Genomic DNA, 167,803 nt, shown 5'->3' with positions numbered 1-167,803 from the left:
GGTGGAACCGGCTTCGGCGAAGCCGTCGAAGGTCGGCGTGACGACCGTGGTCACGCCGTCGACCGGAATGGCGCCGCTGTCGCTGAGCGGCGACAGGTGCGCCAGCGGTACCACCGGCGCGAGCGTGTCGAAGTGAAGCGACGGGGTCGTCCCCGCGCCGCCGACGTTGCCCGCCGTGTCGGCATAGCTGCCGGCGCCGATCGTGATGCTGGCGGTGCCGCCGTCCGTGTTGGCGTCCGGCGTGAAGGTCGCCGTACGCACCAGGCCCGAACCGCTGATGGCGGACAGCGTGCCGCCGCTGACGATGACGTCGCCCTGCGTGCCGTTCCAGGTGAAGCTCGCACCCGGATCTTCGNGCACCAGGCCCGAACCGCTGATGGCGGACAGCGTGCCGCCGCTGACGATGACGTCGCCCTGCGTGCCGTTCCAGGTGAAGCTCGCACCCGGATCTTCGTTGAATGTGAACGTGACGGTGGCGGTCTCGCCGGCCTTGAGCGCGGCGGCGTCGCTGGTGATCGTCACCGTCGGCGCCGCCGTATCCAGCACATAGGCCTGCGAGGCCACCGGGCCGGCATTGTCGACGGCGTCGACCACGCGCGCCTGCAGCGTGCCGCTGCCGGCCAGCGTGGCCGCCAGCGACCAGGCCGTACCGTTGACCTGGGCCGCCGTCCAGCTGGTGCCGTTGTCCAGCGAGACCTCGACTTGCTCGCCGGTCTGCAGCGCGGCGCTCAAGGTGCCGCTGATCGTCTGTGCCGCGGTGTCCGTGATGAAGTCGGTGCCCGATGTCCCATGATCGGCCGAGAACGCGATGCCGCCCACGGTGGTCGTGGGCNCTCGACTTGCTCGCCGGTCTGCAGCGCGGCGCTCAAGGTGCCGCTGATCGTCTGTGCCGCGGTGTCCGTGATGAAGTCGGTGCCCGATGTCCCATGATCGGCCGAGAACGCGATGCCGCCCACGGTGGTCGTGGGGGCGGTCAGGTCGACGGTGAACATCAGGCCGCCCGAGGCGCCGCTGGCGTTGCCGGCGGCATCGGTCACGATCGTGGACACCGTGTGCTGGCCCGCGCCCAGCGTCGAACTTGCGATGCTCCAGGTGCCGCCGGTAGCGACGGCGCTGCCCAGCAGCGTGCTGCCTTCGTACAGGTCGACCGTGGCGCCCGCTTCGGCCGTACCCGTGAAGGTCGGCGTGGTCGCGGCCGTGATGCCGTCGCTGTTCGATACGCCCGTGTCGCTGGCGRCRTCSAGCACCGGCGYCGRCGATGCGGCCGGCGCGGTGGTGTCGATCGTGACGCYCTGCGCCGGCGAGGCGGYGCTGGTGTTACCGGCCAGATCCGTGGCCTTGGCCGTCACCGTATGCGTGCCCTCGCCCATCGTCGTGGCCGTGATGCTCCAGGCGCCGTTGCCGTCGGCAACGGTCGAGCCCAGCACCGTGGTGCCGTCGGTATCGAACAGGTCGACGGCGGTGCCCGCCACGGCCGTGCCCGTGAACGTCGGGGTCGTGTCGCTGGTCGTGGTGGCGCCCGGCGTCGGCGTCGACGGCGCGTCCGGTGCCGTCGTGTCGATCGTGACGTGCGTGCCGATCGATGCGGCGCTCKCGTTGCCGGCGGCATCGMTCGCCCTGGCGGTGATCGTGTGTACGCCCTCGCTCAGCGTCGACGACGTGATCGACCAGAAGCCGTTGGTGGCGACCGTGCTGCCCAGCACCGTGGTGCCGTCGGTATCGTACAACGTGATGGTGGAACCGGCTTCGGCGAAGCCGTCGAAGGTCGGCGTGACGACCGTGGTCACGCCGTCGACCGGAATGGCGCCGCTGTCGCTGAGCGGCGACAGGTGNGGTGGAACCGGCTTCGGCGAAGCCGTCGAAGGTCGGCGTGACGACCGTGGTCACGCCGTCGACCGGAATGGCGCCGCTGTCGCTGAGCGGCGACAGGTGGGCCAGCGGTACCGCCGGCGCCAGCGTGTCGAAGTGAAGCGACGGGGTCGTCCCCACGCCGCCCGTGTTGCCCGCCGCGTCGGCATAGCTGCCGGCGCCGATCGTGATGCTGGCGGTGCCGCCGTCCGTGCTGGCGTCCGGCGTAAAGGTCGCCGTGCGCACCAGTCCCGAACCGCTGATGGCGGACAGCGTGCCGCCGCTGACGATGACGTCGCCCTGCGTGCCGTCCCAGGTAAAGCTCGCGCCCGGGTCTTCGCTGAACGTGAACGTGACGGTGGCGGTCTCGCCGGCCTTGAGCGCGGCGGCGTCGCTGGTGATCGTCACCGTCGGCGCAGCCGTGTCCAGCACATAGGCCTGCGAGGCCACCGGCCCGGCATTGTCGACGGCGTCGACCACGCGCGCCTGCAGCGTGCCGCTGCCGGCCAGCGTGGCCGCCAGCGACCAGGCCGTACCGTTGACCTGGNCCGGCCCGGCATTGTCGACGGCGTCGACCACGCGCGCCTGCAGCGTGCCGCTGCCGGCCAGCGTGGCCGCCAGCGACCAGGCCGTACCGTTGACCTGGGCCGCCGTCCAGCTGGCGCCGTTGTCGAGCGAAACCTCGACTTGCTCGCCGGTCTGCAGCGCGGCGCTCAAGGTGCCGCTGATGGTCTGCGCGGCCGTGTTCGTGATGAAGTCGGTGTTCGATGCGCCATGATCGGCCGAGAACGCGATGCCGCCCACGGTGGTCGTGGGGGCGGTCAGGTCGACGGTGAACGTCAGGCCGCCCGAGGCGCCGCTGGCGTTGCCGGCGGCATCGGTCACGATCGTGGACACCGTGTGCTGGCCCGCGCCCAGTGCCGAGCTGGCGATGCTCCAGGTGCCGCCCGTGGCGACGGCGCTGCCCAGCAGCGTGCTGCCTTCGTACAGGTCGACGGTGGCGCCCGCTTCGGCCGTACCCGTGAAGGTCGGCGTGGTCGCGGCCGTGATGCCGTCACTGTGCGAGCTGCCCGTGTCGCTGGCGACGTCGAGCACCGGCGNCGTGTGCTGGCCCGCGCCCAGCGTCGAACTGGCGATGCTCCAGGTGCCGCCCGTGGCGACGGCGCTGCCCAGCAGCGTGCTGCCTTCGTACAGGTCGACGGTGGCGCCCGCTTCGGCCGTACCCGTGAAGGTCGGCGTGGTCGCGGCCGTGATGCCGTCACTGTGCGAGCTGCCCGTGTCGCTGGCGGCATCCAGCACCGGCGTCGACGATGCGGCCGGCGCGGCCGTGTCGAGCGTGTAGGCATGGCTGTCGGCCGTGCCGGCGTTGCCGACGCTGTCGACCACGCGTACTTTCAGCGTATTACTGCCAGTCAGCGTCGCGCTCAGCGACCAGGTGTTGGTACCGACGGTGGCGCTGGCCGTCGTCCAGTGCGCGCCGTTGTCCAGCGAGACTTCGACGTGCTCGTCCGACGCCAGGTTGGCGCCCAGCGTGCCGCTGATGCTCTGCGCCGCGGTCTGGGTGATCAGGTCGGTGCTCGACGCGCCGGTGTCGGCCGAGAAGGCGACGCTGGCATTCGTCGTGGTCGGAGGGGTCGTATCCAGCCCGTGGACGTTGGTGACGGCCACGTTGTCGATCAGTACGAACTTGAAATTGCTGGAGTTATTGTCCACGACGATCTTCAGCGTCGTGATCTCGGTCATCCCGCTGAACGTCACCGTGTTGAGCTGGGAGAAGGCGTTGTTGAAATCGTACGCAATGTCGACAGTCTTGCTGTCGACCGTGTTGCCGTGCGCGTCGAGGCCGGTGATCGTGACGTCGGCGTGCTGGACCCCGGAACCGTAGTTCGCCCCCGAACTGTCCAGGGACAGATCGAGCGACGTCACCGAAAACACCTTGCCGGCGTAGAACGACACCTCGGCCGGATGCGCGGCGATGGCGTAGGACCCAACCATGTACTGGACCATGTCGGGCGTCATCAAATTCGCGGCGACGTCGTTGTGCAGATGGATCTGGTACGCCCCATCCTGCGTCAGGCTGAAATACAGGTCTGCCCCTTGCGGTCCCCACGACCCGGAATAGCCGTAATTGAAATCGAATGTGGCGGTCGCCTGGGTGAGCGCCAGCACGTCGTCGTAGCTCAGGCTCTGTCCCGCCGCGCCGACGCTGGCCGTTTCCACCTTCCCGCTCGTCACTTCCAGTTGCCAGTCGCCGCCCCGCGCCGCACTGCCGGTCAGGTCGTTCGATGCCGCCACGTCGGCCCCGGTGGCAATCGCCAGCTTGTCAACGAGGGCCCGGCCCCGGCTGCCGGCGCCGGTGTCGCAGCCGTACAGCAGGATGTCGCCGTCCTTGGCCATGGTGCTGCCGATGGCGTTCAGGTCGGCCTGGTGGTCGCCCAGGCTGGCCGCGTCCAGCGTCAGCGCGCCCAGGCTGGCGGTACCGGCCGCGCCGTGCGAAATGATGTGCAGCGCATCGATGCCGGTCCGTCCGGCCAGCGCGTCGGCGATCTGGTGCACGCCGTCCCCCGTGGAATCGAGGATGACGACTTCACGGCCGGCGCCCAATTGCTGCGCCAGCGACTGGTAATCGGCAACGTTGTCTTCGATGAAGACGATCTCGGTACGCGGCCGCGCCAGTTGCACGTCCTGGAACGCCGCATCCAGCGACGGGGCGGCGGGCGCCGCGCCGGTCGAGATGATCAGATCGTCGCCGATGCCATCGAGGTAAGTGGAGCTCATTCAGGTTTTCCTTGTTGTGGAGACTGGGCGGTAACGACGTTGGCGGTGCTGCCGGTGGAGTCATTCCAGAAAGACATCTTGCTGTATTTATCGAACAGGTCGGCCGGGATCACGGCGCGGCGCGGCGTGAATTTCACCTGCGCCTTCACGCGATGCAGGCCGGGCACGCCCACCTGCAGGTCGAAGTCCTCGGCGTCGTACTCGACGTTGTCGAAGTCGTGATCGAAATGCGGCTCGCCGAGGAAGTCGTAGATCAACGGCAGGACCTTGGCGGGCGCCTTGGCCAGCAGGTCGTAGTCGACCAGCAGCAGCGAACCCGCATGCTCGCCATAGAAGGCGTCGCGCAGCGCGGCCCAGGGAAACCCGACCAGGTTGTCCGGATGGGCCAGGAAATCGAGGCGGCTGTACACGGTGCCGCGGCCGCCGCCGGCGCCGAACAGGCGCGTGTTTTCATACGGATTGGCGCGCACCATCTTCTCGATGCTGTCCATGATCCACGCGACATTGCGCACGCAGGCAATCACCTTCGCCTGTGGGAACAGGTCCAGCAGCAGGGGCAGCCTGGCGCACCAGGCACGGTTCGTATCGAACACGATCTCGCGGTCGACGTCCGCGTAATACGCATCGAAGATGCCGCGCAGCAGAGCCTTGCGCTTGTCACGGCCGACGACGGGGGCGAATTCCGAACCCGCACTGAACTGGCTGATGATCGACGAGCACAGGCCGACGACCGGGCTCGACATGCCCGCATGGAAGCGCGGATTTTGCAGCAGGATGCCCGACAGCAGCGTGGAGCCGGAACGCGGCAAGCCGGAAATGAAATGGAATTTCCTGTTCGCTGACACTGGAATGGTCACTCATGAAAAATGGGAAATAAATCCGGATGAAGCAAATCACCCGTGTATTCCCATCATCATGCAAAGGCTATTTCAGTGGAGCAATAGAGAAATGACATTAAAACGAAAAATACAGCAATGTGTTCCGAAACCGAGACAGTCGGCGTTCCCATTCAGCCGCGCTGGGTAAGCAGGCCGCGCCGCTCGAGCACGTCGACGAGGCGCGCGACTTCGTCCGCGACGGACGTGGTCGCGCTGTCGACGACCAGTTCCGGCCCATCCGGCGCCTCGTAGGGCGAGGAGATGCCGGTAAATTCCGGCAACAGGCCCGCGCGCGCCCGGCGGTACAGGCCCTTGGGGTCGCGCGCCTCGCACACGGCGAGCGGGCAACGGCAATGGACTTCGATGAAATACGGGGCCGGGATCAGGGCCCGGGCGCGGGCGCGGTCGGCGCGCAGCGGGGAGATGGCGGAAACGATCACGATCTGCCCGGCCTCGTAGAACAGCCGCGCGACTTCGCCGATCCGGCGGATGTTTTCGGATCGTTCGGGGAGGGAAAAACCGAGGTCGGCGCACAGGCCATGCCTGACCTTGTCGCCGTCCAGCACGAACACGCCGCAGCCACGCTCGAACAGGACCCGTTCGGCGGCCTGGGCCAGCGTCGTCTTGCCGGCGCCTGACAGTCCGGTAATCCAGACCACCGCGCCGGTGGGGCGCCGCCGTTCTTCGTCACCAAGCGGCAGCGGAACAGCGGGCGCCGTCATGGCTTATTCGACGATCGTCTGCGCCTGGCCTTCGCCACGCGCGCGGATCTCGCCGATGCGGTACACGGTCTCGCCGGCCGCCTTCAGCTGGGCTTCGGCCGCGTCGGCATTCTCTTTCGACACGATCACGGTCATGCCGATGCCGCAGTTGAACACCCGGTGCATCTCGGCGTCGGCCACGCCGCCGTGCTGCTGCAGCCACTGGAACAGCGGCGGCAGGGTCCACGACTTGCTGTCGAGCACGGCCGTCAGGTTATCCTGCAGCACGCGCGGGATGTTTTCGACGAGGCCGCCGCCCGTGATGTGCACGAGGCCCTTCACTTCCATCGCCTGCATCAGCGCCAGCAGCGGCTTCACGTAGATGCGGGTCGGCTGCATCAGCGCGTCGGACAGCTTCTTGCCATGGAAGTCGGCTTCCAGGTCCGGCTTCGACACTTCGATGATCTTGCGCACCAGCGAGTAGCCGTTCGAGTGGATGCCCGACGAAGCCAGGCCCAGCACGACGTCGCCCGGGGCGATCTTGGTGCCGTCGATGATCTGCGATTTTTCCACGGCGCCGACGGCGAAGCCCGCCAGGTCGTATTCGCCGTCCGGGTACATGCTCGGCATTTCGGCCGTTTCGCCGCCGATCAGGGCGCAGCCGGCCTGTTCGCAGCCGGTGGCGATGCCTTTGACGACGGCGGTCGCGGTCGGCACGTCCAGCTTGCCGCAAGCAAAGTAATCCAGGAAGAACAGCGGCTCGGCGCCCTGCACGAGGATGTCGTTGACGCTCATGGCGACGAGGTCGATGCCGACCGTGTCGTGACGGTTCAGTTCGAACGCCAGCTTCAGCTTGGTGCCGACGCCATCGGTGCCGGACACGAGGACCGGTTCCTTGTACTTCTTGCTGATTTCGAACAGCGCACCGAAACCGCCGATGCCGCCGAGCACGCCTTCGCGCATGGTGCGCTTGGCAAAAGGTTTGATCGCTTCGACCAGGGCGTCGCCGGCATCGATATCGACACCAGCGTCGCGGTAGGAGAGAGAAACATTAGATGGTTGGCTCATGGTATTTGGCAGCGGAGGCGGTAAAATAGTAGGCGGTTGACAACTGGGCATTTGACGGCACGTACCGGCGGCAGCCAGTCGGTCAATCCATTATTTTATCAAAACGGCCTGCCCCGGCACCGTTTTAACGGTCAAGAACAACAACTACATGCCTTTTTCCCTCAGCCAGGAGCAAAAACAGTCAGCGTTCTGGTTGGCACTCTGGCTCGCTTGCGGTCTGCTGCTGTACGCCCTCGGGCCCATCCTCACCCCATTCATCGCCGCCGCCATCCTCGCCTATGCCCTGAACGGCGCCGTCGACCGGCTCGAACGCACGCGTCTCGGCAAGCTTCATTTGCCCCGTTCGCTCGCCGTCGTCGTCGTGATCCTCGCGTTCCTGGCGTCCGTCACTGCCCTCGTGCTGATCGTCGTGCCGGTGCTGCGCACGGAATTGCCGCTGCTGCAAGCCCAGATCCCGGACGCGCTCGCCCGCGTCGACACCATCCTGTCGCCCCGCCTGGCGCAGCTGGGCATCCACATCAAGCTGGACGGCAGCAGCCTGCGCACCATCCTCACGCAGCAGATCATGACGTCGAGCGACGAGATCTGGACGACCGTGCTCGCGTCCGCGCGCGTGGGTGGCAGCGCCCTGCTCGGCTGGGTCGCCACGGCGATCCTGATCCCCGTCGTGCTGTTCTACCTGCTGCTGGACTGGCACCGCCTGCTGCTGCAACTGGAAAACGCCGTCCCGCGCCGCTGGGTGCGCCAGACGGTGGGCATGGCCCAGGAAGTGAACGCGCTGCTGGCCCAATACCTGCGCGGGCAACTGCTCGTGATGCTCGTGCTGGCGCTGTACTACTCGGCCGCGCTGGCGCTGGCCGGCTTCGAGGTGGCGCTGCCGGTCGGCATATTGACTGGGCTGCTCGTCTTCATCCCCTACCTGGGCTACGGCCTGGGGCTCGTGCTGGCGCTGACGGCCGCCATCCTGCAGTTTTCCGACTGGAGCGGCGTGATCGCCGTCGCGGTGATCTATGGCGCGGGCCAGGTCATCGAAGGCTTTTTCCTCACGCCGCGACTCGTGGGCGAGCGCATCGGGCTGAATCCGCTGGCCGTGATCTTCGCCCTGCTCGCCTTCGGCCAGCTGTTCGGTTTCGTGGGCGTGCTGCTGGCGCTGCCGGCATCGGCCGTGCTGATGGTGGCATTCCGTCACTTGAAACGCCACTATCTGCGCAGCAGCTTTTATAATGCCTAGTTCATACGCACACGACATGATGAGAACCGAGCCATGAAACAGCTGGTGCTCGATTTGGGCGCCGAGCCGGCGCAAAGCCTCGACACCTTCCAGATAGGGGAAAATGCCGAAATGGCGCACTTGATGCACCAGTTCGCCCAGCGCGCATCGCGCGAGCATTTCTGCTACCTGTGGGGAGAAACGGGCGCCGGCAAGACGCATTTGCTGCAGGGCCTCGCCGCCACCGATGGCGCGCGCTACATCGCGGCGACGAGCGGTGCGGACGACTTCGTATTTCTGCCTTCCGTGAGCCTGTACCTCGTCGACGACGTCGACCAGCTGTCGCCCGAGCGCCAGATCGACGCCTTCGCCCTGTTCAACCAGGTGCGCGAGCATGGCGCCTACATGGTCTGCACGGGTCCGGTGCCGCCGGCCGTGCTCCCGGTGCGCGAAGACCTGCGCACCCGCATGGGCTGGGGTCTCGTGTACCAGATCCACGGCCTGTCCGACGACCAGAAGATCGCCGCCCTCACGCAGGCCGCCGAGGCCCGCGGTTTGACGCTGTCCGCCAGCGTGTTACCCTATCTGCTGTCCCATTTCAAGCGCGACATGCGCTCCCTGTCGACCATGCTGGATGCCCTCGACCAGTATTCGCTCGAGACCCAGCGTCCGGTCACGGTACCGCTGCTGCGTGATCTCTTGCTTCAGGGCAATCCCAGCAGTCCACACTCCGAAACAAAAGAATGAACGACCTCGCGCTGTTTGACCTCGACCATACCCTCCTGCCGATCGATTCCGACTACGAATGGGGCCAGTTCCTCGTGCGTGAGAAAGTCGTCGACGCCGCCGAACACCAGCGCCGCAACGACGCCTTCTTCGCGCAGTACAACGCCGGCACGCTCGACCCGGTCGAATACCTCGAATTCGCCCTCGGCACCCTGGCCAGCTTCGATCCGGCCCATTTGAAGGACCTGCAGGCGCAGTACATGCGGGAAGTGATCAAGCCGGCGCTCCGCCCGAAGGCCCTCGACCTCGTGCGCAAGCACCAGGACGCGGGCGACCTCGTGGCGATCATCACGGCGACCAATGCGTTCGTCACCGCGCCGATCGCGCGCGAATTCGGCGTCGAACACCTGATCGCCGCGCGCCCCGAGCTGGACGAGCGCGGCCACCCGACCGGCAAGCTGGCCGGCACGCCCACGCAGGGCCACGGCAAGGTGACGCACATGCACGCGTGGCTGGACGGCCTGGGCCGCCCGTTCGACAGTTTCAAGCGCAGCTGGTTCTACAGCGACTCGCACAATGACATCCCGCTGCTGTCGGTCGTCTCGCACCCGGTGGCGACCAACCCGAGCGAGAAACTGAACCAACACGCCAACGCCCTCGGCTGGACTTCACTGCACCTCTTCAATGATTAAAAAATTCATCCGCAAAATCCTGGGCGTCAAAGACGAGCGCGACCCGACCGAACCCGTCATCCTCGGGCCGGAGCAGCACGGCATCGATCCGAAGCTCGTGTCGAACAACGCGGTGCGCGTCACCCAGACCTTGCAGGAAGCCGGCTTCAAGGCGTTCGTCGTCGGCGGCGCCGTGCGCGACCTGCTGCTGGGCGTGAAACCGAAGGACTTCGACATCGCCACCGACGCGACGCCCGAGGAAGTGAAAAAGCTGTTCCGCCGCGCCTTCATCATCGGCCGCCGCTTCCAGATCGTGCACGTGATGTTCGGCCAGGACCTGCTGGAGGTGACCACGTTCCGCGGCAAGGGCAGCGACAACGCGCCGAAGGACGAACATGGCCGCGTGCTGCGCGACAATAACTTCGGTCCGCAGCACGAGGACGCCGAGCGCCGCGACTTCACGATCAACGCCATGTACTACGACCCGGCCACGCAGTCGGTGCTCGACTACCACGGCGGCATCGAGGACATCCGCGCCAAGGTCCTGCGCATCATCGGCCAACCGGAAGCGCGCTACCGCGAAGATCCGGTCCGCATGCTGCGCGTCGTGCGCTTCGCGGCCAAGCTGCAGTTCACGATCGAACCGGCGACCCGCGCCCCGATCCCCGTGATGGCCCCGCTGATCAACAACGTGCCGGCCGCGCGCGTGTTCGACGAAATGCTGAAGCTCCTGATGAGCGGCCACGCGCTGGCCTGCCTGAAGGAGTTGCGTTCGTCCGGCCTGCACCACGGCCTGCTGCCGCTGCTGGACGTCGTGCTGGAGCAGCCGATCGGCATGAAGTTCGTGACGCTGGCCCTCGAATCCACGGATACGCGCGTAAAAGCCGGCAAGGGCGTGTCGCCGGGCTTCCTGTTCGCGTCGCTGCTGTGGCACCAGGTGCTGGAAAAGTGGAACGCCTACCGCGCCGCCGGCGAATCGCCGATCCCCGCGCTGCACCTCGCGGCGGACGACGTCCTCGACAACCAGACCGACAACCTCGCCCTGCAGCGCCGTATCGCGACCGACATGCGCGACATCTGGGCCATGCAGCCGCGCTTCGAGCGCCGCACCGGCAAGACGCCGTATAAATTGCTGGAGCACCCGCGCTTCCGCGCCGGCTTCGACTTCCTGCTGCTGCGCTGCGAATCGGGCGAGCTCGATGCGGAGATCGGCAACTGGTGGGCGACGTTCTACGCCGGCGACATCGCCGAGCGCGAACGCCTGGTCAATTCCGCGCGCGACGTCCAGCCGTCCAGCCAGAAGAAACGCCCGCGCCGCCGCGGCCCGCGCCGCGCCGAGGGCGAAGGCGGCGCACCGGTCGACGCCCCGCAGGCCGCGAGCGGCGAATGATCGCCTGGGTCGGCATCGGCGCCAACCTGGGCGACGCGCACGCGAACGTGCTCGATGCGATCGAGCGCCTGTCGCGCCTGCCGGGTGCCACATTGCGGCAGACGTCGCCGCTGTACCGCACGGCCCCCATCGATTCCTCGGGCGACGACTACGTCAACGCCGTCGCCGCGCTGGACACCGACCTCGATGCGCACGCCCTGCTGCAGGCGCTGTTCGCCATCGAACAGGCGCATGGCCGCGAGCGGCCCTACCGCAACGCGCCGCGCACGCTGGACCTCGACCTGCTCCTCTACGGCGACCAGGTCATCGATGATGCGCCCACCTTGATCGTCCCGCACCCCCGCATGCACGAGCGCGCGTTCGTGCTCGCGCCGCTGGCCGACGTCGCGCCCGATCTCGTCATTCCCGGCCGCGGTGCCGTGCGCGCGCTGCGCGCGCAGGTCGCGGACCAGGCGATCGAACGGCTCGGCTGAATCACAACTGCGTTTCCAGTCCCACGCGCAGGATGGCGCTGAACGGGTAGACGGACGTCTTGCGCAGGCTGCCGGACGCGTCGCCGTAGCGCGTCTCCTCGGTGGCAGGTTCGGCCAACAGGTTCACGGCGGTCACGCGCAGTTGCGTCTTCGGCGTCAGCTTCCACAACGCATACAGGTCCAGTTCGCGCTTGACGGTCGAATACGTGCCCGTCGTGCGCGAGATCCGCTGCGGTCCACCGCTGCGGAACGTGAAATTCGCGCCGCCGCTGACGGCCGCGCCGAACTGGTAGTCGACGCCGGCGTTGGCCGTGAGCGGCGTCTGGCCGGCCAGGCGGTTGTCCGGGCCGGGCACGTTGCTCACGCTGGACCAGTTGCGCGTCACGTTCATGTGCAGGTCGACATTGGCGGCGCGGGCGACCAGCGCGCGCAGCGGCAGCCTGGCGTCGAACTCGATGCCGCGCGTGCGTGCGCTGCCGTCGTTCACGGGCGTCGTCTCCCAGCGGCCCGCCACGAGGCGGGTGTCGTCGTGGATGGTGTCGCTGATCCGGCGCGCGTACACGGACAGGCTCGCCTGCTCGCCATGGCCGCCGAAGTGTTCCAGGGCCGCGTCGACGCCGAACGCCTGTTCCGGCTTCAGCGCCGGATTGCCGGCGGTGTCGGGGGTGACCTCCGTGTTGTTCAGCGAGCGGGTCACGCGCGGTATCAAACGCGCCAGGTCGACGCCACGGTAGGTGCGCGACAACGCGACGCGCAGCTGGTCCTGTTTGCCGTCCAGCTTCCACAGGCCATGCAGGATCGGGCTCAGCAGATTGGCCGTGTTGTGGATGGCGCTGAAATCGCTGCCTGCGCTGCGGGTGCGCAGCGTCTCCCAGCGCAGGCCCAGGTAGGTCGACAGCCGCGGCGTGATGGCATATTCATCCTGCGCATACAAGGCGAGGCGATGCAGCGTGGCGTCGTACTGCCGGTCGTCCCGCACCGGCGTGCCGGCCAGTCCTTGCAGTTCGCGGGACGCGCGCGCGGCATCGGTGGACTGGCGCGCCGCATCCCAGCCGGCGCTGAACTGATGCCCGCTCGCGTAGGACTTGCTGTACTTGCCGGTCAGCGTAGCCCCGCGCCCGTCCGTATCGTTGTGCACGTCGCGGTCCAGCGTCCGTTCCCCGGCCGTGTCGTAGCCGGCTTCGTGCTGGCGGTTGCGTACACGGCTGGCGTTCAGGCCCGCTTTCGCTTCCAGTTTCTCGTCCTGGCCGAGCTTGTGCATCCAATTGAGGTCGGACCGCAGCTGGCTGCGCCGATCGTCCGGCCAGGTGCGGTCGTTCGGGTAGTCGGGCAGGTCGCCCAGGGTGGCGTTCCAGTGGCCTTCGGTCCGGCTGTCCGAGCGCTGCACGCGGACGAAGGACTGCGAGCTGAGCGTGTCGCCGTTGTCCAGCGTCCAGTTCACGCGCGGCGTCAGCGACAGCGCGCGAAACCCGCCGTCGTTCTTGCGCGCCACCTTGCGCAGCAAGACCGGCCGGCCGGCGCTGTCCCAGCCTTGCTCGACCTGGTCGTAATCCTGTTCGAAGCTGCCCTTGCGCACGTCCGCCACGACGGAATAGGACATGGCCTTGCCCTTGTCCGCGATCTGCAGCGACGCGCTCGGCGAGAAGAACACGTTGGAATGCTCGGCCTGCAGCTTCAGGTCGCGCTGCCCCTGCCGCACCTTGCGCTTGAGGATGATGTCGATGGTACCGGCGATCGATTGCGCACTCATGTCGGCGGTCGCCACGCGCAGGATGTCGATTCTCTCTACCAGCGCCGGCGCCAGCGAATCGAGCGAGAAACCGTTCGGCGCCGGTTCACCGTTGAGCAGGATCTGCGTATAGCCGCTGCCCAGGCCGCGCATGCGGATCTCGCCGCCCCGTCCGGGACCACCGCCACTGACCGAGATGCCCGGCTGGCGCCTGAGCACGTCGGCCACGGTGCTGTCGCCGTATTTCTTGAGTTCCTCCTGGGTCACAACGATCCTGGTCGAGGTGTCGTCGCGCCGCGCATCGTATTGCCCGGCCGAGCCGCGCACCTCGACCCGGGCCTGCGGGACCGGCTCGGCGCCGGCGGCATCGAGGGACAACAGCGCTACCGCCAGGTGGGCAGCAGCGAATGACGTGGAACGGGTGTTGAGCATGTGCCGGACCGATGTGATGGATAACAGTTCGTTATTGAACAGATCCTATCACGGGAAGTCCATCTGCCAGCAATCATTTTGCTATTAGCTAGCAATTCAATTGCAGCTCAAAAGAACTATTTATGGCAAAAGCCTGGCGCCCACCGTTCAGAAGCGCAGCGCCAGGTAGACGCCGGAGACGGCCAGCGTCATCAACGTGACCGGCACGCCCACGCGCGCGTGGCGCCGCCAGTCGATGACGATGCCGCGCCGCGCCGCCGCATCCACGACGATGATGTTCGCGATGCTCCCGACGATCAGCAGGTTGCCCGCCAGGGTGCTGACCAGCGCCAGCATGACGCCGCCCAGCGGATGGTGCACGACGGGCATCAGGAGCATCACGGCGGGCACGTTCGAGACCAGGTTCGAGAGCACGAACGTGGCGGCGAACAAGGCGCCCGGCTGGTCGAGCCGCACGCCGAGCGACGCGAGCCAGGTGATCGCATGGTCCGTGAAGCCCGTGCTCTGGAACGCGGCGTTCACGACGAAGAGGCTCATGAACAGCACCAGCAATTCCCAGTCGACGAGGCCCAGCATGTTCTGCGAACGCAGCTGGCGGCTCATCAACAGGATGCCCGCGCCGATCAGCGCCATGTGCTCACGGGGCCACGGCGCGACGAGGAACGCCACCAGCAGCGCGCCCGCGATCAGCAGGCCCTTCGTCGTCTGCCACGCATCGAAAGGCACCGTTGCGGCTTGGGATTCGGCGGCGGCCGCGCGCTCTTTCCAGCGCCCTTTCGTCTGCCAGGCGATCAGCACCCAGCAGGCGGCGAGGCCCAGTGCGACCGGGAGGATCGCGTCGAGGAAGTAACCGTCGAACGACAGCCGCATCGTCTGGCCGATCAGCATGTTCTGCGGATTGCCGATCAGGGTCGCGGCCGAGCCGATGTTGGAGGCGCATGCGAGCGCCAGCAGATACGGGACCGGCGCGAGCTGGCGCTGGCGGCACGCATCGACGAGCAGCGGCGCCATGGCGAGGCAGACGATGTCGTTGCTGAAGACGGCCGACAGCGCGGCGGACACGCCTATCAGCACGCCCAGCAGGCTGGCGGGACTCAGCGCCAGCCCCGCCAGTTTTTGCGTGACCCAGTCGTAGAATCCCCCCAGCCGCATCTGCGCGGAGACGACCATGAAGGCGAACAGCAGCGCCATCGTCGGCAAATGGATCGACGCCACCGCCTGCTCCAGCGTCAGCGCATTGATGCTGATGAGCGCGATCGCCCCGAGCAGCGCGACGCCGGTCCGGTCGAGGCGCAGGAACGGCAGGCCGCCGAGGATCATGCCAAGATAGACGATGAGGAAGATGATGAGGATGGTCGTGGCCATTGGGATGTGGCGATTTCAGGTAAGATCGCGCATCTTAACAAACCATACCGGGCACGCCTGTGACCGCATGCCTGCCCGGGGCGCGTGACACTCCGGGGCGATCCCCCGGCTTATTTGATTTGCAAAGGAAACCTATGAGCGCTTACTTGGGCGGCACCTCGACGAACGAAGCACCGGCACGCAAGGCCGTGACCTTGCCCTCGCTGCTGGCGATGCGCGCGTCCGGCGACAAGATCGCCATGCTCACCTGCTACGACGCCAGCTTCGCGTCGCTGATGGACCGCTGCGGCGTGGACATCCTGCTGATCGGCGACTCGCTGGGCATGGTGTGCGCCGGCTACGACTCGACCTTGCCCGTGACGGTGGCCGACGTGGCCTACCACACGGCATCCGTCGTACGCGGCCGCAAGAACGCGTTCGTGCTGGCCGACCTGCCGTTCGGCAGCTACGGCACCCTACCTCAGGCCTACGACAGCTGCGCCGCGCTGATGCGCGCAGGCGCCCAGATGATCAAGATCGAAGGCGGAGAGTGGCTCGCCGAAACGGTCCGCTTCCTGACCGAGCGCGGCATCCCCGTCTGCGCCCACATCGGCCTGACGCCGCAATTCGTCCACCAGCTGGGCGGCTACCGCGTGCAGGGCAAGACGGACGAAGGCGCGGAACAGCTCAAGCGCGACGCGCTGGCGCTGCAGCAAGCCGGCGCGGCGATGGTGCTGCTGGAAGCCGTGCCCGCGGCGCTGGGCAAGGAAGTGACGGGCATCCTGCAGGTGCCGACGATCGGCATCGGCGCGGGTCCGGACTGCTCCGGCCAGGTGCTCGTCATGCACGACCTGCTGGGCGTCTTCCCGGGCCGCAAGGCGCGCTTCGTGAAGAACTTCATGGAAGGCCAGACGAGCATCGACGCGGCCGTGCAGGCCTATGTCGCCGCCGTGAAGGACGGCAGCTTCCCGGCGCCGGAACACTGCTTCTGATTTCCGGCCATGGGCGCGCAGCCGGACACCACCCGCCTCTTCCTGGCCCTGTGGCCGATCGAGCCCGTGCGTGACCAGTTGCGCGCGTGGCGCGATGCATGGACGTGGCCGCGCGGCGCCACGCCGGTAGACGCCAGCAAGTTGCACGTGACCCTGCACTTCCTCGGCAACCAGCCCACCGCGCGGTTGCCCGAATTCCTGGATGGCTTCCAGGTGCCCTTCGAACCGTTCGACCTGCAGTTCGGCCGCCCCGCACTGCAGCGCAGCGGCATCGCGTGGATCGAGCCGCACAGCGAACCGCAAGGGTTGCTGGACCTGCATGCGCGCCTGTCGGATGCCTTATTGGCGCTGGGCCTCGTGCCGGAAGCCCGCGCCTACCGGCCGCACGTGACGATGGCGCGCCGGGCGAACGGGGCGGTCATGCCCGCCGCCGGTCCCGCGATCGACTGGGCGGTGACGCATTACGCCCTCGTCGCATCGCACGCCGGCACCTACACGGTGCTGCGCGAATACCGTTAATTATTACGCTTCACGATCCGCGCATTCGCCGCGATCACGATCCCCGACAACGACAGGATGCCCAGCGCCACGGCGATATTCGTGTGCGCCGCGATCGCCCCGAGCAGCGGCGGCGCCATCAACAGGCCCGCGTAACCGAGCGTGGCGACGGTCGCGAGGCCGCCGCCGGCCGACATCCCCGGCATGCGCGCGGCCGCCGCGAAGATCAGCGGCACGACGTTCGCCGCGGCCAGCCCGATCAGCGCGAGGCCCAGCGCCGACAGCCAGAATTGCGTGCTGACGACGGCCAGCATCAACCCCGCGAACATGCCCAGGCCACCGACGATCATCACGCGCAGCGGACCGAAACGCAGCACGAGACGGTCGCCCGCGAAACGGCACGCGGCCATCGTCACCGAGAACGCCGAGTAGCCGAGGGCCGCCGTCGCCGCGTCGACCTGCGTGCGCTCCTTCAGCAGCAGCGCGCTCCAGTCGACAAGGGCGCCCTCGATGGCGAAGCACAGCAGGGCCAGCAGGCCGAGGAACAGCGCGGGCCCGCGCGGCAAGGCGAAATGGCTCGCATGCGGCACCGGCGGGACGACCAGCAAACGCCCGCCGCACGACACCACGGCGGCGAAGATGCCACAGCTCACCATCATGGCACCGCGGCCGTCGCCCAGTCCCGCGCCGATCAACACGCCGCCGAGCGCCGCGCCGATCAGGCCACCGAGGCTGTAGAAGCCGTGGAACGACGACATCGTCGGGATGCCGCGCGCCGCTTCGACTTCGCTCGCGTTGGCGTTCATCGCCACGTCCAGCACGCCGTTGCTGGCGCCGAACACGTAGGCCGCGAGGAACAGCGGCAAGAGACCGCTCACGTTCATCAGCACGGCGCTCATCAGCGCGAACAGCAGGCCGCTGCCGACGACGACGGCGCGCGTGCCCCAGCGCCCCGCCATCCAGCCGGACAGCGGCATCGCGGAGATCGCGCCGCCCGCGATGGTGAGCAACAGGAAGCCGAGCACGCCGGTGTCGATGCCGGCGCGTGCCTGCACGAGCGGCACGTGCGCGGCCCACACGCCGATGCCGGCGCCGTTCAGCAGGAAGATAGTGGAAACCGACCAGCGCGCGGCGTTCACGCTGGCGGCCGGCGCCCGTTGGAGGGATAGTGTGTCGTCGATGCGGCTCATGCGCGGCTCCTTGCTGCGAGTACGATTTCAGGTGCGCGCTCGCCCTTGCGCAGGCGCGCGACCACGGTGGGCGCGGCATCCGCTTCCAGCACGAGGCGGTCGATGTCCGCCAGCGGCGCGATCGGGAACGGCGCGGGCGCTTCCAGCCGCTCGTTCAGCGCGGCGACGACGCGCCGGCTGCCCGCAGCCAGGATGGCCTGCTTGAGGATGGCTTCCTCGGGGTCGCTCGCGCCCAGGCCCCGTTCGGCCTCGACGCTGCACACGCCCACGACCGCGACGTCCACGCGCAGGCGCTGGATCTCGGCCAGCGTCTGCGCGCCCATCACGGCGCCGACGTGGGCCGAATACACGCCGCCCAGCAGCACGACGCGCGTAATGCGCAGGTGGCCGAGGCCAAGAGCGATCTGCGGACTGTTGGTGATGATGGTCGCGGCGCGGCCGTCTTCCAGCTGGCGCGCGAACGCGAGATTGGTCGTGCCGGCATCGACGAGGACCGTGTCGCCCGGCCGCACGCTGTCGGCCAGCGCGCGCGCGAGCATCTCCTTGCGCGCTTCGTCGGCATCGACGCGCTGGCCGAAGCTGGGTACCGGCTGCGTGCGCCGCATCGCGCCGCCGTGCACGCGGCGCAAGAGGCCCGCCGCGTCCAGGTCGCGCAGGTCTCTGCGGATCGTGTCTTCCGAAGTGTTGAACCGCTGCGCCAGTTCGGCCGCCAGCACCTTGCCCTGCTGCTCGACCGTGTCGACGATGTGCTGCCGTCGTTCTTCCGCTAATTGCATAGGTTTCTCCTTTGCGCAGCACTGTACACGTTTACGCATAAACCAGCAAGAATCAATGCAAACATGCACATTCATGCATACGAGCGGTCTGATGGTTGGTTGACGGCCTAATCATTGCTACACTCCCTGCATTCATTATCAGAACAATATGCATAAGTCCGCTGCCATCCTGATCGTCGACGACTATCTCCTGATTCGCACCGCCGTGCGCCAGGTGCTGACGGAACTCGGCTTTTCCAACGTGTTCCAGGCCGAGAACGGCAAGACCGCGCAAGACCTCATGCGCAAGCAGACGATCGACATCGTCATCGGCGACTGGGGCATGCCGGTGATGAGCGGCCTGGACCTGCTGCACTGGATGCGCCACGACGCGCGCTATGCGAAGACGCCCTTCATGATGCTGACGGCCGAGGCCAATCCCGCCTCCGTGCGCAGCGCCCTGCAGGCCGGCGTCAACGCGTACATGATCAAGCCGTTCACCGTGCACAGCTTCGCCAGCAAGTTCATGGCGATGATCGGCACGGTGCAAGAGTCCGAGCCTGCGCCGGAACCCGTGCCCCGGCCCGATTCCGCGCCGCCGCCGGTGCTGAAGCCGACGCCCGTCCAGGCCGACGTCATCGGCCTGCAGGCCCCGCTGGCCGAGCGCCTGAAGCGCTGCACGGTGCTGATCGTGGACGACGTCCCGACCAACATCGAGGTGCTGGCCGGCGCGCTGAAGGACGAGTACGCGATCAAGGTGGCGATCAGCGGCCGCAAGGCGCTGGAGATCGCCGGGGCCTTCCCCATCGATATCATCCTGCTCGACATCATGATGCCCGTGATGGACGGCTTCGAGACGTGCCGCCACCTGAAAGCCGATCCGAGGACGGCGCACATCCCGATCATCTTCCTGTCCGCGAAAGACGCCGTCGACGATATCGTGGGCGGCCTGCGCCTGGGCGCCGTCGACTACGTGTCGAAGCCCGCGGACCCGACGATCCTGAAGGCCCGCATCGCAACACATCTGGCGCTGGCCACGGCGATGGGCGACCTGAAGCGCCAGAACGAACTGCTGATCGAGAACGCGCACCTGCGCGAAGACGTGGAGCGGATGACGCGCCACGACCTCAAGAGCCCCATCGCCGTCACCCTGCACGCGAGCCAGGCGCTGCTCGCGGGCGACCTGCCGGATGCGCAGCGCGAGCGCGCGCACATGATCGAGATGGCCGCCAACCACGCGCTCGACATGATCAACCGCACGCTCGACATCCATAAAATGGAAAAGGGCGAGTACCAGCCGGCGCTGCAGCCGTTCGACATGAAAGCGCTGCTGTCGCGCGTCGCCCAGCAGACCGAGCTCGCGTTCACGGACCGCCGCATCGCCATCCGCTTCGCCGCGCCGGGCGACACCGTCTGCCTGGGCGAATCGCTGCTGTGCTATTCGATGTTCTCGAACGCCTTCAAGAACGCGGCCGAGGCGGCGCCGCCGGGCGGCACGATCAAGGTCGACGTGGCGCCGGGCCCCGGCAGCCTGCACGTCGTGATCGACAACGAGGGCGAGGTTCCGCTCACCATGCGCGGCCGCTTCTTCGACAAGTACGCCACGGCCGGCAAGCAGGGCGGCATGGGTCTCGGCACCTATTCGATCCGCCTGATGGCCGAAGTGCAAGGCGGCGACGCCACCATGGAGACGGGCGATGGGCACACGCGCCTGACCATCACCCTGCCGTGCGTGTGATCACACCAGCAACATCAGGTGTTCTCTCTCCCATGAGCTGATCACGCGCGAAAACGTCGCGAACTCCAGCTCCTTCACTTCGCAGAACGCCTGCACGAACAACGGCCCCAGCATGTCGGCCAGCGCCGGGCACCCGCGCAGCTGCAGGATCGCATCCTCGAGATTGCGCGGCAGGTCGCCGTGGATGTGCTCCGCACTTTCCGGCGTCGGCGCCGGCGGTTCCAGCCCTTCGACCATGCCGAGGAAGCCGCAGGCCAGCGTGGCCGCCATCGCGAGATACGGGTTCACGTCCACGCCCGGCACGCGGTTTTCCACGCGGCGGCTGGCCGGGCTCGAGTTCGGGATGCGGATGCCGCACGTGCGGTTGTCGTAGCCCCAGTGCACGTTCATCGGCGCCGACTGGAAGCGCGACAGGCGCCGGTAGGAATTCACGTGCGGCGCGAAGAGGAGCGTCGCCGCCGGCACGTAGCGTTCGAGCCCGCCGATGAAGTGGCGGAACAGCGTGCTTTCCGTCCCGTCGTCGTTGGAAAAGATGTTGCGGCCGTCCGCGTCGACGATGCTCTGGTGCACGTGCATGGCGCTGCCCGGCTCCGTCTCCATCGGCTTGGCCATGAAGGTGGCAAAGATGCCGTGGCGCAGCGCCGTCTCGCGCACGGCCCGCTTGAACAGGAACACGCGGTCGGCCAGCTCCAGCGCGTCCCCGTGCGTAAAATTGATTTCCATCTGGCCCGCGCCGGCCTCGTGGATCAGCGTCTCGACGCCGAGCTCGTGCTGCTTGCAGAACGCCGACAGTTCCAGGAAGAACGGATCGAAATCGTTGACGGCATCGATCGAATACGATTGCCGGCCCTGCTCCGTGAAGCCGCTGCGGCCCGTCGGCGGGCTCAACGGCTCGTGCGGATTCGTCGTGCGCGCGACGAGATAAAACTCCATTTCGGGCGCCACGACGGGCCGCCAGCCCCGTTCGGCGTACAGGCCCAGCACGCGGCGCAGAACGGAGCGCGGGGCGAGGTCGACCTGGGTGCCGTCGAAGTTCGTGCAATCGTGGATCACGAGCGCGACGCGCTCCGTGGCCCACGGCACGACGCGGATCGTGGCGGGGTCGGGCACGCAGACCATGTCGGGATCGATGGAGCCGACGTACGGCGTATTGTTCGGCTGTTCGCCGTGGACTGTGTTCAGCAGCACGCTCTTCGGCAGCCGCATGTGCTCGCCCGCCAGGAACAGGTCTTTCGGAAGGATCTTGCCGCGGGCAATGCCCGTCATGTCGGCGATGACGCACTCGACTTCGTGGATATTGTGTTCGCGCAGAAAATTGCGCATCGGATTATGCGCTTCGGAATCCATCACACTCTCGCTTGACTCGATGCGGGTCAATATAGCATCGGCGATTATTAGGCCGCGCGCGGGTCGGACGGCCCCGTTTCTGCAATTCGTTGCCGTGTTACCGCACTTCGCGTCATCGCCATTCCGCCGGGCGCCGTCCTGCGTCATACTTTATGAATGGAACAGCTGACGACCACGACACAGCCGAAAACCACCCGCATGTGGCGTAACTACGCCTGCGCCTGGCTTGCGTACATGGTGCTGCTCGCGGTCGTGCTGCGGCTCGCCGACTCCAGCCAGCACGGCTACAACTGGCGCGGCCTGATCCCGATGCTGTGGATCGTGCCGCAAGCCTTCGTGCTCGCCCTGCACTGGCCGCTCAGCGGCTGGATGGAACGCCGCCACGTCCCGTTCGCGACGCGCTGCCTGATCCACGGCGTGGGCGCGCCGACGTACGCCATCCTGTCGTACGCGCTGCCGGCGCTGATCTACGAGACGACGCAGCCGCTGTCGTTCTACGTGTGGCCCGTGCTGTATTCGATGATGGGCTATGGCGTCATCGCCACCGCGTTCCACATGATCCGCGCCAACGATGCGCGCCGCCGGCAGGAAGTCGCCGTGCAGCAGGCGCACGCGCTGCTCGTCGCGACGGAGCTGAACGCGCTGCGCAGCAAGCTCAATCCGCACTTCCTGTTCAACACGCTGCACTCGATCATCGCCCTCACCCGCAAGGACCCGAACGCCGCGGAGACCGCGCTGTTCCAGTTTTCCGACATGCTGCGCTACGTGCTGGACACGGAAAAGACGGGCAACGACCGCGTGACGCTGGACGACGAACTGCGCTTCGTGCGCGACTACCTGGAACTGGAAAGCCTGCGCCTCGGCGCGCGCCTGCACGTCGACTGGGAGCTCGACGATGCCGCCTCCGGCCACCTGCTGCCCGCGCTGTCGCTGCAGCCGCTCGTCGAGAACAGCATCAAGCACGCGTTCAACCCGCACAGCCGGCCGGGCCGCCTGCTGATCCGCACGCGCCTCGACGTGCACACGGGCAGGCTCGTGCTGTCCGTCGGCGACGACGGCCCCGGTGCCGACATCGGACGCGTGCGCGCGTCGAACGGCCTGGGCCTGCGCACCGTCGAGCGCCGCCTGCAACTGGAATACGGCACCGAGGAGGGACTCGCCATCGACACGGCGCCGGGCGCCGGCTTCGTCGTCACGATGGCCATTCCCCTCGCCGCCAACGACAAGGAATTCACATGAATGCCCGGACCGTGTTCATCGCGGAAGACGAACCGCTCGCGCGCGACGTCCTGCGCGACTTCATCTACGCCCACGCAGGCCTGCGCCTCGTGGGCGAAGCGGCGGACGGCGCCAGCGCGCTCGCGCAGATCGACCGCATCCGCCCCGACATCGTCTTCATGGACATCCAGATGCCCGAGATGACGGGCCTGGACGTGCTGCGCCGCCTGACCGTCGTGCCGGACATCGTGTTCACGACCGCGTACGACCAGTACGCCGTCACCGCATTCGAACTGAACGCCGTCGACTACCTGCTGAAACCTTTTACGCGCGCCCGCTTCGACGCGGCCGTCGCGCGCCTGCTGGAGACGCCGGGATCGTCCGTCCCCGCGCCCGACGTCATCGGCGGCGCGCTCACGCTGGCGGTCGATCGTGTGCCGAGCCGTATCGAACGCATCCTCGTGCGCGACCGCGGCCGCATCTTTCCCTTGTCCGTGAACGAGATCGCCTACCTGAAGGCGGATGCGAAATACACAGCGATCGCCGCGCGCGGCCACACCTTCCTCGTGCGCATCGGGATCTCGGAACTGGAAGCCCAGCTGGACCCGGGCCGCTTCATCCGCATCCACCGCTCGGCGCTCGTGAACCTCGACTTCGTGGACTCCATGCGCGCGGACGACCAGTCGCAGCTCGAGATCACGATGCGCGACGGGGCCGTGCTCACGGCGAGCCGGGAAGCGTCGAAGGTGCTCAGGGAGATGGCGATTTAATCAGACGCGCAATCAACCAACGTCGTCCGCGCGCAAGCGCACTGCTGTCCGGAATAATTTTTACCGTCGAAAATCGGCCCGCCATAGGGAAAAACCGTCGTTCCCGGCATTGCCGGAAACGACTTCCCGCGAAAGCGGGAACACGTAGTTAGCATACTCAGTATGGATTCCCGCTTGCGCGGGAATGACGATGCTATTTCTGACGGTTTTTGAAAACAATATTCCGGACACTAGTGCGCGCAGGCGGGGATCCAAGTATTGAGCGCAGTGGCATGCAACGAACCTGGGGCCCCGGCCTTCGCTGGGGCGACGGTCTTGGGTATACGGGTCAGATTTGAATCCACGTCGTCTTCAGTTCCGTGTACTTGTCGAACGCGTGCAACGACTTGTCGCGCCCATTGCCCGACTGCTTGTAGCCGCCGAACGGCACCGTGATGTCGTCGTTGTCGTACTGGTTCACGTGCACGGTGCCCGCGCGCAGCTTGCGTGACGTGCGGATCGCGCGGCTCATGTCGGCCGTCCACACGGCGGCCGCCAGGCCATACGGTGTCGCGTTGGCCTGCCGCACCGCCTCGTCGAGGTCCGTGAACGACAGCACGGACAGCACGGGCCCGAAGATTTCCTCGCGCGCGATGCGCATCGTGGACTCCACGCTGTCGAACAGCGTCGGTTCGATGTACAAACCTCCGGTCTCCGCGCGTGCCGCATGGCCGCCCGCGAGCAGGCGCGCGCCGGCCGCCTTGCCGTCGTCGATGAAGCCGAGCACCGTCTTCATCTGGATCGCATCGACGATGGCGCCCATCACGGTCGATTCGTCGAGCGGGTCGCCCGGCGCGTACTGCGGGATCAACGCGAGGGCCTTGTCGAGGAAGGCTTCCCGGATCGATTCCTCCACGAACAGCCGCGACGGCGCGTTGCAGCTTTCTCCCTGGTTGAAATAGATCGAGCCGATGGCGCCCGCGACGGCCGCGTCGAGGTCGGGACAGTCCGCGCACACGATGTTGGCGGACTTGCCGCCCAGTTCCGTCCACGCGCGTTTCAGGTTCGACTGCCCCGCCATCTGCAGGATCTGCTTGCCGACGCGCGTGGAACCGGTAAAACCGATGCAGTCGACGTCCATGTGCAGCGCGAGCGCGCGGCCGGCTTCGTCGCCATAGCCGGGCAGCACGTTGAACACGCCTTCCGGCACGCCGGCCTCCAGCGCCAGCTCGGCCAGCCGCAAGGAACTCAGGGGCGCCTTTTCCGACGGCTTCAGCACGACGCTGTTGCCGGCCGCGAGGGCCGGCCCGATCTTCCACGCAGCCATCAGCATCGGATAATTCCATGGGATGATCGCCGCGACGACGCCGACCGGTTCGCGCGTGATGAGGGCCAGGCTGTCCTGCGGGCTCGGCGCAACCTGGTCGTAGATTTTGTCGATCGCTTCGCCATACCAGCGGATGCAGTTCTGCGCGAGCCGCACGTCCACGCTCTTGCTGTAGCGGATGGGCTTGCCCATGTCGAGGGTTTCCAGCAGGGCCAGCTCGTCTTCGTGCGCGAGCATCAGGTCGGCGAAGCGGATCAGGGTGCGCTTGCGCTCGGCCGGGGGCTTGCGGGCCCAGCGGCCATCCTCGAACGCGGCGCGGGCGCTGGCGACCGCGGCGTCGACGTCGGCGGCGTCGCAGCGGGCGACCTCGCCCAGGATGCGGCCGTCGATGGGAGAAATATTGTCGAAACGGGCGCCGGATGCGGCGTCGACACGCCGGCCTTCGATGACGGCGCGGCCGTCGATGTGCACCGTTCTGGATCGTTCATGCCAGCTTGGCGTGGTCATATTGTCTCCGTGCAGATGTCATCCTGTTGTCAGGCCGATACTAGCAAACAAAATCGATCCAAACGCCGATTTCTGCCGCTATAATCCGAAATTTTTCCCACCCGCATTTTCTATTGCGAGCCCGGAGCACACCGATATGAACACCATCCTGATTACGTCCGTCGTGCTCTACCTGCTCGGCACGCTCGGCCTGGGCGTCTGGGCCGGCACGCGGATCAAGAACACGTCCGATTTCGCCGTCGCGGGCCGCAGCCTGCCGCTGATCATGGTGATCACGACGACGTTTGCCACCTGGTTCGGCGCCGAAACCGTGATGGGCATCCCGGCGAAATTCGTGCAGGGCGGCCTGGGCGCGCTGGTGGAAGACCCGTTCGGCGCCGGCACCTGCCTGATCCTCGTCGGCCTGTTCTTCGCCGCCCGCCTCTATAAACTGAACCTGCTGACCATCGGCGACTACTACCGCGCCCGCTACGGCAAGGGCATCGAAGTCTTTTGCTCGGCCGCCATCATCCTGTCCTACCTCGGCTGGGTCGCGGCGCAGATCACCGCGCTGGGCCTCGTGTTTTCCGTGCTGACGGGCGGCGCGATGTCGGAGACGGCCGGCATGATCGTCGGCACGCTCGCCGTGCTGATCTACGTCGTCATCGGCGGCTTCCTGGCCGTCGCGATTACCGACTTCATCCAGATGATCGTGCTCGTGGTCGGCCTGTCCATCATCGCTGTGTTCTCGGCGAAACTGGCCGGCGGCACCGGTGCCGTCATCGACATGGCCAACAACGCGAACCTGTGGCACTTCCTGCCGGACGCGAAGTTCACCGACATCGCCTTCTTCGTCGGCTCGGCCGTGACGATGATGCTGGGCTCGATTCCGCAGCAGGACGTGTACCAGCGCGTGATGTCCGCCAAGAACGCCCCGACCGCGCGCGCCGGCGCCGTGATCGGCGGCGCCAGCTACATCATCTTCGCGTTCGTGCCGATGTTCGTCGTCGCGTGCGCCGTGATCGTGATGGGCAACGATGCGCTGGAACTGGCCAAGAGCGATTACCAGCGCGTGCTGCCCACGTTCGTGATGACGAAGATGCCGCTGATCATGCAGATCCTGTTCTTCGGCGCCCTGCTGTCCGCGATCAAGAGCACGTCGTCCGCCACGCTGCTCGCCCCGTCGACGAGCTTCACGGAAAACATCCTCAAAAACCTGCGCCCGGGCATGAGCGACCGCCAGCAACTGCTCGCGATGCGCGTCACCATCGTCGTGTTCGCCTCGCTCGTGCTGGCCTACGCCATCGCGATGAAGGGCACGTCGATCTACGACCTCGTGTCGTCCGCGTACCAGGTAACGCTCGTCGGCGCCTTCGTGCCGCTCGTCACCGGCCTGTACTGGAAGCGCGCGACGACGCAGGGCGCGATCCTGTCGCTGGTCGCCGGCATCGCCACGTGGATCGTGTTCTTCCCGCAGATCTCGCCGCTGGGCGAAGTCTTCCCGGGCCAGCTGGCGGGCCTGCTCGCGGCGTTCGCGGGCATGTTCATCGGCTCGCTGGCGCCGCAGGTGCTCAAGAACCGGCACGAGCCGCACAAGACGGCGGTCAGCGTATAACTGCGACTTTGGATACTTTTCCTTGGGTCCCCGCCTGCGCGGGGAACCAATTTCCCGTCCGAAGTCAGTCCAGCCACCCACGACCAGCGACATCCGCCAACGTCCGGTCCAGGCAAAACCGTATCCGCTCCACCATCTCATCCACCTGCGCACAGGTCATCACGAGCGGTGGCGCGACGATCATCCGGTCCCCGACGGCGCGCATGATGACGCCGTTGTCGAACATGTGCTGCCGGCACACCATCCCCACCGCCAGGTCGCGCACGAACGGTTCGCAGTCGTGCACCGTCGCAGCCTTGCGCCGCACGAGGTTCAGGCCGGCGGTCATGCCGATGCTCTCCGCGTGTCCGACGAGCGGATGCTCGGCCAGCCGCGCGAACGCGGCTTTCAAATGCGGCCCCGTCTCGCGCGCGACCTTGTCGACCAGTTTCTCGTCCTCGATGATGCGCAGGTTTTCCAGTGCCGCCGCGCAGGCGACGGGGTGACCGGAATAGGTGAAACCGTGGTTGAAATCGCCGCCGCGCTCGATCAGCGCGCGCGCCACGCGTTCGCCTACCAGCACGCCGCCCAGCGGCACATAGCCGGACGTGACGCCCTTCGCGAACGGGATCAGGTCGGGCCGCGTGCCCATGCGCTCGCTGCCGAACCACGTGCCCAGCCGGCCGAAGCCGCAGATGACCTCGTCCGAGATGAGCAGGATGCCGTACTTGTCGCAGATGCGCTGGATCTGCGGCCAGTACGTCTGCGGCGGGATGATGACGCCGCCCGCGCCCTGTACCGGTTCGCCGATGAATGCGGCGACCTTGTCCGGCCCCAATTCGAGTATCTTCTGTTCGAGCCAGTCCGCGGCCAGCAGCCCGAATTCCGATTCCGAAAGGCCGCGGCCGTGCTCGCCGAAATGCGGTTGCTCGATGTGGTGGATGTGCGGGATCGGCAGCGCGCCCTGGGCATGCATCGCGGCCATGCCGCCCAGCGACGCGCCGGCAATCGTGCTGCCGTGGTAGGCGTTGCGCCGGCTGATGACGATCTGCCGCTCCGGCTGCCCCATCAGCTGCCAATAGCGCCACACCATGCGCAGCGCGGTGTCGTTCGCCTCGGAACCGGAGCTCGTGAAGAACACGTGCTCGAAACCGGGCGGTGCCAGGCTCGCCAGCTTTTCCGCCAGCTTCACGGCCGGCACGTTCGTCGTGTTGAAGAAGCTGTTGTAGAACGGTAAAACATCCATCTGCCGTGCGACGACTTGCGTGATGGATGTGCGGCCATAGCCCACGTTCACGCACCACAGGCCGGACATGCCGTCGATGGTTTTATTGCCGTCCGAATCCCACAGGTAGATGCCCTCGCCGCGCACCATCACGCGCGCGCCCTTCGCGCTCAGGGCGCCGTGGTCGGTGAATGGGTGCAGGAAGTGAGCGCTGTCGAGCTGTTGCAATGTCCGGGTGTCATGGTCCTCACGGACCGGCGCGCGCGGGCCTGCCTCGAATGCCATGGTGTCGAAAGTCATGATGATCTCCTTGTCGTCGTCGTCGCATGGTCATACGTGCAAAAGAAGGTGCTCTCGTTCCCACGGGCTAATTACCGTCATAAATTCCTGGTGCTCCAGTTCCTTGACCGCGGAATAGACGTCGACGAAGCGCTCGCCGAGGATGTCGCGCAGGCGGTCCTCGCCGCGCAGCAGGGTCAGCGCTTCGGACAGGCCTTGCGGCAGCTCGACCTTCATCTTGTAGGCGCTGCCTTCGACCATCGGCGTCGGTTCCAGCTGTTCCTGGATGCCGAGGTAGCCGCAAGCCAGGGTAACGGCGAGGGCGAGGTAGGGATTGGCGTCGGCGCCGATCACGCGGTTTTCCACGCGCCGGTCCTGCGAGCCGGACACGGGTACGCGGAAGCCCACGGTGCGGTTGTCCACGCCCCATTGCAGGTTGATCGGGGCGGCCGTGTGGCGCACGATGCGGCGGTACGAGTTCACGTACGGCGCGACGATCGCCATCGCGGACGGCATGTATTTCTGCAAGCCGCCGATGTAGTGGCGGAACAGGTCGGACGGCGATCCATCCACATTGCTGAAGATGTTGCGGCCGGATTCCGCGTCGACGACGCTCTGGTGCACGTGCATCGCCGAGCCGGGCTCGCCAGCCATCGGCTTGGCCATGAAGGTGGCGTACATATCGTGTTTCAGCGCCGCTTCGCGCAGGGTGCGCTTGAAGTAGAAGACCTTGTCGGCGAGGCCCAGCGGTTCGCCGTGCTGGAAATTGATTTCCATTTGGCCGGCGCCGATCTCGTGGATGAGGGTGTCGACGTCGAGGCCCATCATGTCGCAGTAATCGTAGATGTCCTCGAACAGCGGGTCGAATTCGTTGACGGCGTCGATGCTGTAGACCTGGCGGCTCGTCTCGGAGCGCCCGCTGCGGCCGATCGGGGCGGCCAGCGGCAGGTCGGGGTCGATGTTTTTCGCCGTCAGATAAAACTCCAGTTCGGGCGCGACGAGCGGCTTCCACCCCTTTTTCTCGTACAGCTTCAGCACGCGGCGCAGCACGCTGCGCGGCGCGAAATCGACCAGCTTGCCGTCGGAGAAATAGCAGTCGTGGATCACCTGCGCCGTCGGGTCGACGGCCCACGGCACCATCGTGATCGTGCCCGGGTCGGCCTTCAGGATCATGTCGCGGTCGGTGGTCGAGATCGCGCGGTCGAAGGCATCGTCGTCGGACGGTGAATTGCCCGTCACGGTCATGCCCAGCACGATTTCCGGCAGGCGCATGCCACGGTCCTCGGTGAATTTCACGCGCGGGAGGATTTTTCCACGCGCGACGCCCGTCAGGTCGGGCACCAGGCATTCGATTTCGGTGACTCGTTTGCCGTTGAGCCACTCGTCCATGTCGTTGTATGAAAAATTGTCGCGGATAGCCATGATGTTCTCTCTGTCCGTTAATGGATTGCACGCAAGCGCAAACGCGCCGCCCGCGGGCTGCGTGGGATCGAGCAGGGATCAGGGAAGCTATGGGACGGGCGTGACCGCCCATTTCGCATCGGGGGTCATGACGGTGTCCGTTTCGTTGATCTGTAGGCGCGGCAGGCGGCGCCGAATGCGCCGAACATCTTCATCGAATGGGGATTGTGGACGATGCGCCATTCCGGGTGCCATTGCACGGCCAGCGTGAAGCCGGGCGCGTCCTTCACCGAGAAGGCTTCCACGAGCCCATCTTCCGCCGTCGCTTCGACGACGAGGCCTTTTGCCAGTTCGTTCACGCCCTGGCCATGCAGCGAATTCACGGGAATTTCCGGCAAACCGATGATCTGGTGCAGCATGCCGCCTTCCACGAGCTTGATCTTGTGGGCATCGCCGTACTGCTCGTCCATGCCCAGCTCCGGATTCTCGCGGTGGTCGAAGTGCCCGGGCACCGCCTGCACGGCCTGAAACAGGCTGCCGCCCAGCGCCACGTTCATTTCCTGGAAACCACGGCAGATTGCGATGATCGGGATGCCGCGTTTCACGGCCGCGCGGATCAGCGGCAACGTGGTCTGGTCGCGTGCCGGGTCTTGCGGCAGCGACGGGTCGAGCACTTCTTCGGAGTAATAGCTTGGATGAACGTTCGACGCCGAGCCCGTCAGCATGATCCCGTCGCACAGCGCGAGCATCGTCTCCAGGTCGAGCGCTTCCCCCAGCGACGGCAGGATCAGCGGGGCGCAGTCGGCACCGAGGACGACGGCGTCGACATACTTGTGCTGGGCCGCGTGGTAAGGGTGTTCACCGAAATCGCGGGTGCAAGCGGGGACGAAAACGATCGGGCGCATGGTCTCTACCTTGTAGTGAGCGCACAGGAACCATCATACGTACAAAGTGGTCCGAATGCGAGTGGCCGTTGTTTCAGATCAAGGAAACCGCGTTCCCAATGCAAACGCTCCCTGGGATCTGCTAGTCGAGCGGGTTCGCTGTTGTAACCCGTAGCAAAAGCTTAACGTCAACTGAAGAACGATGCCAACACAAACGGGGCCTTGGTCAGCATCGTGCTATGGTGTTCCCGCCCGAACGACATGACAACGAGGAACCCATGCTGAACCTCAATGACGCTTCCCTGCTGCGCCAGCAGGCCTGGATCGACGGCGCCTGGTGCGACGCCGACGACGGCAAGACCGTCCCCGTGATCAACCCCGCCACCGGAGAAACGCTCGGCACCGTGCCACACATGGGCGCACAGGAAACCCGGCGCGCCATCGATGCGGCACAGGCGGCCTGGCCCGCGTGGCGCAGGAAGACGGCGCGCGAACGGGCCCTCATCCTGCGCAAATGGAACGACCTGATGCTGGACAACGCGGACGACCTGGCCGCCATCATGACGGCCGAACAGGGCAAGCCGCTGGCCGAATCGAAGGGAGAAATCGCGTACGCCGCCTCGTTCCTGGAATGGTTCGGCGAACAGGGCAAGCGCATCGAGGGCGACGTGCTGGAATCGCCCGCGCGCGACCGCCGGATCGTCGTCACGAAGGAACCGATCGGTGTGTGCGCCGCGATCACGCCGTGGAATTTTCCGGCCGCGATGATCACCCGCAAGGTCGGCCCGGCGCTCGCGGCGGGCTGTCCCATCGTGCTGAAACCGGCGGAGCTGACGCCCTATTCCGCCCTCGCGCTGGCCGTGCTGGCGGAGCGCGCCGGCGTGCCGAAGGGCGTGTTTTCGATCGTGATCGGCGACTCCAAAGCGATCGGCGCGGAGATGTGCGCGAACCCCATCGTGCGCAAGCTCAGTTTCACGGGTTCCACGCAGGTCGGCCGATTGCTGATGGAACAATGCGCGCCGACGGTCAAGAAATTGTCGCTGGAACTGGGCGGCAACGCCTCGTTCATCGTGTTCGACGACGCCGACCTCGATGCCGCCGTCGAAGGCGCGATGGCCTCGAAATACCGCAACATGGGGCAGACCTGCGTGTGCGCGAACCGCATCTACGTGCAGGATGGCGTCTATGAGGCGTTCGCCGCAAAGCTGACGGCCGCCGTCGCGAAGCTGAAGGTCGGCAACGGCATGGAGCCGGGCGTGAACCAGGGACCGCTGATCGAAGAAAAAGCCGTCGAGAAGGTCGAGCACCACATCGCCGATGCGCTCGGCAAGGGCGCCCGTCTGCTGCTGGGCGGCAAGCGCCACCCGCTGGGACTGACCTTCTTCGAGCCGACGGTGCTGGCCGACGTCACGCCGCAGATGCTGATTTCGGACGAGGAAACCTTCGGCCCCGTGGCGCCGCTGTTCCGTTTCAAGACCGACGAGGAAGCGATCGCGCTGGCCAACGCGACGGAGTACGGGCTCGCGTCGTACTTCTACGCCCGTGACATCGGCCGCGTGTGGCGCGTGGCCGAGCAGATCGAGTCCGGCATGGTGGGCGTGAACACGGGCCTGATCTCCAATGAAGTCGCACCGTTTGGCGGGGTCAAGCAATCCGGGCTGGGGCGCGAAGGGTCGAAATACGGCATGGATGACTATCTCGTCATCAAGTACATCTGCCTGGGAGGGATGTGATGGCCGAGGACCCGTTTCATCGGGTGCGCGACGCGCCGCTGTTCATCGTGCCGCGCACGCTGAACGCCCTGCGGACATTCCGCAACGGGCCCGGGTTGGACGCCGACCTCGCGCGCGTGGCGGACGGGCTGATCGCCGGGGTCGCGACGCATCCGACGAAGTTCTGGGTGCTGAAGCAGTTTCAGCCAGTGCTGGAGGATGCCCGGGATGCGCCCGCGGCGACGCGCGAACGCGTCGCCGCGGGGCTCAGGCAATTCATGGATATTCTCGGGATCGAGGATTCCGACGGACTGCCGGCGTTTTACCTGGGTTTGTACTCGTAATACTTGCGCGCGTCACCGCGCACCTGATCCGCGGGATACTTGGCGCGGTTGAGCACCATCTTTTCCTGCACCGCGGCGAGCAGGTCGACGTCGAGCTTGTCCGCCAGGCGCACGAGATAAACGAGCACGTCGGCCATCTCGTGGCGCACTTCCACGAGCTTGTCTGCGCCGAGTTCGTCCGCACGGCCGTGCTGCAGCCACTGGAAGTGTTCCAGCAGCTCGGCCGCCTCCACCGTCAGCGCGGACGCGAGGTTTTTCGGCGTGTGGAACTGGTCCCAGTCACGCTCCTCGACGAACTGGCGCACGATGGCGCGCAGTTGGTCGAGTTCGCCGCCGGGCTGCATCAGGGCACCTCGAAAAACCGTAGCGAGCGGCAGCAATGCTGTTCGAGAAGCGCAGCTGTACGAGTCGTACAGCGAGCATCGCAGAACGGCGGTGCAACGCGCAGCAGGTGTTTCGACGTGCCCGTCACTTGAGGTAGCCCTGCAGGATCTTGTCCAGCTTCGGCTGGATCTCGTCGTAGCTGCGGACGGTGCAGCCGAGGTCGCGCAGCAGGCCGTCGTGCACGCCGTAGACCCAGCTGTGGATGGTGATGTCCTGGCCCCGCTCCCACGCGTCGCGCACGACCGTGGTCTGGGCGATGTTGATGACCTGCTCGGCCACGTTCAGTTCGACGAGGCGGTTGGTGGCGGCCGTACCGGCGACGTTGCCCAGGTATTTGCCGTGCTTGTCGCGCACGTCGCGCACGTGGCCGAGCCAGTTGTCGGCCAGGCCGACACGGGTGTTGTTCAGCGCCGCGCCCACGCCCGAGCAGCCGTAATGGCCGCACAGGATGATGTGCTTGACCTTCAGCACATCGACGGCGAACTGCAGCACCGTCAGGCAGTTCAGGTCGGAGTGGGAGACGACGTTGGCGATGTTGCGGTGGACGAACAGTTCGCCCGGCGCCATGCCGACGAGTTCATTCGCGGGCACGCGGCTGTCGGAGCAGCCGATCCACAGATATTCTGGGTTTTGTTGGGAGGCCAGGTCCTTGAAGAAATTGGGATCCTCCTGGATCATCGACGCCGCCCATTGACGGTTGCGTTCGAAGAGGTCTGCGGCGGTGAGGCCGGTGGGGGTCTTTGCCATGGCGTTTTCCTATTCAGCAGAACCGTCACCCCCGCGCAGGCGGGGGTCCATGCTGAGGCTCCGCGAGTTGCACGAGTAACCTTACGGTAGCAACTTGGGAGTCGCGGCATGGATTCCCGCGTGCGCGGGCATGACGATGTTATCTAATCGACCATATTCTGGTCAAAAAAAACCGCCGGGGCTCGCGCACCCGGCGGTCCATCCGACATCTTACTCGAAGAAGTCCTTTACCTTGTCCATCCAGCCCTTGCTCTGCGGGCTGTGCTTCGCGCCACCCTCGACCGTCAGACGATCGAATTCACGCAGCAGGTCCTTCTGCTTCTCGGTGAGCTTGACGGGCGTCTCGACCACGACGTGACAGAACAGGTCGCCCGAGTAACCCGAGCGCACGCCCTTGATGCCCTTGCCCTTGAGGCGGAAGGTCTTTCCGGTCTGGGTGCCTTCGGGGATCGTGAACGAGACCTTGCCGCCCAGCGTGGGCACCTCGATCTCGCCGCCCAGTGCAGCCTTGCTGAACGAGATCGGCATTTCGCAATGCAGGTCGTCGCCTTCGCGCTGGAACACGGTATGCGGCTTGATGTGGATCTCGACATACAAGTCGCCCGGCGGCCCGCCGTTCGTACCCGGCTCGCCGTTGCCGGTCGAGCGGATGCGCATGCCGCTGTCGATACCCGCCGGGATCTTCACTTCCAGCGTCTTGTTGCGCTTGATGCGTCCGGCGCCGCCGCAGGATGCGCACGGTTCCGGGATGATCTTGCCGCTGCCGTGGCACTTCGGGCAGGTCTGCTGGATCGAGAAGAAGCCCTGCTGCATGCGCACCTGGCCGTGGCCGTGGCAGGTCGTGCAGGTGACGGGCGACGTGCCCGGCTTGGCGCCGCTGCCGTGGCAGGTGTCGCACTTGTCCCAGCTCGGCACGCGGATCGTCGTGTCGAAGCCGGCGGCTGCCTGTTCCAGCGAAATTTCCAGGTTGTAGCGCAGGTCGGCGCCGCGGTACACCTGCGGGCCCGAGCTGCGGCCACGGCCGCCGCCGCCGAAGATGTCGCCGAAGATGTCGCCGAACGCATCGCCGAAGCCGCCGGCACCGAAGCCGCCGCCCATGCCGCCGTTCGGATCGACGCCAGCGTGACCATAGCGGTCATAAGCCTCGCGCTTTTCCGGATTGGTCAGCATCTCGTAGGCTTCCTTGACCTCCTTGAACTTCTCTTCCGCTTCCTTGTTGTCGGGATTGCGGTCCGGATGGTACTTCATCGCAAGCTTGCGATAGGCCTTCTTGATCTCGTCTTCCGAAGCGGTCTTCGCGACGCCGAGGATCTCGTAAAAATCACGCTTTGCCATTTGTCGGCACCTTGCTGTCTATCTACAAAAGAACTGTGGCGGACCAGGCAGACACCTGCGAACGCACAGCCCAAAAGGATACGAGTATACAGTGAGCATGTCGGGCTTGCGCGACTCGGCCGTAAAAACAACGGCCGAATCGCTCCCGCTGATGTTGGACACACCACAAAAAAACGAGCCGGGCACCATGAGGTCGCTTCGGCTCGGGGTTGCGGCGGCGGGGCGGGCCTTGCATCAGGTCCGCCCCGCCAGGACGTCCTTACTTGGCGTCCTTGACTTCCTTGAAGTCGGCGTCGACGACGTCGTCTTCCTGCTTGGCCGACTCGGCACCCGGCTGCTGGCCGCCAGCCTGTGCGCCCGCGGCGCCCTGCTGGGCCTGCATGTCGGCGTACATCTTCTCGCCCAGCTTCTGCGCGGCGGTCGACAGCGCAGCCACCTTGGCGTCGATCTCGGCCTTGTCGCCCGACTTGATCGAACCTTCCAGGTCGGTGATCGCGGCTTCGATCTTTTCCTTCTCGCCGGCGTCCAGCTTGTCGCCGTACTCGGTCAGGGACTTGCGGGTCGAGTGCACCAGCGCGTCGGCCTGGTTGCGCGACTCGGCCAGTTCCTTGACCTTCTTGTCTTCTTCCGCGTTCAGCTCGGCGTCCTTCACCATCTTCTGGATCTCGTCTTCCGACAGACCCGAGTTGGCCTTGATGGTGATCTTGTTTTCTTTACCGGTGGCCTTGTCCTTCGCGCCCACGTGCAGGATGCCGTTGGCGTCGATGTCGAAGGTCACTTCGATCTGCGGCGTGCCGCGCGGTGCCGGCGGGATGCCTTCCAGGTTGAACTCGCCCAGGCCCTTGTTGCCGGCGGCGATCTCGCGTTCACCTTGATAAACCTTGATGGTCACGGCCGGCTGGTTGTCGTCGGCGGTCGAGAACACCTGCGAGAACTTGGTCGGGATCGTGGTGTTCTTCTGGATCATCTTGGTCATCACGCCGCCCAGGGTTTCGATACCCAGCGACAGCGGGGTCACGTCCAGCAGCAGCAGGTCTTTGCGGTCGCCGGCCAGCACGGAGCCCTGGATGGCGGCGCCGACAGCGACGGCCTCGTCCGGGTTCACGTCCTTGCGCGGATCCTTGCCGAAGAACTCCTTGACCTTTTCCTGCACCTTCGGCATACGGGTCATGCCGCCGACCAGGATGATGTCGTCGATGTCCGAGACCTTCACGCCCGCATCCTTGATCGCGACGCGGCACGGTTCGATGGTCTTGGCGATCAGTTCCTCGACCAGCGCTTCCAGCTTGGCGCGGGTGATCTTGAGGTTCAGGTGGACCGGCGCGCCGTTCGCCATCGCGATGTACGGCTCGTTGATCTCGGTCTGCTGCGACGACGACAGTTCGATCTTCGCGCGCTCGGCCGAAGCCTTGATGCGCTGCAGGGCGATCGGATCCTTCGACAGGTCGAGGCCGTTGATCTTCTTGAACTCGTCGATGATGTAATCGATGATGCGCTGGTCGAAGTCTTCGCCGCCCAGGAACGTGTCGCCGTTGGTCGACAGCACTTCGAACTGCTTCTCGCCATCCACGTCGGCGATCTCGATGATCGACACGTCGAACGTACCGCCGCCGAGGTCATACACGGCGATCTTGCGGTCGCCCTTGTCGGTCTTGTCCAGGCCGAATGCCAGCGCGGCCGCGGTCGGCTCGTTGATGATGCGCTTGACGTCCAGGCCCGCGATGCGGCCGGCGTCCTTGGTCGCCTGGCGCTGCGAGTCGTTGAAGTACGCCGGGACCGTGATGACGGCTTCCGTCACTTCTTCGCCGAGGTAGTCTTCGGCGGTCTTCTTCATCTTGCGCAGCACTTCGGCCGAGATCTGCGGCGGCGCCAGTTTCTTGTCGCGCACACCGACCCACGCGTCGCCGTTGTCGGCCTTCGTGATCGTGTACGGCATCAGGCTGATGTCCTTCTGGACTTCCTTCTCGTCGAATTTACGGCCGATCAGGCGCTTGACCGCGAACAGGGTGTTCTTCGGGTTGGTGACGGCCTGGCGTTTCGCCGGCGCGCCGACCAGGATCTCGCCATCTTCCTGATAAGCGATGATCGAAGGCGTAGTACGGGCGCCTTCCGCGTTTTCGATGACCTTGGGCTGACCATTTTCCATGATCGCCACGCAGGAGTTGGTGGTGCCCAGGTCGATACCGATGATTCTGCCCATAATATTTTCCTTTTTAGTACTCAGTTTTCAGATGTGTCGAATATTGGGAAATGTCGCTAAGTTTCAAGAGGTTATTCACCTCTGTCGCGACATTATTTCGGTGCGGCGGCGGTCACGATGGCCGGGCGCAGCAGGCGGTCGGCGATCATGTAACCCTTCTGCAGGACGGCCACCACGGTGTTCGCTTCCTGGTCGGACGGCACCACGGCCACGGCCTGGTGCTTGTTCGGGTCGAGCTTGTCGCCCGGCTGCGGCATCACTTCGACCAGGCGGTTCTTTTCGAACGCGGCGGTGAGCTGCTTCAGGGTCATCTCGACGCCTTCCTTGATCGATTCGACCGTCGGCGCTTCGACTTTCAGCGCCATCTCGAGGCTGTCGCGCACGGGCACCATGGCCTCCGCGAAGCTTTCGATGGCGAACTTGTGGGCCTTGCTCACATCTTCCTGGGCACGGCGGCGGATATTGTCCGCCTCGGCCTTGGCACGCATGAAGGCATCGTGCATCTCGGCCAGCTTGGCCTCGGTGGCGCTCAGCTGTTCTTCGAGGCCGGGCTCGTTGGCCGGTGCGGCCTGCGCTGCCGCGGCTGCAGCCGCATCGGCGGCTTCCGGCTGATTGCTCACCTCTTGGTTTTCTTGGTCTTGCATCGAAAAAACTCCTGAAATCAAGGACTTGGCTGATTGGTTGGACGACTGTTGCAGTCACACAGCGCCGCATATTGGGCATTCGCCTACATTTTCAAGGGGAATTGAAGAAACAATATGCAGACGTGCGTATTCTTTTGTTACAAGATTTACTTGCTCGTAGTCACCATCGACAGCTAGCCGTTCTACTATCGTGTCGTCAAGACATCCACCGACCCGATGGGAAAGACCATGAAACTGCATCTGATCAGCGGCGCCGTGCTCATCTACACCCTGCTTGCGCTGGCTGCGATCTGCCTGGCGGAGCTCGGGTCGGCGCCGCAAAACGTGGCATTCTAGCATCTCGCCGTCGGGCGACGGCGCTTATGCCCCTAGTTTCACCGCGTGCTCGCGCGCGATGTCCGCATCCTTGCGCTGCGCCTCGCGTTGCGCGGGCGTGAGCATCGTCGGCCAGCCGATCAGGTGCTGCTCGGCGATCTCGGCCATGCCGACGATCCAGGCCGGGTTATCGTTCAGGCAGGGAATGTAGCGATATTCCTGGCCGCCGTTCGATTCGAAGTCGTGACGGACTTCCATGTTGATCTCTTCCAGCGTCTCCAGGCAGTCGCTCGTAAAACCGGGGCACAGGACGTCGATCCGCTTGACGCCGTCCCGCGCCAGCTGCTGCACGGTCGGCGCCGTGTAGGGCTGCAGCCACTCGGCCTTGCCGAAGCGCGACTGGAACGTCACCATGTACTGGTCCGGCGCCAGGCGCAGGCGCGCCGCCAGCAGGCGCGCCGTCCGGTGGCATTCGCAGTGGTACGGGTCGCCCAGCAGCAGCGTGCGCTTGGGCACGCCGTGGAAACTCATCACCAGCTTCTCGCCGCGGCCGTGCGTCTCCCAGTACGTCTCCACGGACGCGGCCAGCGCATCGATATAGCCCTCGTGGTCGTGGTAGTGCTTCACGAGGCGCAGTTCGGGGATGTTGCGCACCTTCTTGTAGTGGTCGAAGACGGCGTCCCAGATCGACGCGGTCGTCGTGCCGGAATATTGCGGGTACGCGGGCAGCACGACGATGCGCTCGACGCCGCGTGCTTTCAGTTCGTCCAGCACGTCCGGCAGCGCGGGCGAGCCGTAGCGCATCGCCATCGCCACCTCGACGTCGTGGTGGCCGCGCTGTTCGAGCAGCGCCTGGAGCTTGTTCGCCTGCCGCTCCGTGTACACCTTCAGCGGCGAGCCTTCGCGGCTCCAGATCGTCGCGTATTTTTTCGCCGACTGCCCCGAGCGGAACGGCAGGATCGCCAGGTGCAGGATCAAATTCCACACGGCGCGCGGGATTTCCACGACGCGCGGGTCGGACAGGAACTGCTTCAGGTAGCGCCGCACCGCGGGCCGCGTCGGCGCGTCGGGCGTGCCGAGGTTGACGAGGACGATGGCACTCTTCGCGATGGTACCGTGCTGGTACACCGGTTCTTTATTGAAGGGCATGAAGGACCTCAGGATGCCAGCAGTTCGCGCGCATGCTTGCGCGTGGTCTCGGTGATCTCGATGCCGCCCAACATGCGCGCCACCTCTTCCACGCGGGCCTTGTTGTCGAGCACGTCGATGCGCGACACGGTCTTGCCGCCATCCGTCGTGCCCTTGGCCACCTGGAAGTGCTGGTTCGCCTGGCTCGCGACCTGCGGCAGGTGCGTAACGCACAGCACTTGCCTGCTCTGGCCCAGGCGTTTCAGCAACCGGCCGACGACTTCCGCCACGCCGCCGCCGATGCCCGTGTCGACCTCGTCGAAGATCAAGGTCGGCACCGTCGTCGCGTTCGCCGTGATGACGGAGATGGCCAGCGAGATGCGCGCCAGTTCGCCGCCCGACGCCACCTTGGCCAGCGGCCGCGGCGCGACGCCGGCGTGACCGGCCACGAGGAACTCGACCTGCTCGCAGCCGTACACGGCCGGCTCGCACGGGTTCAGCGCGACGACGAAGCGGCCGCCGCTCATCGACAGTTCCTGCATCGCTTCCGATACCTGCGACGACAGGCGCTGCGCCGCCTGCGCGCGCGTCGCGGACAGCTTCTGCGCGGCCGCCAGGTAGACGGCTTTCGCTTTGTCTTCCTGCTTGCGCAGGCCGTCGACGTCGCTCGCGTCGGCCAGCTGCTGCAGCTTGGCCTTCAGGGTCGCGTGCTCCTCCGGCAGCTCCTCCGGCGTCACGCGGAACTTGCGGGCCGTGCTGTGGATGGCGTCCATGCGCGCATCGACCTGCGACAGGCGGTCCGGATCGAGCTCGACCTTGTCGACGTAGGTGTTCAGCGCGTACACGGCTTCCTGCAGCTGGATGCGCGCCGGCTCCATGCAGTCGAGCACGGCCTGCAGGTCCGCGTCGACGCCGGCCAGCTTCGACAGTTTCAGGTTCAGCGACGACAGCTGCGACAGGATCGGCTGCTCCGATTCCGACAGCGCATTCAGCGCTTCCTGCGCGCCTTCGATCAGGCTCGCGGCATGCGACAGGCGGCTGTGTTCATTCGTGATCTCGGCCCACTCGCCCGGCTTCACCGCGAGTTTATCGAGCTCGCCGACCTGCCACTCGAGGCGCTCGCGTTCCAGCAGCACGTTTTTCGCGTTGGTCTCGAATTCCTCGCGCTGGCGCGCCAGCGCCTTCCACGCTTTATACGCGCTCGCGACTTCCTGCACCTGCGCAGTCGCACCCGGGTCGCGCACGGCGACCTGGTTGTCGAGCAGCGCGCGCTGGGCATCGAGTTTCAACAAGGACTGGTGCGCGTGCTGGCCGTGGATGTCGACGAGCAGCTCGCCGAGTTCGCGCAGCTGGCTGGCCGTTGCCGCGATGCCGTTGATATACGACTTGGAGCGGCCGGCGTTGTCGATCACGCGGCGCAGCAGCGCGCCGCCCTCGTCGGTTTCGAACTCGTTCTGTTCCAGCCAGATGCTCGCGGCCTGGGTCAGCGCGAAGTCGGCGCTGATGTCGGCCTTGGCCGCGCCTTCGCGCACCATGCTTGCCTCACCGCGGCCGCCGAGCGCGAGCTGGAGCGCGTCGATCAGGATCGACTTGCCGGCGCCGGTCTCGCCGGTGAACACCGTGAAGCCGTTCGAGAACTCGAGCTCGATCGTGTCGACGATGACGAAGTCGCGGATGGTCAGTGTGCGCAACATGAAGAAACAGGTCTCCTGATGGATGCTGGATTTATTTGAGCTTGCCGTCACCGGACGGATATTCGTTCCAGTGCAGCTTCTCGCGCAGGGTGTGGTAGTAGCTCCACCCTTCCGGATGCAGGAAGGTGATGGTGTTGGGCGAGCGCGAGATCATGATCTGGTCGCCGTGCTGCAGGCTCGTGAAGGTCTGCATGTCGAAATTCACGCTGATGTCGCGGCCGTTGATGATCTCGACGACGATGTCGCTCGTGTTCGGCACGACGATCGGGCGGTTGGACAGCGCATGCGGCGCGATCGGCACCAGGACGATGCCGGCCAGCGTGGGGTGCAGCAGCGGGCCGCCGGCCGACAGCGCGTACGCCGTGGAACCGGTGGGCGTCGAGACGATCAGGCCGTCCGAGCGCTGGTTGTACATGAACGTGCCGTCCACCGTGACCTTCAGCTCGGCCATGCCGGCACCCGTGCCGCGCGCGACGACGACGTCGTTGACGGCGACGGAGCAGTGGATCTCGACGCCGTCGCGCACGACGCGCGCCTCCAGCAGCGAGCGTTCCTCGGTCTTGGCCTTGCCGCTGAGGATGTCGCCCAGCGCGGGCAGCATGCGGTCGATGGGGATGTCGGTCATGAAGCCCAGGCGGCCCTGGTTGATGCCGATGAGCGGCACGCGGTAGCGCGCGAGCTGGCGGGCGATGCCGAGCATCGTGCCGTCGCCGCCGACGACGATGGCGGTGCCGCAGTGCGCGCCGATCTCGTCGATGGTCATGGCGGCCACGCCGGCGACCTTCACGTGCCCCGCCGTTTCCTGCTCGAACACGACGCGGTAGCCGGCCCCCTGCAGGAAGTCGACGATGGCCTGCACGGGCTCGTCGATCCCGGCCGTGTTGTGCCGTACGACGAGCGCGATGGTTTGTTGCGGTTCAGGCGTCACGGACATACGACTCTCGGCAGCAGGTGTTAGGGAGACAGAAGATTAACCGATTCGCCCGGCTTCTGCACTATCGCAACTCAGCAAATACTGTACAAACGCACAGTATAGTTGGGCGGATGGACTTCCGGCAAGCGGACAGTCGAGCCCGCTTCAATGCAGGATGCCGAATGCGAACGCGGCACCGATCGCCACCCCGACCCCGGTCACATGCAGCGCCATCAGCACGAGCCAGCGCACGCCGGTCACCAGGCGCGAGCCGCCGTACACGCGCCGCATCGCAACGGGCGTGTAGAGCAGGAGCCACGCCCACAGCACGAAGGAGACGATGCCAACGATATCCGGGACCACCATCAGCAGGGTCAGCGCCAGGAAAGCGAACGCATTCACGTGCAGCGCGAACAGCAGGTGTTCGCCGTAGCGCCGTCCCGATCCGAGGTACAGGATCTTGAGGTACAGCGCGAACAGCGGCATCATCAGGAAGACGGCATACGGCACGTAGCTGCCGAAGGCCGTCCGCATCACCTTGTCCCGCTCCGCCGGCGCCATCCTCGCGAACCGGTCCGCCTGCTCGCCCCAGTGCGCGTTGACGCTGCCGATGCTCTTGCGCAGGTCGACCGTGCCCTCGGCGATTTCACCCGGCGCGTCTTCGCGCATCAGCCCGCCCTGCTTGTCCGCCTGGCCGTGTGCGGCAACCGGCGCATGTCCCTGCCCGGCGGGAGCCGGGACCTGGTCGTGGCCGCCGTATTTCGCGACGGCGAAGAAGATCAGGCTGAACGTCAGGTACAGGCGCAGCGGCTGGATGTAGCGCACGCGGCGGCCATTGATGTACTCCAAAGTCAACTGCCCCGGACGGAACAAAAGGAGCAGCAGTGACTTCCAAAGCTTGCCTTCCAGCGCGACGTAATGGCCGATGAACTCGTGCAGGAACTCGCGCGTGCTGGGCGGATGCAGCACCGTTTCCTGGCCACATTCGTGACAGAAATTACCGGAAACGACGGCGTTGCAGTTCGGGCAGTCACTGGCGGTGTGATGGAGATGGGCTGGCGTGTTCACGACGTTCGTACCATTTGTCATATCAACCAGCATGTTAAACAGTTCATTGCAAAAAAGCATCATCCAATTGCGCGACCGCCTTCGATTCGAAGGATTAGGATTTAATCAATTGAATCGAAGGAGGTTGCTATGGTGCAGGAAGAAAAAGACCGCGTCGTGAACACCGACCGGAAGATCGAGGAACAGAGCTACAAGCGCGAACCGCACGAGCGCGACGAATCGCCCGACGGGCAAGGCGTCCGGCCGCGCGGCATCATGAAGCAGGCGGCGGAAGATCTCGAGCAGGGCCTCGTCGACACCGATGCGCGCGCGACCCCGGGCGCCAGCGAAGCCGTGAACCCGGCACCGGACGCCACCGGTCAGGCCAACCCGCAGCCCGACCGTCATCGCGACATGCGCGACCACGATTCGACCATTCCGGACGGAGGGCAGAACCGATGACAGCACGTGCCAGGCTTGCGCTCCTGATCCTTCCTCTGCTGGGCGCCGGCATGGCGCACGCCCAGCAGTATCCCGTCGGCTGGGGACCGAATCCGGCCCTGCCGGCACCCGAAAGGTCGCTGATACCGACCATCAACATCGCCGAGGCGGATGCATGGCCGCAAGGCACGCGCCCGACGCCGGCCGCCGGCCTGGCCGTCACCGCGTATGCGACCGGCCTCGACCATCCGCGCTGGCTGTACGTGCTGCCGAACGGCGACGTGCTCGTCGCCGAGAGTAACAAGCCCGGCAATGCGCCCAAGGAAAAAGGCATACGCGCCAAGGTGCAGGGACTGGCGCAGAAGAAGGCGGGCGCCGGCGTCGAGTCGCCCGACAAGATCATCCTGCTGCGCGGCTTCAAGCCGGACGGCACGGCCGATACGAAGACCACGTTCATGCAGGGCCTGACGTCGCCGTTCGGCATGACCCTCGTCGGCAACGACCTGTATGTCGCGAATGCCGACGCGCTGCGGAAATTCCCGTACAAATCGGGCGAGACGAGCATCACGGCCAAGGGCACCAAGGTGCTCGACCTCCCCGCGGGAATCAACCACCACTGGACGAAGAATGTCGTCGCCGCGCCCGACGGCAAGAAGCTGTACATCACGGTCGGCTCGAACAGCAACGTGGCCGAGAACGGCATGGAGATCGAAAAGGGCCGTGCCGCCATTTGGGAATACGACCTCGCCAGCGGCCAGTCGCGCATCTACGCGAGCGGCCTGCGCAATCCGAACGGCATGGACTTCCAGCCGCAGACGAAGGCCTTGTGGACCGTCGTCAACGAGCGCGACGAACTGGGCAACGACCTCGTACCGGACTACATGACGGCCGTGAAGGACGGCGCGTTCTACGGCTGGCCGTACAGCTATTACGGCCAGCACGTCGACACGCGCGTCAAGCCGCAGAACCCCGGCCTCGTCGCGAAGGCGATCCCGCCGGATTACGCGCTGGGCGCGCACACGGCCTCGCTGGGCCTGGCGTTCTACGACGGCGAGCTGCTGCCGCAGTTCAAGAACGGCGCGCTGATCGGCCAGCACGGCTCGTGGAACCGCAAGCCGTATTCCGGCTACAAGCTCGTGTTCGTGCCGTTCACCGACGGCAGGCCGAGCGGTCCGCCGCAGGATGTCCTGACGGGCTTCCTCGGCAAGGACGAGCACGCGTACGGGCGCCCGGTCGGGGTCGCGGTCGACCGGACCGGCGCCATCCTGCTGGCGGATGACGTCGGCAACATCGTCTGGCGGATCACTCCGGCCGCCACCAACCAGGGAGCAAAACAATGATCAAACGTAAGGGAAGCGCCGTCTGGAGCGGCGGACTGAAAGATGGCAAGGGCACCGTGTCCACGCAGAGCGGCGTCCTCGACCAGGCACAATACGGCTTCAACACGCGCTTCGAAAATGGCGCGGGCACGAATCCGGAAGAACTGCTGGCGGCCGCGCACGCCGGCTGCTTCACGATGGCCTTGTCCGCCCAGCTGGGCGAAGCCGGCATGACGGCGCAGAAGCTGGAGACGACGGCCACCGTGTCGCTCGACAAGGCCGACGGCGGCTTCGCGATCCCGGCCGTGCACCTGGATCTCGTCGCCACGATTCCCGGCGCGAGCGAGGAAGCGTTCCAGGAAGCGGCGCGCAAGGCCAAGGAAGGGTGTCCGGTCTCGAAGCTGTTCAATGCCAACATCACGCTGGACGCGAAACTGCAAGCGTAAGCACACGGCGTGCCGCGCGCGGCACGCCTGCACGAATCCGCACGAGCGCATAAAATTCCCGTTTTCCCCCACGAACCAACAAGGACAACAATGCGCCTCCTGCACACCATGCTTCGCGTCGGCGACCTGCAGCGCTCCATCGATTTCTACACCAAGGTGCTCGGCATGAAACTGCTGCGCACGAGCGAAAATCCGGAATACAAATACACGCTGGCCTTCGTCGGCTACGGCAACAATCCGGACCATGCGGAACTCGAGCTGACCTATAACTGGGGCGTCGACAAGTACGACATGGGCTCGGCCTACGGCCACATCGCGATCTCGGCCGACGACATTTATAAAACCTGCGACCAGGTCCGCGCGGCCGGCGGCAACATCACGCGCGAGCCGGGCCCGGTCAAGGGCGGCACGACCGTGATCGCCTTCATCACCGATCCGGACGGCTACAAGGTCGAACTGATCGAGCGCGCCGACAATGCCGGCGGCGGCGGCCTCGGCAGCTAATCACCCACCCTGCTACAATCACCGCGCCCGTTTCGCGACGGGCGACAATTTAACTACGTCTTCGGGGCGGGGTGAAATTCCCCACCGGCGGTATGGCCATCACGATGGCCGAGCCCGCGAGCGCCTGCGGTTGCAGGGTCAGCAGACCTGGTGAGAAGCCAGGGCCGACGGTATAGTCCGGATGAAAGAAGATGTGCGTCATCATGTGTACGCTGTGCCGCCAGGCATGGGCGTGCGCGTCGTTTCGCTTTGCCCTGATGCGTTTTTCGCTTTGCACCTTTGTGTGCCAATTTTTTGCGAGGAGCGTCTCAATGACCACCCAAACTTTTACTCTGTATAGCGAGGATCTCGACGGCCGCATCGCCGCCGCCCTCGATGCCACGCGCGCCGGCGTTCCGGTGATCCTGCTCGACGATTTCGACCGCGAGAACGAAGCGGACCTGATCGTCGCCGCCGAAAAACTGACCGTCGAAACGATGGCGCTGATGATCCGCGAATGCAGCGGCATCGTGTGCCTGTGCCTGCCGGCCGACAAGGTCCGCGCGCTCGACCTGCCGCCGATGGCGGCGGACAACGGCAGCCGCTACGGCACGCCGTTCACGGTCTCGATCGAAGCGCGCGACGGCGTGACCACGGGCGTGTCCGCGGCGGACCGCGTGACGACGATCCGCGCTGCCATCGCGCCGGATGCGAAGCCGTCCGACCTCGTGCGTCCGGGCCACGTGTTCCCGCTGCGCGCCAACCCGGCCGGCGTGCTGGGCCGCAAGGGCCACACGGAAGGTTCCGTCGACCTGGCCGTGCTGGCCGGCCTGCAGCCGGCGGCCGTGTTGTGCGAGCTGATGAACGAGGACGGCACGATGATGCGCGGCGACGCCATCGAACGCTTCGCGCGCGAACGCGGCTTTCCGATCCTCACCATCGCCGAGCTGATCGCCTGGCGGTCGCGCAACGAGCAGCAAGCCGCGTAAGCCGTCTCACTTCCTGGGCTTGAGCAGCGCCAGGCCCTGGTTGGTGCGCGCGACGATGTAGCCGTCGTCGGCCACCGCCAGCGCGTGCACGAGCACGAGGCCGGCCGGCGGCGCATGGAGTCGGTCGTTCAGGTCGACGAGGCCGTCCCTGCGGGTCCAGGACACGGCATGCGCCTCGGTGTCTGTCGCGGACGCACCGACGACGAGGCCGCTCGCATTGATCGCCTCCGCGGTCGAGAAATTGCCGCCCGGGAGAGCGCCGATGCTCGTCATGGTCGTGCCGTCGTAGACGAAGCCGCGGTTGCTGCCGTCGGCGGTTGCGGACATGCCGACGACGAGGCCCGCACCATTGATCGCAACGGCTTCCGCGCCGGCGCCGCCGAGCGTGCCGATGTCGCGGATCTTGCCCAGCTCGTACAGGAACGCCCCGATCGGCCCCTCGCCGTTGCGGAACCAGCCCGTGACCTGGCCGGCATCGTTGATGTCGACGGCGACGGAATTGCCGACCGGCGAGCCGAGATCGACCAACGGTCCACCCGTGCGGCTGTCGTACAGGAAGGCATGGAACCAGGCGTTGCCCGGGCCGTAAGAATAGCCCACGACCACGCCCAGGTTGTTCAGCCCGTTTCCGAACGAATTGCCGCCGAGCGAACCAAGGTCGTTCAGCTTCTTGCCGTCGTACAGGAACGCGTGGGTCTGCCCGGCGGCCGTCGCCGACCAGCCCGTGATCTGGCCGCAATGGGTGATCACGGTGCCTTCGGCATCGCTGCCGCCGAGCGTGCCCAGGTCATGCATGGTGCCGTCGTACAGGAAGGCGTGCACGATGCCGGCCTTTGTCGTGGACCAGCCCGTCACATGGCCGCAGGCGTTCACAGCCATCGCCTGCGAGGAATCGCCGCCAAGCGTGCCCAGCCCGATCGTCTTGCTGCCGTCGTAGAGGAATGCGTGCGCGACACCGTCCGCGCCGCGCGACGTGCCGGCGACGATGCCGCCGTTCGCGATGCCGCGGCGCGTGACCTCGCCATACGCGATGCCCGGCAGGCCGATCGGGATGACGTCGTAGGCAGGTCCCGTGTCACCGGGACCAGGCCCGGGCCCGCCCGGATTGCCGTGATGGTGGCCACCGCCACAGGCGGTCAGCGTCAGTGTGAATGCGAGCGCAGCGGCGGATGCGGATGCGCGGGAGAACGTGAACATGGCGACCTCGCTTTCGAATGGTTCACGCTTGAGTGTAGGAGTGCGTGTCGCGCGAGTTCGATGAATGAGGAGCTTGCTTGGGGCGTCTCAAGCGAGATTTCGAAGGGCAATAAAAAACGGCGCATCGAGCGCCGTCTTTTCAAACCGGGGTCAGAGCCCGTTTTCAGGAAATTGCCAAAATTCGGGCTCTGACCCCGGTGTTCAAGGCTGTTGCAGCAACGCGTTGATGGGCTGCAGGTCTTCCTCGCGCAGCGAACCCGCCGCGGCTTTCAGCTTCAGGCCGGCCAGGATCGTGTTGTAGCGCGCGCGGGCCAGGTCGGTGCGGGTCTGGTACAGCTGGCGCTGCGCGTTCAGCACGTCGATGTTGATACGCACGCCGACCTGGTAACCGAGCTTGTTCGATTCCAGCGCGGAATTGCTCGACACTTCGGCCGCTTCCAGCGCCTTCACTTGCGCGAGGCCGCTGTTCACGCCGAGGAAGGACTGGCGCGCCACCAGCGCGGCGTTGCGGCGGTTCGCTTCCAGGTCGTTGCGGGCCTTGTCTTCCAGCGCGATCGATTCGCGCACCTTGCTCGTCACGGCGAAGCCGCTGAAGATCGGGATGCTGTACTGGATGCCGATGGAGTTGTTGTTGGTCTTGCCCGACGAGGTCGTCTGGCCATTGACGTCGCGGTGCAGCGACGATGCGACGAGGTCCACGGTCGGATAGTGGCCGGCGCGGTTCTTCGAGATGTCGCGCTTGGCCGATTCCAATTGCAGCTGGGCCACGGTCACGGCGTAGTTCTGGTTCTCGGCGGCGGACACCCACTGGTCGACGTTGATCGGCTGCGGCGCCGTCAGGGACACGCCCGTGCGCAAGGTCGCCAGCGTGGACGGCGGTGTGCCGATGATGGCTTGCAGCGCCGTCTTCTTGGTTTCCAGATCGTTGACGGCAGCAATTTCCTGAGACACCACGAGGTCGTATGCGGCCTGGGCTTCATGGGTGTCGGTGATGGTCTGCGTGCCGACTTCGAAGTTGCGCTTGGCGGAAGCCAGCTGCTCGGTCACGGCGACTTTTTGCGCGCGCGTGGATTCCAGCGTGTCCTGGGCGGCCAGCACATCGAAATACGCTTGCGCGACGCGCGTGATCAGGTCCTGCTGGGCCTGGGCGAACTGTGCTTCGGAAATGGCTTGCGACAGCTTGCTCTGCTGGTAGGTTTGCCAGCGGTCCCAGTGGAACAGCGGCTGCTGCAGGGTCACCTGGATTTCGTTGGTGCGCAGGTTGCTGCCGGGGGACGGTACGTTGTTCCACGGCGTGATGTCGGTATTGTTCTTCGTGATATCGCCATTGATGCCGACGGTCGGCAGCAGGCCGGCTCGCCCCTGGGTGATACGTTCGCGACCCGCCGCGGCGGACGCGCGGGCGCTGGCATACGTGGCGTCGTTCGCCAATGCCTGCTGGTACACCTGGATCAGATCGGCCGCCTGGGCATTGAGCGAAAACGCGCTGGCCAACAGTACGGCGATGAGGGGCTTCTGCATTACTTTCTCCGTCGGAGTCATCAATAGTTAAGGACGCAGAGTCAATACTTCGGCATCGAAGGGTCGACCTGCACGGCCCAGGCGTGTATCCCGCCTGTAAGGTTGGTAATGTTGCTGAATCCGTTGCGCTCCAGGAAGGCGGCCACCTGCATGCTGCGTGCGCCGTGGTGGCACACGCAGACGATGTCCTGGCCGTCGTCCAGCTCGCTCACGCGGATCGGAATCAGGTTCATCGGAATCTGGGTCGAGCCTTCGATATGGCAGGTCTCGAATTCCCAGTTTTCCCGAACGTCGAGCAGCAGCGGCTGCGGACGCGACGAGTCGGCCAGCCAGGCGGCCAACTCGGGGGCGGTAATGTGCTGCATGCGTCTGTCGCCTCTCAGAACTGGAAGTGCGACGGCACCGGGGCGCCCGTCAGGTAGCGCACGTTGGTCTCGAACACCTTGACCGTGCTGTACGCGTTGTCCCCGGTACGGGTGATGATGGCCGCTTCCATCACCGGTGCCTGGCCGACGATCGCGGCGATGCGGCCGCCCACCTTCACCTGCTTCAGGATCGCTTCCGGCAACACTTCCAGCGCGCCCGAAATCACGATCACGTCGTACGGCGCACCTTTTTCCCAGCCCTGGGCGCCGTTGCCGACTTCGACGGTCACGTTGTGCACGCCGGCATTGGCCAGGTTCTTCTTGGCCAGTTCCGCCGTTTCCGGATTGATTTCCACGGTGGTCACCTTGGCGGCGCGGTGCGCCAGCAGGGCGGCCATGTAACCCGAACCCGTACCGATTTCCAGCACGGTCTCGTGCTTCTTCACACCGGTTTCCTGCAGGATGCGCGCCTCGAACTTGGGCGCCAGCATGGCGTCACCGCCCGGCAGCGGGATCTCGACGTCGGCGAACGCCAGGTTCTGGTACGCCGCCGGCACGAACTGTTCGCGCTTGACGACGTGCAGCAGGTCGAGCACATCCTGGTCCAGCACGTTCCACGGACGGATCTGCTGTTCGATCATGTTGAAGCGGGCTTGTTCGATATTCATCTTTAGACTCGGTGGGAAAATAAATAATCCGATATTTTATCGTTGAACGGCTTCAGCAAACATATCTTAACGACATGGGGCTGAGTGCCAGCGGAAATTGCGACAGTCTGCAGTTTCCGGGGCATGAACCCCGGAAAACAGCGTCTTGACGTAGGAAAACGGGGTCAAACGGGAGGCGCGGCCGGCAGCAGGCCATGCAGCGCCATGTCGAGGAAGGTGTCGAGGAAGGCCAGCGGCTCCAGCTCCGCGCGCGGGCACGGGCCGACCGAATGCTTCCAGATGATCAGGGTGAGCATCGGGGCGACGAGCACCTGGGTCATCGTATTGACGTCGATCTTGCGGAATTCGCCGCGCGCGATGCCCCGTTCGAGCATCGACGCCATCGCCTTGGTGCCGCGGGCGATGACTTCTTCCTGGTAAAAACGGGCCAGTTCCGGAAAATTGTCCGCTTCCGCCATGACGAGCTTGATGATGCCGGAGGCCTTGGTCGCGCCCAGCCGCTGCCACCAGGAGTGGATCAGCTGGCGCAGCAGGTCGGCGCTGTGGCCATCGAATTCGGCGACGGACGCCTCCGCCTCGCCGATCACGGGCACGATATTGCTGCGCACGACGGCCTTGAACAGTTCTTCCTTGTTCTCGTAATACAGGTACAAGGTGCCCTTCGACACGCCGGCGCGGCGCGCGACGTCTTCCAGGCGTGTGGCGGCGTAGCCACGCTCGACGAACAGGTCGATGGCCGCCTCGAGCAACTCCTGGGGCCGCGCGTCCTTACGGCGCTCCCAGCGCGGCTTGGTGTCAAAAGGGCATGGCATGCTTCTGTCCGACAACTAACTGTTGAGTCAGCAAATATAGACCTGGGGATTTGGCCAGTCAAGAACGGTGGCCGTCACCAGTAGTATACTGTCTGCTTGCCCGTCCCCGGTCTTTACATGCATATCCCGCCTTCTCCTGTTTCCTGCCGCCCCGGCTGCGGCGCCTGCTGCATCGCGCCGTCGATCACGTCCCCGATTCCAGGCATGCCAAACGGCAAGCCTGCTGGCGTGCGCTGCATGCAGTTGGACGAGCACAACGGCTGCAGGATTTTCGGGCAGCCGGACCGCCCCCGCGTCTGCGGCAGCCTGCCGCCATCGCGCGAGATGTGCGGCGACACGCGCGAGCAGGCGATGTTCTTCCTGGCCGAATTGGAGCGCTTGACGGCCTGACATTGCCTGCACGGTAACTCGACGGCAGCCCCCTTCCTCATGGTAAGCTTGCGGCCCGCGCAATATCTACCGCGCACGCGTCCCCAACCCTACCGAACCGCACACACCAATGGATATCATTCTCGCCCTGAAAGCGATCATCATGGGCCTCGTCGAGGGCTTCACCGAATTCCTGCCGATCTCGTCCACCGGACACCTGATCCTGGCCGGTAGTCTGATCAATTTCACGGGCGAAGTGGCCCAGGTGTTCGAAATCGCTATCCAGGCCGGCGCGATCCTGGCCGTGATGTGGGAATACCGTGCGCGCATCGGCGCCGTGCTGGGTGGCATCACGTCCGATCCGCGCCAGCAAAAGCTTGTCGTCAACCTGATCGTCGCGTTCCTGCCGGCGGCCGTGCTGGGCTTCCTGTTCAGCAAGGCGATCAAGGCGCACCTGTTCGCGCCGGTGCCCGTGGCCCTGGCGTTCATCGTCGGCGCGTTCGTGATCCTGTGGGCGGAGCGCCGCCACAAGGTGCTGCCGGGCGCGCACCGCGTCCAGACCGTGGACGACATGACCGTCGTCGACGCGTTCAAGGTCGGCTGCGCCCAGTGTTTCGCGCTGATCCCGGGCACGAGCCGTTCGGGTGCGACGATCATCGGCGGCATGCTGTTCGGCCTGTCGCGCACGGCCGCCACCGAATTCTCGTTCTTCCTCGCGATTCCCACGCTGCTGGCCGCGACCGTGTATTCCGTCTTCAAGGCGCGCCACGACCTGCACGCGTCCGACCTGCCGCTGTTCCTGATCGGCGGCGTGGCGGCGTTCATTTCCGCCTTCCTGTGCGTACGTTGGCTGTTGCGCTTCATCAGCACGCACGACTTCACGGGCTTCGCCTGGTACCGTATCGTATTCGGTGTGGTCGTGTTGATCACCGCCCATTTCGGCTGGGTGGTCTGGGCCGAATAATTCGAGAGCAGCAAGTACCATCATGACGAGCGACATCGAGCAACGCGCGCTGCAGATCCTGCAGACGGTCTTCGGCTACCCCGCCTTCCGCGGTCAGCAGGCCGACATCGTCGAGCACGTGGCGTCCGGCGGCGATGCGCTCGTGCTGATGCCCACGGGCGGCGGCAAATCGCTGTGCTACCAGATTCCCGCGCTGGTGCGCGACGGCGTCGGCGTCGTCGTCTCCCCGCTGATCGCGCTGATGCAGGACCAGGTCGACGCGCTGGCCGAAGTGGGCGTGCGCGCCGCGTTCCTGAACTCGACGCAGACGTTCGAAGAGACCCTGCGCATCGAACGCATGGTGCGCACCGGCGAGCTGGACCTCGTCTACGTGGCGCCCGAGCGCCTGATGACGCCGCGCTGCCTGGAATTGTTCGAGTCCGCGCACATCTCGCTGTTCGCCATCGACGAGGCGCACTGCGTGTCGCAATGGGGCCACGACTTCCGGCCCGAATACATCCGCCTGTCGATCCTGCACGAGCGCTTCCCGCACGTGCCGCGCATCGCACTGACGGCGACGGCCGACCAGCTCACGCGCGCGGAAATCGCCCAGCGCCTGCAGCTGGAAGAGGCGCGGCAGTTCGTGTCGTCATTCGACCGTCCGAACATCCGCTATTCCATCGTCGAAAAAACGAACGGCCGCAAGCAGCTGCTCGACTTCATCTCGGCGGAACACCCGGGCGACTCGGGTATCGTCTACTGCCTGTCGCGAAAGAAGGTCGAGGAGACGGCGGAATTTCTGAACGAGAACGGCATCCGCGCCCTGCCCTACCACGCGGGCATGGAGTACTCGCTGCGGGCCGACAACCAGGCGCGCTTCCTGCGTGAAGACAACATCGTGATGGTGGCGACCATCGCGTTCGGCATGGGCATCGACAAGCCGGACGTGCGCTTCGTCTGCCACCTCGACCTGCCGAAATCGCTGGAAGGCTATTACCAGGAAACGGGCCGCGCGGGCCGCGACGGCCTGCCGTCCAATGCCTGGATGGCCTACGGTTTGCAGGACGTCGTGCTGCAGCGCCGGATGATCGACGAGTCCGAGGCCGACGAGAATTTCAAGCGCGTGCTGTCGTCGAAGCTCGACGCGATGCTGGGCCTGTGCGAGACGCTCAGCTGCCGGCGCATGCGCCTGCTCGAATACTTCGGCGAGCGCTCCGGCCCGTGCGGCAACTGCGACACCTGCCTCATTCCGCCGACGTCGTTCGACGCGACCGTGCCCGTGCAAAAGCTGCTGTCGGCCATCTACCGCGTCGACCAGCGCTTCGCGGCCGGCCACGTGATCGACGTGCTGCGCGGCGTGAGCTCCGAGCGCATCGTCCAGTGGCACCACGACAAGCTGACCGTGTTCGGCGTGGGCGCCGAGCGCGGCGAGCAGGAATGGCGCGCCATCGTGCGCCAGACGATCGCCCTCGGCCTCGTCACCGTCGACCACGACGCGTTCAGTTCACTCAAGTTGACGGAAGCGGCGCGGCCCGTGCTGAAAGGCGAGCAGAAAGTGCAGCTGCGCCAGTACCAGAAGCCCGTGAAACCCAAGCGCACGTCGACGCCGCGCGGCAGCTACGAGGAAGTCGAGCTGTCGACATCGGAACAGGCGATCTTCGACAAGCTGCGCTGGTGGCGCGTGGAGACGGCGCGCGCGCACGGCGTGCCCGCGTACGTCGTGTTCCAGGACGCCACCCTGCGCGAGATCGCCAAGGTCAAGCCGGTGTCGCTCGACCAGTTGCGCGGCGTCTCGGGCGTCGGCGAGAAGAAGCTGACGTCCTACGGCGACGAGATCGTCGGGATCATCAGCGAGATGGTCTGAACCCCGTTACTTCTTCGTGAACACCAGGTCCCACACACCGTGGCCCAGTTTCAGGCCGCGGTTCTCGAACTTGGTCAGCGGCCGGTACGACGGCTTTTCCGCATAGCCCTCGGCCGTGTTCTGCAGCGCCGGCTCGTTGCCCAGCACTTCCAGCATCTGCACCGCGTAATCTTCCCAGTCCGTCGCGCAATGGATGTAACCGCCCTGCGCCAGCTTCTGGCACAGCAGTTGCACGAACGGCGGCTGGATCAGGCGGCGCTTGTTGTGGCGCGCCTTGTGCCACGGGTCGGGGAAGAAGATGTGCACGCCCGCCAGCGAACCGTCGGCGATCATGTTGTTCAGTACCTCGACGGCATCGTGCTGGATGAGGCGCAGGTTCTGGATGTCCTGTTCGCCGGCCAGTTTCAGCAGGCTGCCCACGCCCGGCGTGTGCACTTCGACACCGACGAAATCCTTGTCCGGCATCGCCTTCGCGATGTGCGCCGTCGTGTCGCCCATGCCGAAGCCGATCTCCAGGATCAGCGGCGCGGTGCGGCCGAACGGGGCGTGGAAATCGAATTGGGCCTTGCGGTACTCGATCAGGTAATGCGGACCATACGCTTCCAGCGCGCGCGCCTGGCCGGTCGACAGGCGGCCGGCGCGGGTGACGAAACTGCGGATGCGGCGGTCGGTCGGGTCATAGAGCATCGGGCGGCCCTGCTCGTTGGTAGGCGTATCGGCGGACATGGGGAATGAAAGAATGAGGAAAAAACGGGCGCCATTATAACCCGGCGCTTTCCGGCCGCGATCTCGGACATAATGCATCTGTTGCAACCAGGAGCCACCGATGCGCCAGCAGACCCACCCGATCGCCACCGAAGACAACGTCGCCGCCTACCGCCTGACCTCCTTCCACTACGGTACGCCAGGCAGCGGCAGGAAGGTCTACATCCAGGCCTCGCTGCACGCGGACGAGGTGCCCGCGATGCTCGTCGCGCACGTGCTGCGCCGTGAGCTCGACCGGCTGGATGCGGAGAACAAGGTCACCGGCGAAATCATCCTGGTGCCGGCCGCGAATCCGATCGGGCTGTCGCAGGTGATCCACGGCGCGCCGTTCGGGCGTTTCGACCTCGCTACCGGCACCAATTTCAACCGCTCGTACCGGCACGTGGCCGCGGCGTTGAAGGCGTCGCTGCAGGACAAGCTCGGCGCGGATCCCGCCGCCAACGCGGCCCTCGTGCGCGAGCACGCGCGCCGCGAGGTGGCCGCATGGCTGCCATCGAGCGCGACGGAAGAGCTCAAGAAGACGCTGCTGGGCATGGCGATCGACGCCGACATCATGCTCGACCTCCACTGCGACAACGAGGCTGTGCTGCACATGTACACGGGCACGCCGCTCGCCGGGCGGGTAAAACCGCTGGCCGCGCTGATGGGCGCGCACGCCGTGCTGCTGGCGACGGAATCCGGCGGCGAGCCGTTCGACGAAGCGTGCAGCCGCGTGTGGTGGGAACTGGCGGAACACTTCGGCGACCGCTTCCCGATCCCCTCCGGCTGCGTGGGCGTGACAGTCGAGCTGCGCGGCGAGAACGACGTGCGCTACGACCTGGCCGAACGGGACGCGCACGCGCTGCTGCAGTACCTGGCGCGCGAAGGCGTCGTCGACCTGCCCGTCGCGCCGCTGCCGGCGCCGCTGTGCGAACCGACGCCACTGGAAGGCGTGGAACCGCTGCACGCGCCACATGCGGGGGTGCTCGTGTTCCTGAAAAAACTGGGCGACCAGGTGCAGGCGGGCGATGCCGTCGCCGACATCGTCGATCCGGTCAGCGGCAGGACGACGACCCTGCGGCCCACGCAGTCGGGCGTGCTGTTCGCCAGCACGGCGCATCGGCATCTGCTGCGCGGGATGCACGTCTGTAAGATCGCGGGGGCGGAGGCCTGGCGGACGGGGAGTCTGTTGGGCGCCTGAACCGTCATTCCCGCGCACGCGGGAATCCATGCTGAGCCGCAGGATTCGGAAGCTCAGCATGGATCCCCGCTTTCGCGGGGACGACGACTAGGCGGCCAGCGCTTCCTTGAACAGGTAACGCTGCTCCAGCAGCGGCGCGATCCCCGCCGCCGGCAGCGGCCTCGCAACAAAATACCCCTGCACCTCGTTGCACTTCAGCGCCCGCAGGATCTGCAGCTGTTCCTCGTTCTCGACGCCTTCCGCCACCACCTCCATCCCGAGCGCGTGCGCCATCGACACGATCGCCTGGAAGAACACGGTGCCTTCGCGCGAGCGTCCCAGTTCGGCCGTGAACGAGCGGTCGACCTTCAGCACGTCCATCTTCATGCGCTGCAACTGCGACAGCGACGAGTAGCCGGTGCCGAAATCGTCGACGTGCAGCTTGACGCCCAGCGCGCGGATCGCGGCCAGCTCGGCGAGGATCTCGGCCTGGTCGCCCATCATCGCGGACTCCGTGATCTCCACTTCGAGCAGGCCGGCCGGCACGGCGTGGCGGGCCAGCGCGTCTTCGAGCTCGCGCTGCACGCTGCCGCGCAGGAACTGCTTCGGCGAGACGTTGATCGACACCGGCACCGGCACGGCGCCGTGCGCGCGCCAGGCCGCCAGCTGGGCGCAAGCCTGGTCGATGACGATGGCGCCGATCGGCACGATCAGGCCGCTGGATTCGGCGAGCGGGATGAATTCGTCCGGGCGGATCATGCCCAGCTGCGGATGCTCCCAGCGCAGCAGCGCTTCCATGCTCAGGAGCTCGCCCGTGCGCGTGTCCACGCGCGGCTGGTAGTGCAGCACGAACTGGCGCTTGTCGATCGCTTCCAGCAGGCGCTGGCGCAGCTGGGTGCGCGTCTTGAGGATGTTCGATTGCGCGGGGTCGAAGAAGCGGTACTGGCCCTTGCCCTCGGCCTTGCCCGCGTACATGGCGATGTCGCCGTGGCGGATCAGCGTGGCCGCATCGAGGCCGTCGCGCGGGTACACGGCGATGCCGACCGAGGCGCCGATCATGTGCTGGTCGTCGGCGATCGGGAACGGTTTACTGAAGGCTTCGACGATGCGCGTGGCGACGATGGCCACCTGCTGGTCGCTGTCGAAAGGGCTCAGCAGGACGACGAATTCATCGCCGCCGAAACGCGCCACGCTGTCGCCCGGACGCAGTTGCGACAGCAGGCGCTCGGCCGCCAGCTGGAGCAGGCGGTCGCCGACGGCGTGGCCGTGCGTATCGTTGACCTGCTTGAATTCGTCGAGGTCGATGAACAGCAGCGCCGCGCCATGATCGCCGTCCTCGGCGCGCGCCAGCGCGACCGGCACGAAGTTCAGGAACCAGTGGCGGTTCGGCAGGCCGGTGAGGCTGTCCTCGTTCGCGAGGCGCGCGAGCTGGGATTCGTGTTCCTTGCGCTCGCTGATGTCCTGCAAGGTGACGGCGAGGTTGTCGCCCACGCGCACGATGCGCCGGTGGCCCCAGCGGATGTTCAGCCGGTTGTTGTCGGGCATGCGCCGGTCTTCCTGGTGGAAGCCGACGGCCAGCGCCGTGCGGTAGTTGGCGACCAGTTCGTCGAAGGACTTCCCGTGGTGGACCGCGGAGATCAGGCTGCCGACGAGCTGCGCGCGCGTGCTGCCGTAGAAGAAGGCGCCGCGTTCGTTGCAGTCGACGATGCGGAAGTCGACCGTCTGGCCCTTGCGGTCGCGCACCGGCGCGACCATGTAGAAGCCGTCGTTGCCGCTCTCGGTGGCCGTGCGGTAGGCGCGCTGGATCTCGGCCCGCTCGCGCGCCCGCGCCGACGCGCGCAGCGACAGCATGCTCGCCCCCAGCGCCAGCATGGTCAGCACGGCGGTGGCCACCAGCGTGTGGTTGCGGCTGTCCGTCCAGTAGGCGTCGGCCGCTTCCAGCACGGCCGTATGCGACAGCGCGACGAGGGCCACGAGCGGATACGCGCCGGAGCGGCGCCAGCCCAGCACGCGCGGCTCGCCGTCGGCAAAGCCGCCCTGCCCGTCGACCAGCTGCACGCCGCGCGCCACCGGCCAGCGGTCGGCGTTGGCGGGCAGCAGCGAGGCGGCGCCCATCGAGCGCACGATGCCGCTGGCGTCCTGCTCGACGCGCAAGGCATTGTCGGTGCCGACGAGCGCCAGCAGGCTGCCCGGCCCCAGCGTGGGCGAGCTGACGAACGATGTGAAATACGCGGCGTCGACGGCCATCAGCAGCACGCCGTCGAAGCCGTCGTCAGGCGTGTCGAGCCGGCGCGTGAAGAGAATGGTGCCACGCAGGATCGAGCCGAGCGTCGCGTCCAGTTCCGGCGGCGGCGTGCCGATGCGCAGCGCGGTCGAGATGGCGTTGCGGTGCTGGATGAAGAAGTCGGCCCGGGACAGATCCAGCCCGCGCGCGTGGATGCGGCTCGAGGAGCGGACCGCGCCGTCCGGCCCGATCACGCTCACGTTGACGAAGGCGGCGTCGGTGAACATGCCGTCGCGGCGCATGTTCTCGATCAGGCTGCGGTCGCGCGCGTGCTCCCAGCTGTGCTTGAGCTGCATGGTGATCTGGTCGACCTGGGCGACCGAGCGGGTGACGTACTGCTCGTAGGCTTCGGCATACGCGTCAGCCTCCTTGAACGCCTGCTCCTCGGCGCGCCGGCGTTCAGCGCCGGCGTGCAGGATGGTGGCGGTCCAGAGGGCGGCACAGACGAGCAGGGCCAGCGCGGGCCACAGCAGCGCGAGGAATCGGTGGGTGCGCGGGGCGGTGTGCGCACTGGACTTGGACATGCGGGTTCCGTCAGAAGGCGTGCGGGGATGCACGCTCAGTTACTGTTCAGCAACTCGCAGTGTAAGAAAAGAAAGTGACGGGATGATGACAAGGCCGCGCGTCAGGCCGGCGTGCCCTTCGCCAGCGCCTGCGCCAGCGCATCCACGTCGGCCGGCTTCACGAAGTGGTAATGGAAACCCGCGGCCTTCGATGCGTCGCGGTCCTGCTGCTGGCCATAGCCCGTGAGCGCGATGAACAGCGCCCCGGCCGCACGCGGCAGCGCGCGGATCTGGCGCGCCAGTTCGTGGCCGTCCATGCCCGGCAGGCCGATGTCGAGGACGAACGCGTCGAAGGACCGATCGCGCGCGCAGGCGAGCGCCTGCAGCGGGTCGTATTCGATGGACGCCTCGTGGCCCAGCACCTCCAGCAGCATCGCCACCGTCTGGGCGGCGTCGGCGTTGTCGTCGACGACGAGCACGCGCCGCACGCCCGGCTGGGCCGCGGCTGCGCCGGCGGCGTCCCGCGCCGCGGGCGCCGGGCCCGCATGCGGCGACCTGGCCGTCGACGCGGCCCCCTTGTCCGGGCCCACGCCCTGCGTCGCCGCCTGCCCGCCATGCCGCTCGAGGAGACTGATCTCCTGCGGCTCTTCGATGGTGTCGTACATATGTTCGTCCCCGTTTTTCGCCCGCGTTGACTATGGTACGAAAATACGCCGCCCCGGCGCGCAACCTACGCAGGAGGGCATGCACTCAGGATAACGCTCCTTGTTCCGCGCGGCAATACGCGCACGCAAGAACGTTCAACGCCGCGCTTCCGCCCGGGCCAGCACCTCGTTGACCTCGTTCAGGTCGGCCGGCTTGACGAGGTAATGGTCGAAGCCGGCCTGTTGGGCTTCCTCGCGGTCCTGGTTCTGGCCGTAGCCGGTCAGGGCGACGAGCGTGGCGCCCGCGTTCTCGGGCTGGGCGCGCAGGCGCCGCGCCAGTTCGTAGCCGTCCATGTCGGGCAGGCCGATGTCGAGCAGCAGGACGTCCGGATGCTCGTTTTTCGCCCGCGCCAGCGCGCCGCGCGCATCGTATTCGACGCTGACCGCGTGGCCCTGCACTTCGAGCAGCGCGGCCAGCATCTGGGCCGCATCGGCATTGTCGTCGACGACCAGCACGCGCAGGTTGCCATTGTCCGGCACCGCGCCCGCCGCGGCCGCGCCGCCCTCGTTGGCCGCGTCCGCCGGCGCGCGCGCCGCGCACGGCAGGCAGATCGAGAACTCGCTGCCCTGTCCCAGGCCCTCGCTACTGGCATGCACGGTGCCGCCGTGCAGCGCGACGAGGCTTTTCACCAGCGCCAGGCCGATCCCGAGCCCGCCCTGCGACCGGTCGGGCGTGCGCTCGGCCTGCGTGAACAGGTCGAAGATGTACGGCAGGACTTCCGGCGCGATGCCGACGCCGTTGTCGCGCACGGACACGGTCACCTGCTCGTCGCCCACGGTCACGGCCAGCACGATGCGGCCGCCCGGCGCCGTGTACTTGGTGGCGTTGTTGAGGATGTTCGAGATGACCTGCACGAGGCGCGTGCGGTCGCCCGTCACGTGCGCCGGCTGGCCCGACAGTTGCAGGGTCAGCGCATGGCGGCGCGCGTCGATCAGCGGCCGCACCTGCTCGACGGCGGCGGACACGATCACGTTCAGGTCCAGCTCGTCCTTCTCCAGCGTGACGAGGCCGCGCGTGACGCGCGAGACGTCCAGCAGGTCGTTGACGAGGTCCGTCATGTGCTCGGCCTGGCGCACGATGATCTCGCTGGCGTTGGCCACGCTCTTGGCGTCCAGCCGGCCGAGCTTCAGCAGCTGGGCCGCCGTCATGATGGGCGCGAGCGGATTGCGCAGCTCGTGCGCCAGCATCGCGAGGAACTGGTCCTTCTGGCGGTTGGCGGCGCGCAGCTCGTCCTCGACGAGCTTGCGGTCGGTGACGTCGCTGCCTTCCACGAAGATGCCGCTGACGGCGCCGTTCTCGTCGCGGATCGGCTGGTAGACGAAGTCGATGTAGCGTTCTTCCAGCGGCCCTTCCGGTTCGCGCTGCAGGCGCACGGGCAGCGCGTGGCCGACGAACGGCTCGCCCGTCGCGTACACGCGGTCGAGCAGTTCGAGGAAGCCCTGGCCGACGATTTCCGGCAGCGCGTCGCGCGCGCGCTTGCCGACGATCGGGCGGTGGCCGACCAGCTGCATGTACGACTGGTTCGTGAGCTCGAACACGTGCTCGGGGCCGCGCAGCACGGCCATGATCCCCGGCGCCTGCGAGAACAGGCCGCGCAGCCGCTCGTTCTCCTCGTTGCGGTATTTCTCGGCCAGCACCTGCTCGGTGACTTCGACGCACGCGCAATACATGCCGGCGATGGCCCCGTTCTCGTCGCGCACGGGCGAATACGAGAACGTGAACCAGGTCGGCTCATCGTAGCCGTGGCGGTTCATCACGAGGTACAGGCGGTCGGCATACGTCGCCTCGCCGCGCAGCGCGCGTTCGATCAGCGGGCTGATGTCGTGCCAGATCTCGGCCCAGATGTCGTGGAACCGCCCGCCCAGCGCGGCCGGATGCTTGTCGCCCAGGACCTCGCGATACGGATCGTTGTACAGGAATGCGAGTTCCTTCCCCCAGGCGACGAACATGGGGAATTTCGAGTTCAGCATCAGCCCGACGACCGTGCGCAGCGCCTGCGGCCACGTGCGCGGATGGCCCAGCGGCGACGTGGACCAGTCGTGCGCACGCATCGTCGCGCCCACTTCGCCGCCGCCGCTCAGGAACATCAGGGCGCCGGCATGGTTTTCGTCAGACTGTTGTCTGTTTTCTTGCATGATTGACACTGGTTGAAGCAACAACGCCAGTGTGCCATAAGGGCTTGCCGCAGGGCGCGCGCAGCGGTCGGTATGTTTCAGGGGAGGGATCGAAGCATGGAGCGGGTGAAGGGAATCGAACCCTCGTCGTAAGCTTGGGAAGCTTCTGCTCTACCATTGAGCTACACCCGCGTTGCCCGCATTCTACGCGGGTTCACGTTCCTTTGTCACCTTAGACATTTTTCGACATGAGCTTGTGTCGAAAAATTCGTTGAGCCACCCATGGATGGGCTCGTATATTGAACACTCGTCCATCAGCACAGCGGAGGCACCGTGAGGCCAATTCTTTCCGACCAACACCGCCTCCGGGAGCACGACTGATGGCCGACTTCGACATTGGCGCGATCGTGCGCGACCTGAACGAGGCGCGCCGGCAATGGCGCCAGGCGCATCGTCCGGCCGGCGAGGTGCGCGGTATCGAGTTTCCGTCGCGCGACGCGCTGGCGACGATCCTCGGGCAGTTGAAAGGCGTGCTGTTTCCGCTGCGCCTGGGCCCGCCCGACCTGCGCCAGGAAAGCGAGGATTTCCACGTCGCGCACGCGCTCGACACCGCCCTGCACGCGCTGCTGCGCCAGGTCCGCATCGAGCTGCGTTACAGCGCCGCGCTGCGCCACCTGACCCATACCGACATCGAGCCGCAGGCGCTCGAGGCCACCCGCGCGTTCGGCGCCGCGCTGCCCGGCATCCGCACCCTGCTCGACAGCGACGTGATCGCCGCCTTCCAGGGCGACCCGGCCGCGCGCAGCGTCGACGAAGTGCTGCTGTGCTATCCGGGCATCCACGCGATGATCCATTACCGCCTCGCGCATTGTCTGTACGGACTCGGCCTGCCGCTGCTCGCACGCATCATCGCCGAGCAGGCGCATGCGGAAACGGGCATCGACATCCATCCGGGCGCGACGATCGGTGCCGGCTTCTTCATCGACCATGGCACGGGCGTCGTGATCGGCGAGACGGCCGTCATCGGCCAGCGCGTGCGCCTGTACCAGGCCGTCACGCTGGGCGCGAAGCGCTTCCCCGCGAATGTCGACGGCTCGCTGCAAAAGGGCTTGCCGCGCCATCCCGTCGTCGAGGACGACGTCGTCATCTATGCGGGCGCCACCGTGCTGGGCCGCATCACGATCGGCAAGGGCGCCGTCATCGGGGGCAATGTCTGGCTGACGCACGACGTGCCGGCGGGTGCCCGCGTGGCCCAGGCCGCATCGCGCGAGGACGACCTGGGCGCATCGGACATATCGGGCGAGTCGGCTTAGTTACCTCGGACTTTCGACGACGTAACCCCTGGCCTGCAGGCCGGCCAGGTAGCTCGTCGGGCCGAGGATGTCCTGGATCTCCAGCACGGCGAAGGTGATGGCGTTACTGGCCAGCGCATTCTCCGCCGCCTTCAGCCAGGAGGTGCGCAGGCGCTGGCGCACCTGGCGCAGGGCCGCGGCGTCCTTCGCGATCGAGCTGTTCATGACGGCGTCCAGGCATGCATCCCGCCGCTCCGCGAAGTTCAGGCCGCGGATCTCGCCGATGTCGCCGTTGGCCCAGGCATTCGCGCGCACGCGCATCGTTTCGAGATCGGTGTCCAGGGTGTCGAGCGTCTTCGTGAAGCAGACGAGGTCGTCCACCTGCGAATTCTTGAAGTCGCGCACGAGCTTGCGCGGGTCGTCGACCATCACGTCATAGCCCGAGTCGGTCATTTTGACCTTGTTCTTTTTCGCGACGTCCTCGATCTTGCCGAGCACTTCGCTCCCATAGCTCAGGCCGCTTTTCTTGAGGCCGGCGAGCAGCAGTTCCTCGCCCGCGAAGACGGGCCGGTAATGCTCGATGCCGTCGTCTTCGCCGACGTACTTGGCCTTCAGCACCGTCCAGTGCGCGTAGACGTCGGCCGGGACCACGTCATGCAGCACCGCATCGTCCGGATTGCGCTTGATGCCGATGAGGCTGGGCAAGGCCGTCAATCCGCTGAAGAAACCGATGTGGGCTTTCGCGACGGGCGGCATCAGGACTTCCTGCGACTTCGCCACGAGGCGCTCGACGCGCGACGCATCCCATTCCATCTTCCGCGGCAGCGGAGAATAGGTGCCGAAGACCCACATCACGTGCGTTCCCTTCGACACCTTCCACACGCCGGGGCCGGGACGGCGGCCTTCGATGACGACCGTCGCGGGAACGCCGTCGGCGGGTTGCGCGGTCTGGTCCACGCTCTGCGCGAACGCCGGCGGGACCAGCAGAGCCAACGAGAACACATACCCGTTGATTGTCTTCGTCATGGCGTGTTCCTTATTTCGGGCTCTCGACCGTATAGCCCTGCGCCTGCAGGTCGGCCAGGTAGCTCTGCGGACCGATGACGTTCTTCATCGGCAGGAGCGCAAATGTCGCCGTGTTGTCGGCCAATGCCTTCTCGGCCGCCTTCATCCAGTTGGCACGGATGCGCTCAGGAAGATGCTGGAATGCGGGAGAGTTCTTGGCGAACTGGCTGTTGAAGATGGCGTCGTTGCACGCCTTGTCGCGCTCGGCATAATCGAGGCTCGACATCTCGGCGATATTGCCATTGGCCCAGGCGTTCGCGCGCACGCGCATGGCGTCGATATCGCCTTCCAGCCGTTCCAGGGTCTTGGTGAAGCACGCCACGTCTTCCACCTGCGACTTCTTGAATTCCTTCATCAGCGCACGGGGATCGTCGACGTCCATGCTGAGCGCCGTCGACGTGATCTTGACCTTGTTGTGCTTGGCCGCCTTTTCGATCTGCTCTTCCACGCCGGTATTCTGGGTCAGGCCGCTTTTCGACAAGCCCTTGCTCAGCAGCGTATCGGCGACGAAGATCGGGCGGCGCCGCTCGATGCCGTCGTCATCGCCGATATACTTGCCCTTCAATACCTGCCAACGCGCATACACGTCCGCCGGGAGCACGTCGTGCAGCGTGGCGCCGTCCGGATTCTTGTCGATGCCGATCGCGGTCGGCAGCAGCGTCAGGCCCCGGAAGAAGCCGACCTCCATGCGGGCCCCCGGCCGCGTCAGCACTTCCTGCGACTTGCCGACAAGACGCTCCACGCGCGCCGCATCCCACTCCATCTTTTGCGGCAGCGGGGAATACACGCCGAACACCCACATCACGTGGTCGCCCTTCGAGACTTTCCAGACGCCGGGACCGGGCCGGCGGCCTTCGACCACGACGGTCGCGGGGACGGCATCGGCGGCCTCGACGGCGGCGGGCGCGGGCGCGGGTTCAGGCTCGGGCGCGGTCTGGGCCAGGACCGGCAGGGTCAGGAAACTCAGGTAAAGCGCACATGCATACCGTTTGCTCATCGGGCATCCCATCGTTGTTGTTGTGTGCGCAAAAGCTTAGCGCCACCGATGAGCTTAGCCTATCAAGGCAACGAAGTGTTACAACTTTGACATGCATATGTCGCAACAGCAACGTTCACGCGTCCGGTACGTCGACCGGGCGATCCAGGAGCTCGTGCGCCAGCTTGAGGCCCTCGACCATCGTGTTAAAGGCCTCGCGCTTCGCGTCCTCGCCCGGCACGCGCAGAACATACGACGGGTGGTATGTCGTGACGACCCAGTGCCCTTCATGGCGCAGCGGTTTGCCGAGGGAATTCTTGAGCGTGACGTTCGCCGTGCGCAGCACCGACTTCAACGCCGTGGCGCCGAGGGCCACGATGACGGTCGGCTTGACGCTCGCCAATTCCTTGTCGAGCCAGTAGTGGCAGGCCTCGATTTCGCGCTGGACCGGCGTCTTGTGCAGGCGCCGCTTGCCGCGCGGCTCCCATTTGAAATGCTTGACGGCGTTGGTGACGTAGATCGTGTCGCGGTCGACACCGGCCGCCTCGCACACGCGGTCCAGCAGCTTGCCGGCCGGGCCGACGAACGGCTGCCCCGCCAGGTCTTCCTGGTCGCCCGGCTGCTCGCCGACGAACATGATCTTCGCGCGCCTGGGTCCCTCGCCGCCCACGGCCTGCGTCGCGAACTGCCACAGCTCGCAGCGCCGGCATTCGTCCAGTTTCGACGGCTGCTGGCGTTCCGGCTGAGCGTCCTCGGGGGCGATCGGGATCGTCGTGCCCTTGCGCTGGCCGACGGCCTCGTACTGCCCCACCTTGCGCGCGCCCAGCGCCGCCTCGCTGACCATGTGCGGCACGATCTTCGCCTCCGGCAAATTCTTCCACCGGTCCGACTGGATATGCTGGTGCATCACGTTCGTGTTCAGGCGGGCCGGATTGAACACGCTGCGGTAATAGGTCAGCCACAAGGCCTCGCCCGTGTCTTCGAGATCGGCCGCATCGCGCACCAGCGGGCCCGTGTTGTGCAGCGTATGGCCGTCCCACAGGACGCTCGCCTCGGGCGTGGCGATCATCCAGCTGACCTTGCCCATGCGCGAGACAAAATGGTCGGCCACCTGGGGCAGCACGTCGTGGCGCGGCTCGTACCAGGCGACGAAGCGCGGCGGGCCGGCTTCTTCCGGGCGCTCGCGGAAGCGGATGTAGGCATGCATGTCGTGTTCCTCGCGGCGGACCGCCTTCACCATCGCATTCAGCCGGGCACCGTCCTCGTCGGCCGGCGACTGCACGTCGTGCTCGCCCTGCTGCCAGCGCCAGATCACGCGGTACAGGAAGGCCCAGCGGTCCGGCACGCGGCAGCAGGCGGCCGACTGCAGCATCTCCATCAGCGAGCGCGGGATGTGCGGCGCGGGCCTCAGTGGCTCATTCTTTGGCTCGTCCGGCGGCGGTATGGAAGGATTATGCGGTGCCTCGGCGGCGGCCGGCGCACCCGTGAACAGGTCGCCGCCCGCCAGCAGGTCGCCCATATGCGGCACGCCCCACGTCACCTGGTCGGGCGGGATGCCGTGGACGAGCAGCTCGCGCGCGGCCTCGCGCCACTCGGCGAACGTCTCGACCTGCACCGGCTGCCCTGTCCGGACCAGCGCATCCGCCGCCATCACGCCGCCCGCAGTTCCGGCCACAAATTCATCTGCTGGGGGGCGTCGGCCAGGTTACGCCGCAGCAGGTCGGACGATGCGGTGCCCTGCGCCGGCTTGTAGTCCGCCGTGATCACGAAGGGCGCCAGCTTTTTCAGGCTGCAGCGCAGGCGCGACAGGTCTTCCCAGCGGATGCGCCGCAGCCGCCGCAGGTCGATCAGGCGCTTGGCCGTGCGCAGCCCGATGCCCGGCACGCGCGCGATCATGGTCTCGTCCGCGCGGTTCAGGTCGAGCGGGAAGTGGTCGCGGTTCGCGAGCGCCCAGCCCAGCTTCGGGTCGATGTCCAGCGCCAGGTTCCCGGCCGTGGGCATCAGCTCCTTCGCCGTAAAACCATAGCCGCGCAGCAGGAAGTCGGCCTGGTATAAACGGTGTTCGCGCAGCAGCGGCGGCGGCGCGGACGGCACGCTGGACGGGCTGTGCGGGATCGGGCTGAACGCCGAGTAGTACACGCGTTTCAGTTTATAACTGCCGTACAGCGTCTGCGCGGTATTCAGGATCGTCTGGTCGTCGCTGGCGTCCGCGCCGACGATCATCTGCGTGCTCTGCCCCGCCGGCGCGAACGTGGGCGCCTTGGGGTGGTCGTCCTTTTCGTCCAGCTTCGTGCGGATGGAACCCATCGCCAGCTTGATCGTGTGGACGCTTTTTTCCGGCGCGAGCTTCGTCACGCTGTCCTGCGTGGGCAGCTCGATGTTCACCGACAGGCGGTCGGCATAGCGGCCCGCCAGTTCGATGAGGCGCGGGTCGGCGTCCGGGATCGTTTTCAAATGGATGTAGCCGCGGAACTGGTGCTCTTCGCGCAGGCGGCGCGCGACCTCGACCAGCTGCTCCATCGTGTAGTCGCTCGACTGGATGATGCCGGAGCTGAGGAACAGGCCGTCGACGTAGTTGCGCAGATAAAAATCGTGCGTGAGCTTCACGACCTCGTCGACGGAAAAACGGGCGCGCGGCACGTTCGACGTGCGCCGGTTCACGCAGTACTGGCAATCGTAGACGCAGAAGTTCGTCAGCAGGATCTTCAGCAGCGACACGCAGCGTCCGTCCGGCGTATAGCTGTGGCAGATGCCCATGCCGTTCGTCGCACCCAGCCCGTCCTTGTCGACGGAATCGCGCCTGGGCGCGCCGCTGCTGGCGCAGGAGGCATCGTACTTGGCCGCGTCGGCCAGGATCTCGAGCTTGTCTTTGAGTTCCATCGGGCGATAAATACTGTATATATGAACAGTATATCGCGAATCGTCCCTGCCGTGCCGTGCGCGAACGCACTGTGGTGCGGTTTGCGCTAGATCAATGTGAGTACCGCTGATGGTGGTTTCACAGTGGTAAGATCAGTGGATTGTTACATGCTTCGGCCAGGATTCACCATGTCTGTACAGTTTCGCAACAACGTTCACGTGACGGGCTCGGGGCCGGTCACCATGGTGTTCGTGCACGGTTTCGGTTGCGACCAGGCCATGTGGCGCTTCCTGGCGCCGGCGTTCGCGGAGCGCTTCCGCGTCGTGCTGTACGACCTCACGGGCAGCGGCCGCTCCGACTGGGAAGCCTACGACCGCGCGAAGTACGCCAGCCTGCAGGGCCACGTGACGGACCTGCTGGACGTGCTCGACGCCTGCGCGGCCGGTCCGACCATCGTCGTCGGGCACTCGGTCGGCGCGTCGATCGGGCTGCTGGCGACGGTGGCGGCGCCGGAGCGCTTCCTGGCCCAGGTCCTCGTCGGACCGTCGCCCTGCTACATCAACGACGGTGACTACATCGGCGGCTTCAACCGCGAGGACATCGACGGTCTGCTGCAGGCGATGGAGACGAACTTCCTCGACTGGTCGCGCAAGATGGCGCCCGCGATCATGGGCGCGCCCAATCGTCCGGAACTGGGCGCGGAACTGACGCGCAGCTTCTGCCGCAACGATCCCGCCATCGCCAAGCATTTCGCGCGCGTGACCTTCCAGGCCGACATCCGCGCCGAGGTGGCACGCTCCACGGTCCCGGCCCTGATCCTGCAATGCAGCGACGATTTGATCGCGCCGCGCGAAGTGGGCGAGTGGCTGCACGAGCACCTGGCGCACAGCACGCTGCAGGTCATCGACAACGTGGGCCACTGCCCGCATTTGAGCGCGCCGACGGCCAGCTCGGTCGCGATCGATACCTTCCTCGCGCGGGCGTTGCGCCAGGATGGACGGCTCGCCGCCAATCCGGCAGTGTAAGGCAGGACGCAATCCGGTGCCGAAAATGCACCAATGCGCGGCATGGTCCCGTGCGATAGTGGCGCCGCTATCGACACCACCGGAGACACCATGCAGCTCTACCACATGCGCGGCGCCTGTTCGCTGGCCGACCTGATCGTTCTCGGCTGGCTCGGCGTGCCGCACGAGATCGTGCCGATGACGCTCGACTCGATCAAGGCGCCGGCCTACCTGAAGCTCAACCCCGGCGGGAACGTGCCGCTGCTCGTGCACGGCGACCTCGCCCTCACGGAAAACGTCGCCATCCTCGGCTACCTGGCCGACCTCCATCCACATGCGCAGCTGGCGGGCGACGGCAGTCCGCGCGGCCGGGCCGAGGTGATGCGCTGGCTGGCGTTCCTCAATTCAGACGTCCACAAGGCATTCAAACCCCTGTTCGCGCCGGAACGCTTCCTCGACGGGCGTGACCTGGACGAGCAGCTGGCGGCCAACGCGCGCCGCCATGTCCGGGCATACCTCGAACGCCTCGACGGCGCGCTCGCGGACCGCGACTGGCTCACTGGACAACGTTCGATCGCCGATCCCTACCTCTACGTCGTGCTGCGCTGGGCACAAGCGAAAGGCGTCGACATGTCGGACCTGCATGCGCTGGCCGCGTTCCACGAGCGGATGTCGCGCGATCCGGCGGTCCGCGACGCGCTGCGCGCCGAGGAAGCCTGACCGAACGCCCATGCACATCGGGAAGTCCTACGGGCTGTTCGAGTTCGTGCACTGGACCCGGCGCCGCGTCTACCCGCTCGCCGCGTGCGCCGGCACGGCCGTGGCGCTGTACCAGCTGGGCGGCTGGCACTGGCTTTCCCTGCCGTGGCCCGTGCTCGCGCTGCTGGGTACCGCCGCGTCCTTCATCGTCGGGTTCAAGAATGCGCAAAGCTATGGCCGCACGGTCGAAGCCCAGCAGATCTGGTCGTCCCTCGCGGCAGCCAGCCGCCACTGGGGCCTGATCTGCCGCGATTTTCCGACCAACGAGCGCGCGATCCCCGCGCTGGTGACCCGCCACCTGGCCTGGCTGACGGCCGTCCGCTACCAGTTGCGCGCACCGCGCGTGTGGGAAGCCGCCGCGGCCGCGCCCAATGCCGAATACCGGGAACGCATGTTCGACGTGGCGGAACGCAGCGTGCCGCTCGAGGCCGCGCTGGCCCGCTATCTGCCGCCGGACACCGTCGCCCACCTCCTGACCGTCGACGACGTCCCCGCCGCGCTCATGTCCCTGCAGAGCCGCGCCATCCGCGACCTGTTCCACGACCAGGCGCTGCAGATGCTGCAATACGCCGAGCTGCAAAAGACCCTGAAGGACCTGATCGATCAGCACGCGCGCGCGCAACGTCTCAAGAACTTTCCTTATCCGCGCCAGTACGCGATCGTCAATTCGCTGTTCGTCTGGCTGTTCGCCCTGCTGCTGCCACTGGGGATGGTGCGAGAATTCGCGCGGCTGGACGGGCAAATGGCGTGGCTGGCCGTCCCGTTCAGCGTGCTGATCGGATGGATGTACCTGGCACTCGACCAGGTCGGCGCCAGCACCGAGAATCCGTTCGAAGGCAGCGCCAACGATGTGCCGATCACGTCCCTGTCGCGGGCGATCGAAGTCGAGTTGAGCGTGCTCCATCGCCTGCCCCACGCCCCGCCACCGGCGGCGCCGGCCGGGCACATCGTGCTCTAGGATCTACGCCGCGCCGATATAGCCGTTGGCCTGCGCCAGCAACGCCGGCTCCATGCGCGCAGCGATGCGCCGGATGTAGTTCGCGGCCGGCGCGATGCCCGCGGCGCCCGCGCGGTGCAGCCATGCATAGGCTTCGACGAGATCGAGCGGCACGCCCTGCCCCGCCGCATACATCACGCCGAGGTTGAACTGGGCCCGCGCATGGCCCTGGCGCGCGGCGCACAGGTACCAGAAATGGGCCGCCTCGTAATCGCGTTCGGCGCCGTGGCCGCTGTCGTGGCGCAGGCCCAGCGCGAACTGCGCCAGCGCGTGGCCCTGCTCGGCCGCCTTGCGGAACCACAGCGTCGCCTGGCGCGGGTCGACCGTGCCGGTGTCGTCGCGGTCGAGGAGTTGGCCCAGCGCGTACTGCGCGGGCGCGTAGTCCTGGTCGGCCGCCTTGCGGTACCAGTACGCGGCTTCGCGCTCGTCCTGCGTGACGCCGTTGCCGCTTTCAAAACGCAGCGCTAGATCGAACTGCGCGCGCAGGTGGCCCTGTTCCGCGGCCTTGCGATACCAGTCCAGCGCGATCGACGGATCCTGCGCGACCCCATGGCCCGCGTCATACAGTTGGCCCAGATGGTACTGCGCACCGGCGAAGCCCTGCTCCGCCGCGAGGGCGTACCAGTGCGCGGCCTGCGCATAGTCCTGCTCGACGCCCTGGCCATGTTCGTACCGAAGCCCAAGGTTGTCCTGCGCGCCCGCATGCCCCTGCTCGGCCGCGCGCCGGAACCACGCGAGCGCCAGCTGCGGATCGCGCGCGACGCCGTGGCCGGTATCGTGGATCAGCGCGAGGTTGAACTGCGAGCTGGCGTGGCCCTGCTCGCCCGCGCGGCCGTACCACAGGATCGCCTTTTCGCTGTCCTGCGGCAGGTCCTGGCCCTTGTCGTAGCGGAGGCCCAGGTTGAACTGGGCCGGCGCATAGCCCTGCTCCGCGGCCTTGCGGAACCAGTGGATGGCCTGCTGCGCGTCGCGCGCGATGCCCTGGCCGCTGTCGTAACGCAGCGCGAGGTTGAACTGGGAGCGCGCATAATTCTGGTCGGCCGCCTTGCGATACCACTCGACGGCCTGCGCGACGTCCTGCGCGACACCCTTGCCGCCCTCGTACATCATGCCGAGATTGTGCTGGGCGCCGGGGTCGCCCTGTGCGGCGGCCTTGTTAAACCAGTGCAGCGCCTCGTGCACGTCGGCCGGCGTGCCCTGGCCTTTCGCGTACAGCCAGCCCAGGTTGTACTGGGCTTGGACGTAGCCCTGTTCCGCGGCTTGCCGGTACCAGTGCAGCGCCTGGCCCAGGTCCTGCGCCACGCCTTGCCCCTTCTGGTACATCACGCCGAGGTTGTACTGCGCCTGTTCGAGGCCGCTGCTCGCGGCCATGCGGTACCACGCGACGGCCAGCTCGTCGTTGCGCGGCACGCCCTGGCCGTTCACGTACATGAAGCCGAGGCTGTGCTGGGCCGTGGCGACGCCGCGCTCGGCGAGCGCTTTTACCCGCAGGAATTCAGCGGTGTGGCTGGACGACATGGCGCATCAGGCCTGGAAGGCGAGCACGTTCAAGACGCCCGCCGGCAGTGTCTGCCCACGCAGCACGTCGATGAAGCGGCCGAGCGGCATGGGGCGGTGGTACAAATAGCCCTGCATCGTCAGGCAGCCGTTGGCGCGCAGGTAGCGGGCCTGCGAGTCCGTCTCGACGCCTTCCGCGATCAGGTTCAGGCCCAGGCCGCGCGCGATCGAGATGATCGCCAGCACGACCGGATAGTGCCCGTGCTCGTCGTGGATCTCCTTGACGAACGACTGGTCGATCTTGATCGTGTGGACCGGGAAGCGGTGCAGGTAGGCCAGCGACGAATAGCCGGTGCCGAAGTCGTCGATCGCGACGGACACGCCCAGCTGGCCGAGTTTGTTGAGCTGCTCAATCGCGTGCTGCGGGTTGCGGATGCAGATGTTCTCGGTGATTTCGACTTCGATCTGGCTCGGCGCGATCCCGTAACGCAGGAGCGCGCCGCGCATCTTTTCGAAGAAGTCGCCCCGGTCGAGGTATTGCGGCGACAGGTTCAGCGACAGCCGCACCTGGTTGCCGATGTTCTTCCACTGCAGCATGTCGCGGCACAGCGCGCCGATCATCCAGTCCGAGATCGGCAGCATCAGGCCGTTCTCTTCGGCGAACGGCAGGAATTCGCCCGGCGACACGATGCCGCGCGTGGGATGGTTCCAGCGCATCAGCGCCTCGGCGCCGACGATGCGGCCGCTGATGGCGTCGATCTGCGGCTGGTAGTACATCTCCAGCTCGTTGTGCTCGAGCGCGCGGCGCAGGCTCTGTTCCAGCGCGATCTTCTGGTGCGACACGTCCTGCATCGCCGGGTCGTAGAACGCGTGGCCATTCTTGCCCTGTCCCTTGATCTGGTACATGGCGATGTCGGCGTGGCGCAGCAGCTCGTCGATCGATTCGCCGTGCGCCGGATAGACCGCGATGCCGATCGACGCCGAGATGTGCACGGCGTGGCCGTCCAGGTCGAACGGCTCCTGCAGCACTTCGAGGAATTTGTCGGCCACCATGCGCGCGTCGTCGCGGTCGCGCAGTTCCGGCAGCACGATGGTGAATTCGTCGCCGCCCTGGCGCGCCAGCGTGTCGCCTTTCCTCAGGCATTCCTTCAGGCGGCCGGCGGCCTGCTGCAGCAGTTCGTCGCCCTTGACGTGGCCGAGCGTGTCGTTGACGAGTTTGAAGCGGTCCAGGTCGATGAACATCACGGCCAGTTCCGTCTGTTTTCGCTTGGCCTGGATGACGGCGAGGCCGAGGCGGTCCTTGAACAGGATGCGGTTCGGCAGGTCGGTCAGGATGTCGTGGTAGGCCTGGTACGAGATGACTTCCTCGGCGCGCTTGCGGTCCGTGATGTCGCGCGCGACGCCGTACGTGCCGTAGAACTCGAGCCTTTTGACTTCCTGGTCGGGCACGTGCATGCCGATGGCGTTCAGCGAGATCGTCATCAGCGTGTTGTTGAAGGTGCGTTCCTGGTTGGCGCCCGCGTGGCATTTCAGGCGCAGTTCGACATTGCGCGAGGCCCGCTCGTCGACGCGGCGCTCGTTGAAGACGTAGCGCGCGCGCTCCAGGTCTTCGTCGTGCACGAGGATCGAGTAATGCTGGCCGATGAGTTCTTCGCGCTTGTAGCCGAGCAGCTGGTAGGCGCGGTCGTTGATGAAGGTGAACTTGCCTTCGTGGTTCAGCGTGTAGATGATGTCCGGCGACGAATCCACCAGGTAGCGGTACATCTTCTCCGAGTTTTCCAGCTGGTTCGCGATGCGCGCATTGGCTTCCTGCAGGCGGCGCTGCTTCAGTGCGTTCGCGACGGTCTTGAGCAGTTCCTCGCGGCTGTACGGCTTGCGCAGGTAATCGTAGGCGTTGCGTTTCAGCGCGCCGATGGCGGCGTCGATGCCGACCTCGCCGCTCATCACGATCACGTCGGCGTCGATGCCCTTCTCGTTGATGAAGTCCATGATCTCGTGGCCGCCGATGTCGGGCAGGCGCAGGTCGAGCAGCACGAGATCGAAGCGCAGGCGCGCCAGGTGCGCGAGGGCTTCTCCTCCGGTGGCGGCTGTGACGAGCTGGTAGCCGCGGCCCTGCAGCAGTTCGTACAGGGAGGTGAGCAGGCGCGGTTCATCGTCGACGAGCAGGAGTCGGGGCTGGTCGATGCCGAGCGAGGATTGCGTGTCGTGGGGGCTGGACGACGTGGCGCTGGCGGAGAATGGATTCATTGTTACCTTATACGGATCCAAGCGCGCGCACCGGCAATGTGGCCGGGGCGCCGGCGCCGGCATGCGCCGGCAGCAGGATTTCAAAACTGGTGCCGGTCGTTCCGCTGCGGCAGGCGATATGCCCGTTCAGCTTCTTGACCAGGCTGTGCACGATCGACAGGCCGAGACCGTGGTGCGGTCCCTCCTTGGTGCTCTTCACGGCCGAGAACAGATTGGCCAGCACCTCGCGCGACAGGCCCGGGCCGGTGTCGGAGACGACCAGTTCCAGGTACAGCCTGCGCTCGCGGTTCACGTGGCCGCGGTTGGCGATCTCGATGCGGCCGCCGCTGCCGGACAGCGCCTCGATCGCGTTCTTGACGAGGTTCACGAGGATCTGCTTGAGGATGTCCGGATCGCCTTCGATGCGGCTCTCGGCGTCCGACATGCTCACGACGATCTCCACGTTCGCCGGAATGAAATTCGTCGTGCGGAACAGGCGCAGCACGTCGTCCACGACGCGGGCCACGTCGGCCGCCGGTGCGCTGTCCACCTTCGACGTCGCGACGCCGGGCTGGATCTCCGTCAGGCTGCCCACCAGCTGGCCCACGCGGTCGATCTCCTCGTTCAGGATCGACAGCTCGGCGCTGACGGGTTCCTGGCGTTCCAGCTTGCTGTCCAGGACCGACAGGTAGTTCTTGATGATAGCCAGCGGGTTGTTCACTTCGTGCACGACGCGCCGCGACGCTTCGCGGTATTCCTCGGCCACGTGGGCGAGCTGGCGGCGCGCGTGGCCGCGTTCCGACATCGCCGTCTCCAGCGCGCCCGCGGCCTGCGCGCCGAACGCCTGCAGGAAGCGTTCGCGCTTCTGGCACGTCGGCAGCTGCCACGTCGCGACGCCGCCGATCATCACGCCGAGGCAGCGCGCGCCCGCGACGAGCGGCAGGCACACGAGCGATTCCGTGCCGAGCATGCGCAGCAGCTGTTCTTCCGCGAGGCCGAGCGGACGGCCGTCGCGGCGGATGAAGCCGAGGCGGCGGTCCAGCGCGGCCTGCGCGACGGCGCCGCCCTTCGCCAGCGGTACCGTGAATTCCGCGATGCGCTGCTGGTTCGCGGTCGGCGCGCCGATGAGGGCCTGGCCGGTCGGGTTCTCCAGCAGCACGACGGCGTTCTCGAAATCGAACAGGATGCGCGCCGAGCGCGTCATCGCTTCCAGCAGGCCCGATTCACCTTGCTGGCGCGCGAACGTCTGGCCCACTTCGGACACGAGCACGAGGTTGCGCACTTCCTCGGACAGGCGCTGCTGCACGGGATCGACGGGCGGCGGCGGCGCGAACGCGGCCGGCACGGGCAGGTCGTCGGCGCCGGCGAGATCGATGCCGAGGTGGATCGCGGCCTTTTCGACCTGGCGCGCGGCGAGGCCCAGCAATTCGTCCGGCGCTTCCGGCCCGAGGCCGCACAGCGCGCGCGCCTCGTCCACGAGGGCATCGTCGTGCGCGTGGCAGGCCAGCACGTGGGCCACGCGCACGATGCGGATCAAGGGATGCGCTGCTTCCAGGCGCTCGCTCGGCTCATGGTGGTACAGCACGGAATCGGCGAGGAAGGAATCGAGCTGCCAGCGTTCGATCAGCCAGGCGCCCGCTTCCGCATGCGTGATCTGCAGGGTGCGCTGTTCGACGGCGCACAGGTCTTCGTCGTCGCGCGCCGTGAAGTTGAAGGCGTATTCCTTCGGTGCCGTCGCGAGCAGCGCCAGGCGGCCGACGTTGTGCAGCAGGCCGGCGAGATACGCTTCTTCCGGCTGCGCGTAGTTCATGCGGCGCGCGGTCTCGCGCGCCAGCACGGCGGCCGTCAACGAGTTCTTCCAGAACGCGCGCAGGTCGGTGGCGCTGGAATTCGGGAAGCTGTTGAAGGTCTGGAAGACGGAGTCGCTGATGACCAGCGTCTTGATCATGTCCGTGCCCAGCGCCACCATCGCCTGCTCGAGGTTCGGCTGGCGGCTGTTGCGGTGGTACGCGGAGCTGTTGGCGACGGTGAGGATCTTGCCCGTCATGCCGGCATCCTTCGCAACCAGCGCGGCCAGTTCGGGCATGCCCAGATCGTCCGCCTGCAGGTGTGCAAGCAGCTTGATGAGGATCTGGGGCATGGCCGGCAAGCGCGCGATCAGCAGGCGATTGCGGATGTCCTGGTCAGGTTGATGTATGGATTCAAGCACGGCCGCCAACTTGGTTTTTGGGTGATGGCCGCTCTCCCCTGCGGGGGCTGCCACAGTGTTCGTTCTTGCGGTCCCTGGAATAGAGCAATGCTTACATCATTATTCCAAGCATGAAAAACTTATCTTAGCATATATACATTTCTGACCAGGAACAATACTTTCCAAGAAAATTGACGCGTTTTAGAATCAAATTTCAACTGAAATGTATTGACAATGCACAGAGAAGTTCCCGAAATTTAGCATTTATTTACGATCACTATCATTACCGTAACTACTTTTTAAGCGAGAGCCTTGTACCGGCGGTATTGGCGCGACGTCATCCAGCATGCCAGCGACGCCAGCGCGAACGCGGCCTGGCCGAGCGCCATCGCCAGCACGGAATGGGTCAGCGCCGGCGCGATGATGCCGGCCACCAGCGCGCCCATCAACGTGGTCACGAACGACTGGCACGACGCCACCGTGCCGCGGATGTGCGGGAACAGGTCGAGCGCGAGCAAGGTGGCGCTGGGGTTGATGATCGAGCTGCCGAAGTTATAGAAGAACATCGGCAGCACGGTCCACGGCAGCGCCGGCGGCAGCACGGCGTGGTAGGCGACGGAGCCGGTGACGGCCGCCAGCATCAACGCATAGCCGATGGTGATCTGGCGCGAGAACGTCATCTTGCCCGCGAGCCGGTTGGCGACCAGCGCGCCCAGGAAGATGCCGCTCACGGCCGGCACGAACAGCCACGCGAAATCCGACGGCCCGAGGTGCAGGTGCACGGGCAGCAGCACCGGCGCGCCCGCGATGAACAGGAACATGCCGCCGAAGTTGAACGCGACGATCCCGGACTTCATCTGGAACAGCACGGAGCTGAAGATGTCCCAGTAGCTGCGCGCGAGGAAGCGCGGGTTGAAGGGCTGGCGGCGGTCCACCGGCATCGTCTCGGGCAGGTGCTGCCAGCACACCCACCACAGCACGACGGAAAACGCGAGCAGGCCGAGGAAGATCGACCGCCAGTCGAACGCGGACACGACCCAGCCGCCCAGCACGGGCGCGATGGCCGGCGCGATCGAGAAGATCATCGTCACCATCGACAGCAGCCGCGCGGCCGGCGCGTCCGAATACAGGTCGCGGATGATCGCCCGGCCCACGACGACGCCGGCACCGGCCGATACGCCCTGCATGATCCGGAAGATCCACAGGTAGTGCACGGAATGCGCGGACGCGCAGCCGAGCGTCCCGACCGCGAACACGATCAATCCGACGAGGACCACGTTGCGCCGCCCGAACGCGTCCGACAGCGCGCCATGCCACAGCGACATCGCGGCGAAGGCCAGCATGTACGCCGTCAGCGTCTGCTGCACTTCCAGCCCGGTCGCGTGCAGCGATGCCTGGATCGCGGGGAACGCGGGCAGGTAGGCGTCGACGGAGAACGGGCCGAGCATCGACAGCGCTGCCAGCAGGGTGGCGAGGCCGCCCGCGGACAGCATCGCGATCTTGTGCGGCGCCGGCAGCGGGATGGGGGTGACGGGGTCTTTCGGTAGATTGTCCGGTTCGGGTTCGGGTAGCATTTATTGGTCGTCTTTGGGTTTGGCTGCGTCGCGGCGGTTGAAGCCGGCGACCATGTCGAAGCGGAACAACCGGCATTCGAGGGCGCCGTTGAAGAACGGGGTCTTGCGCGATTCCTTCAGGCGCAGCATCTTCGGCAGGCCCAGGTCGGCCGTGAACAGGTACACCGTCCAGCCGGCGAAGCGCTGCTTCAGGGTGGCGGAGAGCTGCTGGTAGAATCCGACGGCCATCTCGTCCTGCGGGATGGTCGAGTCGCCGCGCACGCCGATCCGCTCGCCGTACGGGGGATTCGTCACCAGCAGGCCAGGCTGGCTGGTGGGCGGCTGCACCTGCTGCGCCTCGATCTGCTTCAGCGGCACCTCGAACAGGATGCCGGCCGAGCGCAGGTTATGGCGCGTCATCGCGACCATGTCGCCGGAGATGTCGGAGCCGAAGATCGTCGGTTCGGCCGGCAGCGGATTCGGCTTGATCGCCGTCTTCATCTCCTGCCAGGCCTTGGCATTGAAGTTCCTGAATTTCTCGAACGCGAAGCGGCGGCGCGCGCCGGGCGGGATGCCCTGCACCATCTGCGCGGCCTCGATCAGGATCGTGCCCGAGCCGCACATCGGATCGAACAGCGTCATGCCCGGCTTCCATCCGGCCACGCGCAGCAGGCCGGCGGCCAGGTTTTCGCGCAGCGGCGCGTCGCCCGTCTCCTCGCGCCAGCCGCGCTTGAACAGCGCTTCGCCGGACGTGTCGAGGTAGATCGTGAAGTTGCGCTGGTCGAGAAAGCCCATGATGCGCATGTCCGGCGTGCGCGTGTCGACGGACGGGCGGCGGCCGAACTGGTCGCGGAAACGGTCGCAGACGGCGTCCTTGATCTTCAAGGTCGTGAACTCGAGGCTCGTCAGCGGCGACTTGATCGCGGTGATGTCGACGCGGATCGTGTGGTCGACGCTGAACCAGTCTTCCCACGGCTGTTCCAGCACGAGGTCGTAGATGTCGTTCTCGTTGGCGTACGTGCGGTTGGCGATGCGCAGCAGCACGCGCGACGCGATGCGCGAATGCAGGTTGATGCGGTACGCGTCCGTGTCCGTGCCCGAGCAGTGGACGCCGCCCGGCACCTGGTTGTGCACCTTCAGCGACGTGCTGCCGGTGGTCTGTGCGATCTCGGCCAGCTCGTCGGCGAGCGCCTGTTCCATGCCGCGCGGGCAGGGGCAAAAATAGGAAGTCATGGGGTACCCTTTATCCGTAGTTGAAAAACATTCGGGGTCAGAGCCCGGTTTTCACGGGTGGGCTCTGACCCCGACTGACTAAAACGAAGCGGCCGGGGATGTAGGCCCGGCCGCCAATCAATCTGGTTGAATCTTCAGGTCAGAACGGTTTGACGACGACCAGGATCACGATTGCCAGCAACAGTAAAACCGGCACTTCGTTGAACACGCGGAACCACTTATGGCTGCGCGTATTGACGCCGCGTTCGAATTTTTTCAGCAGCGAACCACACGCATGATGGTAGCCGATCACGAGGATCACGAGCGCCAGTTTTGCATGCAGCCAGCCGCCCTTGATGCCGAATCCCAGCCACAACCACAGGCCCAGCAACAGCGCCGGCACCATCAGGATCGTCGTGAACCGGTACAGGCGGCGCCCCATGCCGAGCAGGCGCTCGACGACGGCCGGATTGCTTTCCTGGGCCAGGTTCACGTAGATGCGCGGCAGGTAGAACAGGCCGGCGAACCACGAGGCGACGAAGACGATGTGCAGCGCTTTGATCCAGAGGTACATGCAATTCCTTTATTCAAGAGCTCCAATTCGGGGTCAGAGCACTTTTTTGCGCGGGGTCAGAGCACTTTTTTGCGCAATGGCTCTTAAGAATCAACGGGCGCCAAGAGATCTACGAAGTCCCTCTTCCCGCCTCGCGGATGCAGTCTGCAGCTATTAGAGGCACGTAGGAACAATTGTCCTCAAATGTGCTCTGACCCCGAATTTTCCGAAAAATGTGCTCTGACCCCGAATTTATTTGCGCACTTCGCCGTGGCCGAATACCACGTATTTCAGCGACGTGAGGCCTTCCAGCCCAACGGGGCCGCGCGCATGCAGTTTGTCGTTCGAGATGCCGATCTCCGCGCCCAGGCCGTATTCGAAGCCGTCCGCAAAGCGCGTCGACGCGTTGATCATCACGGAGGCCGAATCGACTTCGCGCAGGAAGCGCATCGCGTCCGTGTAATCCTCGGTGACGATGGCGTCCGTGTGCTTCGAGGAATACGTGTTGATATGCTCGATGGCCGCGTCGATGCCGTCCACGATCTTCACCGCAAGGATCGGCGCCAGGTATTCCGTGCTCCAGTCCTCTTCCGTCGCGGGCGTCAGATGCGGATAGCCCTGCAGGATCGCCAGCGCTTCCGGATCCGCGCGCAACTCCACTTCCTTGGTGGCGTACAGCTCGGCCAGTTGCGGCAGCACGGCCGGGGCGATCGCGCGGGCGACGAGCAGCGTCTCCATCGTGTTGCACGTGCCGTAGCGGTGCGTCTTCGCGTTCATCGCGATCGGCAGCGCCTTGGCGATGTCCGCCTTGGCGTCGATGTAGACGTGGCAGATGCCGTCCAGGTGCTTGATCATCGGGACGGTGGATTCCTTCATCAGCCGCGCGATGAGGCCCTTGCCGCCGCGCGGGACGATCACGTCCACGAATTCCGGCATCGTGATGAGGGCACCGACGGCGGCGCGGTCCGTCGTCTCGACGACCTGCACGCCGTGTTCCGGCAGGCCGGCGCCGCGCAGGCCTTCGGCGACGAGGGCCGCGAGCGCGCGGTTGCAGTGGATGGCTTCCGAGCCGCCGCGCAGGATGGCGGCGTTGCCGCTCTTGATGCACAGGCCGGCCGCGTCGACCGTCACGTTCGGACGCGCTTCGTAGATGATGCCGATTGAGCCCAGCGGCACGCGCATGCGGCCCACCTGGATGCCTGTCGGGCGGAATTTCAGGTCGGTGATCTCGCCGATCGGGTCGGGCAGCGCGACGATCTGGCGCAGGCCGTCGACCATCGTGGCGATCGCCTTGTCGGACAGCGCGAGGCGGTCCAGCAGCGCCGGTTCCAGGCCGGCGGCGGCCGCCGCTTCCATGTCGCGCGCGTTGGCGGCACGCAGCTGGTCGGCGTCGCGCTCGATGGCGGCGGCGATCAGCAGCAAGGCCTGGTTGCGGGTGGCGCTGTCCGCGCGCGCCATGCCGCGCGACGCCGCGCGTGCCTGGCGGCCCATTGTGTGCATGGTCTCGGTGATATCCATCGTGCTTCTTCCTGTGATTTCGTTATGTCGACGCGACTTTCAACGCCAGCTGCAGCATCGCATCCCACGCATCGCCCGCGAACTGCTTCGCGCGCAGGCCCTTGACCATCCTGTCGACCTGCGCCGCCTGCTGCAGCGCCGCTTCCAGCGTCGGCAGGGAGATCCGGCGCAGCGCCGGTTCCATCATGCGCTCGCGCGGGCCCCAGATGCGGTATTCCTTCAGCAGGGCGCCCAGCGGGCGTCCCTGCGCCATCCCTGCCTTTAATTTTAGCAGCGTACGGATTTCTTCGGAGACGGCCCACAACACCAGCGGCAGCGCCTCGCCCTCGCCTTTCAGGCCTTCCAGCATGCGCACGAGGCGCGCCGGGTCGCCGGCCAGCATCGCTTCCGACAGTTTGAAGACGTCGTAGCGCGCCACGTTCAGGACGGCGTCATGCACCTGCTCGTACGTCAGCCTGCCCGGTTCGTACAGCAGGCCGAGCTTCTGGATTTCCTGGTGCGCCGCCAGCAAATTGCCCTCGACGCGGTCGGCGATGAAGTCCAGGCTCTGGCGGTCCGCGCTCTGGTTCTGCGCGGCCAGACGTGTGCCGATCCAGCCCGGCAGCTGCGCGCGTTCCACGTTCGGGATCTCGACGTAGACCGCCGCCTGCTGCAGCGCCGCCACCCACGACGCCTTGGCCGTCTGCCAGTCCAGCTTCGGCAGGGTGACCAGGGTGAGGTTGTCGGGATTCAGGTCTTTCGCATAGTTCTGCAGGGCCGCGCTGCCGTCCTTGCCGGGCTTGCCGCCGGGGATGCGCAGCTCGATCAGCTTCTTGTCGCCGAACAGCGACATGGCCTGGTTGGCGGCCAGCAGCTCGCCCCATTTGAAGTTGCGCTCGACCGTGAGCACGTCGCGCTCGGAATACCCTTGCGCGCGCGCGGCACGGCGGATCTTGTCCGCCGCTTCCAGCGCGAGCAGGTGCTCGTCGCTGGTGATCACGTACAGGGGCGCGAGCCCCTTGGCGAGGTGCCCGTCGAGCGCCTCAGGCCGCAACTGCATGGTGGTCCTTTTTAATCAAGTCGCTGGTTTGATCGACGCGAGGCGGCGGATGATCTGCTGCACGAGGTCCGCCTGCATGTCGCGGTACAGCAGCGCTTCTTCCGATTCCTTGGCCAGCACCTGGGTCTCGTCGAACGCCATGTTCCGGCGCAGCGAGATCTGCGTGGGCGGCACCAGTTCCGCGCCCTTCGCGTCGCGCACGGTGAACGACATCGTGTACGTCAGCAGGTATTCGCGCACGCGGCCCAGGCTGTTCAGCGACAGGATGGACTTGTTGCGCGACTCGCCCAGCAGCACGAACTGCGCCTCGGCATCCGCCGCCTTGTCCGCGATGACCACCTGGTCCGTCGCGCGCAGGTTGCGCTTGAGCTCCGTGCCCAGCGCGGACGTGTCCGGGAAGCCGAGATAGATGCTGTGGAACGGCATCGTGTAGCTGCCGTTCGAACCGCGCAGCTGGAAGCCGCAGCCTGCGATGGCGGATGCCACCAGCAGGGCCGCGGCCGCGCGCACCGCCAACTTCCGGGTCAGGGCGCGCATGGCTTACACCACGATGTTGATCAGTTTGCCGGGGACGACGATGACCTTCTTCGGCGTGCCTTCGACGAACTTCTGCGCGGCTTCCGACGCCAGCGCGGCGGCTTCGATGGCGGCCTTGTCGGCCTCCTTCGGCACCTTCACCGATCCGCGCAGCTTGCCGTTCACCTGGATCATCAGCTCGATCTCGGCCTGCTCCAGCGCGGCCGGATCCACTTCCGGCCAGGCCACGTTCAGGATGTCGCCGTACTTGCCGGCGTAGCCGAGTTCCTGCCACAGCGCGTGCGTGATGTGCGGCGCGACCGGGTTCAGCATGCGCAGGAAGATCGACAGGCCTTCCGTGATCACGGCGTCGCTCGCAGCACCCTCGGCCAGCTTGGCCGACTCCAGCGTATTGAGCATCTTCATGCAGGCCGAGACGACCGTGTTGTACTGGATGCGCTTGAAGTCGTAGTCGGCCTGCTGCAGCACCTTGTGCACTTCGCGGCGCAACGTCTTCTGGTCTTCATCGAGCGTGCCTTGCTGCTGGGCGGCCAGTGCGGCGGCCACGCTCTGCTGCTTCGCATGACCGAACGCCCAGACGCGGCGCAGGAAGCGGCTCGCGCCTTCAACGCCCGACTCCGACCACTCGAGCGTCTGCTCCGGCGGCGCGGCGAACATCGTGAACAGGCGGGCCGTGTCGGCGCCGTACTGCTCGATCTGCGCCTGCGGGTCGATGCCGTTGTTCTTCGACTTCGACATCTTCTCGGTACCGCCGATGACGACCGGCTGGCCGTCGTCCTTCAGCACCGCCGATTGCGGACGGCCGCGGTCGTCGAACGTGAGGCTGACGTCGGCCGGGTTGTACCACGTCTTCTTGCCCGACGCGTCTTCGCGATAATAGGTCTCGTTCAGCACCATGCCCTGGGTGAGCAGGTTGACGAACGGCTCGTCGAATTTCACGAGGCCGAAGTCGCGCATGACCTTCGTCCAGAAGCGCGCGTACAGCAGGTGCAGCACGGCGTGTTCGATGCCGCCGATGTACTGGTCCATCGGCATCCAGTAATCGTTGCGGGCCGGGTCGACCATCGCGTCGTTCGAACCCGGCGACGTATAGCGCATGTAGTACCACGACGAGTCGATGAACGTGTCCATCGTGTCCGTCTCGCGGCGTGCCGGCGCGCCGCAGCACGGGCAGTCGACCTTGAGGAACGCCTCGTGTTTCTTCAGCGGGTTGCCGGAACCGTCCGGGACGCAGTCTTCCGGCAGCACGACCGGCAGGTCCTTCTCGGGGACCGGCACCGTGCCGCACTTCTCGCAGTGGATCATCGGGATCGGCGTGCCCCAGTAGCGCTGGCGCGAGATGCCCCAGTCGCGCAGGCGGAACGTGACCTTCTTGTCGCCCAGCTCCAGGTTCGCGAGATCGCCCGCGACGGCGTTGACGGCCGACGTGTAATCGAGGCCGTCGTACTTGCCCGAATTGATGACGACGCCCTTTTCTTTATCGCCGTACCACTCCTGCCAGCCGTCCAGCGAGAACGTCTCGCCTTCGACCGCCACCACCTGCTTGATCGGCAGGTCGTATTTTTTCGCGAAGCCGAAGTCGCGCTCGTCGTGGGCCGGCACGCCCATCACGGCGCCGTCGCCGTACGTGATCAGCACGTAGTTGCCGACCCAGACCGGCACCTGCTCGCCGGAGATCGGGTGCGTGACGAACAGGCCCGTGGGCATGCCCTTCTTTTCCATCGTCGCCATGTCGGCTTCGATGACGGAACCCTGCTTGCACTCGGCGATGAATGCCTGCAGTTCCGGATTGTCCTTGGCCGCGTGCTGGGCCAGTGCGTGTTCCGGCGCGACGGCGCAGAAGGTCACGCCCATGATCGTGTCGGCACGCGTCGTGAAGACGTACAGCTTGCCCTCGTTGATGAGCTCACCCTGCTCGTCCATGATCACGTGCGGGAACGCGAAGCGCACGCCCGTCGACTTGCCGATCCAGTTGGCCTGCATGATGCGCACGCGTTCCGGCCAGCCCGGCAGCTTGTTCTCGACGTGGTCCAGCAGTTCGTCGGCGTAGTCCGTGATGCGCACGTAGTACATCGGGATCTCGCGCTTTTCCACGACCGCGCCCGAGCGCCAGCCCTTGCCGTCGATGACCTGCTCGTTCGCGAGCACGGTCTGGTCGACCGGATCCCAGTTCACGGTGCCGGTCTTCTGGTAGATGATGCCCTTCTCGAGCATCTTGAGGAACATCCACTGGTTCCACTTGTAGTAGTCCGGCTTGCACGCGGTCATTTCACGCGACCAGTCGATCGCGAGACCCATCGACTCCATCTGGCCGCGCATGTGGGCGATGTTCGAATAGGTCCACTGGGCCGGCGGCACGTTGTTCGCCATCGCCGCGTTCTCGGCGGGCATGCCGAAGGCGTCCCAGCCCATCGGCATCAGCACGTTGTAGCCGTTCATCCGCAGGTAGCGGTACATCACGTCATTGATCGTATAGTTGCGCACGTGACCCATGTGCAGCTTGCCCGACGGATAGGGCAGCATCGAGCAGGCGTAATACTTGCCTTTCGGGAAACGCGGGTCGTTCTCGACGGCTTTATACGCGTCGATCGACTTCCAGTAGGCCTGCGCGGCCTGTTCGACTTCGGCTGGACTATATTTTTCTTGCATGATGTTCTGCGGACTGAAGGAGGTGAGCAGAACATTATATCGTGTCACATGACAAGCGACCTACCGCAGTTCGAGCTCAAGCGCCGCCTTCTCGCCGTAGTCCTCGTAGCGCTCGTTGATGCCGATGATGCAAAAGGCCATCTCTTCCAGCACGTCCGGCGCCCGTTCGCGCAGGGCCTCCGAGTGCGTCACGACGATGTGCAGCACCTCGTCCTTCTTCAGGCGGACGCTGCTCATGCCGTCCTCGTCGCGCAGGTAGCTCAGGCAATCGACCCAGGAATCCATCGTGTGCGCGTACGAATCGGGGAAGCCGAACGCACGCTGGCTCTCGACGTGGAAGCTTTCCGCATCGGTGATCGCGGCGCCGTTGAGCTCGACGGTGGCCATGGAAATCTCCTTCATTCGCGTCGTTCCCGCGGAAGCGGGAATGACGGTAGTTATACGATGACGGGTTGGTAGCCAGTATGCCAGCAGATCGCCAGCCAGGCCGTCCAGTTCGGATCAGGCCTTGAGACCCAGCACGTCCTGCATGTCGTACAGCCCCGTTGCCTTGTCGGCAATATACCGCGCGGCGCGCAGGGAGCCCTGGGCGTAGCTGACGCGGCTGCTCGATTTGTGGCTGATCTCGATGCGCTCGCCGATGCCGGCGAACAGGACGGTGTGGTCGCCCACGATGTCGCCGCCGCGCACGGTGGCGAAGCCGATCGTCGACGGGTCGCGCTCGCCCGTCACGCCTTCGCGGCCGTAGACGGCACATTCCTTCAGGTCGCGGCCCAGCGCGTCGGCGATCACTTCGCCCATCTTGAGCGCGGTGCCGGACGGGGCGTCGACCTTGTGGCGGTGGTGGGCCTCGATGATCTCGATGTCATAGCCCTCGGAGAAATTCTTGGCAGCCATTTCCAGCAGCTTCAGCGTGACGTTCACGCCGATGCTCATGTTCGGGGCGAAGACGATCGCGGTCTTCTCGGCGGCGGCGCGGATGGCGGCCTTGCCGGCGTCATCGAAACCGGTGGTGCCGATGATCATCTTGATGCCGTGCGCGGCGCAGTATTCCAGGTGCTGCAGCGTGCCTTCCGGGCGCGTGAAATCGATCAGGAAGTCGGCGTCCGCCAGGCCCTTGGCCAGGTCGGACTGGATCACGACGCCGGTCAGCTGGCCGGAAAACGCGCCGGCGTCCGAATTGATGAACGGGTTGCCTTCGCGGTCGAGGGCGCCGGCGAGGACGGCGTCCGGCGCGGCGGCGATGGCTTCGATCAGCATGCGGCCCATGCGGCCGCTGGCGCCGGCAACGGCGATTTTCAGTTGGGTCATTATTGTCCTCCGCCGCCTTTCGCAGCCTCGTCGCGCTTGCGCTTGAGCTCGTCCAGCGATTCCTGCTCGGTCTTGGTTTCGTATTTCGAGATGCCGATCAGGCGATTGATGTATTCGCGTTCCGTCGGCAGGTTGCCGCCGTCGAAGTGGTCGACCTTGTCGTCCTTGAAATAGACGGTGACGCGGCTGGTGGTCAGCTCGCCGTTACCGCGCGCAAGGTAGAACGGGTAATCCCAGCGGTCCTTGTGGAAGGCGTCTTGCAGCAGCGGGCTGCCGAGGATGAATCTCACCTGGTCGCGGGTCTGGCCGACCTTCAGCTGGTTCAGCATTTCCTGCGACACGAAATTGCCCTGCTGGATGTCCGGCCGGTACGGCGAGAAAATCCACAGGAATTTCTGCAGCTTGGTGACGGTCGTCGTCTGCGCGCCCGAATTCGCGATTGCCGCCGATTTGCCGGCATCGGCGGCGACCGCGTCGGGGGCGGTGCTCACCGGCGCCGCCGGCTTGGTCTGGTTACGCCAGGCCGCGCAGCCGGACAGCGCCAGCGTCATGCAGGCGAGGCCGGCCACGAGCGCTGCCCGTGCGTGGGAACGATGGAAAACGGCTTTAGTGCGCATATCTGACCTTAAAATCGATGAGGCGGGAGCTTGTAAAACGCTATATCATAAAGCACTCCGCCCATATCCGAGTAACAAAACATGAGCAACAATCCAACCGACCTGAAAGCCAGCGGCCTGAAAGCGACCTTGCCTCGGCTAAAAATCCTGGAAATTTTCCAGAACAGCGCGGTGCGGCACCTGACGGCGGAAGACGTCTACAAGACCCTGCTGAACGAAAACATGGACGTGGGCCTGGCGACCGTCTACCGGGTGCTGACCCAGTTCGAACAGGCCGGCCTCCTGAACCGCAATCACTTTGAAACCGGCAAGGCGATCTACGAGCTGAACGCCGGCTCGCACCACGACCACCTCGTGTGTCTCGACTGCGGCCACGTGGAAGAGTTCTACGACGACGAGATCGAAAGCCGCCAGCAGAAGATCGCCAGCGAACGCGGCTTCAAGATCGCCGAGCACGCCCTGGCCATCTACGGCCACTGCCAGAAGACGGATTGCCCGCACCGGCACTGACCGCCTGCCGCTCCGCTCAGGAGTGGCTCAGCGCATTCGACAGCAGCTTGGCCGTGATGTCGACGATCGGGATCACGCGCTCATAGGCCATGCGCGTGGGCCCGATGACGCCGAGGGTGCCGACGATCTTGCCATTCACTTCGTACGGCGCGGTGACGACGCTCATCTCGTCCATCGGCACGAGCTTCGATTCGCCGCCGATGAAGATCTGCACGCCCCCGGCCTTGCTCGACACGTCGAGCAGCTGCATGAGGCCCGTCTTCTGCTCGAACATCTCGAACATTTGGCGTAGCGAGCTCATGTTGGACGACAGGTCGGCCACCGAGAGCAGGTTGCGTTCGCCCGCGATGATCATGTCGTCCGTCTCGGCCAGCGCTTCGCTGCCCGCCTCCACCGCGGCCTGCATCAGGCGGCCCATGTCGTCGCGCAGCTGGCGCAATTCTCCCGTCAGGCGCGCGCGCACCTGGTCGAACGACAGGCCGGCGAAATGCTGGTTCAGGTAATTCGCGGACTGGATCAGCTGAGACGGCGAATAATCCACGTCGGTCAGCAGCAGGCGGTTCTGCACGTCGCCGCGCGGGTCGACGATGACGAGCAGGATGCGCTTTTCCGACAGGCGCAGGAATTCGATCTGCTGGAACGCCGATTCGCGCCGCGGGCTCTGCACGACGCCGGCGAACTGCGACAGCGACGACAGCATTTGCGCCGCGTTCGCGATCACCTTCTGCGGCTGGTGCGCGGGCAGGCGCATGCCGGCTTCGACCGCGTTCTCGTCGATCTGCTGCACGGTGAGCAGCGTGTCGACGAACAGGCGGTAGCCGCGCGGCGTGGGAATGCGGCCGGCCGACGTGTGCGGACTGGCGACGTAGCCCATTTCCTCGAGGTCGGCCATGATGTTGCGGATCGTGGCCGGAGAAAGGTCGAGGCCGGAGATCTTCGACAGCGCGCGCGAACCGACCGGCTGGCCGTCGGCGATGTAGCGCTCGACCAGGGCTTTCAACAGGGTTTGTGCACGGTTATCGAGTTGCATGGTCTAGCCAGGATTTCGTTTCATTTATGTCATTATGCACGTTCGATGCGCGCTTGTGCTTTATCCGCGCTGTTGTTCGTGTTCGCGCGTGAGCCAGTCCAGCAACTCGTCGAAGTCGCTTACGATCGCATCCGGCACGACTTCGTGCTCCATGTGCTTCGTCGAACCCGTGCGGTTCATCCACACGGCGCGCAGGCCGGCGCGCTGGGCGCCCCGCACGTCGAGCAGCACGTCGTCGCCGACGTAGACCGCATCCTCGGGTGCCACGCCCAGTTCCTCGCAGGCGGCCAGGAAGATCGCCGCATCCGGCTTGGCGACGCCGAACGCCGACGCCGCCACCGACACCTTGAAATGGTGCGACAGGCCGATCGTGCGCAGGTCGGCGTTGCCGTTCGAGATCGACCCGATCAGCACGCGGTTCTTCAGTTTCAGCAGGCCCGGCAGCACGTCGTCGTACGGGATCACGGCATTGCGCGCGGCGAAGAACTGCGCCATCGCGTGCTCGACCTTGGCGGCATCCTCGCCGGCCTGCTGGAAGGCCTCGACGAGGCCGGCATGGCGCAGCTTGCCGAGGTCGAGCTGGAATTCGGGCTTCCTCGCCAGCAGCTCCAGGCGCGCCTGGCGCAGGGTGTCGATGGTGAAGCGCTCGGCCACGCGCGGCGCGTGCTCGCGCAGCCACGCGAACAGCTTCTCTTCGGCCTGCAGGATCACGGGGGCGATGGGCCACAGCGTGTCGTCGAGGTCGAACAGGATGGCTTTGGGCCAGGCGCGGCGCGTGTTCATGGTCGGGATTGCGGCTCCGGAAACGAAGCTTGGAGAGTGGAAAGGAGCGGTCCAAGCATAACGAGGGCAGCGCTGAAAAGCAATGGCGCCCCGGACACGGGCTCATGGTTACACCGTGATACAAAGCCAAATAGGGCCGCAGCTTGCCAAATGCACTAAAATGATGGGCATTTTTCTATTCAGCCGTACCGGCGCAGCGTCCGCGCGCCACCCATTCCACTGTGGAGATTTTATGAAGAGCTCGATCCTGCGTGCCGGCGTTGTAGCGCTGGCATGCGCGCTGGGCCTGTCCGCCTGCGGCGGCGGGAGCGGCGACCTGTACCTGACCGGCGCGGTCTATAACGTCACCAAGGACGGTCTGGTGCTGACGAATAACGGCGAAGACCTGGCCGTGACGACGCCCTACACCTCGTTCCAGTTCAACAACCGCATCTCGACCGACGACCAGTTCAACATCACGGTCAAGAGCGTCCCGTCGAACGTCGAGAAGATCTCGGATTGCATCGTCACCAACGGCAAGGCGCGCGCCAACTACTACACGATCGCACAGATCCGCGTGGACTGCGCGATCCGCCAGCGTAAATTGACCGCAAGCATCGTCAACCTGACGACCAGCGGCCTCGTGATCATCAATGGCGCCGACCGCAAGGAAGTCGCGGCGGGCACCGCAACCGTGCCGATGGCACCCGTGAACGAAGACGGCGCGTACGGCGTCACCGTCCTGCAGCAGCCGGCCGGCCAGACCTGCACCGTCAGCGGCGGCGGCAACGGCAAGGGTGCGGGCACCATGGGCGCGACCGAAGACACGACCGTCACCGTCACCTGCGCTTAAATCTGGAATCTGGAGAGACCCACATGAAGTTTTCCCTCGCGCGTCCGGCCTTCGCCCTCGCGATCCTGGCCACGCTGGCCGCCTGCGGCGGTGGCGGCAAGGCCACGTTCCCGATCAACGTCACGGTCTCCGGCCTGCAATACCCGGGCCTGGTCCTGAGCACGAACGGCCAGGACCTGCCCATCAATCCGCCGGCCACGGCCGGCCAGGACGTCACGGCCGTCTTCCCGAACCAGATCGAATACGGCCAGATCTATGAAGTGATCCCGAAAGGCGCGGTCGTCACCAATCACACCCCGGTAGGCGGCACCCAGCCGAAACACCAGCAATGCGCGGCATCGCCATACCTGCCGTACGGCACGGCCGGCCAACTGGCCAGGATCGACATCCGCTTCGTCTGCGCCATCAACGCCTACCCGCTCGGCGGCACGGTCAAGGGCCTGACCGGTACCGGCCTCGTCCTGGCAAACGGCAGCACGACGGGTACCATCGGCGTCAGCCCCGCGCTGGACGCCAACCAGAAGCCGACCGGCGCGGACGTGGCCCTCATCATGAACTCGGTTCCGTACAACACGACTTATGGCGTGACCGTCCTGACCCAGCCCACCAGCCCGGCCCAGACCTGCACCGTTACCGGCGGCGCGAACGGCTTCGGCGGCGGCACGATGGACGATGCGGCGGAAGCGGCAGGCGGCGTGGGCAACTTGGTCGTGACCTGCGTCAATAACTGAGCCCAGAGAGAATGGATGAGATATCGCAAATTCTTATAACGAATATGCGAAACAAAAATTGGACTGATATGCTGTAGCGCAGCATAATTGCACCTGTCTCCTCCAACTCTCCTCAGAAAGAATTGGATTTAAGCCCGCCTCAACAGCGGGCTTTTTTTTCGCCCATACGGCAACAAGCGTCCCTGCGGCGGCATGCCGTCGCGGCTGGTCGAGGTCTGCGGGGTGCCGGCGGAGGTGCCGGTGTTGTCTGGTGCGATCGGCCTCTGGGGCCGGGGCCGAACGGCGCTCTCGAGCTGCGCGTTCTGCGTCATCACTGCCGGGCGGCAGCTGCTTCCACTACGGGTGTTACGGGCGCTTCGCGGTCACCTTGACGACGGCCATCTGCTGACCTTCGATCGTTACCTGCGCATCGTAGCGCTCGTGTTTGGCGACGCTGGCGGCGTGCGCGGCGCCCGTCACACCCACGAGGACGGCGGCTGCGAGGAAGATGGCTTCCATGTTTTTCAGGATGTTCATTTGGGCTCTCCTTGACGTGTTCAGATGGCGGCTTTGCCGACGGCGGCGAGGCGTTTCGCGGTCACTTTGACGACGGCCATCTGCTGGCCTTCGATCGTCACCTGCGCGTCGTAGCGGGCGTGCTTGGCGATGCTGGCGGCGTGTGCGGCGCTCGTCACACCCACGAGGACGGCGGCTGCGAGGAAGATGGCTTCCATGTGTTTGAGGACGTTCATTTTGGCTCTCCTTGTGTGTTTGTTTCGTCGATGGTGTCACTGTAGGCGACCGCCCCCTTCCCTTCCACCGGCGTGCGACGAAACGCAAAAAACACGGGATGGAAGGATCAAAAGCGCGCCCAAAAAGCGGATGGTGCGTTGCCGCATGAGCAGCCGACGCATGAGAACGCTCAACAGCCGGGCCGGATTCGCTGGCGATACTTCTCGAGGGCACAAAGGGGGCGACATGGATCGGCAAAGCATCCTGGAACTCGAGGCAAACGGGGCGGCTACGCCCCTGGCGACGGTGCGGGCCTGGAATGCGCTGGCACTCGGAACGATCGGCACCGTGGCACTCGCACATGAGCCCGCGCGTGCGCTCGCCCTCGTGCATACCTGCATGTACAACGCGTGGGCGGCGTACGACGATCACGCCCGCCAGACCGCGCATGGCGTGGCCGTGCGCCTGCCGCGGGCCGAACGCGACGCCGCCAGCCAGGCCGCCGCGATGGGTCATGCGGCCCATGCCGTCCTCGCCGGCCTGGACGCCCGGTCTGGCGCGGATGCGGGCACGGATGCCGGTCTGTTCACGCCCGAGGGCATCGGGCGCATGCAGGCGGCCGCGCTGCTCGACGTCCGCCACCGCGACCAGCCGTTCGCGCTGATGCCGGCCGAGGTCCGCCCGGCCGCCGCCGCACGGCCGCTGGCGCTCGTCGCGGTGTGGTGCGACGTGGCGCAGCGCGTGTCCCTTCGCGCCGGGCATGACGACGACCGCGACGTGCTGCTGTTCTTCGTGCTGGCCAATGCGCTGGCCGACGCGGACCACGCCGCGCGCGACGGCGTGTGCGCCGCGTTTGCCGCCGCCGAGGCGCTGCGCCGCTTCACGGGCAGCGACATCCTGGACGACGCCACATTCACGGACCTGGCGGCGCAGGCGGGACCGGGGGCCGGTCAGGACGTGGGAAGAAAGATCGGCGCGCGCGTGTTCGACAAGGCGCGCCGGTACTGGCAAGGGGATATGTAACGTCTTACTGGCGCGACGCGGTACCGGATGCCTGGCTCGCGCTCGTGCCCGAGCCGCCCGCGCTGCCCGCCGCTGAACCGCTCGCGCTGCCTTCGACGGCCACGCTGCCACTCATGGACGATGCCGTGTCGCGAACCGAGCCGACGACACCGCGGGCGGTGCCTGCCGCGCCACGGGCCGCGCCGGCGGCACCGCCGAGTGCCCCAGTGACGGCACGACCATCCACGCTGGCCGAGCCGGATCCCTCTGCGCGGGCTGCGCTTCCGGCGCTCGCATTTCCTGCCAGGCTGCCGGCGCCCGCCAGCAGGCCCGGTCGCTGCGCGGGTGCGCTCTCGGCTGCCGGCTGGGGCGTGGCGCGGCGCGCGCGGCCAGCCGTCTCGTCGCGCAGCGTGCCGCCCATCGTGTGCACGCGGCCCATGTCGTTCATGCCGCTCATCCCGCTGAGGCCGCCCATGGAACCGCCCAGCGAGCCGCCCAATGAGCCGCCGAGCCGGCCGCCGAGCAGCTGCGCGTGGGCCTGGGTGGCCAGACCGAGGGCGAGGACGAGGGTGATGTACTTGGCTTTCATGACTGTTCTCCTTGTGATGGGGCGGTGTCTCTCACCGCCGATACAAGGAAAACGGCTGGGTTCGCCGTTTTCTTCCATCCCTTCAAAAAAATTTTTCAGCGCAGGTCCGCCGGGTCCGTACGCAGGTTGGCGCCGACGATGCCGTACCCGGTCTCGCCGTTCGCGACGGCGCCGCCGGCCTCGCGCGCGAGCGCGTCCACGGCGCGCGCGGCGCCGGTCGGGTCCGGCCGGGGCAGCCGCTGCGCCAGCAGGGCCGCGACGATGGGCGCCGCGAACGACGTGCCGCGCACCTGGCGGTACGGCGGCGTGCCCGGCGCGGCGCTGACCATCTGGCTGCCCGGGGCGGCGAATTTCACTTGCGGCCCGCGTGCCGCTTCCGGCAGCGGCCGGCCGCGCCGGTCGACGCCCGTCACGCCGACGACGCCGGGATAACTGGCCGGATACAGCGGCGGTGCCGCCGGCCCGTCGTTGCCGACGGCGGCCACGAGCAGGTGTCCCCGCGCCTGCATCGCCGCGACGGCCCGCGCCAGCAACGCATTGGCCGGGCCGACGAGGCTGATGTTGACGACGCCGACCTGCTGCTGGTCGAGCCAGCCCAGCGCGGCGGCGATGCGGTCGGCCGCGCCGCCCACCGGGCTGCCGCAATACACGTCGGCCGCGTACAGGCGCGCGCCCGGCGCCGCGCCGCGCAGGTAGTCGGAACGCCCGACCATCAGCGCCGCCACCGCCGTGCCGTGCGGCGCGGGAATCACCTGGCCGCCGCAGCCCCAGCGCGTGATCGCGGCATCCTCGAACACGGGGTGGTCGCCATCGACGCCGCTGTCGACGAGACCGATGCGCACGGCGGCCCCCTCCCCGGCGCGCACGCCGCCCGCCGCCCCGCTGCCCGTGTAGACATGATTGAAATCGTAGCTGCCGGCGGGATCGATGGCGCGCAGGCGTTCGACCATGGCCGCGGTCGACGCACCGGCCGGCAGGCGCAGCACCACCATGCGTTCGCCCAGCCCGGGCAGCACCTCGTCGCGCACGACCGCCGCGCCCGCGTCGCGCGCCGCCTGCAAGGCCGCCTCGGACGGCGCCCCCGCCAACACCTCGCCGCGCAATGCCGGCTCGCCGCGCGGGTCGGCCTCCAACTGGTCCGGATGGTCGCGCAGCAGGCGCCGGACGGTGTCGAGGCGCAGGTTGCCGAGATCCGGCAGCGGCGCGCGGTCGAGCAACCGGTCGACCGGGCGGCGCACGCCGTCCAACCCCAGCGGGCCGATGCGGCTGGGCAGCGGCAGCGAGGGCAGGCCCAGCTGCGCGTGCGCGGAGGCCGTGCCGCACAGCAGTGCCAGGGCCACAAGAGCACGCATATTTACGAAGAGACTCATGAATGGATCATATATGATTGGCTGAATACCCCAATAACGAACGGCACCGGGAAGAAAATCCCTGCCCGGATCGTTTATCTCATAGAGACCATGCTTGCCGACGACATTGCCGCCCTGCTGCCCCGCATGCGCCGCTTCGCGCGGGCACTGACCTTTCATCGCGAAGACGCGGACGACCTCGTCCAGATCGCGATGGAGCGCGCGCTCGGCCGCAGCGAGCAGTGGGAACCGGGCACGCGGCTCGACAGCTGGCTGTTCCGGATCATCAAGAACGCGTGGATCGACGAAGTGCGCAGCCGGACGCGGCGCGCCGAGTTGTTCGCGCCCGAGGAGGAAGGCGAACACGTGGGCGACGACACGGCGCAGGCGCACCAGCAGCGGCTCGCGCTGCAGAAGGCGATCAGCCTGCTGTCCGAGGAACACCGGCTCGTCGTCGGCCTCGTGCTTGTCGACGGCCTGCCGTACAAGGAAGCGGCCGACGTGCTCGAGATCCCCGTCGGGACGCTCACGAGCCGCCTCGCACGCGCCCGCGACGCCCTGCAGCAACTGCTGGCCGACCCAACACGAAGGACACCATGACGTATTCCGACGACACCCTGATGGCCTATGCCGACGGCGAGCTCGAAGCCGCCGAACGGGCCGCCATCGAACAGGCGATGCGCACCGATCCCGCCATCGCCGCCGCCGTGGAGCGCCACCGCGCCCTGCGCGCGGACGTGGCCGCCGCGTTTGCCGGCATCCTCGACGAACCCGTGCCAGCGCGGCTGCGGCCGCCGGCACCCGTCGTATCTCTGGCTGTGGAGCGCGACAAGCGGCGGCGCTGGTCGTGGCCGGAATGGGGCGCGCTGGCGGCCACGCTCGTCGTCGGCGTCCTGGCCGGCCGGATGATCCCTGGCGGCGGCGGTCCGGCCATCGCCGGCAACGGCAACCAGGTGTTGGCGCAGGGAGAACTCGCGGCCGCGCTGGACCGCCAGGTCGGCGGCAAGGCGGAGGGCGCGGTGAAAGTGGGCGTCAGCTTCGCCGCCCGCGACGGCGCCTATTGCCGCGGCTTCGTCATGGGCGCGTCGGCCGGCCTCGCGTGCCGGGAAGGCGGACAGTGGAAGATTCCCGTGCTGGCCGAGGCGGAGAAGGAAGCGGCGGGCGGCTACCGCCAGGCCGGCAGCGCGTTGCCGCCGGCCGTGCTGGACGCGATCGACGCGCGCATCGCGGACAGGCCGCTCGACGCGGCGGGCGAGGAAGCGGCGCGGGCGCGCGCGTGGCAGCCCGCGCGTTGATCAGCCTTGCGGCTTGAGGATGTTGGCCAGCGCCACGTACTGCTCGAGCCCCACGGCCTCCGGACGCGCGCCCGGATCGATGCCGGCGTCGACGAGCTGCTGTTCGGTGAACATGCCGGCCACGCAGTTGCGGATCACCTTGCGGCGCTGCGAGAACGCCTTCTGCACGACGGCGCCGAGCGTGGCCGCGTCGGCCGGCAGCTGGCGCCGCGTCGGCACCATGCGCACGATGGCGGAATCGACTTGCGGCGGCGGATCGAATGCCGTCGGCGGCACGACGAACAGCATGGCCATGTCGTAGCGCCACTGCAGCATCACGGACAGGCGGCTGTAGGCTTTCGTGCCCGGCTCCGCCACCATGCGCTCGACGACTTCCTTCTGCAGCATGAAGTGCTGGTCCTCGACGAGGTGGGCGTATTCGGCCAGGTGGAACAGCAGCGGGCTGGAAATGTTGTACGGCAGGTTGCCCACCACGCGCAGCTTCTTGCCTTCGGGGACGGGGATGCCGCCGAAATCGAACTTCAGCGCGTCGCCCGAATGGATGGTCAGCCGTTCGCGCGGGTACGCTTTTTCCAGGCGCGCGACGAGGTCGCGGTCCAGTTCGACCACGTGCATGTGGTCGAGCTCCTTGAGCAGCAGCGCCGTCATCGCGGCCAGGCCCGGGCCGATTTCGACCATGGTGTCGCCGCGGCGGGGGTTAATGCCTTCGATGATGTCGTGAAGGACGTGGTCGTCGGTCAGGAAGTTCTGGCCGAAGCGCTTGCGGGCTACGTGTTTCATTGTCTTATGCGGGTTGTTGCTGTTGCGCGCGCACCATCGAAACGGCGACGCGGATCGCCTCTTCCATGCTGCCGCAATCGGCCTCGCCCAGGCCTGTGGCGGCCAGGTCGAGCGCCGTGCCGTGGTCGACGGACGTGCGGATCAGCGGCAGGCCGAGGGTGATGTTGACGCCGCGGCCGAACGTCGCGTGCTTGAGTACGGGCAGGCCCTGGTCGTGGTACATGGCCAGTACCGCGTCGGCGTCCCGCAGGTACTTCGGCTGGAACAGCGTGTCGGCCGGATACGGGCCGCGCGCGTCGATGCCGCGTGCGCGCGCATCGTCCAGCACGGGCGTGATCACGGCTATCTCTTCGCGGCCCAGGTAGCCGTTTTCGCCCGCATGCGGGTTCAGGCCCGTCACGAGGATGCGCGGCGCCGCGATGCCGAACTTGCGCACGAGGTCCGCGTGCAGGATGTCCAGCACCTGCGTGAGGCTGTCCTTCGTGATGGCGCCCGGCACGTCTTTCAAAGGCAGGTGGGTCGTGGCCAGCGCCACGCGCAGGTACGGTTGATCGGCGCCCGGCGAGCCGGCCAGCATCATGACGACCTTGGGCGTCTCCGTCTTCTCGGCCAGGTATTCCGTGTGGCCGGAAAACGCGACGCCCGCATCGTTGATGGTGCTTTTCTGCAGCGGCGCCGTGACGATGGCGTCCCACCAGCCGGCCTGCGTGCCCTCGATCGCGAGATCGAGCGTGGCCAGCACGGCGCGGCCGTTGGCGACGTCCAGCTTGCCCGGGACGACGTGCGCGTCGAGCGGCACGTCGACGACGGGGATGATGTCCGGGCCGAAGTGCGGCAGGCCGCTGTGGCGCAGCGCCAGCGTGGAGATCGCGGACAGGCGGATGGCCGGGTCGATCAGGCTCGCCGTGAGGGACAGGAAGGCGGCATCGCCCACGAGCACGCAGCGCGCGTCGGCGCGCAGCGCCCACGCGGCCCGGATCGAGATCTCCGGACCGATGCCGGCCGGCTCGCCGACCGTGATCGCCAGCGTGGGACGTGGGCGCGAGGTTGGCGCGAGCCGTAGGCTCGATGTCATTATTTGTCCTCGCGGAACTCGACGTAGGCGCGGTCGCGGACCTGGCGGCTCCAGTCTTCCAGCGCTTCCTGGCGCTTGCGGTCGGTGAGGACCTGGCGCGCGGCCGCGCGTTCCTTCTCCTTCGACACGTCTTCCGACTTGCGCTCGACGACCTGGATCAGGTGCAGGCCGAACGGGGTCTTGATGACGCCAGATACCTCGCCCGGCTTCAGGGCGTTCATCGGGTTCTCGAATTCCGGCAGCGCGTCGCCCGGGAACAGCCAGCCCAGATCGCCGCCCTTCGAGGCCGAACCGTCGTTCGAGTACTGGCGCGCCATGTCTTCGAAGGTCGCCTGCTTGCTGTCGATCTTCTGCTTGATCTCGGTGAGCTTCTTGCGGGCGTCGTCCTCGCTCTGCGTCGGCGTGATCTTCAGCAGGATGTGGCGCGCGTGCGTCTGCTGCACGACGGCCTGGTCGGCCTTCTGCGCATCCGCCAGCTTGCGCTGGTCGACGAGCTTGATGATGTGGAAGCCGACGTTCGTGCGGATCACCGGCGTCACCTGGCCCGGCTTCAGCTTGTGCAGCTCGCTCGCGAAGATCGGAGGCAGGCGGTCCGGGTCGCGCCAGCCGACGGAACCGCCTTTCAGCGCGTCCGGCGAATCGGAATACGTCGCGGCCATCTTGGCGAAGTCGGCGCCCGTGCGCAGCTGGCGCGCCACTTCGTCGGCGCGCGCCTTGCGGGCGGCGATCTGTTCAGGCGACGCGTTTTCCGGGATGCGCACGAGGATCTGCGAGATGTCCATCTCCACGCGGTCGGCGGCGGCGGCCTTCTCGGCGGCCATGTACGTGTCGATCTCGGCGTCGGTCACCTGGATCTTGCTGTCGACTTCGTGCTCGATCAGGCGCTGCATCATGATCTCGTTGCGGATCTGCTCGCGGAACTGGGAGAACGGCAGGCCGTCCTTCTCCATCGCGTTGCGCATGTCCTGCACGGTCATCTTCTGGTTTTCGGCGATGCGGCCGATGGCGCGGTCGAGCGTCGTGTCGTCGACGCGCACGCCCATTTCCTTGGCCAGCTGGAGCTGGGCGCGCTCGGTGATCATGGCCTCGACGACCTGGCGGCGCAGGTCTTCCTCGGCCGGCATCTGGGCGCCCTGCGCCTTCAGGCGCTGCGCGATCTCGGCCATGCGCTGGTCGACTTCGCGCTTGGTGATGACTTCGTCGTTGACGATCACGTACACGGAATCGATGACGTGGGCGTTGCTGGACGCCGGCGGCAGGAAGCCGGTGCCTGGCTTCGTCGACGGTGCGGCGGCGGGAGCAGCCGATTTGGCAGTAGATGCGGCCTGGGCCAGGACATCGCCGGTGGCGAGGGCGCACAGCAGCACCGCCGCGAGCTTGAGCTGGTGCGGGCGGAGCGGAGACAGACGGGTAGTACGCATATTCAGGAAAGCACTCATTTCAGGTATCTAGTTGTCCATGGCCCGGTCAGGGGCGGCCGACGTTGGTGTTCAGCCGGGTGTAGCCGGGAATGCTCTTGTTGAAAGTCTCCAGCGGATTACCGAAGCCCAGGTGCGACAGGCCGTTCAGTTCGAGCTGGAAGAAGCTCGTCGTCGAGACGTTCTGCGCGGCGGTCACGAAGCGCTGTGCGCCCATGCGGAACACCCAGCAATCCGCCTTGTACTCGAGCCCGACGAGGCTCTCGAGCAGCTTGCGGTCGCGCACCGAGTAGCTGACCCGGGTCACACCATACCACCGCTGCGACAGCGGCCACTGGCCCGAGACGTCGGCGTTGCGGAAGCCGTTGGCGATGCCGAAGGTGTCGCGCTGGTAGCGGTATTCGACGTTCAACACCTTCATCGGGGCCGGCTGCCACTGCACCCCGACATTCGAGCTGTACAGGCTGCGCGCCTGTGCATCGTATTGTACGCCGCTGTCGAAGGTCCACGATTCCGAAATGCGGCCCGACGCCGCGACCAGCGCGTCCGAGCGGGTCTGATTGCTTTGCTCGTTCGAGTTCAGGCGCACGCGCGGATCGGTGAAGTAATAGCGGCTGCCGACCGCGAGACGCAGGCGCTCGGCGCCGTTGGACTCGATGAAGCGCGACACGATCGCCGCCGTCAGCTGGTTCGCATCCGACACCTTGTCGGCGCCGACGAAGCGGTTTTCCGTGAACAGCTGGGCGTAGTTGAAACCGGCGACGCCCGTGTCGAAGTTCGGGATGTCGTCCTGGTTCTTGTACGGCGTGCGCACGTAGAACAGGCGCGGCTCCAGCGTCTGCGTGCCGTCCGGCCCGAACAGCGACGTCTTGCGCTCGAACACGAGGCCGCTGTCCAGCGAGAACGTGGGCAGCACGCGCGAGATCTTGTCGTCGGCGCCGACTGCGTTATGCGTCAGGTTGTACTGCGTCGCGTGCAGCATCAGCTTGGGCGTGACGAACCAGCCCGGATGCACCCACGGATAGCTTACCTGCGCCACCATGTTGGCGCGGTCGCCCTGCACCTGCTTGTCGTCCGGGTGCGTGAAGCGCGTCGCTTCCGCGTCCACCGCCCAGTCGAAGCCGCCCAGCACGTCGTAGCGGCCGGCGTGGAAGTTAATCGTCGGCAGGCGGTTGTACGGCGTGGCCACGGTCAGGTCCGGATTCGCGACGGCGCCCGGATCCTGCAGCACCTGGTAGCTCTGCACGCGCGCCGTCAGGTTCCAGTACTGGCCGTAGTAGTCCGTGCGCAGTTCGCGCAGCAGCTGGCGCTCGGCACTGGCCGCAACGGTGCGCGAGAAGTCGGACGGGTATTCGTTGTCGGACGCCGCGTGCGCGTTCCAGCCGAACGTCCAGTTGGAGTCCAGGTACTGGTTGTGCAGCGTGTCGACCCACCAGCGATTACGGTGCGCCAGGCGGTCGTTCGCGAGGTATTCGACGTGCGTCTCGCCGTGGTACGGACCGCGGTCGGTCTCGCCCATGTAGCGCCCCGTCGCGCCCAGTTGCAGGCCGCGCGCGAAGATGTAGCGCGGGAACAGCGTCAGGTCGCGGTTGGGCGCGATGTTGACGTAATACGGCACCATCAGCTCGGCCGAACCCTTGGAGCCGACGCCGATCGTCGGCGGCAGCCAGCCGGAGCGGCGCGCGCCCGACAGCGAGAACGACAGCGCCGGCGTGCCGATGATGGGCACGTCCTTGAAATAGATGATCGTCTTGCCGGCCGTGCCGACGTCGCGGCCCTGGTCCAGGCGCAGCGTGCTGGATTTAAGATACCAGTCCGGATCGGGGCCTTCGCACGTGCTGTACGTGCCGTCGACGACGACGGCCTGGTCCTCGCCCAGGAAGTTGATGCGCTGCGCCTTGCCCTGCGCATTGTTCATCACCAGCCGATATTCGGGATGCAGCACCCAGCCTTTACCCGTTTCCAGGTTCAGCTGCAGGGCGTCGCCCTTGTAGCGGTCGCCGAAGCGCCACATCGTGATGTGGCCCTCGGCCGTGACCTCGTCCTCGACGCGGCGGTAGCACGCCGTGTCCGCCGTGACGCCGGTGGCGCCGCGCGTGATCTCGACGTTGCGCTCCATGTTCAGGATGCGGTCCGGGCGGCCGCTGAACGACTCGGCGCGCATCGTGATCGGCAGGTCCTGCTCGTCGGTGCGGGGGGCAGCCGGTGTCGCCGTTTGCGCATACAGCGGTCCCGCGGCCACGGCCACGAGGGCGGACACAGCGGCGGCAGTTCGCCGCCGCGGGAATGGTAGGGCCGTCATCCAGCTCATGAAAGGTCGCGTTGCACCATGGAGGGCGATTGTTTGGATTGAATCCCTTATTATAGGGGAATTCGTGCGGCACGGTCGCGTTAGTCGGCCCAACGGTAATACTTTGGAAGCGCGACGGTGGACCATAACCCTTTGATTTTCAAAGGGAAATGATTTTTACCGATAGATACAATTTTAACAATGGGATCTTTCCCACCTTAGCCTCGGATGGTCCGATGCGGGTGCAAATGACGTATCATTACACCCGAACCGCCCTGCCCGCGCATGGGCAAACTTACCAACCAGTCACGAACCCGTTCACCGGGACGCTTCATGTCTTCTTCGCCCCAACACGCTCCCTCCGCCTCTGACAAGGATGCCCGCCTCTCCCAGCTGACCGAATGGCTCGTCTCGCTGGACCTGGTCGACGTCGCCAGCCTGCGCCCCGCGTCGGCCGACGCGAGTTTCCGCCGCTACTTCCGCCTCGATGTTGTGCCGGCGCTACGCGACAAGCTGGGTGATACGCTCATCGCCATGGACGCTCCGCCGGAGCGCGAAAACGTGCCCGCGTTCATCCACGTCGACGGCCTGCTGCGCGACGCCGGCGTCACCGTGCCCGCCATCGTGGCCCGCAACGTGGAAGCCGGCTTCCTGCTGCTGTCCGACCTCGGCACGACGACCTATTTGCAGCGCCTGGACGTCGACAACGCGCCGTTCATGTACTCGGACGCCATCGACGCCCTGATCAAGTTCCAGATGACCAGCCACGCCGGCGTGCTGCCGGAATTCGACCGCGCGTTCGTCCTGCGCGAGCTGAACCTGTTCCCCGAGTGGTTCATCGAACGCCACCTGGGCGCCAGGCTGAACGACATCCAGCGCGCCCAGCTGGATAAAGTGTTCGAGGCGATCACGGCGAACGTGCTCGCGCAACAGCAGGTCTACATGCACCGCGATTTCCATTCGCGCAACCTGATGTTCCTCGACCAGGGCAACCCGGGCGTGCTGGATTTCCAGGACGCCGTCTACGGCCCCGTCACCTACGACCTGGCCTCGCTGCTGCGCGACGCCTACATCCAGTGGGACGAGGAATTCGTGCTGGACTGGGTCGTGCGGTACTGGCAAAGCGCGAAGCAGGTCGGCCTGCCCGTCAATCCGGACATCGACGCGTTCTACCGCGACTTCGAATACATGGCCCTGCAGCGCCACCTGAAAATCCTCGGCATCTTCTGCCGCCTGAATTACCGCGACGGCAAATCCCACTACCTGGGCGACCTGCCCACGGTAATCGATTACGTGCGCAAGACCGCCAACCGCTACACCGAACTCAAGCCGCTCCTGCGCCTGCTCGACGCGCTCGAGGACAAGGCGCCGCAGGTCGGCTACACCTTCTAAAGACAAGCCGATGAAAGCCATGATCTTCGCCGCAGGCCGCGGCGAGCGGATGCGTCCGCTGACCGACACCTGCCCCAAGCCCCTGCTCAAGGTGCGGGGCCGTCCCCTGATCACCTGGCACGTGCTGAACCTCGTGCGCGCCGGCATCAAGGACATCGTCATCAACCACTCGCACCTCGGCCACATGATCGAGGAAGAGCTGGGCGACGGCAGCCGCTACGGCGCGCGCATCGTCTACTCGCACGAGCCGACGCCGCTGGAAACGGCCGGCGGCATCGCCAACGCCCTGCACCTGCTCGGCGACGAACCGTTCCTGGCCGTCTCCGGCGACATCTACGCGCCCTACTTCGACTTCGAGCAGGTCCTCGACGTGCTGAAGGACCACGACGCCGTCGGCCAGCTCATTCCGACCGAGAAGCGCGACATCGCCTGGCTGTACCTGACGCCGAACCCGTGGCACAACCCGGACGGCGACTTCGGCCTCACGATGTACACCTTGTCCAACGAGGGCAACCCGAAGTGGAATTTCGCCGGCATCGGCGTCTATCGTCCTGAAATGTTTGACGGGATCAAGGCGGGCGAGTTCCTGAAATTCGGCCCGCTGATGCGCAAGTTCATTGATCAGGGTCGCGTGGGCGGCGAGATCTACGACGGCCAATGGGTCAACGTGGGCACCGTGCGCCAGCTGGAAGAACTCAACGCGCCGCCAGGCTCCGTCGCGAAGGCTGGGGCATGATGGATTACGCGGCACAGTACGGGAAACGGCGAGCGCGCCTGGCCGCGCAGATGCAGCCCGGCAGCGTGGCCGTGCTGCCCACCGCGCCGGAAATCCTGCGCAACGGCGACAGCGACTACCCCTACCGCCACGACAGTTCCTTTTACTACCTGACCGGCTTCACGGAACCGGAAAGCGTGCTGGTACTCGTCGCCGCGCATGGCGACAAGCCGGCCCGCGCCATCCTGTTCTGCCGCGAGAAGAACGTCGAACGCGAGATCTGGGACGGCTACCGCCACGGGCCGGAAGCGGCGCGCACGGCGTTCGGTTTCGACGACGCCTATCCCATTTCCGAACTGGATACGCACATGGCGCGCATCCTCGCCAATGCGCCCGCGCTGTACTACGCGGTGGCGTCGAACGCGGCGCTCGATGCGCAGGTGACCGGCTGGATCAAGGCCGTGCGCGCGCAAGGCCGCACCGGCACGACGGCGCCCGACACGGTCGTCAACGTCCTCCCGCTGCTGGACGAAATGCGGTTGATCAAGGACGCCGACGAACAGGCGCTGATGCTGCGCGCCGGCGAGATCTCGGGCGGCGCGCACGCACGCGCGATGCGCGCGGCAAAGCCCGGCATGTTCGAGTACGAGCTGGAAGCGGAACTGCTGTACGCGTTCCGCAAGCACGGCGCCCAGTTCCCTGCCTACACGCCCATCGTGGCATCCGGCCCGAACGCCTGCATCCTGCACTACAACGTCAACGACCGGCAGATGCAGGACGGCGACCTCGTGCTGATCGACGCCGGCTGCGAGCTGGATGGCTACGCGTCCGACATCACCCGCACGTTCCCGGTGAATGGCCGCTTCACGGACGCCCAGCGGACACTCTACGAGCTCGTGCTGGCGGCACAGGACGCGGCGTTCAGGGCCATCGCACCGGGCCGGCCGTACAGCGCTTTCCACGAAGCGGCGCTGCGCGTGCTCGTGCAGGGCATGCTGGACCTGGGCCTCGTCGACAAGACGAAATACGCCACCGTCGACGACGCCATCGCCGACAAGGCCCACGTCCCGTTCTACATGCACGGCACGGGCCACTGGCTCGGCATGGACGTGCACGACGTGGGCGCCTACCGCGACGTCACGCAGGCCGACAAGCCTTCGCGCCCGCTCCAGGAAGGCATGGTCGTGACGGTGGAACCGGGCATCTACGTGCGCCCGGCGGACGGCGTGCCGGAACGCTTCTGGCACATCGGCATCCGCATCGAGGACGACGTCGTCGTGACCGGGGACGGCTACCGCCTGCTGACGGCGTCCGCGCCGAAGACGGTGGCCGAGATCGAAGCGATCGTGGGGACCACGCATGGCTGAAGAGACGCTCTCCGTCGATGTCGCGATCTGCGGCGCCGGCCCGGTCGGCCTCGCGCTGGCGGCATTGATGGCGCGCCGCGGCGTGGACGCCAGGCGCATCGCGCTCGTCGACGCGAAGGCGCTGGGCCAGGCGATCTCCGATCCGCGCTCGATCGCGCTGTCGTGGGGCAGCCGCCAGCTGCTCGTCGACGTGGGCGCGTGGGCCAACGTGCAGCCGCACGCGACGCCGATCCACCAGATCCACGTGTCGCGCCGCGGCCACCTGGGCCGCAGCATGATGGACCGCGCCGAACACGCGGTCGACGCGCTGGGCTATGTGGCGCGCTACGGCGACGTCGTCGACGCGCTGGTGCGCGCCTGCGACCGCGCGGGCGTGCAGACCTTGCGCCCCGTGCGCGTGACGGCGCTCCACGAAGACCGCGACGGCGTCGTGCTCGACCTGGACGATGGCCGCAAGCTCCACGCGAAGGTGGCCGTGCAGGCCGAGGGCGGCGTGTTCGGCGAACAGGCGGAACGCACCCGGCGGCGCGACTACGTGCAGACCGCGGTCATCGCGCGCGTGTCGGGCAGCCAGGCGATCCCGCACCGCGCCTTCGAACGCTTCACGGACGAAGGCCCGCTCGCGCTGCTGCCGCAGGACGGCGCCGACGGCCATCAATATGCGCTCGTGTGGTGCGTGCGGCCGGAACGCGCGCAGCAGTTGCTGGACCTGGGCGAACCGGAATTCCTGCGCCAGCTGGGCGACGCGTTCGGCGAACGTCTCGGCACTTTTACGCGCGCATCGGAACGGGCGGCGTTTCCGCTCGGGCTGAATGCGGATCCTCGTTTCAGCGCACGCACGGTCGCCATCGGCAATGCGGCGCAGACGCTGCACCCGGTCGCGGGACAAGGTTTGAATCTCGGCCTGCGCGATGCGGCCGTGCTGGCGCGCCTGCTCGCGCGCGGCATCGACCAGGATCACGGCATCGCGGACGCGCTGGCGCGCTTCGCGGAAGAACGCGCGCGCGACCGCGGCGCCATCATCCGCACGACGGATGCGATGGCGCGCGTGTTCGCGAACACGGGACCGTTGCAGCCGCTGTTCGGGCTCGCGCTGGCCGCGCTGGATACCGTCAAACCTGCGCGGATGCTGCTGGCCGAACTGATGATGTTCGGCCGCAGGTAATCACTCGACCGCCTTCACCATCGATTCAATGACCTTCTTCGCATCGCCGAACACCATCATCGTGTTCGGCTGATAGAAGAGGTCATTGTCCAGCCCCGCATACCCGGACGCCATCGACCGCTTGTTGACGATGATGCTCTTGGCTTTATAGGCTTCGAGGATCGGCATCCCCGCGATCGGCGATTTCGGATCCTTGGCGGCCGGGTTCACGACGTCGTTCGCGCCCAGCACGAGCACCACGTCCGTCTGGCCGAATTCGCCGTTGATGTCTTCCATCTCCGCGACCTGGTCGTATGGGACTTCCGCTTCCGCCAGCAGCACGTTCATGTGGCCCGGCATGCGGCCCGCCACCGGGTGGATCGCGTAGCGCACCTGCACGCCGTGTTCCGTCAGCTTGTCGACCAGCTCCTTCACCGTGTGCTGGGCGCGCGCCACCGCGAGGCCGTAGCCCGGCACGATGATGACGGATTCCGCGTTCTGCAGGATGAACGCCGCGTCTTCCGGCGAGCCCGATTTGACCGGGCGCTGTTCCTTCGCGCCGCCCGTATCTGCCGCTGCCGCCTCGCCGCCGAAGCCGCCCAGGATCACGTTGAAGAACGAGCGGTTCATCGCCTTGCACATGATGTACGAGAGGATCGCGCCGCTTGATCCCACGAGCGAGCCCGCGATGATCAGCATCGAGTTGTTCAGCGAGAAGCCGATGCCGGCCGCCGCCCAGCCGGAGTACGAGTTCAGCATCGACACGACGACGGGCATGTCCGCGCCGCCGATCGGGATGATGATCAGCACGCCCAGGATGAACGACAGCACGGCCATCACGATGTACGGCGTCCATGCGGGCGCGGCGCCATCCGAGAAGCAGAAGACCAACCCCAGGCCGATGATCGCGAGGGCGACGACCAGGTTGATCATGTGCTGGCCCGGGTAGCGCACGGGCGCGCCCTGGAACAGCCGGAACTTGTATTTGCCGGCCAGCTTGCCGAACGCGATCACGGAACCGGAGAACGTGACGGCGCCCACGAACGTGCCGATGAACAGTTCGAGACGATTACCGAACGGGAGCCCTTCGCCGCGCGCCGCGATGTTGAAAGCCCACGGTTCGGAGACGGCCGCGATGGCGATGCACACCGCGGCGAGACCGATCAGCGAGTGCATCGCGGCGACCAGTTCCGGCATCTTGGTCATCTCGACGCGCTTCGCGGCCACGGCACCGATCGCGCCGCCGACCACGACGCCGAGCAGCACGAGTCCAAAACCCATGCCGCCCGTCTGCATCTGCTCCTTCAGCTTGAACATCAGGGCGATGGTCGTGAGGACGGCGATGCCCATGCCCGTCATGCCGAACGCATTGCCCATGCGCGCGGTCGACGGCGAGGACAAGCCCTTCAAGGCCTGGATGAAGCACACGGACGCCACGAGGTACAGCAGCGTCACGACGTTCATGCTGATCAGGTTCATGCGGCCTCCTTCGCGGCGCCCACGGCATCTTTCGCGGCGGGTGCCGGCTTCGCTTTCGGTTCCTTCTTCTTGAACATCTCCAGCATGCGCTGGGTGACGAGGAAGCCGCCGAACACGTTCACGGCGGCCAGCGCCACGGCGATGGTGCCGGCAACCCTGCCCGTCAGGCCTTCCGTCAGGCCGGCCGCCAGCATGGCGCCGACGATGATGATGGCCGAGACGGCGTTCGTCACCGCCATCAGCGGCGTGTGCAGCGCGGGCGTGACGGTCCACACGACGTGGTAGCCGACGTAGATCGCCAGCACGAAGATGATCAGGTTGATGATGGTGTGGCTGATTTCCATGGCGTCCCCTCCTATTTGCGTAACACGTCGCCGTCGATGGCGACCAGCACCGCGCGCACGATCTCGTCCTCGCGGTCGATGACGAGCTTCCCGTCCTTGTCGATCACGAGCTTCAGGAAGTCCAGCACGTTGCGCGCGTACAGGGCCGACGCGTCGGCCGCCACGAGTGCCGGCAGATTCGGTTCGCCGATGATCGTCACGCCGTGCTTGATCACCGTCTTGCCCAGTTCCGTCAACGGGCAGTTGCCGCCCTGCTCGATGGCCATGTCGACGATCACGGAGCCCGGTTTCATCGCGCGCACCGTTTCTTCCGCGATGAGCACCGGCGCCTTGCGGCCGGGGATCAGCGCGGTCGTGATGACGATGTCCGCGAGCTTCGCGCGCTCGTGCACGAGTTCCGCCTGGCGCCGCATCCAGTCGGCCGGCATCGGGCGCGCATAGCCGCCCACGCCCTTCGCGATCTCGCGTTCCTCGTCCGTGAGGAACGGCACGTCGATGAACTTGGCGCCCAGCGACTCCACCTGCTCCTTCACGGGCGGCCGCACGTCCGACGCCTCGATGACGGCGCCGAGGCGCTTGGCGGTCGCGATGGCCTGCAGGCCGGCGACCCCGACGCCCATGATCAGCACGCGCGCCGCTTTCACGGTGCCCGCGGCCGTCATCAGCATCGGCATGAAGCGTTGGTAGGCGTTCGCCGCCATCATCACGGCCTTGTAGCCCGCGATGTTGGCCTGCGACGACAGCACGTCCATCGACTGGGCGCGCGTGATCCGGGGCGCCGCTTCGAGCGCGAACGCCGTGATGCGCTGCTGGGCCAGCGCGGCCAGGTTGTCGGTATCGAACGGATTCAGCATGCCGACGAGGGCGGCGCCGGGTTGCATCAGGGCGCGTTCCCGGGCATCGGGGCTGCGCACTTTCAGGACGAGGTCGGCCCCGAGGGCGTCTTCCGCGGTACCGATGCGGGCGCCGGCGGCGACATAGGCATCATCGATCGCGGCAGCGTGGAGGCCGGCGCCCGATTGCACGATCACTTCGTGCTGGGCAGCCAGCTTCTTGACGGTTTCGGGAGTTGCTGCGACACGCGTCTCGCCCGGCCTCGTTTCGGCCGGCACACCAATTCTCATGATGCCTCCGTATAATTGATAAACTGTCTACAATCTAGCATGTAATGCACTCGATCAATACAGATGAGTGGTTTTTCGTAAACAGATCGGCAATTTTCGTGGCCAAGCCCCCGAGAACCTAGCTAAAGTCTCAAGCTTTTTGTTGCACATCAATATTCCAACCTGTCCGGAACTGTTGCACCGCAGCGTGCGCCCGAGCAACGCACGTTCCATCAAGGTAGAATGTCGGCTCACTACAAGGACGCGCATGACCCATACCTTCAGACCGTCAGTCACCGTCGCCGCAATCATCGAGCGCGATGGCCGCTTTCTGTTGATCGAAGAAGAAACCAGCGACGGCATCCGCCTGAACCAGCCCGCCGGCCACCTCGACCCGCACGAATCGCTCGAACAGGCGGTGATCCGCGAGGCGATGGAAGAGACGGCGCACGAGTTCATCCCGGAGGCCCTCGTCGGCATGTATCTGTCGCGCTACCACTCGAAATCGCGCGGGCACGACGTGACGTATTTGCGCTTCACGTTCTGCGGCAAGGCCGGCAGGCAGTACGACCAGGCACTGGACCACGGCATCCTGCGCACGCTGTGGCTCACGCGCGACGAACTGGCCGCGTGCCAGGAGCGCCACCGCAGCCCCATCGTGCTGCGCTGCGTGGACGATTACCTGGCGGGCAAGCGCACCCCGCTGGACCTGCTGTACACGGACCACTCGGTCTTCGACGGCGGACTCACTCTCAAACCGGACGTAACCTGAAATGAACAAAAAGAAAGTCGTGATCGGGATGTCGGGCGGCGTCGACTCCTCGGTCGCGGCCTGGATGTTGAAGGAACAGGGCTATGAAGTCGTCGGCCTGTTCATGAAGAACTGGGAAGACGACGACGATTCCGAATACTGTTCCACGCGCCAGGACTGGATCGACGCGGCCAGCGTGGCCGACGTCGTCGGCGTGGACATCGAGGCGGTCAACTTCGCCGCCGAATACAAGGACCGCGTGTTCGCGGAATTCCTGCGCGAATACCAGGCCGGCCGCACGCCGAACCCGGACGTGCTGTGCAACGCCGAGATCAAGTTCAAGGCCTTCCTCGACCACGCGATGAAGCTGGGCGCCGATTTGATCGCGACCGGGCACTATGCGCGCGTGCGCCAGAACGGCACCAAGTTCGAATTATTGAAGGCGCTCGATTCGACCAAGGACCAGAGCTACTTCCTGCACCGCCTGAACCAGGCGCAGTTGTCGAAATCGCTGTTCCCGCTGGGCGAGATCGCCAAGACGGAAGTGCGCAAGATCGCGGAAAAGCTGAACCTGCCCAACGCGGCGAAAAAGGATTCGACCGGCATCTGCTTCATCGGCGAGCGCCCGTTCCGCGAATTCCTCGGCCGCTACCTGCAGCACAAGCCGGGCCCGATCAAACTCGATAACGGCCAGACGGTGGGCGAGCACGTGGGCCTGTCGTTCTATACGCTGGGCCAGCGCAAGGGCATCGGCATTGGCGGCCTGAAGTCGCACAAGAATGCCGACGGTACGAGCGAGCCGTGGTTCGTGGCGCGCAAGGATATCGCCACCAACACACTGTACATCGTGCAGGGCCACGATCACCCGTGGCTGCTGTCGGAGAAGCTCGGCGCGGGCCAGGCCAGCTGGATCGCGGGCGAACCTCCGGAGCCCCGCGCACTGTCGGCCAAGACGCGCTACCGCCAGGCCGACGTACCGTGCACGGTGACGCCGGAAGGCCTCGACCGCTTCACGCTCGACTTCACCGACCCGCAATGGGCCGTGACGCCGGGCCAGTCGGCCGTGCTGTACGACGGCGACGTCTGCCTGGGCGGCGGCATCATCGACACGGCGAGCGCCGTCTGAGTGTTGCGTTCGTCCCGCAGCCACGGCATTTTTGTGCGCGATTGTCATTTGTCCATCGTATCTGACACAAAAATGTCGTAATCTCTCGGTATATTGCCACACGGAAATTAACGAGGATTATCAATGGCCGAAAACATCGTCAACAACGCGACCGAAGTGCTGTCGTTCCGCCTGGGCGGCGAGGAATACGCCATCAGCATCCTGAAGGTCCAGGAAATCCGCGGCTACGACGCCGTCACGCGCATCGCCAACGCGCCCGAGTACCTGAAGGGCGTCGTCAACCTGCGCGGCAGCATCGTGCCGATCGTCGACATGCGCATCAAGTTCAACGTCGGCGCGCCGACGTATGACGCGTTCACCGTCGTGATCGTCCTGAACATCAACAACCACACGATCGGCATGGTGGTGGACAGCGTCTCGGACGTCGTCACGCTGACGCCGGACCAGATCAAGCCGGCGCCGGACCTGGGCGCCACCGTGTCGGGCGAATACCTGCGCGGGCTGGGCACCGTCGACGAGCGCATGCTCATCCTGCTCGATATCGACAAGCTGCTCGGGTCGGAAGAGATGGGGTTGCTGGCGGCGGCGAAAGACGCGGCATAACACCGTCGTTCCCGCGCAGGCGGGAACCCATGCAGGGTGTGCGGAAACGCGAACTCAGTATGGATCCCCGCCTCCGCGGGGATGACGTCAGGCTGCCACGGCAGCTCTCTTCTCAACCCACTGCACGAACGCCTGCGGCGCCAGCGGCCGCGCATACAGATAGCCCTGCGCTTCGTCGCAATCCGCCTGCTTCAGCACATCCACGACGTCCGCCGTCTCCACCCCTTCCGCCACCACGCGGTGCCCCAGGTCGTGCGACAGCTTGATCATCGCCGCCACCAGTGAGCGCTTGCGCTCGTCGCGTTCGATGCCGCGCACGAACGACTGGTCGATCTTGACCACCTGCGCCGGCAGGCTTTGCAGATAGGCCAGGCTGCTGTAGCCCGTGCCGAAATCGTCGATCGCGAGCCGCACGCCGGCCGCATCCAGCGCCTGCAGGGTGGCCTCGGCCAGCCGCGGGTTCTTCATCAGGGCACTCTCCGTGATCTCCAGCGCGAGGCTGGCTGCCGGCAGGCCGTGGCGGCGCAGGCCGTCGACGATGCGCTCGCAGAAGTCCGGCTCCAGCAGGTTCACGGCCGACACGTTGACGGCCACCTGCAGTTCGATACCCGCTTCCCACCACGCCGCCAGCTGGCGCAGTGCCGTCTCCACGACCCAGCGCGTGGTCGCGCGCACCATCGACGTCTGCTCGACGATGGGAATGAACTCGGCCGGCGACACGTCGCCGAACGTCGGATGCGTCCAGCGCAGCAGCGCTTCCGCGCCGATGCACGCGCCGCTGTCCAGGTCGACCTTGGGCTGGTACACGAGGCGCAGCTGGCCGCTGTTCTCGAGCGCCGCGCCGAATTCGTTGATGAGCCAGAAGCGGCGCCGGTACACGGCATCCTGCTCCCACGAGAACACGGACACGTTGCGGTCCATCTCGAACGCATGGCGCGCGGCCGAGTGCAGGTTGCGCAGCAGGTCCGCGCACGCCGTGGGGCCGATCTGGAACGGCACGATGCCCACCGTCGCCGTCGTCACGAAGCGCGACGTCACCGATTGCGCACGCTGGCGCAGCCAGTCTCCCAGGTCCGCGTAGAACGCATCCAGCTCGATGCCCACTGGCGCGATGAAGGCGAATTCCGTCGCGCCGATGTGGTACACGGTGCTCGTCTTGCCGATCGTCGCGTCCAGCATGCGCACGGCCTCGCCGACGATTTCGTCGAGGTAGGCCGCGCCCATCGCGCGCATCGCGTTGCCCAGCTGCTCCGGGCTCGCCAGGTTCACGAGCGCGGCGAGGCGGTGTTCGCCGCGCGGGCAGTCCATGGTGAGGTCCTTGAAATCATCGAGGAATTGCGTGCGGTTCGGCAGGCCGCTGACGGCGTCGACGCGGCCCAGCGCATGCTGCAGCTCGATCTGTTCCATCACCATCGCCGCGAGGTCCTTCAGCGCCACGCGCTCGGCGTCCGTGATCGTGCGCGGGCTCGGGCCCAGCACGCACATCGCGCCCAGGCACCAGCCGTCGTGCGTGACGAGCGGCGCGCCCGCGTAGAAACGCACGCCGGACGCGGCCAGCACGCCGTCGTGATAGCACGCATCCAGCTGCAGGTCCTCGATGACCAGCAGCGCGCGCTCGTCGGCCACCTGCCCGCATGGCGCCTTCATGCGCGGGATCGAGTCGTGCTCGACGCCCACGCGCGACTTGAACCACTGGCGGTTGCTGTCCGTCAGCGACACGGCCGCGATGGGCAGCCCGAACAACTGGGCGGCCATGCGGGTGATGCGGTCGAAGGCCTCGCTCGGGGGCGTGTCGAGCAGGTTCAGCTTGCGCAACACATCGAGACGGGCGGCTTCGCCGCGCGGGCGGAGGTGGGACAGGGGCATGGTTGCCTTACTTGATTTGACGGATTTGACTAATTTATTGGATTCTGATCGGCAAATTTCCAATAGTCAACAAATACTTGAGTCGTATAATCAAATACTTGCCGGATATCTAGCAAAGCAACAACTCAAATCCGTCAATTTTGTTGATGAATGACACATATGCAAGTAGAATGCCGTGACCATGCCGACACCCCGCATCGACGATTCCGACGATCCCGTCCTCACCACCGCCGCCGCCGCGCGCCTGCTCGGCGTGGCCGTCAGCACGACCCAGCTTTGGCTGGAGAGCGGCGCCCTGCCCTCGTGGAAGACGCCGGGCGGCCACCGGCGCGTGCGCCTGTCCGCCGTGACGCGCCTGCTGTCCGCCAAGGCCGGGCAAGCGCCGCCCCGGGCCGGGCCGGCCACCGATCCCGAATTTCGCCCCGGTCACGCGCCGGGACATCCTGTGCCGCCGGACGAAAAGGCACGCCTGGCCGCCGTCGCGGCGAGCGGCCTGGTGGACTCGGCGCCGGAGCCCGTATTCGACCGCCTGACGTGGCTGGCAACGCAGGTGACGGATTGCCCGATGGCGCTGGTCACGGTGCTGACGTCGCGCCGCCAGTGGTTCAAGGCGCGCACCGGCGTCGACCTCGCGGAAACGCCGCGCGACTGGGCCTTCTGCAGCCATGCGATCGTGCAGGAAGAACCGTTGATGGTGGAAGATGCGTCGCGCGATGCGCGCTTTGCCGCCAACCCGCTCGTCACGGGACCGCTGCGCGTGCGCTTCTACGCCGGCGTGCCGCTGGTCGATGCGGGCGGCCATGCGCTCGGCACGCTGTGCGTGCTGGACCGCGAGCCGCGCCGCCTGCGCGCGCGCGAGATCAAGGCATTGCAGGAATTGGCGGCCATCGCCGTGGAGGAGCTGCGGCGCCGAACCTGAAGGTCAAGGCCCGCGGTGCTTCTTGACGATGGAGATGACGGTATTGCGGATCGTGCGCAGCACCGTGTCGGCCTTGAACGGCTTGACGATGAAGCCGTGCACGCCGGCCGCGACCGCGGCCTGGATGGCGGGCGCGTCGAGCGAGCCGGAGACCATGAAGATCAGCGTCTTGGGCAGTTGCGCGCGCAGCTGGTCGACGGCTTCCCGGCCATCCTCGAACTGTTCGCGCGCGATGCAGAAGATGTGCGGCTGGTGCCTGAGCGCGAGCGCGAATCCGGCCGCCGCCGTATGGGCCTGGCCGGCCACGTCGTAGCCGCCGTCCGTCAGCACCGTGTTGAGGAGGCCGCGCGCGACGGCGCTACCGTCGACGATGATCGCCTTGAGCATCGATTTCCTTTCTTCAGTCTGACTCGTAGGCCAGCATGTTCCACGTGACGCCCAGCCGCACGTCGGTCTTCAGTTGCACCAGCTTGCGCGACACCTCGAGGATCTCGCGTTCCGCGCGCAGGCGTTCGCCCAGCGGCGTCTTGAGGATGCCGGCGCCGGCCATGACGGCGTCCAGGTCGCCGTACGCGCCCAGCAGCCGCGCCGCCGTCTTCATGCCGATCTTCGACACGCCCGGCACGCCGTCCGTCGGGTCGCCCATCAGCGCCAGCAGGTCGTGCAGGCGTTCGGGCGCGACGCCGAACTTGTTGCGCACCCAGGCATCGTCGTGCCACTCTCCCTTGAAATGATCCCACACGAGCGCGCCGTGCGCGATCAGCGGGTGCAAGTCCTTGTCGGTGGTGGCGACGACGGCATCGCCACGCCCCTCCGCCAGCCAGCGCATCACGCCCGTGCCGATGACGTCGTCGGCCTCGACCTCGGGCAGCATCAGCACGTGCAGGCCGACGCTGCGCAGACGGTCGTGGAATTCCGGCAGCGCCTCGCGCAGCACGCCCGGCATGGGCGCCCGGCCTTCGCGGTAGCGCGGATACAGCGCGTGCCGCCATGTGGGGCCGCCGTAGTCGAACGCGGCCAGCACGTGCGTGGGCGCGTGCGCTTCGAGCAGGTTGCGGAACGACGAGAACGCGTGGCGCAGGGCGATGCTCGCCTTGAGGTCGGAGTCCGGTTCGGGACTCGCCTCGTATACGCGCCGCACGATGTTCAGGCCGTCGATGGCCAGCAGCTTCGCCATGTATCTCTTACTTCACAAAATCGTATTGTCCGCCCCGTTCCAGGGCACGCCGGTAGGCCGGGCGCGCGTGGATCCTGTCGAGGAAGGCGACAAGGTTCGCATATTGTCCATCCAATCCGCCGCGCGCGGCTGCCGCTTCCAGCGGAAAGCTGATCTGGATGTCGGCGGCGGAAAACGCGTCGCCCGCGAACCACGTGCGCGTGCTTAATTCTCCCTCCAGGTACGCCAGGTGCTGGCGGATCTGCGGCAGCACGTAGCTGCTCTTGACCTTGTTCGCGATGGCCTTGGCGATCGGACGCACGAAGAACGGCGCCGGGCTTTTCTCCACCTGGTCGAATACGAGTTTCAACAGCAGCGGCGGCATCGCCGAGCCTTCCGCGTAGTGCAGGAAATACGTGTAGCGCAGCCGCTCGGGCGTGCCGGGCTTCGGTGCCAATGCGGGGGCGTAGCGGTCGACGAGGTATTCGACGATCGCGCCCGATTCGGCCACGATCGTGTCGCCATCCTGGATCACGGGCGACTTGCCGAGCGGGTGCACGGCGCGCAGTTCGGGCGGCGCCAGCATCGTCTTCGGATCGCGCTGGTATTTCCTGATCTCGTAGTCCAGGCCCAGTTCTTCCAGCAGCCACAGGATGCGCTGGGAGCGCGAGTTGTTCAGGTGATGGACGACGATCATCAGCGTGTACCAGGATGGGAAAGGCGGTAGCTTAGCATTCTTGCGTGCCGACCAGAAGCAAACCGACAACATACTCCAGGGAAGATAGCCCATATATGTCTGGAAAGATCAGCTCCCTGACCATTTACAAGACTATAAAAGAACGTTGTAGAGATGCCGCGTCAAGGCATGTAATTTGACGAAGTTCACGAATGACGGGCTTCATCCAACGCTTCCCTGATTACACTCCATGTGACTTTCCACAAATCAATTCACGCTCATGAACTTTCGTCAACTCGGCATCCGCAGCAAGCTCATGCTCAGCATGGGCGTGTGCCTGCTCGTCTTCATCGCCATTTCCTCCACCTTGTCCATTTCGATGACGAGCGCGCAGATGCGCGAGCGCGTCGTCGACCATGAATTGCCGGCCCAGGTCGGCGCCATCCGCAACGACATCCAGCGCCAGATCGCGGAACCGGCCGCGATCTCGCAGACGCTGGCGAACAACACGTTCCTGCAGGCGTGGGAAGACGCCGGCAATCCGGACGACGGCCTCGCCGCGTGGACCGCGCAGTCCAAGCGCCTGTTCGAGGCCAACCACGCGGCCACCGTGTTCTGGGTATCGGACACGACGTCGAAATACTTCACCGAAAAAGGGTTCGACCGCACGATCGACAAGCAGTCGGACAAGGATGCGTGGTTCAAGAAATTCCTGGACAGCGGTGTGTCCTATTCGCTCAACCTGGACAAGGATGGCACCACGGGCGTCTACACGCTGTTCATCGACTCGCGCGTGCAGACGCCGGGCGGCAAGCTGGCGATCGCCGGACTGGGCCTGTCCGCCGAAGCGCTGGCGAACAGCATCCGCAGCTACCGCCTCGGCAAATCCGGCTACGTCTACCTGGTGAGCAACGACGGCACGCTGCTGGTCCACCGCGACCGCAGCCTGCTCGACGGCCACCACACCCTCGACAAGCAGCCCGGCTTCACGCCCGAACTCGTACGTTCTCTGCTGGGCAAGCAGGCATTCGCCTCGAGCCGCTACGACGCGCCGGCGGGCCGCCAGTTCGTCGCCTCGTCGTATGTGCCGGAGCTGAACCTGTACGTCGTGGCCGAGGTGCCGGAGGCCGAAGTGCTCGGTAACATCGGACAGACGGCCGCGGTGTCCGCCATCGTTGCCGCCCTCGTCGGCGGTGCCGTCGGTCTCGCCGCGATCTGGTTCGTCGCGGGCGCCATCTCGGCGCCGGTGATGGGTGCGGCCGGCATGCTGGGCGAGATCGCCGACGGTGAAGGTGACCTGAGCCGCCGTCTGCAGGCGGACGGCGAGGACGAAGTCGGCAAGTTGGCGCAGGCGTTCAACCGCTTCGTCGGCTCGCTGAGCGGCACGATCGGCAAGGTGCGCGACAGCAGCCATGTGATCGCCGACGCCACCGAGGAAATCGCACGCGGCAACCTGGACCTGTCGGCGCGCACGGAAGCGCAGGCGTCGAGCATCGAAGAGACGGCGGCCGCGATGGAAGAACTGACGACCACCGTGCGCCACAACGCGGATAACGCGATGGAAGCGAACCGCCTCGTGTCCGAGACGGCGCAGTCGGCCGAGAAAGGCGGCGCCGTCGTGGCGGAAGTCGTGCGCACGATGGGCGCCATCACGGAAAGCTCGCGCAAGATTGCCGAGATCATCGGCGTCATCGACGGCATCGCCTTCCAGACCAATATCCTCGCGCTGAACGCGGCCGTGGAGGCCGCGCGCGCGGGCGAACAGGGCCGCGGCTTCGCCGTCGTCGCGGGCGAGGTGCGCACCTTGGCGCAGCGCTCGGCGGCGGCATCGAAAGAGATCCGCCAGCTGATCCTGGACTCGGTCGCCAAGGTCGACGCGGGCAGCACGCTGGCCGACGGCGCGGGCCACGCGATGGAAGCGATCGTCACGTCGGTGCGCCGTGCGGAAGTCCTGATGCGCGACATCGCGGCGTCCAGCCAGGAACAGAGCCTGGGCATCGCGCAGGTCAACCAGGCGATCGCGCAGATGGACGACGCGACGCAGCAGAACGCGGCCCTCGTCGAAGAAGCCGCCGCCGCCGCAGCCGCGCTGCAGGAACAGGCGCGCGAACTGGATGCCGTCGTCAGCACCTTCAAGCTGGCCGCAAGCACGCCGGCCGTCGCGACACCGGCAGGCCGCAAGCTCCTGCCCGCCTGATCCCCAGACCATTTCTTTAAACCGGGGTCAGAGCCCGTTTTTGGGAAATTTCCAAAAACAGGGCTCTGACCCCGGTGTTTTGGTGGCGCGTTTGCAGACTTTTCCACGGTTCGGTACCATGCTCGGTTGCAATCTTTATCCAAGATTGCTCACTCAACCGTCCCGTGGAGACCAATCCGATGCCGCGTTACCGCCTGCCGTCCCTGTCCGTCCTTTCCCTCGTGCTTGCTGCCGCCTTCGCCAGCGCCGCGCACGCCCAGACGTCACCGATGGCGCCGGATATCCCGGCCGGAAAATTCGAGACGACGGTCCCGAACGCCGACTACGTCAAGCAGGACGTCATGATCCCGATGCGCGACGGCGTCAAGCTGCATACCGTGATCGTGATCCCGAAGAGCATCATGGATGGCAAGGCGCCGATCATGCTGACGCGCACGCCGTACAACGCCTCGGGCCGCGCGGGCCGCATGAAGAGCCCGCACATCACGTCGATTCTCGGCGACGGTGACGACGCCTTCATCGAGAACGGCTACATCCGCGTATTCCAGGATGTGCGCGGCAAGTACGGCTCGGAAGGCGACTACGTGATGACGCGCCCCGTGCGCGGCCCGCTGAACAACACACAAGTCGACCACACGACCGACGCGTACGACACGATCGACTGGCTGATCAAGAATATCCCGCAATCGAACGGCAAGGTCGGCATGGTCGGCTCGTCCTACGAAGGTTTTACCGTGCTGATGGCCCTCGTCGACCCGCACCCGGCGCTGAAGGCCGCCGTGCCGATGAGCCCCATGGTCGACGGCTGGCGCGGCGACGACTGGTTCCACAACGGCGCGTTCCGCAACCCGAACCTCGCCTACATCGCCAGCCAGAACGCGGCGCGCGGCGAAGGCGAGAAGATCGTCACCGGCATCAACGACGACTACGACGCATGGCTGCGCGCGGGCTCCACGTCCGACTTCGCGCACCTCTACGGTGTCGACCAGCTGAACTTCACGAAGAAGCTGTTCGAGCATCCGGCCTACGACAACTACTGGCAGGAGCAGGCGCTGGACAAGATCCTCGCCAGGCGTCCGCTGGCCGTGCCGACGATGACCGTCGTCGGCCGCTGGGACCAGGAAGACATCTACGGCGCCTACGCAACCTATGCCGCCGTCGAGCCGCAGGACAAGACCAATAAACTGAATTCGCTGGTGGTGGGCCCGTGGCGCCACAGTGGCGTCAACTACGAAGGCTCGACCTTGGGCGCGCTGAAATTCACGGGCGACACCGCGCGCGAATTCCGCCGTGAAGTCATGCTCCCGTTCTTCAACCAGTACCTGAAGGATGGCGCGCCCGCGTTCGACACGCCGCCCGTGTGGTCGTACCAGACCGGCGTCAATCGCTGGCGCCGTCTCGACCAGTGGCCGCTCGTGCCGGCCGCAACGCCGCTGTACCTGAAGCCGGGCTTCGGCCTCGCGTTCGAGAAGGCGCAGGGCAAGGCCGACAAGACGGCCGCGTTCGACGAATACGTGTCCGATCCGGCGAAGCCGGTGCCGTTCGTGCCCCGTCCCGTGCACCTGAACGACGCCAACGTGTGGAAGCCGTGGCTCGTGACGGACCAGCGCAGCTATTCGGATCGCCCCGACGTGCTGACCTACACGACCGCTCCGCTCACCGCCCCGCTGCAGCTGGCCGGCCAGCCGATGGTCGACCTGTACGCGTCGACGTCGGGCACGGACAGCGACTGGGTCGTCAAGCTGATCGACGTGTACCCGGACGAAGTCGCGGCGCAGCCGGAAATGGGCGGCTACCAGCTGCCGATCGCGATGGACATCTTCCGCGGCCGCTACTACCAGGGCCTGGACAAGCCGGCCGCGATCCCCGCGAACAAGGCCGAGCGCTATCGCTTCGCGCTGCCGAACGTCGACCACGTGTTCCTGCCGGGCCACCGCATCATGGTGCAGATCCAGTCCAGCTGGTTCCCGCTGTACGACCGCAACCCGCAGACGTTCGTGCCGAACATCTTCTACGCCAAGCCGGGCGATTATCGCAAGGCGACGCAACGCGTCTATCACGCGCCCGGACTGGAGAGCGCGATCGAGCTGCCGGTGGTGCAAGCCGGGAAGTAATTCATGCACTGTGGCTGAGCGGCGACACATATGTTAAATCCGTAGGACTTTCGTGGACGGAAAGGTAGGCTGTCCCTTGTCGCTCCACGAGGTCCTGCCAATGAAATTCATCGCCACCGCCGGCGCCCTGCTGCTGGCCAGCACACTCGCCCACGCCCAGACGTCCCACTGGGCCTTCAGCTACACCGGCTTCTACGACCAGGAAGCCGCCGCCTTCCTGCCCGGCCTGCGCATCGACGGTTCGTTCACCGGCGTCGATGCCAACGGCGACGGGGTCCTCGAGCGGGGCGAGCTGACGTCGCTGCTGGTCGATGCGAAGGACTACGTGGCCTGCGCCGCGGACAGCAATACCTATTACCACTGCGACGCCGACAGCTTCCGCTTCTCCGCGGAGAGCGGCCTGTCGTTCGGCGTCAGCGAGTATTCCAGCGATCCCGAAGGTCTCTACGGCGGCGGCCATTTCGTCACGACGGGGCAGATGGTCTACGACTACCAGTTCAACCCGTACGGCGGTTCGGAACACCACCTGCTCTGGACGGACGGTACGACATTCACGATGTCGGCCGCCCTGCCCGGCACGGAATCGGTGCCGGCCGTGCCGGAAGCGCCCACATGGGCGATGCTGCTGGCGGGCGTGGGCGGCATCGGATTGTGGCGCCGCCGGCGCGCCTGATTTCCGCGGTTTGCCCTAGACTGGGGACATGGGCGCAATCTACATCGGCATCTCGGGCTGGCGTTACGAACCATGGCGCGGGGTGTTTTATCCGCCCGGCCTCGCGCAGGCGCGCGAACTGGATTACGCATCGCGCTTCCTGCCCACCATCGAGATCAACGGTTCCTTTTATTCGCTGCAGCGCCCATCCAGCTACGCGGCGTGGTACGACGCAACGCCGCCCGGTTTCATCTTCGCCGTGAAGGGCAACCGCTTCCTCACCCACATGCTCAAGCTGCGCGGCATCGAGACGCCGCTCGCCAACGTGCTCGCCTCCGGCGTGTTCGCGCTGCGCGAGAAGCTCGGTCCCTTCCTGTGGCAGTTCCCGCCGCAGCTGCGCTTCGACGCGGACAAGGTCGAGCACTTCCTGTCCCTGCTGCCGCACGACACGGGCCAGGCGCTCGCCATCGCGCGCACCCACGACGACAAGCTGGCAGGCCGCGCGCTGCTGGAAATCGACGCCGTGCGCCCGCTGCGCCACGCCGTCGAAGTGCGGCACGAGAGCTTCCGCGACCCGGCCTTCCTCGCGCTGCTGCGCAAGTACAACGTGGCGCTGGTGGTGGCCGATACGGCCGGCAAATGGCTGGAGGTCGATGACGTGACGGCGGACTTCGTCTACATCCGCCTGCACGGCGAGCACGAGCTGTATGCGAGCGGGTACGAGGACGCATCGCTGGAACGCTGGGCCGCGCGCATCCGCGCCTGGGCGGAGAATGGGGATGTGTACTGCTACTTCGACAACGACATCAAGGTCAGGGCGCCGTTCGATGCGAAGCGGTTGATGGGAATTCTTGGGACGGCATGAACCGTCGTTCCCGCGCAGGCGGGAATCCAAGTACTTGCGTCGACGCATACAAAGTTGGCCTCCCGCCTTCGCGGGGCGACGGGGTTTTAGCGCTGGACGTGCACCTGGATGATCTTGCGCCCTTTCGCATCCTTCTCGGGCAGCGGCTCGGTCTCGCACGTGCCGCACGTATCGCACCCGCTGCCGCAGCTCGAATCCGTGCCGAGCCACTTCACGAAACGCCCCTTCCCGGTGCCGCCCGACAGCTTGTAGACGAGCTTTTCGCGCCACGCCTTGGGCAGGTACTTGACCGCCGCATACAGCGCAGCGAAGGCGACGATGACTGCGACGATCAGGTATTGCAGCATGATCAGCTCCCCAGCACGGACCGTGCGATGTGGAAGGTCAGGAACGAGGCCGTGTACGCGAGCGCGAACATGTAGCCGGCCATCAGCAGCGCGTAGCGCACGCTGCCCGTCTCGCGGCGCACGACGGACAACGTCGACAGGCACTGCGGCGCGAACACATACCACGCAAGCAGCGACAACGCCGTCGGCAGGCTCCACGATGCGGCGATGATCGGCGTCAGCGAGCTGGCCACGTCGTCGCCGCCGCCCGACAACGCGTACACCGTGCCCAGCGCGCCGACGGCCACTTCGCGCGCGGCCATGCCCGGCACGAGCGCGATGCAGATCTGCCAGCCGAAGCCGATCGGTTCGAACACGACGGCCAATGCGCGGCCCAGCATGCCCGCGATGCTGTAGTAGATCGGCGGATGCGTCGCGCCTTCCGGTGCGCCCGGGAAGCTGGACAGGAACCAGACGAGCACCATCAGGGTGAGGATCACGGTGCCCACGCGGGTGATGAAGATGCGCGCGCGTTCCCACAGGCCCAACGCCAGGTTGTTCAGGTGCGGCCAGTGGTAGGCGGGCAGTTCCAGCATCAGCGGCTGGTGGCCCTTGGCGCCCATCGTGCGTTTGAATACATAAGCGACGGCCATCGCGCTGATGATGCCGGCCGCGTACAGCAGGAACAACACCATGCCCTGCAGGTTGATGCCGGCGGTCAGTTCGCGGTTCGGGATGAACGCGGCGATCACGAGCGCGTACACGGGCAGGCGCGCGGAACACGTCATCAACGGCGCGATCATGATCGTGACGAGGCGGTCGCGCGGATTCTGGATCGTGCGCGCGGCCATCACGCCGGGAATCGCGCAGGCGAACGACGACAGCAACGGGATGAACGCGCGGCCCGAGAGGCCGACGCCGCCCATCATGCGGTCGAGCAGGAACGCGGCGCGCGGCAGGTAGCCGCAATCCTCCAGCACGAGGATGAAGAAGAACAGGATCAAAATCTGCGGCAGGAACACGAGCACGCTGCCGACGCCGCCCAGGATACCCTCGACGATCAGGCTGCGCAGCGGGCCATCGGCCATGGCGCCGCCGACCCACTGGCCGATGGCGTCGACGCCGTTCTTGATCAGGTCCATCGGCACGGCGGCCCAGCTGAACACGGCCTGGAAAATCAGGAACATCGTGGCCGCCAGGATGACGGGGCCGATCACAGGGTGCAGCACGACGTGGTCGATCTGCTCGCTCAGATTGCCCTTGTCGTTGTCGAAGCCGACCGTCGCGTCGATGATGCGGCGCACCTCGCGCTGCGTTTCCTCGACCGGGACGGCGTCGATGGCCGACAGCGGGTTCGGCTTGATCTGCAGGTCGAACGGCATGGCTTCCAGTGCCGCCAGCAGGCCCTTCTCGCCGCCTGCCTGGATGGCCACGGTCTCGATGACGGGCATGCCCAGCTCTTTCGACAGGCGCGCCGTGTCGATCTCGATGCCGCGCTTCCTCGCCACGTCGACCATGTTCAGCGCCAGCACCATCGGCAGGCCCAGGCGCTTGATCTCGAGGACGAGGCGCAGGTTCAGGCGCAAATTCGTCGCGTTGACGACGCAGACGACGGCATCCGGCGTCTGCTCGCCGGCGCGCAGGCCGGCGACGACGTCGCGCGTGATCGCTTCGTCGGGCGTGTGGGCGTTCAGGCTGTAGGCGCCCGGCAGGTCGAGCACGCGCAATGCGCGGCCACCCGGCAGCGTGAAGCTGCCTTCCTTGCGTTCGATGGTGACGCCGGCGTAGTTCGCGACCTTCTGGCGCGCGCCGGTCAGGCGGTTGAACAAGGCGGTCTTGCCACAGTTCGGATTACCCAGCAGGGCGATGAGCGGCGTTTTTGCGGCCGCCTGGACCTGCTGATCTACTGCTCCCATATTGGTTCCATTACTCCGGCTGGATCGAGACCAGCGCCGCCTCGAAGCGGCGCAGGGCGAACGTCGACTGGCCGACCTTGACCGCCAGCGGACCGCCGGGCAGGCCGCGCTTGAGCATGCGGATGCGCTCGCCCGGCACGAAACCCAGTTCCATCAGGCGGCGCGACACGTCGATACCGCCGTCGCGGCTGCCGACCGCGTTCGGCGCGAGATGGATCACGGTGCCGCTCTGGCCGGCCTTGAGGCTGTCGAGCGTGGTCAGGGTAGGAGCAAGAGTCATGGTGTCGCTTCCGGGTAGTGATGCGATGCTTTTACGGTTGGGTACATCATAAACCTAAATGCGAATTATTTCTATTTGCGGTTTGTCTACTTCCGATCTCTCAGCCTTCATTTAACGCAACAACGCAACAAAAACGCTTGCATTCGCGATCCAACTTGAGCAGAATACGAAGGGTAATGAGAATGATTCGCATTATAGACCAAGTAGCAACGGCCTGTGATGCATCCACCACCGGAACCGTCCATGATCGTCTGTGTCTGCAATAACATCTCCGACCGCGAAATCCGCCAGGCGGTCGACCTCGGCCTCACGTCGATGGCCGACCTGTACAAGGAACTGGGCGTCGGCACCTGCTGCGGCAAATGCGTCAGCTATGCGCGCGAAGTGATGCACGAACACCTGGAAAGCAAGACTGTCGTCACCGAGCTGCGCCGTGCGCCGGCCGACGGGCTCGTCGCCTGATCCACGCACCTTCCCGCGCAGGCCGCCGCGGCGCCCGATATTGCCATGCAAAATCGGTACGTGCACCCGACCATGCACGACCCGGTCTTGGTAATATGTGACTTCCGACGCATCCGGATTTCACTCCCATGCCCGTAATCCCGTTCCGCCCACCCCAAGCGCCCTTTACGGTCCAGCCGCCCCCGCAGCCGTCGCGCCGCGCCGTCATGGTCAAATGGCTGCGCAAGACGCATGGCTGGATAGGTCTATGGGGCGCCGTGCTCGGCCTGTTGTTCGGCAGCACTGGCATCCTCCTCAACCACCGTGCCGTGATGAAAATTCCCGCCGTCCAGGCGCAGGCGTCCACGGTCCAGGTTCCCTTGCCCAGTCCGTCACCCGGCAGTCCGCAGGCGCTGGCGACCTGGCTCAAGCGCTCGTTGCGGCTGGAGCCTGAGCCCGGACGCGTAACAGCCGAGGCGGCGCGCCCCGTCGCGTGGGGCGACAAGTCCCTGATCCAGCCCGCGCGCTGGAGCGCCAGTTTTACTTCACCGTCGGGCAATGTCCAGGCCGAGTATTGGGTCGGCAACAGCTATGTCACCGTCAAACGCGCCGAGAACAATGTGTTCGGCACCCTCGTCAACCTGCACAAGGGCGTGGGCATGAGTGCCGCATGGATCCTGCTCGTGGACACGCTGGCCGGTTCCATCATCCTGCTGTCGCTGTCCGGCGTCGTGCTGTGGTCGCTCACCAACCGGCGGCGCACGGTGGGCATCGTGATCGGGGCCGTGTCGCTGCTGGCGGCGGGCGGCCTGGCACTGGCGGCGATATGACCTCCTCCATCATATGCCCTGCCCGCCCGCCTCATGGTTTGCTATGATGCTATGACGACAACCGCACGAAAAGGCAATCCATGAAGGGCGATCCCAACATCATCAGGCTGCTCAACGCTCAGCTGACCAACGAGCTCACCGCAGTCAACCAGTATTTCCTGCATGCCCGCATGTACAGGCACTGGGGCTTCGACAAGCTGGGCAAGAAAGAATACGACGAATCGATCGGCGAGATGAAGCATGCCGACCGCCTGATCGACCGCATCCTGATGCTCGACGGATTGCCGAACCTGCAGGCGCTGCACAAGCTGCTGATCGGCGAATCGGTACAGGAGATGCTGGAATGCGACCTGAAGCTGGAACGCGCGGCCCAGGTCACGGTCAAGGAAGGCATCGCCGCCGCCGAGATCGCGCACGACTACGTGTCGCGCGACCTGCTGCTGGAGATTCTCGAAGACACCGAGGAACACATCGAGTGGCTGGAGACGCAGCTCGACCTCATCGTCAAGGTCGGCATCCAGAATTACCTGCAATCGCAGATGGGCGAATAAGGAACGTCGATAAACCTGCTGCGCGTCGCACTGTTGGCCTCCGATGCTCCGCTACGGCGGACCGGCCGTACCGTAAGTACGGCTGCGCTTCTCGGCCAACATTGCTTCCGCTCGCGACGGTTTCTCGAGGTTCCTTTTTAAGATGCCTCGCGCCAGCGTGCGACCCACTTGTCATAGAAACCCATGTCGGCAGGCACCGCCCCGCTGACCGCACAGATCGCGCCGGCGAATTCGTTGGCGCGCGCCAGGATGAGCTCCAGCGGCCAGCCGCGCGCGCGGCCCAGCATGAAGATGGCGGCGAAGGCGTCGCCCGCGCCCGTCGTGTCGATCACGAACGGCGGCGCCGGGTTGTCGCGGGTGGCGACGTAGCTGCCGTCCGCGCCGAAGTACACGGAACCGCGGTGGCCCAGGGTCACGATCAGTGCTTCCAGCGAAAAGCGGTCCATCAGCGCGCGGCAGGCCGCGTGCACTTCTTCGGTCGACAGCGCCGCGTCGTTCGGGCCGATCTGGAAATACCACTGGAACAGCGCCTGCAATTCCTCCTCGTTGACCTTGACGATGTCGGCCGCCGTCAGCGCCTTCGTGACGATCGGTTCGGTCGCGTGGCCCGTGCGCAGGTTGAGGTCGAGGAAGCGCTTGGCCGCCGGCGTCGCGTCCAGCACGGCCGCCAGCGCGAGGCGCGAGCGTTCTTCGCGTTGGGCCAGCGTACCGAAATACACGGTGTCGTACGCGCCGCCGGAAACGCTCGCGGCGGCCAGCGACGGGTCGATGAAATCGTAGGCCTGGCGCGGCAGCAAAGTGAGACGATGACTGGTGCCCTGGCGCTCGACGACGGCGCGGCCCGTTTCTTCCATCGTGTCGATCTGCAAGCCCGTTTCCGGGATCACGAAGCGCTCGAACTCGGCGCGGACGGCGGCGCCGTTGCGGTCGTCGCCGATGCGGGTGATCAAGAGGTGCGGTGCCATGAAGGCGGCCAGGTGGCGCGCCACATTGAACGGGGCGCCGCCCACGACCGGGGCGCCCGCGCCTTCCTCAACGAGCACCTCGCCGAACACCACCGCCATCCCGTTCCACTTCACCATACGCCATCTCCGTCCGTTCGATCGTACCCGGGGCATTGTAGCGCACCAGCCGCATCGCGAAAGCGGCGCAAACGAGCAGCGCGCCGGCCAGGCGGATCACGTTTTCCGGGTTCCCGCCCAGCCAGCTATGGTAGTACAGCGGCAAAGTGAAGATCTGGATGATCATCGGGATCACGATGAACATGTTGAAGATCCCCATGTAGACCCCGGTGCGTTCCGGCGGCAGGCTGGACGCGAGGATCACATACGGATTGCCCATGATGCTGGCCCACGCGAGGCCGATGCCGACCATCGGCACGAGCAGCAGCACCGGCGTGTGGATGTGCGGGATCGCGAGCATGCCGGCGCCGGCCAGTAGCAGGCACACGGCGTGCACGACGTGCGGCCCGTGACGCCGCGCGAACGGCACCAGCGCGAACGCGGCGAGGAATGCGATGAAGTTGTAAAACGCGCCGATCTGGCCGTTGAGGAGACCCGCGTCGCGAAAGCCCGGCGAGGCCGCGTCGCTCGTGCCGAACAGGGTACGCGCCAGCGACAGCGTGATGAATTGCCAGTAGCAGAACATCGCGTACCACTGGAAGAGCTTCACGAGGGCCAACTGCTTCATGGTCACCGGCATGTCGCGCACGGCCGCGGCGATCTCCGCCAGCGTGTGGCGCCAGCCGCCGGGCGTCGCGCGCAGCGCCGCCAGCGCGTGCGGCGGCAGCGGGTCTTCCGGCGTCGTCTTGACGGACCACAGCACGGAGACGAGCGAGCACACGGCGCCGATCAGGAATGCCGCGACGACGACCTGCGGGATATGGCTGCCGTTGACGGCATCCTTGTCCATGCCGATCCACACGAGCAGCGACGGCGTCAGGTAGGCCAGCGTCTGGCCCAGGCCCGTGAACGCGCTTTGCGTGAGGAAGCCGAGCGAGTGCTGGCTCGCGGGCAGCTTGTCGCTGACGAAGGCGCGGTACGGTTCCATCGTGACGTTGTTCGCGGAGTCGAGGATCCACAGCAGGCTCGCGGCCATCCACAACGTCGGGCTGTACGGCATCGCCAGCAGGCCAAGGCTGCACAGGATCGCGCCGATCAGGAAGTATGGCGTACGTCTCCCCCAGCGGCTGACGGTGCGGTCGCTCATCGCGCCGATCAGCGGCTGCACGAGCAGGCCCGTGACGGGCCCCGCGAGCCACAGATACGGCAGGCTCGCCTCGTCGGCGCCGAGGTATTTGTAGATGGGGCTCATGCTGCTCTGCTGCAGCCCGAAGCTGAACTGGATACCGAAGAATCCGATGTTCATGTTGACGATCTGCCAGAACGTCATGCGCGGCTTGGCCATCATGGCTCCCAGCGGTCGATGAATGGACGGTAGAACGCATGATCGTCCGGGACGGCGCCGACGATGCCGCACACGGCGCCGGCGAATTCGTTGGCGCGGGCAAGCGTGGCATCGAGCGCCCAGCCGCGCGCGCGGCCCAGCAGGAACACGGCGGAGAAGGCGTCGCCGGCACCCACCGTGTCGGCCAGCTGCACGGGCGCGGACGGTGCCGGCGTGGCGTGATACGCACCGTCGGCACCGAAATACACGGCACCGCGCGGCCCCAGCGTCACGATCAGGCCCGTCAGGTTGAACACGCGCAGCAAGGTCGCGCACGCGTGGCGCACGTCGGCGCATGCCATGTCGTCCGTCGGGAGCCGCATGTGGGTGTACCAGCCGAACAAATCCTGCAACTCCTCTTCGTTGACCTTGACGATGTCGGCCGCGTGCAGCGATGCGAACACGCAGCGCTCCGTCACCTGCCCTTCCCGCACGTTCAGGTCCAGGTAGCGGCAGGCATCGGTCGCCGCCAGCAGCCGCGCCAGCGTATCGCGCGATGCCGGCTCGCGCTGGGCCAGCGTGCCGAAATACAGCGTCGCGGGCGCGGCGGCCGTCATGGCCGCCATCGCGGGCTCCGCCTCGATGGCATCATAAGCCTGGTGCGGCAGGATCGTGAAGCGGTGGCCGCCGTCGCCGTGGCGTTCCACACTCACCCGGCCCGTCGGCAAGGCCGCATCGACCTGCAGCCCGGCCATCGGCAGGCCGAAGCGCTCGAACTCGGCGCGCATGCGGGCGCCGTTCTCGTCCAGGCCCACGCGGGTGAGCATCAGGGCATCCTGCCCCAGCGCGGCCAAATGGCGCGCCACGTTGAACGGCGCGCCGCCGATCACCTGGCGGTCGCCGAAGTCGTCCACCAGCGCTTCGCCGAACACGGCGACGGTTCCATTTACACGTTGCGTCATCATAGCCACACCTGATCCCACGGCGCCAGCGTCACCGTGCCGGCGCGGCCGTACGCGGCCAGGTCGACGGTCAACGCGCGGCCGGAAAAATTGAAGAGGCCCAGGAAGCGCTCGCCGCGCGCCAGCGCCAGCAGGGCCGGATCGCCGGCGGGCAGCACCGTGCACGGCGTCCCGGCCGCGAGGTCCGGTGTCTCGCGGCGCTGCCGGATCAGCCGGCGCAGGCCCGCGTACGCGCGGCCGGCCGGCGTCGTGATATCGCCACGCTCCGCGTAACGCGCTTCGTCGAACGGCGCGCGCTGGATCCAGCGGCTGTCGTGCGCCTTCGCCGGGTCGGCGAGGTAGCTGTCGTCGTTGGCCATCGCCAGCTCGTCGCCCATGTACAGCACGGGCAGGCCGCCGAAGCACAACGCGAGGCCGTGCACGAGCAGCAGGCGCCGCAAGCCTTCCTCGGATCCGTCCGCGCCACTCAGCGCCGCGGCCGTGCCGTTGGTCGCGAGGCCGCCCTGGAAGCCGACGCCTGGCCCTTCGTTGTAAGTGCGCGCGACGGCGGCCAGCCGATCGAGACTGCCCGCTTCAGCCAGCAGGTGCTTCCAGCCGATGTCGTCGTGGCAGCGCACATAGGTCAGCCAGCTCGCGCCCGACGGCAGCGGCGGCGTGGCGGCGGCGACCGCGCGCACGAGGCCCGCGTCTTCCTCGGCCAGCGCGGCCCAGCCGGCCGTCATCAGCGTGCTGTGGTACGCGAGGTGGCATTCGGGCGCCTTGGTATCGCCGAAGTACGCGGGCAGTTCGCGCGTCGGCACGATCGCCTCGGCCTTCAACAGCACCCCGGGCGCGGCGATGTCGACGATGGCGCGCAGCGCCTGCAGCAGCAGATGCGCTTCCGGCTGGTTCATGCAGTCGGTGCCGAGGCGCTTCCACAGGAACGCGGTGGAGTCGAGGCGGAACACGTCGATGCCGCGGTTCGCGAGGCGCAGCAGCGCCGCCGCCACGGCTTCGAACACGGCCGGGTTGGCGTAGTTCAGGTCCCACTGGAACGGATAGAACGTGGTCCACACCCAGCCGCCCAGCGCCGGGACATGCGTGAAATTGCCGGGCGCCGCCTGCGGGAACACCTGGCCCAGCGTACGCTCATACGCCCGCGCCTTGTCTTCGTCCAGCACGTGGAAAAAGGCGCGCATGGCGGTGTCACCGGTCAGGGCGCCCAGCGCCCACGGATGGTCGTCGGCCACATGGTTCAGGATCAGGTCCGAGCACAGGCTGATGCCCGCTTCGCGCAGCGCCGCCGTCAGGTCTTCCAGGTCGGCCATCGTGCCGAAGCGCGGGTCGACCTCGTCGAAGCTGGCCACGGCAAACCCGCCGTCGCTCTCGCCCGCGCGCGGACGCAGGAACGGCAGCAGGTGCAGGTACGTGACGCCCAGGTCGCGCAGGTGCGGAATACGCTCTTTCACGCCGCGCAGGTCGCTCCCGAACTGGTCGACGTAGGCGCTGTAGCCCAGCATCGTCGGTTCGCAGAACCAGCGCGGCTCGTCCTCGCGGGCGGCGTCGAGCGCCTGCAGCGCGGCCGGGCGCGCGGCCATCAGCCCCCCGATCCCGGCCATCAGGTTGTCGAACCAGGCGGCGTGGCCGGGCAGATGGCCGTACAGGCGGTGCAGGCGGTCGGCCAGCACGGCCTCGTGGCGCGCGAAACGGCGCTGCGCGTCGGCGTGGCGCGCCGGCGGCAGCCCGTCGAGCAGGCGGCGCAGGGAATGGGACATCGTGCTCATGGATCCTTAAAACGCGTACTTGACGCTGGCCTTCACGGCGCGCCCCGTGATCGAGCGGGCGGCGTGGCCGTCGCCTTCGATCTCGGTATAGCCGATGCGGTTGAACAGGTTATTGGCGTTCAGGGACAGCTGCACCTTCGGCGTCAGCTGGTAATTCAGGAACGCATGCACGACGGTGTAGCCGGGCAGGACCAGCGTATTCGCATCGTCGCCCCAGCTTTTACCGGTGCCGACGACGGCCAGGCCGAAGTTGGCCGCGCCCAGGTCGTAGCTCGGCGTGAGCTGGTACACGGCGTGCGCCTGGCGGCGCGGCGTGTGGCCGATCGTGGCTTCGCCGCCCGGTGCCGTCGCGGTGATCTTCGCATTGGTCAAGGTGAGGCCGCCCGTGACGCGGAAGTCGCCCACGCGATAGGCCGCTTCCAGTTCGGCGCCTTTCGCGTCGTAGCTGTTCGCGGTCGACAGCTGCGTCGTCGCTTCGTAGTTGCTCTCGCGGGTCTTCGCATGGAACAGCGTCAGGAACGTGGACAGGCCGCCGCTGCGCCATTTCACGCCGCCTTCCAGCTGTTTCACCGTGTTGATGCTGATCGGCGCGCTGCCGTCCAGCGGGGTGCCGAACAGGATGCGGTCGGCGTTGAACGCCACGCCTTCGCTCGTGCGGGCGAACAGTGCCAGCGACGGCGTGATCCTCCAGTTGCCGCCCACCGAATACGATGTGTGGCCGATGTCGTAGTCGACGCGCTGCACGGTGCCCGGCTGGTACGCCGCCGCATTGGTGGCGATGTTGGCGCTGCCGCCGGCGTGCTGGCGGTCGCGGCGCACGCTGGCGTCCACGTTGACGGTGCCCTGCTCCCAGCCGATGTTCGCGTACGGCGAGTTGGTGCGGTATTCGACGTCCACCGCGCGCGAGCAGCAGGCGCCGAATGCCGGGCCGACGTAGCCCGGCGTGCTGCTTGCCGTCTTCAGCAGCGCGGGATCGTCTCCGGTCGCCTGCATCAGGTACTGGTTGAAGTTCCACGTCAGGCCCAGCTTCTGCAGCGACGAGTACCAGCCGGCCGTCACGTTCAGCTTCGCGCCGTCGATCTTGAACGTCTTGGTCAGGCGCGCATCGTTCAGCGTGTTGCCCGCGTCGTCGATCGACGTGTTGAAGACGACGGCGTTGAACGCGCGGCCGTTGTAGGCCTGGCCGGCGTCGGGGCCCGTCGCGAAGGTATAGTTGCCCACCGTGCCGCTGTCGGCCGGGAACACGCCCACGAAGCGGCCGCTGTTGGACGCCTTGCGGAACTTGTCCGTCACGGTCCAGCCGTTGCCCAGGTCGAACGAGCCTTCCAGGCCGATCGCATTGCTCTTCACGGACAGGCCGTCGTTGACGTCGCTCGCAACGTGGCCGTTGCCCTTGGTGAGCGAGACGTCCTGCACCCAGTACGGCGAATAGAACGACGCGTAGCGCGGGTCGATGCCGGCGATTTCGGAGATGTGGCCGTTGCCCACGAGGACCGGCACGGGCCGCGCCGTCGGGCTCTGGTCGTCGAGGTGCTTGAGCGAGACGCGCACGTAGCCGCCGTCGAAGTCGTGCGTGAAGTTCGCGCGCAGCTGGCCGCCCCGCTCGTCCTTGCCGGCCGCGTTGCGGATGCCTTCGCCGCGGCGGTAGAAGCCGCCGACGAAGAAGCGGTCGCGCTCCGAGATCGGCGCGCCGTAGTCGAAGTCGACGCGCGTGCTGTCGTAATCGAGACCGCGCGTGAGACCGATGCTGCCGCCCTGCTGCGCACCGTCCTTGGAGATGAAGTTGATGATGCCGCCGGGCGAGTTGGTGGCGAGCGTCGAAGCCGAGCCGCCGCGCACGGCTTCGACGTGGTCGAGGGTGCCGTCGATCTTGATGTAGCTGTCGGGGGTGATGAAGTTGAAGTCGCCGAACTGCAGCACCGGCAAGCCGTCTTCCTGCATCTGCACGTAGCGCGCGCCGCCCGCGGAGATGGGCACGCCGCGCACGGTGATGTTGGCATTGCCTTCGCCGCCCGACGACTCCGAGCGCACGCCCGGGATCGAACGCAGCACTTCGGCGGCGCTGGTCGGCGCGAGGTTCTGGATGGCGTCCGCTTCCAGCGTGCTGACCGAGACACTCGACTTCATCTTGCTCGAACCGATCGGCGTGCCGGTGACGACGATGCGCTCCATCTTCAGGCCATCGGTCGACGACGCCGGCGCGGCGGCTTCCTGTGCGGACGCGGCACCCAGGTGCAGCAAAGCCAGCGCCACGGCACGCGCCGTGTGCTTCATGCGAACTTCCATGTCTCCTCCGTTTGTATTCGATTTGTTGGCACCTTGTCAGGCACGCGGCCATTATTTCCCTATTCTGGAAAAATTGCAAACGATTGCAATAACGTTGCTAAAACGCTGCAATCAGCCTGTCATGTGGGATTCGCGACAAGACAGGGCGATCAGAGATGTATTTTGCAAACGTTTGCAAGTCAGCTTGCAGCAAGCGTGCCGCAGCATGCCGGGCGCCGCCGGGTCAGGCGCTGGCGCGGACGATCAGTTCGGTGGGAAGCTGGACGGAGGGTGCGCCGCGGCCGTCGACGAGGACGAGCAGCGCATCGACGAGCGCGCGCGCGGCCACGTCGCGCGGCTGGGCGACGGTGGTGAGCGGCGGGTGGAAGTAGCTCGATAATTCGATGTCGTCGTAGCCGACGACGGCCACGTCGGCCGGGATGTCTTTCCCCTGCGCGCGCATGGCGTGGATGGATTTCATCGCGAGCAGGTCGCTGCTGGCGAACAGGGCATCGTACGCGACGCCGCGCCGGGCCAGCTCCGCGACGGACTGGCCGCCGCTCTCGGGCAGGAACGACGATGCCACGTGCAGTTGCGGATCGGGAGACAGGCCGTGCGCGGCCAGCGCTTCGACGTACCCGCGGTAGCGCTGCTCGACTTCGGGCAGGCTCGTGTCGCCGAAGAAGGCGATGCGGCGCCGGCCCTGCGCCAGCAGGCGTTCCGTCGCGAGGCGGCCGCCCGTGACGTTGTCGCCGCCGACCGTCGTGTACAACTGCTGCGGCAGCTGCGCGCCCCAGACGACGAACGGCACGCCGCGCGCGGCCATCTTGTTGAGTTCAGCGTGGTGGCGGCCCTGGCCGATCAGGATCACGCCGATGGCGCGGCCGCCGTCGAACGGGGCGGCGGCGGCGTCGACCTGGTCGGCATCGACGCGCGAGACGAGGATGTCGAAGCCCTGGTCGCTGAGCGCGTCCGCGAGGCTGCCGAGCATCGACAGGAAGAACGGGTCGGACAGCTGCTGGCGCGTGGCCTGCTCGATCGGAATCACGACGGCCACCGTGCGGTTCTGCTGCAGCCGCAGGTTTTGCGCGCCGATGTTGATCGTGTAGTTCAGCGAGCGCGCGAGGTCGAGGATGCGGTCGCGCGTTTCCTGGTTGACGAGGGGGCTGTGGCTGAGCGCACGCGAGACGGTCGACGTCGACACGCCCGCGAGGCGTGCGATGTCGGCCATTTGCAACCGCCGGGACGACGTCGTCATTGGGCGACGGTCAGTGGGTGCGCGGGACGGTGTCCTTGAACGACGGCCGTTCCGACAGCTTGTCGAACAGGCGCGCCAGGTTCGGATACGCGCTGCGCCAGTCGATGTCCGGGAAGCGGAACGACAGCCAGCCGAGCGTGCAGCCGACGGCGACGTCGGCCAGCGTGTAATGGATCCCCATGCAGAACGGCTGCTCGCCGAGGTTCTCGGACATCACGGCAAGACCGCCGTGCACCTTGCCCATCTGGCGGTCGAACCAGGCCTGGCTCTGCTGCTCGCCCGGGCGCCACGTGCGCTCCAGGTAGGCCAGCACGGCCGCGTCCAGCACGCCGTCCGCGAGCGCTTCCCACACCTTGACGTTGGCGCGGTCGCGGCTGTTCGCGGGCAGCAGCTTGCACACGGGCGTCAGCGTGTCGAGGTATTCCGCGATCACGCGCGAGTCGTACATCGTGCTGCCGTCTTCCATCACGAGGCACGGCACCTTGCCCAGCGGGTTCGACGCAACGATCTTCGTTTCCGGCGCCCAGACGTTTTCCAGCTCGAACTGATAGTCGAGCTTTTTCTCTGCCAGGACGACACGCGCCTTGCGCACGTAGGCACTGGTGAAGGAACCGATGAGTTTCATAGATGCTCAGTCATGTGGATTGGCAGACAGTATAACATCGGCCTATCGCCCGCCAAACGCCAGCGAAACGCCCGCAACGGTGGCCAAATGAGACTTGACAAAGCGGCCAACCCCAGCCTGCCGATGGTAGAATCGCGTTTTTGCACTCACCGCCTCCCTCCTCCCATGACCTCTACCGCATCCTCCTCGACCCTGTCGGCCCTGTCCCCGCTGGACGGCCGCTACGCCGCCAAGACCGACAAGCTGCGCCCGATCCTGTCGGAAGCCGGCTTCATGCACCACCGCGTGAAAGTGGAGATCGCCTGGCTGCAGGCGCTGTCGCAGGCCGGCTTCGCCGAACTGAAACCGTTCTCCGCCGACGCATCCGCCCTGCTGGACAAGCTGGCCGCCGACTTCTCCGACGCGGACGCCGCCCGCATCAAGGACATCGAGGCCGTCACGAACCACGACGTGAAAGCCGTCGAGTACTGGCTGAAGGAACAAGTGAAGGACGTGCCGGAACTGGTCGCCGCTTCCGAATTCATCCACTTCGCATGCACGTCGGAAGACATCAACAACACGTCGCACGGCATGATGCTGAAGGCTGCGCGTGACGGCGTGCTGCTGCCGTCGCTGCAGGCCGTCATCGCCAGGCTGACCGAGATCGCCCACACGAACGCCGACCTGCCGATGCTGTCGCGCACGCACGGCCAGACCGCGAGCCCGACCACGCTCGGCAAGGAATTCGCGAACGTCGTCGCCCGCCTGCAACGCGCCGTGAAACGCATCGCGGACGTGGAAATCCTCGGCAAGATGAACGGCGCCGTCGGCAACTACAACGCGCACCTGTCCGCGTATCCGGGCTTCGACTGGCCGGCGTTCTCGAAGAACGTCATCGAACAGCGCCTGGGCCTGACGTTCAACCCGTACACCATCCAGATCGAACCGCACGACTACATGGCCGAGCTGTTCGACGCGATCTCGCGCACGAACACGATCCTGCTCGACCTGAACCGCGACATCTGGACGTACGTGTCGCTCGGCTACTTCAAGCAGAAGCTGAAGGCCGGCGAGATCGGTTCGTCGACCATGCCGCACAAAGTGAACCCGATCGACTTCGAGAACTCGGAAGGCAACCTGGGCCTGGCCAACGCCGTGCTGCGCCACATGGCCGACAAGCTGCCGGTCTCGCGCATGCAGCGCGACCTGACCGACTCCACGGTCCTGCGCAATATCGGCGTCGGCTTCGGCTACGCGCTGCTCGCATACGACAGCTGCCTGCGCGGCCTGAACAAGCTGGAAGTGAACCCGGCGCGCCTGGAGCAGGACCTGGACGCGAACTGGGAAGTGCTGGCCGAGCCGGTGCAGACCGTGATGCGCCGCTACGGCATCGAGAACCCGTACGAGCAACTGAAGGAACTCACGCGCGGCAAGGGCATCACGCGCGACGCGCTGCAGGAATTCATCGGCAAGCTGGCGATTCCGCAGGATGCCAAGGACCTGCTGCTGGCCATGACGCCGGCGAATTACACCGGCCTGGCGGCGCAGCTGGCGAAGGCCATCTAAGTCTCCCGCGGATAGCGCCGCGAAAACTGATACGTCGCCCCCGCGCAGGCGGGGGCCCAAGTTCTGTATGCGTCTCGACAGCTCGTACAAAATTGGGTTCCCGCCTGCGCGGGAACGACGGGCTTATCTCTCCCACGTGAATTTCACGCCCACCGTCCTTGGCACCTCGGTCCGCACGGACGCCACGCCATATTCCGCATGGCCGCCGTTCAAATTGGTCCCGATCACCGACAACTCCATCCCCGGCGCAAAACGCCAGCCGAAGCGGGCATCGACGGCCCAGTAAGCCGGCACGTTCGGCAATCCCAGCGCGCCGTTGCGGCGCACGGCCAGTTCCAGTTCGCGCGCCGCGTCGATCGCGTGGCTGGAACGCAGCTGGGCCGTGCAGGCCGGATCGCGGCCCGTCGTCATCAGGCTGCCCTCGTCGCGGCTGCCCGGCTTCAACGCGAATTCCTCGTGCAGCAGCGTCGCACCGGCCGACAGGCGCCACGCCTGCGTCATCTGCACATTGCCCCACGCCTCCAGGCCGCGCGCCTGGCCTGCCATCAGGTTGCCGAACACGATCTGCCCGGCAGGCGTGACGTCCTGCGTGCGCAAATGGTCGTACAGGTTGCGGAACGCCGTCACGGAATACGACACGATCTGCCCCGCCTGGCCGCGGTAGCCCAGTTCGAGCACGCGCGCGGTCTCCGTCCGCACGCCCCGGCCACCCGCCAGCAGGTAGGGCGGCGCACCGGGCACGTACGCGTCCACGTCCAGCCGCGACGGCGCGCGCACGGTGCGCGACACGGCCGCCCAGAACGCGTGCATCGGCGTGGCGCGCCAGGACAGGCGCACGTTCGGCAGGAATTCCGTGCCCGTGTACGGATTGCGCTCCCAGCGCACGCCGGCCGTGGCCCTCAGGTCGTCGCGCAGGGCCACCTCGTCCTGGGCGAACAGGCTGGCCCAGGTCTGCGTGTCGCGCGCGGGCAGGAACGCGACAAAGCGGCTGTTGTCGACGCGGTCCCGGCTGGTGCGGTATTCGCCGCCCCACACGATGCTGTGCCGGCCGTGCGCGGGCAGCGCGTGCTGCAGTTGCAGGTCGAGGATGCCGACGGCGTCCGTGAACGTGGGCGGCACCTTGCGGTAGCGGTAATCGTAATACGCCTGCGCGGTCACGCTGCCGCCGCCGTCGAGCACATGTTCCCAGCGTCCCGTGACGTTGGCGCCGTGCAGCCGGATGTCGTCCAGGCCCGTGCCGGCGCCCGGCGCCGCGATGACGCCGGGCGCCGGCTGGCCCTCGCGTCCGCGCCAGGCATTGGCGTTGACGCTGAACCGCTCCGCGCCCCGTTCCCAGTCGCCGCGCCAGCCGACCTGGCCCTGCGTCCAGTCGTCGTCGATCGCGCGGCCGGAGGCGAGTTCGCTGTGCCCCAGTCCGAATGCCTTGCCGTAGGCGCGCCAGTGGCCGCTATCCATCGCGCCGCCGTGGCGGAACGCGGCCAGGGCGCCGTCGACGTCGGCGCGCAGCACGAGGAAATCTCCCTGGGTGTCGCGCGCGTGGCGGGTCGTGATGTTGATGACGCCGTTGACGGCATTCACGCCCCATAACGTGCCGCCGGGGCCGCTGATCACTTCGATCCGCTCGACGTCTTCCAGCATCACGTCCGGCTCGTCCCAGAACATGCCGGAGAACAGCGGCGAATAGACCGAGCGGCCGTCGATCATCACGAGCAGCTTGTTGGCCGGGCTGTTGCTCGTGCCGTTCATGCCGCGCGCGGAGATGAAATAATTCGCGTTGCTGCCGCGCGCGACCTGCAGGTTCGGCGCGAGGTTCAGCGCCTCGGCGAGGTTGCGGGCGCCCGAACGGCGGATGTCGTCCGCCGTGATCACGTACACGGAGGCCGGCGCGTCCTGCAGGCGTTCGGGCCGGCGCGAGACGGACGTGACGTCGATGTTGGCCAGTTCTTCGATCGACAGGTCGGCGAACTCGGCGCGACGCGCCGCTTCCTCGGCATGCGCCGGCAAGGCCAGCATCAGCGCCGCCACTAACAGGGGCAGACCGGGCGTGTGGGTCATTATGTTTTATAAATCCATTTTTTTAACATTTTACCTTCACGCATGCGCGGCCCAGTGCGCACATGGGCAGACATGGCATATGCGCCACGGATTATCCCACTGGCTGAACAAAGTTATCCGTATGGATAGCTTCCGCGCAATATTTGGAACCGTTAAAGTATCCCTATTGCAAATCCACAGCTACCCGCAACTCATGCTAGTGTGCTGGGTAGTTTGGTAATATTTAGTTCTAATTCGTACTAATTCATCGGAGACCCGTCATGCCGCGCTACACCACGACCGCCATCGTGCTTCACTGGCTGATCGCCGTGCTGATCATCGGTGCGTTCACGCTGGGTCTCGTGATGACGGACATTCCCGGCATCTCGCCCACCAAGCTGAAGTATTTTTCGTGGCATAAATGGGCCGGCGTGACCGTGCTGCTGCTCGCCACGATCCGCCTGCTGTGGCGCCTGAAGAACCGCCCGCCGGCGCTGCCCGACTCGATGCCCGCGTGGCAGCGCGGCGCCGCCCACGGCCTGCATCATCTGCTGTACGTGCTGATCTTCGCCGTGCCGCTGTCCGGCTATTTCTACACCTTGGCGGCCGGCTTCCCGGTCGTCTGGTTCGGCCTGTTCCAGCTGCCGGTGTTCATCGCCAAGAATCCGGCGCTGGCCGACACGCTGAAGCCGATCCACTACTGGCTGAACATGGTCATGGCCGGCCTCGTCGGCCTGCACGTGGTCGCCGCCCTGAAGCACCAATTCGTCGACCGCGACGGCACGCTCGGACGCATGCTGCCCGGCCGTTCCCACTGAAGGAGAAAATCATGAAATTCACCCGTGGCGGCCTCGCTGCCGTATTGGCCGGCGTGACGCTGATCGCCAGCGCCGTCCCCCTGAAAACGGATGTCGCACACAGCAGCGTCTCGGCCGTGTTCAAGCAGATGAACGTGCCGGTCGAATCGAAATTCAAGAGCTTCAACGCGCAGATCGACTACGACGCGGCGCACCCGGAAAAAGCGACGGCGCGCGTGGACATCGACACGGCCAGCTTCGACATCGGCGAGGCCGAGTACAACAAGGAAGTGGCCGGCAAGGACTGGTTCAACTCGGCCAAGTTTCCGAAGGCAACCTTTGTCTCGTCCGCCATCAAGCCGGCGGGCGCGGGCAAGCTCGCCGTCTCGGGCAAGCTGACCATCAAGGGCCGGGTCCAGGACGTGACTTTCCCGGTCACCATCAAGCCGGAAAGCGGCAAACAGGTTTTCGAAGGGCAACTGCCGATCAAGCGGCTGGCCTTCAACATCGGCGAAGGCGAGTGGAAGGACACGAGCATGGTCGCCGACGAAGTCGTCATCAAATTCCGCGTCGCAGCGGGACAGTAAACATCATCAATCGTTAAAGGATCGTCTTACATGAAATTCAAGCACCTCGCCCTCCTGGCCGTCGCCTTCGCTTCCAGCGCCGCCTTCGCCGCCGACACCTACAAGATCGATTCGAACCACACCTACCCGAGCTTCGAGGCCGACCACTTCGGCGGCCTGTCGAACTGGCGCGGCAAGTTCGACAAGACGGAAGGCAGCATCGTCGTCGACCGCGCGGCCAAGACGGGCACCGTCGACATCACCATCGACGCGAACAGCCTGGACTTCGGCCACGCCAAGATGAACGAGCACGCCAAGGGTCCGGACATGTTCGACGTGGCCAAGTACCCGAACGCCACCTACAAGGGCAAGATCGTGTTCAAGGGCGACGCACCGTCCACCGTCGACGGCGAACTGACCCTGCACGGCGTGACCAAGCCGGTCACCCTGCACATCAATTCGTTCAAGTGCATCCAGCACCCGATGCTGAAGCGCGAAGTGTGCGGCGCCGATGCGTCGGCCACGTTCAACCGTGCCGATTTCGGCGTGGACTACGGCGTCAAGATGGGCTTCAAGCCGGAAGTCAAGCTGGCGATCCAGGTCGAAGCCGTCAAGCAGTAATCTGGCCGTACCCAAACGAAAAAGCCCCGCGGCCGAGCTGGCCGCGGGACTTTTTCATTGACGCGATCGATCAGCGGCCGTCGCGGTCCGAATCACCGGGAATGGCACGCTCCACGCGATCCCACGCGGCGCGGCTGGCCGACTTGGCCTGCTCCCACGACAGGCGCGAATGGCCCTTCACGCGATCCCACTCGTCGGCCATGTGCGGCTCGGCCAGGTCGTAGGACGGGAAGCGGCGGGCATTGTTGTAGCCCAGCGCATACGCCGGCGAATAATCGTCGTACGTGTAGCCAGTGGTGTAGTACGGCTGCGTTTGGTAGTTCGAGCGCCAGTACGCATCCTCTACCGTCGGATTCACGAGGTGGCCGGCGCCCTTGCCGACCATGCCGCCGGCGATGCCGCCGATGGCTGCACCTGCCGCCATGCCGACCGGGCCGCCCACGGCGCCGATTGCCGCACCGGCTGCAGCACCGCCACCCGCACCGACGCCGCCGGCCAGGTTGTGCTCATGCAGGTCGTCGCCCGGTTTCGGGTTCACGACTTCGCCCGCGCCCTTGCCGGCCATGCCGCCCGCGATACCGCCGATGGCTGCGCCCGCGACAGTGCCGATCGGACCGGCCGCGCTGCCCACGGCGGCACCGGTCAGTGCGCCCGCACCGGCACCGGTGCCCTGGGCCAGGTTGTGTTCATGCAGGCGGTCTTCCGAATGCGGATTCACCACTTCGCCCGCACCGCGGCCCGCTGCGCCGCCGGCCAGGCCGCCGATCGCGGCACCGGCCAGGGCACCGACCGGACCTGCCACGGAGCCCGCAGCCGCGCCCATTGCGGCGCCGGCGCCGGCGCCCGTGCCCTTGGCCAGATAGTGTTCGCCCAGGTCGTCGCCCGATTTCGGGTTGACGACTTCGCCCACGCCCTTGCCGGCCATGCCGCCGGCGATGCCGCCGATCGCGGCACCTGCCGCCATGCCGATCGGACCGCCGGCCGCGCCCAGTGCGGCGCCGGTGGCGGCACCCGCGGCGGCGCCGATGCCGGTGCCGATCACGTGCGAGCCGCCGTTATCGGTGAAGGTCTGGTTCAGGTAGGCAACGTCCTCGTCCGAACGCGGCGTCACGCCCATCACGATGCCGCCGTTGTTGATGCCTTCCTCGTAGTGCTTGACGCGTTCTTCCGGGATGCCGGCACCGATCAGCGCGCCGATCAGGCCGCCGGTGATGCCGCCCGCGCCTGCGCCGGCCAGTGCCGCTGCCAGCGGACCGGCGACGACGAGGCCTGCACCCGGGATCACCAGCGAGGTGCCGATGGCGGCCACGCCGGCCAGCACGGCGCCGATGGTGCCGCCGATACCTGCACCGGCAGCGGCGCCTTCCGCGGCCTTGCTGCCCAGCTCAGTCTCGGTGTCGGAGAAATGGGTCTTGCGGGTCGTGTCCGACATCATCAGGTTGACGTCGTCCTTCGTATAGCCGCGGGTGGAGATGGCGCCGTAGGCGCGCTCCGCGCTGGCGCGGTCGGGGAACAGCCCGGTCACCATGCGGTTCTGCTTGTTCTGCTCGTTCGTGCTGTTGTCGAAAATAGCCATGATGAAATCCTTTCAGTAATCGAAGCGGTCCGGGGTGTAGTGTTCACTTGGTGCAAAGTGGCTTAAACGATATGCCTGCCGAGCAAGGCGCTTCTGTTCGGTGACGCACCGTGTTGGGGACATTCCGCACAACAAGAGAACGTCGCCGCAGTTTGCGCGTCTAACGTTCGGCAACGCACCGACCCGGTACCGTGTGCATCAATAGACTTTGCACATGGCCTCGGCATTCAATTGGCCTGGAGTATGTTTTTTCCAACTTGAGGAGGACTCAACATGTTATTCATTATCTGGATCGTTGTTGGTGGTGTGCTCGGCTGGCTCGCCAGCATGATCATGAAGACGGATGCTGAGCAAGGCATGATTCTCAATGTCGTGGTCGGTATCGTGGGAGCCTTCCTGGGTGGCTGGCTGCTGTCCCCGCTGTTCGGTAGTGGCACCATCAACTCCGATGACTTCAGTGTGTCGTCGCTGCTGGTCTCGTTCCTGGGCGCTGTGATCCTGCTCGCAATCGTGAATCTGCTGCGTCGCGGCCGCGTCCGCTAAGCAGGTGCAAGCCCCGCTTTGAAAACCAACGTCGGCTGGCGTTGGTTTTTTTACGTCTTAAAGTCGAACTCATGCGTATCAAACGTCCCATGGTCGTCCTCATCACCTGCATCGCCACGCTCGTGGCAGGCTTGCTCGTGCTGAACTTTGCACCCGGCGAAAAAAAGATCGACACGCAGCTCACGCGCCTGTACGACACGGACGATCCGCAATTCCGCCGCTCGCTGGGCGTGCTGCTGGGCCCGCCCATCATCGAGGGCAACAAGGCCGAAGTGCTGCTCAACGGCGACAAGATTTTTCCCGCCATGCTGGACGCGATCCGCTCGGCGCAAAAGTCCATCAGCTTCGAAACCTATATCTACTGGGAAGGCACGATCGGCCGCGAATTCACGGACGCGCTGTCGGAACGGGCGCGCGCCGGCGTCAAGGTGCACGTGCTGCTCGACTGGATCGGCAGCATGAAGATCGACGACAAGTCGCTCGACGAGATGCGCCGCGCCGGCGTCGAAGTGCACCGCTACCACAAACCCGTCTGGTGGAAACTCGCGCGCCTGAACAACCGCACGCACCGCAAACTCCTGATCGTCGACGGCAAGGTCGGCTTCACGGGCGGCGTCGGCATCGCGGACAAATGGCGCGGCCACGCCCAGGATCCCGAGCATTGGCGCGATTCGCATTTCCGCGTGGAAGGCCCGGTCGTCGGCCAGATGCAGGCCGTGTTCAACGACAACTGGACCAAGGCGACGGGCGCCGTCCTCGACGGGCCTGCCTACTTCCCGGCCCTCGTCGCGCAGGGCGACATGCCCGCGCAGATGTTCTCCAGCTCGCCCACGGGCGGCAGCGAGAGCATGCACCTGATGTACCTGCTGGCCATCACGGCGGCGCGCCACACGATTCACTTGTCGAACTCGTACTTCGTGCCGGACGAACTGGCCGTGAAGGCGCTCGTCGCGGCGGCGAAACGGGGCGTGGACGTGCGCATCATCACGCCGGGTCCCATCATCGATTCCGACATCGTGCGCGCCGCCTCGCGCGAGCGCTGGGGCGAATTGCTGGAAGCCGGCATCAAGATGGCCGAGTACCAGCCGACGATGTACCACGTGAAGGCACTGGTCGTCGATTCGCTGCTCGTCTCGGTCGGCTCCACCAATTTCGACAACCGCTCGTTCATCCTCAACGACGAGGCCAACCTGAACGTGCTCGATCCTGACTTTGCCAAGCAACAAGAAGCTGTCTTCGAAGACGACTGGAAACACGCGCGCCCCATCACCTTGCAGGCGTGGCAAAACCGTCCATTCATGGAGAAAATCGGCGGCAAGCTGGCCGACCTGATCGGGGCGCAGCTATAAAGGACAAGCCATGAAACAAACCCTCATTGCGCTCGCGATTGTCGCCTCGTTTTCCGCACAGGCCGACGAGGGCATGTGGATGCCGCAGCAGCTGCCGCAAATCGCGCAGCAACTCAAGGCTGCCGGCCTCAAGCTCGACCCAAGCACCCTGACCCGGCTGACCGCGTTCCCGATGGGCGCCGTCGTGAGCCTGGGCGGCTGCTCGGCGTCGTTCGTGTCGCCGCAAGGCCTCGTGATCACGAACCACCACTGCGTGTACAACAGCGTGGCCGTGAACTCCACGCCGCAGCGCGACCTGCTCGCCGACGGCTTCCTCGCGAAGACGATGGCGGAGGAACTGCCCGCCGCGCCGGGCAGCCGCGTGTTCGTCACGGAGGAAGTCACGAACGTCAGCACGCGCGTGATCACGCCCGACGTCGCGACACTGACGGGCAAGGCACGCCTGGATGCGATGGAGAAGAACCAGAAAGTACTCGTCGCCGAATGCGAGAAGGATGCCGGCTACCGCTGCACCGTCGCGAGCTTCTACGGCGGCCTCGAGTTCTACCGCATCAAGCAGCTCGAGATCCGCGACGTGCGCCTCGTGCACGCGCCGCCTGGCGGCATCGGCAAGTTCGGCGGCGACACGGACAACTGGATGTGGCCGCGCCACACGGGCGACTACGGCTTTTATCGCGCCTACGTCAGCCGCGACGGCAAGGCCGCGGACTACGCGAAGGACAACGTCCCGTACCGCCCGAAGCTGTGGCTCAGGATCGCGCAGGACGGCGTGAAGGAAGGCGATTTCGTCATGGCCCTCGGCTACCCGGGCCGCACGAACCGGCACCGCCTGCCGTCGGAAGTGGCGTTCACGTTCGACTGGAATTATCCGGCCTTCGTGAAGGCGTCGGGCGAGACGCTGGCCGTCATCGAACGCGAGACGAAGAACGACCCCGCCGCGCACCTGAAGTACGCGGGCCAGATCGCGAGCGTCAACAACTACTACAAGAACCGCAAGGGCATGATCGCCAGCTACGAAGGCAGCGACATCCTCGCGCGCAAGACGGCCGAGCACAATGCGCTGAAGGCCTGGGTCGCCGCGGACCCGCGGCGCAAGGCCGAATTCGGTGCGGACATCGAGGCGGTCGAAAAACTGATCGCCCGGCGCGACGCCGACTCGCGGCGCGAGTTCTTCCTCGGGTATTCGGTGCCGCGCTTCCTGAACTCGGCGCGCACCCTGTACCGGCTGGCGAACGAGCGCATGAAGCCGGACATCGAACGCAAGTCCGGCTACCAGGAACGCGACCTGCCGCGCCTGGCGTCCGTCATCGGCGGCCAGGACCGCACGTATGACGAAAAGGTCGACAAGGCCCTCGTGTTGAACTTCCTGAAGCAGTACAACGCGCAGCCGGTCGACCAGCACGACGCCGCCTTCGACGGCGCGCTGGGCATCGGGCCGGGCATGAGCGAGGCCGAGCTGAAAGCGGCGCTGGACCGCATCTACGCAGGCTCGCACCTGCAGGACAAGGAGGTGCGCACGGCGTGGCTGACGAAGACCCCGCAGGAATTCAGGGCCAGCAGCGACAGCTTCATCAAGGCCGCCGTCGCGATGTACGACGCCGACATGAAGCGCGAGGCGGAAGAGGACGAACTGGCGGGGCGCATCCAGAAGACCTACGCCAGCACCATGAAGGCGAAGATCGCGTACATGAACAGCAAGGGCCGCGCCGTGTATCCGGATGCGAACAGCACCCTGCGGGTCACGTACGGCAACGTCAAGGGCCGCGACTACGGCGCCGACGGCACCGGCTCATGGACCGCGTTCACGACCGTGAAGGGCGTCGTCGCCAAGCACACGGGCGAAGGCGAGTTCAATGCGCCGGCGCGCCAGCTGGCCGCCATCCGCGCGAAGGACTTCGGCCGCTGGGCCGATCCGAAGCTGAAGACGGTGCCCGTCGACTTCCTCGCCACGCTGGACATCACGGGCGGCAACTCGGGATCGGCGGCATTGAACGCGCGCGGCGAACTGGTGGGCCTCGCGTTCGACGGCACGCTCGATTCGATCATCTCCGACTGGGATTTCGATCCGCGCGCCACGCGCGACATCCAGGTCGACGTCCGCTACATCCTGTGGAACATGGAGAAGGTCGACCATGCGGACAACCTTCTCAAGGAGATGGGCGTGCTGTAATCAGTCGGCCTTGGAGCGCTGCAGCGAGTTCTCGAGTTCCGCCATGCCGGACGGCAGATCCACGGTCGCGCCCAGGTCGCGCATCGTGCTGCCCAGCGCGTGCACCGTGCGGAACAGGTGATGCGCGCGGCACTGCTCGCCCATCTGCCCGATCCGGACGATCGGCAGGCCGAAGGCGCCCGAGATCTCGACCTGGTAGCGGCTCGAGATCGTGGAGCAGACGGCCTGGTTGGTGATGCCCTCCGGCAGATTGATCCCGACCACCGAATTGAGCCGCGATTCCGCGGGCGCGAACAGGGACAGGCCCATCGCCTCGATGCTGTCCTGCAGCGCGGTCGAGCAGCGCAGGTGGCGGGCGAACCTGACGGGCAGCGTTTCCTCGCACACGAGGCGCAAGGCTTCGTGCAGCGCCAGCACGCCCGACACCGGCGCCGTGTAGTGGTACGACGCCTTGTGCCAGAAATTCTCGGCCAGCAGGGCGTCCAGGCACCAGTGCGTATTCGGCGTGGGCCGTTCGCGGATCCGGCTCCACGCGGCGTCGGAGAACGCGAGCAGCGAGACGCCCGGAATCGACGACAGCCCTTTCTGCCCGCCCGTGATCACGGCATCGACCTGCCAGTCGTCCATCTCGAACGGCGTCGTGCTGAGCGTGCACACGGCATCGACGATGACGAGGCAGCCCCGCGCCTTCGCCAGCCGCGCGATGTTCTTCACGTCGTTGTTGAACGTGGTGTTGGACGTTTCGCCCTGGACGAGCGTCAGGCAGTGCGGCCGGTGTTCGTCCAGCAGCGCTTCCAGCCTTTCCAGCGACATCGAGTGCGGGAAGATCTCGTTCATCGTGACGACGTCGGCCCCCGCGCGGCGGCTCATTTCCGCCATGCGGCCGCTGAAGAAGCCATTGCAGATCGAGAGCACGCGCGTGCCGGGCCAGACCAGATTGCAGATCGCCATTTCCATCGCCGCCGATCCGGGACCGGCCACGCCCAGCACCCAGTTGGAGCGGGTCTGGAAGACGTATCTCGCCATGTCCTTGACCTGGGTGATGATCTTCGCCATGGTCTCGCCCAGGTGGTTGATGACCAGCGAATTCGCGCGGGCCACCGCGCTGGGGATGGGCACCGGGCCGGCGCCCATCATCAATAACGGATCGTCCGGCAGGATGGCGCTGAGATGGTCGACGTGGGGCGGGAGGATGTCGTTGCGGGATGGCTGGAGGTTGGAATGGTTCATGGTGGGCTCGATCGGTTGACAGTCGAACAAGTGTATCAAGTATTCCATCCGCGCCGTCTGCATCTCATACCGCGCAATGCGCAATCCATGCCATCGGGCCTGCCGGCCCGGAGCCGATTCCTTACACTGCCTGCACATCACCCATAAGGAGAATCGGTATGAAGCGGATCTGGATCTGGGCACTGCTCGCCGTCGCATGCGCGAACGTGCGCGCGCAGGACGACAACATTCAGGAAGTGCGGACGCAGGCATGGGCGCAAGCCCGCGCCATCGTGGCGGACCTCGATAAAATCGTCGCGCCGCACGGCGTGCAGGAATCGTACAAGACGCGCATCGGCGGCATCGACCAGTGGCTCACCGTGCGCGGCCAGGAGCGCGACAACCCGATGATCCTGTTCGTGCACGGCGGCCCCGCGTCGCCCGTCACGCCGACCCTGTGGCAGTTCGAACGCCCGCTCGAGGAATACTTCACCATCGCGAACTGGGACCAGCGCGGCGCCGGCAAGACGTACGGCGAGACCGATCCCGCGCAGGTCGCGGACACGATCCACATCGACCGCTACGTCGACGACGCCATCGAAGTGGCCGAGCACCTGCGCCGGCGCTACGGCAAGAAGAAGCTGGTCCTGATGGGCCACAGCTGGGGCACCATCGTGAGCATGAAGGCGGCGCTGAAACGTCCGGACCTGTTTTATGCCTACGTCGGCATCGGCCAGGTGATCAGCGTGCGCGAGAACGAGCGCATCAGCTTCGACTACGCGCTGGCACAGGCGAAGGCGCACAAGAACGAGGAAGCGCTGCGCGACCTGCAGTCGATCGCGCCCTACCCCGGCAACCAGCCGATCACGCGCGAACGCATCATCGTGGCGCGCAAATGGCCGCAGTACTACGGCGGATTGAGCGCCTACCGCAGCGAGTCGGCCTATTATTTCGACGGCCCGCGCCTGTCGCCCGAATACGATGCGCAGCAGGTGAAGGACATCGACCAGGGCAGCCTGCTCACGCTGGGCCGCATCCTGCCAGAGTTCGTGCAGGTGGATTTTTCGAACGTGAAAAGCTTCCCGATCCCGGTGGTGATGTTCCTGGGCCGGCACGATTACACGACGCCGACGGCACCGACGGAGGTGTGGCTCAAACAGGTAAAGGCGCCGTCGAAACAGGCGGTGTGGTTCGAGCGGTCGGCGCACATGGTGCCGTGGGAGGAGCCGGGCAAGACGCTCGTCAGCCTGCTGACGTACGTCCGGCCGCTCGCGCAGTAAAACTCAATGCATCATTTCGGTAGGCTGGACGCCCATTTTGGCACTCTGCCGGGATGACGCAGTGTCGACGGCCAGCTGCCATGCTGGCCGGCATTGCTGGCTGTCCCCGGCGAATACACGGTCAGTCCCGCAAGTTGGTCCCGGTACCGTGTCCGGAAATCGAACCGGACGTCGATGATGGCGATGCGATCGTCCTGCCGACCATGACGCATCGACTACCTTTCCTGAAGGCCAAACACGCTGGTTCCTGTACAGGCAACCGGTCAATATACGTCCGTCGTTCAATGGTCGTTGCCTGAACAGGTCGGCGCAAATGTCAAATCAGCCCTGTGACAAAGGACGCATTTTAGAGCCGTGATGCTCTGATAGAGTACCAACCTCGCAGGTATTCCGTCCCCTGTTTGCCCACCTTGTCATGACCGCAACCGAGACGAAGGCGTGCATCCAGCATGCTTGGCATCGTTTGGCAAACGCGCTTTGGATTGCAGGTTCGGCAAACGAGTTCAGTCTTCCGTTCCATGCCTTTTGCGTTTTTCGTAATCATGCATGTAGCCCATGACTTCCAATCGCCCCGTTCTCTCGCGTGTGCGCTCCGAACCACTTGTGTACGTTGGCCGCGGCATATCGCGGTTAGCCTCCGCAATACTACACCCGAGCATTGACGTCGAATACACGCCGCCTGTCTTTTGATTTGAAACATAAGAACGAAACTCTGCATCATCAATTTCTTATTTCAACCATAGAATCAATAGTTTAATACGCCAGTTCCCAACGCAACGAACAACGGCTTATGACGCTCCTGCAAGACTTACTACAAGCCCACCAGAACAAACGCCTGCTGCGTTTATCTTTCCCGCATGACGATGCGCCCCCAAGCCGGCTCATGGTCAATCGTTTCAGCGGTACGGAATCGTTGTCACGGGACTTCGAGTTCACCGTCGAACTGCTTAGCGACAATGCAAGCATTGGGCTCGAAACGATGCAAGGCAAGTTACTTTGCATTTCATTGGTGCAGGCTAATGGCAAATTGCGGCCATTCACGGGCTACGTTTCTGAATTTAAACTCGTAAAAACCGATGGCGGCGTTGCTTTTTATGAAGCAAAGCTCGTTCCTTGGCTGCACTACGCGCGGTTGCGTCAAAATAACCGTTTGTTTCATAACCAGACCCTTCAGCAGCAAACTGCGGAAATCCTGAAGGAATATGGACAGCTTCCTGTCTGGGAATGGAAAGTCCTGGGTGAACAGCCGCAATACACCATGTGCACTCAATGGTCGGAGTCGGACCACAATTATTTGTCCCGGCGCTGGGAAGCGGACGGCTACGCGTATTGGTACGACCATACGGAGAAGGGACATACGCTGACGATCACCGATGACACTCCCAGTGTCGAGCCTATTGATACGTATCCACCTGACATCCGCTATCACAGCAAGGAAGGTTCTCAAGAAGAAGACGCGATTGCGCATTGGAGCACGGTGCGTCAATCGGCATCAGCGCAGTCCGCGATCAGCGGATTCGACTTCAAGAGTCCCCGTCCAACGCATGTGGATACCACTACCATCAATCAGCAAGGCGACATTCCTCGACTGGAAGTGCATAGCTACGAAGGTCATTACGGCTTTAGACAACGGGCAGGGGCGTACCGTCTGGCCCGTCAACGCATGGAAGAAATGGAGGCGCGCGGCACGTATTGCCAAGCGCGCGGCAACAACAGAAGCGTCGCCCCAGGGAAGTGGTTTCGGCTGGTCGGTCACTTCAATTACACGGCAAAGGACAATGAATTTCTGATCCTTGAGGTGTATCACGAAGCCAGCAACAATTACCTGCACGGCAAAGACACGGCATCCGAATACAAGAACAGCTTCATTTGTCAGCCCAAGAACGTGCCGTGGCGCCCGGGACGTGGTTTTGCGAGCACCGATACCAAATTGTTGGCGTTGCAAACCGCGCTGGTTGTCGGTCCCGAAGAAAGAGGCAGCCTGAACGTCGACGAATACGGACGCATTCAAGTTCGCTTTCATTGGGACCGCGATGGGACAAGCAGCTGTTGGGTGCGGGTCGCCACCAACTGGGCTGGCGGCGAAAAAGGACTGACGAGCCATCCGCGAGTCGGTTCAGAGGTCGTTGTGCAATGGCTCGACGGTAATCCAGACCACCCATTGGTGACTGGATGTGTGCACAACCAGAGCACGATGCCGCCCTGGAAACTGCCGGAACAACAGGCGCTGACGGGCTTGCGCAGCCGGGAGTTGACCGCAGGCGGCGGCAACCAGCCGGGCGGACGCAGCAACCATCTCGTGCTCGACGATACGGCCAACCAGATCCAGGCCCAGTTAAAGAGCGACCACCAGGCCAGCCAGCTTAGCCTCGGCTATATTACCCGCATCGAGGACAACGCCGGACGCAAGGACCCCAGAGGCCAGGGATTCGAGCTTCGCACGGATGGGCACGGCGCTTTGCGTGCGCAACAGGGTTTATTGATCACCACCGAAGCGCGCCCCGATGCGGAGGCGCACATCACGGACATGGCCGAAACCCTGGCTCGTATGACGCAAGGTCACGACCTGCTCGACAATCTGTCCCAAGCAGCACTGCAGGCTCAGGCCCATCAAAGCGGCGATCAGGATCACGTCGTCCAGGCGATTCAAGCCCAGATCAAGGCAATCAACGGGCAGAAAAATTCGCGTGAAAAAGGCCAGTTTCCGGAGTTTCAATCGCCTCATTTGACACTTGCCAGTCCCGCCGGCATAGAAGCCAGCACGGAAGGCTCAACCCATATGATCAGTACTGAGCACAACGCCCTAACTTGCGGTGGACATGCCAGTATTAGCGCCGGAAAAAGTTTGCTGGTCAGTGTCAAGGAGGCCGTACGCCTTTTTGCCTACAAGGCCGGCATGAAATTGGTGTCCGCCAGTGCCGACATCGACATCACGGCATTGAAGGAAAGCGTCAATATTCTCGCCAAGCTGAACATTACGCATTCTGCCAATCGTATCTCGATTACGGCGAAGGAAGAAGTCGTGATCAACGGCGGAGGTAGCTATTCCCGCTGGAATGCATCGGGTATCGAAGAAGGCACCAACGGCACTTGGCGCTCACATGCGGCCCAGCATGCCATGGTCGGACCAGCCAATGGTCCCGTTCCCGAAGCAAAGCCAATCGAGGTTGCATTGAAGGAAACTCCGCCTGAACACCATGTGGCGTTTTCAGTCCAGCACATCCCGGGGCCATCCCCAGCGCTGTTTGCGGGACAACCCTATACGCTGCTGAAAGACGGCGCGGAAATCAAAAAAGGTTTATTCGATGAGTACGGGCGCCTGACGGTGGACAAAGCCGAGAAGGGAGCGACTTATCAGGTTCGTCTACATAATGGCACGCTGCACGATGTGCCGATAGCGCGAGAGCGGATGGAATCCGATCCGGATAGTCCCGAGTACAACGAACAACAGTTATCGAATAAAGGTTATCGGGCCGACGGTGAGGATGCCGAGAAACGGCTATCGCAGCGTAACCGTGGCACTTCCTAATAAGTACATATCAATAGACACCCCATCGATATGACGCTCTCTCAGCCAACCGATCTAACCAGACTTCTTTCAGAGATACAGAATCCTGAAAAGAGTCACGTCGACATGATCAAGCGACGCGCCAAAGGCAGCCTGCAATGGTTTCTTGAAAAGGACAGCAAGACTCATCCTATTCATGACAACAATCACCTGGAATTTCATATTTGCGGGCAAGACGCATTTACTGCTATCGAGAAAGACATTCGCGCGGCGGTCAGTAGTATTGACCTGGTGCTTTGGGGGTTCGACCCTGGCATGGAATTAGTGCGCAAAGGAAACGTCTGGCCACGCGGTACAACCTATGGCGATCTGCTGACCGCAAAGGCGCGTGAAGGGGTAAAAGTTCGCCTCTTGGTCTTTTATGCACACACCCCTTTTGTCGGGTGGGTTCCAGGTTACAACATTGCTTCAAATCTTGTTAACAATGTCCCGGATATCGGAAGTCTGAGCGGTATCCCATGGCCCACGCTGCCGACGGAGTTGAGCGCCCCTGATACTGTTGGCAAGTCAGCGTCGGAGGTGATGGAATTGCGGCAGGAGTATTGCCGTTCATGGTGGCGTATTGCGCTTCGTGGAGGTTTCACCAATCTGGAAATTCGCCTGCGCAAAGCGTATCCAGATGCAATCGGTAAAAATGTGGGGAAATATCTGCCCGGCTCCGTCAGGACTTTGACTGAAGCTGCCGGCATGATGGAAATTGGCACACATCATCAAAAACCGATTCTCATCGATTATGCCCCAGATAAGGCAACCGCAGCCAAAGCCAACTCGTGTGGTTATGTCATGGGCCTCAACAGTGTAACGGACTATTGGGACACGAGCGAGCACCGCTTCAACGACGGCCTGCGCGAATACAGCCCCGAAGGCGCCTTCTGGACGAGACCTTGGCGGCTGAAACCCTACCGCGATTACGCTATTCGTGTGCAAGGTGAAGCGCTATACAGCCTCAACAAAAATTTTGTGGAAGGATGGGATAACGCCAGCGGCTATGGCATGGCGAACGGCGCTTCGATTTTCAGCAGTAGCCTGGAAAAGGAGCGCAAATCGGCCCATCCCAAGGATCTTCCTGTGGCACGCGGTGCTCGATGCCGGGCGCAGGTCCTGCGTACCTTCCCGGAAAAAGAAGACGCTACCATCCTCAAGGCGTACGTCCTGGCAGCGTCGAACGCCGTCAATTATATTTATGTCGAGAACCAGTATTTCCAGCTGGACGACTGGCCCCGTATGATCAAGAAACTGCGGGAGCAGTACTGCCAGGCGATGATGCAGGCTGGCGCAAAACCGGCTGACATTGCGCCGCTGAACATGTTCGTGGTAATCCCGCAGCCCGAGCGTGCCGAGATGGTGCCGAATACCTACGACACCATCAACCAGTTGGGCCAAGGCCGGTCAATCGGCGCCTACGACACACTGGTGCAGGGCCGGCGCAAGGGTGACCCCAAAAACTCGGGCGGCCTCATTGTCAAGGATTCGCTGAAGACCGCTCCCGCCAATCCACGAGCTGAACTTGAAGCCTTGGGCATCAAGACCGTTGTCGCCATGCTGATGACCTATGATGCCGGCAAGGAGGCCGAGCATATCCGGATCAAGAAGCGCGACAACGATGCGCAGGAGGCAGAAGCGAAAGCGAAAGCCAAAGCAGAAGAGAAAGCGAAAGCGGAAGCGAAAGCGAAAGCGGAAGCGGAAGCGAAAGCGGAAGCGAAAGCGAAAGCGGAAGCGGAAGCGGAAGCGGAAGCGGAAGCGGAAGCCAAAAATAGAGCTAAAAATAATACCGATGCCGAAGTTAAAAAAGAAAAAGACGACGATCTGGATACAGGAAATTACAGCGAATACAACGTTATTCCGCGCTCCTACCGGGAGATTTATATTCACAGCAAATTGATGTTCGTGGACGATGTGTACACTACGCTGGGCAGCGCGAACTTGAATGCACGCAGCATGGCTGGCGACAGCGAATTAAACATTTGCACCGAGGAATGGGCTTTTACGAAGGCGGCCCGCAAACGAGTTTGGGGGAATCTCGCTGGTGAGGATTTCGACGGCGGCGAAGGCACGAGAAAAGATGTCGAAGCAACGCGTAAAGGATGGCAGCAGCGTATAGATCTTAACAAAAAAAATAGATTTGCCAAGCATCCACCAAAAAGCAATAGCTTTATACATCCCTTTGAAGACCCACGAGGAGAGCCGCTAGTCAGGCTCGCATAATGTGAAAGAAAAGGCCTGCATTTCGATGCGTAAACACCTATTTTTAGCTACCGAGGCGACAATTTTCGCCTTGGCAATTCTATTACCGGGCTGCTCCATGAAAGATAATTCACATGATATTTCGCTTCCGCGCTTTACGAAGCTCGAAGCGTTCAACCCTCACCGCGCGGAGTTTGCATGTAAGCACGAAACGGATGTCACCCCGCCAATCTCAGTAGAAGCGGAAGCTGTTTTCCAGCAGGCCATGAGGCTGGACAATCATGACCTGTGGCCCGCGCAACGTGACTACTCGAAGATCGCCGCGCTGTACGAACATGCAATGAAGCTGGGCCATTGGAAAGCGCAATTCAATCTGGCCGGACTGTATTTGAAGGGAATTGGCGTTCCACCGGACACCGAAAGGGCACTCGCGCTGACCGAGGATTTGATGCGGAAAGGTGTGCCGGCTGCTTGGGACAACATGGGTGCATACTACATGGGTGGCATCGGACCGCTCGAGCAGGACGCAACCGTGGCGTACGCGTTCTGGCAGAAGGCCGCTGACATGGGGAGCATGGCTGCGCAAACCTATATTGGGGCGAAGCTGCTTGCCGCCAGCGATCAGCCACCGGAAGCGTGGGCCAACAGAAATGTGGGCATGAAGATGTTGGAATGCGCATTTGCTCAAGGTTATGCCAGAGCAGGCTATGAATTGGGCTTGGAGTACGCAACTCTCGGTCAAGATGACAAGACAAAAAAAGCATCGGCGCTTCAATACTTTCAACAGGCAGTAAAGTTAGGAAGCGAAAACGCAGCGAATTTTCTTGGCGTTGACTTTGGCGCAAAGTCGTTGGATACGGCAAGCGTCGTCGCAGAACTCGACAATTCCCGCTCCGAACGTTACATGGTTCTTGGGGACGCACTTTCCAGAAATCCCGACCTGCGCTTCCCCAACCTCGACAAAATATTGCCGCTGCCTCCCGCCAAACTGCCACTGTGGAACGGGGACAAGGAAACCCTCATCAATGCCGCCAAAGCGGTCGTACCCAAACCTGTAACGCCACCCAAACCCGTACCGCTTTCGGCCGGGCCGCGCACTGGAAAAGCCTATATACCCGAAGGCTGGACCCTTCCCTCCGAGCCGCAAACACGGGTGGCAGCCCAATACGAAAGCACCGCCGCGTCACTCGACGGGTATTGGATCGCGCGTCTGATGCATCCCATGACGGACCGCCATCTCGCCTGGAATGCCGCCCAGGTCCCCCTCCATTACGAAAAAGGCGAACTGTTCGATCGCAGCCGTCCCGGTTTGCGTGACGAAGACGGCCGCATCCAGTTTCATTATCTCGGCCAGCCGGTCGAGCAGACAGTGCCGGTTGCGGCCACCGAACATCCATTCGTCATCCGGGGCATTGGCCGTTATGGCGACATGCCCACACTGTCGCGTCAATGCAAAAGTCACTTTACCTGCCCGCTCACCGGCATATGGCGCGCAGAGGTGCCACAAAGTCATCCATCATCCTCCGTGTTCAATCAATGGTATCGGCAAGCCTATGTGACACAAGGCCGGCATTTCCCCGATCCCAAAGAACAGCATCTTGACATTGGCGCCCACGAGGTTACCTGGCATTGGCTCGGCAATGCCAACGACATGCGTGGCGACCTGGAATATGTCAGCCTGGGCGCACCCGAAGCCGGGGCAGATACGCACGGCGACACAACGTCCTCATCTTCACATAACAAGGGCCGCGATGCGTAACGTAATTCGACTCGGTGACGCCACTTCTCACGGCGGCAAGGTCATGAGTGCGAGCGCATCCCATGTCACGGTTGAAGGCATTGCGGTCGCACGCCTCGGCGATGTTTGCAGTTGTCCCATCAAGGGACATGACAACTGCACGATTGCGGAAGGCGATCCGCATCACGTCGTCGACGGCATTCCCGTCGCCTATTCAGGACACAAAACCTCGTGCGGCGCCGTCCTGATTGCGAGCACGGGAAACTTGGGTACACCTTAGCGCGACGTTCACTTGTATGCACAAATGGATTTATCCACTGAATGCGGCGACGATCGTCCATACCGCAATACAGGCCGTACACTGGGTCTTGAAAAGCCGAACGGCAACACTATTGGCAGTTTCAAACGCCCAACCATTTTTAGACGAACGGGTCCATGCTTAGCGCAAAACAAAAAATTTACCTCAAAATTGCGGCCATACTCGCCCTGGGGCCGCTATTCGTGATCGCGCCTTTCCATATTCCGGTCAGGGTGTGCCAGTCCGAATGGAACGACAGCAAGGGAAACCCAATCAAGGACGCCCCGATCAGCTGTCCGGCCAACGTCAAGTCGCGGGAGGTTGGCGGCAACCGTTACGGCGTCATCGCAGGGAAGACCTACCGCATCGACGTTTGGCATGTCCATGAACCGGCCACGCTGTGGCAGTGCATGACTGGCGTCGCATGCATTCCGATACCGATCCGCGCTCGCACTACCACCACGATGTCCTTCACGCACGTGGATAGCGACCCCGACATCGGCCGGCTGCGCGCGCTCGGTGTCGGTGACTACATGACCGACGGACGTTCGCTGTTCAGTGACACGCGTCGGGTTACAGCGGACGCACCACCCGTCAACATCGACAAGCTCAAAATGCTGACATGTCCCTCGCACTTTGGAACCGCGTTGACCACGGAAACCGAGCCATGCGCATGGTATGCCAGCGATGGTCACTATGTGCTTTATGGTGCAGACGTGGTCGAGGAAGCTGATCTGGCGACGTTCAGGGCCGACCTGCCGGTGCGAGAGCTGGACACGAGAAATACGAACGATGGCGTCTTCGCCCGTGACCGGAACGCCGTTTATGTCGGCGCAACCCGGCTGGCCGGGGCCGATCCCGCGACGTTCGGCGCCTTCAAGTCAGGCTTCCCAGATTGCGGCCGCATCTGCCTCATCGACGCGCAGCACACGTGGCGCTTGACGGCCAGTGGTGTCGAAGAAGTGGAACTTTCGCCGGAAGATCTGGCCGAACTCCGTAAAGCCCTGCAAGAGACGCTGGCCAAACGCGCCATGCATTCGTCCCCTTGACTGCTCACGAGCTTAGTGCGTCAACTCCGCCTGCGCCGCATCCGCCTTGTTCAACCGGCTGTTCCGCATCCCATACCCAAAATACGTGAGAACGGCCACCGCCATCCAGATGGTGAACACCGTATAAGTCGTGCTGGACAATCCGCCGACGAGATACAGGCACGCGAGGATCGACAGCCCCGGCACGAGGTAAGGCCCGAACGGCACGCGAAAGCCCTTGCGGCCCGTCTCGCCCTGCTTGCGGCGGATGACCGGCACCGCGATCGACACGACCATGAACGCGACCAGCGTGCCCATGCTCACCATGTCCCACAGGAAGGTCGAGTCGACGAGGCCCGCCACCGCGCCCACGGCGATGCTGACGATCAGCGTGTTCGTCACCGGCGACTGCGTGCGCGGATTGACTTTGCGGAAGGCGTTCGGCACGAGGCCGTCCTTGGCGATGGCGTACAGGATGCGCGTCTGGCCGTAGATCGTCACCAGCGTCACCGAGAACACGGAGATGACGGCGCCGGCCGACAGCACGAGCGCCGGCCATGCCTTGCCGGTCACGTTCTGCAGAATCACGGCGAGGCCCGCTTCCTGGCCCGCGAACATCGACGCCGGCTGGGCCCCGAGGGCCGCGATCGCGACCAGCATGTAGAACACGGTGACGATGACGAGGGCGGCCAGGATGCCGATCGGGACGTCGCGCGTCGGATCCTTGACCTCCTCGCCGGCGGTGGCGATGGTGTCCAGACCGATGAACGAGAAGAACACGGTGCCCGCGGCCGCCGTCACGCCGGCCAGGCCGCCGACGCCCTTGCCGTCCGCCGGCCAGACGAACGGGTGGAAGTTGTTGATGTCGAAGCCGGACAGCGCGATCGCGGAAAAAAACACGAGGATCGCCAGCTTGATCAGCACCATGATGGCGTTCGTCGTCGCCGATTCCTTGGTACCGCGGATCAGCAGGACGCAGCACAGCACGACGAGCAGGATCGGCGGCAGGTTGATGTGCCCCGTGTGGAATTCGACGCCGCCGTGCTTGCCCGCGACCACCAGCGGCGAGCGCAGCGCGTCGGGGATCTGCCAGCCGAGCGCGTTCTGCAGGAAGTTGTTCAGGTAATCGGACCAGCCGATGGCCGTCGCGCTGGCGGCCAGGCCATACTCCAGCAGCAGGCAGGCCGCGACGATGAACGCGGCGAACTCGCCCACGGTGGCGTAGGCGAACGAATACGAGGAGCCGGCGGCCGGCACGCGGTTGGCCAGTTCGGCATAGCACAGCGCGGTGAGGCCCGCGGTGATGGCGGCCATCAGGAACGACAGCACGACGGCCGGACCGGCCTTCGGCACGGCTTCCACCATCGTGAAGAAAATACCGGTGCCGATCGTGGCGCCGACGCCGATCATCGTCAGGGGAAACAAGCCCAGCGAGCGGCCCAGGGCGTGGGCATGGCCGTCATCGAGCTTGTGCTCGGACGTCTTGGTACGAAAGAGCTTTTGGCTCAGTGTCTGGTTCACGTCGTCGTCCTCTTGGCGCGGGTAGCGCTGTAGTCTTGTCCAAAGTCCGCGATTATAGGGCCAGTTTCCGGCACCGCTTTCACTGCGGGAAAAAAATACTTCCGTTAAACCTGCATTTTTAATGCAGATTTAGGTAGAATACGCCCATGGAGTTAGAATACGCTCGTAACCACTGAGCTGATCCGATGCGACTCACCCGATTTTCCGATATTGGCCTGCGTGTCCTGATCTATCTGGAACGCGCGGGAGAACGTCTGCATCCGGTAACGGTGGCCGAGATCGGCAAGCAATTCAACATCCCGCTGAACCACCTGGTCAAAGTGGTCGGGCAACTGGCCAAGCTGGGCTGGGTGCAGGCGACCCGCGGACGCAACGGCGGCCTGCGCCTCGCCGCCGATCCCGCCACGCTGACGATCGGCCAGGTGCTGCGCAAGCTGGAAGGCGAAGACGACGAACTGGTCGACTGCGACGGCACGGACTGCGCGCTGAAGATGGATTGCCAGCTGCGCGGCATGCTGCGCGCAGGCATGCGGGCGTTCTACGACGCGATGGACCGTTACACGCTGGCCCACGCCACCGCCGGCAACACGGGCGAACAGGTCGTGCGCATGCACCGCATGTTTTTGGATGGCGCCGCAGCGAAAACCGCCGTGGCCCTACCCGAGCCGGTGAGCGAGGACTAACTTCAAATTTGATGGCAAGCCCGCCGCGCGGGCCTTTTTTTGAATCTTAAATCTGCATTTTAAATGCATAATTAAAGGAACCACCATGATTTCGGAAGCTTCCCGCCCCTACATCGATGCCAGCGTCCCCGTCCTGCGCCAGCACGGCCTGACGATCACCAAGCTGTTCTACACGAACATGCTGGGCGCGCATCCTGAACTGACCCGCATCTTCAACATGGGGAACCAGGCCAGTGGGGCGCAGCAGCAGTCGCTGGCATCGGCGGTGTTCGCGTACGCGGCCAACATCGGCAACCCGGGCGCGCTGGGTCCCGTCGTCGAGCGCATCGTGCACAAGCACGTGTCGGTCGGCATCCGCGCCGAGCACTACCCGATCGTCGGCAAGCACCTGCTGGAATCCATCGCGGCCACGCTGGGCGACGCCGCCACGGAACCGCTGCTGAACGCGTGGAAGGAAGCCTACAACTCGCTCGCCAAACTGCTGATCGAAGCGGAAGCGAACCTGTACAGCACGGCCGGCATCCAGCCGGGCGACACCCGTCCGATGCGCGTCGTGGAAGTCAAGACGGAATCCGTCAACGTGCTGTCGATCCGCTTCGTCCCCGCCGACGGCAAGCCGGTCCCCGCGTTCAAGCCGGGCCAGTACGTCAGCGTCGCCGTCGACCTGCCGGGCGGCCGTCACCAGCTGCGCCAGTACAGCCTGTCGGATGCGCCGAATGGTGAAAACCTGCGCATCTCGGTGAAGCGCGAAGATGGCGTGGACGATACGCCGGCCGGTGAAGTGTCGAACTGGCTGCACGCCAACGTGAAGGTCGGCGCCACGCTGCAGGTGTCGCACCCGTTCGGCGAGTTCCTGCCGGAGACGGAAGGCGACGCACCCCTCGTGCTGCTGTCGGCCGGCGTCGGTGTCACGCCGATGGTCTCCGCGCTGAAACGCGTGGCGCAGGTGAATCCGCAGCGCCGCGTGATCTTCGCGCACGCCGCTCGCGACGCCGGCCACCATGCGCTGCGCGCGGAAGTCGAAGGCCTGGTGTCCGTGATGCCGAACCTGTCGGTCGTGACCTTCCACGAGGAGGGTCAAGGTGCCGCCGGCGTGATCGAAGGCCGCATGGACGTGGCGAAGCTGCCGGCATGGCCGCACGACGAGGCGTCGGTCTACCTGTGCGGCCCGCACAAGTTCATGCAGGTCCAGTGGCTCGGTCTCCTGAACGCGGGCGTGCCGGCCGGCCGCCTGTACCGCGAGGTGTTCGGGCCGGAGCTGCTCGACCACCTGCTGTAATCGAAACGCCGGCCTTCGCGCCGGCGTTTTTAATTCACGACCTGGACGAGCTTCCCGCTCACGGTCCGCTGCGACGGATTGCCATACACACGGATGCCGCCGGAACCGCCGTTCTGCGCGACGAGCGACTGGCGCACGTTCGCGGTCATGCCACCGGATCCCGTCGACGACAGGTCCGCCTGCTCGCTGACGAGGTCCGCCAGGTCCAGGTGGCCGGAGCCGTTCGAGCGCGCCGCCAGGTGGCGCACCGCACCCGTCACGCGCAGCTGGCCGGAGCCGTTCAGGCTCGCCGTCAGGCGCTCGCCCTGCATGCGGCCCGCGACGACGCGGCCGGAACCATTCAGGGTCAGGTTGCCGCCGCTGCTTTGCAACGTCGTCGCGTCGATGCTGCCCGAGCCGTTCAGTACCGCGTCCAGGCCGGCGACGCGGCCCGTCAGCAGCACGGAACCCGATCCCCGCTCTTCCACCACCAGCGGTCCGCCGTTCAGGTCCTGCACGGACATGCGGCCGGACCCATTGTGGCGCACGTCCGTCAAGCGCGGCACCGTATAGGTCACGCGCACGGGATTGTTGGTGCGGAACGAGCGCTCCTTCTCGATGACCAGCCGGTCGCCGCGCAGCTCCGTGCGGATGAACGGCAGCAGGTTGCTGTCCGCCTCCACGACCAGCGACGTCGCCGGGCCGACGCGCACGTCGACGGTGATCGTGCCGTTCACTTCCAGCGCCGGCACGGTGGCGATCGTGCGCTCGTCGCGCGCGGGCACGCCGTTACCTTCGATGGAATCGCTGGAGAATGGCGTGCGGACCTGGTAGTCGCCATCGCCGCCGGGGGCGACGATGATGGCGCAGCCGCCGAGGATGGCGCAGGTGAGAGCGATGGCGAACGGAGTACGCATGGTGGATGGCCTTGTTGTTATTGACCATGCCACTCTAGCAAGGGTACCCGGGGTCGTCCGCCTGCATGCGACGGACGGTGTAAAACGCGGAACGAACGGAGGAAAACCTGCGACGACCGTCAGCGCTGGCCCAGGCGCGTATCGCCGAACAGATGCTTGTACTCGTGCGGCTGCGAGCGCCAGTACTGCGGCGGCGCGCTGACCGTCGCCCCCAGTTCCGCCGCCGCATGCCACGGCCAGCGCGGGTCGTACAGCATCGCGCGCGCCAGCGCCACCATGTCCGCCTGGCCGGTCTGCACGATGGTCTCGGCCTGCTTCGCTTCCGTGATCAGGCCCACGCCGATGGTCGGCATTGGCGTGTTCGCCTTGATGCGCGCGGCGAACTCGATCTGGTAGCCCGGACCCACAGGGATCTTCTGGTGCTGCGACAGCCCGCCGCTCGAGACGTGGATGAACTGGCAGCCCAGTTTTTCGAGCGCTTTGGTCAGCACGAGGCTCTGTTCCAGGTCCCAGCCGCCCTCGACCCAGTCGCTGGCCGAGATACGCATGCCGACCACCATCTCGGGCGACACGGCCGCGCGCACGGCCTCGAACACCTCGAGCGGAAAGCGCATGCGGTTTTCCAGCGAACCGCCATATGCATCGTCGCGCCGGTTCGACAGCGGCGACAGGAACTGGTGCAGCAGATAGCCATGGGCGCCGTGCAGTTCGATGGCGTCCAGGCCCAGCGCATCGGCGCGGCGCGCGGCGGCGACAAAACCGTCCTTCACGCGCTGCAGGCCGGCGGCATCGAGCGCCAGCGGCACGGTCTCGCCCTCCGCGTGCGGGATCGCGGACGGCGCCACGGTCTGCCAGCCATTCTCATGGTCGGCAGGGATGTTCGCGCCGCCCTTCCACGGCACCTCGCTCGATGCCTTGCGGCCGGCGTGCGCGAGCTGGATGGCGATCTTGATCGGTGCGTGCTTGCGCATCGCATTGACGACGGGCTCCAGCGCCGCCGCATGCTCGTCGGACCAGAGGCCCAGGTCGGCATAGGTGATGCGCCCCTCTTCCGTCACGGCGGTCGCTTCGATGATGAGGAGACCGGCACCGGACAGTGCGAGGTGGCCGAGGTGGATCATGTGCCAGTCGGTGGCGAAACCGCGGTCGGCGGAGTACTGGCACATCGGCGCGATGGCGATCCGGTTCGCCAGCTCGAGCGGGCCGAGCTGGATCGGAGAAAACAGCTTGCTCATGGGTGAAGACTCCCCTTTGTGTTCCAAAGAACCAGTCTAGCGCGCATGGCGCAAACGCGCTTTCAACCGGCGCGCACCACCATGATCCCTGCCCGCAATCCCACGCGCACGTCGGGATTCGGGAACACGACGCACTCCTCGTCGTGCTGAACGGTATAAACGGTATCGCCGTCGCGCGCGATCACGTCGCCCTTTTTCAGCGGCGTGAAGTTCTCCGTGTCGCGCCCGAAGCTCATCGTGAACGCATCGGACAGCTTGGTGATCGACTGGGCCGTGTTGAACACGATGGGTTGGTTGCCGCCCGCCTGCGCCTGCCCGCGCAGCAATCCGTGCAAGGCCGACGCCATCGCCGCGAACTGCGACAGGTCGTTCTGCCCCAGCGTGCCGATGCGTCCCAGTTCGACGGTGGTGCCCGCGGCGCCGTGCCGCTCGGCCGTCCAGTAACTGTACGTGCCCGCGGATGCCGGGTTCATGATGACGGCTTCGATGCCGCCGAGGCCCAGCCACGCGATCAGCGCGCGGCGAGGCTCGTCCGCGATCAGCTCCGGCACGATCGCGAAGCGCGGATAACGCGAGCCGCGGATCGCCGTGTGCAGGTCGAGGTGCCAGCGGCGCGGGCCGCTGCCGTCGAAGAATGCAGCCGTGGCTGCGATCAGCGTGTCCGCCCGGCCGGCTTCGAAGGTGCCGGCCAGGTCGCCGCGCTGGTCGCGGAACATGCGGTTCAGGTCCGCGTCGATGAAGCGCTTGCCGGCCGCGATGGCGTCGATGTTCCCGACGCACAGCATCAGGTCCACCGCGACCTCGCCCGGCGTGCGCGACAGGGCCTCGATGGCGTAGGCCGCCATCTCGATCGGCCCCGTCTCGTCGCCATGGACGCCCACCGACAGCAGCACGGCGGCACGCGCTGCCGACGGCGTCGCAGCCTTCACGGTCAGCACGCCCTTCGCGGGCAGGCCGACCGTGAAGCCGGCTTGCGCGAAGCGGGCGGCGACCTCGCCGAAGTCGCCTTCGGCAAGTGCCCGGATTTCCTTCGGTAAGGTGGCCGCCATCGCTTACGCCAGGTTCGCGACGGTGGTGGCGACGGTCGACGCCGCGGTGCCGGATGCGATGCGGTCCGGGCTCGACCCTTCCGACAGCGACCACACGGCCAGCATCGCCTGCTCCAGGTCCGTCGGTTGGACGTAGCCGGCCGACAGGCCCATCGCCGCGGCCAGCTCGCGCACGGCCGACTGCATGTCGCCGCTGGTGCGGCTCGCCGCCAGCACTTCCGTCAGCAGGCGTTGCTGCGTGCGGCGCAGGGCTTGCAGCGCGTAGTTACGCAGCTGTTCCTGCGACTTGCTGGTGGCCGGCAGCTTGAGGCCGCGTTCCAGGGTGTCGATGCCGGCCTGTTCGCGCAGCAGCATGCCGACGCGCAGGAACTCGGCCAGCGACATGCCTTGCGGACGCTGGACGGAGACGGCCGCGAACAGGAACGCCGCCAGCGATTCGACCGTGTCGACGGCCTTCCACGCCTGCACGAACGACGACGACAGGCCCGCGTGGCTGTCCGCGTCAAGCTTCGCCGGCATCAGCTGGCGCAGTTGTTCCGGCTGGGCGAACAGGTTCGACAGCTCTTCCATGCCCCCGGCACCGGCCTGCTCGGCCGGCAGCGACAGCACGCCTTCGATCACGGTGCGCAGCATCACGCGGGTGCGCGCATCGACGGTCTGCGACACGTCGCGCGGCACGACCAGCGCGTCATGGTCCAGTGCCTCGAACACGGGCGCCAGGTGCAGCGCGGCCCAGGCCTGGCCCCACGCTTTCACGACTTCGGCGTCGTCTATGCGGTGTTCCAGCGCCAGGTCGCGCAGCATCAGCGGGCCGCAGCGGTTGACGGATTCGTTGGCCAGCACGGTCGCGAGGATCGCGTTGGCCAGCGGATGCGCCAGCGGATCGCGCGTGGCGACCAGCTGCGCCGGGAAGTACGGGCGCAGGATGGTCTCGGCCCACGGCTGTTCCGTCAGCGGCAGCGCGGCGAGGATGCGCTTGAAGCGGTTCTTGACGTTGGCGACGACGACGGCCAGTTCCGGCGTGCTCAAGCCCAGGCCCAGGGCCTTGCGGCGCTGCAGTTCCGTCTCGCTCGGCAGCTGCTCCAGCTCGCGCGACACGGCGCCTTCCGCCTCCAGGCTCGCGATCAGGGCAGCGTAGCCGTCGACGACGGCGCTGTCCGATTGCGCCTGCGCCTCGCGCACCAGCAGGTGCGTCTGCAGCGTGTTGTCGCGCAGGACCAGCTTCTCGATATCGCCCGTCATCTCGGTCAGCAGGCGATTGCGCTCGCCCTCGTCCAGCTGGCCCGCGTTGACTTCGGTGTCGAGCCAGATCTTGACGTTGACTTCGTGGTCGGAGCAGTCCACGCCGGCCGAGTTGTCGATCGCATCCGTGAAGATGCGGCCGCCGGCCAGCGCGAATTCGATACGGCCGGCCTGCGTGGCGCCCAGGTTGCCGCCTTCCGCGACAACCTTCACGCGCAGCTCGTTGCCGTTGACGCGGATGTTGTCGTTGGCGCGGTCCTTCACCTGCGCGTGGGTCTCGGTGGATGCCTTGATGTAGGTGCCGATGCCGCCGTTGTAGAACAGGTCGACCGGTGCCAGCAGGATACGGTGCATCAGTTCTTCCGGCGTGAGCGACGTCTCTTCGATGGCCAGCGCTTCGCGCACTTGCGGCGACAGCTCGATGTGGCGCGCGGTGCGCGGGAACACGCCGCCGCCTTCCGAGATCAGTTCCTTGTCGTAGTCGTCCCACGACGAACGCGGCAGCGCGAACATGCGCTTGCGCTCATTGAACGACACGACGACGTCCGGGTTCGGGTCGAGGAAGATGTGGCGGTGGTCGAACGCGGCCAGCACTTTCAGCTGGCGCGACAGCAGCACGCCGTTGCCGAACACGTCGCCCGACATGTCGCCCACGCCGACCATCGTCACCGGGGTCGTGTTCATGTCATGGCCCATTTCGTAGAAGTGGCGTTTCACGGCTTCGAACGCGCC

At 65.6% G+C, this 167,803-nt stretch carries 149 protein-coding genes, 1 tRNA gene, 1 pseudogene and 1 riboswitch (1 of these 152 running past the window's edge); of the genes and pseudogenes, 62 read left to right on the top strand and 89 right to left on the bottom strand.

Annotation, left to right across the window (positions count from 1 at the left end):
* The 9 genes and pseudogenes from ASD28_RS33275 to purM form a co-directional block, all read right to left on the bottom strand.
* Positions 1–355, bottom strand: a pseudogene (locus ASD28_RS33275) (Ig-like domain-containing protein); the annotation flags it as partial.
* Position 356: 1 nt separating this feature from the next.
* On the bottom strand, positions 357–546 hold a 190-nt coding region (locus tag ASD28_RS33270), incomplete at its 3' end, for an Ig-like domain-containing protein (protein ID WP_373994851.1).
* Positions 547–833: 287 nt separating this feature from the next.
* The coding region (locus ASD28_RS33265) for an Ig-like domain-containing protein (RefSeq protein ID WP_373994850.1) at positions 834–1,829 on the bottom strand (996 nt) is incomplete at its 3' end.
* 4 nt (positions 1,830–1,833) lie between these two features.
* Positions 1,834–2,280, bottom strand: a 447-nt coding sequence (locus ASD28_RS33260; RefSeq protein WP_373994849.1) for an Ig-like domain-containing protein, incomplete at its 3' end; no start/stop codon positions are given.
* Between the two features lie 116 nt (positions 2,281–2,396).
* A partial coding sequence (locus ASD28_RS33255; protein WP_373994848.1) for an Ig-like domain-containing protein occupies positions 2,397–2,943 on the bottom strand: 547 nt, incomplete at its 3' end.
* A 6-nt stretch (positions 2,944–2,949) separates the two neighbouring features.
* The coding region (locus ASD28_RS32630; RefSeq protein ID WP_229412378.1) for a DUF4347 domain-containing protein at positions 2,950–4,626 on the bottom strand (1,677 nt) is incomplete at its 3' end.
* A complete protein-coding gene (locus ASD28_RS03720; RefSeq protein WP_056124164.1) occupies positions 4,623–5,471 on the bottom strand; it encodes a sulfotransferase in 849 nt (282 codons plus the stop codon). The genes ASD28_RS03720 and ASD28_RS32630, both read right to left, overlap by 4 nt.
* 164 nt (positions 5,472–5,635) lie before the next feature.
* On the bottom strand, positions 5,636–6,226 hold the full coding sequence (gene cysC, locus ASD28_RS03715) for an adenylyl-sulfate kinase (protein WP_056124160.1): 591 nt from the start codon (positions 6,224–6,226) through the stop codon (positions 5,636–5,638).
* Positions 6,227–6,229: 3 nt separating this feature from the next.
* On the bottom strand, positions 6,230–7,273 hold the full coding sequence (gene purM, locus ASD28_RS03710) for a phosphoribosylformylglycinamidine cyclo-ligase (RefSeq protein WP_056124157.1): 1,044 nt from the start codon (positions 7,271–7,273) through the stop codon (positions 6,230–6,232).
* A 148-nt stretch (positions 7,274–7,421) separates the two neighbouring features.
* On the opposite strand from purM, the gene ASD28_RS03705 reads away from it, so the two are divergent.
* From ASD28_RS03705 to folK, 5 genes are read left to right on the top strand one after another with little or no spacing between them, the layout of a single operon-like run.
* The gene (locus ASD28_RS03705; RefSeq protein ID WP_056124154.1) at positions 7,422–8,504 is read left to right on the top strand and encodes an AI-2E family transporter; all 1,083 of its coding nucleotides are present in this window, start codon (positions 7,422–7,424) and stop codon (positions 8,502–8,504) included.
* 33 nt (positions 8,505–8,537) lie between these two features.
* Positions 8,538–9,230, top strand: coding sequence for a DnaA regulatory inactivator Hda (gene hda, locus ASD28_RS03700; protein ID WP_056124150.1), 693 nt, complete (start codon positions 8,538–8,540; stop codon positions 9,228–9,230).
* Positions 9,227–9,901: an HAD family phosphatase gene (locus ASD28_RS03695; protein ID WP_056124147.1), complete on the top strand. Its 675-nt coding sequence runs from the start codon at positions 9,227–9,229 to the stop codon at positions 9,899–9,901. Before hda ends, ASD28_RS03695 begins: the two co-directional genes overlap by 4 nt.
* Positions 9,894–11,270 carry a polynucleotide adenylyltransferase PcnB gene (gene pcnB / locus ASD28_RS03690; protein ID WP_056124143.1) on the top strand — a complete coding sequence of 459 codons (1,377 nt, stop codon included), beginning with the start codon at positions 9,894–9,896 and terminating at the stop codon, positions 11,268–11,270. The genes ASD28_RS03695 and pcnB overlap by 8 nt, the downstream gene beginning before the upstream one ends.
* Positions 11,267–11,743, top strand: coding sequence for a 2-amino-4-hydroxy-6-hydroxymethyldihydropteridine diphosphokinase (folK, locus tag ASD28_RS03685; RefSeq protein ID WP_056124141.1), 477 nt, complete (start codon positions 11,267–11,269; stop codon positions 11,741–11,743). The genes pcnB and folK overlap by 4 nt, the downstream gene beginning before the upstream one ends.
* A 1-nt stretch (position 11,744) precedes the next feature.
* Here the strand turns inward: folK and ASD28_RS03680 are convergent, their stop codons facing one another.
* Positions 11,745–13,904 (bottom strand): TonB-dependent siderophore receptor, encoded by a 2,160-nt coding sequence (locus ASD28_RS03680; protein ID WP_056124139.1) that lies wholly within the window; start codon positions 13,902–13,904, stop codon positions 11,745–11,747.
* 147 nt (positions 13,905–14,051) lie between these two features.
* Positions 14,052–15,269: an anion transporter gene (locus tag ASD28_RS03675; RefSeq protein ID WP_056124135.1), complete on the bottom strand. Its 1,218-nt coding sequence runs from the start codon at positions 15,267–15,269 to the stop codon at positions 14,052–14,054.
* Positions 15,270–15,403: 134 nt separating this feature from the next.
* Here ASD28_RS03675 and panB point away from each other — a divergent pair, with 134 nt between their 5' ends.
* Together panB and thpR are read left to right on the top strand one after the other, a co-directional pair.
* Positions 15,404–16,240 (top strand): 3-methyl-2-oxobutanoate hydroxymethyltransferase, encoded by an 837-nt coding sequence (gene panB / locus ASD28_RS03670; RefSeq protein ID WP_056124132.1) that lies wholly within the window; start codon positions 15,404–15,406, stop codon positions 16,238–16,240.
* 9 nt (positions 16,241–16,249) lie between these two features.
* Positions 16,250–16,759 (top strand): RNA 2',3'-cyclic phosphodiesterase, encoded by a 510-nt coding sequence (thpR, locus tag ASD28_RS03665; protein WP_056124129.1) that lies wholly within the window; start codon positions 16,250–16,252, stop codon positions 16,757–16,759.
* Here the strand turns inward: thpR and ASD28_RS03660 are convergent.
* Together ASD28_RS03660 and ASD28_RS03655 are read right to left on the bottom strand one after the other, a co-directional pair.
* The gene (locus tag ASD28_RS03660) at positions 16,756–17,928 is read right to left on the bottom strand and encodes an MFS transporter (RefSeq protein WP_056124126.1); all 1,173 of its coding nucleotides are present in this window, start codon (positions 17,926–17,928) and stop codon (positions 16,756–16,758) included. The genes thpR and ASD28_RS03660 overlap by 4 nt on opposite strands.
* The gene (locus tag ASD28_RS03655) at positions 17,925–18,704 is read right to left on the bottom strand and encodes a DeoR/GlpR family DNA-binding transcription regulator (RefSeq protein ID WP_056124123.1); all 780 of its coding nucleotides are present in this window, start codon (positions 18,702–18,704) and stop codon (positions 17,925–17,927) included. Before ASD28_RS03655 ends, ASD28_RS03660 begins: the two co-directional genes overlap by 4 nt.
* Before the next feature lie 148 nt (positions 18,705–18,852).
* Between ASD28_RS03655 and ASD28_RS03650 the strand changes: the two genes are divergently transcribed.
* A complete protein-coding gene (locus ASD28_RS03650) occupies positions 18,853–20,421 on the top strand; it encodes a response regulator (protein ID WP_056124120.1) in 1,569 nt (522 codons plus the stop codon).
* On the opposite strand, the gene ASD28_RS03645 is transcribed toward ASD28_RS03650, so the two are convergent.
* Entirely contained in the window at positions 20,422–21,768 is a 1,347-nt protein-coding gene (locus ASD28_RS03645; RefSeq protein WP_229412206.1) for a glutamine synthetase family protein, read from the bottom strand.
* Between the two features lie 198 nt (positions 21,769–21,966).
* On the opposite strand from ASD28_RS03645, the gene ASD28_RS03640 reads away from it, so the two are divergent.
* On the top strand, positions 21,967–23,007 hold the full coding sequence (locus tag ASD28_RS03640; RefSeq protein WP_056124208.1) for a sensor histidine kinase: 1,041 nt from the start codon (positions 21,967–21,969) through the stop codon (positions 23,005–23,007).
* Entirely contained in the window at positions 23,004–23,756 is a 753-nt protein-coding gene (locus ASD28_RS03635) for a LytTR family DNA-binding domain-containing protein (RefSeq protein WP_056124117.1), read from the top strand. The genes ASD28_RS03640 and ASD28_RS03635 overlap by 4 nt, the downstream gene beginning before the upstream one ends.
* 328 nt (positions 23,757–24,084) lie before the next feature.
* Here the strand turns inward: ASD28_RS03635 and ASD28_RS03630 are convergent, their stop codons facing one another.
* Positions 24,085–25,569: an aldehyde dehydrogenase gene (locus ASD28_RS03630; protein ID WP_056124114.1), complete on the bottom strand. Its 1,485-nt coding sequence runs from the start codon at positions 25,567–25,569 to the stop codon at positions 24,085–24,087.
* Positions 25,570–25,705: 136 nt separating this feature from the next.
* Between ASD28_RS03630 and ASD28_RS03625 the strand changes: the two genes are divergently transcribed.
* Entirely contained in the window at positions 25,706–27,163 is a 1,458-nt protein-coding gene (locus ASD28_RS03625; protein WP_200948933.1) for a sodium:solute symporter family protein, read from the top strand.
* A gap of 64 nt (positions 27,164–27,227) precedes the next feature.
* Here the strand turns inward: ASD28_RS03625 and ASD28_RS03620 are convergent, their stop codons facing one another.
* From ASD28_RS03620 to ASD28_RS03610, 3 genes are all read right to left on the bottom strand, one after another.
* On the bottom strand, positions 27,228–28,667 hold the full coding sequence (locus ASD28_RS03620; protein WP_056124111.1) for an aspartate aminotransferase family protein: 1,440 nt from the start codon (positions 28,665–28,667) through the stop codon (positions 27,228–27,230).
* A 30-nt stretch (positions 28,668–28,697) separates the two neighbouring features.
* On the bottom strand, positions 28,698–30,068 hold the full coding sequence (locus ASD28_RS03615; RefSeq protein ID WP_056124109.1) for a glutamine synthetase family protein: 1,371 nt from the start codon (positions 30,066–30,068) through the stop codon (positions 28,698–28,700).
* Between the two features lie 125 nt (positions 30,069–30,193).
* A complete protein-coding gene (locus ASD28_RS03610) occupies positions 30,194–30,952 on the bottom strand; it encodes a gamma-glutamyl-gamma-aminobutyrate hydrolase family protein (RefSeq protein ID WP_056124106.1) in 759 nt (252 codons plus the stop codon).
* A gap of 257 nt (positions 30,953–31,209) precedes the next feature.
* Here ASD28_RS03610 and ASD28_RS03605 point away from each other — a divergent pair, with 257 nt between their 5' ends.
* Positions 31,210–32,664, top strand: coding sequence for an NAD-dependent succinate-semialdehyde dehydrogenase (locus ASD28_RS03605; protein ID WP_056124102.1), 1,455 nt, complete (start codon positions 31,210–31,212; stop codon positions 32,662–32,664).
* Entirely contained in the window at positions 32,664–32,987 is a 324-nt protein-coding gene (locus ASD28_RS03600) for a hypothetical protein (protein WP_056124099.1), read from the top strand. The genes ASD28_RS03605 and ASD28_RS03600 overlap by 1 nt, the downstream gene beginning before the upstream one ends.
* On the opposite strand, the gene ASD28_RS03595 is transcribed toward ASD28_RS03600, so the two are convergent.
* The 9 genes from ASD28_RS03595 to ASD28_RS03555 all read right to left on the bottom strand — a co-directional run bounded on the left by ASD28_RS03595 (position 32,966) and on the right by ASD28_RS03555 (position 43,316).
* Positions 32,966–33,331: a nucleotide pyrophosphohydrolase gene (locus tag ASD28_RS03595; protein ID WP_036239243.1), complete on the bottom strand. Its 366-nt coding sequence runs from the start codon at positions 33,329–33,331 to the stop codon at positions 32,966–32,968. The two genes, ASD28_RS03600 and ASD28_RS03595, sit on opposite strands and share 22 nt — an antisense overlap.
* A gap of 124 nt (positions 33,332–33,455) precedes the next feature.
* On the bottom strand, positions 33,456–34,118 hold the full coding sequence (can, locus tag ASD28_RS03590; protein ID WP_056124096.1) for a carbonate dehydratase: 663 nt from the start codon (positions 34,116–34,118) through the stop codon (positions 33,456–33,458).
* A gap of 210 nt (positions 34,119–34,328) precedes the next feature.
* Positions 34,329–35,453: a molecular chaperone DnaJ gene (dnaJ, locus tag ASD28_RS03585; protein WP_056124093.1), complete on the bottom strand. Its 1,125-nt coding sequence runs from the start codon at positions 35,451–35,453 to the stop codon at positions 34,329–34,331.
* 259 nt (positions 35,454–35,712) lie between these two features.
* Positions 35,713–37,653 (bottom strand): molecular chaperone DnaK, encoded by a 1,941-nt coding sequence (dnaK, locus tag ASD28_RS03580; protein ID WP_056124089.1) that lies wholly within the window; start codon positions 37,651–37,653, stop codon positions 35,713–35,715.
* A gap of 92 nt (positions 37,654–37,745) precedes the next feature.
* Positions 37,746–38,297: a nucleotide exchange factor GrpE gene (gene grpE, locus ASD28_RS03575; protein ID WP_036239235.1), complete on the bottom strand. Its 552-nt coding sequence runs from the start codon at positions 38,295–38,297 to the stop codon at positions 37,746–37,748.
* 360 nt (positions 38,298–38,657) lie between these two features.
* The gene (gene hemH, locus ASD28_RS03570; RefSeq protein WP_056124086.1) at positions 38,658–39,761 is read right to left on the bottom strand and encodes a ferrochelatase; all 1,104 of its coding nucleotides are present in this window, start codon (positions 39,759–39,761) and stop codon (positions 38,658–38,660) included.
* Positions 39,762–39,769: 8 nt separating this feature from the next.
* Positions 39,770–41,434: a DNA repair protein RecN gene (recN, locus tag ASD28_RS03565; protein ID WP_056124083.1), complete on the bottom strand. Its 1,665-nt coding sequence runs from the start codon at positions 41,432–41,434 to the stop codon at positions 39,770–39,772.
* Positions 41,435–41,465: 31 nt separating this feature from the next.
* A complete protein-coding gene (locus tag ASD28_RS03560; protein WP_056124081.1) occupies positions 41,466–42,368 on the bottom strand; it encodes an NAD kinase in 903 nt (300 codons plus the stop codon).
* A gap of 144 nt (positions 42,369–42,512) precedes the next feature.
* Positions 42,513–43,316 carry a DUF3667 domain-containing protein gene (locus ASD28_RS03555; RefSeq protein ID WP_229412205.1) on the bottom strand — a complete coding sequence of 268 codons (804 nt, stop codon included), beginning with the start codon at positions 43,314–43,316 and terminating at the stop codon, positions 42,513–42,515.
* Positions 43,317–43,544: 228 nt separating this feature from the next.
* Here ASD28_RS03555 and ASD28_RS03550 point away from each other — a divergent pair, with 228 nt between their 5' ends.
* The 5 genes from ASD28_RS03550 (at position 43,545) to ribB (ending at position 47,072) form a co-directional block, all read left to right on the top strand.
* Complete coding sequence (locus ASD28_RS03550) at positions 43,545–43,856, top strand: hypothetical protein (protein WP_056124075.1); 312 nt, start codon at positions 43,545–43,547, stop codon at positions 43,854–43,856.
* Positions 43,853–45,175 (top strand): sorbosone dehydrogenase family protein, encoded by a 1,323-nt coding sequence (locus ASD28_RS03545; protein ID WP_056124072.1) that lies wholly within the window; start codon positions 43,853–43,855, stop codon positions 45,173–45,175. The genes ASD28_RS03550 and ASD28_RS03545 overlap by 4 nt, the downstream gene beginning before the upstream one ends.
* Positions 45,172–45,600: an OsmC family protein gene (locus tag ASD28_RS03540; RefSeq protein ID WP_200948931.1), complete on the top strand. Its 429-nt coding sequence runs from the start codon at positions 45,172–45,174 to the stop codon at positions 45,598–45,600. Before ASD28_RS03545 ends, ASD28_RS03540 begins: the two co-directional genes overlap by 4 nt.
* Before the next feature lie 90 nt (positions 45,601–45,690).
* The gene (gene gloA / locus ASD28_RS03535) at positions 45,691–46,104 is read left to right on the top strand and encodes a lactoylglutathione lyase (RefSeq protein WP_056124069.1); all 414 of its coding nucleotides are present in this window, start codon (positions 45,691–45,693) and stop codon (positions 46,102–46,104) included.
* A 53-nt stretch (positions 46,105–46,157) separates the two neighbouring features.
* A riboswitch (FMN riboswitch) is annotated at positions 46,158–46,301 on the top strand.
* Positions 46,302–46,415: 114 nt separating this feature from the next.
* Positions 46,416–47,072, top strand: coding sequence for a 3,4-dihydroxy-2-butanone-4-phosphate synthase (gene ribB, locus ASD28_RS03530; RefSeq protein ID WP_056124066.1), 657 nt, complete (start codon positions 46,416–46,418; stop codon positions 47,070–47,072).
* A gap of 6 nt (positions 47,073–47,078) precedes the next feature.
* On the opposite strand, the gene ASD28_RS03525 is transcribed toward ribB, so the two are convergent.
* The 5 genes from ASD28_RS03525 to ASD28_RS03505 form a co-directional block, all read right to left on the bottom strand.
* On the bottom strand, positions 47,079–48,269 hold the full coding sequence (locus tag ASD28_RS03525; RefSeq protein ID WP_056124063.1) for an HAF repeat-containing protein: 1,191 nt from the start codon (positions 48,267–48,269) through the stop codon (positions 47,079–47,081).
* Between the two features lie 201 nt (positions 48,270–48,470).
* Entirely contained in the window at positions 48,471–49,790 is a 1,320-nt protein-coding gene (locus ASD28_RS03520; RefSeq protein ID WP_056124060.1) for a TolC family outer membrane protein, read from the bottom strand.
* A gap of 41 nt (positions 49,791–49,831) precedes the next feature.
* Positions 49,832–50,155: a rhodanese-like domain-containing protein gene (locus ASD28_RS03515; protein WP_056124058.1), complete on the bottom strand. Its 324-nt coding sequence runs from the start codon at positions 50,153–50,155 to the stop codon at positions 49,832–49,834.
* 14 nt (positions 50,156–50,169) lie between these two features.
* Positions 50,170–50,823 (bottom strand): protein-L-isoaspartate O-methyltransferase, encoded by a 654-nt coding sequence (locus ASD28_RS03510; protein ID WP_056124056.1) that lies wholly within the window; start codon positions 50,821–50,823, stop codon positions 50,170–50,172.
* Between the two features lie 164 nt (positions 50,824–50,987).
* On the bottom strand, positions 50,988–51,635 hold the full coding sequence (locus ASD28_RS03505; protein ID WP_056124054.1) for a TetR/AcrR family transcriptional regulator: 648 nt from the start codon (positions 51,633–51,635) through the stop codon (positions 50,988–50,990).
* A gap of 117 nt (positions 51,636–51,752) precedes the next feature.
* On the opposite strand from ASD28_RS03505, the gene ASD28_RS03500 reads away from it, so the two are divergent.
* From ASD28_RS03500 to recQ, 3 genes are all read left to right on the top strand, one after another.
* Positions 51,753–52,025, top strand: a complete 273-nt coding sequence (locus ASD28_RS03500; RefSeq protein WP_082577469.1) for a YkgJ family cysteine cluster protein — start codon at positions 51,753–51,755, stop codon at positions 52,023–52,025.
* 109 nt (positions 52,026–52,134) lie between these two features.
* Positions 52,135–52,968 (top strand): undecaprenyl-diphosphate phosphatase, encoded by an 834-nt coding sequence (locus ASD28_RS03495; protein ID WP_056124050.1) that lies wholly within the window; start codon positions 52,135–52,137, stop codon positions 52,966–52,968.
* Between the two features lie 22 nt (positions 52,969–52,990).
* On the top strand, positions 52,991–54,811 hold the full coding sequence (gene recQ / locus ASD28_RS03490) for a DNA helicase RecQ (protein ID WP_056124049.1): 1,821 nt from the start codon (positions 52,991–52,993) through the stop codon (positions 54,809–54,811).
* A 6-nt stretch (positions 54,812–54,817) separates the two neighbouring features.
* Here recQ and trmB read toward each other — a convergent pair whose 3' ends face one another.
* Positions 54,818–55,498 carry a tRNA (guanosine(46)-N7)-methyltransferase TrmB gene (gene trmB, locus ASD28_RS03485; RefSeq protein ID WP_056124198.1) on the bottom strand — a complete coding sequence of 227 codons (681 nt, stop codon included), beginning with the start codon at positions 55,496–55,498 and terminating at the stop codon, positions 54,818–54,820.
* Positions 55,499–55,637: 139 nt separating this feature from the next.
* On the opposite strand from trmB, the gene ASD28_RS03480 reads away from it, so the two are divergent.
* Positions 55,638–56,756: a succinylglutamate desuccinylase/aspartoacylase family protein gene (locus ASD28_RS03480; protein WP_056124046.1), complete on the top strand. Its 1,119-nt coding sequence runs from the start codon at positions 55,638–55,640 to the stop codon at positions 56,754–56,756.
* 87 nt (positions 56,757–56,843) lie between these two features.
* On the opposite strand, the gene ASD28_RS03475 is transcribed toward ASD28_RS03480, so the two are convergent.
* The 4 genes from ASD28_RS03475 to ASD28_RS03460 all read right to left on the bottom strand — a co-directional run bounded on the left by ASD28_RS03475 (position 56,844) and on the right by ASD28_RS03460 (position 62,533).
* Complete coding sequence (locus ASD28_RS03475; RefSeq protein ID WP_056124042.1) at positions 56,844–59,543, bottom strand: EAL domain-containing protein; 2,700 nt, start codon at positions 59,541–59,543, stop codon at positions 56,844–56,846.
* 101 nt (positions 59,544–59,644) lie between these two features.
* On the bottom strand, positions 59,645–60,187 hold the full coding sequence (locus ASD28_RS03470) for a response regulator (protein ID WP_056124039.1): 543 nt from the start codon (positions 60,185–60,187) through the stop codon (positions 59,645–59,647).
* Between the two features lie 135 nt (positions 60,188–60,322).
* The gene (locus ASD28_RS03465; protein ID WP_056124036.1) at positions 60,323–62,362 is read right to left on the bottom strand and encodes an ATP-binding protein; all 2,040 of its coding nucleotides are present in this window, start codon (positions 62,360–62,362) and stop codon (positions 60,323–60,325) included.
* A 97-nt stretch (positions 62,363–62,459) separates the two neighbouring features.
* Positions 62,460–62,533 (bottom strand) — tRNA-Gly (locus ASD28_RS03460).
* A 188-nt stretch (positions 62,534–62,721) separates the two neighbouring features.
* Between ASD28_RS03460 and epsC the strand changes: the two genes are divergently transcribed.
* Positions 62,722–63,654, top strand: a complete 933-nt coding sequence (epsC, locus tag ASD28_RS03455; protein ID WP_056124034.1) for a serine O-acetyltransferase EpsC — start codon at positions 62,722–62,724, stop codon at positions 63,652–63,654.
* On the opposite strand, the gene ASD28_RS03450 is transcribed toward epsC, so the two are convergent.
* The 4 genes from ASD28_RS03450 to ASD28_RS03435 form a co-directional block, all read right to left on the bottom strand.
* A complete protein-coding gene (locus ASD28_RS03450; RefSeq protein ID WP_056124031.1) occupies positions 63,655–64,659 on the bottom strand; it encodes a TraB/GumN family protein in 1,005 nt (334 codons plus the stop codon).
* A 10-nt stretch (positions 64,660–64,669) separates the two neighbouring features.
* Positions 64,670–65,695: a TraB/GumN family protein gene (locus ASD28_RS03445; RefSeq protein WP_056124029.1), complete on the bottom strand. Its 1,026-nt coding sequence runs from the start codon at positions 65,693–65,695 to the stop codon at positions 64,670–64,672.
* A 115-nt stretch (positions 65,696–65,810) separates the two neighbouring features.
* A complete protein-coding gene (locus ASD28_RS03440) occupies positions 65,811–67,349 on the bottom strand; it encodes a UdgX family uracil-DNA binding protein (protein ID WP_307167072.1) in 1,539 nt (512 codons plus the stop codon).
* Positions 67,325–68,554, bottom strand: a complete 1,230-nt coding sequence (locus ASD28_RS03435) for a putative DNA modification/repair radical SAM protein (protein ID WP_056124023.1) — start codon at positions 68,552–68,554, stop codon at positions 67,325–67,327. Before ASD28_RS03435 ends, ASD28_RS03440 begins: the two co-directional genes overlap by 25 nt.
* A 168-nt stretch (positions 68,555–68,722) precedes the next feature.
* Between ASD28_RS03435 and ASD28_RS03430 the strand changes: the two genes are divergently transcribed.
* The 3 genes from ASD28_RS03430 (at position 68,723) to ASD28_RS03420 (ending at position 71,255) form a co-directional block, all read left to right on the top strand.
* Positions 68,723–69,559 carry an alpha/beta fold hydrolase gene (locus ASD28_RS03430; RefSeq protein ID WP_056124020.1) on the top strand — a complete coding sequence of 279 codons (837 nt, stop codon included), beginning with the start codon at positions 68,723–68,725 and terminating at the stop codon, positions 69,557–69,559.
* Between the two features lie 90 nt (positions 69,560–69,649).
* Positions 69,650–70,258, top strand: coding sequence for a glutathione S-transferase family protein (locus ASD28_RS03425; RefSeq protein ID WP_056124017.1), 609 nt, complete (start codon positions 69,650–69,652; stop codon positions 70,256–70,258).
* A gap of 10 nt (positions 70,259–70,268) precedes the next feature.
* Positions 70,269–71,255, top strand: coding sequence for a bestrophin family protein (locus ASD28_RS03420; protein ID WP_056124014.1), 987 nt, complete (start codon positions 70,269–70,271; stop codon positions 71,253–71,255).
* A gap of 3 nt (positions 71,256–71,258) precedes the next feature.
* Here the strand turns inward: ASD28_RS03420 and ASD28_RS03415 are convergent, their stop codons facing one another.
* The 13 genes from ASD28_RS03415 to ASD28_RS03355 all read right to left on the bottom strand — a co-directional run bounded on the left by ASD28_RS03415 (position 71,259) and on the right by ASD28_RS03355 (position 88,194).
* The gene (locus ASD28_RS03415) at positions 71,259–72,812 is read right to left on the bottom strand and encodes an SEL1-like repeat protein (RefSeq protein ID WP_056124010.1); all 1,554 of its coding nucleotides are present in this window, start codon (positions 72,810–72,812) and stop codon (positions 71,259–71,261) included.
* Positions 72,813–72,818: 6 nt separating this feature from the next.
* Positions 72,819–75,038, bottom strand: coding sequence for a bifunctional diguanylate cyclase/phosphodiesterase (locus tag ASD28_RS03410; protein WP_056124007.1), 2,220 nt, complete (start codon positions 75,036–75,038; stop codon positions 72,819–72,821).
* Between the two features lie 7 nt (positions 75,039–75,045).
* Positions 75,046–77,157 (bottom strand): HDOD domain-containing protein, encoded by a 2,112-nt coding sequence (locus ASD28_RS03405; RefSeq protein ID WP_056124195.1) that lies wholly within the window; start codon positions 77,155–77,157, stop codon positions 75,046–75,048.
* Positions 77,158–77,504: 347 nt separating this feature from the next.
* Entirely contained in the window at positions 77,505–78,779 is a 1,275-nt protein-coding gene (locus tag ASD28_RS03400) for a multidrug effflux MFS transporter (protein WP_082577467.1), read from the bottom strand.
* Positions 78,780–79,991 (bottom strand): class I SAM-dependent RNA methyltransferase, encoded by a 1,212-nt coding sequence (locus ASD28_RS03395; RefSeq protein ID WP_371771313.1) that lies wholly within the window; start codon positions 79,989–79,991, stop codon positions 78,780–78,782.
* 139 nt (positions 79,992–80,130) lie between these two features.
* Positions 80,131–80,544, bottom strand: coding sequence for a CopD family protein (locus ASD28_RS03390; protein ID WP_036234455.1), 414 nt, complete (start codon positions 80,542–80,544; stop codon positions 80,131–80,133).
* Positions 80,545–80,775: 231 nt separating this feature from the next.
* On the bottom strand, positions 80,776–82,041 hold the full coding sequence (locus tag ASD28_RS03385; RefSeq protein WP_056124001.1) for a glutamate-5-semialdehyde dehydrogenase: 1,266 nt from the start codon (positions 82,039–82,041) through the stop codon (positions 80,776–80,778).
* Positions 82,042–82,063: 22 nt separating this feature from the next.
* Positions 82,064–83,080, bottom strand: a complete 1,017-nt coding sequence (gene holA, locus ASD28_RS03380) for a DNA polymerase III subunit delta (protein WP_056123998.1) — start codon at positions 83,078–83,080, stop codon at positions 82,064–82,066.
* 15 nt (positions 83,081–83,095) lie between these two features.
* Entirely contained in the window at positions 83,096–83,617 is a 522-nt protein-coding gene (gene lptE / locus ASD28_RS03375) for an LPS assembly lipoprotein LptE (protein WP_056123993.1), read from the bottom strand.
* 3 nt (positions 83,618–83,620) lie between these two features.
* The gene (gene leuS / locus ASD28_RS03370; RefSeq protein ID WP_056123991.1) at positions 83,621–86,266 is read right to left on the bottom strand and encodes a leucine--tRNA ligase; all 2,646 of its coding nucleotides are present in this window, start codon (positions 86,264–86,266) and stop codon (positions 83,621–83,623) included.
* 60 nt (positions 86,267–86,326) lie between these two features.
* Positions 86,327–86,653 (bottom strand): barstar family protein, encoded by a 327-nt coding sequence (locus tag ASD28_RS03365; protein WP_056123988.1) that lies wholly within the window; start codon positions 86,651–86,653, stop codon positions 86,327–86,329.
* Between the two features lie 114 nt (positions 86,654–86,767).
* Positions 86,768–87,577 carry a 4-hydroxy-tetrahydrodipicolinate reductase gene (gene dapB, locus ASD28_RS03360; RefSeq protein WP_056123985.1) on the bottom strand — a complete coding sequence of 270 codons (810 nt, stop codon included), beginning with the start codon at positions 87,575–87,577 and terminating at the stop codon, positions 86,768–86,770.
* Complete coding sequence (locus ASD28_RS03355; RefSeq protein WP_082577466.1) at positions 87,577–88,194, bottom strand: outer membrane protein assembly factor BamE; 618 nt, start codon at positions 88,192–88,194, stop codon at positions 87,577–87,579. The genes dapB and ASD28_RS03355 overlap by 1 nt, the downstream gene beginning before the upstream one ends.
* An 81-nt stretch (positions 88,195–88,275) precedes the next feature.
* Between ASD28_RS03355 and fur the strand changes: the two genes are divergently transcribed.
* On the top strand, positions 88,276–88,704 hold the full coding sequence (fur, locus tag ASD28_RS03350) for a ferric iron uptake transcriptional regulator (RefSeq protein ID WP_036234473.1): 429 nt from the start codon (positions 88,276–88,278) through the stop codon (positions 88,702–88,704).
* A 16-nt stretch (positions 88,705–88,720) separates the two neighbouring features.
* On the opposite strand, the gene hrcA is transcribed toward fur, so the two are convergent.
* Positions 88,721–89,734, bottom strand: coding sequence for a heat-inducible transcriptional repressor HrcA (gene hrcA, locus ASD28_RS03345; RefSeq protein ID WP_056123982.1), 1,014 nt, complete (start codon positions 89,732–89,734; stop codon positions 88,721–88,723).
* 60 nt (positions 89,735–89,794) lie between these two features.
* Entirely contained in the window at positions 89,795–90,517 is a 723-nt protein-coding gene (locus ASD28_RS03340; RefSeq protein WP_056123979.1) for an HAD family hydrolase, read from the bottom strand.
* Between the two features lie 232 nt (positions 90,518–90,749).
* Between ASD28_RS03340 and ASD28_RS03335 the strand changes: the two genes are divergently transcribed.
* Positions 90,750–91,349, top strand: coding sequence for a hypothetical protein (locus tag ASD28_RS03335; RefSeq protein ID WP_056123977.1), 600 nt, complete (start codon positions 90,750–90,752; stop codon positions 91,347–91,349).
* A 23-nt stretch (positions 91,350–91,372) separates the two neighbouring features.
* Positions 91,373–92,080 (top strand): hypothetical protein, encoded by a 708-nt coding sequence (locus tag ASD28_RS03330; protein ID WP_056123975.1) that lies wholly within the window; start codon positions 91,373–91,375, stop codon positions 92,078–92,080.
* Positions 92,081–92,425: 345 nt separating this feature from the next.
* On the opposite strand, the gene ASD28_RS32385 is transcribed toward ASD28_RS03330, so the two are convergent.
* Together ASD28_RS32385 and ASD28_RS03325 are read right to left on the bottom strand one after the other, a co-directional pair.
* Entirely contained in the window at positions 92,426–92,596 is a 171-nt protein-coding gene (locus ASD28_RS32385) for a hypothetical protein (RefSeq protein WP_200951814.1), read from the bottom strand.
* 20 nt (positions 92,597–92,616) lie between these two features.
* Positions 92,617–92,811: a hypothetical protein gene (locus ASD28_RS03325; protein WP_056123971.1), complete on the bottom strand. Its 195-nt coding sequence runs from the start codon at positions 92,809–92,811 to the stop codon at positions 92,617–92,619.
* Between the two features lie 226 nt (positions 92,812–93,037).
* Here ASD28_RS03325 and ASD28_RS03320 point away from each other — a divergent pair, with 226 nt between their 5' ends.
* Positions 93,038–93,814 (top strand): hypothetical protein, encoded by a 777-nt coding sequence (locus ASD28_RS03320; RefSeq protein WP_056123967.1) that lies wholly within the window; start codon positions 93,038–93,040, stop codon positions 93,812–93,814.
* Between the two features lie 4 nt (positions 93,815–93,818).
* On the opposite strand, the gene ASD28_RS03315 is transcribed toward ASD28_RS03320, so the two are convergent.
* Positions 93,819–94,382: a hypothetical protein gene (locus tag ASD28_RS03315; RefSeq protein WP_056123964.1), complete on the bottom strand. Its 564-nt coding sequence runs from the start codon at positions 94,380–94,382 to the stop codon at positions 93,819–93,821.
* A 95-nt stretch (positions 94,383–94,477) separates the two neighbouring features.
* Entirely contained in the window at positions 94,478–95,752 is a 1,275-nt protein-coding gene (locus ASD28_RS03310; protein ID WP_229412204.1) for a S8 family serine peptidase, read from the bottom strand.
* A 90-nt stretch (positions 95,753–95,842) separates the two neighbouring features.
* Between ASD28_RS03310 and ASD28_RS03305 the strand changes: the two genes are divergently transcribed.
* Both ASD28_RS03305 and ASD28_RS03300 read left to right on the top strand, forming a co-directional pair.
* Positions 95,843–96,331 carry an RNA polymerase sigma factor gene (locus tag ASD28_RS03305; RefSeq protein WP_056123962.1) on the top strand — a complete coding sequence of 163 codons (489 nt, stop codon included), beginning with the start codon at positions 95,843–95,845 and terminating at the stop codon, positions 96,329–96,331.
* Positions 96,328–97,026 carry an anti-sigma factor gene (locus tag ASD28_RS03300; RefSeq protein WP_056123958.1) on the top strand — a complete coding sequence of 233 codons (699 nt, stop codon included), beginning with the start codon at positions 96,328–96,330 and terminating at the stop codon, positions 97,024–97,026. Before ASD28_RS03305 ends, ASD28_RS03300 begins: the two co-directional genes overlap by 4 nt.
* Here ASD28_RS03300 and rsmA read toward each other — a convergent pair whose 3' ends face one another.
* The 4 genes from rsmA to ASD28_RS03280 are packed head-to-tail and all read right to left on the bottom strand — an operon-like array spanning position 97,027 to position 102,610.
* Positions 97,027–97,806 carry a 16S rRNA (adenine(1518)-N(6)/adenine(1519)-N(6))-dimethyltransferase RsmA gene (rsmA, locus tag ASD28_RS03295; RefSeq protein WP_056123955.1) on the bottom strand — a complete coding sequence of 260 codons (780 nt, stop codon included), beginning with the start codon at positions 97,804–97,806 and terminating at the stop codon, positions 97,027–97,029.
* Between the two features lie 4 nt (positions 97,807–97,810).
* Positions 97,811–98,881: a 4-hydroxythreonine-4-phosphate dehydrogenase PdxA gene (pdxA, locus tag ASD28_RS03290; protein WP_056123952.1), complete on the bottom strand. Its 1,071-nt coding sequence runs from the start codon at positions 98,879–98,881 to the stop codon at positions 97,811–97,813.
* Entirely contained in the window at positions 98,881–100,302 is a 1,422-nt protein-coding gene (locus ASD28_RS03285; protein WP_056123948.1) for a peptidylprolyl isomerase, read from the bottom strand. Before ASD28_RS03285 ends, pdxA begins: the two co-directional genes overlap by 1 nt.
* A gap of 46 nt (positions 100,303–100,348) precedes the next feature.
* On the bottom strand, positions 100,349–102,610 hold the full coding sequence (locus ASD28_RS03280; protein ID WP_056123946.1) for an LPS-assembly protein LptD: 2,262 nt from the start codon (positions 102,608–102,610) through the stop codon (positions 100,349–100,351).
* Between the two features lie 312 nt (positions 102,611–102,922).
* Between ASD28_RS03280 and ASD28_RS03275 the strand changes: the two genes are divergently transcribed.
* Genes ASD28_RS03275 through ASD28_RS03260 form a run of 4 tightly spaced genes read left to right on the top strand, consistent with a single transcriptional unit; the run spans position 102,923 to position 107,228 of the window.
* Positions 102,923–103,981 (top strand): aminoglycoside phosphotransferase family protein, encoded by a 1,059-nt coding sequence (locus ASD28_RS03275; protein ID WP_056123943.1) that lies wholly within the window; start codon positions 102,923–102,925, stop codon positions 103,979–103,981.
* 10 nt (positions 103,982–103,991) lie between these two features.
* Positions 103,992–104,717 carry an N-acetylmuramate alpha-1-phosphate uridylyltransferase MurU gene (gene murU, locus ASD28_RS03270; RefSeq protein ID WP_056123940.1) on the top strand — a complete coding sequence of 242 codons (726 nt, stop codon included), beginning with the start codon at positions 103,992–103,994 and terminating at the stop codon, positions 104,715–104,717.
* Positions 104,714–106,063 carry a Xaa-Pro aminopeptidase gene (gene pepP, locus ASD28_RS03265; protein WP_056123937.1) on the top strand — a complete coding sequence of 450 codons (1,350 nt, stop codon included), beginning with the start codon at positions 104,714–104,716 and terminating at the stop codon, positions 106,061–106,063. The genes murU and pepP overlap by 4 nt, the downstream gene beginning before the upstream one ends.
* A complete protein-coding gene (locus ASD28_RS03260; protein WP_056123934.1) occupies positions 106,056–107,228 on the top strand; it encodes an FAD-dependent monooxygenase in 1,173 nt (390 codons plus the stop codon). Before pepP ends, ASD28_RS03260 begins: the two co-directional genes overlap by 8 nt.
* Here the strand turns inward: ASD28_RS03260 and ASD28_RS03255 are convergent, their stop codons facing one another.
* The 3 genes from ASD28_RS03255 to ASD28_RS03245 are packed head-to-tail and all read right to left on the bottom strand — an operon-like array spanning position 107,229 to position 110,154.
* Positions 107,229–108,686 carry an NAD(P)(+) transhydrogenase (Re/Si-specific) subunit beta gene (locus ASD28_RS03255; RefSeq protein WP_056123931.1) on the bottom strand — a complete coding sequence of 486 codons (1,458 nt, stop codon included), beginning with the start codon at positions 108,684–108,686 and terminating at the stop codon, positions 107,229–107,231. It lies immediately after the preceding gene.
* Positions 108,683–109,030, bottom strand: coding sequence for an NAD(P) transhydrogenase subunit alpha (locus tag ASD28_RS03250; protein ID WP_056123928.1), 348 nt, complete (start codon positions 109,028–109,030; stop codon positions 108,683–108,685). The genes ASD28_RS03255 and ASD28_RS03250 overlap by 4 nt, the downstream gene beginning before the upstream one ends.
* An 11-nt stretch (positions 109,031–109,041) precedes the next feature.
* The gene (locus tag ASD28_RS03245) at positions 109,042–110,154 is read right to left on the bottom strand and encodes a Re/Si-specific NAD(P)(+) transhydrogenase subunit alpha (protein ID WP_056123925.1); all 1,113 of its coding nucleotides are present in this window, start codon (positions 110,152–110,154) and stop codon (positions 109,042–109,044) included.
* 247 nt (positions 110,155–110,401) lie between these two features.
* Here ASD28_RS03245 and ASD28_RS03240 point away from each other — a divergent pair, with 247 nt between their 5' ends.
* The 3 genes from ASD28_RS03240 (at position 110,402) to ASD28_RS03230 (ending at position 112,613) form a co-directional block, all read left to right on the top strand.
* Positions 110,402–110,905: an NUDIX hydrolase gene (locus tag ASD28_RS03240; protein ID WP_056123922.1), complete on the top strand. Its 504-nt coding sequence runs from the start codon at positions 110,402–110,404 to the stop codon at positions 110,903–110,905.
* A gap of 1 nt (position 110,906) precedes the next feature.
* The gene (mnmA, locus tag ASD28_RS03235) at positions 110,907–112,010 is read left to right on the top strand and encodes a tRNA 2-thiouridine(34) synthase MnmA (RefSeq protein ID WP_056123918.1); all 1,104 of its coding nucleotides are present in this window, start codon (positions 110,907–110,909) and stop codon (positions 112,008–112,010) included.
* A 123-nt stretch (positions 112,011–112,133) separates the two neighbouring features.
* A complete protein-coding gene (locus ASD28_RS03230; protein WP_056123914.1) occupies positions 112,134–112,613 on the top strand; it encodes a chemotaxis protein CheW in 480 nt (159 codons plus the stop codon).
* 87 nt (positions 112,614–112,700) lie between these two features.
* Here ASD28_RS03230 and ASD28_RS03225 read toward each other — a convergent pair whose 3' ends face one another.
* Positions 112,701–114,479, bottom strand: coding sequence for a bifunctional diguanylate cyclase/phosphodiesterase (locus ASD28_RS03225; RefSeq protein ID WP_056123913.1), 1,779 nt, complete (start codon positions 114,477–114,479; stop codon positions 112,701–112,703).
* A 181-nt stretch (positions 114,480–114,660) separates the two neighbouring features.
* Here ASD28_RS03225 and ASD28_RS03220 point away from each other — a divergent pair, with 181 nt between their 5' ends.
* The gene (locus ASD28_RS03220; protein ID WP_056123910.1) at positions 114,661–115,398 is read left to right on the top strand and encodes a GAF domain-containing protein; all 738 of its coding nucleotides are present in this window, start codon (positions 114,661–114,663) and stop codon (positions 115,396–115,398) included.
* Between the two features lie 3 nt (positions 115,399–115,401).
* On the opposite strand, the gene ASD28_RS03215 is transcribed toward ASD28_RS03220, so the two are convergent.
* From ASD28_RS03215 to ASD28_RS03205, 3 genes are read right to left on the bottom strand one after another with little or no spacing between them, the layout of a single operon-like run.
* Complete coding sequence (locus ASD28_RS03215; RefSeq protein ID WP_056123907.1) at positions 115,402–115,785, bottom strand: response regulator; 384 nt, start codon at positions 115,783–115,785, stop codon at positions 115,402–115,404.
* A gap of 13 nt (positions 115,786–115,798) precedes the next feature.
* A complete protein-coding gene (locus tag ASD28_RS03210; protein WP_056123905.1) occupies positions 115,799–116,575 on the bottom strand; it encodes a 5'-3' exonuclease H3TH domain-containing protein in 777 nt (258 codons plus the stop codon).
* Between the two features lie 7 nt (positions 116,576–116,582).
* Positions 116,583–117,251, bottom strand: a complete 669-nt coding sequence (locus tag ASD28_RS03205) for a glutathione S-transferase (protein ID WP_056123901.1) — start codon at positions 117,249–117,251, stop codon at positions 116,583–116,585.
* A gap of 259 nt (positions 117,252–117,510) precedes the next feature.
* Here ASD28_RS03205 and ASD28_RS33070 point away from each other — a divergent pair, with 259 nt between their 5' ends.
* The 4 genes from ASD28_RS33070 to ASD28_RS03185 all read left to right on the top strand — a co-directional run bounded on the left by ASD28_RS33070 (position 117,511) and on the right by ASD28_RS03185 (position 123,058).
* Positions 117,511–119,427: a methyl-accepting chemotaxis protein gene (locus tag ASD28_RS33070; protein ID WP_056123898.1), complete on the top strand. Its 1,917-nt coding sequence runs from the start codon at positions 117,511–117,513 to the stop codon at positions 119,425–119,427.
* 179 nt (positions 119,428–119,606) lie between these two features.
* Positions 119,607–121,541 (top strand): CocE/NonD family hydrolase, encoded by a 1,935-nt coding sequence (locus ASD28_RS03195; protein ID WP_056123895.1) that lies wholly within the window; start codon positions 119,607–119,609, stop codon positions 121,539–121,541.
* 100 nt (positions 121,542–121,641) lie between these two features.
* Positions 121,642–122,214 carry a PEP-CTERM sorting domain-containing protein gene (locus ASD28_RS32380; RefSeq protein ID WP_056123893.1) on the top strand — a complete coding sequence of 191 codons (573 nt, stop codon included), beginning with the start codon at positions 121,642–121,644 and terminating at the stop codon, positions 122,212–122,214.
* A gap of 28 nt (positions 122,215–122,242) precedes the next feature.
* Positions 122,243–123,058 (top strand): DUF72 domain-containing protein, encoded by an 816-nt coding sequence (locus tag ASD28_RS03185; RefSeq protein WP_056123890.1) that lies wholly within the window; start codon positions 122,243–122,245, stop codon positions 123,056–123,058.
* Between the two features lie 86 nt (positions 123,059–123,144).
* Here the strand turns inward: ASD28_RS03185 and ASD28_RS03180 are convergent, their stop codons facing one another.
* From ASD28_RS03180 to ASD28_RS03170, 3 genes are read right to left on the bottom strand one after another with little or no spacing between them, the layout of a single operon-like run.
* Positions 123,145–123,405 carry a DUF6587 family protein gene (locus tag ASD28_RS03180; RefSeq protein WP_056123887.1) on the bottom strand — a complete coding sequence of 87 codons (261 nt, stop codon included), beginning with the start codon at positions 123,403–123,405 and terminating at the stop codon, positions 123,145–123,147.
* A gap of 2 nt (positions 123,406–123,407) precedes the next feature.
* Positions 123,408–125,300 (bottom strand): ferrous iron transporter B, encoded by a 1,893-nt coding sequence (locus ASD28_RS03175; RefSeq protein WP_056123884.1) that lies wholly within the window; start codon positions 125,298–125,300, stop codon positions 123,408–123,410.
* A 10-nt stretch (positions 125,301–125,310) separates the two neighbouring features.
* The gene (locus tag ASD28_RS03170) at positions 125,311–125,580 is read right to left on the bottom strand and encodes a FeoA family protein (protein ID WP_052170598.1); all 270 of its coding nucleotides are present in this window, start codon (positions 125,578–125,580) and stop codon (positions 125,311–125,313) included.
* Between the two features lie 243 nt (positions 125,581–125,823).
* Between ASD28_RS03170 and ASD28_RS03165 the strand changes: the two genes are divergently transcribed.
* The 3 genes from ASD28_RS03165 (at position 125,824) to bfr (ending at position 127,402) form a co-directional block, all read left to right on the top strand.
* The gene (locus tag ASD28_RS03165) at positions 125,824–126,042 is read left to right on the top strand and encodes a bacterioferritin-associated ferredoxin (protein ID WP_056123882.1); all 219 of its coding nucleotides are present in this window, start codon (positions 125,824–125,826) and stop codon (positions 126,040–126,042) included.
* Between the two features lie 128 nt (positions 126,043–126,170).
* A complete protein-coding gene (locus ASD28_RS03160) occupies positions 126,171–126,851 on the top strand; it encodes a PepSY-associated TM helix domain-containing protein (RefSeq protein ID WP_082577463.1) in 681 nt (226 codons plus the stop codon).
* A gap of 80 nt (positions 126,852–126,931) precedes the next feature.
* On the top strand, positions 126,932–127,402 hold the full coding sequence (gene bfr / locus ASD28_RS03155) for a bacterioferritin (protein ID WP_056123876.1): 471 nt from the start codon (positions 126,932–126,934) through the stop codon (positions 127,400–127,402).
* A gap of 137 nt (positions 127,403–127,539) precedes the next feature.
* Here bfr and ASD28_RS03150 read toward each other — a convergent pair whose 3' ends face one another.
* The 7 genes from ASD28_RS03150 to ASD28_RS03120 form a co-directional block, all read right to left on the bottom strand.
* The gene (locus ASD28_RS03150; RefSeq protein ID WP_056123872.1) at positions 127,540–128,484 is read right to left on the bottom strand and encodes a PfkB family carbohydrate kinase; all 945 of its coding nucleotides are present in this window, start codon (positions 128,482–128,484) and stop codon (positions 127,540–127,542) included.
* On the bottom strand, positions 128,435–129,811 hold the full coding sequence (locus ASD28_RS03145) for an MFS transporter (RefSeq protein WP_056123869.1): 1,377 nt from the start codon (positions 129,809–129,811) through the stop codon (positions 128,435–128,437). Before ASD28_RS03145 ends, ASD28_RS03150 begins: the two co-directional genes overlap by 50 nt.
* Entirely contained in the window at positions 129,808–130,752 is a 945-nt protein-coding gene (locus ASD28_RS03140) for a PfkB family carbohydrate kinase (protein ID WP_229412203.1), read from the bottom strand. The genes ASD28_RS03145 and ASD28_RS03140 overlap by 4 nt, the downstream gene beginning before the upstream one ends.
* A complete protein-coding gene (locus tag ASD28_RS03135) occupies positions 130,749–132,503 on the bottom strand; it encodes an alpha-amylase family glycosyl hydrolase (protein WP_082577471.1) in 1,755 nt (584 codons plus the stop codon). The genes ASD28_RS03140 and ASD28_RS03135 overlap by 4 nt, the downstream gene beginning before the upstream one ends.
* Before the next feature lie 15 nt (positions 132,504–132,518).
* Positions 132,519–134,798: a TonB-dependent siderophore receptor gene (locus ASD28_RS03130; protein WP_056123858.1), complete on the bottom strand. Its 2,280-nt coding sequence runs from the start codon at positions 134,796–134,798 to the stop codon at positions 132,519–132,521.
* Between the two features lie 223 nt (positions 134,799–135,021).
* Positions 135,022–136,008 (bottom strand): LacI family DNA-binding transcriptional regulator, encoded by a 987-nt coding sequence (locus tag ASD28_RS03125; RefSeq protein WP_082577462.1) that lies wholly within the window; start codon positions 136,006–136,008, stop codon positions 135,022–135,024.
* A 37-nt stretch (positions 136,009–136,045) separates the two neighbouring features.
* Positions 136,046–136,660 (bottom strand): glutathione S-transferase family protein, encoded by a 615-nt coding sequence (locus ASD28_RS03120; protein WP_056123852.1) that lies wholly within the window; start codon positions 136,658–136,660, stop codon positions 136,046–136,048.
* A gap of 165 nt (positions 136,661–136,825) precedes the next feature.
* Here ASD28_RS03120 and purB point away from each other — a divergent pair, with 165 nt between their 5' ends.
* Entirely contained in the window at positions 136,826–138,205 is a 1,380-nt protein-coding gene (gene purB, locus ASD28_RS03115) for an adenylosuccinate lyase (protein ID WP_156403889.1), read from the top strand.
* 123 nt (positions 138,206–138,328) lie between these two features.
* On the opposite strand, the gene ASD28_RS03110 is transcribed toward purB, so the two are convergent.
* Positions 138,329–140,260, bottom strand: coding sequence for a TonB-dependent receptor domain-containing protein (locus ASD28_RS03110; protein WP_082577461.1), 1,932 nt, complete (start codon positions 140,258–140,260; stop codon positions 138,329–138,331).
* A gap of 260 nt (positions 140,261–140,520) precedes the next feature.
* On the opposite strand from ASD28_RS03110, the gene ASD28_RS03105 reads away from it, so the two are divergent.
* Genes ASD28_RS03105 through ASD28_RS03095 form a run of 3 tightly spaced genes read left to right on the top strand, consistent with a single transcriptional unit; the run spans position 140,521 to position 142,223 of the window.
* A complete protein-coding gene (locus ASD28_RS03105) occupies positions 140,521–141,057 on the top strand; it encodes a cytochrome b (RefSeq protein WP_056123847.1) in 537 nt (178 codons plus the stop codon).
* An 11-nt stretch (positions 141,058–141,068) separates the two neighbouring features.
* The gene (locus ASD28_RS03100; RefSeq protein ID WP_056123844.1) at positions 141,069–141,623 is read left to right on the top strand and encodes a YceI family protein; all 555 of its coding nucleotides are present in this window, start codon (positions 141,069–141,071) and stop codon (positions 141,621–141,623) included.
* A 30-nt stretch (positions 141,624–141,653) separates the two neighbouring features.
* Positions 141,654–142,223: a YceI family protein gene (locus tag ASD28_RS03095; RefSeq protein WP_056123841.1), complete on the top strand. Its 570-nt coding sequence runs from the start codon at positions 141,654–141,656 to the stop codon at positions 142,221–142,223.
* A 70-nt stretch (positions 142,224–142,293) separates the two neighbouring features.
* On the opposite strand, the gene ASD28_RS33065 is transcribed toward ASD28_RS03095, so the two are convergent.
* A complete protein-coding gene (locus ASD28_RS33065) occupies positions 142,294–143,799 on the bottom strand; it encodes a hypothetical protein (protein WP_056123837.1) in 1,506 nt (501 codons plus the stop codon).
* A 273-nt stretch (positions 143,800–144,072) separates the two neighbouring features.
* Here ASD28_RS33065 and ASD28_RS03085 point away from each other — a divergent pair, with 273 nt between their 5' ends.
* From ASD28_RS03085 to ASD28_RS03075, 3 genes are all read left to right on the top strand, one after another.
* Complete coding sequence (locus tag ASD28_RS03085; RefSeq protein ID WP_056123834.1) at positions 144,073–144,342, top strand: GlsB/YeaQ/YmgE family stress response membrane protein; 270 nt, start codon at positions 144,073–144,075, stop codon at positions 144,340–144,342.
* Between the two features lie 71 nt (positions 144,343–144,413).
* Complete coding sequence (cls, locus tag ASD28_RS03080) at positions 144,414–145,691, top strand: cardiolipin synthase (RefSeq protein WP_056123831.1); 1,278 nt, start codon at positions 144,414–144,416, stop codon at positions 145,689–145,691.
* Between the two features lie 10 nt (positions 145,692–145,701).
* The gene (locus ASD28_RS03075) at positions 145,702–147,861 is read left to right on the top strand and encodes a S46 family peptidase (protein ID WP_056123828.1); all 2,160 of its coding nucleotides are present in this window, start codon (positions 145,702–145,704) and stop codon (positions 147,859–147,861) included.
* Here ASD28_RS03075 and ASD28_RS03070 read toward each other — a convergent pair whose 3' ends face one another.
* Positions 147,862–149,091 carry an alanine--glyoxylate aminotransferase family protein gene (locus ASD28_RS03070; RefSeq protein WP_056123825.1) on the bottom strand — a complete coding sequence of 410 codons (1,230 nt, stop codon included), beginning with the start codon at positions 149,089–149,091 and terminating at the stop codon, positions 147,862–147,864. It abuts the gene before it with no gap.
* Positions 149,092–149,249: 158 nt separating this feature from the next.
* Between ASD28_RS03070 and ASD28_RS03065 the strand changes: the two genes are divergently transcribed.
* From ASD28_RS03065 to ASD28_RS03045, 6 genes are all read left to right on the top strand, one after another.
* Positions 149,250–150,350 (top strand): alpha/beta hydrolase, encoded by a 1,101-nt coding sequence (locus ASD28_RS03065; RefSeq protein WP_056123821.1) that lies wholly within the window; start codon positions 149,250–149,252, stop codon positions 150,348–150,350.
* Positions 150,351–151,140: 790 nt separating this feature from the next.
* Positions 151,141–153,879 (top strand): type VI secretion system Vgr family protein, encoded by a 2,739-nt coding sequence (locus ASD28_RS03060; protein WP_056123818.1) that lies wholly within the window; start codon positions 151,141–151,143, stop codon positions 153,877–153,879.
* A 105-nt stretch (positions 153,880–153,984) separates the two neighbouring features.
* Positions 153,985–156,123, top strand: coding sequence for a phospholipase D-like domain-containing protein (locus ASD28_RS31575; protein ID WP_229412377.1), 2,139 nt, complete (start codon positions 153,985–153,987; stop codon positions 156,121–156,123).
* A gap of 1 nt (position 156,124) precedes the next feature.
* Positions 156,125–157,861: a tetratricopeptide repeat protein gene (locus ASD28_RS32610; protein ID WP_229412201.1), complete on the top strand. Its 1,737-nt coding sequence runs from the start codon at positions 156,125–156,127 to the stop codon at positions 157,859–157,861.
* Positions 157,854–158,120: a PAAR domain-containing protein gene (locus ASD28_RS30820; protein WP_082577456.1), complete on the top strand. Its 267-nt coding sequence runs from the start codon at positions 157,854–157,856 to the stop codon at positions 158,118–158,120. The genes ASD28_RS32610 and ASD28_RS30820 overlap by 8 nt, the downstream gene beginning before the upstream one ends.
* Before the next feature lie 155 nt (positions 158,121–158,275).
* Positions 158,276–159,187: a hypothetical protein gene (locus ASD28_RS03045; protein WP_056123811.1), complete on the top strand. Its 912-nt coding sequence runs from the start codon at positions 158,276–158,278 to the stop codon at positions 159,185–159,187.
* Positions 159,188–159,199: 12 nt separating this feature from the next.
* On the opposite strand, the gene ASD28_RS03040 is transcribed toward ASD28_RS03045, so the two are convergent.
* A complete protein-coding gene (locus tag ASD28_RS03040; RefSeq protein ID WP_056123808.1) occupies positions 159,200–160,687 on the bottom strand; it encodes an APC family permease in 1,488 nt (495 codons plus the stop codon).
* Between the two features lie 185 nt (positions 160,688–160,872).
* Between ASD28_RS03040 and ASD28_RS03035 the strand changes: the two genes are divergently transcribed.
* Both ASD28_RS03035 and ASD28_RS03030 read left to right on the top strand, forming a co-directional pair.
* On the top strand, positions 160,873–161,370 hold the full coding sequence (locus tag ASD28_RS03035) for an Rrf2 family transcriptional regulator (protein WP_056123807.1): 498 nt from the start codon (positions 160,873–160,875) through the stop codon (positions 161,368–161,370).
* A gap of 85 nt (positions 161,371–161,455) precedes the next feature.
* Complete coding sequence (locus tag ASD28_RS03030) at positions 161,456–162,649, top strand: globin domain-containing protein (protein WP_056123804.1); 1,194 nt, start codon at positions 161,456–161,458, stop codon at positions 162,647–162,649.
* 29 nt (positions 162,650–162,678) lie between these two features.
* Here the strand turns inward: ASD28_RS03030 and ASD28_RS03025 are convergent, their stop codons facing one another.
* The 4 genes from ASD28_RS03025 to ASD28_RS03010 form a co-directional block, all read right to left on the bottom strand.
* Positions 162,679–163,545: a head GIN domain-containing protein gene (locus tag ASD28_RS03025; RefSeq protein WP_056123801.1), complete on the bottom strand. Its 867-nt coding sequence runs from the start codon at positions 163,543–163,545 to the stop codon at positions 162,679–162,681.
* A 119-nt stretch (positions 163,546–163,664) separates the two neighbouring features.
* On the bottom strand, positions 163,665–164,780 hold the full coding sequence (locus tag ASD28_RS03020) for an NADH:flavin oxidoreductase/NADH oxidase (protein ID WP_056123797.1): 1,116 nt from the start codon (positions 164,778–164,780) through the stop codon (positions 163,665–163,667).
* 62 nt (positions 164,781–164,842) lie between these two features.
* The gene (locus ASD28_RS03015) at positions 164,843–165,829 is read right to left on the bottom strand and encodes a succinylglutamate desuccinylase (protein WP_056123794.1); all 987 of its coding nucleotides are present in this window, start codon (positions 165,827–165,829) and stop codon (positions 164,843–164,845) included.
* 3 nt (positions 165,830–165,832) lie between these two features.
* A protein-coding gene (locus ASD28_RS03010; RefSeq protein WP_229412376.1) for an NAD-glutamate dehydrogenase domain-containing protein crosses the window boundary here: on the bottom strand, positions 165,833–167,803 show its end. 2,787 nt of this gene lie beyond the right edge of the window; only the last 1,971 of its 4,758 coding nucleotides appear in the window; its start codon lies beyond the right edge, outside the window — the gene reads right to left on this strand; its stop codon occupies positions 165,833–165,835.

Origin of the sequence: Massilia sp. Root133, assembly GCF_001426525.1 — a bacterium.
Lineage (GTDB): Bacteria > Pseudomonadota > Gammaproteobacteria > Burkholderiales > Burkholderiaceae_D > Telluria > Telluria orientalis.
This window is presented reverse-complemented; position numbering and strand designations above follow the sequence as displayed.

Coding starts and splice junctions, on each gene's coding strand:
- cysC (WP_056124160.1), bottom strand. CDS start 6,226: ATGACGGCGCCCGCTGTTCCGCTGCCGCTTGGTGACGAAGAACGGCGG.
- purM (WP_056124157.1), bottom strand. CDS start 7,273: ATGAGCCAACCATCTAATGTTTCTCTCTCCTACCGCGACGCTGGTGTC.
- ASD28_RS03705 (WP_056124154.1), top strand. CDS start 7,422: ATGCCTTTTTCCCTCAGCCAGGAGCAAAAACAGTCAGCGTTCTGGTTG.
- hda (WP_056124150.1), top strand. CDS start 8,538: ATGAAACAGCTGGTGCTCGATTTGGGCGCCGAGCCGGCGCAAAGCCTC.
- ASD28_RS03695 (WP_056124147.1), top strand. CDS start 9,227: ATGAACGACCTCGCGCTGTTTGACCTCGACCATACCCTCCTGCCGATC.
- pcnB (WP_056124143.1), top strand. CDS start 9,894: ATGATTAAAAAATTCATCCGCAAAATCCTGGGCGTCAAAGACGAGCGC.
- folK (WP_056124141.1), top strand. CDS start 11,267: ATGATCGCCTGGGTCGGCATCGGCGCCAACCTGGGCGACGCGCACGCG.
- ASD28_RS03680 (WP_056124139.1), bottom strand. CDS start 13,904: ATGCTCAACACCCGTTCCACGTCATTCGCTGCTGCCCACCTGGCGGTA.
- ASD28_RS03675 (WP_056124135.1), bottom strand. CDS start 15,269: ATGGCCACGACCATCCTCATCATCTTCCTCATCGTCTATCTTGGCATG.
- panB (WP_056124132.1), top strand. CDS start 15,404: ATGAGCGCTTACTTGGGCGGCACCTCGACGAACGAAGCACCGGCACGC.
- thpR (WP_056124129.1), top strand. CDS start 16,250: ATGGGCGCGCAGCCGGACACCACCCGCCTCTTCCTGGCCCTGTGGCCG.
- ASD28_RS03660 (WP_056124126.1), bottom strand. CDS start 17,928: ATGAGCCGCATCGACGACACACTATCCCTCCAACGGGCGCCGGCCGCC.
- ASD28_RS03655 (WP_056124123.1), bottom strand. CDS start 18,704: ATGCAATTAGCGGAAGAACGACGGCAGCACATCGTCGACACGGTCGAG.
- ASD28_RS03650 (WP_056124120.1), top strand. CDS start 18,853: ATGCATAAGTCCGCTGCCATCCTGATCGTCGACGACTATCTCCTGATT.
- ASD28_RS03645 (WP_229412206.1), bottom strand. CDS start 21,768: ATGGATTCCGAAGCGCATAATCCGATGCGCAATTTTCTGCGCGAACAC.
- ASD28_RS03640 (WP_056124208.1), top strand. CDS start 21,967: ATGTGGCGTAACTACGCCTGCGCCTGGCTTGCGTACATGGTGCTGCTC.
- ASD28_RS03635 (WP_056124117.1), top strand. CDS start 23,004: ATGAATGCCCGGACCGTGTTCATCGCGGAAGACGAACCGCTCGCGCGC.
- ASD28_RS03630 (WP_056124114.1), bottom strand. CDS start 25,569: ATGACCACGCCAAGCTGGCATGAACGATCCAGAACGGTGCACATCGAC.
- ASD28_RS03625 (WP_200948933.1), top strand. CDS start 25,706: ATGAACACCATCCTGATTACGTCCGTCGTGCTCTACCTGCTCGGCACG.
- ASD28_RS03620 (WP_056124111.1), bottom strand. CDS start 28,667: ATGACTTTCGACACCATGGCATTCGAGGCAGGCCCGCGCGCGCCGGTC.
- ASD28_RS03615 (WP_056124109.1), bottom strand. CDS start 30,068: ATGGCTATCCGCGACAATTTTTCATACAACGACATGGACGAGTGGCTC.
- ASD28_RS03610 (WP_056124106.1), bottom strand. CDS start 30,952: ATGCGCCCGATCGTTTTCGTCCCCGCTTGCACCCGCGATTTCGGTGAA.
- ASD28_RS03605 (WP_056124102.1), top strand. CDS start 31,210: ATGCTGAACCTCAATGACGCTTCCCTGCTGCGCCAGCAGGCCTGGATC.
- ASD28_RS03600 (WP_056124099.1), top strand. CDS start 32,664: ATGGCCGAGGACCCGTTTCATCGGGTGCGCGACGCGCCGCTGTTCATC.
- ASD28_RS03595 (WP_036239243.1), bottom strand. CDS start 33,331: ATGCAGCCCGGCGGCGAACTCGACCAACTGCGCGCCATCGTGCGCCAG.
- can (WP_056124096.1), bottom strand. CDS start 34,118: ATGGCAAAGACCCCCACCGGCCTCACCGCCGCAGACCTCTTCGAACGC.
- dnaJ (WP_056124093.1), bottom strand. CDS start 35,453: ATGGCAAAGCGTGATTTTTACGAGATCCTCGGCGTCGCGAAGACCGCT.
- dnaK (WP_056124089.1), bottom strand. CDS start 37,653: ATGGGCAGAATCATCGGTATCGACCTGGGCACCACCAACTCCTGCGTG.
- grpE (WP_036239235.1), bottom strand. CDS start 38,297: ATGCAAGACCAAGAAAACCAAGAGGTGAGCAATCAGCCGGAAGCCGCC.
- hemH (WP_056124086.1), bottom strand. CDS start 39,761: ATGCCCTTCAATAAAGAACCGGTGTACCAGCACGGTACCATCGCGAAG.
- recN (WP_056124083.1), bottom strand. CDS start 41,434: ATGTTGCGCACACTGACCATCCGCGACTTCGTCATCGTCGACACGATC.
- ASD28_RS03560 (WP_056124081.1), bottom strand. CDS start 42,368: ATGTCCGTGACGCCTGAACCGCAACAAACCATCGCGCTCGTCGTACGG.
- ASD28_RS03550 (WP_056124075.1), top strand. CDS start 43,545: ATGGTGCAGGAAGAAAAAGACCGCGTCGTGAACACCGACCGGAAGATC.
- ASD28_RS03545 (WP_056124072.1), top strand. CDS start 43,853: ATGACAGCACGTGCCAGGCTTGCGCTCCTGATCCTTCCTCTGCTGGGC.
- ASD28_RS03540 (WP_200948931.1), top strand. CDS start 45,172: ATGATCAAACGTAAGGGAAGCGCCGTCTGGAGCGGCGGACTGAAAGAT.
- gloA (WP_056124069.1), top strand. CDS start 45,691: ATGCGCCTCCTGCACACCATGCTTCGCGTCGGCGACCTGCAGCGCTCC.
- ribB (WP_056124066.1), top strand. CDS start 46,416: ATGACCACCCAAACTTTTACTCTGTATAGCGAGGATCTCGACGGCCGC.
- ASD28_RS03525 (WP_056124063.1), bottom strand. CDS start 48,269: ATGTTCACGTTCTCCCGCGCATCCGCATCCGCCGCTGCGCTCGCATTC.
- ASD28_RS03520 (WP_056124060.1), bottom strand. CDS start 49,790: ATGCAGAAGCCCCTCATCGCCGTACTGTTGGCCAGCGCGTTTTCGCTC.
- ASD28_RS03515 (WP_056124058.1), bottom strand. CDS start 50,155: ATGCAGCACATTACCGCCCCCGAGTTGGCCGCCTGGCTGGCCGACTCG.
- ASD28_RS03510 (WP_056124056.1), bottom strand. CDS start 50,823: ATGAATATCGAACAAGCCCGCTTCAACATGATCGAACAGCAGATCCGT.
- ASD28_RS03505 (WP_056124054.1), bottom strand. CDS start 51,635: ATGCCATGCCCTTTTGACACCAAGCCGCGCTGGGAGCGCCGTAAGGAC.
- ASD28_RS03500 (WP_082577469.1), top strand. CDS start 51,753: ATGCATATCCCGCCTTCTCCTGTTTCCTGCCGCCCCGGCTGCGGCGCC.
- ASD28_RS03495 (WP_056124050.1), top strand. CDS start 52,135: ATGGATATCATTCTCGCCCTGAAAGCGATCATCATGGGCCTCGTCGAG.
- recQ (WP_056124049.1), top strand. CDS start 52,991: ATGACGAGCGACATCGAGCAACGCGCGCTGCAGATCCTGCAGACGGTC.
- trmB (WP_056124198.1), bottom strand. CDS start 55,498: ATGCTCTATGACCCGACCGACCGCCGCATCCGCAGTTTCGTCACCCGC.
- ASD28_RS03480 (WP_056124046.1), top strand. CDS start 55,638: ATGCGCCAGCAGACCCACCCGATCGCCACCGAAGACAACGTCGCCGCC.
- ASD28_RS03475 (WP_056124042.1), bottom strand. CDS start 59,543: ATGTCCAAGTCCAGTGCGCACACCGCCCCGCGCACCCACCGATTCCTC.
- ASD28_RS03470 (WP_056124039.1), bottom strand. CDS start 60,187: ATGTACGACACCATCGAAGAGCCGCAGGAGATCAGTCTCCTCGAGCGG.
- ASD28_RS03465 (WP_056124036.1), bottom strand. CDS start 62,362: ATGCAAGAAAACAGACAACAGTCTGACGAAAACCATGCCGGCGCCCTG.
- epsC (WP_056124034.1), top strand. CDS start 62,722: ATGGCCGACTTCGACATTGGCGCGATCGTGCGCGACCTGAACGAGGCG.
- ASD28_RS03450 (WP_056124031.1), bottom strand. CDS start 64,659: ATGACGAAGACAATCAACGGGTATGTGTTCTCGTTGGCTCTGCTGGTC.
- ASD28_RS03445 (WP_056124029.1), bottom strand. CDS start 65,695: ATGAGCAAACGGTATGCATGTGCGCTTTACCTGAGTTTCCTGACCCTG.
- ASD28_RS03435 (WP_056124023.1), bottom strand. CDS start 68,554: ATGGAACTCAAAGACAAGCTCGAGATCCTGGCCGACGCGGCCAAGTAC.
- ASD28_RS03430 (WP_056124020.1), top strand. CDS start 68,723: ATGTCTGTACAGTTTCGCAACAACGTTCACGTGACGGGCTCGGGGCCG.
- ASD28_RS03425 (WP_056124017.1), top strand. CDS start 69,650: ATGCAGCTCTACCACATGCGCGGCGCCTGTTCGCTGGCCGACCTGATC.
- ASD28_RS03420 (WP_056124014.1), top strand. CDS start 70,269: ATGCACATCGGGAAGTCCTACGGGCTGTTCGAGTTCGTGCACTGGACC.
- ASD28_RS03415 (WP_056124010.1), bottom strand. CDS start 72,812: ATGTCGTCCAGCCACACCGCTGAATTCCTGCGGGTAAAAGCGCTCGCC.
- ASD28_RS03410 (WP_056124007.1), bottom strand. CDS start 75,038: ATGAATCCATTCTCCGCCAGCGCCACGTCGTCCAGCCCCCACGACACG.
- ASD28_RS03405 (WP_056124195.1), bottom strand. CDS start 77,157: ATGCCCCAGATCCTCATCAAGCTGCTTGCACACCTGCAGGCGGACGAT.
- ASD28_RS03400 (WP_082577467.1), bottom strand. CDS start 78,779: ATGCTACCCGAACCCGAACCGGACAATCTACCGAAAGACCCCGTCACC.
- ASD28_RS03395 (WP_371771313.1), bottom strand. CDS start 79,991: ATGACTTCCTATTTTTGCCCCTGCCCGCGCGGCATGGAACAGGCGCTC.
- ASD28_RS03390 (WP_036234455.1), bottom strand. CDS start 80,544: ATGTACCTCTGGATCAAAGCGCTGCACATCGTCTTCGTCGCCTCGTGG.
- ASD28_RS03385 (WP_056124001.1), bottom strand. CDS start 82,041: ATGGATATCACCGAGACCATGCACACAATGGGCCGCCAGGCACGCGCG.
- holA (WP_056123998.1), bottom strand. CDS start 83,080: ATGCAGTTGCGGCCTGAGGCGCTCGACGGGCACCTCGCCAAGGGGCTC.
- lptE (WP_056123993.1), bottom strand. CDS start 83,617: ATGCGCGCCCTGACCCGGAAGTTGGCGGTGCGCGCGGCCGCGGCCCTG.
- leuS (WP_056123991.1), bottom strand. CDS start 86,266: ATGCAAGAAAAATATAGTCCAGCCGAAGTCGAACAGGCCGCGCAGGCC.
- ASD28_RS03365 (WP_056123988.1), bottom strand. CDS start 86,653: ATGGCCACCGTCGAGCTCAACGGCGCCGCGATCACCGATGCGGAAAGC.
- dapB (WP_056123985.1), bottom strand. CDS start 87,577: ATGACCCAACTGAAAATCGCCGTTGCCGGCGCCAGCGGCCGCATGGGC.
- ASD28_RS03355 (WP_082577466.1), bottom strand. CDS start 88,194: ATGCGCACTAAAGCCGTTTTCCATCGTTCCCACGCACGGGCAGCGCTC.
- fur (WP_036234473.1), top strand. CDS start 88,276: ATGAGCAACAATCCAACCGACCTGAAAGCCAGCGGCCTGAAAGCGACC.
- hrcA (WP_056123982.1), bottom strand. CDS start 89,734: ATGCAACTCGATAACCGTGCACAAACCCTGTTGAAAGCCCTGGTCGAG.
- ASD28_RS03340 (WP_056123979.1), bottom strand. CDS start 90,517: ATGAACACGCGCCGCGCCTGGCCCAAAGCCATCCTGTTCGACCTCGAC.
- ASD28_RS03335 (WP_056123977.1), top strand. CDS start 90,750: ATGAAGAGCTCGATCCTGCGTGCCGGCGTTGTAGCGCTGGCATGCGCG.
- ASD28_RS03330 (WP_056123975.1), top strand. CDS start 91,373: ATGAAGTTTTCCCTCGCGCGTCCGGCCTTCGCCCTCGCGATCCTGGCC.
- ASD28_RS32385 (WP_200951814.1), bottom strand. CDS start 92,596: ATGAACATCCTGAAAAACATGGAAGCCATCTTCCTCGCAGCCGCCGTC.
- ASD28_RS03325 (WP_056123971.1), bottom strand. CDS start 92,811: ATGAACGTCCTCAAACACATGGAAGCCATCTTCCTCGCAGCCGCCGTC.
- ASD28_RS03320 (WP_056123967.1), top strand. CDS start 93,038: ATGGATCGGCAAAGCATCCTGGAACTCGAGGCAAACGGGGCGGCTACG.
- ASD28_RS03315 (WP_056123964.1), bottom strand. CDS start 94,382: ATGAAAGCCAAGTACATCACCCTCGTCCTCGCCCTCGGTCTGGCCACC.
- ASD28_RS03310 (WP_229412204.1), bottom strand. CDS start 95,752: ATGAGTCTCTTCGTAAATATGCGTGCTCTTGTGGCCCTGGCACTGCTG.
- ASD28_RS03305 (WP_056123962.1), top strand. CDS start 95,843: ATGCTTGCCGACGACATTGCCGCCCTGCTGCCCCGCATGCGCCGCTTC.
- ASD28_RS03300 (WP_056123958.1), top strand. CDS start 96,328: ATGACGTATTCCGACGACACCCTGATGGCCTATGCCGACGGCGAGCTC.
- rsmA (WP_056123955.1), bottom strand. CDS start 97,806: ATGAAACACGTAGCCCGCAAGCGCTTCGGCCAGAACTTCCTGACCGAC.
- pdxA (WP_056123952.1), bottom strand. CDS start 98,881: ATGACATCGAGCCTACGGCTCGCGCCAACCTCGCGCCCACGTCCCACG.
- ASD28_RS03285 (WP_056123948.1), bottom strand. CDS start 100,302: ATGCGTACTACCCGTCTGTCTCCGCTCCGCCCGCACCAGCTCAAGCTC.
- ASD28_RS03280 (WP_056123946.1), bottom strand. CDS start 102,610: ATGAGCTGGATGACGGCCCTACCATTCCCGCGGCGGCGAACTGCCGCC.
- ASD28_RS03275 (WP_056123943.1), top strand. CDS start 102,923: ATGTCTTCTTCGCCCCAACACGCTCCCTCCGCCTCTGACAAGGATGCC.
- murU (WP_056123940.1), top strand. CDS start 103,992: ATGAAAGCCATGATCTTCGCCGCAGGCCGCGGCGAGCGGATGCGTCCG.
- pepP (WP_056123937.1), top strand. CDS start 104,714: ATGATGGATTACGCGGCACAGTACGGGAAACGGCGAGCGCGCCTGGCC.
- ASD28_RS03260 (WP_056123934.1), top strand. CDS start 106,056: ATGGCTGAAGAGACGCTCTCCGTCGATGTCGCGATCTGCGGCGCCGGC.
- ASD28_RS03255 (WP_056123931.1), bottom strand. CDS start 108,686: ATGAACCTGATCAGCATGAACGTCGTGACGCTGCTGTACCTCGTGGCG.
- ASD28_RS03250 (WP_056123928.1), bottom strand. CDS start 109,030: ATGGAAATCAGCCACACCATCATCAACCTGATCATCTTCGTGCTGGCG.
- ASD28_RS03245 (WP_056123925.1), bottom strand. CDS start 110,154: ATGAGAATTGGTGTGCCGGCCGAAACGAGGCCGGGCGAGACGCGTGTC.
- ASD28_RS03240 (WP_056123922.1), top strand. CDS start 110,402: ATGACCCATACCTTCAGACCGTCAGTCACCGTCGCCGCAATCATCGAG.
- mnmA (WP_056123918.1), top strand. CDS start 110,907: ATGAACAAAAAGAAAGTCGTGATCGGGATGTCGGGCGGCGTCGACTCC.
- ASD28_RS03230 (WP_056123914.1), top strand. CDS start 112,134: ATGGCCGAAAACATCGTCAACAACGCGACCGAAGTGCTGTCGTTCCGC.
- ASD28_RS03225 (WP_056123913.1), bottom strand. CDS start 114,479: ATGCCCCTGTCCCACCTCCGCCCGCGCGGCGAAGCCGCCCGTCTCGAT.
- ASD28_RS03220 (WP_056123910.1), top strand. CDS start 114,661: ATGCCGACACCCCGCATCGACGATTCCGACGATCCCGTCCTCACCACC.
- ASD28_RS03215 (WP_056123907.1), bottom strand. CDS start 115,785: ATGCTCAAGGCGATCATCGTCGACGGTAGCGCCGTCGCGCGCGGCCTC.
- ASD28_RS03210 (WP_056123905.1), bottom strand. CDS start 116,575: ATGGCGAAGCTGCTGGCCATCGACGGCCTGAACATCGTGCGGCGCGTA.
- ASD28_RS03205 (WP_056123901.1), bottom strand. CDS start 117,251: ATGATCGTCGTCCATCACCTGAACAACTCGCGCTCCCAGCGCATCCTG.
- ASD28_RS33070 (WP_056123898.1), top strand. CDS start 117,511: ATGAACTTTCGTCAACTCGGCATCCGCAGCAAGCTCATGCTCAGCATG.
- ASD28_RS03195 (WP_056123895.1), top strand. CDS start 119,607: ATGCCGCGTTACCGCCTGCCGTCCCTGTCCGTCCTTTCCCTCGTGCTT.
- ASD28_RS32380 (WP_056123893.1), top strand. CDS start 121,642: ATGAAATTCATCGCCACCGCCGGCGCCCTGCTGCTGGCCAGCACACTC.
- ASD28_RS03185 (WP_056123890.1), top strand. CDS start 122,243: ATGGGCGCAATCTACATCGGCATCTCGGGCTGGCGTTACGAACCATGG.
- ASD28_RS03180 (WP_056123887.1), bottom strand. CDS start 123,405: ATGCTGCAATACCTGATCGTCGCAGTCATCGTCGCCTTCGCTGCGCTG.
- ASD28_RS03175 (WP_056123884.1), bottom strand. CDS start 125,300: ATGGGAGCAGTAGATCAGCAGGTCCAGGCGGCCGCAAAAACGCCGCTC.
- ASD28_RS03170 (WP_052170598.1), bottom strand. CDS start 125,580: ATGACTCTTGCTCCTACCCTGACCACGCTCGACAGCCTCAAGGCCGGC.
- ASD28_RS03165 (WP_056123882.1), top strand. CDS start 125,824: ATGATCGTCTGTGTCTGCAATAACATCTCCGACCGCGAAATCCGCCAG.
- ASD28_RS03160 (WP_082577463.1), top strand. CDS start 126,171: ATGCCCGTAATCCCGTTCCGCCCACCCCAAGCGCCCTTTACGGTCCAG.
- bfr (WP_056123876.1), top strand. CDS start 126,932: ATGAAGGGCGATCCCAACATCATCAGGCTGCTCAACGCTCAGCTGACC.
- ASD28_RS03150 (WP_056123872.1), bottom strand. CDS start 128,484: ATGGTGAAGTGGAACGGGATGGCGGTGGTGTTCGGCGAGGTGCTCGTT.
- ASD28_RS03145 (WP_056123869.1), bottom strand. CDS start 129,811: ATGATGGCCAAGCCGCGCATGACGTTCTGGCAGATCGTCAACATGAAC.
- ASD28_RS03140 (WP_229412203.1), bottom strand. CDS start 130,752: ATGATGACGCAACGTGTAAATGGAACCGTCGCCGTGTTCGGCGAAGCG.
- ASD28_RS03135 (WP_082577471.1), bottom strand. CDS start 132,503: ATGTCCCATTCCCTGCGCCGCCTGCTCGACGGGCTGCCGCCGGCGCGC.
- ASD28_RS03130 (WP_056123858.1), bottom strand. CDS start 134,798: ATGGAAGTTCGCATGAAGCACACGGCGCGTGCCGTGGCGCTGGCTTTG.
- ASD28_RS03125 (WP_082577462.1), bottom strand. CDS start 136,008: ATGGCCGACATCGCACGCCTCGCGGGCGTGTCGACGTCGACCGTCTCG.
- ASD28_RS03120 (WP_056123852.1), bottom strand. CDS start 136,660: ATGAAACTCATCGGTTCCTTCACCAGTGCCTACGTGCGCAAGGCGCGT.
- purB (WP_156403889.1), top strand. CDS start 136,826: ATGACCTCTACCGCATCCTCCTCGACCCTGTCGGCCCTGTCCCCGCTG.
- ASD28_RS03110 (WP_082577461.1), bottom strand. CDS start 140,260: ATGACCCACACGCCCGGTCTGCCCCTGTTAGTGGCGGCGCTGATGCTG.
- ASD28_RS03105 (WP_056123847.1), top strand. CDS start 140,521: ATGCCGCGCTACACCACGACCGCCATCGTGCTTCACTGGCTGATCGCC.
- ASD28_RS03100 (WP_056123844.1), top strand. CDS start 141,069: ATGAAATTCACCCGTGGCGGCCTCGCTGCCGTATTGGCCGGCGTGACG.
- ASD28_RS03095 (WP_056123841.1), top strand. CDS start 141,654: ATGAAATTCAAGCACCTCGCCCTCCTGGCCGTCGCCTTCGCTTCCAGC.
- ASD28_RS33065 (WP_056123837.1), bottom strand. CDS start 143,799: ATGGCTATTTTCGACAACAGCACGAACGAGCAGAACAAGCAGAACCGC.
- ASD28_RS03085 (WP_056123834.1), top strand. CDS start 144,073: ATGTTATTCATTATCTGGATCGTTGTTGGTGGTGTGCTCGGCTGGCTC.
- cls (WP_056123831.1), top strand. CDS start 144,414: ATGCGTATCAAACGTCCCATGGTCGTCCTCATCACCTGCATCGCCACG.
- ASD28_RS03075 (WP_056123828.1), top strand. CDS start 145,702: ATGAAACAAACCCTCATTGCGCTCGCGATTGTCGCCTCGTTTTCCGCA.
- ASD28_RS03070 (WP_056123825.1), bottom strand. CDS start 149,091: ATGAACCATTCCAACCTCCAGCCATCCCGCAACGACATCCTCCCGCCC.
- ASD28_RS03065 (WP_056123821.1), top strand. CDS start 149,250: ATGAAGCGGATCTGGATCTGGGCACTGCTCGCCGTCGCATGCGCGAAC.
- ASD28_RS03060 (WP_056123818.1), top strand. CDS start 151,141: ATGACGCTCCTGCAAGACTTACTACAAGCCCACCAGAACAAACGCCTG.
- ASD28_RS31575 (WP_229412377.1), top strand. CDS start 153,985: ATGATCAAGCGACGCGCCAAAGGCAGCCTGCAATGGTTTCTTGAAAAG.
- ASD28_RS30820 (WP_082577456.1), top strand. CDS start 157,854: ATGCGTAACGTAATTCGACTCGGTGACGCCACTTCTCACGGCGGCAAG.
- ASD28_RS03045 (WP_056123811.1), top strand. CDS start 158,276: ATGCTTAGCGCAAAACAAAAAATTTACCTCAAAATTGCGGCCATACTC.
- ASD28_RS03035 (WP_056123807.1), top strand. CDS start 160,873: ATGCGACTCACCCGATTTTCCGATATTGGCCTGCGTGTCCTGATCTAT.
- ASD28_RS03030 (WP_056123804.1), top strand. CDS start 161,456: ATGATTTCGGAAGCTTCCCGCCCCTACATCGATGCCAGCGTCCCCGTC.
- ASD28_RS03025 (WP_056123801.1), bottom strand. CDS start 163,545: ATGCGTACTCCGTTCGCCATCGCTCTCACCTGCGCCATCCTCGGCGGC.
- ASD28_RS03020 (WP_056123797.1), bottom strand. CDS start 164,780: ATGAGCAAGCTGTTTTCTCCGATCCAGCTCGGCCCGCTCGAGCTGGCG.
- ASD28_RS03015 (WP_056123794.1), bottom strand. CDS start 165,829: ATGGCGGCCACCTTACCGAAGGAAATCCGGGCACTTGCCGAAGGCGAC.